This window comes from Sporosarcina sp. ACRSL (genome assembly GCF_022346605.1).
Lineage (GTDB): Bacteria > Bacillota > Bacilli > Bacillales_A > Planococcaceae > Sporosarcina.
Window position 1 is genome coordinate 57,672 of record NZ_JAKRNT010000004.1, and the last position, 230,686, is coordinate 288,357.

The 230,686-nt window shown below is 41.9% G+C and carries 211 protein-coding genes and 3 pseudogenes (2 of these 214 only partly in view); 162 read left to right on the forward strand and 52 right to left on the reverse strand.

Translation table 11 applies throughout. The features are described from left to right. The 17 genes from MHZ92_RS07240 to MHZ92_RS07320 form a co-directional block, all read left to right on the forward strand. Window positions 1-23, forward strand: the 3' end of a protein-coding gene (locus MHZ92_RS07240) for a F0F1 ATP synthase subunit delta (protein ID WP_239430933.1). It extends 517 nt beyond the left edge of the window; the window shows 23 of its 540 coding nt (coding positions 518-540); its start codon lies beyond the left edge, outside the window; its stop codon occupies window positions 21-23. 23 nt (window positions 24-46) lie between these two features. Next, entirely contained in the window at window positions 47-1,558 is a 1,512-nt protein-coding gene (atpA, locus tag MHZ92_RS07245; protein ID WP_239430934.1) for a F0F1 ATP synthase subunit alpha, read from the forward strand. Window positions 1,559-1,603: 45 nt separating this feature from the next. Further along, a complete protein-coding gene (atpG, locus tag MHZ92_RS07250) occupies window positions 1,604-2,461 on the forward strand; it encodes an ATP synthase F1 subunit gamma (RefSeq protein ID WP_239430935.1) in 858 nt (285 codons plus the stop codon). A 41-nt stretch (window positions 2,462-2,502) separates the two neighbouring features. Beyond that, window positions 2,503-3,918: a F0F1 ATP synthase subunit beta gene (gene atpD / locus MHZ92_RS07255; protein WP_239430936.1), complete on the forward strand. Its 1,416-nt coding sequence runs from the start codon at window positions 2,503-2,505 to the stop codon at window positions 3,916-3,918. 24 nt (window positions 3,919-3,942) lie between these two features. Beyond that, window positions 3,943-4,344 carry a F0F1 ATP synthase subunit epsilon gene (locus MHZ92_RS07260; RefSeq protein ID WP_239430937.1) on the forward strand — a complete coding sequence of 134 codons (402 nt, stop codon included), beginning with the start codon at window positions 3,943-3,945 and terminating at the stop codon, window positions 4,342-4,344. Between the two features lie 335 nt (window positions 4,345-4,679). Further along, a complete protein-coding gene (locus MHZ92_RS07265) occupies window positions 4,680-4,916 on the forward strand; it encodes a DUF1146 family protein (protein ID WP_239430938.1) in 237 nt (78 codons plus the stop codon). A gap of 382 nt (window positions 4,917-5,298) precedes the next feature. Then, window positions 5,299-6,600, forward strand: coding sequence for a UDP-N-acetylglucosamine 1-carboxyvinyltransferase (gene murA / locus MHZ92_RS07270; protein ID WP_239430939.1), 1,302 nt, complete (start codon window positions 5,299-5,301; stop codon window positions 6,598-6,600). Window positions 6,601-6,672: 72 nt separating this feature from the next. Next, window positions 6,673-7,641 carry a stage II sporulation protein D gene (gene spoIID, locus MHZ92_RS07275; RefSeq protein WP_239430940.1) on the forward strand — a complete coding sequence of 323 codons (969 nt, stop codon included), beginning with the start codon at window positions 6,673-6,675 and terminating at the stop codon, window positions 7,639-7,641. Between the two features lie 10 nt (window positions 7,642-7,651). Continuing rightward, window positions 7,652-8,302 carry a M23 family metallopeptidase gene (locus tag MHZ92_RS07280; RefSeq protein WP_239430941.1) on the forward strand — a complete coding sequence of 217 codons (651 nt, stop codon included), beginning with the start codon at window positions 7,652-7,654 and terminating at the stop codon, window positions 8,300-8,302. A 264-nt stretch (window positions 8,303-8,566) separates the two neighbouring features. Next, window positions 8,567-8,836, forward strand: a complete 270-nt coding sequence (locus tag MHZ92_RS07285; RefSeq protein ID WP_239430942.1) for a sporulation transcriptional regulator SpoIIID — start codon at window positions 8,567-8,569, stop codon at window positions 8,834-8,836. 367 nt (window positions 8,837-9,203) lie between these two features. Beyond that, the gene (locus MHZ92_RS07290; RefSeq protein WP_239431243.1) at window positions 9,204-10,193 is read left to right on the forward strand and encodes a rod shape-determining protein; all 990 of its coding nucleotides are present in this window, start codon (window positions 9,204-9,206) and stop codon (window positions 10,191-10,193) included. 65 nt (window positions 10,194-10,258) lie between these two features. Next, complete coding sequence (locus tag MHZ92_RS07295) at window positions 10,259-11,098, forward strand: flagellar hook-basal body protein (RefSeq protein WP_239430943.1); 840 nt, start codon at window positions 10,259-10,261, stop codon at window positions 11,096-11,098. A 25-nt stretch (window positions 11,099-11,123) separates the two neighbouring features. Next, window positions 11,124-11,960, forward strand: a complete 837-nt coding sequence (locus MHZ92_RS07300; RefSeq protein ID WP_239430944.1) for a flagellar hook-basal body protein — start codon at window positions 11,124-11,126, stop codon at window positions 11,958-11,960. Window positions 11,961-11,982: 22 nt separating this feature from the next. Beyond that, window positions 11,983-12,318 (forward strand): DNA-directed RNA polymerase subunit beta, encoded by a 336-nt coding sequence (locus MHZ92_RS07305; protein WP_370644649.1) that lies wholly within the window; start codon window positions 11,983-11,985, stop codon window positions 12,316-12,318. 68 nt (window positions 12,319-12,386) lie between these two features. After that, window positions 12,387-12,827, forward strand: a complete 441-nt coding sequence (fabZ, locus tag MHZ92_RS07310) for a 3-hydroxyacyl-ACP dehydratase FabZ (RefSeq protein WP_239430945.1) — start codon at window positions 12,387-12,389, stop codon at window positions 12,825-12,827. A gap of 93 nt (window positions 12,828-12,920) precedes the next feature. Beyond that, window positions 12,921-13,313: a hypothetical protein gene (locus MHZ92_RS07315; RefSeq protein WP_239430946.1), complete on the forward strand. Its 393-nt coding sequence runs from the start codon at window positions 12,921-12,923 to the stop codon at window positions 13,311-13,313. Window positions 13,314-13,401: 88 nt separating this feature from the next. Continuing rightward, a complete protein-coding gene (locus tag MHZ92_RS07320) occupies window positions 13,402-13,755 on the forward strand; it encodes a hypothetical protein (protein WP_239430947.1) in 354 nt (117 codons plus the stop codon). 9 nt (window positions 13,756-13,764) lie between these two features. Here MHZ92_RS07320 and MHZ92_RS07325 read toward each other — a convergent pair whose 3' ends face one another. Together MHZ92_RS07325 and MHZ92_RS07330 are read right to left on the reverse strand one after the other, a co-directional pair. Further along, the gene (locus tag MHZ92_RS07325) at window positions 13,765-13,956 is read right to left on the reverse strand and encodes a hypothetical protein (protein WP_239430948.1); all 192 of its coding nucleotides are present in this window, start codon (window positions 13,954-13,956) and stop codon (window positions 13,765-13,767) included. A gap of 287 nt (window positions 13,957-14,243) precedes the next feature. Next, window positions 14,244-14,693: a YwpF-like family protein gene (locus MHZ92_RS07330; RefSeq protein WP_239431245.1), complete on the reverse strand. Its 450-nt coding sequence runs from the start codon at window positions 14,691-14,693 to the stop codon at window positions 14,244-14,246. A gap of 243 nt (window positions 14,694-14,936) precedes the next feature. Here MHZ92_RS07330 and MHZ92_RS07335 point away from each other — a divergent pair, with 243 nt between their 5' ends. Then, window positions 14,937-15,395 (forward strand): single-stranded DNA-binding protein, encoded by a 459-nt coding sequence (locus MHZ92_RS07335; RefSeq protein WP_239430949.1) that lies wholly within the window; start codon window positions 14,937-14,939, stop codon window positions 15,393-15,395. Between the two features lie 283 nt (window positions 15,396-15,678). Beyond that, a complete protein-coding gene (locus MHZ92_RS07340) occupies window positions 15,679-15,840 on the forward strand; it encodes a hypothetical protein (protein WP_239430950.1) in 162 nt (53 codons plus the stop codon). Between the two features lie 41 nt (window positions 15,841-15,881). Here the strand turns inward: MHZ92_RS07340 and MHZ92_RS07345 are convergent, their stop codons facing one another. Together MHZ92_RS07345 and MHZ92_RS07350 are read right to left on the reverse strand one after the other, a co-directional pair. After that, a complete protein-coding gene (locus tag MHZ92_RS07345; protein WP_239430951.1) occupies window positions 15,882-18,626 on the reverse strand; it encodes a DEAD/DEAH box helicase in 2,745 nt (914 codons plus the stop codon). After that, on the reverse strand, window positions 18,623-20,194 hold the full coding sequence (locus MHZ92_RS07350; protein WP_239430952.1) for a hypothetical protein: 1,572 nt from the start codon (window positions 20,192-20,194) through the stop codon (window positions 18,623-18,625). Before MHZ92_RS07350 ends, MHZ92_RS07345 begins: the two co-directional genes overlap by 4 nt. Window positions 20,195-20,314: 120 nt before the next feature. On the opposite strand from MHZ92_RS07350, the gene MHZ92_RS07355 reads away from it, so the two are divergent. The 7 genes from MHZ92_RS07355 to MHZ92_RS07385 all read left to right on the forward strand — a co-directional run bounded on the left by MHZ92_RS07355 (window position 20,315) and on the right by MHZ92_RS07385 (window position 31,587). Then, the gene (locus tag MHZ92_RS07355; protein ID WP_239430953.1) at window positions 20,315-20,626 is read left to right on the forward strand and encodes a hypothetical protein; all 312 of its coding nucleotides are present in this window, start codon (window positions 20,315-20,317) and stop codon (window positions 20,624-20,626) included. A gap of 87 nt (window positions 20,627-20,713) precedes the next feature. Then, window positions 20,714-21,157 carry a transcriptional regulator gene (locus MHZ92_RS07360; protein WP_239430954.1) on the forward strand — a complete coding sequence of 148 codons (444 nt, stop codon included), beginning with the start codon at window positions 20,714-20,716 and terminating at the stop codon, window positions 21,155-21,157. A 448-nt stretch (window positions 21,158-21,605) separates the two neighbouring features. Continuing rightward, the gene (locus MHZ92_RS07365) at window positions 21,606-22,262 is read left to right on the forward strand and encodes a hypothetical protein (protein WP_239430955.1); all 657 of its coding nucleotides are present in this window, start codon (window positions 21,606-21,608) and stop codon (window positions 22,260-22,262) included. Beyond that, complete coding sequence (locus tag MHZ92_RS07370) at window positions 22,263-23,534, forward strand: HlyD family secretion protein (RefSeq protein WP_239430956.1); 1,272 nt, start codon at window positions 22,263-22,265, stop codon at window positions 23,532-23,534. Window positions 23,535-23,847: 313 nt separating this feature from the next. Continuing rightward, entirely contained in the window at window positions 23,848-24,981 is a 1,134-nt protein-coding gene (locus MHZ92_RS07375; RefSeq protein ID WP_239430957.1) for a polysaccharide deacetylase, read from the forward strand. Window positions 24,982-25,628: 647 nt separating this feature from the next. After that, entirely contained in the window at window positions 25,629-29,807 is a 4,179-nt protein-coding gene (locus MHZ92_RS07380; RefSeq protein ID WP_239430958.1) for a S8 family serine peptidase, read from the forward strand. Window positions 29,808-30,174: 367 nt separating this feature from the next. Further along, a complete protein-coding gene (locus tag MHZ92_RS07385; RefSeq protein WP_239431246.1) occupies window positions 30,175-31,587 on the forward strand; it encodes a Mur ligase family protein in 1,413 nt (470 codons plus the stop codon). A gap of 99 nt (window positions 31,588-31,686) precedes the next feature. On the opposite strand, the gene MHZ92_RS07390 is transcribed toward MHZ92_RS07385, so the two are convergent. Next, the gene (locus MHZ92_RS07390; protein WP_239430959.1) at window positions 31,687-32,319 is read right to left on the reverse strand and encodes a LysE family translocator; all 633 of its coding nucleotides are present in this window, start codon (window positions 32,317-32,319) and stop codon (window positions 31,687-31,689) included. Between the two features lie 158 nt (window positions 32,320-32,477). Further along, window positions 32,478-33,953, reverse strand: coding sequence for an MDR family MFS transporter (locus MHZ92_RS07395; protein WP_239430960.1), 1,476 nt, complete (start codon window positions 33,951-33,953; stop codon window positions 32,478-32,480). Between the two features lie 197 nt (window positions 33,954-34,150). On the opposite strand from MHZ92_RS07395, the gene MHZ92_RS07400 reads away from it, so the two are divergent. The 4 genes and pseudogenes from MHZ92_RS07400 (at window position 34,151) to MHZ92_RS07415 (ending at window position 36,995) form a co-directional block, all read left to right on the forward strand. Beyond that, the gene (locus MHZ92_RS07400) at window positions 34,151-34,756 is read left to right on the forward strand and encodes a 3'-5' exonuclease (RefSeq protein ID WP_239430961.1); all 606 of its coding nucleotides are present in this window, start codon (window positions 34,151-34,153) and stop codon (window positions 34,754-34,756) included. A 112-nt stretch (window positions 34,757-34,868) separates the two neighbouring features. Next, window positions 34,869-35,094, forward strand: a pseudogene (locus MHZ92_RS07405) (IS1595 family transposase); the annotation flags it as partial. Continuing rightward, window positions 35,092-35,667 (forward strand): dihydrofolate reductase family protein, encoded by a 576-nt coding sequence (locus MHZ92_RS07410; protein WP_239431247.1) that lies wholly within the window; start codon window positions 35,092-35,094, stop codon window positions 35,665-35,667. The pseudogene MHZ92_RS07405 and the gene MHZ92_RS07410, both read left to right, overlap by 3 nt. 407 nt (window positions 35,668-36,074) lie before the next feature. Next, window positions 36,075-36,995 (forward strand): S16 family serine protease, encoded by a 921-nt coding sequence (locus MHZ92_RS07415; protein ID WP_239430962.1) that lies wholly within the window; start codon window positions 36,075-36,077, stop codon window positions 36,993-36,995. Window positions 36,996-37,027: 32 nt separating this feature from the next. Here MHZ92_RS07415 and MHZ92_RS07420 read toward each other — a convergent pair whose 3' ends face one another. The 6 genes from MHZ92_RS07420 to MHZ92_RS07445 all read right to left on the reverse strand — a co-directional run bounded on the left by MHZ92_RS07420 (window position 37,028) and on the right by MHZ92_RS07445 (window position 41,714). Next, on the reverse strand, window positions 37,028-37,324 hold the full coding sequence (locus MHZ92_RS07420; protein WP_239430963.1) for a DUF3784 domain-containing protein: 297 nt from the start codon (window positions 37,322-37,324) through the stop codon (window positions 37,028-37,030). Between the two features lie 348 nt (window positions 37,325-37,672). Then, a complete protein-coding gene (locus MHZ92_RS07425; protein WP_239430964.1) occupies window positions 37,673-38,428 on the reverse strand; it encodes an SDR family oxidoreductase in 756 nt (251 codons plus the stop codon). Window positions 38,429-38,467: 39 nt separating this feature from the next. After that, window positions 38,468-38,902 (reverse strand): lipocalin-like domain-containing protein, encoded by a 435-nt coding sequence (locus MHZ92_RS07430; RefSeq protein WP_239430970.1) that lies wholly within the window; start codon window positions 38,900-38,902, stop codon window positions 38,468-38,470. A gap of 129 nt (window positions 38,903-39,031) precedes the next feature. After that, window positions 39,032-39,787: an SDR family oxidoreductase gene (locus MHZ92_RS07435; protein ID WP_239430972.1), complete on the reverse strand. Its 756-nt coding sequence runs from the start codon at window positions 39,785-39,787 to the stop codon at window positions 39,032-39,034. Between the two features lie 39 nt (window positions 39,788-39,826). Beyond that, window positions 39,827-40,261, reverse strand: a complete 435-nt coding sequence (locus MHZ92_RS07440) for a lipocalin-like domain-containing protein (protein ID WP_239430974.1) — start codon at window positions 40,259-40,261, stop codon at window positions 39,827-39,829. Between the two features lie 133 nt (window positions 40,262-40,394). Beyond that, entirely contained in the window at window positions 40,395-41,714 is a 1,320-nt protein-coding gene (locus MHZ92_RS07445) for a GntP family permease (RefSeq protein WP_239430976.1), read from the reverse strand. A gap of 243 nt (window positions 41,715-41,957) precedes the next feature. On the opposite strand from MHZ92_RS07445, the gene MHZ92_RS07450 reads away from it, so the two are divergent. The 5 genes from MHZ92_RS07450 (at window position 41,958) to MHZ92_RS07470 (ending at window position 46,304) form a co-directional block, all read left to right on the forward strand. After that, window positions 41,958-42,851 carry a LysR family transcriptional regulator gene (locus tag MHZ92_RS07450; protein ID WP_239430978.1) on the forward strand — a complete coding sequence of 298 codons (894 nt, stop codon included), beginning with the start codon at window positions 41,958-41,960 and terminating at the stop codon, window positions 42,849-42,851. A gap of 68 nt (window positions 42,852-42,919) precedes the next feature. Continuing rightward, window positions 42,920-43,270 (forward strand): hypothetical protein, encoded by a 351-nt coding sequence (locus MHZ92_RS07455; RefSeq protein ID WP_239430979.1) that lies wholly within the window; start codon window positions 42,920-42,922, stop codon window positions 43,268-43,270. A gap of 863 nt (window positions 43,271-44,133) precedes the next feature. After that, window positions 44,134-44,445, forward strand: a complete 312-nt coding sequence (locus MHZ92_RS07460; RefSeq protein WP_239430981.1) for an RNHCP domain-containing protein — start codon at window positions 44,134-44,136, stop codon at window positions 44,443-44,445. 394 nt (window positions 44,446-44,839) lie between these two features. Further along, complete coding sequence (locus tag MHZ92_RS07465; RefSeq protein ID WP_239430982.1) at window positions 44,840-45,817, forward strand: nuclease-related domain-containing protein; 978 nt, start codon at window positions 44,840-44,842, stop codon at window positions 45,815-45,817. Window positions 45,818-45,848: 31 nt separating this feature from the next. Further along, window positions 45,849-46,304: a GNAT family N-acetyltransferase gene (locus MHZ92_RS07470; RefSeq protein WP_239430987.1), complete on the forward strand. Its 456-nt coding sequence runs from the start codon at window positions 45,849-45,851 to the stop codon at window positions 46,302-46,304. A gap of 179 nt (window positions 46,305-46,483) precedes the next feature. Here MHZ92_RS07470 and MHZ92_RS21575 read toward each other — a convergent pair whose 3' ends face one another. Continuing rightward, the gene (locus MHZ92_RS21575) at window positions 46,484-46,831 is read right to left on the reverse strand and encodes a hypothetical protein (protein ID WP_239431254.1); all 348 of its coding nucleotides are present in this window, start codon (window positions 46,829-46,831) and stop codon (window positions 46,484-46,486) included. Here MHZ92_RS21575 and MHZ92_RS07480 point away from each other — a divergent pair. The 6 genes from MHZ92_RS07480 to MHZ92_RS07505 all read left to right on the forward strand — a co-directional run bounded on the left by MHZ92_RS07480 (window position 46,749) and on the right by MHZ92_RS07505 (window position 52,618). Beyond that, window positions 46,749-46,979 (forward strand): YhdT family protein, encoded by a 231-nt coding sequence (locus MHZ92_RS07480; RefSeq protein ID WP_239430988.1) that lies wholly within the window; start codon window positions 46,749-46,751, stop codon window positions 46,977-46,979. The two genes, MHZ92_RS21575 and MHZ92_RS07480, sit on opposite strands and share 83 nt — an antisense overlap. Then, a complete protein-coding gene (panF, locus tag MHZ92_RS07485) occupies window positions 46,976-48,418 on the forward strand; it encodes a sodium/pantothenate symporter (protein ID WP_239430995.1) in 1,443 nt (480 codons plus the stop codon). The genes MHZ92_RS07480 and panF overlap by 4 nt, the downstream gene beginning before the upstream one ends. 815 nt (window positions 48,419-49,233) lie before the next feature. After that, complete coding sequence (locus MHZ92_RS07490) at window positions 49,234-50,145, forward strand: DMT family transporter (protein ID WP_255723425.1); 912 nt, start codon at window positions 49,234-49,236, stop codon at window positions 50,143-50,145. A gap of 294 nt (window positions 50,146-50,439) precedes the next feature. After that, window positions 50,440-50,811, forward strand: coding sequence for an iron chaperone (locus tag MHZ92_RS07495; protein ID WP_239430997.1), 372 nt, complete (start codon window positions 50,440-50,442; stop codon window positions 50,809-50,811). Between the two features lie 24 nt (window positions 50,812-50,835). Next, on the forward strand, window positions 50,836-51,225 hold the full coding sequence (locus tag MHZ92_RS07500; RefSeq protein ID WP_239430999.1) for a DUF3221 domain-containing protein: 390 nt from the start codon (window positions 50,836-50,838) through the stop codon (window positions 51,223-51,225). A gap of 310 nt (window positions 51,226-51,535) precedes the next feature. Then, on the forward strand, window positions 51,536-52,618 hold the full coding sequence (locus MHZ92_RS07505; RefSeq protein WP_239431006.1) for an S-layer homology domain-containing protein: 1,083 nt from the start codon (window positions 51,536-51,538) through the stop codon (window positions 52,616-52,618). A 90-nt stretch (window positions 52,619-52,708) separates the two neighbouring features. Here the strand turns inward: MHZ92_RS07505 and MHZ92_RS07510 are convergent, their stop codons facing one another. Beyond that, window positions 52,709-54,145, reverse strand: a complete 1,437-nt coding sequence (locus MHZ92_RS07510) for a serine hydrolase domain-containing protein (protein ID WP_239431008.1) — start codon at window positions 54,143-54,145, stop codon at window positions 52,709-52,711. Window positions 54,146-54,362: 217 nt separating this feature from the next. Then, window positions 54,363-55,202 (reverse strand): glycerophosphodiester phosphodiesterase, encoded by an 840-nt coding sequence (locus tag MHZ92_RS07515; protein WP_239431010.1) that lies wholly within the window; start codon window positions 55,200-55,202, stop codon window positions 54,363-54,365. A gap of 175 nt (window positions 55,203-55,377) precedes the next feature. On the opposite strand from MHZ92_RS07515, the gene MHZ92_RS07520 reads away from it, so the two are divergent. Beyond that, a complete protein-coding gene (locus MHZ92_RS07520) occupies window positions 55,378-55,740 on the forward strand; it encodes a hypothetical protein (protein ID WP_239431012.1) in 363 nt (120 codons plus the stop codon). 38 nt (window positions 55,741-55,778) lie between these two features. On the opposite strand, the gene MHZ92_RS07525 is transcribed toward MHZ92_RS07520, so the two are convergent. After that, entirely contained in the window at window positions 55,779-55,964 is a 186-nt protein-coding gene (locus tag MHZ92_RS07525; protein ID WP_239431018.1) for a hypothetical protein, read from the reverse strand. A gap of 55 nt (window positions 55,965-56,019) precedes the next feature. Beyond that, complete coding sequence (locus tag MHZ92_RS07530) at window positions 56,020-57,222, reverse strand: MFS transporter (RefSeq protein WP_239431020.1); 1,203 nt, start codon at window positions 57,220-57,222, stop codon at window positions 56,020-56,022. Between the two features lie 185 nt (window positions 57,223-57,407). Here MHZ92_RS07530 and MHZ92_RS07535 point away from each other — a divergent pair, with 185 nt between their 5' ends. The 7 genes from MHZ92_RS07535 to MHZ92_RS07565 all read left to right on the forward strand — a co-directional run bounded on the left by MHZ92_RS07535 (window position 57,408) and on the right by MHZ92_RS07565 (window position 68,715). Next, window positions 57,408-57,554, forward strand: coding sequence for a hypothetical protein (locus tag MHZ92_RS07535; protein ID WP_239431022.1), 147 nt, complete (start codon window positions 57,408-57,410; stop codon window positions 57,552-57,554). A gap of 143 nt (window positions 57,555-57,697) precedes the next feature. Continuing rightward, on the forward strand, window positions 57,698-58,153 hold the full coding sequence (locus tag MHZ92_RS07540) for a DinB family protein (RefSeq protein ID WP_370644665.1): 456 nt from the start codon (window positions 57,698-57,700) through the stop codon (window positions 58,151-58,153). Between the two features lie 372 nt (window positions 58,154-58,525). Continuing rightward, on the forward strand, window positions 58,526-59,692 hold the full coding sequence (locus tag MHZ92_RS07545; protein ID WP_239431025.1) for a S41 family peptidase: 1,167 nt from the start codon (window positions 58,526-58,528) through the stop codon (window positions 59,690-59,692). A gap of 137 nt (window positions 59,693-59,829) precedes the next feature. Next, window positions 59,830-61,119 (forward strand): nucleotide sugar dehydrogenase, encoded by a 1,290-nt coding sequence (locus tag MHZ92_RS07550; RefSeq protein ID WP_239431032.1) that lies wholly within the window; start codon window positions 59,830-59,832, stop codon window positions 61,117-61,119. Then, the gene (locus tag MHZ92_RS07555; protein ID WP_239431033.1) at window positions 61,120-61,830 is read left to right on the forward strand and encodes a WecB/TagA/CpsF family glycosyltransferase; all 711 of its coding nucleotides are present in this window, start codon (window positions 61,120-61,122) and stop codon (window positions 61,828-61,830) included. It begins immediately after the preceding gene. Between the two features lie 1,078 nt (window positions 61,831-62,908). Beyond that, a complete protein-coding gene (locus tag MHZ92_RS07560; RefSeq protein WP_239431041.1) occupies window positions 62,909-66,649 on the forward strand; it encodes an S-layer homology domain-containing protein in 3,741 nt (1,246 codons plus the stop codon). Between the two features lie 905 nt (window positions 66,650-67,554). Beyond that, window positions 67,555-68,715, forward strand: coding sequence for a hypothetical protein (locus tag MHZ92_RS07565; RefSeq protein WP_239431043.1), 1,161 nt, complete (start codon window positions 67,555-67,557; stop codon window positions 68,713-68,715). Between the two features lie 336 nt (window positions 68,716-69,051). On the opposite strand, the gene MHZ92_RS07570 is transcribed toward MHZ92_RS07565, so the two are convergent. Both MHZ92_RS07570 and MHZ92_RS21360 read right to left on the reverse strand, forming a co-directional pair. After that, complete coding sequence (locus MHZ92_RS07570) at window positions 69,052-70,149, reverse strand: integrase core domain-containing protein (RefSeq protein WP_239431045.1); 1,098 nt, start codon at window positions 70,147-70,149, stop codon at window positions 69,052-69,054. Between the two features lie 382 nt (window positions 70,150-70,531). Next, window positions 70,532-70,660, reverse strand: coding sequence for a hypothetical protein (locus tag MHZ92_RS21360; protein WP_255723429.1), 129 nt, complete (start codon window positions 70,658-70,660; stop codon window positions 70,532-70,534). An 814-nt stretch (window positions 70,661-71,474) separates the two neighbouring features. Between MHZ92_RS21360 and MHZ92_RS07575 the strand changes: the two genes are divergently transcribed. Continuing rightward, window positions 71,475-72,242 carry a hypothetical protein gene (locus tag MHZ92_RS07575; protein WP_239431047.1) on the forward strand — a complete coding sequence of 256 codons (768 nt, stop codon included), beginning with the start codon at window positions 71,475-71,477 and terminating at the stop codon, window positions 72,240-72,242. 19 nt (window positions 72,243-72,261) lie between these two features. Here the strand turns inward: MHZ92_RS07575 and MHZ92_RS07580 are convergent, their stop codons facing one another. Next, window positions 72,262-72,753, reverse strand: a complete 492-nt coding sequence (locus MHZ92_RS07580; RefSeq protein ID WP_239431049.1) for a VanZ family protein — start codon at window positions 72,751-72,753, stop codon at window positions 72,262-72,264. Between the two features lie 122 nt (window positions 72,754-72,875). Next, window positions 72,876-73,943, reverse strand: coding sequence for an S-layer homology domain-containing protein (locus tag MHZ92_RS07585; protein ID WP_239431057.1), 1,068 nt, complete (start codon window positions 73,941-73,943; stop codon window positions 72,876-72,878). A gap of 303 nt (window positions 73,944-74,246) precedes the next feature. On the opposite strand from MHZ92_RS07585, the gene MHZ92_RS07590 reads away from it, so the two are divergent. The 18 genes from MHZ92_RS07590 to MHZ92_RS07675 all read left to right on the forward strand — a co-directional run bounded on the left by MHZ92_RS07590 (window position 74,247) and on the right by MHZ92_RS07675 (window position 93,706). After that, complete coding sequence (locus MHZ92_RS07590; RefSeq protein ID WP_239431058.1) at window positions 74,247-74,975, forward strand: YveK family protein; 729 nt, start codon at window positions 74,247-74,249, stop codon at window positions 74,973-74,975. Window positions 74,976-74,977: 2 nt separating this feature from the next. Continuing rightward, window positions 74,978-75,685 (forward strand): CpsD/CapB family tyrosine-protein kinase, encoded by a 708-nt coding sequence (locus MHZ92_RS07595; protein ID WP_370644653.1) that lies wholly within the window; start codon window positions 74,978-74,980, stop codon window positions 75,683-75,685. A gap of 52 nt (window positions 75,686-75,737) precedes the next feature. After that, a complete protein-coding gene (locus MHZ92_RS07600) occupies window positions 75,738-76,505 on the forward strand; it encodes a tyrosine-protein phosphatase (RefSeq protein ID WP_239431060.1) in 768 nt (255 codons plus the stop codon). A 231-nt stretch (window positions 76,506-76,736) separates the two neighbouring features. Further along, window positions 76,737-78,563: a polysaccharide biosynthesis protein gene (locus MHZ92_RS07605; protein WP_239431061.1), complete on the forward strand. Its 1,827-nt coding sequence runs from the start codon at window positions 76,737-76,739 to the stop codon at window positions 78,561-78,563. A 27-nt stretch (window positions 78,564-78,590) separates the two neighbouring features. After that, window positions 78,591-79,625, forward strand: coding sequence for a Gfo/Idh/MocA family protein (locus tag MHZ92_RS07610; RefSeq protein ID WP_239431062.1), 1,035 nt, complete (start codon window positions 78,591-78,593; stop codon window positions 79,623-79,625). Between the two features lie 13 nt (window positions 79,626-79,638). Beyond that, the gene (locus MHZ92_RS07615; protein WP_370644655.1) at window positions 79,639-80,958 is read left to right on the forward strand and encodes a nucleotide sugar dehydrogenase; all 1,320 of its coding nucleotides are present in this window, start codon (window positions 79,639-79,641) and stop codon (window positions 80,956-80,958) included. Between the two features lie 8 nt (window positions 80,959-80,966). Beyond that, window positions 80,967-82,244 carry a lipopolysaccharide biosynthesis protein gene (locus MHZ92_RS07620; RefSeq protein WP_239431064.1) on the forward strand — a complete coding sequence of 426 codons (1,278 nt, stop codon included), beginning with the start codon at window positions 80,967-80,969 and terminating at the stop codon, window positions 82,242-82,244. Beyond that, window positions 82,231-83,490 (forward strand): O-antigen ligase family protein, encoded by a 1,260-nt coding sequence (locus tag MHZ92_RS07625; RefSeq protein ID WP_239431065.1) that lies wholly within the window; start codon window positions 82,231-82,233, stop codon window positions 83,488-83,490. The genes MHZ92_RS07620 and MHZ92_RS07625 overlap by 14 nt, the downstream gene beginning before the upstream one ends. Continuing rightward, window positions 83,396-84,538, forward strand: a complete 1,143-nt coding sequence (locus tag MHZ92_RS07630) for a DegT/DnrJ/EryC1/StrS family aminotransferase (RefSeq protein WP_239431066.1) — start codon at window positions 83,396-83,398, stop codon at window positions 84,536-84,538. Before MHZ92_RS07625 ends, MHZ92_RS07630 begins: the two co-directional genes overlap by 95 nt. 58 nt (window positions 84,539-84,596) lie before the next feature. Continuing rightward, window positions 84,597-85,307: an acyltransferase gene (locus MHZ92_RS07635; protein ID WP_239431067.1), complete on the forward strand. Its 711-nt coding sequence runs from the start codon at window positions 84,597-84,599 to the stop codon at window positions 85,305-85,307. 9 nt (window positions 85,308-85,316) lie between these two features. Further along, window positions 85,317-86,594, forward strand: a complete 1,278-nt coding sequence (locus MHZ92_RS07640; protein ID WP_239431069.1) for a glycosyltransferase family 4 protein — start codon at window positions 85,317-85,319, stop codon at window positions 86,592-86,594. Window positions 86,595-86,599: 5 nt separating this feature from the next. Next, the gene (locus MHZ92_RS07645) at window positions 86,600-87,196 is read left to right on the forward strand and encodes a sugar transferase (protein ID WP_239431071.1); all 597 of its coding nucleotides are present in this window, start codon (window positions 86,600-86,602) and stop codon (window positions 87,194-87,196) included. A 3-nt stretch (window positions 87,197-87,199) separates the two neighbouring features. After that, window positions 87,200-87,844 carry a NeuD/PglB/VioB family sugar acetyltransferase gene (locus MHZ92_RS07650; protein WP_239431076.1) on the forward strand — a complete coding sequence of 215 codons (645 nt, stop codon included), beginning with the start codon at window positions 87,200-87,202 and terminating at the stop codon, window positions 87,842-87,844. A gap of 12 nt (window positions 87,845-87,856) precedes the next feature. Then, on the forward strand, window positions 87,857-89,161 hold the full coding sequence (locus MHZ92_RS07655; RefSeq protein WP_239431077.1) for a hypothetical protein: 1,305 nt from the start codon (window positions 87,857-87,859) through the stop codon (window positions 89,159-89,161). A gap of 39 nt (window positions 89,162-89,200) precedes the next feature. Further along, a complete protein-coding gene (locus MHZ92_RS07660) occupies window positions 89,201-90,628 on the forward strand; it encodes an APC family permease (RefSeq protein ID WP_239431078.1) in 1,428 nt (475 codons plus the stop codon). Window positions 90,629-90,647: 19 nt separating this feature from the next. Next, a complete protein-coding gene (locus MHZ92_RS07665; RefSeq protein ID WP_239431079.1) occupies window positions 90,648-91,835 on the forward strand; it encodes a DegT/DnrJ/EryC1/StrS family aminotransferase in 1,188 nt (395 codons plus the stop codon). A 735-nt stretch (window positions 91,836-92,570) separates the two neighbouring features. Next, window positions 92,571-93,509, forward strand: coding sequence for a DUF2599 domain-containing protein (locus MHZ92_RS07670; protein ID WP_239431080.1), 939 nt, complete (start codon window positions 92,571-92,573; stop codon window positions 93,507-93,509). Beyond that, entirely contained in the window at window positions 93,506-93,706 is a 201-nt protein-coding gene (locus tag MHZ92_RS07675; protein WP_239431081.1) for a hypothetical protein, read from the forward strand. The genes MHZ92_RS07670 and MHZ92_RS07675 overlap by 4 nt, the downstream gene beginning before the upstream one ends. 62 nt (window positions 93,707-93,768) lie before the next feature. On the opposite strand, the gene MHZ92_RS07680 is transcribed toward MHZ92_RS07675, so the two are convergent. Next, window positions 93,769-94,884, reverse strand: a complete 1,116-nt coding sequence (locus MHZ92_RS07680) for a hypothetical protein (RefSeq protein ID WP_239431082.1) — start codon at window positions 94,882-94,884, stop codon at window positions 93,769-93,771. Between the two features lie 176 nt (window positions 94,885-95,060). Here MHZ92_RS07680 and MHZ92_RS07685 point away from each other — a divergent pair, with 176 nt between their 5' ends. The 15 genes and pseudogenes from MHZ92_RS07685 to leuD all read left to right on the forward strand — a co-directional run bounded on the left by MHZ92_RS07685 (window position 95,061) and on the right by leuD (window position 111,461). Further along, window positions 95,061-95,786, forward strand: a complete 726-nt coding sequence (locus MHZ92_RS07685) for an HAD family hydrolase (protein ID WP_239431083.1) — start codon at window positions 95,061-95,063, stop codon at window positions 95,784-95,786. After that, window positions 95,786-96,379 carry a hypothetical protein gene (locus tag MHZ92_RS07690; RefSeq protein WP_239431084.1) on the forward strand — a complete coding sequence of 198 codons (594 nt, stop codon included), beginning with the start codon at window positions 95,786-95,788 and terminating at the stop codon, window positions 96,377-96,379. The genes MHZ92_RS07685 and MHZ92_RS07690 overlap by 1 nt, the downstream gene beginning before the upstream one ends. A gap of 611 nt (window positions 96,380-96,990) precedes the next feature. Beyond that, entirely contained in the window at window positions 96,991-98,016 is a 1,026-nt protein-coding gene (locus MHZ92_RS07695; protein ID WP_239431085.1) for an ABC transporter permease, read from the forward strand. 15 nt (window positions 98,017-98,031) lie between these two features. After that, complete coding sequence (locus MHZ92_RS07700; protein WP_239431086.1) at window positions 98,032-98,937, forward strand: ABC transporter permease; 906 nt, start codon at window positions 98,032-98,034, stop codon at window positions 98,935-98,937. 34 nt (window positions 98,938-98,971) lie between these two features. Further along, complete coding sequence (locus MHZ92_RS07705) at window positions 98,972-99,988, forward strand: ABC transporter ATP-binding protein (RefSeq protein WP_239431087.1); 1,017 nt, start codon at window positions 98,972-98,974, stop codon at window positions 99,986-99,988. Beyond that, window positions 99,985-100,953, forward strand: a complete 969-nt coding sequence (locus MHZ92_RS07710; protein WP_239431088.1) for an ABC transporter ATP-binding protein — start codon at window positions 99,985-99,987, stop codon at window positions 100,951-100,953. Before MHZ92_RS07705 ends, MHZ92_RS07710 begins: the two co-directional genes overlap by 4 nt. Before the next feature lie 123 nt (window positions 100,954-101,076). Next, window positions 101,077-102,618: an ABC transporter substrate-binding protein gene (locus MHZ92_RS07715; protein ID WP_239431089.1), complete on the forward strand. Its 1,542-nt coding sequence runs from the start codon at window positions 101,077-101,079 to the stop codon at window positions 102,616-102,618. A gap of 40 nt (window positions 102,619-102,658) precedes the next feature. Continuing rightward, a complete protein-coding gene (locus MHZ92_RS07720) occupies window positions 102,659-104,053 on the forward strand; it encodes a M20/M25/M40 family metallo-hydrolase (RefSeq protein WP_239431090.1) in 1,395 nt (464 codons plus the stop codon). A gap of 162 nt (window positions 104,054-104,215) precedes the next feature. Next, window positions 104,216-104,896 carry a GntR family transcriptional regulator gene (locus MHZ92_RS07725; protein ID WP_239431091.1) on the forward strand — a complete coding sequence of 227 codons (681 nt, stop codon included), beginning with the start codon at window positions 104,216-104,218 and terminating at the stop codon, window positions 104,894-104,896. 82 nt (window positions 104,897-104,978) lie between these two features. After that, window positions 104,979-106,220, forward strand: coding sequence for an MFS transporter (locus MHZ92_RS07730; protein ID WP_239431092.1), 1,242 nt, complete (start codon window positions 104,979-104,981; stop codon window positions 106,218-106,220). Between the two features lie 205 nt (window positions 106,221-106,425). Continuing rightward, the gene (locus MHZ92_RS07735; protein ID WP_239431093.1) at window positions 106,426-107,616 is read left to right on the forward strand and encodes a CaiB/BaiF CoA transferase family protein; all 1,191 of its coding nucleotides are present in this window, start codon (window positions 106,426-106,428) and stop codon (window positions 107,614-107,616) included. Between the two features lie 72 nt (window positions 107,617-107,688). Continuing rightward, complete coding sequence (locus tag MHZ92_RS07740; protein ID WP_239431094.1) at window positions 107,689-108,336, forward strand: flavin reductase family protein; 648 nt, start codon at window positions 107,689-107,691, stop codon at window positions 108,334-108,336. Next, window positions 108,333-109,253 (forward strand): annotated as a pseudogene (locus MHZ92_RS07745) (hydroxymethylglutaryl-CoA lyase). The gene MHZ92_RS07740 and the pseudogene MHZ92_RS07745 overlap by 4 nt, the downstream one beginning before the upstream one ends. A 119-nt stretch (window positions 109,254-109,372) precedes the next feature. Beyond that, window positions 109,373-110,836, forward strand: coding sequence for a 3-isopropylmalate dehydratase large subunit (gene leuC, locus MHZ92_RS07750; protein ID WP_239431095.1), 1,464 nt, complete (start codon window positions 109,373-109,375; stop codon window positions 110,834-110,836). A gap of 1 nt (window position 110,837) precedes the next feature. Next, window positions 110,838-111,461 (forward strand): 3-isopropylmalate dehydratase small subunit, encoded by a 624-nt coding sequence (gene leuD / locus MHZ92_RS07755; protein WP_239431096.1) that lies wholly within the window; start codon window positions 110,838-110,840, stop codon window positions 111,459-111,461. A gap of 511 nt (window positions 111,462-111,972) precedes the next feature. Here the strand turns inward: leuD and MHZ92_RS07760 are convergent. Then, entirely contained in the window at window positions 111,973-114,501 is a 2,529-nt protein-coding gene (locus MHZ92_RS07760; RefSeq protein WP_239431097.1) for an S-layer homology domain-containing protein, read from the reverse strand. Window positions 114,502-114,783: 282 nt separating this feature from the next. Here MHZ92_RS07760 and MHZ92_RS07765 point away from each other — a divergent pair, with 282 nt between their 5' ends. The 17 genes from MHZ92_RS07765 (at window position 114,784) to MHZ92_RS07845 (ending at window position 131,628) form a co-directional block, all read left to right on the forward strand. Continuing rightward, a complete protein-coding gene (locus tag MHZ92_RS07765) occupies window positions 114,784-115,593 on the forward strand; it encodes an NUDIX domain-containing protein (RefSeq protein WP_239431098.1) in 810 nt (269 codons plus the stop codon). A 116-nt stretch (window positions 115,594-115,709) separates the two neighbouring features. Continuing rightward, on the forward strand, window positions 115,710-116,615 hold the full coding sequence (locus MHZ92_RS07770; RefSeq protein ID WP_239431099.1) for a hypothetical protein: 906 nt from the start codon (window positions 115,710-115,712) through the stop codon (window positions 116,613-116,615). Between the two features lie 65 nt (window positions 116,616-116,680). Then, a complete protein-coding gene (locus MHZ92_RS07775) occupies window positions 116,681-118,147 on the forward strand; it encodes a nicotinate phosphoribosyltransferase (RefSeq protein WP_239431100.1) in 1,467 nt (488 codons plus the stop codon). Window positions 118,148-118,163: 16 nt separating this feature from the next. Then, window positions 118,164-118,868: a nicotinate (nicotinamide) nucleotide adenylyltransferase gene (gene nadD / locus MHZ92_RS07780; RefSeq protein ID WP_239431101.1), complete on the forward strand. Its 705-nt coding sequence runs from the start codon at window positions 118,164-118,166 to the stop codon at window positions 118,866-118,868. Window positions 118,869-119,221: 353 nt separating this feature from the next. After that, entirely contained in the window at window positions 119,222-119,605 is a 384-nt protein-coding gene (locus MHZ92_RS07785; protein ID WP_239431102.1) for a VOC family protein, read from the forward strand. 609 nt (window positions 119,606-120,214) lie between these two features. Continuing rightward, a complete protein-coding gene (locus MHZ92_RS07790; RefSeq protein ID WP_239431103.1) occupies window positions 120,215-121,111 on the forward strand; it encodes an HNH endonuclease in 897 nt (298 codons plus the stop codon). Between the two features lie 98 nt (window positions 121,112-121,209). Beyond that, window positions 121,210-121,707, forward strand: a complete 498-nt coding sequence (locus MHZ92_RS07795) for a hypothetical protein (RefSeq protein WP_239431104.1) — start codon at window positions 121,210-121,212, stop codon at window positions 121,705-121,707. A gap of 470 nt (window positions 121,708-122,177) precedes the next feature. Then, window positions 122,178-123,293, forward strand: a complete 1,116-nt coding sequence (locus MHZ92_RS07800) for a PD-(D/E)XK nuclease family protein (protein WP_239431105.1) — start codon at window positions 122,178-122,180, stop codon at window positions 123,291-123,293. A gap of 683 nt (window positions 123,294-123,976) precedes the next feature. Then, on the forward strand, window positions 123,977-126,262 hold the full coding sequence (locus MHZ92_RS07805) for a S9 family peptidase (RefSeq protein WP_370644656.1): 2,286 nt from the start codon (window positions 123,977-123,979) through the stop codon (window positions 126,260-126,262). A gap of 236 nt (window positions 126,263-126,498) precedes the next feature. Then, window positions 126,499-127,395, forward strand: a complete 897-nt coding sequence (locus tag MHZ92_RS07810; protein ID WP_239431106.1) for an HNH endonuclease — start codon at window positions 126,499-126,501, stop codon at window positions 127,393-127,395. Window positions 127,396-127,464: 69 nt separating this feature from the next. After that, window positions 127,465-128,085, forward strand: a complete 621-nt coding sequence (locus tag MHZ92_RS07815) for a hypothetical protein (protein ID WP_239431107.1) — start codon at window positions 127,465-127,467, stop codon at window positions 128,083-128,085. A 161-nt stretch (window positions 128,086-128,246) separates the two neighbouring features. After that, window positions 128,247-128,636 carry a hypothetical protein gene (locus MHZ92_RS07820; RefSeq protein WP_239431108.1) on the forward strand — a complete coding sequence of 130 codons (390 nt, stop codon included), beginning with the start codon at window positions 128,247-128,249 and terminating at the stop codon, window positions 128,634-128,636. Window positions 128,637-128,711: 75 nt separating this feature from the next. Next, the gene (locus MHZ92_RS07825) at window positions 128,712-129,128 is read left to right on the forward strand and encodes a YkvA family protein (protein ID WP_239431109.1); all 417 of its coding nucleotides are present in this window, start codon (window positions 128,712-128,714) and stop codon (window positions 129,126-129,128) included. A gap of 231 nt (window positions 129,129-129,359) precedes the next feature. After that, window positions 129,360-129,563 carry a hypothetical protein gene (locus MHZ92_RS07830; protein ID WP_239431110.1) on the forward strand — a complete coding sequence of 68 codons (204 nt, stop codon included), beginning with the start codon at window positions 129,360-129,362 and terminating at the stop codon, window positions 129,561-129,563. A gap of 224 nt (window positions 129,564-129,787) precedes the next feature. Next, window positions 129,788-130,504: a hypothetical protein gene (locus MHZ92_RS07835; protein WP_239431111.1), complete on the forward strand. Its 717-nt coding sequence runs from the start codon at window positions 129,788-129,790 to the stop codon at window positions 130,502-130,504. Further along, window positions 130,497-131,111 carry a hypothetical protein gene (locus tag MHZ92_RS07840; RefSeq protein WP_239431112.1) on the forward strand — a complete coding sequence of 205 codons (615 nt, stop codon included), beginning with the start codon at window positions 130,497-130,499 and terminating at the stop codon, window positions 131,109-131,111. Before MHZ92_RS07835 ends, MHZ92_RS07840 begins: the two co-directional genes overlap by 8 nt. Before the next feature lies 1 nt (window position 131,112). Beyond that, complete coding sequence (locus tag MHZ92_RS07845; RefSeq protein ID WP_239431113.1) at window positions 131,113-131,628, forward strand: hypothetical protein; 516 nt, start codon at window positions 131,113-131,115, stop codon at window positions 131,626-131,628. Window positions 131,629-132,624: 996 nt separating this feature from the next. On the opposite strand, the gene MHZ92_RS07850 is transcribed toward MHZ92_RS07845, so the two are convergent. Beyond that, window positions 132,625-133,584 (reverse strand): threonine ammonia-lyase, encoded by a 960-nt coding sequence (locus tag MHZ92_RS07850; RefSeq protein WP_239431114.1) that lies wholly within the window; start codon window positions 133,582-133,584, stop codon window positions 132,625-132,627. Window positions 133,585-133,644: 60 nt separating this feature from the next. After that, complete coding sequence (locus MHZ92_RS07855; RefSeq protein ID WP_239431115.1) at window positions 133,645-134,022, reverse strand: DUF3899 domain-containing protein; 378 nt, start codon at window positions 134,020-134,022, stop codon at window positions 133,645-133,647. A gap of 136 nt (window positions 134,023-134,158) precedes the next feature. Between MHZ92_RS07855 and MHZ92_RS07860 the strand changes: the two genes are divergently transcribed. From MHZ92_RS07860 to MHZ92_RS07885, 6 genes are all read left to right on the forward strand, one after another. Then, window positions 134,159-135,826 carry a peptide ABC transporter substrate-binding protein gene (locus MHZ92_RS07860; RefSeq protein WP_239431116.1) on the forward strand — a complete coding sequence of 556 codons (1,668 nt, stop codon included), beginning with the start codon at window positions 134,159-134,161 and terminating at the stop codon, window positions 135,824-135,826. Between the two features lie 110 nt (window positions 135,827-135,936). Beyond that, window positions 135,937-136,869, forward strand: coding sequence for an ABC transporter permease (locus tag MHZ92_RS07865; RefSeq protein ID WP_370644657.1), 933 nt, complete (start codon window positions 135,937-135,939; stop codon window positions 136,867-136,869). Further along, entirely contained in the window at window positions 136,866-137,909 is a 1,044-nt protein-coding gene (gene opp3C, locus MHZ92_RS07870) for an oligopeptide ABC transporter permease (protein WP_239431117.1), read from the forward strand. Before MHZ92_RS07865 ends, opp3C begins: the two co-directional genes overlap by 4 nt. A gap of 13 nt (window positions 137,910-137,922) precedes the next feature. After that, window positions 137,923-138,942, forward strand: coding sequence for an ABC transporter ATP-binding protein (locus tag MHZ92_RS07875; protein WP_239431118.1), 1,020 nt, complete (start codon window positions 137,923-137,925; stop codon window positions 138,940-138,942). Beyond that, window positions 138,942-139,934 carry an ABC transporter ATP-binding protein gene (locus MHZ92_RS07880; protein ID WP_239431119.1) on the forward strand — a complete coding sequence of 331 codons (993 nt, stop codon included), beginning with the start codon at window positions 138,942-138,944 and terminating at the stop codon, window positions 139,932-139,934. The genes MHZ92_RS07875 and MHZ92_RS07880 overlap by 1 nt, the downstream gene beginning before the upstream one ends. Before the next feature lie 43 nt (window positions 139,935-139,977). Then, window positions 139,978-140,361, forward strand: coding sequence for a VOC family protein (locus tag MHZ92_RS07885; RefSeq protein WP_239431120.1), 384 nt, complete (start codon window positions 139,978-139,980; stop codon window positions 140,359-140,361). Window positions 140,362-140,663: 302 nt separating this feature from the next. Here MHZ92_RS07885 and MHZ92_RS07890 read toward each other — a convergent pair whose 3' ends face one another. The 3 genes from MHZ92_RS07890 to MHZ92_RS07900 form a co-directional block, all read right to left on the reverse strand. After that, entirely contained in the window at window positions 140,664-141,098 is a 435-nt protein-coding gene (locus MHZ92_RS07890) for a hypothetical protein (RefSeq protein ID WP_239431121.1), read from the reverse strand. Between the two features lie 444 nt (window positions 141,099-141,542). Continuing rightward, window positions 141,543-143,294, reverse strand: a complete 1,752-nt coding sequence (gene ggt, locus MHZ92_RS07895) for a gamma-glutamyltransferase (protein WP_239431122.1) — start codon at window positions 143,292-143,294, stop codon at window positions 141,543-141,545. 226 nt (window positions 143,295-143,520) lie between these two features. Continuing rightward, entirely contained in the window at window positions 143,521-144,033 is a 513-nt protein-coding gene (locus MHZ92_RS07900; RefSeq protein ID WP_239431123.1) for a competence protein ComK, read from the reverse strand. 237 nt (window positions 144,034-144,270) lie between these two features. Between MHZ92_RS07900 and MHZ92_RS07905 the strand changes: the two genes are divergently transcribed. Together MHZ92_RS07905 and MHZ92_RS07910 are read left to right on the forward strand one after the other, a co-directional pair. Further along, complete coding sequence (locus tag MHZ92_RS07905) at window positions 144,271-144,765, forward strand: sigma-70 family RNA polymerase sigma factor (RefSeq protein WP_239431124.1); 495 nt, start codon at window positions 144,271-144,273, stop codon at window positions 144,763-144,765. A 570-nt stretch (window positions 144,766-145,335) separates the two neighbouring features. Next, a complete protein-coding gene (locus MHZ92_RS07910; protein ID WP_239431125.1) occupies window positions 145,336-146,586 on the forward strand; it encodes a peroxiredoxin family protein in 1,251 nt (416 codons plus the stop codon). A gap of 264 nt (window positions 146,587-146,850) precedes the next feature. Here MHZ92_RS07910 and MHZ92_RS07915 read toward each other — a convergent pair whose 3' ends face one another. Further along, a complete protein-coding gene (locus tag MHZ92_RS07915) occupies window positions 146,851-147,546 on the reverse strand; it encodes a hypothetical protein (protein WP_239431126.1) in 696 nt (231 codons plus the stop codon). 270 nt (window positions 147,547-147,816) lie between these two features. On the opposite strand from MHZ92_RS07915, the gene MHZ92_RS07920 reads away from it, so the two are divergent. From MHZ92_RS07920 to MHZ92_RS07975, 12 genes are all read left to right on the forward strand, one after another. Next, window positions 147,817-151,302, forward strand: a complete 3,486-nt coding sequence (locus tag MHZ92_RS07920) for a right-handed parallel beta-helix repeat-containing protein (RefSeq protein ID WP_239431127.1) — start codon at window positions 147,817-147,819, stop codon at window positions 151,300-151,302. Between the two features lie 183 nt (window positions 151,303-151,485). Then, entirely contained in the window at window positions 151,486-152,562 is a 1,077-nt protein-coding gene (locus MHZ92_RS07925; protein ID WP_239431128.1) for a DUF91 domain-containing protein, read from the forward strand. A 23-nt stretch (window positions 152,563-152,585) separates the two neighbouring features. Further along, on the forward strand, window positions 152,586-152,864 hold the full coding sequence (locus MHZ92_RS07930; protein ID WP_239431129.1) for a hypothetical protein: 279 nt from the start codon (window positions 152,586-152,588) through the stop codon (window positions 152,862-152,864). Window positions 152,865-152,881: 17 nt separating this feature from the next. Next, entirely contained in the window at window positions 152,882-153,238 is a 357-nt protein-coding gene (locus MHZ92_RS07935) for a hypothetical protein (RefSeq protein WP_239431130.1), read from the forward strand. A 33-nt stretch (window positions 153,239-153,271) separates the two neighbouring features. Further along, window positions 153,272-153,832 carry a GNAT family N-acetyltransferase gene (locus MHZ92_RS07940; protein WP_239431131.1) on the forward strand — a complete coding sequence of 187 codons (561 nt, stop codon included), beginning with the start codon at window positions 153,272-153,274 and terminating at the stop codon, window positions 153,830-153,832. Between the two features lie 345 nt (window positions 153,833-154,177). Beyond that, complete coding sequence (locus tag MHZ92_RS07945) at window positions 154,178-154,858, forward strand: uracil-DNA glycosylase family protein (RefSeq protein WP_239431132.1); 681 nt, start codon at window positions 154,178-154,180, stop codon at window positions 154,856-154,858. Between the two features lie 42 nt (window positions 154,859-154,900). Continuing rightward, window positions 154,901-155,527, forward strand: coding sequence for a hypothetical protein (locus MHZ92_RS07950; RefSeq protein ID WP_239431133.1), 627 nt, complete (start codon window positions 154,901-154,903; stop codon window positions 155,525-155,527). Window positions 155,528-156,325: 798 nt separating this feature from the next. Continuing rightward, window positions 156,326-157,084, forward strand: coding sequence for an enoyl-CoA hydratase/isomerase family protein (locus MHZ92_RS07955; RefSeq protein WP_239431134.1), 759 nt, complete (start codon window positions 156,326-156,328; stop codon window positions 157,082-157,084). 198 nt (window positions 157,085-157,282) lie between these two features. Next, window positions 157,283-157,618, forward strand: a complete 336-nt coding sequence (locus MHZ92_RS07960) for a hypothetical protein (protein ID WP_239431135.1) — start codon at window positions 157,283-157,285, stop codon at window positions 157,616-157,618. Between the two features lie 87 nt (window positions 157,619-157,705). Then, the gene (locus MHZ92_RS07965; RefSeq protein WP_239431136.1) at window positions 157,706-157,927 is read left to right on the forward strand and encodes a hypothetical protein; all 222 of its coding nucleotides are present in this window, start codon (window positions 157,706-157,708) and stop codon (window positions 157,925-157,927) included. Window positions 157,928-158,613: 686 nt separating this feature from the next. Further along, a complete protein-coding gene (locus MHZ92_RS07970) occupies window positions 158,614-159,810 on the forward strand; it encodes a M20 family metallopeptidase (protein ID WP_239431137.1) in 1,197 nt (398 codons plus the stop codon). A gap of 87 nt (window positions 159,811-159,897) precedes the next feature. Further along, window positions 159,898-160,995 carry a C45 family autoproteolytic acyltransferase/hydolase gene (locus tag MHZ92_RS07975; RefSeq protein WP_239431138.1) on the forward strand — a complete coding sequence of 366 codons (1,098 nt, stop codon included), beginning with the start codon at window positions 159,898-159,900 and terminating at the stop codon, window positions 160,993-160,995. Between the two features lie 117 nt (window positions 160,996-161,112). On the opposite strand, the gene MHZ92_RS07980 is transcribed toward MHZ92_RS07975, so the two are convergent. Continuing rightward, entirely contained in the window at window positions 161,113-162,036 is a 924-nt protein-coding gene (locus tag MHZ92_RS07980; RefSeq protein ID WP_239431139.1) for a LysR family transcriptional regulator, read from the reverse strand. A gap of 144 nt (window positions 162,037-162,180) precedes the next feature. Between MHZ92_RS07980 and MHZ92_RS07985 the strand changes: the two genes are divergently transcribed. From MHZ92_RS07985 to MHZ92_RS08015, 7 genes are all read left to right on the forward strand, one after another. Further along, window positions 162,181-163,578 (forward strand): M20/M25/M40 family metallo-hydrolase, encoded by a 1,398-nt coding sequence (locus MHZ92_RS07985; protein ID WP_239431140.1) that lies wholly within the window; start codon window positions 162,181-162,183, stop codon window positions 163,576-163,578. Between the two features lie 44 nt (window positions 163,579-163,622). Continuing rightward, entirely contained in the window at window positions 163,623-165,146 is a 1,524-nt protein-coding gene (locus MHZ92_RS07990; RefSeq protein ID WP_239431141.1) for a glutathione ABC transporter substrate-binding protein, read from the forward strand. A 58-nt stretch (window positions 165,147-165,204) separates the two neighbouring features. Continuing rightward, window positions 165,205-166,125: a nickel ABC transporter permease gene (gene nikB / locus MHZ92_RS07995; RefSeq protein WP_239431142.1), complete on the forward strand. Its 921-nt coding sequence runs from the start codon at window positions 165,205-165,207 to the stop codon at window positions 166,123-166,125. Between the two features lie 16 nt (window positions 166,126-166,141). Continuing rightward, window positions 166,142-167,047, forward strand: a complete 906-nt coding sequence (gene nikC, locus MHZ92_RS08000; protein ID WP_239431143.1) for a nickel transporter permease — start codon at window positions 166,142-166,144, stop codon at window positions 167,045-167,047. A 29-nt stretch (window positions 167,048-167,076) separates the two neighbouring features. Then, the gene (locus tag MHZ92_RS08005; protein ID WP_239431144.1) at window positions 167,077-168,078 is read left to right on the forward strand and encodes an ABC transporter ATP-binding protein; all 1,002 of its coding nucleotides are present in this window, start codon (window positions 167,077-167,079) and stop codon (window positions 168,076-168,078) included. After that, the gene (locus tag MHZ92_RS08010; protein WP_239431145.1) at window positions 168,059-169,024 is read left to right on the forward strand and encodes an ABC transporter ATP-binding protein; all 966 of its coding nucleotides are present in this window, start codon (window positions 168,059-168,061) and stop codon (window positions 169,022-169,024) included. The genes MHZ92_RS08005 and MHZ92_RS08010 overlap by 20 nt, the downstream gene beginning before the upstream one ends. Window positions 169,025-169,212: 188 nt before the next feature. Further along, window positions 169,213-170,349, forward strand: a complete 1,137-nt coding sequence (locus MHZ92_RS08015) for an AbrB family transcriptional regulator (protein ID WP_239431146.1) — start codon at window positions 169,213-169,215, stop codon at window positions 170,347-170,349. Between the two features lie 105 nt (window positions 170,350-170,454). Here MHZ92_RS08015 and MHZ92_RS08020 read toward each other — a convergent pair. From MHZ92_RS08020 to MHZ92_RS08035, 4 genes and pseudogenes are all read right to left on the reverse strand, one after another. Beyond that, window positions 170,455-170,697 (reverse strand): annotated as a pseudogene (locus MHZ92_RS08020) (IS3 family transposase); the annotation flags it as partial. A 104-nt stretch (window positions 170,698-170,801) separates the two neighbouring features. Further along, window positions 170,802-171,899 (reverse strand): hypothetical protein, encoded by a 1,098-nt coding sequence (locus MHZ92_RS08025; RefSeq protein ID WP_239431147.1) that lies wholly within the window; start codon window positions 171,897-171,899, stop codon window positions 170,802-170,804. After that, window positions 171,899-172,540 (reverse strand): hypothetical protein, encoded by a 642-nt coding sequence (locus MHZ92_RS08030; RefSeq protein ID WP_239431148.1) that lies wholly within the window; start codon window positions 172,538-172,540, stop codon window positions 171,899-171,901. Before MHZ92_RS08030 ends, MHZ92_RS08025 begins: the two co-directional genes overlap by 1 nt. Window positions 172,541-172,948: 408 nt before the next feature. Then, the gene (locus MHZ92_RS08035) at window positions 172,949-174,289 is read right to left on the reverse strand and encodes a S8 family peptidase (RefSeq protein ID WP_239431149.1); all 1,341 of its coding nucleotides are present in this window, start codon (window positions 174,287-174,289) and stop codon (window positions 172,949-172,951) included. A gap of 240 nt (window positions 174,290-174,529) precedes the next feature. Between MHZ92_RS08035 and MHZ92_RS08040 the strand changes: the two genes are divergently transcribed. The 4 genes from MHZ92_RS08040 to MHZ92_RS08055 all read left to right on the forward strand — a co-directional run bounded on the left by MHZ92_RS08040 (window position 174,530) and on the right by MHZ92_RS08055 (window position 177,108). Beyond that, window positions 174,530-174,970, forward strand: a complete 441-nt coding sequence (locus MHZ92_RS08040; RefSeq protein WP_239431150.1) for a hypothetical protein — start codon at window positions 174,530-174,532, stop codon at window positions 174,968-174,970. Between the two features lie 49 nt (window positions 174,971-175,019). After that, entirely contained in the window at window positions 175,020-175,463 is a 444-nt protein-coding gene (locus MHZ92_RS08045; protein ID WP_239431151.1) for a hypothetical protein, read from the forward strand. A 257-nt stretch (window positions 175,464-175,720) separates the two neighbouring features. Beyond that, window positions 175,721-176,266 carry an RDD family protein gene (locus MHZ92_RS08050; RefSeq protein ID WP_255723431.1) on the forward strand — a complete coding sequence of 182 codons (546 nt, stop codon included), beginning with the start codon at window positions 175,721-175,723 and terminating at the stop codon, window positions 176,264-176,266. A 14-nt stretch (window positions 176,267-176,280) separates the two neighbouring features. After that, window positions 176,281-177,108, forward strand: a complete 828-nt coding sequence (locus MHZ92_RS08055; protein WP_239431153.1) for a hypothetical protein — start codon at window positions 176,281-176,283, stop codon at window positions 177,106-177,108. A gap of 167 nt (window positions 177,109-177,275) precedes the next feature. Here MHZ92_RS08055 and MHZ92_RS08060 read toward each other — a convergent pair whose 3' ends face one another. The 4 genes from MHZ92_RS08060 to MHZ92_RS08075 form a co-directional block, all read right to left on the reverse strand. Beyond that, window positions 177,276-177,494, reverse strand: a complete 219-nt coding sequence (locus MHZ92_RS08060) for a hypothetical protein (protein WP_239431154.1) — start codon at window positions 177,492-177,494, stop codon at window positions 177,276-177,278. Between the two features lie 263 nt (window positions 177,495-177,757). Beyond that, on the reverse strand, window positions 177,758-178,591 hold the full coding sequence (locus MHZ92_RS08065) for an HpcH/HpaI aldolase/citrate lyase family protein (RefSeq protein ID WP_239431155.1): 834 nt from the start codon (window positions 178,589-178,591) through the stop codon (window positions 177,758-177,760). Between the two features lie 20 nt (window positions 178,592-178,611). Next, window positions 178,612-179,877, reverse strand: a complete 1,266-nt coding sequence (locus tag MHZ92_RS08070) for a TRAP transporter large permease (RefSeq protein WP_239431156.1) — start codon at window positions 179,875-179,877, stop codon at window positions 178,612-178,614. Beyond that, complete coding sequence (locus MHZ92_RS08075; RefSeq protein ID WP_239431157.1) at window positions 179,865-180,362, reverse strand: TRAP transporter small permease; 498 nt, start codon at window positions 180,360-180,362, stop codon at window positions 179,865-179,867. Before MHZ92_RS08075 ends, MHZ92_RS08070 begins: the two co-directional genes overlap by 13 nt. Before the next feature lie 291 nt (window positions 180,363-180,653). On the opposite strand from MHZ92_RS08075, the gene MHZ92_RS08080 reads away from it, so the two are divergent. The 17 genes from MHZ92_RS08080 (at window position 180,654) to MHZ92_RS08160 (ending at window position 197,396) form a co-directional block, all read left to right on the forward strand. Next, window positions 180,654-181,685, forward strand: coding sequence for a DctP family TRAP transporter solute-binding subunit (locus MHZ92_RS08080; RefSeq protein ID WP_239431158.1), 1,032 nt, complete (start codon window positions 180,654-180,656; stop codon window positions 181,683-181,685). Window positions 181,686-181,760: 75 nt separating this feature from the next. After that, window positions 181,761-183,080, forward strand: coding sequence for an MmgE/PrpD family protein (locus MHZ92_RS08085; protein ID WP_239431159.1), 1,320 nt, complete (start codon window positions 181,761-181,763; stop codon window positions 183,078-183,080). A gap of 60 nt (window positions 183,081-183,140) precedes the next feature. After that, the gene (locus tag MHZ92_RS08090; protein WP_239431160.1) at window positions 183,141-184,355 is read left to right on the forward strand and encodes a CaiB/BaiF CoA transferase family protein; all 1,215 of its coding nucleotides are present in this window, start codon (window positions 183,141-183,143) and stop codon (window positions 184,353-184,355) included. Continuing rightward, the gene (gene pcaC / locus MHZ92_RS08095; protein WP_239431161.1) at window positions 184,352-184,741 is read left to right on the forward strand and encodes a 4-carboxymuconolactone decarboxylase; all 390 of its coding nucleotides are present in this window, start codon (window positions 184,352-184,354) and stop codon (window positions 184,739-184,741) included. Before MHZ92_RS08090 ends, pcaC begins: the two co-directional genes overlap by 4 nt. Window positions 184,742-184,832: 91 nt before the next feature. Further along, window positions 184,833-185,639: an enoyl-CoA hydratase/isomerase family protein gene (locus MHZ92_RS08100; protein WP_239431162.1), complete on the forward strand. Its 807-nt coding sequence runs from the start codon at window positions 184,833-184,835 to the stop codon at window positions 185,637-185,639. Between the two features lie 26 nt (window positions 185,640-185,665). After that, window positions 185,666-186,832, forward strand: coding sequence for an acyl-CoA dehydrogenase family protein (locus tag MHZ92_RS08105; RefSeq protein ID WP_239431163.1), 1,167 nt, complete (start codon window positions 185,666-185,668; stop codon window positions 186,830-186,832). A gap of 24 nt (window positions 186,833-186,856) precedes the next feature. Further along, entirely contained in the window at window positions 186,857-188,218 is a 1,362-nt protein-coding gene (locus tag MHZ92_RS08110) for an MmgE/PrpD family protein (protein ID WP_239431164.1), read from the forward strand. Between the two features lie 15 nt (window positions 188,219-188,233). Beyond that, on the forward strand, window positions 188,234-188,740 hold the full coding sequence (locus tag MHZ92_RS08115; RefSeq protein ID WP_239431165.1) for a PaaI family thioesterase: 507 nt from the start codon (window positions 188,234-188,236) through the stop codon (window positions 188,738-188,740). A 29-nt stretch (window positions 188,741-188,769) separates the two neighbouring features. Then, the gene (locus MHZ92_RS08120) at window positions 188,770-189,624 is read left to right on the forward strand and encodes a fumarate hydratase (protein WP_239431166.1); all 855 of its coding nucleotides are present in this window, start codon (window positions 188,770-188,772) and stop codon (window positions 189,622-189,624) included. Next, window positions 189,621-190,175, forward strand: a complete 555-nt coding sequence (locus MHZ92_RS08125; protein WP_239431167.1) for a Fe-S-containing hydro-lyase — start codon at window positions 189,621-189,623, stop codon at window positions 190,173-190,175. Before MHZ92_RS08120 ends, MHZ92_RS08125 begins: the two co-directional genes overlap by 4 nt. Further along, entirely contained in the window at window positions 190,132-191,112 is a 981-nt protein-coding gene (locus MHZ92_RS08130) for an NAD(P)-dependent oxidoreductase (protein WP_255723446.1), read from the forward strand. The genes MHZ92_RS08125 and MHZ92_RS08130 overlap by 44 nt, the downstream gene beginning before the upstream one ends. Before the next feature lie 31 nt (window positions 191,113-191,143). Next, complete coding sequence (locus MHZ92_RS08135) at window positions 191,144-192,307, forward strand: mandelate racemase/muconate lactonizing enzyme family protein (protein WP_239431169.1); 1,164 nt, start codon at window positions 191,144-191,146, stop codon at window positions 192,305-192,307. Window positions 192,308-192,402: 95 nt separating this feature from the next. Then, entirely contained in the window at window positions 192,403-193,074 is a 672-nt protein-coding gene (locus tag MHZ92_RS08140; protein WP_239431170.1) for a GntR family transcriptional regulator, read from the forward strand. 31 nt (window positions 193,075-193,105) lie between these two features. Beyond that, window positions 193,106-193,798, forward strand: coding sequence for a class I SAM-dependent methyltransferase (locus tag MHZ92_RS08145; protein ID WP_239431171.1), 693 nt, complete (start codon window positions 193,106-193,108; stop codon window positions 193,796-193,798). Between the two features lie 34 nt (window positions 193,799-193,832). Beyond that, window positions 193,833-195,248, forward strand: a complete 1,416-nt coding sequence (locus MHZ92_RS08150) for an SLC13 family permease (protein WP_239431172.1) — start codon at window positions 193,833-193,835, stop codon at window positions 195,246-195,248. 78 nt (window positions 195,249-195,326) lie between these two features. After that, window positions 195,327-196,403 carry a tartrate dehydrogenase gene (locus MHZ92_RS08155; protein WP_239431173.1) on the forward strand — a complete coding sequence of 359 codons (1,077 nt, stop codon included), beginning with the start codon at window positions 195,327-195,329 and terminating at the stop codon, window positions 196,401-196,403. A 21-nt stretch (window positions 196,404-196,424) separates the two neighbouring features. After that, entirely contained in the window at window positions 196,425-197,396 is a 972-nt protein-coding gene (locus MHZ92_RS08160; protein WP_239431174.1) for a 2-hydroxyacid dehydrogenase, read from the forward strand. A gap of 196 nt (window positions 197,397-197,592) precedes the next feature. Here MHZ92_RS08160 and MHZ92_RS08165 read toward each other — a convergent pair whose 3' ends face one another. Continuing rightward, window positions 197,593-198,660, reverse strand: coding sequence for an S-layer homology domain-containing protein (locus MHZ92_RS08165; protein WP_239431175.1), 1,068 nt, complete (start codon window positions 198,658-198,660; stop codon window positions 197,593-197,595). Window positions 198,661-199,183: 523 nt separating this feature from the next. Between MHZ92_RS08165 and MHZ92_RS08170 the strand changes: the two genes are divergently transcribed. The 6 genes from MHZ92_RS08170 (at window position 199,184) to MHZ92_RS08195 (ending at window position 205,025) form a co-directional block, all read left to right on the forward strand. Then, window positions 199,184-199,816 (forward strand): hypothetical protein, encoded by a 633-nt coding sequence (locus tag MHZ92_RS08170; protein WP_239431176.1) that lies wholly within the window; start codon window positions 199,184-199,186, stop codon window positions 199,814-199,816. 17 nt (window positions 199,817-199,833) lie between these two features. Beyond that, entirely contained in the window at window positions 199,834-200,223 is a 390-nt protein-coding gene (locus tag MHZ92_RS08175; RefSeq protein ID WP_239431177.1) for a hypothetical protein, read from the forward strand. 5 nt (window positions 200,224-200,228) lie between these two features. Then, the gene (locus MHZ92_RS08180; protein ID WP_239431178.1) at window positions 200,229-201,305 is read left to right on the forward strand and encodes a PIN domain-containing protein; all 1,077 of its coding nucleotides are present in this window, start codon (window positions 200,229-200,231) and stop codon (window positions 201,303-201,305) included. A 338-nt stretch (window positions 201,306-201,643) separates the two neighbouring features. After that, window positions 201,644-203,422, forward strand: a complete 1,779-nt coding sequence (locus MHZ92_RS08185; RefSeq protein ID WP_239431179.1) for a hypothetical protein — start codon at window positions 201,644-201,646, stop codon at window positions 203,420-203,422. A 179-nt stretch (window positions 203,423-203,601) separates the two neighbouring features. Next, the gene (locus tag MHZ92_RS08190) at window positions 203,602-204,555 is read left to right on the forward strand and encodes an RNA polymerase sigma factor (RefSeq protein ID WP_239431180.1); all 954 of its coding nucleotides are present in this window, start codon (window positions 203,602-203,604) and stop codon (window positions 204,553-204,555) included. Between the two features lie 95 nt (window positions 204,556-204,650). Continuing rightward, window positions 204,651-205,025 (forward strand): VOC family protein, encoded by a 375-nt coding sequence (locus tag MHZ92_RS08195; protein ID WP_239431181.1) that lies wholly within the window; start codon window positions 204,651-204,653, stop codon window positions 205,023-205,025. 63 nt (window positions 205,026-205,088) lie between these two features. Here the strand turns inward: MHZ92_RS08195 and MHZ92_RS08200 are convergent, their stop codons facing one another. Together MHZ92_RS08200 and MHZ92_RS21580 are read right to left on the reverse strand one after the other, a co-directional pair. Further along, window positions 205,089-205,937, reverse strand: coding sequence for a WYL domain-containing protein (locus MHZ92_RS08200; protein ID WP_239431182.1), 849 nt, complete (start codon window positions 205,935-205,937; stop codon window positions 205,089-205,091). Beyond that, the gene (locus MHZ92_RS21580) at window positions 205,921-207,267 is read right to left on the reverse strand and encodes a WYL domain-containing protein (RefSeq protein ID WP_239431183.1); all 1,347 of its coding nucleotides are present in this window, start codon (window positions 207,265-207,267) and stop codon (window positions 205,921-205,923) included. Before MHZ92_RS21580 ends, MHZ92_RS08200 begins: the two co-directional genes overlap by 17 nt. Window positions 207,268-207,362: 95 nt before the next feature. On the opposite strand from MHZ92_RS21580, the gene MHZ92_RS08210 reads away from it, so the two are divergent. Next, window positions 207,363-207,908, forward strand: coding sequence for a hypothetical protein (locus MHZ92_RS08210; RefSeq protein WP_239431184.1), 546 nt, complete (start codon window positions 207,363-207,365; stop codon window positions 207,906-207,908). A gap of 297 nt (window positions 207,909-208,205) precedes the next feature. Here MHZ92_RS08210 and MHZ92_RS08215 read toward each other — a convergent pair whose 3' ends face one another. Together MHZ92_RS08215 and MHZ92_RS08220 are read right to left on the reverse strand one after the other, a co-directional pair. Further along, entirely contained in the window at window positions 208,206-209,219 is a 1,014-nt protein-coding gene (locus tag MHZ92_RS08215; protein ID WP_370644666.1) for a glycerophosphodiester phosphodiesterase, read from the reverse strand. 18 nt (window positions 209,220-209,237) lie between these two features. Then, entirely contained in the window at window positions 209,238-210,530 is a 1,293-nt protein-coding gene (locus MHZ92_RS08220) for a family 16 glycoside hydrolase (protein ID WP_239431186.1), read from the reverse strand. 407 nt (window positions 210,531-210,937) lie between these two features. Between MHZ92_RS08220 and MHZ92_RS08225 the strand changes: the two genes are divergently transcribed. The 4 genes from MHZ92_RS08225 (at window position 210,938) to MHZ92_RS08240 (ending at window position 215,656) form a co-directional block, all read left to right on the forward strand. Beyond that, on the forward strand, window positions 210,938-211,969 hold the full coding sequence (locus MHZ92_RS08225) for an ABC transporter substrate-binding protein (protein WP_239431187.1): 1,032 nt from the start codon (window positions 210,938-210,940) through the stop codon (window positions 211,967-211,969). A 16-nt stretch (window positions 211,970-211,985) separates the two neighbouring features. Continuing rightward, on the forward strand, window positions 211,986-213,116 hold the full coding sequence (locus MHZ92_RS08230) for an ABC transporter ATP-binding protein (RefSeq protein WP_239431188.1): 1,131 nt from the start codon (window positions 211,986-211,988) through the stop codon (window positions 213,114-213,116). Then, window positions 213,113-214,816: an ABC transporter permease gene (locus tag MHZ92_RS08235; RefSeq protein ID WP_239431189.1), complete on the forward strand. Its 1,704-nt coding sequence runs from the start codon at window positions 213,113-213,115 to the stop codon at window positions 214,814-214,816. The genes MHZ92_RS08230 and MHZ92_RS08235 overlap by 4 nt, the downstream gene beginning before the upstream one ends. A gap of 63 nt (window positions 214,817-214,879) precedes the next feature. Then, window positions 214,880-215,656 (forward strand): HAD-IIA family hydrolase, encoded by a 777-nt coding sequence (locus tag MHZ92_RS08240; protein WP_239431190.1) that lies wholly within the window; start codon window positions 214,880-214,882, stop codon window positions 215,654-215,656. Here MHZ92_RS08240 and MHZ92_RS08245 read toward each other — a convergent pair. Next, window positions 215,651-216,214, reverse strand: coding sequence for a glycerol-3-phosphate responsive antiterminator (locus tag MHZ92_RS08245; RefSeq protein ID WP_239431191.1), 564 nt, complete (start codon window positions 216,212-216,214; stop codon window positions 215,651-215,653). The genes MHZ92_RS08240 and MHZ92_RS08245 overlap by 6 nt on opposite strands. Window positions 216,215-216,385: 171 nt before the next feature. Here MHZ92_RS08245 and MHZ92_RS08250 point away from each other — a divergent pair, with 171 nt between their 5' ends. The 3 genes from MHZ92_RS08250 to MHZ92_RS08260 all read left to right on the forward strand — a co-directional run bounded on the left by MHZ92_RS08250 (window position 216,386) and on the right by MHZ92_RS08260 (window position 220,039). Continuing rightward, the gene (locus MHZ92_RS08250) at window positions 216,386-218,047 is read left to right on the forward strand and encodes a glycerol-3-phosphate dehydrogenase/oxidase (RefSeq protein ID WP_239431192.1); all 1,662 of its coding nucleotides are present in this window, start codon (window positions 216,386-216,388) and stop codon (window positions 218,045-218,047) included. A 260-nt stretch (window positions 218,048-218,307) separates the two neighbouring features. Further along, window positions 218,308-218,694 (forward strand): response regulator, encoded by a 387-nt coding sequence (locus tag MHZ92_RS08255; protein ID WP_239431193.1) that lies wholly within the window; start codon window positions 218,308-218,310, stop codon window positions 218,692-218,694. Further along, on the forward strand, window positions 218,675-220,039 hold the full coding sequence (locus MHZ92_RS08260) for an EAL domain-containing protein (protein WP_239431194.1): 1,365 nt from the start codon (window positions 218,675-218,677) through the stop codon (window positions 220,037-220,039). The genes MHZ92_RS08255 and MHZ92_RS08260 overlap by 20 nt, the downstream gene beginning before the upstream one ends. Before the next feature lie 57 nt (window positions 220,040-220,096). Here the strand turns inward: MHZ92_RS08260 and MHZ92_RS08265 are convergent, their stop codons facing one another. The 8 genes from MHZ92_RS08265 to glnH all read right to left on the reverse strand — a co-directional run. Further along, a complete protein-coding gene (locus MHZ92_RS08265; protein ID WP_239431195.1) occupies window positions 220,097-220,948 on the reverse strand; it encodes a CheR family methyltransferase in 852 nt (283 codons plus the stop codon). Next, window positions 220,945-224,193, reverse strand: a complete 3,249-nt coding sequence (locus MHZ92_RS08270; RefSeq protein WP_239431196.1) for a response regulator — start codon at window positions 224,191-224,193, stop codon at window positions 220,945-220,947. Before MHZ92_RS08270 ends, MHZ92_RS08265 begins: the two co-directional genes overlap by 4 nt. Before the next feature lie 45 nt (window positions 224,194-224,238). Continuing rightward, window positions 224,239-226,713 carry an EAL domain-containing protein gene (locus tag MHZ92_RS08275; RefSeq protein WP_239431197.1) on the reverse strand — a complete coding sequence of 825 codons (2,475 nt, stop codon included), beginning with the start codon at window positions 226,711-226,713 and terminating at the stop codon, window positions 224,239-224,241. A 206-nt stretch (window positions 226,714-226,919) separates the two neighbouring features. Continuing rightward, window positions 226,920-227,783: a MurR/RpiR family transcriptional regulator gene (locus MHZ92_RS08280; RefSeq protein WP_239431198.1), complete on the reverse strand. Its 864-nt coding sequence runs from the start codon at window positions 227,781-227,783 to the stop codon at window positions 226,920-226,922. Between the two features lie 12 nt (window positions 227,784-227,795). Continuing rightward, entirely contained in the window at window positions 227,796-228,611 is an 816-nt protein-coding gene (locus MHZ92_RS08285; protein WP_239431199.1) for a nitrilase-related carbon-nitrogen hydrolase, read from the reverse strand. A gap of 21 nt (window positions 228,612-228,632) precedes the next feature. Next, window positions 228,633-229,355: an amino acid ABC transporter ATP-binding protein gene (locus MHZ92_RS08290; RefSeq protein ID WP_239431200.1), complete on the reverse strand. Its 723-nt coding sequence runs from the start codon at window positions 229,353-229,355 to the stop codon at window positions 228,633-228,635. Then, window positions 229,352-230,020 carry an amino acid ABC transporter permease gene (locus MHZ92_RS08295; RefSeq protein ID WP_370644660.1) on the reverse strand — a complete coding sequence of 223 codons (669 nt, stop codon included), beginning with the start codon at window positions 230,018-230,020 and terminating at the stop codon, window positions 229,352-229,354. The genes MHZ92_RS08290 and MHZ92_RS08295 overlap by 4 nt, the downstream gene beginning before the upstream one ends. A 43-nt stretch (window positions 230,021-230,063) precedes the next feature. Beyond that, window positions 230,064-230,686, reverse strand: the 3' portion of a protein-coding gene (gene glnH, locus MHZ92_RS08300; RefSeq protein ID WP_239431202.1) for a glutamine ABC transporter substrate-binding protein GlnH. 169 nt of this gene lie beyond the right edge of the window; only the last 623 of its 792 coding nucleotides appear in the window; its start codon lies beyond the right edge, outside the window; it ends in the stop codon at window positions 230,064-230,066.

Consider the following 230,686-nt stretch of genomic DNA (forward strand, 5'->3'; position numbering starts at 1 on the left):
AACGTAAATTGATCGGATCCTAATTTGAAATTGAGGGGTGACATACATGAGCATCAAAGCTGAAGAAATCAGCACGCTGATAAAGCAGCAGATTGAAAACTATCAGTCTGAGATGGAAGTAAGCGAAGTCGGTACGGTTATCAGAATCGGTGACGGTATTGCTCTTGCTCATGGCCTCGACAACGTCATGGCCGGAGAGCTTCTTGAGTTCTCCAATGGTGTCATGGGTATGGCGCAAAACTTGGAAGCGAACAACGTAGGTATCGTTATCCTTGGACCATACACAGAGATCAAAGAAGGCGATGAAGTACGTCGAACTGGCCGTATTATGGAAGTTCCTGTCGGTGAGGAACTGATTGGACGCGTCGTGAATTCACTCGGCTTGCCGGTAGATGGATTAGGTCCAATCGCAACGACAAAAACTCGTCCAATTGAAAGTCCTGCACAAGGCGTCATGGCGCGTAAATCCGTTCATGAGCCATTGCAAACAGGCATTAAGGCGATCGATGCGCTTGTACCGATCGGCCGTGGACAGCGTGAATTGATCATCGGTGACCGTCAAACAGGTAAAACGACTGTCGCAATCGATACAATTCTGAACCAAGCAGACCAAGACATGATTTGTATCTATGTCGCAATCGGACAAAAAGAATCGACAGTTCGTGGAGTTGTTGAGACTCTTCGTAAACACGGAGCACTCGACTATACGATCGTTGTAACTGCATCTGCATCACAACCAGCTCCTTTGCTATACCTAGCACCATATACAGGTGTAACGATGGCTGAAGAATTCATGTTCCAAGGCAAGCACGTCCTTGTTGTTTATGATGACCTTTCTAAACAAGCTGCTGCTTACCGTGAACTTTCCTTGCTACTTCGCCGTCCTCCAGGCCGTGAAGCTTACCCTGGTGACGTATTCTACTTGCACTCCCGTCTACTCGAGCGTGCAGCGAAGTTGAACGATACATTAGGCGCAGGTTCTATCACTGCTCTTCCATTCGTTGAAACACAAGCCGGAGATATCTCTGCTTACATTCCAACGAACGTTATTTCCATCACAGATGGTCAAATCTTCTTGCAGTCGGATCTCTTCTTCTCGGGTGTACGTCCAGCGATCAACGCCGGTCTTTCCGTATCCCGTGTAGGTGGTTCCGCGCAAATCAAAGCGATGAAAAAGGTTGCGGGTACACTCCGTCTTGACCTTGCAGCATACCGTGAACTTGAAGCGTTCGCGCAATTCGGTTCCGACCTTGACCCAGCGACAAAAGCGAAACTTGACCGCGGTGCGCGCACAGTTGAAGTATTGAAACAAGACTTGAACAACCCGCTGAAAGTCGAATACCAAGTCGTCATCCTGTACGCGTTGACTCGTGGACTTCTTGACGATGTAGCCGTGCATGATATCCTTCGCTTCGAAAGTGAAATCACAAGCTGGCTCGAATCGAACCACACTGAAGTGTATGATCATATCCGTACGACAAAAGACCTTCCGTCTGATGAAGTGATGAAAGATGCAATCAACGCATTCAAAAAGAACTTCGTACCGTCTGAGTCTTGATTCAAGGATACTGACTTAACTAAACAATAAGGTGGTGAATTGCCAGTGGTATCATTACGCGATATTGAAAACCGTATTAAATCGACAAAGAAGACGAGTCAGATCACGAAAGCGATGCAAATGGTGTCAGCCTCCAAATTGAGCCGTGCGGAATTGAATGCGAAAGCGTTCGTCCCATACATGGATAAAATTGAGGAAGTTGTCGGCGCCATCGCAAGCGCAACGACCGACTCCGGGCATCCGATGCTCGTGAATCGCCCCGTGAAGAAGACAGGCTATATCATCGTATCATCTGACCGCGGACTCGTTGGAGGTTACAACAGTAACATCTTCAGAACTGCGAGACGGGCGATGGAACAACGTCATACATCGAAGGACGAAGTAAAAATCGTCGCGATCGGCCGCAAAGGGCTTGAGTTTTTCAACCGCCTTGGCTATAACGTCGTTGAAAGCCTTGTCGGTGTATCCGACCACCCTTCTTTCGATGAAATAAAAGACATCGCGAACCGGGCTGTTGGCATGTTCACAGAAGGCGAATTTGATGAAGTGTACTTATATTACAGTCACTACATCTCCGCCATCTCCAGTGAAGTGACGGAACGAAAATTGCTTCCGCTCACCGACCTTTCATCAGCGTCAGCGCTTGTATCGTATGAGTTTGAGCCTTCCGCGGAAGCGATTCTTGAAACGCTTCTTCCGCAATACGCGGAAAGCCTCATCTACGGAGCAGTGCTTGATGGAAAAGCGAGCGAACATGCTTCCAGTATGACAGCGATGAAGACTGCTACGGATAATGCAGGAGAGTTGATCGATTCATTGAGTCTTCAATTCAACCGTGCACGTCAAGCAGCAATTACGCAAGAAATTACAGAAATCGTCGGCGGAGTCGCCGCTCTCGAATAATAGATATTTTGAACGGGAAAAGTAAGACAGGAGGGATAAGCATGAGTAACGGAAAAATACTTCAAGTTACAGGTCCGGTCGTTGACGTTAAATTCGAAAACGGTCAACTTCCAGAGATCTATAATGCTTTGAAGGTCCAAATCCAACGTCCGAACGCAGAACCAGAAACGTTGACGCTTGAAGTTGCACTCCACCTCGGAGACGATGCAGTACGTACGATTGCGATGTCATCTACAGATGGCCTCCAACGTGGTGCTGTTGTCGAAAACACAGGCGCACCTATCTCAGTTCCAGTCGGAAACGTGACACTTGGACGCGTATTCAACGTACTTGGAGAGAAAATTGACCTTGGAGAGGAAATTCCGGCATCCGAACGCCGCGACCCGATTCACCGTCTCGCTCCACAATTCGAAAACCTTTCAACAGAAGTTGAAATCCTTGAAACAGGTATCAAAGTTGTCGACTTGCTTGCACCATACATTAAAGGTGGTAAAATCGGCCTCTTCGGGGGTGCCGGTGTAGGTAAGACCGTTCTTATCCAGGAATTGATCAACAACATCGCGCAAGAACACGGTGGTATTTCCGTATTCGCAGGTGTTGGTGAGCGTACACGTGAAGGGAACGACTTGTTCTATGAAATGACGGATTCCGGCGTTATTAACAAAACGGCGATGGTATTCGGACAAATGAACGAGCCGCCTGGCGCACGTATGCGTGTTGCTTTGACTGGTTTGACAATGGCAGAATATTTCCGTGACGAACAAGGCGCGGACGTTCTATTGTTCATTGACAACATCTTCCGCTTTACACAAGCAGGTTCTGAAGTATCCGCACTTCTTGGCCGTATGCCATCTGCCGTTGGTTACCAACCGACACTTGCAACAGAGATGGGTCAGCTGCAAGAGCGTATCACTTCAACTAACGTAGGTTCTGTTACATCGATCCAAGCGATCTACGTACCAGCCGATGACTATACGGACCCGGCTCCGGCTACGACTTTCGCTCACTTGGACGCAACGACGAACCTAGAGCGTAAACTTTCTGAAATGGGTATCTACCCAGCGGTTGACCCACTTGCTTCCACTTCACGCGCACTTAGCCCTGAAATCGTTGGCGAAGAGCACTACGAAGTGGCACGTCAAGTCCAATCAACGCTGCAACGTTACCGTGAACTACAGGATATCATCGCAATCCTCGGTATGGATGAGCTTGGAGAAGACGACAAACTTGTCGTAGGACGCGCACGCCGCATTCAATTCTTCCTATCGCAAAACTTCCACGTTGCCGAGCAGTTCACAGGCCAAAAAGGTTCTTACGTGCCTGTAGCTGAAACGGTCAAAGGCTTCAAAGAAATCTTGGAAGGCCGCTATGACCACCTTCCAGAAGATGCATTCCGTCTCGTCGGACGTATCGAAGAAGTTATCGAAAAAGCAAAAGGCATGGGCGTAGAAGTATAATCTACAGGATCAGGAGGGAAACAAATGAAGACAATTAAAGTCAATATCGTCACTCCCGACGGACCTGTTAGTGAAACTGAGGCGGATATGGTGATTGCGGCAACGGAAACTGGTGAAATCGGAATCCTTCCGGGCCATATCGCAATGGTTGCACCACTTCAGATCGGTGCCCTTCGCCTGAAAAAAGACAACTCGACTGTAAATGTCGCCGTTCATGGCGGGTTCATCGAAGTTCGTCCGGATGTTGTTACCGTTCTAGCTCAACAAGCTGAACTGGCTTCCGACATCGACATCGCTCGCGCTCAGCGTGCAGCGAAACGTGCGGAAGAACAACTACAAGCCAAAACAGACAAACTTGAAGCACAGTTGGCAGAACTCGCCCTCAGACGAGCCACCAACCGTATCAACGTTTACGAACAGAAATAATAGATGTGACAAGTTGGCGGGCAGAGGGAGTCTTTCTTCTGCCCGCATTTTTTGATTGGAAATGTTATCTACTAGAGCCAATTTACGGTACCTTTTTGTATCGAGTGCGTTCGTAAATCAATGATCTGCGCCCATAAACCTTGTTAGTGCGCTCATAAATCAATGAATCGCGCTCATAAACGTCGGTTCTGCGCTCAAAAATCAATGAATCGCGCCCGTAAACCCAGGTAGTGCGCTCGTAAATCAAAGAACTGCGCCCGTAAACCTTGGTTGCGTGCTCATAAACGCATTTTTTCACGCTCGATAAATTCAGTTTTCAAAAAGGAGACAATCCGATGAATGATGTCTTTGCACACAACCCGATGCTAGCCATCGTCTCACATATATTTTTCATCGGCTTAACTTTTTATGCATTGCAATCGGTCATGCCGGAAAAAATCATCAAAAAGAACCACGTATTTCAAGCGCAAATCCTCTTTATTTTATTGAGTTTTGCGATCGGTTCGACTGTATCAAATTTCTTTTTAGACATATCCTATTGGTCAGGACGCATCCCCACTTTATTCAACTAAGTTTGCTCGACTGAATTTTGGGTATAGTTAGACAGCCATCCCGCCGCCACCCTGCCACTGAATCCATGCCATCTCCGCGTGTACATATCACGATGTACACGGGGCGATGGCATGAAGTAAATAAATGTTTAATTTCCAATTACTTGTGGGAATTACATAAGTAACATTTCACTCGCCTACCTAAGAAAGAACACAAATCGACATATGGGTACATATTATAGACTATCTTTGGAGATAGACGGGAAAATAGCTCTGTAGTAACTTGTTTAATAATGTAGAGCGTTGTAGAATAGTATGTGTTTTTATGTTTAATTTATGATGAAAAAAATCAAAAGAAAATATGATCCAAACAGTATAAATTTTTGAGTCGGAGGGGCTTTTTGTGGACAAAATAATAATTAACGGTGGACGCGTTCTTCACGGCAACGTGCGTGTAGAAGGCGCAAAAAATGCAGTATTGCCGATCTTGGCCGCTGCATTGCTCGCATCGGAAGGTCCTAACATCATACGTGACGTACCTAACCTTTCGGATGTCTCCACGATCAACGAAGTAGTCAAAAGCTTAAACGCCAAAGTCAATTATGATCCTGAAAAAGGGCAAGTAATCATGGATTCATCTGAACCGCTTGCAAGCGAAGCTCATTTTGAATATGTACGTAAAATGCGTGCGTCAATCTTGGTGATGGGACCATTATTAGCGCGCAACGGTTTTGCACGCGTTGCTTTACCTGGAGGATGTGCCATCGGATCTCGGCCAATCGACCAACACTTAAAAGGGTTTGAAGCGATGGGCGCGGAGATTACATTCGGACATGGACATGTCGAAGCGAAAGCGGAAAAAGGCCTGAAAGGTGCCAAAATCTATTTGGACTTCCCGAGCGTCGGCGCAACGGAAAATATCATGACAGCCGCTGCTCTTGCAAAAGGAACAACCATTATCGAAAACGCGGCGAAAGAGCCGGAAATTGTCGATTTGGCGAACTTCATTAATGAAATGGGCGGTCGAGTGGTCGGTGCCGGAACAGATGCTATTCGTATCGAAGGCGTTGAAAAACTTCACGGGACAATCCACCATATTATCCCAGACCGCATCGAAGCGGGTACATTCATGGTCGCTGCAGCGATTACGGGCGGTGACGTGACAATCGAAAACGCTGTACCTGAACATAACGCAGCCTTAATTTCAAAGCTTGGTGAAATGGGTGTAATCATTACTGAATTAGACGAAGGCTTGCGCATTCAGGCGAAGCATCCTTTAAAAGCGGTCGACTTGAAAACAATGCCGCATCCTGGATTCCCGACAGACATGCAATCGCAAATGATGGCGCTTATGCTAACGGCATCCGGAACAGGCGTCCTAACTGAAACAGTATTTGAAAACCGCTTCATGCACGTCGAAGAATTCCGTCGCATGAACGCAAACGTTAAAATCGAAGGACGCTCGGTCATCATCTCAGGTCCATCCAATCTACAAGGTGCCGAAGTCGCAGCAACGGACTTGCGCGCGGCGGCAGCCCTCATTTTAGCGGGTCTCGTAGCAGAAGGCGTCACACGCGTCACAGAACTCGATCATTTAGACCGAGGCTATGTCGATTTCCATAAGAAATTAAAAGCGCTCGGCGCAGACATTGAACGCGTTTCTTCTGAAGAAAAGAAACCAGCAACAGAAGTACAACTTGTGTAACGAATAACCAACTGCCTCCACGTCAAACTGGAGGCAGTTTTTTTGAATGAATTATAGTCTTACAACATATGAATGAATATGGACAAACTACTAGCCGTTTTATTCATCGTACTACTATTTTTCATTCCCATCCTCATGAAAACACCAGTCGATCCAGTAAAAAACGTAGCAATGGAAGATCCCTGCGCAATCTATATCACTGTGGAAGGGGTGGACAAGCCTTTGCCGCTTGAGGAGTACGTCATTGGGGTTGTCGCGGGCGAAATGCCGATCGACTTCCACGACGAAGCCTTAAGGGCACAAGCGATTGCGGCTCGGACATATGTACTTCAGACGACGGATGGTGGCAAGAAGCCGATCGAGGCGACCGTCTCCGCGCAAGTGTACAAAACTGCAGCTGAACGGAAGGAACGCTGGGGCAATAAGTTCAAGGAGAACGAAAAAAGGCTTCGTGAAATTGTCGCAACAACGACGGGGGACATTATCGTCTATGGCGACGAAATGATTACCGCGATGTTTTTTTCCACATCGAACGGCAAGACGGAAACCGCTCAAAACTACGGCGGAAACTCGATTCCGTACTTGCAAAGCGTGGAAAGCCCAGGAGAAGAGGGCATCACGGCGGAATTCGAAAGGCTCGTTGAAATGCCCATTTCGGAGTGGAATGAAGCGCTCGGTTCCAGCTGGAAAGCGGATCGCTTCAAAAGCCTCAAACTCGTCCGCAATCAAACGGGGCGCGTACAAAGAGCGGTATCCAAGGACTTCGAAATGAGCGGGCGAGAAATGCGCGAAGCACTCGGCCTCGCCTCCACAGATTTTGACATCGCCTACGACGTCACCAACGAAATCGTCCTCATTACAACGAAGGGATACGGGCATGGCGTCGGCATGAGCCAATACGGCGCAGAAGCCTTTGCCCAGAAAGGATGGACTGCTGAAAACATCGTCACCTACTATTATTCAGGCACAACAATAAAAAAATTCGAAGTAGATGAATCAGAATGTTTAAAATCACCAACACTTGCAAACAATAGCAAGTGAGGTGATGACAATGCGAGAAGAAAAACCGAAATTCCCTTCTCAGAAGAATAAGAGTCAAAAGAAGAATAGATGGTTCTGGCCAGCCATCTACGCTGGAATTGCAATCGTCTTCGTCGGTATGATTTGGGGCTATAACGCTTTCATCCAAAATGACACCGAAACAGCTGACGTAGCAAACGATCCGAACGAGCCAATTGTTGAAACGAACGCTGCAAACGAAGTACTCAAATACCCATTCAACGAGGATCATTTAGACAACGTAGCCATTATACAAGAGTACTATGATGCAGAAGCAGATGAAGAGACACGCGAAAACGCACTCCTCGTCTTCAACCAAACGTATTTGACCAATAAAGGCGTCTCGATCTCAATGGAAGGCCAACCATTTGAAGTCGTCGCAGCCCTCAGCGGAACCGTCAAAGAAGTCGTGATCGACCAATTCCAAGGCAGCGAAGTCACGATCGAACATGCTAACGGATTGACAACAAAGTACAGCTCCTTAACCGGCATCCTCGTCAAAGAAGGCGACGAAGTCATTCAAGGACAATCACTCGGCACAGCCACAAGCAACGAATGGAATGCCAAAGCCGGCACACACTTGCACTTCGAAGTGCACAAAGACGGCGTCCCTGTCAACCCGCGCACATTCCTAGGTTTCTAATCAAAACAGCCATTCTCCGTTGAGAGAGTGGCTGTTTTTAGTTTATGAATCGCGTAAAAATGGTAGCTGAATGAGATGGAGAGGCCCCGCGCTCAAAGCGGAATGTCCCACGCCCAAAGCATCCCATCATCCCACGCTCCAAGATCACCCACTCCCCATACAACAAAAGAATAAAAACGTTCCCTCAATCCACCTTTGACATAAACCCACTCCCAACCGCATACGATAAAGGAAGAAACGGAGCTGACAGGAAAGGAAGAGGGCGTGCACGAGCAAATTCGGAGGCGATGCGTGCGCCTCGGCAAAATGTTGCTGGACACTGGACTTACCGTAAGGGCGCTGGCGAAAACGACGGGCTACTCCAAAAGCACGGTCCATAAGGATTTGACCGAGCGGCTGCCGAATGTGGATGTGGAGTTGTCTGAAGAAGTCGCCAAAATACTTGCCTATCATAAGTCTGTCAGACATTTAAGAGGCGGTGAAGCAACACGGATGAAATGGATGAATGAAAATAAGAAAGCCCGCAACACATGACGGGAATAGACGGGGCCCATCGACCCTCCTTATAGGAAGGCGGATACCCTGTCTTTTCGCATGGGTAAAAACCAGTCGCATTACATTGAAAAATGGAGAATTCCAGAAGGAAATGTGTTATGAATCTACCTATGTCTTTTAGAATGGAATGAAAAAGCACTATATTAAAATGTTTGACCGTATTACAACTTCCTCAAAACCCCTGTAAATATCCCCCATTCGACACCTTTCCACACGGCTTAAATTACTGTATGAAAAAATGCAAAATTCCTGTCAATCTTTATGTTCATTAATGGGTCATTATGGTACAATCTATAGTTAGGTGAGTATGCAGTTCGAACTGCAGTTGGAAGGGGAAACGGGATTAATGTTTGCAAAAGATATCGGGATCGATCTTGGAACTGCGAATGTGTTGATTCACGTAAAAGGGAAAGGCATCGTTTTGGACGAGCCAGCAGTCGTTGCGATCGACAAACATACAAACAAAGTATTGGCGGTTGGGACAGAAGCGAGTAAAATGGTTGGAAGGACGCCGGGCAATATCGTTGCCATCCGTCCGATGAAAGATGGGGTTATCGCTGATTTTGACGTAACGGAAATGATGCTCCGTCACTTTATAAATAAATTGAATGTCAAAGGATTCTTATCGAAGCCGCGCATCCTCGTCTGCTGCCCGACGAACATTACGAGTGTCGAGCAGAAAGCGATCCAAGACGCGGCAGAAAAATCCGGCGGCAAAAAAGTGTATCTTGAAGAAGAACCGAAAGTTGCTGCAATCGGCGCCGGCATGGACATCTTCCAGCCAAGTGGAAACATGGTCATCGATATCGGGGGCGGAACAACAGACGTCGCGGTGCTATCGATGGGGGATATCGTTACTTCCGAATCGATCAAGGCGGCAGGCGACATGTTTGACAATGACATCATTCAATCGATTAAACGAAAACATAAATTGCTCATTGGGGAACGGACGGCGGAGACAATTAAAAAAGAAATCGCAACCGTTTTTCCAGGAGGGCGGAAAGAACAGATGGATATCCGTGGCCGAGATATGGTCACTGGACTTCCACGCACGATCACAATCACCTCCGAAGAAGTCAGGGAAGCACTTAACGAATCAATCGGCATGATCATCCAATCCGCAAAGAACGTATTGGAGAAAACGCCACCTGAACTATCCGCGGACATTATCGATCGAGGCGTTTTCCTTACGGGCGGCGGCGCATTACTACACGGCATCGACCATCTGCTTGCGGAAGAATTGAGAGTTCCGGTATTCATTTCGGACAATCCTCTCAGCTGTGTGGCGATCGGAACGGGAATCCTTCTCGAAAACATTAGCAAAACAGCCCGATAATAATCATTGAATTCATCTGAAATCGTTACAATAAAGAACACCAATAGTCAGGAGGCGGATCCCTCATGTTCCGTGGATTTTACACAGTCGGCTCAGGCATGATCGCGCAGCAGCGCAGAACGGAAATGCTCGCAAATAATATTGCGAATGCCAATACGCCGGGCTTCAAAGCTGAACAGTCAAGCATCCGTTCATTCCCGGAAATGTTCATGTCAAGCTTGCATGCGCAACGCATTCCAACTGAAAAAGGCATTCAGCTGAACGGCTTGTCTCCAGTCGGGGCACTTTCGACAGGGGTCTACATGCAAGAAACAATGCCACTCTTCACGCAAGGAACGTTACGCGAAACTGGCATGACGACAGACGTCGCACTACTCGACGGCAACTTGCCGACGAATCCGGAAACCGGTGAACCGGGAGCCGTCTTTTTCCGCCTTGAAAATGGCAACGGGAATGAAGTTTATACTAGAAACGGTAATTTTACACTCGATGCTTCAGGTTTCTTAACGAATCCGATGGGGTATTATGTACTAGATACTCAAGGGCAGCGGATCCAATTGCAAAATGACGATTTCAGCATTTCGGACGCTGGAATCATTATGCAAAACGGAGTTGCAGTTGCCACTCTCGGTGTTTCATTCGCGGAACAGCCCGGCACCCTCTTGAAGCAAGGAAACGGCCTATTTACGAGCAATGCCGGCAACTTGCCTGAAGCGCAAGGAGTCGCTGGGGTCGGCTATTCATTCCAACAAGGCTATTTGGAAGGCTCAAATGTTGACGCGGGCAAGACGATGACGGACATGCTCGCCGCGTACCGTGCATTCGAAGCGAATCAAAAAATCCTTCAAGCATATGACCGGAGCATGGAAAAAGCTGTGAACGAAATTGGGCGTGTCAACGGATGATGCGTTTTGAAAGGGGCCGAAACGAATGATACGATCGATGACAACGGCAGTGAACACAATGAACCAATTGCAAAGCCAATTTGATATAATCGGCAATAACCTTGCAAATTCGGCGACAAACGGGTATAAATCGAGTGAAGCCAATTTTCATGAGATGCTGTACCAACAATTCAACAACGACAAAGCAGATACTGTACAACGCCAGTCTCCCGCAGGCATCCGTTACGGAGTAGGTGCCATGCTTGGCCCAGCGAAAATGAACTGGACAGTCGGTTCGCTCCAAATGACAGGGCGCGAACTCGACTTTGCATTGACTGAACCGAAGCAGTACTTCAACATCATTATGCCCGGAGACGATGGGGAACAAACGGTGTACACACGTGCAGGAAATTTTTACGTTTCGCCAGTTGAAGGCGGCAATCTGATGCTCGTCAATGGGGATGGGTATCCAGTTGCAAATAGTGCAGGACAGCCGATACTGTTTGCCGACAGCGTCAAGCAGTACAATATGCTTCCTGAAGGCATCCTTGAAGTGACGCATAACGACGGTGCCGTACAGCGGATCGAGATGGGTGTCACGACACTCGAACGCCCGAATTTGATGAGCCGCCTTTCCGCAACATTGCTAGGATTGCCTGCTAATTTGGCTGAGCTCGGCGTAAATGCCGGAGACATCCTGACGGAAATGAACGGCGCTGAACGGAACCGCATCGGTATGGAAAATCAAAAACTCGAAGCATCGAACGTCAATTACGAAAAAGAGATGACAGACCTGATCAATGTCCAACGTTCGTACCAATTCAACGCGCGGACAGTCACGCTCGCCGATCAAATGTTAGGCTTGATCAATAACATTCGATAAGCCGTGCTAGGGAGAATCCGATATGATAGATGAAAAACAGAAACATCCTCAATGGGACCATATGAAACAAAAAGACACGACAGAGCGGCAAATCGTCGCATCTCGCGTGGCACGCAGTCAACAAAAGAAGCAGAAGTCCGTCAAAGAGGATGAGAGCGAAAAGCGGCGCATTTGGGTCCAAATCCGCCTGCTGCCAATATGGTTGCGGGTCGTGCTCGTCCTTCTGTTACTCACGGGCGCCGCAATCCTTGGCGCCATTGTCGGCTACGGCTATATTGGCGACGGCCAGCCCGCCGATGTCCTAAAAAAAGAAACATGGACCCATATACTCGATATCATAAATGGGAAAGAGTCATAACGGCTCTTTCATTTCATTTTGCCTAAGTAGGTACGATAAATACATACATTGTCGGGAGGATTAAGGAAATGTTAAACGCAGAACAAATTCAAGAAATCATTCCCCATCGCTATCCTTTCCTATTAGTGGATCGGATTACTGAAATCGAAGAGGGGAAACGGGTCGTTGGCCTGAAAAACGTCACCATCAACGAAGACTTTTTCAACGGTCACTTTCCGGGCTACCCGGTCATGCCGGGCGTCTTGATCGTCGAAGCGCTTGCTCAAGTCGGCGCCGTCGCCATCCTTCAAAAAGAAGAGAACCGCGGCCGCCTCGCATTTTTTGCAGGGATCGACAACTGTAGATTCAAACGCCAAGTCGTCCCAGGGGACCAACTGAAACTCGAAGTTGAAATTACAAGAATGCGCGGCTCAATCGGGAAAGGGAAAGCAGTAGCGACGGTTGATGGAGAAATCGCCTGCGAAACAGAAATCACATTCGCCCTAGGACCCAAAGCACCTTCAAATTAATTTGCGCACGTCTAAAATGTCAGCTACAATGAGAAGTGCAGTGTGCTTGCTCCATCCGCACACGCACGTTAGAGTGGGAGGTACCAACTAATTATGTACAATGATCTTTCTCCAAATATAAAAAGCAGCATCACACGCTCCATCACCCAAACGTTCGAGCAATACATGACGGACATCGCTTGGGACGAAGAGCTGTACGACATCGAAGACTTCATCGATTCATGGCGCGAATACATCACGACGAAAGCACTCTGGTACACAAAAATTCCAGATGACATGAAACGGGATCCGAAATTCCATGAAGACCTCGCCCAGCGAATCAATGAAGTCATCCAGCGTATCATCAGCGAGCCGCCTTCTGAAGAGCAAATCGCCAATATCCAAATGATGCAGGAAAAACTCGATACGCATCTCACGTACGACTGCAAAGCCGAAGCCGTATTTGTCGAAAACCTGCTGAAAGAACGCCTCGAAAAAGAACAATAAAAAGTATGGATAGTTCCCTCCTTTTTAGCCAACCTACAAGTATCATACGATTTGTATGATACAGGCTTGTGGAAAGGAGGGAATTCTTATGTTCAAAAAAGCGATACCGTTCGTACTTGTAGCCGGACTTACATTGACAGCATGTGCTAACAATGATAACAACGACAACAACAGAAACAACGTCCCGAACAACAACGAGACGCCGATGGAAAACCTAGATCGGGACAATACGCCACGTGTCAATAACGGCGCAGGACCGGACATGGATGGCATCAACAACGGTCGTAATGGGAACAATGTTGACAACGACGGAATCATCAATGATGGCAACCGGAACGGAAACAACGACGAAATCATCATCGATGAAAGAACTAGACCGAATGGTGAAAGAATCATCATCGAAGAAAACAACCGCAACGGGAACAATAACAACAACCGCTAACCGCAAGCCTTAAAGAAAACCGCCACCCCCCGGCGGTTTTTCTTTTGGGGAATCGCGCCATAGAGAAGCAGGGTTATCCCGGCTTCCCGCATACCAGTGCAAAAACCTTAAAACCGCATAAACCGCGAAATCTACCCATAACCCGCCGTACACGCGCATACCGTAGCCATAACGCATAAAAGCAAACCCTTGAATGGTCAAAAACCATCCAGCGCGACCAGCGACAACACCCCTCACAGAAAACAGCCGCGAAACACGCAAAAAAATCCAGCAACTCACGCATAACCCGCCGCAGAACCGCATAAATCGCAGAACTCACGCATAACCCGCCGCAGAACCGCATAAATCGGGAAACTTGCGCATAACCCGCCACAAATCCGCATAAATCGCGAAATCCACGCATAACCTGCCACAAATCCGCATAAATCCCAAAACTCACGCATAAAAAAAGCCGCCCTCAAAGGCAGCTCCCACACTCACACTTCACGCTATTCCCGTCTCTCACGTTCCTCCCGATCCTTCTTCAACCGCGGACGCTCGCGCATATCCGACTCGAATCGTCGCAGCAGCGCCTCGCCGCTCAATCCTTCCGTAATCAATTCCTCCAATAAATGCTCCGCATACTGCGTGCGAGCGCGCTTCAACCGGCCTTTCAACAAAACAGAAATGTTTTCCCCGATCCGCTGTACGGTGTCGACCGCCACTCGGAATCCCGCAGGCTCGTTTTCTGGATACGAAATGACGACGCTCGCTTCCAATAACTCCTCCGACGCCTTCCAATCTTCAAACTGCTTCTCGTACTGTTGATCAATGAAAAGCTCGAGAATCCACATCCGGTGGCTATTCTCCTGATTGATAATAATACCATCGATTAGTGGGAAATCTAGTATTTTATCGTCTACCAAAATACCGACAGAAATCATTTTAAAAGTTTTCAAATACGCCACCCCGCTCACTTTTTGCATCAAGTATACCATACGCGTGAAAAAAACTTCAGAAACAGCCAAGCTCGAATTATCTCGAATAAATGAAAACTTCCAAACCCTATTGAACATGCGGTTTCCTAAATTTCGAAACGAAAATACCTAACAAAACCGCTTGAAAATCAAATTTTGGCAATTTGCAAGTAATTTCAATCCGTCCTATGATGAACGTACCACAGGAAGAAAGGAGGGGGAAATGTGAACCAAGTTGCACTCGTAGGGCGCATCACGAAGGATCCAATTTTAAGAAGGCTTTCAGAAGGAAGGCTGCAAACGAGCTTCATTCTGGCCGTCAACCGTAAATTCAAAAACCAGCATGGCGAAGTGGATGCCGACTTCATCCTATGCACCGCGTGGGGAAAAGTTGCGCAGAACACGGCGAAGCATTGTGGAAAAGGATCTTTAATTGGTGTTGGCGGGCGAATCCAATCACGGACATACGAACGGGAAGACAAAAGCCGCGTCTTCGTTACCGAAGTAATCGGCGAAGAAATTCGATTCCTGTCGACGAAACGGAGAGAGAACGACAACTTGTACGGAGAGCCTGAAGACAATGTGCAACGTAGTGGCGGCGAGGAAAGCGAGAAAGAACAAGAGAGGATCACCTCGAACTTCCATCTGCCGCAAGACGAAAAAGAGGGACTGCCGATCTTTTGAACATCACAGATGGTACATAGGGGGCAGGGGAAAAGGAAAGGAGGGCCGCTAGAAAAGTTCGGGTACACAAAACTAAATAGAATAGTGAAATGAAAAAATCTACGACGAGAACGGAATAAGCAAAAAGGTCATGAGGATAGCGAAGGGTGGGGATCCTTCCATATCCAAAAGGGGGACATTGCTACGGCAATGTTTGCTGCGTAGGCCGAATGATGATCTTGGCCGAAAAATGCGGCGGGGACCGCTCCCGCCGCATTATCCCAATCAAAAAGGAGGGAACTACTTGGAACAATTCGAGCAACAGCTGATCCGCATGGAACTGCAAGTCGGGCAACTCATCCGCATCATCGCCGCCATGAATGAGCGACTCAAAGAATTGGAAGAAAAGGAACTCGAACGAAAAGTCATCCCTATACATATCCGGCGCGCATCACAACGGACATGAACGAAAAACCCCGGTTCCGAAAACGAAACCGAGGTTATACACTATCTTTTAAATGATAAAAGGTCATCCAATTCCGTATCGGACAACTCCGTCAGCCATTGACTCGATTGGATCAGATCCGCGGAAAGAGCCGCTTTCTCAACGAGCATCTTATCGATCTTCTCTTCAATCGTCCCGACGGTTACAAACTTATGGACATGCACGAACTTCGTCTGGCCGATCCGGTACGCCCGGTCCGTCGCCTGATTCTCAACTGCCGGATTCCACCAGCGGTCCGCGTGCAACACATGATTCGCCGCCGTCAAATTCAACCCGGTTCCGCCCGCTTTCAGAGACAGGATGAAAACTGGGAATTCGCCAGCCTGGAATGCTTCGACTAAATGATCGCGCTGCCCCTTCGGCATGCTGCCCGATAAAAACGGCACATCGATATCGTGCAACTCGCTCAAACATTGGCGGATCAATTGGCCCATTCCAATATACTGCGTGAAAATCAAACATTGCTCGCCATTCGATGCAATATCCGCTGCCATCGACACAATTCGATTCAACTTCACCGACCGCTCCAACATTTGATCGGCAGGCCCATACGGTTCTTTCAAAAACAGCGATGGATGATTGCAAAGCTGCTTCAAACGGCTCAACATTTTCAAAATGAGCCCTTTACGTTCAAAGCCGGTCAACGTCTCAAGCTTGTACTTCGTATCTTCGATGAAACTTTCGTAAAGTGCAGCTTGCTCCGTCGTCAACGGACAATATTCATTCTGCTCGAGCTTCTTCGGCAAATTCAGCTGCAAATCGGGATCATTCTTCGTTCGTCGCAGCAAGAACGGACGGATTTTCGCCCGCAGTTTGCGCTTCTCAAGCTCCGCATCATCCCGCTCGATCGGAATGATGAACTGCTCTGTGAACGTCCGGAAACTTCCGAAATATCCTTTATGAATGAAATCGAAAATTGCCCATAGCTCCGATAACCGGTTCTCGATCGGCGTTCCCGTCAACGCAATCTGATGGTCGCCATGCAACTTCCGGATTGCCCGTGACTGCTTCGTCTGCATGTTTTTAATATTTTGCGCTTCATCGAGCGCAATACTCGCGAATACAGTGTCTTTCAATGTCTCGTCGTCCTGCGTCACCGTACCGTACGTCGTCAAAATGACATCCGGTTTTACAGTTTTCAACAGCTCGTCGAACTCATCTTCCCGCGCACGCCCCGGCCCATAATGTGTATGAACCGCAAGCGACGGCGCAAACCGTTCAAGCTCCTTCTGCCAGTTGCCGAGTACACTCGTAGGACAAATGATCAACGATGGGGAATCCGTCGCTGGACGCGCATGCACATTCAACAAATACGTAATAAGCTGCACCGTCTTCCCGAGCCCCATATCATCCGCCAAGCACGCGCCAAAATGATGCTCCCGCATGAAGACGAGCCAATTATAGCCGTCGACTTGATACGGACGGAGCTCCGCCTGAAGCCCTTCAGGTATACCCGCCTCCGGAAGGCCATGCTTATTCGAAACCATTTCGACGTAATCACGCAACGACTGCTGCATCGAAAATGCAAGAAGGGGATCGTCCGCACTGTCATCGTCAGCGACCGGAATGATCTCCTCGGGAATTTCCTGAAACAAGAGATCCTTCACCGTCCACTCGCCCGCATCCGCCTGCTCCATCAGCTCGCGGATCCGCTTCAGCCAAAGAGGATCGATATGGAACCACTCATCGCCCGAGCGAATATACTCGCGATTTTCATCGACAAGCTTTCGGAACGAATCCTGATCAATCTCCTTCCCGGCGAGCGAGAAATTCCAATCAAACGAAAGGACCTCGTCAAGACCTGCCGCCGAGCGATACGACTGGACACTCGCACTCGTCCGCACCCGCATCCTTGACTCCGTCACCGATTTCAGCCACGCCGGCAAAATGACAGGATACCCGAACGACTGGAACACAGGTAAATCTTCCTGAATGAACGTCCGCACTTCCGGATCCGTCATGACGACCGACAAAAACCGGTTTCCAGCATCCACCTCGACCGAACGGAGAAAAGACACCATCTCGGACTGCTTCTCGCGGATTTCATCAGCGTAAACTTTCCATTTTGCAGGAAGCGCATCACCAATTTCCGCATTCGCTTTCCGGACAGCAGGCGTCCAATGCGTCCCGCGTTCACTGACTACGACCGTCTCGAGCAGCCATTCCGTATCTGCCTCGTCATCCGGCTCAGTGAGACGAAAAGCGACACGAATCGGCATTGTCGAAACCGATTCTCCTGGCCATCCGAACTTGCGCAAATGCGGCAAAAGCGCAGGCAACTGATCGAGCCGCATTGCCGAAGCTTCGATTTTTTCGCGAATCGCATCATGCAAAATCATCGAAGAAAGGGAGGTAATCCCGATTTTCTCCTCGTCGAATCGGATCATCCCTGCGTCCATCTCCGCATGCTGCCAGAAATCGGGTTCACCCCATAAACGGGCCGCTTCTCGTAACGCCGATAAATGAGCTTCATCATTTGTCGTCTGCCCGGTAAACGTCGCGAATGGGTGCGGATTGCCCGCGAACACTTGAAGAAACTCATTCGTTTTCAAATGGACGCCATCTTCATCCGTCTCTGCCAACAAGCCGTATAACGTCTGTTCATTATTGAAAAACAGGAAAGAGGAAAGTCGATCCGGTGGAACCGCCCGTCCCGATGCATCCGTCGCGGTTACCGTATATTTTCCACCTTCGTCACGCTCAATCGCCAATTGGAAAAGTGAATGTAACGTACCCATTTTCGTCATAAATTCAAATTCCCCTTTTCCATTTCTTCCGACAACGCACGGAGCCGTCTATATTGCTCGCGAACAGTGTCGATATACCGATTCCAAAAATCCGCCTTGCCGCTCTTTTTCGCGCCCGCTTTCATGCTCTTGAACAATCGCACGGCGCGGCGGTAACTATGTCGGTTCTTCTCTTGGATGAACCGCATCGCGTACGTATGAAGCAGCGGCATGACCGAGGCCGGGTCATTCGCGAGGACGAATTTCAACGTATCCGGTTCAATGCCGTCATACGGAATATTAAACCGGTGCATGAGCGCCGCCCACTCGGCAAATCGCTCCCGCTCGATGAGGAAATCGCCAAACGCGCTGACGCCGTCTTCCCCGTAGATCATAAACAGCTCTTCGCGCTGCTTTTCCGGAAAATCGGCCTCTTCTAGCAAGCCGTCAATTTTCCGGATGAAATGGTACCGGTCGTTCGAAAATGTCAATTGTTCGAAAAACTTACCGATATAAGGATAGATCGTCTCCAAAATGATGGAAAGGGAATTGATGTCTTCCATTTCCGCCGCCCGGTCAGCGAGCGGTAGCCAATGACCGACAAGTTCGCCGCCCGTCCGTTCCGCAATTTCCGCTAACGTCTTGTCATCGCCCTTCGTCAAATTGAAGTACGCGGCGAAGAAGGCGGCATCGACCGAATCACCGTCTAATAGAAGCGCGAGCTCTTTCTCTTGGGAAGCCTTGTCCTTGTACAGGAACTCCCACATGATTGCGTATATTTGGAGACGCACTTCAAACAGCCCTGCACTCTTCGAAACGAATTCACGGACTTGTGTTTTCAGCGCTGTGTAAAACGCATCCGTCTCGAATAGCCGCGGCGTCTTGCCGAGCGACTTGCCGATATCGCGTAATTTATCGATCTGTTCATTGACCCACATTTTCACTTGCCATTGCCGGTACGTAAAATGGTTTGCCTCTTCGAGGTGCACACGTGCATACGGCCAGCCCGCTTCCAACAGATGCAACCTGTAAAACAGTTCGAACAGCGGCTTCCATTCCCACTCGAAAGGGGATAACGGAATCACTTTTTGGTCCATTAACGAGCTTTCATGGATAAACACATTCGGACTGTCACCGGCTTCGATTTTCCGAAGCGGCATCGTCAGCCTGTACAACACGTCGTTCCAAGCTTCAGGCGTCCGTTCCGAAATAGTCAATGCCATCTGTTCAGCCTCTCTCCGTTGCCAAACATGCAGCCATTCCGTCATCGAATGGAACTGTGAATAAAGATGAAAGACGACCGTCATCTTATGGACACACCAATCGTCCTCGTCGCAAGTGCAAGTTGCAACCGACGGCGGGGCCAGTCGAACGTTCGCGTCGCCATCATTCACCGTCGCCTCGATCATCGTCATATCCGATGACAACCGAACGTCGTGAATCGCACTTTTACGGACGAGCGAAACAGCCTTCCGGATCTGCTCGACATCTTCCGGCACATCGGGACGGAAAGAAAGCTTAATCAGATTCATCCATTCATCTATTTCACGCTCATGCAAATACGAAAATCGTTCCACTGACATGCGCATCGGCTCACTCCCTAAAATAAAGCATTCCCTTCATTATAATGCTTTTGAGCCACAACCGTAAATGAAATCGTTTAGAGAAAGAAAAACTACTACTATTAAAATAAAGATGGGGGATCTAAATTGGAAGAATTAGTACTTCATATTCCTTGGCTATACACAATACGTCACGTATTACATAAGAAGAGCGAAACTTGGGGCAAGATGTTCGAAGAGGAGGTCATCGGGTTCAGTCTGCCGGAGACATTTGTCACAGCGGATCATGAAGTGATCATCGCTGATTATGAATTCGATGAACTGACAGTGTTGAAGGTCGGCGACGTCCAATTCATTCAGAACCTGAAGGAAAACGGAATCGAATTCGAGCCGCGGGAAATGTCATTTCTTCTGAAACGGCCATCTCAGAAGAAGAATCATCATTTCAAGCGTCACTGAATAGGATAGAAAACAAATCATTCACAAAATAGAAAGAGTTGTGATAGAATAATAATAATCGGAATATTCAATAACGGAGGGATAAAAATGCTTTCAGTTCAGCGTATGACGCCTTTTTTTACTAGCCAAGAGGACTTCCGTCTACGTCTCGTGTTTGCGTATCAATATTTCTCTATTATAAAAGGCGGTGAAGTATACCAATTCGTCCCTTCTGAAGGGAAAGAAATCGTCGTCAACGTCAAGAGCCTGCAAGTCGAAAACCTCGGCGAAGTGTTCGTCTTCCAGCGCGGCAGCCGCTATATCCGATTGCCGCTCTACCAGCTGCTGCTCATCTCAGACCTTCATCTGCATCTATCGTCAATCCTTGAAGGAACATTGAACTTACAACTTGAAATACCCGAAGACGTCATCCAGGAAGCAGAGGAGCTGATGAAAGAAATTGAAGCTGACAACCGCGAGCGCATGATCGACTACGCACTCGAAACAAACAACCGAACCCTATTCACTCAACTGACGGAAGGAATGCACTAAATTGAAAATCAAATCGTAAAAAAACACTTATCGTCCCGAAAAACGATGAGTGTTTTTATTTTTATGTGAATTCGGTTTAATACGAGACTAATAGGGTATACAAAGCTTGCTAACTAACTTGCTAGAGACCCTTCAACTCGTAAAAAAGTGCAAAGCAATAACGAAAACTGTAGAACCGGTCAACCCGAACAAGAAATCCTGCAAAGTGAACCGGTGTTTATCGTCTTGATTCATCAAAATCCGCTCCTTTGTCGATTTCCCGGGAAATGAGGCAAGGTAGGGAACAACACTTTCTCCTAGACTGGCCAAATTTTCCGATATTCATACTTCAATTGTCTACTAAAAATTGAATAATTAGCGAGATTTGATACAGTTATATATACAGGTCCGTAAAATATTCGTAGAAAGGATTGTCGCCATGTTCTTTGACTACCGATTTTGGCACTTTTTGACGAGGCCAAATGAACTCGCGTCACAGCTCCAAACCGCAACGATGCGGTACTTCAACAAACGGCTGCTCATCGTATTCCTAACAGGCATCGTCCTTTTCGCCCTTAGAGAAATTTGGGGTATGGGCACGGAAGGACTGACATCATTACTAACTACAATGACGACGACAGATTACATAATCGCAAGATACGCGTCCCTTGCAGGTACAGTCATATGGTCAATCCTATACATAGCATTCCATCTATTTGGAGTCGCGTTGATCCTATCAACGCTGACAAAAATCCCATACCGCAAGCTCGTTCCACTGCAGCTGCTTGTCACGGGCGTACTGCTAATGGAAAAAGCGCTACTGTTCATCGTCTTTGCAATAAAAGGCGCCACCGTGAGCCTCTCATTCCTATCATTTGGCCCGCTCGCCGTCACGGTCATGGAAAATTGGTATTTGATCCTCTTCATGAATCAATTATCAATCACTAGTGCACTCATTATCACATTGCAATACCGGTTCATCCGCGCATTTGTTGTGGACGGCAAATGGAGAGAGCATCTTTGGATATTGATCGGACTGCATGTCGCAATGGCCCTTGTTACAGCCGCAATCGCATACATCCCGTTCGATTCCATCCTCAATTCACTTTTCGGAGGTGGATTTTAGATGAATAAACGAATGAGCATCACCGTCGCCATCATCATCAGCCTCTTCATCGCGCTGAACGTCCACCTGCTCTTCTCACCAAGAAGCACGGTTCCAAAATCAATATATGTCCATCAATATGAACGCATGATTAAAGACTATTACGAAGAGGAAATTCCAAAAGAAGGACTTATCTCGCCCGAACAAATCTATACCGTCTATGTCGGAGACGATGAAACCATCTCTTCATGGCTCGTGAAGGAAGGCGATCGAGTGCAAGTTGGGAATGAAATCGCGTTGCTAGAAACTGAACGCGCAGAGAGCCAACTCGCGGCATGGGAAGCGGAGGAAGAAGGTCTTCTTGAACAGCGAGAGAAAATTGAATCAACGATCGCGACTCTCGAATCGGAAAGGGGAAGCGCCCGGAACAACTCGGCCCATGTCAATACGACTGAAACACCTGGCGACTCCGACATTGAACTAACGGTCGACGTCCAAGTCGATGTGCACGAAGACGGAGCGTTTGCGCAAGCAATCGCCGAAGCGGAAAGGGAACTATCGGAAATCGATAAGCAACTTACCGTAATCCAAACGCAGCTTGCCCAAGATGCCACCCGGCCAGCATTGCTTAGCCCTGTCGACGGAACAGTTTCAATAGTGAACAAATACGGCTTCACACTCGCCGCTGACATTTTTAACGACGTCAAACTCGTTACGACATTCGTACAACTCGATGAATGGCAAAAAATCGAACCCGGCGATGCTGTCCGTATCCAAAATAATCATTTGGACTCGATCATTGAAGGTGCGGTCCATTCCATATCGGAAGTTCCCGCTACAGATAGCAGATGGAGCGAAGCGTATGACAGGCTCGATCCTACAATCCGGAAAAATCCGCTCGATCTATATGAAATCACAATCATGCCTGTTGAAGAGCTAGACAACTTGCCATTCGGCGCGAATGTCAACGCATCCATCATCGTGAACGAAGCGGAAGCCGTTTCGATCAAAATCAATTGGCTCGAATCATACGTGAAAGAAAGCGCCTTTGCCTGGAAACTGGACGAGCAAGGCCGCGCTATAAAAACCGGCGTAACAGTACCCTTCACCGTAAATCACCGCGCCGTCATCACGGAAGGCCTGACAACCGGTGACGTCGCCATCTATAATGAAAACATTGACGAATACAACGTACCAAACGTCTTCCTCCCGCTCCCGCTCGATCTCCCACCGAGAAGCGACTGGAGAACATTCGGCTGGAAGAACTATTTGAAATACGGCTTCGTCGAATGAAAAACCGCCACTTAGGCGGTTTTTTTGAGTTATGCGTGAGTCGTTGGCCATTATGCTCGAGTTCGCTTCACTTTTGCGCGAGTTCGGAGTAGTTATGCGCGAGTATAGCCACCATTTGCGCGACTTTCCACACCTTTTGCTCATTTTAGGACTTTTTACCTCCCGGTGAAACCATTCATACCAAGGAATAAACCTCATCCCTATCACTCTTCCACGTCTCAAAACAAAAATCCCTCAAAATCTGATTCTAGACATGTCCCACTATCAATATAGTTAAGAAATCGGATAATCACGGGAGGAGACGGAGAAACAGATGCAGAAATGGATTTGGCTCTTTTGTATAACGATCATTTGCACTTTATTCGTAGGAGTAGGAAAAGCGGAGGCGTCAAACGAAAGCGGGAAGCGGTATATCGGGCTTCACGACCGCATCTTGCCGATCGAAGACATCCGGGTCATCGATGGCGATACGAAAGTTCCACTCAAAGACATCGCGAAATATTTATATGTGCCGGTCTACACAAAAGACGGGACAACGACAATCCGAAAAAGCGGCAAGGAAATTATATTTAATCATTCTACAGGAGCCACGACATTGGATGGGCTGGATCAGCCGTGGGAACCGATCGCCTCCATCGATGGCGAACTCTTCATAAGCGTAAAATATATTGCCCGGGAGACAGGCTTTCAGTTTGAATATTTTCAGCAGTATCATACAATCCGCATTTATCGTAACGAATTTAATCATATAAGCCATAAAGCGTTTGAAGAAGTGATCAAGGCATATGCTGCGGGCGAGCAACCCGTGTCAACGACGAAAAAAGCGACCGTCTATTTGACGTTCGATGATGGTCCGAATCAATTCACATTAATCAATCACGCAACGCTTGAAAAATATAAAGTACCCGCCACATTCTTCTTTTTGGGCAATCACATGAAACAGAACGAATCTATCGTCAAGACGGTTTCAACGAGCGGGCATTATATCGGCTCGCATAGCATGACGCACAATAGGGCACTCGTCTACGGATCGACAGAATCGTTCATCGCAGAAATGAAAGGCGGCGCGGACATCATCAAGGAACTGACAGGAGAAACCGCATATCTCGTACGCGTCCCATACGGCAGCAAGCCGCTCGTCACGGAAAGCATGCAAAAAAGCCTGAGGGACAATGGATTTAAAATGTGGGACTGGAACGTCGATTCGAATGACTGGCGTTACACGGACAAGCAGGCAGACCAAATTGTGAAAAACGTCCAGGACGGCGTGACAAAAGCGACCAAATCCGGCGACAAGGACATCATCATCCTCCTTCACGACCGCAGCCAAACGACCATCGCCCTTCCAAAGATCATCGAGTGGCTACAAAAAGAGGGCTATACGTTTAAGACGTACGAACCCGACAAGCACATTACCCAGAACTTCCTCCGCGACCCACTGCTCTGAACAAAACCCTTGAATGGTCAACACCATTCAGCGCGATCGGAATCATCCCAATCACGCACATCACCCGCGAACTACGCATAAATCCTGTAACCTGCGCATAAACAGCAGCAGATACGCATAAATCACTAAACTCGCGCATAAATCACAGCAACTACGCATAAATCGCTAGACTTACGCATAACCGGCAGCAACCAAGCATAAAACCAAACCCTTAATTGGTCAAAAGCATTCAGCGCGACTAGCAACATACCAATCACGCATAACAACCGCGAAACACGCATAAATCTAAAAACTCACGCATAAATGGCAGTAAAATTGCATAAATCCAGATACTTACGCATAACTCGCTATACTCACGCATAAACCAAATTTCTCACGCGTAACGCAAAACTGATAACCCGCACTAACTAGCACATGACCAGAAAACTACCAAAAAACCATACTAAAATACCCGAACAAGCAACTTAGCTAAATCCTCATAATTATTGCTTTATCCACGCAACTTCGGAACTACACGCATCCAAAAATACCCATACCGTTGGAACGATTTTTCTGAAATGTGGCTCTTTATGCCACCAAACCCTATTTTCAAACAAATCACACTATGCTATCTTGAATCTACTAATCTATAAGGGGGAATAGTTATATTGAAGAATCCTAAATACACAAAGCTGTTCAGCACATTCCTAGCATTGCTTCTCGTGCTTTCCATGCTCACACCATTCTCTGCTTCCGCCAACACGGATCCAGCCGGTGCAGCGGAAATGTCGGAAACAGCTAACCAAACAACTGTAGCAGCGAAGCCTTTCAAAGAAAACCTCGCTGACGAAAGCATCATGCAGCAAAAAGCGGCCATCGCCGAACAGCTCAACTTGCTCGGGGGCGAAGCGAAACTGCATGACGAGCTCCAAAACGTAACAGGGAACCAACAAGTTCCAGTCATCATTCATCTATCCGAAAAATCAGTTGGACTCGAAAAAGGAATCCAAAAAATGAACGGCAAAGCATTGACGCACAGCCAAGCGCAGCAAGTAAAACAAAAAGTGCGCAACCAGCAATCAATGGTCAAAAAAGAAATGGCTATCAAAGGCATCCAATTCAACGAAGGCTTCTCGTATGACACGGTCCTCAACGGAATATCCGGAACTGTCAAAGCAGACGACCTTCCGAAGCTTCTCGAAGTAACAGGCGTTACACTCGTTGAGCCGGATACAATTGTAAACGCATCCGAAACCCTTAACAAACCTGGTAAGTCGGATGGACAAGTCGACATTGCCATGGACACTAGCATCGACTTCCTCGGAATCGAAGCTCTATGGGCGGAAGGCTATGAAGGACAAGGCATTAAAGTCGCTGTCCTCGACACAGGCATCGACGCTGATCACCCTGACTTCCAAGGCATCTACAAAGGCGGCAAAAACTTCGTCCCGCACACTGGCAACGACTACACTCGCCCACGTGCTGACGACGACGCATCCGAAACATCACCAGTAGAACGCCCGTCACACCGACCTGAATTCAACGCGGGTGGAAGCTCCTTCTACACATCTCACGGTACTCACGTAGCGGGAACTATTGCAGCTATCGGAAACAATGAATACGGCATTAAAGGGATCGCTCCGAAAGTCGACCTTTACGCATACCGCGTACTTGGCGCATACGGCAGCGGATCCACATCAGGCATCATCGCGGCGATCGACTACGCAGTCCAACAAGAAATGGACGTCATCAACCTATCTCTTGGCGGCGGCTCCAACACTGAAACAGACGCTAGCTCATTCGCCATCAACAATGCGATGCTTGCAGGCACAATTTCAGTTGTTGCAACAGGAAACTCCGGACCAAACCGCGGAACAATGGGCACACCATCAACAGCCCGCCTCGGTATCGCAGTCGGAAACACGACGAACCCTGAAGCACGCTACTTCGGCGACGTCAACATTAACGCCGGCAACTACAACCTATCAAAGACACTTAACCTAATGGGTACGACATACGGCGCAAACCTCGCTGATCAGCTTAACGGCGAATACAGCATCGTCGCAGTCCCTGGTCTTGGCGAAGCAGCAGACTATGCAGGACTTGACGTAAACGGAAAAGTCGCTCTCGTCTCCCGCGGCGGAATTCCATTCGTGGATAAAATCGCAGCAGCGAAAGACAAAGGCGCAGTTGCAATCATCGTCCACAATTTCGCAGGTGGAACAGGCGCACCAGGCCCATCTGGAACATTCCTAGGTGACTCATTCGAATTCATTCCGACATTCGACATGTCCCAAACGGACGGAGAGGCTATCCGTGCAGCACTAGCACAAGCTGAAGGCACAATTTCTTTCGGTAATTTCAATAAAACAATGACAGCAGGCGACGAAGTGAACAACTCCAGCTCACGCGGACCGTCCACACCAAACTTCGACATCAAACCTGACGTCACTGCACCGGGAACGAACATCATGTCAACAATTCCGATGTACAAAGCAGACTTCCCAGATGCCACCTACGAACACGCTTACTCGCGTAAAACAGGAACTTCCATGGCAACACCACATATTGCGGGAATCGCGGCGCTAGTGAAGCAAGCGAATCCGGATTGGGATGCTTTTGACGTAAAAGTCGCGCTTTCCAACACAGCCAAGGTTCTTGACACGAGCAAGTACGATGTATTCTCACAAGGGGCAGGCCGCGTACAAGCTTACCAAGCAGCGCATCCTGAAATCCTTGCATACGCACTCGACACAGCAAACAATAATGGACAAACTGTAGAAAACAAGAAAGGGACTGTCACATTCGGTCCTCAATCCCTTGCTAACAACATTTCCGTTACAAAGCAAATTCTTGTTAAAAACGAAAACGGCAGTGGCGGCACATATAACGCTAGAGTTCAAGTGACAAAAGCTTTCCGTGATGCAACCGTCACAATTGACAAGCCAACGTTTACTTTATCTGGAGAGCAATTGCTCAACGTCACGTTGACTGCATCTGCAGCAAACACGAAAGCTGGCGATGAAATCCTCGGCTACATCCACATCGAAGGCGGCAGCACGACTGCATCACTACCATTTGCAGCTGACTTTGGCGGGAAAGCGGCTGATGAAATAAGAAACATGCGAATTTCTGAAACAGATTTAAGCTTCAATGGTGACGGTGTGAAAGATGAAGCGGTGTTATCCTTCACGCTCACAGGCAACGTCAGAACGAACTTCATCGAGCTATGGGATATCATGGACCCTGAAGGTGGAGTATACGGAGACGGCTATATAGGCTACCTTCACGCGGGCTCTTCACTAGGGGCAGGCTCATACACGTTACGGATTGGAGGACAATACACACCGTGGGGCGAAACAGCTACAGCAACGATTCCGGACGGTCTCTACACAATCGACTTCACGGCGCAAACCGTTTCTGGTAACCCACCTATTATCAGTGATTTCGTAGGACCGGTCGTCGTCAAATCAACAGCGGGTACAATTGAAGGGGCAATCGAAGGCAAAACAGCAACCGGCCAAATCGATGACGCCTACATCGCCTACCAAGAGGAACTCGTATGGTACGGCCTTGGCTACAACATCAACACAAAACTGAAAGCTTCTTACGAAGTGTTGAAGAATGAAGAAGTTGTTGCATCAGGTCCAATCACTCTCGAGCAGGACGGAACATTCACATTCGACCTTCCTGAGTTGAGCAAAAAAGACAACTCGGTCAAGGTGAAGTACGAAGACGCAGCGGGCAATAAAGCCGAAGCGATCATCTACAACGCTGGCGACCAAGTAGACGAAGAAGTCGAATATACAGTCAATCACGAAACTCTTGCTCTTGCAGTCGGAGCATCGGAGCAATTGACAGTAACGGAAACGACGACAAAAGCGGATGGCACGACTGAAGAGAAAGACGTCACAGCTGACGCGACATTCACGTCTGCAGACGAATCAATCGCAACTGTCGAAAACGGCAACGTCACGGCAATCGCCGCAGGAACAACTGAAATCACAGTCACATACGAAGATTTCACGGCAACAGTGGCAGTTGAAGTAACAGCTGGCGAGCCTGACTCAATCACATTCGCGGTCAATAAGAACCATGTCGCCCTCAACATCGGCCAAACGGATCAATTGATCGTTACAAAAACAACAACGACAGCAGATGGCAATCAAACTGTCGAAGACGTAACAGCAACGTCAACATTCGCTTCCAGCAATGAAAACGTAGCCATCGTCAACAGCGGAACAATTACAGCAGTCGGCGCAGGTGAAACAGTGATCACCGTCACAAACGGCGACTTCACAGCAACTGTCGGAGTTACAGTCACTGCTGCCCAAGATCCGGGTAATAGCTACGTCGTAACGGAGGAAAGTATCGCACACTTCCTAAACGATAAAAAAGCATCGAATATTATTCTCGACTTGACTGCATTACAAGACGAAGTTGACATTGAAATTAACGCTACTGTCTTGAATGCAATCGTACGTTCAGGTAAAGGCGTAGTCATCAATAAAGATGGCGCAGTCTACTCGCTTCATAAAAATGTCTTTAGCAACTTGAACGGCGACATCACGATCTCAGTAGGAAGAACGGCCGCATCGGCAATAACCAACGCTGTTTCCGATATTTACACAATCACGTTCTGGAACGGAATCGGTCAAGGGAAACAACAACTGCCACGTGTCAGTCATGCGATCAATATCGACATGCCAGTCAATGCAGGCAGCAATCAAGTCAGCATTAAAGACGCGAACACATTAGCGGAAGTTGCCAAAAACGCCAATGTCAAAAACGGCAAAGTCAACTTCTCAACTTACAGCGGTAGCAGCTTCGTAGCTACTCCAAAGTAAACAAAAAAGCCTTTCCGATCGGAAAGGCTTTTTCTTTACCAAAAACGCATAACTGCTCGTATTTACGCATAAACAGTTGAAACCACGCATAAATCGCTATACTTACGCATAAATTCGATTTCCCGCGCATAACCTCCGCTATTCACGCATAAATCCCAGGAAACACGCATAACTGCCCTGAACCTTCCCTAATTTGTCAAAAGCATTCAGCGCGACCATTTCTCCTCACGTAAACAACTATCCTCCGCGTCTACAAAGATCTTTTTTCATAAAGCCAACAAGTATATAAGCTACCCATACAATCCCTATTGTTTCCCTAAACATAGAATAACGTAACACGTTATGGGAGGAATAATAGGTGAAAGTAATGTCTGTAAAAGAGATCCGCCTATGTATTAATGGACAACTACTGAAAGGATCAGATGATTTCATGGTGAATGATGTTACGTATCATCGCGATAAAATCGGTCCAAATAAACTTGTTTTCCTACGACATAAGACGAAATTCAAGAAGTTTAATTGGGGAAAACTCTCCAATTTGACTCCTTTTGCAGTCGTAACAGACACCTTATATGCGGGATTAGAAAGCATCCCTATGTGTACAATTATCAAAGTTCTAGATGTAGAAAGCGCATTTTGGAATTTCGTTAATTTTTATAGAGATCAATTTTCCATTCCTGTTGTCTCTATAACGGGAACAAACGGAAAAACAACAACAAAGGACATGATTAAACATATCCTCCGCGTTGACCGTACTGTAACGGGTACAATTAGCTCAGCGAATTCAAGGGCACAACATCTCACCTATCTTCTTTCCATTGATGAAAATACAGATGCAGCCGTGTTTGAATCAGCAGTTGGAGAACCAGGAGATGTACTTCTTGCGTCAAGATACTACAAGCCAACAATTGGCATGATCACAAATATAGGCGTTTATCATCTTGATCGATGCAAAACACCAGAAGCGTACCTAAAAGCAAAGGCGGAAATGATTCAAGCCATAGGCCCTCATGGTACTCTCATCGTGAATGCTGATGACGAAAATACTAAAAAAATCGGACTTGAGAAATGTAAGGGGAAGGTATTAACGTTTGGAATAAAAAATTTTGCTCTTTTTAGGGCGTCTACAATTGAATATGAGAACAACGGAATGAAGTTTGTACTAACACATAAAAAAAGCAAAACTTCTATACTGAGAAAAAAATATAGTATCTATGTACCTGGATACGGACAACATCAAGTCCTTAATGCACTGGCTACAATAGCGGCAGCGTATGAAATGGGAATTGGAATTGAAGAATCGGCAAAACGCATCCTATCATTTCGAAATCTACCATCACACCTTGAGTGTGCAATAGGTGAGGGTGGGTATATCATTGTAGATGATACGTGGAGTTCAACCCCGTCCTCATTAAAGGCTGCCTTAGAAACATTGAATGGGATAGCTAATGGAAGGAAAAAGATCGTCCTAGTTGGTGACTTTAAACGATTAGGTGACCTCAACTTCCATTTTCACCATCAAGCTGGAGAACTGATGGCAAAAATGGAAGTTGACACATTGATAACAGTCGGTCCTTTAGCAGCCGAGATCGCAAATCGAGCAAAAGAAAGAGGGATGAAGGGGGAGGTTTACTCTTTTCCTGATATTCAAGGTGTTGAATCATTATTAACAAAGATAGTAGATAAAAACAGTATAGTACTTGTTAAATGTTCATCTACAAATCAACCCATTGTTAAATTGAAAAACAAATTAATACAACGAAAAAATAATCAAGCGTAAATAAAAAATGCTGAAGTATTTACGATTAATAGTTTTTCCAGAAAAAATAAGACCCTCGATATTAAGAATCAAGGGTCTTGCCTTATAAATAAAAGCAATTTAATTATGAGTCTTTTCTAGGGCTAATTTTAAACCAAAACCTATCAATATAGTACCTGTGATTCCTTCAATACTATTTTGTGCTTTAGGTTTTTTCATAAAAGCACTAATCTGATTAATTAAGTAGACATAAAGTAAAGACCATATGGCAGTCAATACAGTATAGGTGATACCCATTATAAGAAACGGTAGAAAGGTTTTGCTTCCAGAGTCCACGAATTGAGGAAAAAAAGTTAAGAAAAAGACAGCAACCTTGGGATTTAGGATATTAGTAAAGAATCCTTGCTTAAAACAAGATGTGTTTTCAAACTGGCTTTTTGTGTTCATCTCAACGCTTGCTACATCTTCTTTTTTCCTTAAAGACCATAAAACCTTAACACCAAGATATATTAAGTAAACAGCACCAACATATTTGAACACAGAAAATAATAACGCTGATTTCATAATGATTGCCGATAGTCCTAATACAGCAGCAGAAGTATGGATAAGAAGGGCACAACAAATACCTAAAGCTGTTTTAAGACCCCCGATTCTCTCAACGGTGAGAGTATTTTTGGTAATAATAACAGTATCAGGTCCAGGCAAAACAATTAGAAAAATACACATAAGAACAAACAGATAATAGTTATCCATTTTATTATCTCCTTTTGATTATGATAAGGCCTGAATATGTGTTTCTTACACTGTATTATATATGAATGGTGTTAGTAACATAAATTTTATTTGATTGATTTTCTTGTTGAACAAACGGGCTAAGGCTATAACCCTTTGGTTATAGCCTTAGCCCTATCTTATTCCATCTGTTCAACTGGCATCTCTTCCTCTATCTCCGGCTTCGCTCGATAAACAAAGAAGGCTAAGATGACCGCAACGATCGACATCGCAAAAGCGATAAAATAGATGAGTTCAACGCCAGCGACCATCGCCATGCTCTGGGTTGCGACATCTTCGGGAGTGGCGGATCCTTGTAGAATCTTCAGCTGTCTTGCATTTAATATACTGATGAAAATGGAAACGCCAATTGCTCCGCCAACCGGTTGCAACGTTGACATGACCGCAGTGCCATGCGGATACAATTTCTTCGGCAACTGGTTCAACCCATTCGTCTCCGCTGGCATCATGATTGCCGAAACGGTCAACATGATTAAAATATACCCAAGAACAACGACCCAAACAGGCGTGTCGACTGTCAATCTGCTCATCATGAACATCGTTCCGCTCAAAACAATCGTTGCCGGGATCATCAAAACGCGCGGCCCGAATTTATCGAACAAATGCCCCATGAACGGCGACATGATTCCATTTAATATGCTTCCCGGCAACAGGACCAACCCGGCTGCTGCGGCAGTTAACGCCAATGGACCTTGCATATAGATCGGCAAAATAATCTCAGACGCAAACATTGCCATAATGATAATCAAAAATAGAATAACCGCATGCGTGTACATCGGATAGCGGAATACCCGCAAGTCCATAATCGGCTCTTCCAGCTTCAATTGCCGAAGTACAAAGAGAACGATACCGACGGACCCAACAATAATGGCAGGCAATACATTCGCACTTAAAAATCCATTCGAACTTTCTCCGACAGCACTAAATCCATAAACGAGCGCCCCAAAGCCGATTGTCGAGAAGACCAATGAAATGACGTCAATTTTAGGCTTAGTCACTTCCGACACATTCCTCAAATACTTAGCGCCGAAAGCAATCGAAAACAATGCAAACGGAATAACAACGATAAATAAATAACGCCATCCGAGATATTCAACGATCACTCCGGATAATGTCGGACCAATCGCCGGCGCAAACATGATGACAAGGCCAATCAACCCCATCACCTTTCCACGGCGTTCCGGCGGGAAAATCAACAAAAAGACATTAAAAATAATCGGCATCAACAAACCGGTCCCGCTCGCCTGAATCAACCGTCCGACGAGTAATATTGGAAAAGTTGGTGCAAGGGCACTGACGGTAGTACCTATCGTAAAGACAATCATTGTTCCAAGAAATAATTGCCTTGTCGTGAACCATTGCATAAGCAGCGCGGAAATCGGAATGACGATTGCCATGACAAGCATGAAGCCGGTTGCCATCCATTGCACCGTCGGCAATTTAATTTGAAACTCATCCATTAAAGTGATCAACGCGATATTCAATAATGTTTCATTCAAGATCGCAAAAAAAGCACCGATGATGAGTGAAAGCATAATGGGCATGACCTTGACATTTGGATCGTCCGCCAAAAACTCGTATTTAGTTACTGCCATATAAAAACTCCTTCCGTACCCCAGCATATTGTCGGCTTTCTACCTTGAAATTAATCGGAAAGGAGAAATAATATCACTTCGATCGTCAGTTTGCAACGCTTTTTTGGATGAATAAACGTATTTATAGTTTACTATCTTTAAAATCGTGTAATATAGTAATAGAATTGAAACAAACAGAAAAAGGATGTGCATCCAAGATGAGCCCAAATCGTAAAGCGACCGAACTGCTGCAATCGAAAACGGACATCCAGAACTGGGGCGCCCGGCGCGCTTCCCGGATCAGAAAATACAAAACGACATCTAGGCACGTCACCGATTATATCGTCCTCGACTTTGAAACGACCGGCTTCCGGGCAGGCGCCGATCGCATCATCCAAATCGGGGCACTGAAATACATGAACCACGAACGGGTCGAAGTCCTCAACACGTTCATCAACCCGGAGCGCCACATACCGGCAACCATCACACGGCTCACCGGCATCACGAACGAAATGGTCGAACACGCACCGACAATCGAACAAAAAATCGACGAACTGCTCGAATTCATCGGCGACCTGCCGATCATCGCCCACAACGCCAGCTTCGACATGGGCTTTCTCTACGCCCTCGACAATATCGAAGGCGTTCAGATTCCCGAATACACTGTCATCGACACTGTCAAACTCGCACGAAAAGCCATCACAGAAACGCCGAACCACAAACTCGGCACACTCGCCAAGCACCTCCAACTCGAACACGACGCCCACGACGCAATCGGCGACTGCCTCGCCACCGCTGCCATCTACCAATATTGTACGCAATAAACCGCCCAAACAGGCGGTTTTTTAAATGAAGGTTTTGTTAAATCTAATGTTGATATTTGATAATTTTGAACGTTCATTTTATGATAAAGGTAACAATTCGGTTCAGAGATGATTTCGAACGAGAAGACCTCATGTGTGGGTTCGTTGTATTGAATGCATGATTGTGGCTATTCGCTGAGAAAATGTACCGAGCAATTAAACGACGAAGTCACACATGTCACTTGTTTTACTGGTGACATAAGATACTTGCTGCCCTGAAACAGATTCCAGCCGAATCATTCCAAGGTATCGTAGAAATGGACGAGACCTACTTTATGAACAAAGGAGAACTGAAAATGAGAAAACTCGTTCTATTTCTGCACACATCGCTTGACGGTTTCGTAGAAGGGCCGAATGGTGAAATGGACATTGGCTGGGTTTCCTACGATGCTGATTTGGAGAAACACGCGAAAGAAATTCTGAGCACTGCCGACACTGTCATTTGGGGACGTGGGACTTATCAGATGATGCACAGTTACTGGCCATCTGTGCCTTCGAACCCATCAGCTTCACAGCATGAACGGAATCATGCCGAGTGGATCGAAAAGACTGCCAAAATTGTTTTTTCCACGACGCTGGAGAAAGTCGAATGGAATAATTCCAGACTCGTGAAAGAAGATGTCGAGGAAGAGATCAATAACCTCAAACAGCAGCCAGGCAAGGATATGGTTATCCTCGGCAGTCCTAGGTTCGCACACCACCTTATGCAGCTTGATTTAATTGATGAGTTTAAAATTACGGTTTCTCCCGTCCTGATCGGTAAGGGATTGCCGTTATTCCAAGGTCTCAAGGAGAAGATCGATCTTAAGCTAATCGAAAACAAGACCTTTGATTCTGGAGCCATAGGTCTCGTTTACCAGACGGTAAGATGACCTTGTCACTTAAGGTGATTACTCTAACGGGAGACGATAGCTCAATTAACCGCCTTTTCACAAAGGCGGTTTTATTATGGTCGACAACTCAACATTAAAATTTAACATAGCCTAAATGAAAAACGCATAACTGACTTCAGAAACACATAAATCCTGTGTTCTGCGCATAAACATCTCCAGAGCCGCATAAATTCTACAATCTACGCATTAACATCTCCAGAACCGCATAAATCCCGCTAATCACGCATAATGCCCATAACCAAACCATTTACTTGTCAAAACCATTCAGCGCGAGCGGCGAAGTAATGTACATGCAAAACTTCGCGGCGATTCCGTTGCGTATTCAAAAAACCATAGGGAAGTGCTACTATTGAGCATGACGGTGAATCGGTCAGGAAGGGAACTTGATGAAGATGAAGAACCAGAATAAATCACTAGATAGCTCGAACAAGCTGTTAGCATTTATGTATAGCATTTTCATAGTATTTCCTGTCTATTGGATCCTTGGCAATGCTTATTACTTGGATTATATAAACGGTTTTGTATTTTTAGGGGTATTAATTGGTCTCATCGTGATTGCTTCAATCCCATTAATTATTTTCCGAAAAGATAGGTTTAGGAGCCTTAGCGCCACTTGGGTAATCATTTTATTGTTCCTCATTTTGGGGTATGAATTTCTCCTCATAGAATATGAGAGTAATACCTATATTGCAAATGTCTACAGAGAACCAGAGGAAATTATACAAAACTCTGGGATTCATATTTTGGCGATTGGATTTAACCATATTTATTACGTGAAAGAAGAAAGTATAATAAGGGATATTTACGAAAGAGACGGTATTCAACTATTTGATTTGCATAAAATTACAAATCGGGATAGGTACAAAAGTAAAACAAATGAAATAAAACGATTTTTAGGATTCGGCAAAGATCCATTTCACGTAATGGGGGAGAATGTAAGAGGATCTATTCGGGAAGATATTACAGTTATTAATGAATTTCTTAATCGTGAAAACCTCCAGGGAGATAGTGCTGGACTAGCGTTAGGACTTTCAGCGATGGTCCATCAAGGTAGCCTCCATAATCAGATTCCAATTGGCGTCACTGGAACGTTAGAACCAAATGGAGATGTAATGGAAGTGGGCGGAATCGCAGGGAAGATGATCATTTCAGAACAAAGTGGTTTTCCATATATCATTGTTCCGTATTCAAATATAGAAGAAGCGAAAACTGCTAAAGCCGAACATAAATTAGCGATTGAAATTTTACCCGTTCATCATATTGATGAGGCTGTGATGGTGATTAAGGAACTTAACGAGTCAAATTAAAAATTGTGAAAACCGCCGAACGTGGCGGTTTTTTATATTTTGTTTATATAAATGATCAATCCAATAGTTCCTACTATGATAATGATCGTGAATATTGCTCCAACAATAGTACCTATAAACTCCAATCCAAACGGCAGAAGGAGAGTCAATAAACCAATGATCAAAGAATACAACCCGACGGCCTTCGCTAATTTATCTTTGTCTCCTTTGAAAGATTCTTCATTATAACCTGCTATAAATGAAAACTCCCGCTTCTTCCAAATTAAATAACTAAAAAAGAAAAACAGTATACTCACAAAGAGACAAGTAATAAGTGCACCCCAGAACATATGAAACACCTCCGATTTTGATACGCATTCAACGAACGAAAAGTTTCACAAACGAATCTAATTTGTCAAAACCATTCAGCGCGATCAAAATCTTCAGTCAACCAATTTTTCCCGCGCCCATCACCGAATCACGCATAAACTCCTCCAACAACGCATAACTCCCAAAAATTGCGCATAAATCTCTCCAAATACGCATAAATACCAACAATGACGCATAACGCCGCCAACCGACGCATAAGCTGAGAAACTTACGCATAAATCCCTCTACATGCGCATAAACGCCGCAAACTCACGCAAAAAAAAGAAACCTTCACATAACATGAAGATTTCTTCTTAGAACTTTATATATTATTCCCCACCAGTAACGCCAATCGATTCCCCAGTAATCGCCGCCGCACCATCGGAAGCCAAGAACAGAGCAGTAGCTGCAATTTCTGAAGGTTCCAGTAGGCGTTTCATCCATTGAGCGCCTAAGATATGCCGATTTAACGCTTCTTCAACCGTTGAACCATCACGTTCAGCAAGCTGAGGTAATTGTTTTTCAATGAGTTCTGTACGCGTAGGGCCTGGCAAGATCGAATTCGCTGTAATGCCGAATTTCGCATTTTCCATTGCGACTACATTTGTGAAACCGATTTGTCCATATTTCGCTGCGACATAGGCAGATTTATATTGGTCCGGTCTTCTACCGTGTCCTGAAGAAATTGTGATGATACGACCATAGTTTTGTTTCTTCATAGCTGGAAGAGCATGTTTTGTCACTAAGAATGTACCTTTTAGAATAACATCCATTATTAAATCCCATTTTTCTTCAGGGAATTCTTCTACAGAAGAAATAAATTGAAGTCCTGCATTGTTTACGACAACATCAACTGTACCGCGTTCTGCAATCACTTGTTCAACTGCAGTTTTAACACTTTCTTCACTTGCAACATCTACTTTGTACCCTTTGGCATGTCCTAATTTTTCTGCCGCTTCATTAGCAGCGTCACCATTCCGAGTGAAAATTGCTACAAAGTCACCATTATCAATAAAAGCTTCTGCGATTGCATAACCAATTCCGCGTGCTCCGCCTGTTACGATAACTGTACGATCTTTTTTCAAGAGTAGTACTCCTTTACCTAATTGGATTTTTGTGTAACATTAGATATTTTTCTTAACGCGTTTCCACGTTAGTTTATCTTCCGGTTTAAGTCCGTTAAATATAACAACAACATCACCATCGATTTTCGCGATTCGAGGCTGTGACTGACCAAGCCATGTTGGATTCATACTTACTTCCATATAATGCGTTAATTCTTGTTTTTCTTCATTTACTTCAAAACGACCGGAGTAAGCTAAATAACCATTCGCGGCTTGAGCCATTTCTTCGATTGTCCCTGTATGCAAATCACCGGATCCATAAGCATGACGTCCAGACGCCATAAGTTGCGCAGACATATAGCCGTCAGGGTTGTACATAATAAACCCTTTTGCATCCTCGCCTAAAGGATAAATAACCTTCCCATTCTTATCTGCCGATTGATAAGACACTAACGACCACGTTCCAATCACTTGTTCACGTAAAGATACTGTCATTTCTAATTTCCTCCTTTAAAATGTTAAGTAATTATTTGCACCCGTCATTGCGATAAATTGATACTTAAATAAAGAAAGAAATCTTCACATGACGTAAAGATTTCTTTTTAGATCTTGCTTCACTTACGATTATTCCCCACCAGTAACGCCAATGGATTCACCAGTGATCGCTGCTGCACTGTCAGAAGCTAAGAATAGAGCAGTAGCTGCAATTTCTGAAGGTTCCAGTAAACGTCCCAACCATTGACCACCTAAGATATGACGATTTAACGCTTCTTCAACCGTTGAACCATCACGTTCAGCAAGCTGAGGTAATTGTTTTTCAATGAGTTCTGTACGAGTAGGTCCTGGCAAGATCGAATTAGCTGTAATGCCAAATTGTGCATTTTCCATTGCCACTACGTTTGTGAAACCGATTTGTCCATATTTCGCTGCACAATAAGCAGATTTATATTGGTCAGGTCTTCTACCGTGCCCTGAAGAAATCGTGATAATACGACCATAGTTTTGCTTCTTCATAGCAGGAAGAGCATGTTTTGTCACTAAGAATGTACCTTTAAGAATAACGTCAACAACTAAATCCCATTTTTCTTCAGGGAATTCTTCAACTGAAGAAATAAATTGAAGTCCCGCATTGTTGACGACAACATCAACAGTTCCGCGTTCTGCAATCACTTGTTCAACTGCAGTCTTAACACTTTCTTCACTTGCAACGTTTACTGTGTACCCTTTAGCATTTCCTAACTTTTCAGCAGCTTCATTAGCAGCGTCACCATTTAGATCGAAAACTGCAACAAAGTCACCATTATCAATAAAAGCTTCTGCGATTGCATAACCAATTCCACGTGCTGCGCCTGTTACGATAACTGTACGATCTTTTTTCATAAGTATTACTCCTTTACCTAATTGGATTTTTGTGTAACATTAGATATTTTTCTTAACGTGTTTCCACGTTAGTTTATCCACTGGTTTCAGTCCGTTAAATATAACAACGACGTCCCCTTCAATTTTCGCAAGACGAGGCTGGGACTGACCAAGCCATGTCGGATTCATACTTACTTCCATATGATGCGTCAACTCTTGCTTTTCTTCGTTCACTTCAAAACGACCGGAATAAGCTAAATAACCATTGGCGGCTTGAGCCATTTCTTCGATTGTCCCTGTATGCAAATCACCTGATTCATAAGCAGGGCGTCCAGATGCCATAAGTTGTGCGGACATATAACCATCAGGGTTATACATAATGAATCCTTTTGCATCCTCGCCTAAAGGATAAATCACGTTTCCATCTTGATCGGCCGATTGATAAGACACTAACTCCCAAGTTCCAATCACTTGTTCACGTAAAGATACTGTCATTTTAAATTTCCTCCTTTGTTATGCTTACATAATTATTGTAGAAGATAAACATATATAATAAAAATACATATATTTAATACAATACATTTGCGAAACCTATAAATGAACGTTCATAGTCCCTCACAGTTATTCATTAATAAATAAGGATTGCCGCAATGATTACTGCAATAAGTGCCAACAAGTTCGCACCCGTCATTGCAATAAATTGATATTTAAAACCATTTTTATGGTTAAGGCCAGTTAGTGCAAAGAAGGTTAAGACAACACCTGTATGCGGCATAACTGTAAACACAGCAGATGAAACAGCTGCTACCCGGTGGATCACTTCAGGGGCAATTCCCATCGCTAAATAATTGTCAGCAAAGGCTTCCATAACAATTCCCAATGATCCTGAAGCGGAACCTGTGATCGCGCCGAAAGCTGCAGACGCAATCGATAAACTGATAAGTGGATTACCAGGGATACCTAATATAAAGTCAGAAATATATTTAAATCCTGGTGCCAATGTGATGACGACACCAAATGCGACAGTAGAAGAAGTTAAGAAGACCGGCATAATTGAACTACCTGCACCTTCATTAATAACTGTTTTTTGGCTCGGAAGATATTTGTTAAAGATAACCGCAGACACAATAATAGAAGCTGCTAACGCGATTAAAATAATATTCGGTACTTCATATGCACTACCAATAATAATAATCGCGATAAGAAGTACAATCGGCAGGATACTCATGAAAAATGAAGGGATGTCTTTTTTCACTTCGATTTTTGTATCTTCTACATCAAAATCAGCAAAGGTTTCCCCTCTTGCGATACTTTTCTTTAAAACGGATTTCATGTACCAAAGTCCAAAAACAATCGCAACGACCGTCCCGATGATACCTAATAGAGGCGCTGCGGTTAGTGTTGTACCAAGATAGGCTGTTGGAACAACGTTTTGAATGGAAGGTGCTGCAGGCAGCATCGTCATTGTAAACGTACCTAAACCAAGCATGATCGGAATCGTAATGATGTTCCATGCAATATTTAATTCTTTGAATAATGGTTTTGCGAGTGGAACGAGGACAAATACAACAACAAACAGACTAAGTCCACCATATGTGAGGACTGCAGTAATAACAAAAAGTGCTACTAATACTGGAAATGGCTTATCCGTACCGGTTTTACTTAAAATCTTCTGAGCGATCGATTGGGCAGCGCCACTGACATCGATATATTTAGCTAAAATCGACCCAAGCATAAATACAGCAAAGAAGTTGATAATAAAACCTGCAAGCCCCGTCATATAAGAATTTTCTGCTCCGACGAGGAATGTGAAAAAGTCCATCTGGTTCGTTACGATGACAATGATAGAAGCAATCGGAGCAACGATTAAAATATTAAAGCCTTTCATTGCAGCAAAAACAATCATTGCAATTGCGAGCAATATTCCTATTACTTGAATACTCTCCATTTTATTTCCCCCTAAAGATAGTAATCAGGCTTATTCTTGCCTGAAAAGGTATTTCAACAACTCGGAAAATATCTTTAATTAAAGATATTTTCACGGAAAAAAATCTCGGGTGTTAGAACCCCCCTCATCTTTTGTTATCGCTTTCCTTCTCCTTGCGTCCCCATTATAATTGCTATACGAGCATAATAAAAATACATATAATGCATAGCATATATTTGAAAAACCTATAAGTGAGGGGAACGTATGGATAGCAGACAAATTCATTATTTTACCGAAGTCGTCAAACAAGGGGGCTTTTCAAAAGCGGCCGATCATCTATTTGTTTCCCAGCCTACCATCAGCAATGTCGTAAAAGACTTAGAAAAAGAATTAGACACGCAGTTATTGATTCGCACAACAAGAAAATTAGAACTAACCGATACCGGAAAATTACTATATCAGTATGGGGAAAAAATTTCTCAACTACTCCGGCAGTTGGATCAAGAGTTGGAAGATGTGAAGGAAGGGACGAGAGGGACGATAAAGATGGGGATTTTCTCCTCCGTCGGTACGGAAATTCTCACGGACATCATGTCAGACTTCTATAAGCAATATCCCAACATTCTCATCCGCTTTGTAGAGGATGGAGAGACAAATTTAAAAAATGCGTTAGATAATGGCGAACTGGATCTGATTGTTCTGGAGGAATCGAAGAATAAACAGCTGAACTATATTCCGTTTTTGAAAGGGGATCTCCGCCTTCTTGTCCATGAAACGCATCCCTTTGCCGACAGAGAAGCGGTGTCTTGGAAAGAGTTAATGGATGAAAAATTCATTATCTTTCACGAAGGCTTTGCAGTTCGCCGCTTTATAATGAAGGAATGTGAAAGAAGCGGCTTTCAACCAAATATTATTTGTGAAACATCCCAGTGGAAATTCATTTTTGAAATGGTTTCTTCGAATATGGGGATCAGCATCCTGCCGCAAAGCGATGTAACGGAATTAAAAGTCTCTCATCTGGGGATAAAAGTATTGCCGCTCATCGATCAAGAAGTCCACTGGCAAATCGGCATCGTCTGGCAGAAAAACGGCTATATTTCATACGCAACAAGAGCCTGGATTCAGTTTTTACAAGAGCGATTAGGAAGAAATAAGTAATTAACAGCCTAATGGGGACACAAATTGGTGTCCTCTTTTCTTGAATGGGAAGAAAGGGAGACGAAAAAATGACACATTATTATTATTTAGCATCGGACAAGAAAATGGGAACAGGCAACGGTTCCGTTGAATTTATCGAGACAAATTATACGATTCCAGGATTCGACTATCCTGTTCAATTAGAAACGCTAAGTCTTGAAAAAGAATGGGAACTAAGGGAATTACTACAGTATATACATAATCACACAGCACCTTATAAAGCTTGTACCGTGCAAATAGCCAACTTATTGAATTCGAACAGAGTTGAACTAAAATTACAAGAAAAATCTACAATAGCTTTACACGAGATTGTTACTCCAAAACAGCTTTTACTAGAAGAAGGGCATTTGTTGACAATTAAGAAGGTGCGATCGGAATAAATACGCTCAGAAAATCCTGAGCGTTGCTTCTTACTGCAATCAAAACCGTATAAACCCTAACAATTACGCATAACGCTACAAACACACGCATAAATCCCCCCAGAAACGCATAAACTCGCCCAAACGCGCATAACGCCACGAATCCACGCATAAACGCCCTCACATAAGCATAATCCCAAAAACTTGCGCAAATCTCCTTCAAACAAACCCTTAATTTGTAAAAAACATTCAGCGCGATTAGCCGATTCTCCATCCAAGTAATCCACCACGTCCATAATCGATTAACGCATAAACTCCACCAAACACGCATAAATTCACACAACCACGCATAACGCCGCCAACCGACGCATAAACGCCCCCACATACGCATAACCCCAAAAAACTTGCGCATATCTCCATCAATCAAACCTTTTATTTGCAAAAACCATTCAGCGCGAGCGGGATAGTGAACGACATGCAATATCCCGCGACATCTGTTGAAGTATTCAAAAAATCATGTGGAAGTGATACGATTAAGGAGATAGAAAACACAACAAGCAGGAGTGAATTACTTGAATCAAATATTATTCACTTTCATTGCCATATAGGGGACGAATGCCAAAGTCAGTGATTAAAGGTGAACACCTACTAGTGGAAGGTGGGGGGATCTGCCTTACAGTGGTCGGGATAAAATCATAAACCCGATCGTGGTCCGGAACGGAGGATGGAATAAGTCTCCGTGAAGCAGGAACTAGAAGTAATCGTTTTGTAGAGCAAGACGGTGAATCGGTCACTGCCCTTTAAAAGCCTGATGCCACTTTAGTGGAAAAACCGAACGGAACCCTTTTCTCCAAAGATGAAATAACATCTTGGAGGGAAGGCAATTGAAAAGAAGCAAAGAAAATTCCGCATTCCAATGTGAAAACTGTGGAGCGAACATTAAACCATTAACAAATGGCAGTTTTAGAAACCATTGTCCCGTCTGTCTGTACTCGAAACATATGGACAATTTTCCTGGAGACCGTGCAAGTGAATGCAAGGGGTTAATGAAACCTGTCGGCCTTGATTATTCCGGAAAAAAAGGTTATCAAATTATTCACCAATGTACAAAATGCAACAAAGTCAGCCGCAACAAGGTCGCAGTCGATACCAATCAAGAGGATAACATTATTCAATTCATGACCCGAATTGGATAATCATGGTGGTGTTTTCTATTGAAGTGCTTTGGCATAAATGCCAAAGCACTTTTTATATCCAAACGTGCATAACTCCCAAAACTTACGCATATTTCCCACCAAATACGCATAAGCTCGCCCAAACACGCATAAAGCCGCCAACCTACGCATAAACGCCCCCAAATGCGCATAACCCCAAAAACTTACGCATATCCCAAATAATCTCCGCATAATCTCCCACACCCGCGCATAAACTCTATCAATCAACCAATCCCAAACTAGCAAAATCCATTTTTAAACGCCGAAAACGCACCAAAATCCAAATTTAAACCGCAAAAACGCCCCAAATTTCGAGTTTCACCTAAAGTATTCCAATCGCACGCCAAGCAAGCTAAACTAAACATGAGGTGATTACATGATCTACAAAAAACGGACAATGCCAAACGAACTGAAAGCACTCATTTCACTCGACAAACGCCTGCCCAACAACCACGAAAAAAAGCACGAAGTCAAAAAGAATCTCCTAATGTGCCAAGCGGGCTACAACGGCGAACTTGAATTCGACACCCATATGAAGGAATTCCAGCCTGACTACCCGCACGCCATCCTCCATGATCTCTATCTACAGCACGACGGCATCTATTTCCAAATCGACTCGCTGCTCATCACGCCGGCATCCATCACGATCGTCGAAGTGAAAAATCATAAAGATAAAACTCTCATAAAAGTGAACCCGACGCAATTCATAAGAGTGTTCCAAAACGGCGACCGCCAACCGATGCGCAATCCGTACATCGAAATCGACCGAAAAATCCACTTGCTCAAAAACTGGCTCATGTCGCGTGGCATCCAAATCCCAATCGAAGGCCTCCTTACATTCGCACACACCAACGAACTCGCCATCGAACACCCGTCGCCCGAAATGAAAACGATCTTCACCTACGAAGCACCAGCCCATTTCCGATCACTGTCCGTAGTTGAACCCGTTCTCACCCGATCCGACATCCACAATCTCGCCAACACGATGCTCGCACACCATAAAGACTACAATCCATTCCCGCTCGCAGACCTTTACGACATCGACCCGGCAGACATTAAAACTGGCATCCATTGCCCATCTTGCAACGAACTCGGCATGCAGTGGGGGAGGGAAAAGTGGAACTGCTTCTGCGGCCACACCGGGAAAACGGAGCATCTCGAAGCTGTCCAAGACTGGTTTATGTTAATCAAACCGAAAATGACGAACCGCGATTTTCGCTACTTCACAAAGCTCAACAACCGCAACGTTGCCCGTAACCTGCTCACAAAATCCGGCCTACAACAAATCGGCGACCGGAAAGCAGCTTATTACATTCTAATGAAAGAAGGGAAATCCCCCGCGCCTGTAGAATAAAACAGGACAACAAGAAAGGGGTGCCCTATCCATGACCATCACACTCGAAAAAGTGAACAAAGACAATATACGCGCCTGCGTCCAATTAGAAGTCGCTGAATCCCAACAAGAATTTGTTGCGAAAAATATCAATACGATTGCATGGGCATACGTCGATCCGAACTTCACTCCGTACGCGATTCTCGATGGAGAAACCGTCATCGGCCTACTCGCCATCGAAGACATACCAGAAAACGAAGATTATGATCGCTACTGGATTCCGCGCTTCATGATTGGCGAACAATTCCAAGGCAAAGGCTACGGCAGACAGGCAATGCAAGCTGCGATAGACATGCTAAGCGCCAAGCCTGACTGCCAACGAATCCGCCTATCCGTCTGGCCCGAAAATCCCGGCGCCATCGAATTCTACCAAAAAGTCGGCTTCACCCTAACCGACGAACTCATCCAAGACGAACTCGTCATGGACTACTACGTCCAACACCCCTAAACGCTCCATGCCGGAGCGTTTTTCTTATGGCAATAAACTTGTATAACCGCCCCGTGAACAAAACCCTAATTTGTCAAAACCATTCAGTGCGAGTTCAAATGGCTCTATATAATAGTAGAAACTCCACGAGCCCCTAAAAATACGCATTAACTCCACTAAAAACGCATAAATCCCAACTCTCACGCATAACCGCCGCCAAATCCGCATAACTCCCATTTCTTACGCATAACGCCCAGCAGATGCGCATAAATCCCGCCAGTTACGCATAAATCCCAATTTCCACGCATAACCATCTCCCAATCTCCAAAAATTCCTGTATAATCTACCTCGAAGACTTCAAACGAAAGGAGCAAACCTAAAATGGCCGAAAACTCAACGCCGCCCGACTCATACAAGCCCGACCCGCGCTTCAAGATTGCGCATAGTGAAGCGCTCATCGGCGTCGTGCTCGCAATCTTTAATTTTATTTGGTGGTTCGGCTTCGCATACGGACTCGGCTCGCGCCCACCTGAACAATATACATACATCTTCGGCCTGCCCGACTGGTTCTTCTACAGTTGCGTCATCGGTTTCATCCTGATGTCCGCACTCATCATCGTCATTGCGAAATTTGTATTGAAAGAAGTTCCGCTCGACGCAGAAATCACCGAAACGGAGGAATCACCTAAGTCATGAACATCCAAGTCATCATCCCGAATATCATCCTCCTCGTCGCGATTTTCGCCGTCGGCTACTTCGCTTCGAAGAAAATGAACACATCCGGTGGATTCCTCCAAGAATACTTCCTCGGAGGACGCGAACTCGGCGGCTTCGTCCTCGCCATGACGATGGTCGCCACATATGGCAGCGCATCCAGCTTTCTCGGTGGACCCGGAACCGCCTACACAGTTGGCTTCGGCTGGATCCTGCTCGCCATGACCCAAGTCGTCACCGGCTATTTCGTCCTGCTTATCCTCGGGAAGAAATTCGCCATCCTGGGGCGCAAATACAACGCCGTCACATTGATCGACTTCCTGAAAGCGCGCTATAACAGCCCGGCTGTCGCAATTCTATCAGCCATTGCCATCATTATCTTTCTATTCTCTGCCATGACAGCACAATGGGTCGGCGGGGGACGGCTCATCGAATCGCTCACCGGGCTCCAATACACGACGGCGCTCTTCATTTTCGCGATTTCCGTCCTCGTGTACGTTGTGGTCGGCGGATTCCGCGCCGTCGCACTGACCGACGCCGTCCAAGGAATTATCATGGTCGCCGGCACAGTCATCCTGCTCATCGGCGTCATTATCGCGGGCGGGGGAGTCCCGGCCATCATGCAGGATTTGCTGAATGAAAACCCGAGACTCATCACGCCATTCGGAGCGGACGGCTCACTCACAGCCGCCTACGTATCCTCCTTCTGGATACTCGTCGGCGTCGGCGTCGTCGCTCTCCCGCAAATGGCTGTCCGCGCCATGAGCTACAAAAGCTCCCGCGCCATGCACAGGGCACTCGTTATCGGCACGATCGTCACCGGCCTAATCATGCTGAACATGCACCTGATCGGCATTTTCGCAAGACCCGTCCTTCCGGGAATCGATGTAGGGGACAAAGTCATTCCGTTAATCGCTTTGGAAGTATTGCCCGGATGGCTAGCAGGCATCGTCCTCGCGGCACCGCTCGCGGCCATCATGTCAACCGTCGACTCTCTGCTTTTGCTCGTCAGCTCAGCAATTGTCAAAGATGTCTACATCAGCTACATCAAACCGGATGCATCCGAAAAACGTATCAAGCAGATAAGCATCGGCGTTACCGGTATTCTAGGAATCATTGTCTTCCTACTCGCCATCAATCCGCCCGACCTGCTCATTTTCTTGAACCTGTTCGCCTTCGGAGGACTCGAAGCCGCTTTCATCTGGCCAGTCGTCCTCGGACTCTACTGGAAATACGGCAACAAACACGGTGCTATCCTAAGCATGATCACCGGCATCGTCAGCTACATTGCGATCCACTTCTACAACCAAGCATACGGCGACCTACTCGGCGTCCACACAGTAACGATCCCCGTCGTCCTGTCCCTGCTCGCCTACATCATCGGCTCTCTCGCCATCCAGCGAAAAGCCTTCAGATTTTAAAATGAAAAAGCGGATCCCCACAACCGGGAATCCGCTTTTTTATCTCCAAAAACGCATAAACTCAGAAATCCACGCATAACCGTAGCCAGATGCATATAAATCTCGCTAAGTTCGCATAAATCCCAATACCTGCGCAAAACGTCTTCAACCAACCCCTTAATTTGTTAAAACCATTAGGCGCGACCAGAGAAGGCAAGCCAATAAATAAATCCCCGCGGTTGGAAGAAGTGAAATCCTTTTATAATTATGCTACACTAAACATATACTAAAAAAGACTGAGCGTCGGACAACGCCCAGTCCAATAACAGCAGACATCCGCAGAAGCGGTTGGCCTGTTTGCAAAGAATAGAGTAACCACCTTGCTACTTAGCCGTTAGCGGAAGGTGGTTACTTTCTTTTGGTGATCAATGCAATCGTTGCAATCACAACTGCAGCCCAGAGTGCATGCAATATACCGAATTGCACAAGTATATTTATTGCTTCGTATGTCACCATATATAATCACCCCCTTCGCAAGGGAGTGCCAACCGCCCATCCGCTAAATGTCGCTGCTACTTCTATTCTATCATTCTGTCATAGCGAAAGCGAACTAATATTCGCTTAAAACAAATGCCTAATTCTAACGCAATTACGCATAAAACCGAAAACTTATGCATAAACGCTTCCAATCACGCATAAACCCCAAACCCGCGCATAACCGCCGCCAAATCCGCATAAATCCCGCCAACTCCTCCATAAAATCGAATTCCCGCGCATAACTCCGCCCCATATGCTAAACTAGATTCTATCGACCAAAAGAAAGAAGGCCCATCAACATGTGGAAACTCTACATACTCCTCACCACAACCATGCTATTATGGGGACTCAACCTCCCGATGCTCAAATACATGCTCACACATATGCAACCCGTCACCATGACAGCATTTCGCATCCTATCAGCAGGAATCATGGTCTTCATCATCCTGGGAGCCCTCAAACTCGTCCGTCTCCCAACGAAAAAAGAATGGACCTACATCATCGGCGGAGCCGCACTCAACGTTGTACTCCACCACTACTTTCTTAACATGGGTCTCTTCCGAACATCCGGCACTAACGCCAGCCTCATCCTCGGAACCGGCCCAGTACTAACAGCAATATGTACATCACTCATCCTGCGCAATTACCCGACCAAAATCCAATGGCTCGGCGCAATTATCGGCTTTATCGGTATCGGATCCGTCGTCCTCGCAGGAGGCGAAGGCATTGCGGCACTCAAACTCGGAGACGCATTCATCTTCATCTCCATCCTTGCACAAGTTCTGTCGTTTCTGATAATCGCTAAGGCAGCAAGGACGCTAGACCCAAGGCTTCTCACCGCGTACATGCTGATCGTCGGAAGCCTCGCACTGTTCGTCATCAGCCTCATCCAAGAGCCCGGCGAACTGATGAAATTCGCTACGGTACCGCAGACATTCTGGCTCATCTTCGCCTTAAGCGCGATTTTCGGAACTGCAGTCGGACATATGCTATACAACTATTCAGTCGGTCAAGTCGGCCCATCCAAAGCGGCCATCTTCATGAACTTGAACACCTTATTCGCCCTAGTCGGCTCAGCCGTCTTCCTCGGCGAAATCATCACCGGACGCCACCTATTCGGCTTCGTCCTCATCATTATCGGCGTCATCCTAGGCTCCGGCGCCGCCGAAGACCTCTGGAAAAAACGCAAACAAAACCCCGAGCCGTCCTAAGACAGCTCGGGTTTCCTAATTACGCATAAATCCCATATCCCGCGCATAACCGCGTCCAAATACGCATAAGATCCAATACTTACGCATAAATCCTCCCAGAAACGCATAAATTCCAATTCTCACGCATAACGCCTTCAACTAAAACTTTTAGTTTGTCAAAACCATTCAGCGCGAACAGGGAAGGGGAATCTATAATAGCCCACCGCGCCACCATTGGCAGAGAACACAAATGCCCTTTATAATAGTAGATACAGAAAAGTTGAACAAATCATTGTACCAGTCAGGAGGAATGACATGGAAGTCTTTGCAGAGTTCTTATCAAAAATTGAAAATGAGGAACATCGAGCCCGAACAGAAGAAGTACTAAATTGGGTAAAAGAAAAATATCCAAATTTAGTACCGGAAATTAAATGGAATCAGCCTACGTTTACCGATCACGGCACTTTCATTATCAGCTTCAGCGTATCCAAACAGCATTTGGCGTTCTCCCCTGAAACTGCGGGGATCGTCCATTTTTCAGAGGAAATTTTACAGGCCGGCTATACGCACACCAAGATGCTCGTACGTTTCCCGTGGAATAAACCAGTCAATTACGAACTACTCGAGAAAATTATCGACTATAATATTGCTGACAAAGCAGACTGCACAACCTTCTGGCGCAAATAAATTTGAGGAAGAGGAGGGGCTTGCTTGAGGAGAATTCTCTCGCTACTTATAGTTTTAATAGTAATGGCGGGATGTAGTTACGGAATAAAGATAGAAACATTTGATGGTGGTAGTGAGGAAGATCCGAAAACTTCCATAGTAGATGGTATATCTGATAGTAAAATTCTCAGTGGAGAGGTTATCAAAAAAAGAAGGAAAGAAATTACGCTTGAGCTTAGCGAAAGTTCCAGTATAGGAAAAGGTGAGATCTGGATTAAAGTTGATGATGAAAGTACGTTAGATAACATCAAAAAAGGACAGCAAGTAAGTGTATGGTATGACTACATTAGAGAGTCCAATCCACCAAAAACGAAAGGGTTAAAAATTGAAGTTGACAGCAAGTATGCGCGAACAGGGAAGGGGGATCGCCAATAAATCTCTACGCGACCCTCTCCCGAAGAAAACCTTAGAATCAGTTCCTAATTTGTCAAAACCATTCAGCGCGAAAAAGCAAATTCCTCCCCCAAAAAACTCCCCACGATCCCGAATCCCGCATAAACTTCTCCAAAAACGCATAAATCCCAATACTTACGCATATCTGTCCTCAAATAAGCATAAATTCTTTTAACGACGCATAAATCCTCCCAAATACGCATAAACGCCAACAATCACGCATAACCGCTACATATCCCTCCACACCCTACAAAAAAACCAGTATAATCGTAGAAAAAGGAGGCATACACCTATGAAACTACGAATCCAAGCTGCGCTTCTCACAACAGCACTGCTGCTCACCCCCGCTATCCAGCCGGCACAAGCCGCATCCTTTACGGACGTCCCGAAATCCCACTGGGCGCACGACCCGATCGATGTCATCTCAGACCTTGGCATCATCAACGGCTACCCGGACGGTACCTATAAACTCAACCAACCTGTCACGCGTGCCCAAGCTGCTAAAATCGTCGCGCTCGCTACAAAAACGAAGCCGACACATAGCTTCACGCCTGACTTCAAAGACGTCACACCGGCGCACGGATCATACGACCATATCCGTGCCCTCACTGAACGTGGTATCTTCAACAACGGCGAAGCGTTCAACCCGAACGCATCACTCACACGCGGACAAATGGCCAAAATCATCACACTCGCCTACAACATCATCGTAGACGACAACGACGAAATCTCATTTAGCGACGTCAAAAAAATCAACGGCTACCATAGCTACATTACAACTATCGCCGAACTCGGCATCACGACAACCGCACAAGGCGGCGAATTCAAACCGAACGATCCCGTATCCCGAGCGCATATGGCTGCCTTCATCCATCGCGCCATCGAATTCGACAACAAACGGAAAACCGGCGAAATCTATTACGACCAAGCCCAACGAAAATACGTTGAAAAAGTCTACTCGATCCCTGAGCCACCGCCGGCCCAAATGGACGAGTCACTAGCAGTACAAACCATCAATCTAGTAAACAAAGAACGCCAACAACAAAACCTAGCAACACTCAAACAAGACGATGAACTCTCAGCCATCGCGCAAATAAAAGCCGAAGACATGGCGAAAAACAACTACTTCGCCCATAACTCACCAACGTACGGCACCGTCGGCAACATGCTTGACCAATTCGGCTACGACTGGATGGGCTACGGTGAAAACATCGCCAAAGGCTACACAACAGCCGAAACCGTAGTCCAAGGCTGGATGGAATCGCCCGGCCACCGCGCCAACATCCTGCAGTCCCACTTCACCAACATCGGCACCGGCTACGCCACCGACCAAAACGGCACGACCTACTGGGTCCACATGTTCTCAACAAAATAACAACAAACAGACGGTGTGGGAGGAGGGATCCCAGCCGTCTGTTTCGTTTGATCGCGCAAAGAAAAGCAGGAATAGATTGTGAGTATCCGGCTAAAATTTGTTCCTTTTTCCAATGAGCATTAGTAGGATTCCGTTACCAAACAACAGGATAGATAATACTACCGTGAGTAATGCGACGTCTGGTGCAAATAACTTGATAGAATGCCATGGGGAAGAAGTGAAATAGATAAGCATAGGAATAATGATCATGGAAAGTAAGGTTATTATTACTCCAATGATAAAGAGCATTTTCTGATGTTTTATTGGCTGTTTTAGTTTCATTTTGAATAGTAAACGCGCGAACACATAGGCAAGAATTAAGACGATGACTAAAGTTAGAACTTGAATGATTGGCGTGTTTTTTTCCGCATTTATCGGTGTCTCACCATTCATGATTGATATGATACCATTCCTAAAATGGATAAGAGCAGCTTCTTCTAAAATATGTTCCTTGTTTGTTAAAATGATAGCTCCCCAGTTACTCGTAGGGTAGAAAAAGATGTCTGTACGTGAATCGGGAGTAGATCCTGAATGCCAAATCATTTCTTCTTTCGAATAAGGGTCAGTTATTCTCCAGCCAAAGCCATAATACCTCGTCTCACCAGTTTGAGTATGCGGTGTAAACGCAAGGTCTACTAATTCTTCCCTCACTAATTTATCCTCATCTTTTTGGAGTAAAGCTTTTAAATAGTTAACCATGTCATTTGAGCTTGCAGTTATATAGCCATAAGGAGCTCCTCCATTATCGTAAGGTACGTTACTTTTGACAGGAAATCCAAACCACGATTGATATCCTGATTGATATCCTCGTTCTTTTGCTTTATCTCCATCTGCCCCAGCATGCTTCATTTCTAAAGGAGAAAAAACCTGTTCGTCCATGAACTCAGAATAGGATTGACCTGAAACCTCTTCGATAAGTGCGGCAAGTATAGAGTAGTTTGCATTGCTATATTGATGCTTTGTTCCTGGACTTTCTGTTAGTTCAGTTTTTGAAAGCAAATCTACATTGTTTCGGATGGCAGTTCGTTCATTTGAACCTAAATCTGATATAGCCATCCCGTCATATGTACTGATTCCGCTTGTTTGTGTAAGTAACTGTTTTACCGTTATCTTCGAAGAAGAATCTTTATCTTTGAGTGTAAAGTAAGGGACATATTGAATGACCGGATCATCCAGATGTACGAATCCTTTTTCCACAAGTTTTAGTACTCCAAGGGATGTAAAAGACTTACTTATAGAACCTAACAAAAAAGGAGTGTTTGCAGTAACTTTTGTTTTCTCTCCTCCTGTGACACCAAAAGATTCCGAATAAATGACTTCATCGTCCTTCACAATTGAAATGGATGCTCCAGGAATGCGATTCTCAGTAAGGAAGGTTTCTATGTATGAATGTAATTCTTCCGTTTTAGCGTTTTGAGCTAAAACTTGTAATGCAGGCAGGGAAAACAGGAAAAGGATAATAACTGCAATGAACCATTTTCTTTTCACCTTACATCCCACCTCTTGGAATTGCTCGTTGCAAAATACCATAAGTGCACCTCGTTTCTAGTTAATTATCAATTCTTTCATAATTAAATATAACAAGTAAGAATAATAGTATTGTCAGTCCCAAGGCCGGGATTTGAACCATCTTAAGTATGAATTTATTGTAGTTTAACAACTAATCCAAACAAAAAAAGGAGTAGCCACTACCCCTTTTCGCAAATTAGTATTTCATTTTTCGAGGCTCTACATAATCCGGAAAATCAGTAATAATGGCATCAACACCCATATCAAACAAAAAGTCTGCCGTATCTTGGCTCCGCACCGTCCACGAGCCAATTTGCATACCTAACGAGTGAACATTTTCCACCAATTCCTCTGTCACAATTCCATAGCTCGGGCTAAACCATTCCGCATACATCGAAAACTCCTGTAAAGCTTCCGGTGTTGTATCTGCCGTATTAGAAGTCAATACACCGACTGGAACACGGGGAAGAAGCGCGTCCATTTTCTTCATTGATTCAAAGTTAAACGATTGAATAATGATCTTTTCATTTTGAGGTTTATCGAGATTTCGTTCTCTTAATGCCTCCGCCACCTGCTTTTCAATGCCTGGATAAAGCTCTGGAGCCTTTAACTCTACGAAAATACCGATCTTTCCGTAATAACGATCAAGAACCTCTTCAAATGTCGGAAGCGATTCTCCTGCAAATTGTTCCCCGAACCAACTGCCTGCATCAAGACCTCTCAGCTCTTCAAATGATAAATCTCCAACTTGCCCCGTCCCATCCGTCGTCCGATCTACTGTTGTATCATGAATTACCACCAGTTCACCGTCTTCACTTCGTTGCACATCGATTTCAATGTAATCAGCTTTCATATCGACAGCGAGATCAAAAGCAGCAATCGTATTTTCAGGCGCATACCCCGTTGCACCCCGATGGGCAACATTATGTACTTGTTTTCTTTCGCCAAAAGTCGGGTCTTCCGCTACAATCGAACCTATTGGGTTGAATAAAAACGATAAAGCTACACCTGTTTCTAGCAGTAATTGCTTGCTCATGCTCACCATCTCCTATCTAAACTAGATTCAACTCTAGTTTAAAATAGGAATGTTAATCTACTATGTAGATAGAAGCATTTCTACGTATAGATGGTGTTAACGAAACTCGATCGTTTTCACTACGTATCTTTACAAAGCGGTTTAATAAAAAAGTAACGGAAAGGGAGGTGCCCATATGAAAACTATCAGCCAAGAAATCAAAGAGATGTCCATCGAATCGTTGGAGTCAACTCTTAATAAACTATCGAATTCCTACAATAGCATGACAGAAAAGGGGTCAAACACAACCCTTGTCCAAAAGAGACGAGACGCAGTAAAAATAGGTTTAGACAGCCTGAAAGCTACCTGGAATGAGGAAGATTTCAACTACGAAGAAGAATCCATAGTGGTTTCCAAAAAAGTTCTGCAAAGTGTCCTTCCCTCGATAGAAAAACAGATAGCAAAAGCAAAAGAAGGCAGTCCTCAAAAAACAATCAATGAGCGCCGCTTAACTGCACTTAAACTGTCCATCGAATCCTTGGAGAACCGTCTTAACTGAGTCCAAAAGAAAAACGCCAGAAATGGCGTTTTTCATGCTCAGTATTTACCTTGATTGTTTCTCATGTTTTGGGTTACTTTCTGTGCAGCATTTTTAGTTGCATCCACAGTCTTCATTGCGATATTTTCGGTTGTTTCCAAAGCATTGTGAGCTGTTTCAAATGCGGATCCAGCGGTTTTCTTAATATCCTCCGCAACACTTTTGCGATTTTGTTGATTCGTCATCACATCTCACCTCCTAAGCAAATGTAGGATATGTGGAATGACAAGATCTATCCGTTCAACGGTTAGGAACCTTTTCCTTATTTGCTGCCATTGCGACCGTTTTCTTACTCCCCATTAGATACACCATCAAAATGATTATCATCGTAGCTGCAGAATAAGTAAAGGTCAAGCCGTACCCAACACTTTTTGCTAACAATCCGAGTCCTACGGAACCAAGTGCCAAACCACCATCGATAAAAATCAGAAGCATCGAATTGGCTGTTGCCTTTTTTTCTTCTGGAACAAGCTGTAGTGCCCAAGCTTGGATCGTTGGATGAATGACGGCAAAAGCGATTCCGAACAACACCCCCGAAATCAACACCATCAACATACTCTTAGAGAAGCCTAACAGAACCAAACCGGCAGCCCCTGAAATAGCGGCAGGAATAATAAGTATTCGGTGCCCGAAACGATCAAAGATTTTACCCGAGAACGCACGAATAATCACCATCGCAATCCCTTGTGCGATAAAAAACTGAGAAATACGACCACCCACACCGATCTCTTTCCCAAACGCCCCAATAAAGTTGACAGTTCCTGCAATGGCTACATAATTCAACGCAACCAAAATACATGGAAGAAGGACACGTTTATCAAACATGTACTTATAGAACGGTTCGTTCGTTGTCGCCTTCGCACTTTCCTTATTTTGTGGGACAGTATTTTTTGTAAAGAAACTGCACACTAACGAAAAAGACATAAGGCCGAGCGTTAACATCATCATTGATCGGAATGAGAAATTCGCAAGATAAGCAATCGCGATAAGCGGCCCAAGTGTCGTCCCAACGCTTGTCGACATGGCAAAGAAAACGATACCTTCACCTAACCGGGATCTTGGAACGATATTACTGGAGATTGTAAAAACCAAAATCGTCAGCATACTAAACCCAATACCTTGCAGCGCACGAATGAAAATTAAAAAACCAATCGAGTCGTTTACAAAAGTTAAAGCGATCGTTCCCAGGAAATAAATGATCGAAATAATGAGGAGCAATTTCATATTCACTTTTTGAATAATGACGCTTGCGAAGAACCGCGTAACCAACGATGCCAACATTAACGTAGTCGTCATAATTCCAGCAATCGCTGGGTTATTGCTAATGGTTGATACGAAAATCGGGAAACCCGCCGTAATCATGTAAAAAGATGCGAACATGACTAACGACAATAAAATAATGATGACATATTGGTTTGTCCAAAGTTTGGCTTTTTTACCCAATAGAGATGACCGCCTTTCAAGGCTATTTCATCATCTATTCTGCCCATTATTTTTAAAATGATTAGAGCTGTTTTCAGTAAAAGAAAAAGTTTTGTTTATAGTGGGAAAAACTCACTCGACTATTTCAAGAAGGAACACACAAGCTACAGATGTAATAAATACAGTCAACAGAAAGGTGGAGTGAAATGAAGAACAACATTCAGGTCTTACCTATCGTTGCTGCCATTGGCATTGGGGCTGCCGCCTATAGTCTGATGACCGGACGTGGCGGCCAATTGCAAAACATGTTGCCGCAGTTAACGAAGATGGGCAAAGGCAATACAAGCCAGTAAAAGTAATCAACAGCCAGTGACAGCTAGCTCTTAGCTAGCTGTCCTTTTTTACATACTTCAATTAAGCAGGAATTATATACATGTTTGTTGAATTAATTTCATTAACTTATTGAGGGAGGTAGATGGGATTGAATCGAATTGAAATGCTTGTATACATGCTGGATATAACGTATGACAAAGAAGGTTGGTATGCGCCGTTAAAAGACGCATTGGAAGGGATCACCGCAGAACAGGCTAGCTGGAAACCAACTGGAGAAGCGACCAAATCAATTTGGGAGAATGTGAACCATCTTATTTATTACAAAGAAAAACTTGTAGCCATTATGGAAGGCCGGGAATGGCCACATCATCTTGATGGGAATGAAACCTTCTATCTGACTGATCCATCAAATGATGATCAGGAATGGAAGGAAGTTATAGAACGTGCTGAAAAGGTTCAAGCGAACTTAAGACAGGCGCTAAATAAAACTACGGTGGAACAGCTTGACCAAGATTCACTAGAATTGAAGCTAATAAACATCATGCTTCACGATGCCTACCATACGGGTCAAATTATTCAAATTAGAAAAATGCAAGGTTCTTGGCCTTCACATCGTTAAAAATAGTTTAAAAGCTACCAAACTTGGTGGCTTTTTCTCGTTACTCCCCCTAATTTGTTAAAACCATTCAGCACGATTCAAAAATCCTCCCACAAAAAACGCCCGCGCACATCCAACCACGCATAAACCCGCCCAGAAGCGCATAAATCGCAAAATTTACGCATAAACACCACGAACCACGCATAAATCCCCACAATCACGCATAACCGTCGCCGACTATGCATAAATCCCAAAACCTACGATAAACCGCCTCGCCCATCCCAAAAGTAACACTGCCATTAAATCTACAAAACTATTCTCCCGTACCATGTCTTTAATCTCCCAAAGTGGGTATAATAACATAACAACCACCCCCAGAAAGGAGTCACCGGCATGAAACAAATCCAATCCATCCTACTCGCATTCCTAACAATAATCCTACTCGCACCAGCTGCCGCGGCTCAGACACCAATGGCAGATGCCGCACGCATCGACGACATCAAATTCTTCGTCGAAAACTTCTACTATGGCGACATCCCAGAAAACCTTCATGCCATGACGACCATAGACGAAATCGTTGGGGCGCTTGACGAATACTCCCGCTACATGACAGCGGACGAATACTTGAACTACGTAGCAGCAGTCGGAGCAGACGACGTGGCCTTCCAAAACATAACCGAACCCGCCGTCACATCCTCCATGCTCTACGGTAACATCGGCTATATCAAAATCAGTTCCTTCTCCACGAATATGGATAAGGTCGTCACGAAGCATTACACGAATCTCAAAAAGCAAGGCGCTGACAAACTCATCATCGACCTCCGCTACAACGGTGGCGGCTACGTCGAAAGCGCCGAACAACTCCTTGGCCACTTCGAAGGCGTTAAAACCGCCTACGAAATGAAAACGAGGGAAGGCACGACAACCGTAAAACCCGTACCATCGAAAATAAAATTCCCGAAACAGACCTATATACTCGTCAACCGCTACTCCGCATCCGCATCTGAAATCGTGGCGGCATCCCTCCAAGACCAAAACGCCGCCATCATCGTCGGTGAACGGACAAAAGGGAAGGGGACGATCCAATCGTTCTTCGAATTCGAAGACGGCTCAGCACTGAAACTGACAATCGGCGAATTCACAGGACCGAAAAAATCCAAAATTCATCGCCAAGGAATCGAACCGACGATTTCCTCCGAATACGACGAAGAACTCTCGACGATCCATGCGCGCCTACTGAAAGAATCATTGGCGCATAAACAATACAAACAAGTTGACAACCTGCAAAACGTGCCTACAAACAAAGTATTCCACATTCATTTCACTCAGGAAATGAACCTTAACGATGCCAATGCGTCCAATAAAGTGGAACTCATTAAAGTAGGAGGTGTCGCAGTCCCGATCTCCATTAAACCGAACGGCACAGACGTACTCGACATCACACCAAACAAACAAATGCAAAAAGGCGGCAAATACTATCTAGTCATCCACCCAGGCTTCGCAAACGACGCCGGCAGGACAACAAAGCAAGGCATCTACACACCCATTACGGTAGAATAAAACGGTTCAATTATGTACAGCCGAAATGGATATGCTATAATTTACGAATGTCAAAAGTATTTACATGATAATATTTATAAAGTGTCGCTGAAGCGACTTTAACTCGATAGCACTCCCATACGAAAGGAACATTACTCATGAACAACAATATATGCGTTGTCGGCCTGGGCTACATCGGCCTCCCGACAGCTGTCATGTTCGCCAACAGCGGCGTAAAAGTCCACGGCGTCGACATTAACGAAAGAGCAGTTAACATGATCGCCAACAAGCAGCTACATATAGAAGAAACAGGACTCCAAGAACGACTCGACCAAGCCATCGACAGTGGAAACCTCACCGTCTCCATGACACCCGTCGAAGCAGATGTCTTCATCGTCGCCGTCCCGTCGCCAATCAATCCCGACAACACGGCTAACCTAGAATACATCCGTCAAGCAACAGCATCGATCGTACCATACGTAAAACCAGGCGCACTCGTCATCCTGGAATCGACCGTCCCACCAAAAACAGTCGAAAACGTCATGTTGCCGGAGCTTCGCAAAACAGGTCTGACAATTGGCGAAGACCTCTTCGTTGCTCACTCGCCTGAACGCGTCATCCCAGGTAAAATCTTTGAAGAACTCGTCAACAACGACCGCATCGTTGGCGGCATCACACCGGTATGTGCAGAAAAAACGAAAGCGCTCTACAAAACGTTCGTCCAAGGTGAAATCCATCTGACAGACGCAACAACAGCTGAACTCGTAAAAGTTATGGAAAACACATACCGCGACGTCAACATCGCATTCGCGAACGAACTCGCGAAAATCGCAGAAACAATCGGCGTCGACATTTGGGAAGCGATCCGCTTCGCCAACTTCCATCCGCGTGTAAACATCCATACGCCGGGACCAGGAGTAGGCGGTCACTGTATCGCAGTAGACCCATGGTTCCTAGTTGAACTCAACCCGGCAAACGCCGAAATCATACACAAAGCTCGTCTCACAAACGACGGCATGCCGCAATTCGTCGCTCAAAAAGCACAATTCCTGCTTGACGCAAAAGGGATCACAAACGGCAAAGTAGCGATCCTCGGCCTCGCATTCAAAGGCGACGTCGACGACATGCGCGAAAGCCCATCCATAAAAGTGATCGAAGCACTACAAGATTTGGGGCTCGAAGTAAAATCATTCGACCCGCACATTAAAGAATTGCAGCACACGACACAACAAGCAACATTAGAAGAGGCAACTCAAGACGCTGACCTGATCATCTTGACAACGGATCATACCGACTTTAAACAGCTCAGCCCGAATTCACTTACAACAAAACAGCCGAAACCATTCGTCCTCGACACGAAAAACGCATTCTCTCGAGAAAAATGGGAACAAGCCGGATTCCATTATTTCAAACTCGGAGACGGCTCACCCGTAGGAGTCATGAGTTAAATGAAAGAAACGATACTCGGCGTCGACGTCAACACAGAGAATTACGATGAACTCATCCCGAAGCTCTTCCACAACATCGACGCCAAAAAGAAATCACTCGTTGTCGCCATCAACCCTGAAAAACTAATGAAGGCAAAAGACGACCCAGCGCTAAAAGCCCTCCTCAACCGTGCGGAATTTCAAATTCCGGACGGCATTGGGGTGATTATCGCGTCCAAGCTTCAAAAAGGCAACATAACATCCCGCGTAACCGGTGTAGACATGATGGACAGAATTGTGAGGGAAGCCGCCCGAACAGGCAAGTCCATCTTTCTCTACGGCGCAAAACCCGGTGTTGCAGAAGCGGCAGCTGCTAAACTGATCGCCACCTATTCCGACCTCAAAGTCGCCGGTACACAGGATGGCTATGAAAAGGATACGTCAAAGGTGATCGATAAAATAAATGCCGCGAAACCTGACATCTTATTCGTTGCCATGGGTTCGCCGAAACAGGAATTATGGATCGAAGAACATCGTGATAACCTACATCCAATCCTTTACCAAGGAGTTGGCGGTTCATTCGATGTACTCGCAGGCAATGTCAAACGTGCACCAGCAGCTTTCCAAAAAGCTGGCGCCGAATGGCTATATCGGTTATTATTGGAACCGAGCCGTATCAAGCGGCAAATGAATCTACCAAAATTCCTCTTTCAAATAATTCGCCAAAAATAATGAAACATACTTGTAATCTATTAAATCTGATGATAGAATACGTAAGTGTAAGGATAATTTCCTCTGTAGCATATATTATTAAACGCCACGCAGGACGAAAACGGTTGGTTGACCGCACAAAAGGACTTGAACAGCTCCCATCTGTTCAGGTCTTTTTGCATTTTATTGAGAAAAGCGGAGGACGCCTGCCAATGGATGACAGGGTAAACCGTTTAACCTAAAGTTATTCTGATGCTGTTAGCCTAGAAAAAAGGGATTCATGTTTGCTCAAAATATCTCTCTAAAAAAATCTACTTTCCCCTGACCATATGATAGATTAGAAGGTAAGGCTATGACTCCTTTCAGAGTCGCAAAATCTCATGTCGGAAATCGAAAAACTAAAACGACTATCCCCGCTACCTTAGGATGATCCATTACCTCCACACCAATACTCTACTATTAAGGTTCTACTATAGTTATCGAAGTAATAGACCCTTATGAAGTAGCTAAATAGGACAACCAATTACCTTCCCGTAAAAAACTCTTTCTATTAGGTTCTATTTTGTATCTTCCAGTAATAGATTCTAGGGAGTCGCCAATTGGGACAACCAATTTATTTTCCAGAAATCTATTACCTTCTATCTAATAGAACCTAGAAAATCCGGTATATAGGAGAACCAATTGCTTTTTCTAATACTATTTTATCCCATTACTCTTCTATTTCATTTATTTCATTAATAGATTCATGAAGGAGGGGGAACCGCCAAGTAGAATGGCAATGATAAGCAATAATAAATCATTTAGATTGGCAGAAACCCAATAAAGATAGGACGACCAAAAACAGTAAGATTATTTGAATGATTTGAGACTTTTTTTGAAATATGATAGAAATACTTGATATATTTTTGAGATAAGGTAGAATAGTAGAAGCAGCGGAAAATTACATAGGGTTTGGGACTTGCAATCTAGCAAAATACCAATAAGTAATTGACATCCCTGCTGTAAGTATCTATACTTTAGTTTGTAATGGCTTCTACTTCCATTTTGCCGTGGGGTAGATGACAAATTTTATTTCTTAATAAGAGGAGGAAATTATTCAATGGCTAACCAACCAACGAAGTATCGTAAGTTTGTAGTTGGCGCTGCATCAGCTGCTCTAGTAGCATCCGCAGTAGCACCAGTAGCAAGCGCGAAAGATTTCTCAGACACAAAAGGTAACACACATGAAGCAGCTATCGATGCACTATCTGATGCTGGCATCATCTCCGGCTACGAAGACGGAACATTCAAGCCGAACAAAACTTTAACACGTTCTGACGTTGTTAAATTGTTGGGTAAATGGCTTGTATCTGAAGGACGCGAAATTCCTGCAGACTACAAAACAAACCCACGCTTCACAGATTTGACATCTGCTTCAAACGATGAGCTTCTAAAATATGCTGCAGTTGTTAAAGACAACGGCGTATTCAACGGAAGCAACGGTCGTCTTCTTGCAGGCGACAACATCACTCGTGAGAACATGGCAGTAGTACTTGTTCGCGCGTTTGATACAGTTAACGATATCAATCTAGTAGAATACGTTGAAGGTCAAGACTTCAAAAAAGAAGTAACAGACCGTAGCGCAGCTAAATCTGAAGCACGCACAGCAATCGATGTCCTAGACTTCTTCGACATCACAACTGTTGCAAACTTCAACCCTAAAGGTACTGCAACTCGCGGACACTTTGCTACATTCCTTCACAACTTCCTAAACGCTGATCTTTCACAAGTTACTGGCGTTGTAGCTGGTGTTGAGTCAATCACGGCTGTTAACAACACAACTGTTGAAGTGAAGTTTGTTGAAAAGGTTGAAGATCTTGCAGCTCTAGACTTCGCTATCGAAGGTCTTAAAATCGATAACAAAGTTCTTAAGCAAACTGACGCTAAAACTGTAGTATTGACTACTGCTGTTCAAGAAGGCGGAAAAACTTACACAGTAACTGCTAACGGCAACAAGCTTGGAACATTCTCTGGTGTATCTGCAGTAGTTCCAACTGCTATCAGTGTTGTTACTCCATCTCAACAAGGTGTAATTGGTAAAGATATTACTGTCTCTGCTACAGTTACTGTTCCAGAAGGACAATCCAAAGCAGGCGTACCAGTTACTTTCAACGTCGTTAACGATAAAGTTACAAACGAAAAACTTGAAGCAGTTGCTTATACGAATGCAGATGGTGTAGCTTCTTACACTTACACTCGTTACTATGCTTCTGAAGACAATATTGCAGCATACGCTACAAGCAAATCTTCAGTAGTATCTTCTGGTAAAGTATACTGGGATACAGCAATTCAACTTGCTGTTGAAGAACTTACAACTGGAAACGACTTAGCTAACGAAACTAAAAAATCGTACAAAGTTACTGGTGACGCAAACACTACTTACTACATTGCAATCAAAGAAAACTTGTCTGTAACGCCAGATAAGATCACAAATGTAAAAGTACAAAACTACAATACAACACCTGAAACTACAGATGACTTTGTAACTCCATATACATTGTCAACAAGCTCACAAAATGTAGTTGCAGCAGTAAGAACAAACTCAAATGGTGAAGGTTCATTCACAATCTATGGTTCTAACCTAGAAGCAACACCAATTGTGTATAGCCCAGAATCTACACCAACGAATCCACAAACTTACACGTACAACAGATTGGATCTACAAGCTCAAGCACCAACTGTTAAATTCTCACGTGTAGACCAATTGGCTCTTACAGTTGTAGGTGAAGGTACAGCTAACTCTGCACAATCTGCTCAGAACTTGGCAGCAGGTAATGTTGCAGCTAATGCTACATCAGTAGGTGGACGTACTTACACCGTAACTGTGACAGCTAAAGATGGTAAAGTAGCTCCTGAAGGAACAACAGCATACGTTACTTTCCAAGCTGCCAACTACGGCATTGATACGAATGGCGGAATTTACTTCTCAACTGGAGCAAAGGCATTCGAATCAATCCTAAAAGCAGATAATACAGCTAAAGTATTCCCAATCACAGTAGGTAAAGATGGAAAAGCACAATTCCGCGTTGCGGGTAACGGTGCAACAACATTTGTAAAACCAACTGTATTCTTAAACACTGCTGGTAGCACAGCTACTCCTGCATTAGATACTGCTGACATTCAGCAAGTTGCTGAAGTAACTTACTTCAAGTCAGCTAGCGTAACAAATGCAGTGCTATCGGTTAAGGATGAATACGGTCGAACAGTTACTTCAGTAGATGCTGGTAAAGATGCATACTTCACGTATCAATCTGTAGACCAAAATGGTTTCGCTTATCGTCCTACTGGATGGACAACTGAAGGAACAACTCAATTAGTATGGGTGCCTGTATATGGTACAGATGCAGCTGGTAACCAAGTAATTCTTCGTTTTGAACAAAAAACAGAAGTAACTCCTGGTACTACAGTTCATCAATACACACTAGCATTTGATGTTACTTCATTATTTGGTAACGCTACAGTTAAAGATGCTGCTGGTAACGTACTTAACCCAACTAACCCAACACAAAACTTGGGTAATACTAAAACTTACCACGTGAAATCAGATGCAGATGGGAAAGCTATCGTTCGTGTAACTTCTGCTGCTGCTGATACAGTAACTGTAAACGTAACTGGTGCTAACACTATCTTACCGACACAATCAGCTTCAGTGTCATTCACAAATTCATCAGCTGTTCCAGCACTTTACACTGGTGTTGTAGAATCAATTAATAGTGCTAGCCGAACACTTAAATTTGCTGGTAAAAATGCAATTTCTTATGGTGGAAATAATGTAGTCTACCGTAACTTGAATAACACACCAATTGCAAATGCTGATGATTTTGCAAGCGCATTGGTAAACGCTGCAGGTACTGTCCAAGTTACTTATGAAGTAAAAGACGGTGTAACTACTTTCTATATCTATAGTATTTCATCAACTGGAACTGCACCAACGGACACAGCTGCTGCTCCAACAGTTACAGCTACTCTAGTAGATACTGACCTTGATGCTGGTGAAATCGGTGGCGTTCTTGCAATTACAACTACTAACGCTTCTGTGGCATCTGTAAAAGTAAATGGTGTAGATTTAACTCCAGTAAACGGGATTTATACTGTGGCTCAAAATACACCTTCTAATGCAACAATCGTTGTAACTGTTGTTAACTCTGTAGGAACAACTGTTTCTCATACTGTGAACGTAACAGATGTTTCACAAAAGGCAGCAGCAGTAGATACACTAATTGAAGGTTTCGCAACACCTGATGCTACTCAAGCGCAAGTAACAGCAGCAAGAACAGCATATGATGCATTAACTGCTGCTGAGAAAGCATTAGTAAAACCAGCTAATGTATCAAAATTACAAGCAGAAGAAGCTAAGTTAGCAGCTGCAACAGATGCAGCAAAAGCTACTGCAGTAGATACACTAATTGAAGGTTTCGCAACACCTGATGCTACTCAAGCGCAAGTAACAGCAGCAAGAACAGCATATGATGCATTAACTGCTGCTCAGAAAGCATTAGTAAAATCAGCTAATGTATCAAAATTACAAGCAGAAGAAGCTAAGTTAGCAGCGGCATCAGCAAACGCTGAAATCGCAGCTGCTAAAACGGCAATTGGTACTACACATGAATTTGCTGCTGGTACTGATTTAACTGCTAATAACTCTGCTACTTTAAAAACGGCTCTAGATACAAAAGCCAATAATGCTAAAATCAATCTAGTAGTTACAAAAGATACTGATACTAGCTATACAGTAGTTATCTCACATGCTGATGGTGGAACTTCAGAAACTGTAACTGTAACTGTATCTGCAGCTTCTTAATAAAACTAAACGAAACGTTACTCAATAAACTGAGCTAATCAGTGAAATGAGTGGAAACGAATACCCCGTGTCTTGCCTTTTGGTAGTACACGGGGTTTCTTTCTAACTGCTACCTTCCAATTAGTGGGTGGAACTCCTACTCTTGTAAACAGTCAACTACAAGTGCCTAATCCTCCTGCATCCAGTGATGTGCTGAATACACAGAAGGGATGAAGTCAGGTGAAGTCGTACCCGGTGGTCCCGGGGCGGGGCTCTTTAAAAGGTTCCTACGGTTAGGCAGACGAATCCATGTAGGCAGGGTAAGCTAGTGTATAGTGCGAAATAAGCTAGGAGCTCACTTTACATCCCTATAGCTGAAATACTATAGTGGCGATCGAGAGATTGACTGTTAATCCGGTCGTTCTTACACCTGGATAGTGGAAACCTAAGGGAATCAAAAAGAGGGATGGAAATAGCGGAACGTTTGAAGTCTTACTGGAAGAGGTGTATCAGCACCTAGGAGGCTAGTAAGATGGCAGCGGGTTCATAGTAGTGTTGATGGTTAGCCGTTCGGACTTGTATGGTAACATGCGAGAAGGAGAAAACTAACCGGAGCGAAGGAACCCAGTCAGTGGTAGTTAATTTACTGAATTGCTTATTTCCCCAAAATTAAGCATTCAAATTGGATAGGACCAGTCATGATTAATGATTGGTCCCTATCTTTGGATATTATATAGGTATAATGAAGTAAGACTACATGCTTATAATGAATAAATAACTACTGCTGATAGCACGCCGTATGCGGTGAAAGCCGCCTGTACGGTGTAGGCTCGAATCGAAAACCACAACAAGTGGTATAAGACGAGAATAGCGAAGTTACAGTTAATAATGTATCTGATTTACAAAATGCTTTAGCGAATCCAACTGTGAGTGAAGTAACTCTTGATGGTGGTTCTTTAACAGTATCATCTTTAACTAATATTGATTTAAACAATAAAACAGTTATTGGTGATTTAGAATTCACAACGACTGATCCAGGAACTATTACATTGGCTGCAGGAACGCTGAAGGGTAACCTAGTAGTTAATACGCCTAATGTACATTTTATAAACAATGCAACAGTTACTGGTACAACTACAATCAATGGTGTAACAAGCACTTCATTTGTAAATAATGGTTCACTAAAAGCTGTCGAAATTAAAGATGATGACGGTGCTCGTTTCGTGAATAATGGAACAGTAACTGCTCTAAAAGTTAATACTCCTGCAAAGGTAGTATTCGAAAAAGCTGTGGATAAATCATTACCAACAATTGAAGTTGATTCTAGCCTTACAACTGCTGAAATCGTAGCACCAGCTGGCACGAAGATTGAAGCATATTCAAACACGACTGTTAATGCGAAAACACCAACGGGCGATGAACTTTCGGTAGTGGATTCTGAAGGAGATGTTAAGGAAGCGGCTGCTAAGTTCACATCAACTACTGTAAAAGTAGAAGATCAAAAATTGGTATTGCCAACAATTGATGAAGGTTTCACACTTGCAATGGTATCAAGTAATACAAATGTGATTGCTAATGATGCTAAAAATGGAGCAGCTGTAAATTTCGCTTCAGAAAATGGCGAGCCAGCAACAGTTAACCTAACATTTACAGTTTCTAAAGATGGTAAAGAAGCAAAAACAACTGTCGATGTCAATGTTGAATCATTCTTAGGATTAACTGGAGAACAAGTAACATCTCTTAATGTTGCTAATGTAACAGAAGCAGAAGCGAAATTTTTAGTTAAAGGCTTAGAATTTGATTATAATGGTAAAATGATTGAAAAGCCTAGTACTCTAGCAGAAGTAAAAGATTACATTGATGAAACATATGATGTGAACTTTAACACTGATGCAATCAAAGTAACTAATGGTAAAATTGAAATTACTGGTCAAGTTTTAAGCACAGATGATTGGAAAAAGGTTAAAGCTAATGGTAAATTCAATATTCCTTACCGTATCACTTTAGTGAAAGATACTACTAACATTGGTGTTGCTAAAGTTGCTATGTACCAAGATGGTAAAGCTACTTTAGAAGAAATAAAATAAGTTTTAGTTGCTAGGCACCGATAAAATTCAGAATACTTCTAAGCTGAAGGTTCCGCGGAGAGAAATCTCTGCGGAGCTTTTTTTGTTTCCTAGAAAAATTCCTGTTTTATGAAGGATATCTCCCTGTTTGCAGCTGTTAATAGTATTGTCCCTTTCAAAAAGTCTATCCGTAGAAAACTTATGCTAATTCTACAGGATAGACTTTTCTTTTTTTGTCCGGATCTCGTGGATTTGAATGAATCTTTGTAAATTCATAGGAGTGGAATAGGGGAGTATAAGAAAGAAGGCATGACAAAGAAACCCTTTTCGAGGGTGAAAAAGGTCATATTAGTAAAATTAAGCTACTTTCTTGTAAGCATGATAGAGACCATTCAATACTGGTCTGGTTTCTAATCTCGTACTCTCCGCTGGAGTAGGAAGGTATACAGGCGAAGGAATTGGTGTCTTGCCGTCTATTCCTTGATGCGTTCGATCGGTATTGTAATAGTTTCTAATATATTCTCTTAGAAGAGTATGTAGATGTTGCTCATTCAGTGGAATAACTTGTTCTAACAACTCCCTCTTGATTGTACCGATGACTCTTTCAGCATAGGGATTTTGCCAAGGTGATCGGTATGCTGTTTTCTTTGAAATAATGCTCGATGATTGTAAAAATGATTGAAACGCCTTGGAACAAAAGATTGGGTCGTTGTCATGAATTAAATATTTTGGAACCTTACCGTATGGTGTTGCATTTCTGAATTGCTGGATTGTCCATTCGGCCGTCGGATTAGTTGTTACGCCGAAATGAATGATTTTTCGAGATTTATGATGGATAATGACCAAAACATATAGCACATCAAAGGTGAGTGTAGGAATCGTAAAGAAGTCGGTTGCCCACATTTCAAGATGATGGTTTTGCAGGAATGTCTTCCAAGACTGAATCTGTTTTTTGGAAGGTGGTCTTCGTGTGCTGGGAAGATACTTAGAGATTGTATTTGGCGCAGGAGGATTTTCGATTCCGAGAATCCGAAGCTTTTCATGAATTTTCTCGGGCGATAACAGTGGGTTTTCTTTATGTACTCGTTTAATCAGATTGATTGTGTCTTGAGAAATAGCTGGTCGCCCTAATTTCTTCGATTTTTGTTTCCAATAGAATTTGAAAGCAGTTCGATGCCATCTAATCACGGTGTCCGGCTTCACAATCAGTAAGACATCTTTCCAGTTCTCCAAATGCTTGCTAAGGAATACCCAGAGCTGTCGAAAAGCCGGTGTTGGACGTGGCTGCGGTATGTTTTCTTTTTCAAATCGCTGGGCATATAGTGCGAGTTGACTTCTTAGGGCGATGTTTTCCATTTTAATAGCGTGCGATGATTTTAAATAGAGTTTCAGAAATTGAGTGAAGTAGCTTAGCCACTCTTTAAAGCATTCATACAGCGAATGAATAAAAAACAATTTGAATCCCTCCTAGTTGCATGAACCCATATAAACGGCTATTGAAGTTCTACTAGTGTATTTGACAAGTTGTAGGAAATACATAGTTTGGCAGTTAGTGAAGTCGTACTCGGTGGTGCCGGGACGGGGCTCTTTAAAAGGTTCCTATGGTTGGGCAGACGAATCCATGTAGGCAGGGTAAGTCCGTGTATAGTGCGAAATAAGCTAGGAGCTTACTTTACATCCTTATAGTTGAAATGCTATAGTGGCGATCGAGGAATTGACTGTTAATCCGGTCGTTCTTACCCCCTGGATAGTGGAAACCTAAGGGAATCAAAAAAAGGGATGGAAACAGCGGAACGTTTGAAGTCTTACTGGAAGAGGTGTTTCAGCACCTACGAGACTAGTAAAATGGCAGCGGGCTCATAGTAGTGTCGATGGCTGGCCGTTCGGAGCGCTCAGGTGTCCAAGAATGGATTGCATGTCGTTCCTTTTTAAAGATTTTCTCCAAATAAATCATGGTCGTTTCCATCAGTTGATCCCCAAGGCTTCGCGTTTTGAAGTGATCGCAAATGCATGGCGGAAGACGTGATTAACAATCCTTTAATTACTATTTGGGGTTTTTAAATGCATAAAAGCTATCCATCCCTCGCCAAAGAGAAAAAAATAGCCTTAGCTGAAGAAGAGTTGACGGCAAATTAAAAGATGCAGATAAGGTAATCCTCACTGCATCTAAAGAGTCCGGCGATTACATTCGCTTGAGGATGGCACTCCTCTGGCAAGCATTGTAATGCCTGATGGTGATAGCAACCTGTCACGCGTATTGAACGGTGCACGGGTTTGCATCAGTCGACCTTCGAATCGACATACCAAGTATATCACAAAGGCGGCACAGGAACACAGCCAAAGAGTTTTTATTAAATATATTCACCGGAATATTCTGGTTTCCACGAATGTATCGCATGCCGTTCTTTCTCCAACAGCCTCTCAAGATAGATCATCCTCGTTTCGAGTCGTTCATGACCGAGACTTCTCATAATATCGTGCTTAACGCTACTTTTATTTTTTTGAGAACACGCCCGGATCTTTGGTATCATTTGGGTTCCGGGCGTTTTTGATAAGTCTTCACCTAGAGTTTATTTCTATTTGTACTATTTCAATACTATTTTCGTGTAATATTTATAGCATGCATAGTTAAATAGGAAATTAGACATTTTCATGCCCTTGATAGGAAACTACTAAATTGGCAAGAATCTTCGTAATCCTCTATTTTTCTACACTTATCACTACACTCTTCTATGAATAAATGCTAAACTGCTAGTATCATAAAAGGGGCGGTGGTATGTATGAAGAAAAAGTGGAAGATTACAATAGCGATTGTATTGGCGCTCGTTTTGGGAGCAGGGGCTTATCTGGCGTACATATTAAAGTTCAAGGAATATGATGTTGCGGATGATGAGGTTGAGGGAATTATCGCGAATCCGTATGAGGTGGAGCTTCCGGATGGGTCAAAGTTGGTCATTGGTAAAGATGGAACGGTTTCCGGCTTGGGAGAAACAGTTGTAGAAGAAGTCGAAGCTAGCGAAGAAGTAGTCGAAGCGAGTGAAGAAGCTGAGGAGGAGCCAGGGAAATCGAAACAAACTACTTCCACCGGTAATAAAACTGCTAATAAAACTGCAGGTGTAACTCCACCAAAGAACGAATTAAAAGGAACTACTGCAAAAAAGAAGCAGTCAGCGAGCACAACGGAAACGAAGAAAAAACTAACCGTGGCGGAAGTGAAGGGGAAGTATGAGCCTGTCTTCAAGCAGCTTGAAGGACAAGCCGATGATAAGATTAATTCGTTGATTGGCCGGGCGAAAAAGGAGTACATCGACAAGAAGGCGAATGGCGAGAGCATCAGCTATGGCTATTTCTATAATAAATACATGGGTGCTGCCAACAACTTGGAGGCAAATACCGATGCCGCATTTTATGGTGTTGTGAAAGCACTGGAAGCCGAATTGGCAGCAAACGGCTATAATAAATCACACGCTCAAAGCTTTATTGATGAATATGAATCGCTGAAAAAGGTTCGGCGCGATGGTATCTTGAAGAAAGCCATTGGAAGCTAATAAAACAAACAAAAACCGCTTAAGTCCTCATACGCGGTTTTTTGTTTTGTCTACGTCTGTCTAGGGCAATCTTTATTAATCGGAACACGAGTAAAAATGTGAAAGCCCCCCACATGTCTAAAAACACATCTTCCCTAGTAGCAGTCCGTCCTCCAGTGAGCGACTGATGATATTCATCCCCGATCGCTAAAAGCAGCGTGATGAGAAGCGCGACAATGGTTCGATAGTGGATTTTCGGTAGAATGCTATATACAGCAATCGCCAGCAGTCCGAAAATGAAAAAATGGGCTGCCTTCCGGATCAGAAACTCGATGAAAGCATAGTATCCTCGTTCCTCAACTGAAATGATCTTCCCCCAATAAGGGATTTGCAGTTTTGCCAGCTGGTTCTCCAATGGTTTGCCCGGGAACCATTCCTCCAAAGTCGGAATGATCGACTGCTGCTCATACGTTTGGCCTGATGAAAAAAATAGTACACCGACGATGACTAGTAATAATAATATTTTTCTCATAAAGTGACCGTACCATGTTTGGACAATTATTGTCCAGAATGTTGAAGTAGGTCTTTCATTCTGCCTTCTTAAGAAAAATAAAACCCCCGTAACTGTATGCCACGGAGGTTAGTACTTATTTATTATTCACCTATAAACACATGTAAATTCACATTAAAATCATCCCAGAACTCAACGTCTCCAGTATGACCTAAGAGCCTGACTTTAATATCGTCCGCAACCAAGTCGCCGTTCGCTGTGTTGCTCGGAGTTTTGAGCAGGTCAACCATGGCGTCTTGGATTTGCTGTTTTGCAGCTGTACGGTTTTCGATGACATTGACTGGCTCGCCGTCACCGATGCGAATATCCGTTAGACCAAGGGCAGGGAGTTTGTCCGAGAAAAAGCCGAGGCCTTGGACAGCTTTAATGCCTTCGTCAAGATCATAGGCGGTCAACGTCAATGTGTTGGAAGTCGGGTCAAATGACGCTTCTGCGATTTTTTCGCCGTCTTTTTCGATAACACTGTTTTCATTGACGATAGCACGTATTTGCGCTTTTGTCTCTTCAACGGCTTTCGTAACTTTTTGGAAGTTTTCAGACCGCACGACGAATGACGCCATATGAGCACGTGTGACGTTCGCATTTGGTTCGAACGTTGTCGGTGTTTTGCCTTTCGTCACTTTGTTTTCAACGAGTGTGCGGACATGATTGACATACCATGCAGAATTGCTGACGTCCGTGAACGGGTTATCCGCTGCCGCTTTTGGAAGTTTATAGCTTAAGTCGAGTATCTTAGCTGTCTGTGCGCGTGTCATCGGTGCGTTCGGACGGAAGGTGCCATCTTCGAAACCTGTGATGTAGCCGGCATTCGCAAGCGCAGCGACATAACCGTAATACCATTGGTTTTCATTAATGTCTTTGAACCCTGGATCTTTTACATTTGTCGTATTAAGTCCGAGGGACATCGCAATAATTTTTGAAGCGTGTGCTCGGGTCAATTTTGCGTCCGGGCGGAACGTTCCATCTTCATACCCTGTGATGATGCCTCTTTCTGCCAAACTCATAATCGAATCATGGTGATCCAAGTCTGTAGGTACATCTCTGAATGAAGTGGCCGCATCAGCCGAAGTAGGGGCGGCCACTACAACTGCTCCAGCTGCCAATGATAAGGATAATGCCGATAGGAAAGACTTTCTTGCTGAATTTTTCATTTGATTCCCTCCAATTTTGTTGACGAAATTTTTGGTAAAATGAATATTCCCAACAACTATAGCATAGAAGGTTAATAGATTGGTAACGAAAACTATCGAATTTTGTATTATTTTAATTATCGTTTTTTTGACCTACTACTTTTATCAGGCATAATGATTTTATTATATGAGCCATATTTCCTCTTCGATAAGTCTAACGATTCAAATATATCATTCTAGTCTCAAATTAAGAGAATTCAATTTGTACCCTATGCTATAATGAGACACGCTTAGACAGATAGCGACAAAGGGGATACAAACTTTATGGAAGAAACGATCAGTCTTCAGGAACTTTTCAAGACATTGAAGAAAAGGGCTATCCTCATCCTGCTGACAATGCTGCTAGCGGTGACAGCTGCAGGTGTCGTCAGTTTCCTGCTCATGACACCGATCTACCAAGCATCGACACAAATTCTCGTCAATCAGCAGAAAACGGAGCAGAACCAGTTCAATACACAAGACATCCAGGCGAATCTTCAGCTAATCAATACATATAACGTCATCATCACAAGCCCAGCCATTTTGTCGAAGGTGATTGAAAATTTGGATCTAGATACAACACCGGCAGCCTTGAGTGGGAAAATAACAGTGAATAGTGCGCAAAATTCGCAAGTTGTCAACGTGAGTGTCCAAGATCCGGAACCGTATATGGCGGTCGATATCGCCAATACAACTGCTGAAGTATTCCAAGAAGAGATTCAGAGGCTAATGAATGTTGATAATGTCAACATCCTTTCGCCTGCAGTACTATCTGAAAATCCGAAGCCCGTCAAGCCCGACCCATACCTTAATATGGCGATTGCAGCGGTCATCGGTCTTATGATAGGTGTCGGGATAGCGTTCCTGCTCGAGTATTTGGACACGACCGTCAAGACGGAGCAAGATGTCGAGGAGTTATTGGATTTGCCTATTTTAGGTCTAATCAGTCCGATTACAGATAGCGAAATGCCAAGAACGAAAGAGGCGTTACAACACAAAAGAAAGAAGAGGTGATCATGATGTTCAAGAGAAAACAGCGGCCAATGCGAACAGTTGCAAGAAAACTTGTCACGAACACCAATCCGAAATCCATCGTTTCGGAGCAATTCCGCACGGTTCGAACGAACATCAATTTCTCGATGCCGGATAAGGAATTGAAAACATTGCTATTCACCTCTTCTTCTCCGGGCGAAGGCAAATCGACGAGCGCTGCAAATGTAGCGATCGTTTTCGCGCAAGAAGGGAAAAAAGTGCTATTGGTAGATGCAGACATGCGTAAACCGACAATGCACTACACATTCCACATGACGAATACAACTGGCCTATCTAATTTGTTGACGAAGCAATCGACTCTTGGAGAGGTTACAAAAGTCATAGAGATTGAAGGCCTATCTTTGATCACTTGCGGTCCAATTCCACCGAATCCTGCCGAGCTCATCGGCTCGAAATCGATGGATGCGCTTCTTCATGAGCTGACGTCTCAATACGATCTTGTTATTTTCGATGCGCCACCGCTACTTTCGGTCGCGGACGCTCAAATATTGTCGAATAAATGCGACGGGACGATCCTTGTCGTCAATTCTGGCGTGACGGAAAAAGAAAGTGCGATTAAGGCAAAAGAATTACTTATGGCTGCAAAAGCAAATATACTTGGGACTCTCCTGAACAATTTCGCGCTTGAGAAGGACCATTATTACTATCAATATTATGGAACTGGAGAGTAAAAGGACTCGTATGCCCTTATGCTCTCTTTTCTATTAAAGGAGCGCGGTTCGAATGATTGATATGCATACTCATCTTTTGTTTGGTGTTGACGATGGACCTGCAACGATTGAAGAAACGTTTGCTTTAGTGAAAAAGGCGCAAGAGGAAGGAATTACGGATTTGATTTGCACGTCGCATGCCTCTCATCCACAATTCGATGTACAGCATCGCGAAGTGATAAGCCAAACTCTATTATTGAAAGATGTCATCAGGGAAGCGGGGCTGAACGTTCAACTTCACCCAGGACAGGAAATCCGGCTGACTGAAGACATCATTGAAAAGTGGGACAGCGGGGAATTGCTCACGCTCGCCAATTCCAGATACCTTCTATTGGAATTGCCGTCCCAGACGATTCCTGTCTATACGGTTAAAATCATCCAGGAAATGGTCGAAAGGGGAATCATTCCGATCATTGCTCATCCAGAAAGAAACCGTGCAATTGCAGAAAAGCCCGAACGGCTCGAAAGGCTTATCCGCCATGGCGCAACCGCTCAAATTACGTCGGGTAGCTTATCAGGCCATTTCGGCAAAACTATACAAAAACTGTCACTGCAGCTTATCGAGGCGAATCTTGTCCATACATACGGCTCAGATGTCCATAACTTAAATACGAGGCCATTCCATTTTGGTAAAGGGCTCGATGTATTGGAACGAAAAAAGCTGTATGATATTGCAGATCTGATGCTCGAAAACAATGAAAGGATTTTGAGGGATGAACCGTTATTCCTCTGGGAACCAGAACTGACAAAACCAAGGAAATTATTTGGCTTCATAGGGTGAAAGAAAATCAAATCTAGTAATTTACTAAAAATTGAACTGTTGTTTCATCCCATTTCCATATAAAAAAGAGAACAGATGGGATCCAAAGACTCACAAATAAATAATCGAAAGGGCAGAATTCAACAAACAGGCTAGAACACTTCGGGGGGAATTGAAACTACTGAATTATAAACACATTTATGTAGGGTTTATAGTTCTGTGTTACAACATAGAACGGAGGGATTCTTGCGAATGACGATGAAAAAGCGGGTCACATTGCTTTTCCTGTTGGATTCACTCATTGTGCTGGTATCAATCTTTCTTGGATACTACATATTGCGACCTGACAAGGTCATCTTCAAAAATGAAATCATCCTGATGAGCGCCTTGACGATTCAAATCGCGCATCATTTGTTTGCTTGGCATTATGGTTTGTACCGGAAAGTATGGTCGTATGCCTCCATCGGTGAGTTGAAAGCGATATTCAAATCGGTCACTTTGACGATTGCTGTCGTAATGGCTGCCCAATTCATTTTTACAAAAGACATCAATTTTCGAGCTCTTTTCCTAACATGGATGCTCCACATTCTATTCATCGGCGGCTCACGACTTAGTTGGCGCATTACACGTGACACTTTTCGGAAATCACATGATCAAGGGATGAAGCGCGTCATGATTATTGGTGCCGGACAAGCTGGTATGTTGGTGGCTCGGCAACTGCTGAACAACCCCGATTCGGGCATGAAACCTGTCCTATTCCTTGATGATGATATGACCAAAAAAGGCTTGGAGCTGTACGGCATCAAAATTCTAGGCTGTACAAGTCATATCGAAGAAAACGTCAAGGACACTAACATCGAAGTAATCATCATTGCGATTCCTTCAATGGCAAAGCAGGACATGACCGAGCTCATGAAACGATGCGTAGCAACAGGCGCACGTACACAAACAATACCACGCATTGAAGATTTGATGACGGGGAAAGTATCGGTTAACGATATTCGTGACGTAAAAATAGAAGATCTCCTTGGTCGCGACGAGGTCCAGCTCGACATGAAAGCGATCAAGGAGAAATTGACTGATAAAACCATCTTAGTAACCGGAGCAGGCGGCTCCATCGGTTCCGAAATATGCCGACAATTGACGGCATTTAAGCCGAAGAGCCTTATCCTGCTCGGTCACGGAGAAAGTTCCATCTACAATATAGACATGGAACTACGCCAAAAGGTTTCACCCGAAACTAAACTCATTCCGATCATCGCGGACGTCCAGGACCGCGACCGGATCTTCGACATCATGGCGGAATACAAACCAGATGTCATCTACCATGCCGCGGCACATAAACATGTCCCGCTCATGGAAGCGAACCCGATGGAAGCCGTCAAAAACAACATTTTCGGAACGAAAAACGTAGCGGAAGCTGCGGACACTTTTGGCGTCCCTTACTTCGTTCTTGTATCAACCGACAAAGCCGTCAATCCGCCGAACGTCATGGGTGCAACGAAGCGTTTTGCTGAAATGGTCGTTCAGAACCTTGCCAAGAACAGTAGAACGAAATTTGCGGCGGTTCGCTTTGGGAATGTACTCGGCTCCCGTGGGAGTGTTGTTCCATTGTTCAAAAAGCAAATTGCAGCAGGGGGGCCGGTGACAGTAACCGACCCAAGAATGACCCGCTATTTCATGACCATACCCGAAGCATCCAGACTCGTCATCCAGGCAGGGGTACTTGCACGAGGCGGCGAGGTGTTCGTTCTTGATATGGGTGAACCGGTGAAAATTGTGGACCTAGCGAAGAACTTGATCAGACTGTCTGGTTATGGGGAGGATGAAATTGAAATCAAGTATTCCGGCATCCGACCGGGCGAGAAGTTGTATGAAGAGCTGCTCAATGAGAGTGAACGGCAGAGTGAGTATGTGTTTCCGAAAATTTATGTTGGGAAGGCTACTCCGATTAGTGAGTTGGAGATGGAGCTTGTCTTGGACAAGCTGTTAGATATGGACGCTTATGAGGTAAAAGAGACGTTGGTTGGACTTGCGAATCGAAAGGTTACTGAAAGTGTTCAGGTTTCGCTCGTTTAATACTATTTTGAGAAGAAGGTTATAAAAATGAATTTTGCAATCGTTGGTTGTGGATTTATTGCGAAAAAACATGCAAACGCAATTCGAAATATAGAAGGCGCAAATCTAATCGCTGTCTGTGATCGAGTGCCGGAGTTAATGGAACCGTATGTTAATGAATATGGTGCAACTCCTTATATTGAACTCGAAGAAATGCTGAGGGACCATAAAATTAAAGTCGTATGTATTTGCACGCCAAGCGGAACTCATGCTGCCATTGCTGAATTAGCTGCACAGTATGGGAAACATATCATAGTAGAAAAACCGATTGCCATGACTTTGGAAGAAGCAGAAAGAATCATTTCATCCTCTGAAGACAATGATATTAAGTTGGCGGTCGTTCATCCGAACCGATTCCGTCCGGTCGTTCTGAAGCTGAATGAAATAATGGAAAAGAATTTGTTAGGTACAATCAGTCACGCTCTTTGTATCGTCAATTGGAATCGTGGACAAGACTATTACGATCAATCCCCTTGGAGAGGGACGAAAGAACATGACGGGGGAGTATTGATGAACCAAGCAATTCATAATCTGGATCTGCTGTTGTCATTTATGGGTACTCCTACTGAAGTATTCAGCATGGAAGCAACTCGATTCCACGAGATCGAAGCCGAAGATTTTTCAACTGGAATTATTCGGTTTGAATCAGGCGCTTTTGCGACCGTACAAGCTTCGACTAATGTCTATCCGAAAAACTATGAAGAATCCATCACGCTCTTTGGTGAAAAAGGAACAGTTAAAATCGGCGGACCCAATGCATTGTACTTTGAAACATTAAATGTTCGGGACTTAGAAGACAGTGTAATTGAAAGCTATATCAATGAAGTAAAAGCAGATCCTTGGGGAACATCAGGTCATGAGCAGATTATAAGAGACATGATGGAAGCAATAAAAGAAGACAGACAACCAGTAGTCTCAGGTAAAGAAGGAAAAAGAGCGCTTGAGCTCGTACTCGCATTCTATCAATCTGCTGAAAAGAACACACCGATTACTCTGAAAAACACACCAATTACTTTAATGTAAAGGGATGAATGATATGACGACAACCCAAACAATATCACAAGAACTGATTAATAAATTCACATCAAAAACAGCGACAATTGGGGTAGTTGGGCTAGGCTATGTAGGACTTCCACTTGCCGTTGAAAAAGCAAAAGCAGGTTTCACTGTCATTGGTTTCGACATACAAGAAGAGAAAGTGCGTATGGTCAATGACGGGGAAAACTACATTGGTGACGTTGTTCAAGAGGATCTGGAAGCACTCGTTGCTACAGAAAAACTAACGGCAACAGCCGACTACTGCTTCATTCGAGATGTCGACGCGGTTGCTATCTGTGTCCCGACACCACTCGATATATATAAACAGCCAAATATGCAATATGTAGAAAGTTCCGCCAAGGCAATAGCAGCGCATATAACGCCAGGGACACTAGTCGTTCTAGAAAGTACAACGTATCCGGGCACGACGGAAGAACTTATCAAGCCGATTCTTGAAGAAGCAGGGCTCATCATCGGGAAAGATGTATTCCTAGCCTATTCTCCTGAACGTGTCGATCCAGGCAACAAGCAATTCAACACCAAAAACACACCGAAAGTCGTCGGTGGAGTGACAGAAGAATGTACAAAAGTGGCTGCTTCGATGTACCGTGCTGTTCTTGATGGCGACATCCATGAAGTATCGAGTCCGTCGGTCGCTGAAATGGAAAAATTATTGGAAAACACATTTAGAAATATTAATATCGCCCTTGCTAATGAAATGGCGATCTTATGCCATAAAATGGACATCGATGTTTGGGAAGTAATTGACGCAGCTGCAACAAAACCATACGGATTTATGCCTTTTTATCCGGGTCCTGGCCTTGGAGGGCACTGCATCCCAATCGATCCATGGTATTTGACTTGGAAAGCGCGTGAGTATAATTATCATACGAAACTGATTGAAACTGCTGGGGAAATTAATGATAGTATGCCGGATTTTGTGGTTCAGCGCTGTTCGGAGATTTTAAACCAACAAGCGAAGGCTCTAAAAGGATCTAAAATCCTGGTGCTTGGTGTTGCTTATAAGAAGGATATTGATGATTATCGTGAATCGCCAGTGTTACCGATATTGGAACGATTGACTGACGCCGGAGCAGATTGGAAAGTTTCCGATCCACATATTCCTAATTTCAAATTAAACGGGGAAATCATTCAGACAGTTAGGCTAACAGAGGACATGTTAATAGAAGCGGACTTAGTTTTGATTGCTACGAATCATAGTGAGTTTCAGTATGAAATGATACAAAAGCTTAGCAAGGCAATACTTGATACAAGAAATGCTCTCGATAACGCACAAAGAAATTACTACAAGCTATAAAATGACTTATGAAAAACAAGAAGAATAAGAACTTTATTAAAAATGTACTCACTATTGCTAAAGGAACGGCAACCGGGCAACTGATACTTTTTTTAGCATCACCTATTTTAAGTAGAATATATACGCCAGAAGAATATGGTGTATTAGCCATTTACACGTTATTAATATCCACGTTAAGTATTCTTTCAACACTTAAACTCGAATTAGCAATGCAAACAGAAGAGAAAGACACACGTTCTATTTTTATTGTCAAAGTATCAATGATTTTCAACATTATATTTTCAGTGACATTGTTAGTTATCTTTCACAGTCAAAAAGAGTTGCTAAGTAAATTATTGAAAATACCTATAGAAAGCTCCGGATTTTTATATTTAATACCCTTAGGCGTTTTTGCATTGGGGTTAAATAGGATAAATTCAAGCCTTTATATTAGAAACAAGAATTTCAATGATTTAAAAAAGCTGTTTGTTTCTAATTCTATTTTAATGGTCACGATCCAAATGGCATTAGGAGTATTGAAGGTAATCCCTAATTCTTTGATAATTGGTGACGCAATAGGCAGGCTAATCACCAATATTAGAGCTATAAGGGGAAAGTTAACGAATACTAAAACCCCAAAGCTCAGCTTTCCGAATGTTGTTGAAGTCATTAAGGAAAAAAGAAAATATGTTTTTCTCTCAACTAGTTCTGAATTTCTATTTGTATTGGTAAACCAATCTATTCCTTTTTTGCTCATACTTTTCTATAGTCCGATTTTAGCTGGCTATTATACGTTCGGGCTAAAGATTGTGAATGCGCCAATGGTCTTAATTGGTAAATCAATATCTCAAGTATATATATCGGAAATTCGTACTGAAACAAAAAGATACAGCAAAATTAATAACCTATTTAATCAGATTGTAAAAAGGTTAATCGTGACGGCTATTCTACCTTATAGTTTATTATTCTTCTTTGGACCGGAAATATTTTCAGTTATTTTTGGATCCGAATGGAGTTATTCTGGAGAACTAATGAGTATAATGTCAATTTTATTTTTTGTTGAGATAATCGTCTATCCATTGACAGTAACATTAGAGGTTTTAGAAAAACAAAACTTCCTTTTCATCTGGCAACTAAGTAGAGGTATCACTACTATTGCAGCTTTCAGTGTCTTAAATCTCCTCGAAGTTAAAGTGGAATTAACTTTATTTGTAGTCTCGCTGTTATTAGTGATTTTTTATGTAATTGTTTTTGTGTATATAAAAAAAGTCATAACTAGCAAGGAAGAGCATATTGAAGCTACATAATTTAATAAAGTTAACTCAAATGGTGGTAATTGTATTAATCATATTTGCAGGAAGAACCGATTTTGGTATTAACCTACCTCCTATTCCAATCTACATTGGGGTTATCGGTATTATCGGCTTACTGCTAAGCTTCATAATAATGAAGAAAAGGGAGGGGTATGGATTATCCAATCCTCTTTATACTTCTTTACTCTTCTTCTTTTCAATAATTCTATTAGTTGGTAATTACACTGATACAAATCAATATGGTTTTACAAAGTCTCTTGAGTTTACTTTCTATGTTTTTTTCCTGATTTTAATCATAGATATTTGTATCCAACAAAGAAAAGATTTAATAAATTTAATAAAATCCTTTTACTTTGTTGCTCTGCTAATGGCGTTAACTTCTATTGCTATGGGGATTGTAAACAATACTCTATTTACAGAAAGATTAACCTTTCTGAACAGCGGTTCTAACACATTTAGTAGAATGATGTTTATGGGGTTATCGGCTAATATTTTTATAATCCTTAGTTCAAAAAGAGGATTCATTAAATACTTCGGTTTATGGATTTTTTTAGGTGCTATTTTCTTAAGTGGGTCCCGACAAACTATCTTAGGAGCAGTCATTTTTGTTGTACTATTTTTGCTATTGACCACAGTAAAAACAAAGAAAATAAAAGGTAAAGTAATACTAAAATTTACAGCCTTATTAACTTTCTTACTAATACCTATTGTTTTTTTGTGGCCTTTAATACAGGAAAGTAGGTTCTACAGCAGATTGCTTCTGTTGTTTTCCGAAGACAAAGGTGCTTCGTTTAATGTTAGAACTTGGTTAATAGAGCAAGCATTCCTTTATGGAAAAGAATCATATTTATTTGGAAATGGCACAGGCTCATTTGCTCTAAAACTGCCTGAATATATCTATCCCCATAATATTTTTGCTGAAATCTTTATGGAGAATGGAATTTTAGGCTTACTAATTTTATTCATCATTATAATTTACCCATTGTACAATATGAAAAAAATAAACATTCGAAGTGATTACAACACAAAACTAGTTAATGATACATTGCTGATCATGTATCTCTTTAGTTTATATACCGCTCAAATATCTGGAGATCTATATGATAATCGTTGGATTTTTATTTTTGGATTGTTACTACTAAAAAATGCTGTTTGGACAAGGAGAGAATACGTTGAGTCAAAAAATTCCGATGTTAGATTTAAGCAATCAATACCACAATATAAAGGAGGAAATAATTGAGAAATTGGATCAAGTAATGTCCTCATCGCAATTCATCCTCGGTAATCATGTGAAGAAAATCGAGAGTGATATCGCTAAAATGAGTAACACTGAGCATGGAATTGGTGTAGGCAACGGCTCTGATGCAATACATATCGCACTCCAAGCAGCAGGAGTCGGTGAAGGAGATGAAGTGATTACAACCTCATTTACTTTCTTCGCGACTGCAGGTGCCATAGCGCGTGCAAATGCGACACCGGTGTTTGTCGATATCGATCCGGTCACGTACAACATTGATCCTTTAAAGATTGAAGCAGCTATCACTGAGAAAACGAAGGCGATCATCCCTGTTCACTTATACGGCCAGATGGCGGATATGGATGCAATCATGGAGATTGCGAAGAAACATAACTTGCATGTCATTGAGGATGCTGCCCAAGCGATTGGGTCAACATATAAAGGAAAACAAGTCGGAGAAATGAGTAGCGCCGCAACTTATAGTTTTTTCCCTACAAAGAATTTGGGTGCTTATGGTGATGCTGGAATGATCGTGACGAATGACGATAACTTGGCAGAACAAGCCCGTGTCATTCGAGTCCATGGCAGCAAGCCGAAATATCACCATCATGTCCTTGGTTACAATAGCCGGTTGGATGAACTGCAGGCAGCCATTCTAACTGTTAAGTTGCCGCATCTATCTTCTTGGACAGAAAATCGTAGGAACCATGCAACGTGTTATACGAAAAAGCTAAATGAAGCTGTAGGTGAATATGTTGTAACACCTGTTGAGGTGGAAGGTAATTATCATGTATTTCATCAATATACACTCCGTGTTCAAAAGCGGGACGAGCTGCAAGCGTTTTTGAAAGAACAAGGAATTGCGACGATGATTTATTATCCGATTCCATTGCATTTACAACCCGTCTTTACTGAGCTTGGCTATAAGGAAGGCGACTTGCCTGAAACAGAGAAAGCGGCGAAAGAAGCGTTGTCTTTGCCTATGTTCCCTGAGCTTAAACGAGAACAGCAAGACTATGTCATCGAGAAGATTGTAGAGTTTTATTCATAAAAAATATAGGGCTTGTTCAGTTTTCAAAAGCTAGTTGTTTACGAAAGGTGGAAATCTGATGTCGCTTACTGTAGGGCAATATGTTGTCATTGGTGAAAATGTGATATTTGGAAGCAATGTTTTTCTTGGCAATAACGTTGTCATCTATGAAGGAACAGAAATTGGCGATAATGTGATCATTCAAGATAATGCGGTTATCGGGAAACAGCCGACGCGTGCAAAAGCGTCTATTCTTCCTGAAGTGAAGACGTTGCCCCCTGCTAAAATCGGTTCGGGTGTGACTGTTGGAACATCCGCAATTGTCTATGCAAATGCAGTAATTGGCGATGATGTATTCATAGCAGATTTAGCTACTGTCAGGGAACGGGTGACAGTTGGGGAAAAAACGATTGTCGGTCGCGGAGTTGCTATTGAGAATGATTGTGTAGTAGGTAAGAGATGCAAACTTGAAACGAATTGTTACATAACCGCTTATTCAGAACTTGGCGATTATGTATTTGTAGCGCCATGTGTCGTTACGACGAATGATAACTATATGGCTAGAGGAAAAGAACGTTTTGACAAATTCAAAGGGGTTACTGTAAAAGACGGAGGCCGAATTGGAGCGAACGCAACGATACTACCCGGGAAAGTGATCAACGAAGATGGAACGGTCGCTGCAGGAAGTATCGTATCGCGGGATGTGGAGAAAGAATTTCTGGTTGTGGGAGCGCCTGCGAAAAAATTACGGAAAGTTCCTGAAGAACAATTATTAAGGAACCAAGAATGAGGTGTCAAGTTGAATATATGGATCTTTAATCATTATGCAAAAACACCACTACAAAATGCAGGCACTAGACACTATGAATTAGCTAAATACTTGATAAGTAAAGGATGTAAAGTAACAATCATTGCTTCTTCTTATAGTAACATTCAGAAAAAGTATGTAATTGACCATGAAAAAGAGAATTATAAAGTTGAAAATGTAGAAGGCATTCGTTTTGTCTGGCTGAAAACTACTCCCTATCAAAAAAACAGTACTAGGATACTTAGTTTTTTCAGTTACTATAACCAATCAATTAAAACTGTAAAAAAAGCATTTGCCAATGAAGAAGTGGATGTCATCATAGGGTCCTCCGTCCATCCACTGGCAGCTTTGGCGGCATATAAAATTTCGAAACAGAAAAACTCTAAGTTTTATTTTGAAGAACGCGATCTCTGGCCACAAACATTTATTGACTTCGGGAAAATCAGCGAAACTCACGTTGTCAGTAGGATGTTATATGGACTGGAAAAGTTTTTATACAAAAAATCCGATAAGATTATCGTTCTATTTGATAGAGCAGTAGGTTATGTGAAATCCAAGGGTATAAATGAGGATAAAGTATTCCATATTCCAAACGGAGTGAATATCAATTCTTTTAAATTAAGAAATGAATCCGAGATTGTTGATAAAATGCTTAGGGAGTTTGAAGGAAAATTCAAGATTATCTATACGGGCTCCCATGGAATAGCCAATGACTTGGACAAACTAATAGATTTGGCGGAACAAGTCAAATTGTCCGATCCTGAAAAAAATATTCATTTCCTGTCAGTAGGTGCAGGTCCATTAAAGAATGAATTAATATGTAAAGCTGCCGAGAAAAAACTTGATAATATTACATTTTTAGATCCCATTAGAAAAGTGGATATTCCCTATCTACTGAGCAAAGCAGATATGAGCTACATTTCTATTTTAGACAGTCCCTTATATAAGTGGGGCTTCAGCATGAATAAGTTATACGACTACTTGGCTGCAGGATTGCCGATGATCATGCATACAAACCCGAAGCTAGTAGGCGAATTTAATGATCTCGAAGGGGTTTTTGTTTCTGAGAATAGTAAGATGCTTTGCGATAAAATACTCTGGTTATATAATCATCAGGACCAAGTACCAGGATATTCTGCTGCATTAAAAAATCATGTTGAAAGTAGATACTCTTGGAGTATTTTGGGTGAAAAGATTTATAAGGAAATGATCAGCGATATGAAACCGGATGATATCGAAGTAAGTAATCAAAAATTAGAAGTGAAGTGAGATAAGTGAAAAGAATTTTTGATGTTATCGTAAGCAGCTTATTGTTATTGGTTTTATCACCTTTACTCTTGATCATGTTTATATTAATTAAATACAAATTAGGTTCACCTGTATTATTTAAACAAAAAAGACCAGGACTTAACGGTAAGATTTTCGAGATTTATAAATTCAGGACAATGACAAATGAGGTAGACGAAAACGGGCAATTATTACCGAACGAAATGCGTCTTACTGAATTTGGGAAATTGGTGAGAAAGACCAGTTTAGATGAACTTCCACAGTTATTCAATGTAGTAAAAGGTGACATCAGTCTAGTGGGTCCAAGACCGTTACTAGTCGACTATTTGGAACTCTACACGCCTGAACAAGCAAGAAGGCATGAAGTACGACCTGGAATTACTGGCTGGGCTCAAGTAAATGGAAGGAACGCGATAAGTTGGAAGGAGAAATTCGAACACGACGTGTGGTATGTCGATAATCAATCTTTCCTTCTTGATATGAAAATACTTCTTATGACTGTTATGAAGGTATTCAAATCGGAAGGAGTAAATTCAGCTTCCGACAAGATGGTTGAGCGTTTTACGGGAAAAGAGGTTGATTGAGAGATGAGTATTCCTACGTTTATTGTTGGAACGGGTGGCCTTGGTAGAGGTGTCGCCGAAACAGTTAAAGTTATTTCAGAACGGGATCGCAATTGGACGATTTCAGGCTTTATAGACGATGATTCCAATGTAATCGGGACATATGTAAATGACATGATGGTTGTGGGGGATACAGAGTATTTACTTGGGCTGAATACAACGGCAAACGTGATAATTGCGATTGCAAATCCAGAAGTCAAGGCGAAGATTTATGAGAAGTTGTCTTTAAATACGAATCTACTATATCCGAATGTCATCCATCCTTCCGTCCATCTGAATTCTTCAATAGAGATGGGAATCGGGAATATCGTTTCGGACAACGTCGCTTTTTCCGCGAATGTTTATGTAGGCAACTTTTCATTAATTCATTTTAACTGCACAATTGGGCACGATGTGCAAATTGAAGATTATGTAACTGTTTATCCCGGAGTAAATTTGTCTGGTTATTCTAGAATGAAGTCCAAAAGTCAGGCGGGAACTAACTCATCCGTGTTACCGCAAATCATTGTCGGAGAAGGTGCGATTATTGGGGCTGGCTCAACGGTGATTAAAAATCCAATCCGTTATACTACCGTAGTAGGAATTCCCGCAAAGGAATTGAAAAATTGAGGTGTTTAGATTATGGTTCGTCTTTATGATTCTACGGTGATGAACTTCAATGAAGTTATCCGAAATAGGCTGTTCTTTCTTATGGATCGCGTACTAGGAAAAGGAATATATAGACAAGTCACATCTGTAGAAGAAGACAATAGGAATCCTCGTATCGAGGATAAGTTAACTAATATTATCGATCACGCAAGACAAACTGTTCCCTACTATAGTGCTTACAAAAATATACATGACATCTCGCAAATGCCGGTTGTCAATAAAAGTATAATAAGAAAGGGTAACCAAGCCTTTATCTCGTCTTTATATGATAAAGATGAACTCCTTAAAGTTACGACTTCCGGCTCGTCCGGAACTCCGATGGAATTTTTTAGAGATAGTAATAAGAGAATCCGGCAAATAGCAGAAGTTATTTTTCTCGGAATACCGGTAAAGTATTATTTTGGTATGAAACATGGATTCATCAGAGCAACACATCCAAAAAGTCGATTGAATCTAATGTTGCAGAACGAGATACATATTGATCCAACCAAATTGTCCGATGAAAATCTTGAGAAAATCAGAGCAGAAATAAAAGAAATGAAATGTATTATAGGTTTTCCATCAACCTTACATGAAATTGCCTTATATTGTGAGAGAAAAGGAGATACCCCTGAACAATTTAATTTAGTCGGCATCATTTGTACGGCAGAACCTTTGCTTGATAAGCAGAAAGAAGCAATACAACGGGTATTCGGCTGCCCGATACAGGTCAGATACGCGGCCGAAGAGTTAGGACTGATCGCAGTGCAAAATCCCGGCGAATCGTTTTATCGTATCAATCAAGCTTCATTTTATGTGGAAATTTTAAAGTTGGATTCCGACTTGCCTTGTGAAGAAGGCGAGGAAGGCCGAATTGTAATCACTGATTTGGAAGCTAGAGCGATGCCCCTTATAAGGTATGACACGGGAGACTTGGGTGTAATGAAAACTGAGGAGATTAGTGGCGAGAGGATTGAGACGTTATCGTCTATTTCCGGTAGAAGAATAGAAATGTTGTACTCTCCTTCCGGTGAAAAAATCTCTCCATTCTCTATTAATGTAAAAATGAAAGATGTTAAAGGCGTCATCAAGTTTCAATTCGTTCAGAAGGACAAAAACAGATATACCATGAAAGTAGTGGCTGACGAAGAGTGTTACAACGAAAATGAGCTACTAGGGATCTTGCATGGCATCTTAGGAGAAAATGCACTGATTTCAATAGAACTGGTTGATGAAATCAAGCCGTTAGCTTCTGGTAAAACAGCGTATATAGTTAACGAATACATCAAAAAAGATTAAGCGGGGGCAAGCTAAGACTTAATAAAAGGAGATGTATTTATGGGCGAGAGAGACGTATTGGAAAAAAATCTAAAACCTTCATGGGTATGGGCGATAGCATTCGGATCTTCCATCGGGTGGGGGGCATTCATATTACCCGGGGACTGGATTGCAGAGGCTGGTCCTGCCGGGGCAATGATCGGCATACTTCTGGGCGCAATCGTCATGATGTTCATTGCCGTCAGTTACGGTGTACTGATTAAAAAGCATCCTGTTTCCGGAGGAGAATTTGCATATGCTTTTCTGAGTGCGGGAAAGACATGGGCGTTTATAACGGGTTGGTTCTTGGCTTTGGGGTACGCATGTATCGTTGCGTTAAATGCATCGGCCTTATCGTTATTATTGAAGTATCTATTTCCTTCTTTTATGGAGCAACTATTCCTTTATGAAATAGCGGGATGGAAAGTCTATGTACCTGAAATCATCATTTCTTCATTAGCCATTCTGTTTTTTGCTTATTTGAACATTAGAGGAAACGGGTTTTCGGGCAAGCTTCAATTTATATTTTCTGTTGTATTGATTTTAGGCGTTGCAATAATGGGGGTATATACATTCGCTTTCGCCGATTTTCCAATTGAAAACATGAAACCGGCTTTTCCTGAAGGGAAATCTCCGCTAATTTCTATATTGCTTATACTTGCAATTGCTCCTTGGGCATATGTCGGTTTCGATAATGTCCCTCAGGCTGCTGAGGAGTTTAACTTTTCACCGCGTAAAGCATTTGGGCTCATCATCATGTCTTTATTGGCCTCCGGATTAGTGTATGCGACAATGATCGGCGTAACATCATGGACGTTCGCTCCGGGTTCTAGTGTGAACAGTTCTAATTTATGGTTAACGGGTGATATTATCAGTGCATCCTTTGGGTCCGTTGGAGTCGTAGTTTTGGTTATTGCGATATGTATGGGGATTTTTACAGGACTTATTGGTTTTTTTCACTCATCTAGCAGACTTTTATTTGCAATGTCTCGTGGAAAGACCCTACCGGCTTTTTTCTCGGATTTACACCCGAAGTACAATACACCATATAAGTCGATTATTTTCATTGCAATTTTCACACTTCCCTCTGTGTGGTTTGGACGTGAAGCGTTAATTTGGATTGTTGATATGTCCTCGATTGGTGTCTCAATTGCCTATTTCTTTACATGCTTTACGGCCTATCGAGTCCTCAGTTGGACAAGGAATAACAAGGGGTTAGAGATTTCTCCTATTAAAAAGACCATTGCTTTATTTGGAGCGGTTTTTAGTATTATGTTTGTACTCTTATTGATAGTGCCAGGTTCTCCGGCACAACTTGGAATGCCATCTATTGTAGCTCTCCTTATTTGGGTTGCACTTGGCGTCACATTTTACACGAGCATCTATAAGAGTTTCAGTGTGCTCGGAAAAGATGAATTGTCCTACTATATTTTAGGAGAGAAAAAGTAAAGTGGATGGGGAGATGAACATGATAGAAAACAAGAGGATTTTTTTATCCTCCCCTCATATGAGCGGGAATGAACAGAAATACATTAACGAAGCGTTCGATACAAACTGGATTGCACCGCTTGGCCCAAACGTAAATGCGTTTGAAGCTGAACTCGCGGCTTATGTTGGGACAGCAGGCGCTGCTGCTACTTCATCTGGCACAGCTGCGATCCATTTGGCACTTGAGCTTCTTGGTGTTGGCCAAGGAGATACAGTCTTCTGTTCGAGTTTAACGTTTGTTGCATCTGCGAATCCCATTTTGTATGCAGGGGCGGAGCCGGTTTTCATTGATTCTGAAGAAGAGACTTGGAATATGTCTCCTGTGGCATTGGCCTGTGCTTTTGAAGATGCACTAGCAAGGCGGCAGTTGCCCAAAGCAGTCATTGTCGTTAATTTGTATGGACAAAGTGCGAAAATGGATGAACTGATGGCAATCTGTGAGCGGTATGAAGTTCCGCTTATTGAAGATGCGGCAGAGTCGCTTGGTTCTCTCTATAAAGGGAAAAAGAGCGGGTCGTTCGGACACTTTGGCATCTATTCATTCAACGGTAACAAGATTATTACAACTTCAGGTGGCGGTATGCTCGTTTCAAATGACCTTGACGCATTGGACCGGTCGCGCTTTTTGGCAACACAGGCACGTGATGCAGCGAAGCATTATCAGCATAGTACAGTAGGTTATAATTACCGGATGAGTAATATACTTGCCGGTGTCGGCCGTGCACAGCTTGAAGTGTTGGATGATCGTGTACAGGCCAGACGAGATGTATTTGACCGATACGTGCAAGCGTTAGGGGACATTGAAGGCGTCCATTTTATGCCGGAGTTGGAAGGGACTTATTCGAATCGTTGGCTGACAGCGTTGACGTTGGATCCTGAAGTTATTATGATAACCCCTTACGAGTTGATCGATCTGCTGGAAGAAGAGAATATCGAAGCACGTCCGGTATGGAAACCGCTTCATCTACAGCCGTTGTTTGAAGGGTGTAGGTTTTATCCTCATAGTATTGACGAGGTTGTAAGTGAGCGATTGTTTGCTGAAGGGCTTTGTCTGCCGTCTGGTTCGAATATGACTGTGGAGGAGCAGGGGCGAGTGGTAGGGGTTTTGAGGAAGCATTTGGTGTCGAGTAACAGTATGAAAAGTGAAGGAGCTTTTCACCGAGTCTAGTGAGAACAGGAAATCCAAGATTAGAATGTGGAACACAAGGGGAAGTTGAAGATAAAGCGACCATTCTTATTATAAAAAGAATGATCGCTTTTTTTTACTTCTTTTTTTTTCGTTAATCGAGCAAACTAGTAACTTTATCATCATCTCAGTATCATCTTCTATAACTTCAGAACAGATTAACACAAGGCCTCTGCAAAAGTTTTGCGGAGGTTTTTTGAAAGAATCCTACTATTGGGAAATAGTTGATAGGCTTTTGATATATGTTATTGACATCAATATAAAGCTTTAGTATGATTTATGTAGATAGAGATATTCGGAACTTTAGTATGATTTAAATAGAATTAAATTTACAGTGATACGCAGAAGAACCTTACGTGGATGCCCGTTAAGGGTGTTTATGTGAGGTTCTTTTTTTGATGTAAAGGTGTTAGAGAGGAGTGGAGAATGAGTGTAACACAGATGGCTGTGATATCTGTGATTGCGTTGCCATATTGTTTGTGTAATTTTTCAGCTGAAATTATGTGGCTGATTTTTTAGGCATTATGGTGAGTGTTGAAGTAGCCACCGGTAGTGAATATGAGGCCACGGTTATCAAAGAGGCGAGTCTAGCGATCTATGATGCTAAAAATAGCGGTAAGAACCGAGTTGTTGTTGCCGGAAAGTAGCTGATTGTATCGATAGATAAAGAAACTATGATTGGAGAAGAAAAAGATAATGAAAGCTAGGGGTTTTAGGGTGTTGTTGTTGACGGTATTGCTTGCCACAACAATAAGTACATCAGTTAGTGCAGAGAGTAAGGGGTTCACGGATGTTGGAGGGCTGACGGAAAAAGAGAGAGAACAGATAAAGGTATTGGTGGATAAGGGGATTATCAATGGTTATCCGGATGGGACATTCAGACCATACGATAAAATCAACAGAGGTCAACTTGCTACATATCTGGCAAGGGCGTTGGATTTGCAAATGCCTAAAACGCCGCCACGGTTCAAGGATGTCACAGTGAAAGCGTCCACGTACGATGGAGTAGTGAAGGCGTACGGTGCGGGTCTTATGGGAGAACATAAAGAAGGAAAATTCTTGCCAGGGGCAACTGTATCAAGAAGAAGTTTGGCGGTGGTGTTGGAAGATTCCTTGCAGATGAAAGAGAGATATCCGCAAGGGGCTAACGTTACGTACAAGGATATCGGTACGTTAAGTAAGCGAGAGAAGGCAGCAGTCCAGAGGTTATCGCATTACGAAATCATAAAACCAGCGGCGGATGGTTTCTTTAGGCCGAATCAGGATGCCGATAGGTTGACGATGGTAGTTGCATTGTACGGGTTAATGGAGACCCGTGGGATGCTAAAGGATTTCAACGATTATACTTTCGATGATTATTTTAGCAAGGTAGAATGGATAGATAGAAAAGGAATTAAGTCTGTCAGCATCTACCCGAAAGAAACCCTGACGGAATGGAGTAGTCAAGAAGTAAGGGAAAAGCATTCAAAGAGGTCATTCGAGTTGCTGGCAGCGGATTTTGGAAAGGACACTAGGTGGATGAATACAGAGTCACTGTACGTGCAGTATAAATGTCATGAAGTATTTGCTGGGAGCCGAAAGGTGCCGTGGAACCTCGAGCCTCATCGTACGGAAACGGACTATAGAGCCACAGTAAGGAAGTCATGTAACCCATGAATAGAGTGATACAAATTTGGAAGCAGAAGCGGGTACTTCGACAAATTAAAAGAGAGATTCTTGAAGAGACACTAGTAATTACACGTAAAGTAGGAATTAAGAAGAACAGCGAACAGTATTTCCTTGTCCAAGAGGACGTAATTAACGGGAAGCCACATTTCATGGGAGATTCTTATAAAATCCCGAGTATAGAGTAGTTCTTGAGAACATCAAGTATATCAAATATAAAACCGGCACATGCCAGTGTGCCGGTTTAATTTTAATTAACTTCAAATGTTTCCATCGCTTGTTCTGAAGACTCCACCATTAAACGCACTTCGTGCAGTAAATCTTCGTTTTCCTTCCGCAGCATCACCTCATTCGGTTCGCTAGACATCGCATAGGCGAAAATATAGGAATCGTTTGATCCTATGTATTTGTAGAAAGGGTGCTCCAACGTATCGTCATTGCCTTCATTGGCAAAGACGATGATACTGAATACGAGTTGCTCTACAGAGCGGGATGATTCAGTGAATGTAAAGTCGACTGTTGCAACAGCATCAGAATCCCAAGACCCGGTGTCGACAGTTAATCGCTTAAGTATATCAGCGGGCATTTTAAATGAAAAACCGTATTGCTTATTTGAATAGATTTCTTGTACCGATTCTACACTCGAAGCCTTATCATCTTTCTTCTTCTGCTTGGATCCAGTTGAGTTTCCATTCTCCGACTTAGAGCCTTTTTCTTCTTCACCGATAACGTTGTTCACTTCTTCCTTGTTCCCCGTCTTCGCGGACTTTAACTCGGAAAATGTGAACTCGTCTCCGTCTTCGAAGCCAAACACAGTTCTGATAAGCCCTATGTTAGGTGCATAGTAATGGACTGTACGGCGGCCTTTTTTGTCATCTGGGATGACAGTAGTCACTTCAATCACATTATCATAGGAGCCTGCTGGGACTACTACGGTCAAACCGGTAGCGGTTATATGGCTAACCGATTTGTCCATATCCTTCTTTTCCCACTTAGGTTTGTTCGCTAGTTCCACGACAGACGTCTCTTCATTTTTCAGGGCATTGATGACATAGACGAGCCTAATTTCCTCATCCGTAACGATAAATTCCTTAATTGACTCGATGGCCAATCCGCCTTTTTCATGGATATACACCGTATCCGGACCATCAGAATTGATTGACAGATTCACCGAATCGTTCGCTTCCATCGTTTGTCCGTTTGTACCGTATTGGACATATGTCCTCATCATGCCAATTGGCGGGAAATAGCTCGAGATGTCCATGCTTTCAATCTCTTTGGAACCGACAGATTTGATATTGGAAGAGCATCCGTAAAGGATTAATGTAAGCAATCCAAAATAGAATAACATTTGTAATTTCTTCAATTCCAATTCCCCCTCTTTCAACCTATATCTTACCATTCTACTAGTAGAATGCGCATACTTTTCATAACCAGGATTTAGACTATAAGACTCTGCAGAAATAAAATAATTTAAAGACAAGTGAGTCCATAAATCTTATAATCAATTTATACAATAATAATGTGAATTGAGGAAGATCCATGTATAAACTATTAGCCTTTGATTTAGACCATACACTTTGTAACCCAGATGATCCTATAGATACCGAAACTTTAACATTTCTCTATGAAGCCGAAGAAAATGGTCTGAAAATAGCAATTATGTCGGGAAGACCTATTATGTACATAGGTGGGTTAGGTCGACAACTTGAATTGAAAAACCCCATTGTTTCTGGGGAAAATGGCGCATATACATATTATGATATTAGTTTTCCACCTAAAATGTATTTTCAAAATGAACCAACGGATGAGCAGAAGAAGATGCTGTTACATTTACGTGAACTGATTCAGAAGAAGTTCAAAGAGAAAGTTTGGATACAACCAAACTTCACGAATTTTGCAGTGTTTGCAATGGATGATTCTTATCGAGATGAGTTGGCTCATTTCATGCAGGACTATTATGAAAACGTCATTAATGATGATAGTTATTCATTATTCTTCCATCCAGATGGTAGTATTGAAATCGTTCCACCGAACATAAATAAAGGACTTGCGTTGAAGCAGATCATGAATTATGAAGGAATTACAAAAGAAGAGGTTATTGCGGTTGGAAACAGTGGAAACGATCTTGCGATGTTAAAAGAAGCAGGATTTTCGATTGGAATTGGTTATAAGGAAGCGGATATTACATTTGAAACGATTGGTGAGGCTGTTATGTTTTTAAGAGAAAAACTTCAATTACCGATTAGCGCAGGTGAACATAAATGATGAAAACGACGAAAGAAGAACCGACCGTAGAAGATTTAACACGTAAAGAATTCCTTGAGTTGCGAAATGTGGAATATGAACAAATGAGTGAGGATTGGCGTCATCGTGACCAAATGACATGGCAATCATTAGCACTTAGTGTTACGTTGACAGGTGCTATGTTTGGGTTTATGAAGGATTTGGATAATGTCTTAATTACACTCATCATCTGGGGGTTAGCTGTTTTGTTTAACTACACGATTCTAATTCGAATCATTAAAGACAATTATTATCAAATGGGCAGCATTGAAACGATTCTTTATAAATTGGGCGGAATCGAATTAGTCGAGGATATGTATCAAACGAAAGAAACCTCTTACAAGGAAGATTATAATTTAAGAAGAATTAAGCCATCGGATGAGTTTTTTGAAGCCTCTGTTAAAGCTGGTCGCATCCCTTATCCGTTTTTGTATAAGCAGTTCTTTTTGAAAGTCTCTGCTTATAAAATGTTTATCTTCATTCAGATCTGTTTGGTGTTATTGACTTTGTGTGCGTTTATTTATGAATTATATATAGCTGTGACATCGTACATAGAGTTGTGGATCACTTTTTAAGTGATCCTTTTAATTTTGTCGAGAAATGAGGAAGGACTTTTTGCCTTGTGTTATTATAACTCCCCCAATTCAGTGAGTCCTATTTATAGACTATCATCATACTTATGTACGATTATCATATTTGTAGGGACGCTCTTCCGTCGCCATCGGCTAAATGGTCGGCATCACGGGAGACGTCTTTTCCTTTCTTAAGATTTGATAAGGACATTATATCCGTTGAATCCAAGACAGGACATACCGTCAGCAATTGGACGTTTTTAATTAGCATTTATCAAATACTACTTTTTGCTTTTTCTTATAACCTATCCTATTTTTCACTATTATTCGGATTTCCTACGTGTAATTTACTTTATTCCGCTAGTTTTCTACAGCATCTATATTACCCAAAAGACTGTTTATGTAAAAACAATTACTAGATTACGCGGAAAGAATATTAAAATAATATTGCGAAGTCAAATAATTGTGTCTATACTAAATAAAAATGGTTTACTGTTAACAGTTGATTGTTTTTAATCTCCTTTGTTTAAATTATTTATTACAATATATCTCCTTGTTATCTAGAACCAAAAGAAGGGAGGGTAAGTTGAGAAAATATAATTCAGCAAGGAAATGTGAAAAAATGGGGGGTTTATATGCAGTCTTATATTCTTAAAAGACTTTTAGGAGTTATACCTGTTGTATTTATTATTCTTGTATTTGTATTTCTCATGTTGCAACTGTCTCCCGGAAATCCAGTTATGCTATTGCTTCCTGAAAATGCTACTTCTGCGGATATTGAGGAGGCTATGAAGAGATTTGGTTTTGATCGTCCATTATACACGCAATTCTTTGATTTTTTGGCTGGTGCTTTAGTGTTAGATTTTGGAAATTCAATGGTTTACTCGGAATCGGTACTTAGTATTGTCCTTGAACGATTACCAGCAACATTGGAATTAGCATTTAGTGCTATTTTTGTAGCGTTAATTGTAGGCGTTCCTTTAGGGATTATTGCTTCATTAAGGCCTGGTACGCTTCTCGATCGTCTTGCATCTACAGCAGGTTTGTTTGGGGTCAGCTTGCCAAATTTTTGGTTAGGATTAATCCTTATCATCTTTCTAGGAGGAACATTAGGTTGGTTCCCAACAGGGGGACGAGTTCCCTTTGATGCCCTACAATATAGTGGTCCAACTAATTTCCTTTTGCTTGATACAATTTTACATGGAGACTGGAATGGTTTTAAGGTTGTTTTATCCCACCTAATATTGCCAGCTATCACATTAGGGACCGCGGTTGCAGGAATGATTATGAGGATTACAAGATCTAGCATGCTGGAAGTGATGAATAAAGACTTTATCCGAACAGCTCGCTCAAAAGGAATCAATGAAATTACAGTTACGTCTTCACATATTTTCAGGAATGCGCTAATTCCTATCGTAACAATAGTTGGTTTAGAACTTGGAAGTGTTATAGGGGGATCAATTATCGTAGAAACAGTTTTTGGTTGGCCTGGTATGGGTAGTTTACTCATCACTTCAATTGGAATGAGAGATTATTTTCTAGTTCAAGGTATTGTGTTTTTTATTGCATTAACATATGTGTTTTTGAACTTAATTGTTGATATTAGCTATAAATTCATTGATCCAAGAATTCGCTATTAAAAGGGGTTGGTAATATTGGTAGTTAAACCTTTGGTAAAGAATCGTGCAAATAGTATACGGTGGACCGATTTGTATGCGCTTACAAAGCACCCGGGTTTTTGGAGTATCTTTACTGGTGGTTTGGTTGTTTTGATTTTAATTCTATCCGCTGTTTTTGCACCAATAATTGCTACTCATCCTCCGGATCAGCAGGTGCTTAGTGATAGATTGCTACCAGTCTCCTGGGCAGAGGGGGGTTCAGCTGCTCACATTTTAGGGACGGATACATTGGGAAGAGATATATTTAGCAGAATTCTTTATGGAGCTAGAATATCATTAACAGTTGGCTTAGCAGCTGCAATAGGGGCGGGAATAATCGGAACGACGTTTGGCTTAATATCTGGGTTTTATGGAGGAAAGATAGACTACATTGTTCAAAAGATAGTAGAGGTTTTCCAGTCATTCCCATTTTTATTGCTTGCAATTTCTATAATGGCGATTTCTGGTCAAAGTTTAGGTATATTGATACTTGTTTTAATATTGCAGAGATGGGTGGAGTATTGTCGGGTTGTTCGTGGCGAAACTCTGAGTCTCAAATCTAGAGAATATGTTCAGGCAGCCAAAACCATGGGGGCAAAAAATTATTTTGCGATTATCAGACATATACTGCCGAACTCTGTAGCCCCTGTGATTATTATTGCGACGTATTCACTTGCTTCTTCAATTATTACAGAATCAAGTCTAAGTTTCTTGGGCATGGGTGTTCCTCCACATATTCCGACATGGGGTTCGATGTTATCTGAAGGTAGAGATTACATGTATGCAGCTCCTTGGCTATCTATTATTCCAGGTATATGTATCTTTGTTACGGTTATCGCTGTGAATTTATTAGGTGATGGAGTTCGGGACTGGTTTGACCCAAGTATTAGAGGTCGGTCTTAGTGACTCTAATTATTTGCATATTGGGGGCGGAGAAATGAATTTATCCATACAACGAGATTTATTAGAAGTTAAAAATCTATCAGTTAATATTCCTACTACCAAAGGGAAGTTGAAAGTAGTTAATAATATTAGTTTTAAAATAAAAAAAGGGGAAGTTCTTGCATTGGTTGGTGAATCGGGGTGTGGAAAAAGTATGACAGCACTCTCCCTCTTAAAACTACTTCCAAATAAAACAAAGTTAGAGGGTTCGATTATTTTTAATGGAACTGATATTGTGAAGGCTTCTGTTTCTGAAATGCATCGCATTAGAGGCGGTAAAATCTCGATGATTTTTCAAGAGCCGATGACATCACTTAACCCTGTTCATAGAGTTGGTAATCAAATTGCAGAAGTCATTCGAGCACACATGAAAAAGAGTAAGAAAGAAGCTCTTGAATTAGCCATCCACATGCTTAATAGTGTTGGGATTCCAGATGCATCCTCGAAGGCAAAAAGCTATCCACATGAATTGTCTGGAGGACAAAGGCAAAGAGTCATGATAGCGATGGCATTAGCTTGTAAACCAGCTTTATTAATAGCAGATGAACCGACAACGGCACTAGATGTAACCATTCAAGCACAGATTCTTAATTTAATGAAAGAACTGAAAGACGACTTTGGCACATCAATGTTATTTATTTCTCATGATCTTGGAGTGGTGGCAGAAGTAGCAGATCGGATAGCTGTAATGTATGCCGGAGAAATTGTAGAAGAGTCTCCAGTTTGGAAAATCTTTGAGAATGCTGTTCACCCCTATACCCAAGGGCTTCTAAAATCAATTCCGGATGGTAAGTTGCGGGGAGAACGTTTGGATGTTATTAAAGGTTCAGTACCTCCGGCTGGAAGTTTTTCATCGGGTTGCCGCTTTTATGGAAGGTGTCCAGTTGGAATACCTAAATGTCAATCTCAGAGTCCCGAATTAATTCAAATTGACGAATTCACTAATGCCTCATGTTTGTTACTTGAAAAAGAAACGTATGCGACTAACACAAGGGAGGTGGTCAATAGATGAAAAGCTCAATTTTAACAATGGAAAATATTAAATGCCATTTCCCAATTGAGAGAGGAATATTTAAAACAAAACAAAGTGTTAAGGCTCTTGATGGAGTTGATTTAAATATCTATGAAGGTGATACTTTCGGACTTGTTGGGGAGTCAGGTTCAGGGAAATCCACATTAGCGAGAGTTGTAGCTGGCCTTCAAAGGCCAACGAATGGTCGGGTGTTTTTTCGTGGAAAAGATATTACTCCCTTAAGGAATCAAGAGTCAAAGGCTTTGAAAATAAGTGATATTCAAATGGTTTTTCAAGATCCGTACTCTTCCATAGACCCACGAATGCTTATTGGAGAGATTATCGAGGAACCTATGCTAATTGCAGGCTGGGGGAAAAGTGAAAGAAAAAAGCGAACAGAGGAATTACTAGAACTGGTTGGCCTTTCGAAAGAGGCAGCGAAGCGTTACCCGCATGAAATGTCTGGTGGGCAAAGACAGCGTGTAGCAATTGCTCGCGCAATTGCACTTAAACCTAAATTGGTTATTTGTGATGAGTCGGTTTCTGCCTTGGATGTTTCGATACAAGCTCAAATCTTAAATTTGTTGGATGATCTTCAAACGGAATTTAATCTTACTTACTTATTTATCGCCCATGATTTAGGCGTTGTTAGACACATGAGTGATGTTATTGGAATTATGTATCTTGGAGAAATCGTTGAAAAAGGAATGACTGAAGAAGTGTACCAGAATCCCTTACATCCTTATACGAAAGCTCTGGTATCAATGATTCCTACAATTGAACATCGTATTCATAACCGAGAGCGCATAGTTTTAAAAGGAGAAATACCTTCGCCGATGAAACTTCCTAAGGGATGCAGGTTCCATACCCGATGTCCATACAAGATGAAGATATGTGAAGATATTAACCCTAAGCTTCAAGAAGTTGAAGAAGGACGTCTTGTTTCTTGTCATTTATTTAATTAACAATTATTTAATCTAACAAAATGCCTTGGGTAGTCAGGAACCTTTAAAAGACTGGGAGAAGTAAATTGCATAAATTTGAATAGATGATCTGCTTATTTAAAAGTGAGAGGGGAAGTGTATTTAATGTTTGGTAAAAAAATGTTTTTAGGGATTCTATTATTAATCTCATTGATTGTCGTGGCATGTTCGAATTCAAGTGTGAGTAATAACGAAGAAAATGAAGGAGACAAAGCAACTGAAGATACACAAGTAGAAACTGTTACCGTTGCTCAAACGATTGGTATAGACGCCATGAATCCATATGCACATAGTGCGATACCGGTTTATGGTATCTGGAGACATGTTATGGAACCACTTGTTGAATTTGATTTTGAAACAACAGAGTATTATGGAGTGTTAGCAGAAAGCTGGACGGTGGAAAATGAAACAGACTGGATTTTTACACTTAGAAAAGATGTTAAATTTCATGACGGCAGTGAATTTACAGCAGATGATGTTGTGCATACTTACAATCGCATAATGACAGATCCGGAAAGCTTACAAACTTCATTTTTAGCACTTATGCAAAGTGTTGAAAAGGTAGATTCACACACTGTAAAGTTAGTTACCAAACAACCAAGTGCTTCAATACTGAAAGAGTTAATTTTACTTTATATTTCAAGCGGTGCACATTACGAAGAACTTGGACAGGAAGAAGCTGATAAAAACCCTATTGGTACAGGGCCATATAAGTACAAGGAGTGGAAAAGAAGTGAAAATTTCGTAGTAGAAAAATACCCAGAATATTGGGGGGGGACACCAGAGGTTAATCAAGTTGTATTTAGAACTATGCCAGAAGATGTTGCAAGGGTAGCTGCATTGGAAAGGGGAGAAGTAGATATTATCCCTGCACCAACCCAAGATTTAGAAAGACTCAAGAATTTACAAGGTATTACTGTTGAAGGTTTACCTAGTCTTCGGATGATGTTCTATGTTATGAACCCAACAATTGAACCTTTTGATGATGTTAGAGTTAGACAAGCTATTAATTATGCGATTGATATAGACAGTCTTATTGAACACGTTCAAGAAAGTCAGGTAAATAAATTAAATGGTCCTGTAGCAGATAATGTTTTTGGATATAATCCCGAGTGGGAGGCTTATCCTTTTGATCAGGATAAAGCTCGTGAACTTTTAGCGGAAGCTGGTTATAAAGATGGCCTTGATATTAATATAGTAACTCCCACAGACCGATATTTACGTGATGTGGACGTTACTGAAGCCGTTGCTTCCATGTTAAAAGAAGTTGGAATTAATGTTACCGTTCAAACACCGGAATGGGCAGTTTTCTCGAGTGAGTATAAAGAAGGTGCTTATGGCATGTACTTAATTGGACGTGGACCTGTCTTCGATGCTGACATCGTTCTGCGCCAATATTTCCGGACAGGCGTGACGAAACGATCTATGTATTCTAATCCAGAATTCGACAAGATTTTAGATGATGCTGATATGAATTTCGATGTTGATGAAAGAGAAAAGTTATTGCAGGAAGCCGGTACTGTACTATTTGAAGATGCTCCAGCTGTATTCTTATACACAAATCAAGATAACTATGCTTATCGTAGCAAATTGAAATGGGTTCCAAGGTCAGACGAACAAATTAGAGTAGGGTTTCCAAGTAAATAATGTAATAGAGTTCATAATATAAAAGGAGTGAGGGAGTACTATGGATTTCATTGAAGTGAAAAATAGAATAGAAGAGAATAAAGAAGAGTACATGGAAACATTTTTGTCTTTATTGAGACAGCCAAGCATCAGCTCAACTAATTATGGTATAGAAGATTGTGCAGAACTTTTAAAAACCATTATGGAAAGAGCAGGGATTGACGTAAAAGTTATGCCGACAGATGGGAGTCCTGTAGTCTATGGGGAAGTCATACACCCAGATAATAACTTCACAATTCTTTTTTATGGTCATTATGACGTCCAGCCAGCCGATCCCTTAGAGTCTTGGATATCCCCTCCTTTCGAACCAACAATTCGTAATGGAAGGGTATATGCCAGGGGTGCCGGCGATAATAAAGGACAGCTTTTGGCGCATATTTTAGCGGTTAAAACTTTACTTGATACTTATGGAAAATTGCCCATTAATGTAAAATTCTTGTATGATGGAGAAGAAGAGAATTCAAGTCTGAACTTTGAACCATTTGTAAGGAATAATAAAACATTATTGAAAGCGGATGTAGTTTACACTGCAGATGGACCAATGGATCCGTCCGGAAAACCCATGGTTCTGCTAGGTAACAGAGGGATGCTTTACATTAAAATGAGAGCAAAAGGAGCTTCCCACGATAATCATTCTGGAAATAAAGGTGGAATTGCGCCTAATCCAGCCTGGAAGCTGATTCATTTGTTGAATACAATGGTTACTCCGGAAGGAAAAGTATTAATTGATGGCTTTTACGATGACATTAGAAAACCCACAAAAGAAGAGTCAAGCATTTTGAGGAACCTGCCCTTTGATCCAATTGAAACAGCTAAAGTTGTTGGTGTGGATAAAATTGACCTTGATGCAGAAACCTACTACGGTAGAATAGCGATGCAACCCACATTTAATATAAATGGGTTATATAGTGGTTATACTGAAGATGGTCAAAAAACGATTATTCCTAGTACTGCAACAGTAACAATTGATATGCGTTTAGCTGCGGATCAAAATCCTGAAAAAATATATAGTAAAATAGTTGAACATATAAATGTTCATGCTCCTGATATCGAGATAGAAAAAATGGGTAGCACTAAGCCATCCAGAACATCTGTTAATTTGGAAGTGGTCCAAACTATATTAGGTGCTGTAAGAGATTCGTACGAGCAAGAACCAATAATCTTACCCGCTATTGGAGCAACGATGCCAGGTTATGTTTTTACTGATATTTTAGCCCAGCCCGCAGTATTAGTTCCATATGCCAATGCAGATGAAGATAACCATGCTCCGAATGAGAATATGGACATCGATTGCTATTACAAAGGAATTCAAACAAGCTGCAAAGTATTAATGGACTTAGGAGAAAAATACACGGAAAACGGTACACGGAGAAAGATTGAAATCGGAAAGGTTTAATTGCTGTAGCATAAGTACTGCGTTTATAAAATCTAAAGATTGTTAAACGCAGTACGCATTGGGCTTGAGAGTCTATGGTTTCCTGGGCTTTGTTGCTGAATTTTGCTAGACTTAAAAGTGTTACATCTGAAAGTAAAATAATTTAAAAATGGAATGATGATAATGAAAATACAAAAAATGGAGCCACTTTATCTCCAGGTATATTCAATTTTAAGAAAAGAAGTATTGGAAGGTGTTTACCAGCCAGGACAAAAGCTGGTTGAATCGAGAATTGCGGCTGATCTTGGGGTAAGTAGGGGTCCTGTACGTGAGGCAATGGGAAGATTAGAACAGGAAGGATTAGTTGTTCAAAAAGATAACTATAATCATGTTATCGAATATACGGAGAAAGACGTTATTGATGTTTATCAGTGCCGGAAGGCTCTAGAATCGATGGCTGTTGAATTAGCAACTAAATTCATTTCTAAGGAAGAACTTACCCATCTAAAAGAAGTTTTAGAAAGAAGCGAGGAAGCTTTTCGAAGAAATGATTCAAAAGATATTATTAAGAATAATATTATCTTTCATGACATTATTGTAATTTCTTCAAGAAACAATTCTTTAATTGATATGGTGGAAACATTAAAGGGTAAAATCACCTATTATAGAAGCACGATAATTGGTAATTATCATAGAAACGATGTAAATGATGATTACATTAAGGAACATCGGGAAATCTTCACGGCAATTTCCGATGGGAATGCTACAATTGCAAAAAAATTAATGGAAAAACATATGGACTCTGATATCTCTGCATTTGTTAGTTTTATGAACAAAAGTAAAAAAAATAAACAGAATGTATAGAGTACATTATAAGTACTTGTCAAAATGAATTATGCTAAAACAATACTTTGCAATCGATTATTCACTGGATTAGGGGGTAAATATGAATCTATCACGCTATGGCCCTTCATCATTGCGAATCGCTTGGATCATGCTAGGTTGGCTATTGGCTGTTCAAATTGCTGTCGCCATTGTTGGTCGTAGTCTAGCACCTTTAGGTGCATTAATTGGTACTGATATAGAGTTAACCAATGCTCAAATTGGATTATTGCCAGCAGCTCTTTACTTAGGTCAGCTCTTTATTGGATTACCCTCTGGTTTTATAAGTGATAAGTGGGGTTCACGACATTTATTATTGATATTAGGTTTAGTATTGGGATTTTCATTTGTTTTTTTCTCGTTTTCGTATAGTCTTGGATTAATTTTAGTTTTTCTTTTCGTAGGAGGCCTTGGTTTTGGCACAATACATACAACTACAAATTTAGGTATTGTATATTGGTTTCCGTTGAAGAGAAGAGGCACAGCGATGGGAATTAAGCAGATGGGTATGACCTTTGGTTCGGCTTTAGCATCCTTAATTTTATTACCCATAGCAATCCAGATAGGCTGGAGACTGGCTATATTGATAGCGAGTTTATTACTAATTACCATTAGTATTTTTGCTTTCATTTACTATCGGGACTCACCTGAAAAGAATGTTGCGGGTACTCCAAAATTAACTATCCAATTATTTCTCAGAAGGCTTAAAGAAATCATACGGAATAAAACTCTCTGGAAAATTAGTCTATCTGCCGCTGGATTAAGCGGAATACAAATTAGCTGGAATACCTTTATTATAATTTATGCTCACGATAAATTCCAAATGAATCTGGCAATGGCAGGTCTATTATTGGTTTTTTCAGAAGTAAGTGGTTCTTTTGGTAGGATTGCTTGGGGAGTTATTAGTGATTTTATCTTTAATGGAAATCGAAAAATTATATTTATGATTATAGCATTACTTACATTTATAACCAGCGTAACTGTCGCAGTATTACCAAGTCAAACTCCACTTTTCATCATTTTCTTCATTTCCTGTATATTCGGTTTCTGTGTATCAGGATTTAATGGTATCTGGATGAATATGGCAAGCGAGTCTACCACTAAAAACTTAGCAGGGACCGCAACGGGTTTTAGTTTGATGATAGGATCTTTGGGAATTGTTTTAGTTCCTCCACTATTTGGTTGGATTGTTGATAAAACTTCTACGTATGAATTTGCCTGGTTTTCTTTGGGTGGATTGTCCTTGTTGATTCTTTTATTATCATTTTTCACCCGGCGATTGAGCGAAGTCAAAGGGGCTATTTAAGGAATTAAAAGAGTATCTAAATTTCCAGGTATTGTGATTGGTCAAAAGTTCCCCTATTTAAAAGTAATTGTGTGTATTTTTGTTAACTTATGGATTGACTTAACAGTGTAAAGACAACGATGCAATTTTTTTTGATTACTAACTGTCAACAGTAAACAATAAACAATAAACAATTCTCGCGAGGCAAATGGAATGGAGGAAACTGATGAGTAAACCACTTGAAGGAATCAAAGTATTAGAATTGGGCAGTTTGATTGCAGGCCCATTTGCATCGAGGTTAATGGCTGAATTTGGAGCTGAAGTAATTAAAGTAGAACCGCCTGAAAAAGGAGATCCTATTAGGAACTGGAGAGTTCTTCATGAGGGGACATCGCTTTGGTGGTATGTCCAATCAAGAAATAAAAAATGTATTACGTTGGATTTAAAGTCTTCTGAAGGACAAGAATTAATCCGAAACATTGCTAAAGAAGTAGATATTGTTGTCGAAAATTTCCGTCCAGGTACCTTGGAGAAATGGGGAATTGGCTATGAGGATCTAAAGGAATTAAATCCGGGCATAATTTTCGTCAGAATTTCAGGTTACGGACAAGATGGACCTTACCATAATAAACCTGGGTTTGGAAGCATTGGAGAGGCAATGGGGGGTATTCGTGCCCTTACTGGATATCCTGAATTGCCTCCTACAAGAGTAGGAATAAGCCTAGGGGATTCTGTTGCTGCCCTATATGGAGTAATCGGTGCTCTTATGGCACTACGGCACCGGGATCTGAATGGAGAAGGTCAAATAGTAGATGTCGCTTTATACGAAGCCATATTTAGTTTAATGGAAAGTATGGTACCTGAGTACGATCATTCTCAACTGATTAGAGAAAGAACCGGGAGTACATTGCCAGGAATTACACCATCAAATATTTACCTTTCAAAAGATGGTAAATACGCTGTAATTGGTGCAAATGGTGATAGTATTTTTAAACGATTGTGTGAAGCGATGAATCGTAAAGATTTATCTGATGATGAAAGATTTCAAACAAATAAAGGACGTTCTGAAAGGGCTGAATACTTAGATGGAGAAATCGAGAAATGGACAAGCCAATTTGAATTGAAAGATATTTTAATGAAACTCGAAGATCATGGAATCCCATCAGGTCCAATTTATAACGTTGCCGATATGTTTAAGGACCAACATTTTCTATATAGGAAGATGATAGAAGAGGTAGACGTCGAAGGATATGGAAAACTAAAAATGCCGGGCATTATTCCAAAGCTTAGTATAACTCCCGGAGGGACAGAATGGGCAGGTCCAGCACTTGGGCAACACAATAATGAGGTGTTTAAAGAGTTATTAGGTCTAAGTGAAAGCCAAATCAAAAAATTGAAGGATAACAGAAAAATTTAGTTATGTGATTGTTAGGTGATAATTATTGAAACCTACTTATATATTAAAAACTCATTTGAGAGGAAGTAAACAATGATTATAAATCCAGATGATTTAAATACAAAAGACACATACAAGCTCTTGATTGGTGCAGTTGTACCAAGGCCGATTGCATGGGTATCCACAATATCTAGTGACGGTACCCCAAACTTGGCACCATTTAGCTTCTTTTCAGTAGCATCTAGAAAACCTCCAATTCTATCCATTTCTATAGGTCCCGGAGTTGGCGAGAGAGAAGGAACTACTAAAGATACGCTAGTAAATATTCTTGAGCAAAAGGAGTTTGTTATAAACATTACACCTGCAACGCTAAGAAATGAAATGCACCGCAGCTCAGAAAATTTTCCAAGTGATGTAAATGAGTTTGAATATACAGGATTGACACCAGGTGAGAGTGAGATAGTCAAGTCGCCACGTGTTGAGGAATCACCAATTAGTATGGAATGTATCTTGCATGACGTTATAAAGCTTGGTGAGGATCATCTCGTTCTAGGGCGCGTTGTTCGCTATCATGTTAATGATGAGCTTTACGAGAAAGGGAGAATTAATTTAGCCAAACTTGCTCCAATTGGCCGTTTAGCTGGAAACTACTCATTAGTGGATAAGATTTTCTCGTTACCAGATGATAATTCCAAAGAAATGTTACCGAAATCGGTTGATAGCATGAGGGAAATTAAATGAAAGCAATTCATATCCAGGAGGTCGTAACGAGGGACGGATTTCAAATTGAAGAGAGGTTTATTCCGACAGAAGAGAAAATTGGGCTTCTGAATACGTTGTCAAAAATTGGTTTAAGTCGCATTGAAGTGAGCTCCTTCGTCTCTCCAAGAGTTGTACCGATGTTAAGAGATGCTATCAATGTCGTTGCCGCAATTGAAAGAGATCCTAGTGTCACATATGTTTGCCTAGTCCCAAACACTCGTGGTGCAGAAATTGCTCTTTCCAGGGACATCGACGAAATCAACTTTGTAATGTCTGCAAGCGAAACTCATAATTTAGCAAACACTAGAAAAACAATCGAACAGTCATTAAGGGAGCTTACCAACATCTCTTCTTTAATTAGAGGAACAGTATTACGGTTAAATGGTTCTATCGCAACCTCGTTCGGCTGTCCGTACGAAGGTGATATAAGTAAGAAAAAGCTTTTTTCAATTATTGAAGGATACCTTGAGCGTGGTGTGATGAGTGTAACACTGGCTGATACCACAGGAATGGCGAATCCAACACAAGTTGAATCATTACTTACAAAAGTAAGAGAGACGTGGCCTTAACTAGAATTAACATTACATTTCCATAATACCCGGGGAATGGGGTTAGCGAACGTCTTAGCAGGAATTCGAGCAGGGGTCGATCGCTACGATTCATCTCTGGGTGGATTAGGTGGTTGTCCATTTGCAACTGGCGCTACAGGTAACATTTGCACAGAGGATCTCGTCCACATGCTTCATATGATGGGGCATAGCACTAATGTTGATTTAGACGGGTTGTTATCTATAGCCAGAGATTTACCGGGAATCGTCGGGCACGATGTTCCGGGGCAAGTAATCAAGGCGGGAAAGGTTTCTGATTTACATCCAATCCCTAACTGGGCAATATAATAAACGAATGAATTTATTGTAACTAACCCAAACCAATCACTGAAATTCCAAGAATATATACAGTGGATAATGAAACAATGCACCTAGCCCTTTGAAAATAACTTCCTTATTTAATACAGATGTCAAAGAAAATGAAAACTGATAAAAATGGAGGGAAATCGATGGGTAAAACGCTCTTTGATAAAATTTGGGAATCACATGTTATATATGAAAAAGAAGGAGAACCTTCTTTACTTTATGTTGACTTACATTTAATCCATGAAGTAACTTCTCCACAAGCATTTGAAAGACTACGGATTAGTGACAGAAAGGTACGTCGTCCTGATTTAACCTTTGCAACCATTGATCATAACGTCCCAACCACAGATCGTTCAAAGCCAATAACTGATATGCTTGCAAAAGAACAGATTGACCAATTAATTACTAACTGCCATGATTTCAATATTGAACTATTTGATTTATCAAGTAAAAACCAAGGGATTGTCCATGTTATAGGACCTGAGTTAGGGTTAACCACCCCAGGAAAAACAATTGTGTGTGGTGATAGTCACACATCTACCCATGGAGCTTTTGGTGCTTTCGGGTTCGGTATTGGGTCAAGTGAACTTGAACATGTTCTTGCGACTCAAACAATACCACTAATAAAACCTAAAACAATGCGCATTGAATTAAAGGGTAAGCGACCAAAAAGCTTAACAGCAAAAGATATTGTACTTGGAATCATTAAGCGCATTGGAAATGCAGGTGGCACTGGTTTTGTGTTTGAATTTACAGGTGAAGCAGCGTCAGACTTATCGATTGAGGAACGCATGACGATCTGTAATATGGCAATTGAGGCAGGAGCCCGCGCAGGGTTGTTTGCACCAGATAATAAAACTTTTAAATACCTTGAAGGCCGTCAATATGCTCCAAAAGGAGAGGGTTGGGCTATAGCTCTTGCAGATTGGCAACAGCTAATACCAGACATAGATGCGTGTTATGACCGCGAACTGATTGTTGATATTAGCGAATTCTCCCCATTCGTCACCTGGGGGACAACTCCTGACATGGTCGTAGAAGTAACAGAAAATATACCAGATCCAACCAGTTTCAAAACTGAAATAGAGCAAAAGTCTGCTCAGAATGCATTAGATTATATGGGATTAAAAGCCGGTATGTCTATCATGGATATTGCGATTGATAAAGTCTTCATAGGTTCTTGCACGAATTCAAGAATAGAAGATTTAAGAGCCGCAGCAGATATTGTTAAGTTAAGTAATGATAAAGTGGTTTCTACAGTTACAGCATTGGTTGTTCCTGGATCACATCGTGTAAAAGAACAAGCTGAAGCTGAAGGGTTAGACAAGATATTTATCAATGCTGGATTCGAATGGAGAGAACCTGGATGTAGTATGTGTTTAGGGATGAATCCAGATTACTTATTACCTGGGGAACGATGTGCATCTACTTCTAATAGAAACTTTGAAGGACGTCAAGGTCGCGGAGGACGTACACATTTAGTGAGCCCGCCCATGGCTGCGGCAGCTGCGCTAAAAGGATACTTTGTAGACATTAGGAAATATGATTCGGTAAAGGAGAATTAAGATGGAACCATTTAAAACTCACCAAGGCTATGTGGTACCGCTTAATCGTTCGAATGTTGATACAGACGCTATTGTCCCAAAGGAATTTCTTAAAATAAATGATCAAACGGGATTTGGAAAGTACTTATTCTATAATTGGCGATTCAAGGATACAGGAGAGGTAAACAATGACTTTGTCTTAAACAGTCCACTCTATCAAAGTGCAAACATTTTATTAGCCAAGGATAACTTTGGCTCAGGTTCTTCTCGTGAGCATGCGGTTTGGGCATTAATTGATTATGGATTCAAAGTTATTATTGCTTGTTCTTTTGCCGATATTTTCTATAATAATTCGTTTAAAAACGGGTTGCTACTCATTACGCAACCTGCTGAGATCATACAAGAATTATTTGAGATTGCAGCAGAAGGAACACAATTAACAGTCAATCTCTCAAATCAAACTATTATTACCGAAAGCAACAAGATTCTTAGCTTCGACATCGACCCATACCATCGAAAAATGTTGCTCGAAGGTCTTGACGAAATCAGTATAACCTACGGGAAAGAAGATCACATCAAACAGTTCGAGGAAAAAAGAGCAAACTGGTTAACGCCCTGCTATAAGGAAATAAAACTCAAACTGTAAGTCCTCTAATGAAAAGTACACTCTATTTAGATGAAATAAAAGTAAATAATTATAATGTATTGTTACTGACGTAAGAAATCGATCGGAAATTGATGTGTGTCTTCGTCTTCTTTGTGTCAGATTTGTTGTCTAGTCCAACTCAAAAAAATAAACATTAAAACGTAAGCCCCCAATCAAACAACGCATATTTTTAAAAGCATCTTCTGGTATGAACAATAGATCAACTTGAAGGAGGTGCTTTTTCTATTGCCATAGAAACCATTGACCACAGTCTCCGTAAGTTTGCATTCCACACCTAACACGGATCTACAAGCCTCTTCTTTAACATCCTATGGCTCTTGTTTCATCAGGATTGGAAGTGCCGAAGTCACTTTCCAGGTCATTCACAGTCATAGTACACCAAAAAGGGTGCCCGCCGTAAAACAATGAAACTTGTTTTATGCGGATACCCTCATCTTATTTATCTCAATCTACATTCTTGTCCAAACCTTATAGTTAAAGCGAATTTAGATTAATTTTGATTGATACTATAAAATGTCACTTCACCTTCAGTATGCGTATTCCAGTTTCCGCTGTTATCCTGAATATTGTTCACTGTAAACATTGCGGTTTTAGTTGTCGCGATGCTTGCCGTTGGTACATGGATTGTTACGGCAACAGATGTAACTTTATCAGTCGTCCCAGGCGTGATTGATATGGATACAGAAGAACCTGACGGTAGTGGATGGCCATCCCATTTATAGTTAGAAATATCTTGCACGGTATTTAGATTCACACCACTGTTGTCGTCAAACACTGTAAAAGAAACGGTTTGCGTTTGTGAATAACCTGATTCACCGCCACTTGTGATCCAGTAAACTACCGGGGGAGTTGTATCCCATACGAAATTCTGAACCGTAAATGTTTCTGTTGCCCACACATTCGGATTAGGAATCGGTGCTTTATCGACAACCGTGTTTTCCGGGATAGTTAGCTGATACGTCCCGTTTGGTAAAGCATGATAGATTGTTAATGTATTGGAGTAAATTGATGTGTTCGCCCCGCTGTAATAGTTCAAGTAAATTGGCGTGGAGTCACTTGTCTGTTGATTGACGAGATAGATGACATTATTTGTCCCAAGCGCAATATCTTCTGTGAAATTCGCAATGATTATGCCATCTCTCCATTCGACCGATGATAATGCGGGCGCGATTGTGTCATAATTGAAATTCAAGTTAGTTGAATACAGGTCGGCACTATAGCCATAAATGTCTTTAACACCAGCGTCGACAAAAAGTGTGGCATTGTACATGTTATTGTAAATCGATGACGCCCCCGATAAGATCACAGTTCTGGAATTCCCGCCAGACGTTGCAGTAAGCTGAGTAGTCGTGCCATTTGAATGGACAATTCGCGCGTTCCCTGTGAATGAAGAGATATCCATCTCTTTATCGTACGTCAATTCGATTCTGTTGTTGGCTGTGACTTTTACATCGGTCACCGTTGGGGCGTTCGTGTCGACTGCAACAGTTACGGACGTTTCTACCGGGTTTGGAGATGTTAAATTGTTATTGTAGTCTTTCACATTTGTTACGGAAATCCTTGCAGTCGTGCCTGCTCGAACCGGTGTGCGTACTGTGACATCTAGCCGATTTGGATCCGTCGGATTGTTTGTGACTGTTGCGAGCGTATTGTTGACATAAGCAGTAGCGCCCGCAGCATTCACAGGTTCATCGAAAAACAGTGAGAACGAAGTTGTCGATGTTTTTGCCGAGGCAGAACTGGACACCAGTCTAGGAGCAGTCGTGTCATATGCTTTAAAGGTTTCCGAATACTTATCGAGTGGTTCATTTGTCGAAGATTTAATAGCATCCGTTGCTGTCAATGTATATTCCCCAATAAAGGACCCACTTGCTGTAATTGTTAATGTTTTCCCGTCGGAAGATAAAACACCTGTAAGTTGTCCAGGACTCACAGTCGTCCCAGTGTTTGTTGTGACAGAAATATTTTGTACGACGTTCCGGCCATCCAAGACTGTTGACTTTGAAATAGGGGTTGCAAACGTCACTTCAATTTGTTTAGCGTTCAGCGTTTTTACTTCCTTAATATAATGAGTGCCTGCTTTTGTTTCGAATGTCATGGCGATTGTTTTATCTATTTTCGCGCCACCTTTTGTCAAGGTGACCACATAAAGCCCCGCCTTTTTACCCTTGGCAACCTTTGCGACAACACCTTGTTCAGTAATGAGGGAAGTGGCATAAGTTTGGACAGCGGCTAATTTCTGCTCGTCCGTTGCATTGTTGCCATATGGAATCTCTAATGTACCGCCTGTCACTTGAAAGTATGCCGCGTCTACAGCTAGCTGGTTACGATCGACCGCTTCAGGCTCCGGTTGTCGTTCAGGCGTTGGTTGTGACTTAGTTGCAGCTTCACTTCTATAAATGAAGGAAGCCAACTGCCCACGTGTTACAAAGGCATTAGGCGAGAATGTCGTCGGTGAGGTCCCAGTTGTAATTTCATTAGCATACAATACTTGGACGAAGCTTTTATCCCATTTGCTGGCATCGATATCACTAAACGGGTTGCGCTGAGGATCTTTGGATTTGAATTTGAACCCAAGCACTAGCATTTTTGCCATCTGTGTTCTTGTCAGATTATCATTAGGTTTGAAGGTGTTATCCGCATAACCTGAAATGATCCCCGCTTCAACCAGCGCCGCAATAGCACCGTAGTAGGGATTCTTTTTGCTAACATCTTTAAATCCTGGATCCTTGACATTCACTGTATCCAACCCTAAAGATAGAGCCAAAAACTTTGCAGCGTGCTGCCGACTAATATTTTGACTTGGTTTGAAAGTACCATCTGGATACCCACCAATAATGCCCCTTGAAGACAAATCCATAACGGCTTCATAAAAGTGATGGCTTGGGATATCCTTGACATCGGCAAACCCTCGCGTAGCGGCTTCGATATTTACCGGAGTAGCTGCAACAATCGCCCCTGCAGCAACTGTTGTCGCTAACGTCGCTTTGAATAATTTCTTAGAATGTAATTTTTTCATTTTAATCCCCCTTTAGAATGTGTCCCACTACCTATATATGTTGTCGTATCCAAAAAATAGAATACCTTTCTACTTTTATAGTATAAGACTTTTGACGGACTAGTACAACTATTCAGTAGAAATCGAGTACCTGTACCTGAAATTGTCATTATCAATAGTGAGAAAATCATTAATCAACTAGGATTTTGAAAATCATGCACAAAAATAAAAATGCAGCATACTATAATTAACAAGTAGATAATCGTTAATAGAATAGAGTTAAAAGAGAAAGGAGATCGTCAATTGAAAATCTATCGAACTGAAGAAGAAGCATTACAATATTACGATTCAGGAAAGTACATCACCCCAGATGGATACACAAGCGACATTGCGGTTTTCACGTTGCTTCCAAATGAAGAACCTTTTCATAACGGGAAAAGTCGGTCGGCATATTCATTGGCATTGATGCTCATCAAACGGGCAGGTATAGACTCGGATGGGCAACCGAATATCGAAGGTAACAAATGGGCATTGCCAGGGGGGTTCATCCAAAGAGATGAAACTGCATATGAGGCAGCACAACGGGAATTGAAAGAAGAGACAGGTGTAGAAGGCATCGAAGTGAAACATTTCGGCGTCTATGACAAGTATGGCAGAGATAAACGGGGATGGATTCTTTCGAACGCACATTATGCGATTGTTCCGGAAACATATCTCGAAAAAAGGATGGCTTCTGATGACGCGGCTGAAGTTCGGCTGTTTACGCTGGATGAAGTGTTTCAATTGGAATTGGCGTTTGACCATCATGTTATTATCAAGGATGCTGTACGTGCGGTGGAAAGGGATGTATTGCAAACCACTGTGGTGAAATATTTCCTTCCAAAGGAATTCAAGATGGAAGAACTTAGACAGGTTTTGCTTGCCTTCGTAGATGATCCTGTTGTGAAAAATAAGCCGGGCTTCTTTCGGAAAGCGCCAACACTTCCATTTATCACAGAAGCACTTGATCACAACAATGAACCTAAAAAGACGGAACCGAATGCGGATACGAGAAGACCATCCAAATTGTATTGTTTCAAAGATGTAGATGTGACTCCGTCCATATGGAGATAATAGGTGAGTAAAGAGCGATGCGCTATAAGGAAAGAACACAACGTATTGCTCTGCATCTTTATGTAAAACAATTAACAAATATGAAATTGTTATCTATTAAAAGGAGTGTATTGAAAATGAAAAGCAAATTTGAGGAAATCGTGGACGTTCGTTTGATTGGAGGCCACAACCCGAAGAAAATGAATGAATTGGCGGTCTTGGCAAGTAAGGAACGCATTGCTCCGTCTTCGGAAGATAAGGAAAAGGTATTGTTCATTGGCATTGATGTCCAAAACGATTTCCTGGAAAACGGGGAACTTGCTGTCCCGAATTCGCACATAGACGTGGAGAACATGACGCGTTTCATCTATGACAATCTGAAAAAAATCACCAGCATATGTGTGTCGATGGATGCTCACGACATTGAACAAATTTTTCACTCGTCATGGTGGATCGATAAAGATGGCAATCACCCTGCACCATTCACGGTAATTACTCGAGTTGATGTGGAAAATGGCAAATGGAGAGCGACGCAACAACCAGAAGAGAGTAAAGAGTACATCGAACAGTTGGAGAAGGTCGGGAAAAAGCAATTGATTATCTGGCCGTATCATTGTCTAGCTGGCACATTTGGTGCTGCTCTCGAAGGACAATTCTCGAACATCATCCATTTCCATTCGATGGTTCGTCAGACTGAAATCATTAAAATCTTTAAGGGGCAGGACCCTTTGAGCGAAATGTACGGTATTGTTAAACCGGAATATTCCAAAACAGACATGGCGAATTATGAGTTCTTGGAGTCTTTAAAGGGCTATCAAAAAATTATCATCGGCGGCGAGGCAAAATCCCATTGTGTATTAGAATCTGTGAAACAGATTGTTGATTACTACAAAACAGACGTTGAATTGACTTCAAACATCTATTTACTGAAGGATTGCATGAGTTCGATACAAGGGTTTGAAGACAGTACAGAACAGGAAATAAGCGAACTTCAAAAGAACTATGGGATACAGGTTGTCGATTCAAGTGAATTGAAGCTGTAAAACGCTCAACGGTTGGAGGGCGGAATCACTTTCCGCCTTCCAGATTCAAATTTCAAATTGGGGGAATGGATATGAATTATCAAGATGATGGGTTTGCGCTTCACACAGATCTTTATCAAATCAATATGGCCGAAACGTATTGGGAAGATGGGATTCACGAGAGGAAAGCGGTCTTCGAGTTGTATTTTAGAAAACTTCCTTTCGGTGCCGGCTTTGGTGTTTTTGCCGGATTGGAGAAAATTATCGACTATGTAAAAACATACCGTTTCTCGGATAGCGATATTGACTATTTACGTGAGGTGGTAGGGTATGAAGAGGACTTCTTGGGCTACTTGAAAACTGTTCGCTTTACCGGGACAATTCGATCGATGAAGGAAGGGGAAGTTGTTTTCGCCAATGAACCGATTCTCCAAGTCGAAGCAAACTTAGCGGAAGCCCAATTAATCGAGACCGCATTGTTGAACATCGTCAATTACCAAACCTTGATTGCTACAAAGGCGGCGCGCATCAAACAAGTTGTAGGGGAGCAACAAGCGATCGAGTTCGGAACAAGACGGGCGCATGAATTTGATGCTGCCGTTTGGGGAACAAGGGCTGCGTACATCGGCGGATTCTCCGCCACGAGCAATGTACGGGCCGGAAAAATGTTCAGAATACCAGTGGCAGGTACGCATGCTCATTCGATGGTGCAGACGTATCAAGACGACTATCAGGCTTTCCGTAAATATGCACGTCGACATAGGGATTGCATCTTCTTAGTGGATACGTATGACACCTTGAAATCGGGTGTCCCAAATGCGATAAAAGTGGCGAAGGAATTAGGGGATCAGATTAATTTCGTCGGGATTCGTTTAGATAGTGGGGATATGGCATATCTATCGAAAGAAGCGAGAAAAATGCTCGATGCTGCCGGGTTTCGGAATGCGAAAATCATCGCTTCGAATGACTTGGATGAAGACACAATCCTGAATCTCAAGTTGCAGGGAGCTCGAATCGACGTTTGGGGTGTCGGAACAAAAGTGATTACCGCATTTGACCAGCCCGCACTAGGAGCGGTTTATAAAATGGTCGCTATCGAAGATGAAAATGGGCGAATGGTGGATACGATAAAAATTTCCGGAAATCCAGAGAAGGTTTCTACTCCGGGTTTGAAGAAGGTATACCGTATCGTGAATACAGTCAATCAACATGCGGAAGGCGACTATATCGCGATGATTGATGAACGACCGCAAGAAGAGGAAAGACTACGAATGTTTCACCCGACACATACATTCATCTCAAAGTTCGTAACAAATTTCAAAGCGGTGGAATTGCTCCATGATATTTTCATTGACGGAAAACTGGTGTATGAATCTCCAACCATCGAACAGATTCAGAGGTATGCAAAAGAGAGCATAGGACTATTATGGAGTGAGTATAAGCGTACACTGAATCCGGAAGAGTATCCTGTGGATTTGAGTCAACGGTGTTGGGACAATAAAATGGCGAGCATTCAAAAGGTCAAGGAGAAAATTGCAGATCTGCATAATTGATTTGGGGGAGAGTCGAATGTCAAGACAGGCGCCGAACAGTAAAAAACAACTTACAACATTGAATCCAGGAAAAGACATTGAAAAGCTATTTGCAGATGGAGTTAAAATAGGAATTTATGGGTCATCTTTCGATCCTGTGACCAACGTCCACCTTTGGACCGCCTCTACGGTCGCTCACCGTAAGGATCTGGACTTCGTCATCTTTCTTCCGTCATCGAGCAAACGCTTGGACAAAAAGCTGCAGACGGATGATGTACATCGTGTTGAAATGTTGAAATTGGCGATTGAGAAGAATCCGAAGTTTATCTTGGATGATTATGAATTGAACGTGTTGCCAGGGAATCAATACACCTATTATACAATGCGCTACTTCAAGGAAGTTTTCCCTGGTGCTGACCTTCAATTCATTATGGGTGCCGATTTGCTGGTGGATATCGGGGAAGGAAAATGGAAATGGGCTGAAGAATTAATAAGTGAAAACAAATTCATCGTCATGGCACGGAATGGAATCGACATCTTGGCGACAATTTCAAAGTCACCGCTATTGAGGAACCATGATGACGGACGTTTCCAGCTCCTAGATAAAGGACTGGCGATGGAGATCAGCTCCACGTACATCCGGGAGGAATTCGCATTAGGGGGAGAACCGCAATACCTCTTGCCGGGAGCTTGTTATGAGTATATTAAGGAAAACCAACTGTATAGGGAAATCTTACGATGAGTAAACAGACTGCTGCAACATGTGAGACAGTGAGTCGATCGGTTTTGGGACTGGTTGGCTTGCTGTTTTTTTTTATCTATTGAATCGAGAGGATTATCTATTGAATTTGGTGAGTTATCTATCGAAACTGTTGAGTTATCTATTGAATAGTAGAAGTTATCACCAAAACGGGACTTTTTATCTAGTTAACTAAGTGTAGAAGAAATTCAGAGGCATCCGTTTAGTTTGATTCCCCCTTTCCCCTCTATATAGAGGGGAAAGACCAAACTTTATATTAATCGGAAATAGTTACGAGCAGGAATTATTGATAATAATATAGAATTATCTATTATCAAATCGATGGAGGTGCTAACTTGTTTAAACCAATTGAAAATAGGGTTGATACGATTTTTGTTCATGTATCGGATTTAGAACGTTCAATACAATGGTATAGTGATTTGCTTGGTTTGCAAGTAAGAGAGGGGAATAATATTGGACCTGTATACACTTTAGATATGGGTGACGGACGTCCTGGGATCACGCTTGACAACCATTGTTTTGAGGAAGATTATAGATTTATTCCATCAAATCAGCCACTCTTTAACCTAAGTGCTTCCGACATTAACGCAGCATATAACCATGTCACTAAAATGGGTGCAGAGATAATAACGGAAATTATTGTTCATCCCGATTTGGCAGAGTTTTCTTTTAAAGATCCTGATGGCAATATCATAATGATTTGTACTTGTATCAGTTAAGTACAAACGTGTATAAGGGTCAAAAATTAATGAAGTCAACCATTTTCGATTAGCTTTATTTATCACAATCAGACCAAACTGTTTAGCAAGCAGGCATCCTTCTATTTATGTGGAATCGTGCAATAAATCAGTATTAAATGGAGGCAACCATTTCTACATTTGGTTGCCTCCATTCGATTTTTATTGCTGAAATTAGTGATTTATTTGAGGTTGTTCATCAAAGGGCAAAATGGTGTATATATTGGCTCCGAGCCACCGACTACGGGATCGAATGAGTAGACTTTTTGATTGATCCGCAGTTTAACGAGTGTACGGATAGCGCGAAGCTCAACTGTTGTGTCTTACCGAATTACCTCATTTTCCAACGCTGAAATTAATTCTACACATTCCCTAATCATTGTCATTTCCCTTTCTCTAGTGAACAGTCCATTCACTCTTTATATAGGGCAAAGTCTTGCAAGAGGTACTATTGAGTAAAGATATTTAAAAGTTCCAAGTTATGAGGCGACATAAACTGATTACTTGGAAAGCATTGTAATCGATAATGGTGGTAGTGGTATAATGGTAATAAATTGTGTTGTGGTTTATATGGACTAGGGGGATGCCAATATGAAGCTATTCCGTACTGTTGGAAAGGGGATCAACCAAATTGGCGGTGGGATTGCTAAGGGAGGCGTGAATGTCGCGAGTGCCCTTGTGTCCACCAAGTTTCCGAAGACTGGCGATTATCTAAAAGATGTAGGCAACAGCGTAGTGGATTCTTCACGCCATGTCATCGCGAATACAGCTCACTTTGCGGATGGTGCAGTAAACGGACTATACGGAACGGTGACGAAGGATCCGGGAAGAATGAGTGAGGGCTGGAATGACATCAAAACTTCCTCCGTGAATACCGCGAAGGGAATTGGGGGCGGGCTAGCATACACAGGATCAGCTTTAGGACAAACATTCAAGGGAGCTGCATTACAGGACAAGGAGCTATTAGTGGAAGGGGCTAAAAAGGTCGGGAAGGTGGCGGCCGTCGGTGCACTTGGTGTAAGTGTTTTCGAAATGGTGACAGACCAAAACACAGTACAAGCGGAAGAGCTGCTAAGCCGAAACGGACACTTGGATGGATCCGTTCACGAAGTCACAAATGTTCAATTCGAAAAGAATGTCTCAATCCATAACGACGGGACAGTAGTAGAAGGAGTCTTCCCTGTCTTTGACTCTCAATTCGATGCAGTACTGCCTCAAGAAGCCTACCTTATGTCAGACAATGTGCATTTCGGAATCGCCAACATGCAACTCTACGAAGCAATCCAACAAAATCCGTCACTAGCAGTTGAGCTCGGATTCGCCGAGCAGGATATCCAAAAACTTCAATCCTCTGTAACTCCAGAAGGCTATGACTGGCATCACCATGAAGAGCCAGGGAGATTGCAACTAGTGAAGGAAGAGGAGCATGGGTTGACTGGTCATACTGGGGGAAGGTCGATATGGGGTGGGGGTTCGGAGTTTCGGTGAGTAGTGTCTGGGAAGAGATTCATCAGTACTGACTATACTAAAATAATTCTAAACAGCAGAAAGAAACGTTCACAATCTGTTTAATAGGAGGCTAGGTTTTGGAGTACCAACATATGAAACTGATCCATATTGACTGGGAAGGCCCTTATACATTGGAGAATTTAAGGGCATTAATGAATGAGGAAACGGACTATGGAATCTACCAAGTCTATGGGAAACATCCCGTATATGGTAGCAATGTATTGCTGTATATTGGTAAAGCCGATATGCAAACGATTGGTAAAAGGATTTCACAGGAGAATTGGTGGAATACGAACGACTCCAACCGACATTTGATTTATGCAGGGCGCTTGATGGGAGAACAAACACCGGAGGAAATTGACTGGTCGATTGAAATTGATTTGGCTGAGAAATTGTTGATTTACGTCCATAAGCCAGCCTATAATTCCCAAAACCTATCGAATATTCCACACGAGAGTTTGCAAGATATTCATATATTGAATTGGGGTTCTTACCGCGATTTATTCCCCGAAGTATCGGGGTTACGATGGACGAGTAAATTAGATGAGCTAGAACATGAAGTTTATAGATTGTAAAGGAATGCTCATAGAGGTATGAAAGGCATGGACACGTTGATTGATCACTCATTTGAGTGGTCTTTTATTTTGTCGGAAAAATAGAATGACTTTATAACGTGCATTAGTCACCTTGGAGGATATTGCTCGTTTATTCCATCATAATTTCCTTAATTACAACTTCAAGAACTAACTCCCCGTAATCATACTTGTGATTTCCATTCGTATCCAAGTAGATTACATCGCGATAGCTATCCTCCTTTCCTACGATATTATCTAATTTGCTAGTATAATAGTCAATAGAAGGCGTGGCGATAATAGATAGATTAGCAGGGGTAAGAAGATTGGGATTTATAGAGAAAAGTACTGCGATTTTTTTGTGCCACTGACGTTAAGTCAGGAACATGGAGGTGTAATTTTTGAGACCGACTTGCTTGTTACCTGCTGTTTACAACTCCAATAAACGTTTATAGATCGGGAGGAGATAGAGTATGAAATCATTGGTTTGTCCACGTTGCAGTGCTGAGTTAGTGGAAGATGCATGGGAAGAACTGCAAGAAACGAACGATGGCGGGATTATTCTAGGCGGGTATCCTGCATATGTGTGCCGGGAACAATGCGGTTATGCAAAGCGCATTGAATCGATCCCGCCAATAATTGTCCAACCAGAAGCGCCTAATTTATTTCAGTTTGCGACGAGTGAACTGTCACAAGATGCTTTTTTATGCTATTTGATTGCTTGGAGCAGCAAGCGCTATCGTTTGCTGGACGAGCCGTTGCATGAAGCTGCTGTTCATTTTATTTCAACGATTTTCAATGCTCATGGCATAACTGCCCCTACAGTCGAAACAGTCACCATTGAGCGCCAATTCAAATCGCTAGATATTTTTGCCGTCATCAATGATACATACGCCATAGTAATTGAGGATAAAACATTTACCGACGACCATTCAGATCAACTTGTTCGTTATCGTGAAGCGGTGAAGAGGGAATTTCCGAATCTTATTCAACTTCCGGTCTATTATAAAATCGCCGATCAGAGTCAATATCATTCGGCTATCGCTGCAGGCTATGTACCGTTCAAACGAGAAATGATGATAAGAATATTGAAGGATGGAATAGCCAAGGGGGTAACCAATACGATCTTCCTTGACTATTATCGACATTTGCAGAAGCTTGAAGACAAGTACTGCTCATTTCGGACAACACCTGTATCTGAGTGGGACAGTTATGCGTGGCAAGGGTTTTATCAAGAAATCCAAAAATCAATTGATGGAGAGTGGGGGTACGTGCCGAATCGATCAGGAGGTTTTTGGGCATTTTGGTGGAAGTCTGTACTCGGCGAGAAATATTACATGCAGCTAGAACAAACGAGGCTTTGTGTAAAAGTTGAAGCAGAAGAAGGCGAAGATAAGCGGGAACTAAGAAAGATTGCACTAGTTGAAGTGTTGGGGGAATCTGGAAAACGGGATTTGCATTTGAAAAGGCCGACAAGACTAGGCACTGGCAAAACGATGACCATCGCCCACCGACTCGATTATATACAAACGAACGTTGCCGGAATGGCAGATATCTCGCGTACTGTTGAAGAATTGAAGAAGTATTAACTGGGTGCTCGGCAATATTGGGTATCTGTACAGCACACTATTTAGTTTATTAACTACAATTGAATAATGGGGAGTGAGAAGTCAGCCGTAGAGTATACAGCTGGCTTTTTTAGGATATTCATAATTTCAAATTTGTAGCCCTTTCACATGCACCTGCACATTATACATTGATTTTTTTATCTTCCATTTATTCTCAAGTCAAACTTTTGTTATCAATGGGGACATTAGGTAGAGAACCCCAATAAATCTTAGAATACAGGTTTTAATTGCCATTTTTTACTGTATGCAGCCAGAATAATCGAGGCTTTGTGTACAAGTCGAAGCGAAAGCAGGCGAAAATAAGGAAATATAAGAATGACTGCAATGGGGGAAGTGTCAGGGGAATCCAGAAAACGTGACCAGACTAAAATTTCGCTTACTATTGAAGAATTGAAGAAGTACTAAATTGGCTGGAAAGAAAGAACCGGCTGAAAAAAATCAAAAAACTGATTGTAAAGACAGTAAACAAGGCTGCTGACTTCCAGATTCCTCCTGTTAAATAAATTATGATACAAAAATCACAAGTTTAATGAAACTTTTTTCCAGTCATTCCGTAATAATTAAAAGAGTATACAAATTTATTTGACATCTCATGGTGTACAAGTGTACTATGTAACTAATACAGCAAAAGGGGGAATTTACCTGTGAAAAAGCAAGCATTACTAGCAGTAATGGCTTCAGCGCTTCTCATGTCCTATCCATTAGGTGCTCAAGCCAACGACTCAGTTCGGACCATTGATCGTGAAACTGTGCGAGTAGCCGAAAATGTGAAAGTGGATGCACCCGTATCTGCAGAGGACTTTACCCGATCCGCTTTAGATGTACTGACGTATCAACACGGATCGAAGGAAATGAGAGAAGCGATTGCTAAGCGTTGGACGGGGGAAACTGAACTAAGCTCTAAAAAGGAAATTACAAAAGGCGATATTTCCAAAATACTAACCCGGGCTCTTGGTATTGAAGAAAATGAAAAGACGACTTCCGACTTTTTGCAAACCGCTAAAATTCATGGGTTGTTAAAAGTCTATAGTCAGGCGGATGAAACCGTTACAACTGAAGAAATGGCAAGCATCCTTGAGAACGCTAAACAATACAGTTTAAAGGGGATCGACAATAAAGGGGTAAGTGAAATTTCGGTAGAAGATTTCATGAGAAACCCTGGAGATTTCGGTTACGAGATGTCACCTGACGGAGAGTATATTTCATATAGCTCTGAATGGGAAAGTCGAATGAATGTCTTTGTCAAGAAGATGGATGGTGAGGATGAACCGATTCGTGTGACTAGCTCCAAAGATCGGGATGTCGCATTTTCATTTTGGAAAGACGATCACATTTTGTATATAAAAGATAACGGCGGCGATGAAAATTATCATATTTACTCCTCCAGCTACAACGGTCAAGAAGAACGTGATTTAACTCCATATGAGGGGGTACGCGTACAGCTGATAAGCAACTTGACGGGCGTCGAAAATGAAATTCTCATCGGCATGAATAAAGAAGATCCGACTGTCTTTGATGTGTATCGTTTAAATATCAAAACCGGCGAACTGGATCATGTAGCGAAAAATCCAGGAAACATAGCCGGATGGCTTGCGGACCATGATGGGAAGATTCGGATTGCGATTGAATCAGATGGGGTAGATAGTACAATTCTCTACCGTGAAACGGAAGAGGATCAATTTAAGCCATTTGTCCAAACGGAAGCAGGAGATGTGATATCCCCAATTGCTTTTTCGAAAGATAACCAATCCATTTATGCAGTGTCCAATAAGGATCGCGATAAAATGGAACTAGTCGTACTCGACTTGGAGGCGAATGAGAAAGTCCTTTATTCCAACCCACAAGTCGATATCGCTGGCGGATTCTATGATCCCACACAGGATGCGATTCTTGCGGTCGTCTATATGACCGATAAACTTCACTATGTGTTCTTCGACGAAAAGTTGGAAAACATCTTTACTAACTTAATGGAAGAACTTAACGTAAGTGAAAGCGAATTGTCAATCAACGATTACAATAAAGAAATGAACAAATTCGTAATATCGGTGTCGAGCGACAAGGAATATGGCACCTACTATTATTACGATGCGGAAACGGAAGAACTGACGAAATTGACAGAGCTGGCTTCATGGATAGATCGGGATTCTCTAGCCGATATGCATCCAATTTCGTACACAAGCCGGGATGGCCTCACGATTCATGGCTATTTAACATTACCGAAAAATAAAAAACCTGAACAATTACCATTAATCGTCAACCCGCACGGCGGCCCTTGGGCACGTGATATGTGGGGCTATAATCCGGAAGTACAACTGCTTGCCAATCGCGGGTATGCGGTTCTCCAAGTTAACTTCCGCTCCTCTGCTGGATACGGAAAGGAATTTATGGATGCAGGCAATAAACAATGGGGATTGAAAATCCAAGATGACATTACAGATGGAGTCCAATGGGCAATCGATCAAGGCATTGCAGATCCTGACCGAATCGGTATATACGGTGCTTCCTTTGGTGGATATGCAACATTAGCAGGAATCACGTTCACTCCTGATTTATATGCAGCAGCCGTAGACTATGTCGGAGTTTCGAACATCTTTACGTTACTCGATACAATTCCGCCATATTGGGAAACGATGAGAAACGATCTATACAAACGAGTCGGTCACCCTGTCGAAGATAAGGAATTATTAGAAGCAGTTTCCCCTGTCTTCCACGCTGACAAAATCAAAACACCTCTTTTCGTCGCACAAGGTGCAAACGACCCTCGCGTCAACAAGGCAGAATCCGATCAAATCGTAGAAGCCTTGCAGAAGAGAGGAATCGACGTTGAATACATGTTAAAAGAAAATGAAGGACATGGATTCCAAAATGAAGAGAATCGCATTGAATTCTATAATGCGATGGTTGAGTTCTTTGATAAGCATTTGAAATGACATGGAAGCCCCTCGTTTTAGTTATGAACGAGGGGCTTTCTAAATTTGCTTTATATAGACCAGAGTCTTGCAAAAAGATACTTTTGAGGAAAGAAATATTACTAGGTATCGTAAAAGTTCCAAGTTATAAGTCAACATAAACTGATAAGTTGGAATGTAATGTCATCCGTGATGGTGCTAGTGGTATAATAGTAATAAATAGTGTTGTGGTTTATATGAACTAGGGGGATGCTATTATGAAGCTATTTCGTACTGTGGGAAAGGGAATTAACCAAATTGGCGGTGGGATTGCCAAGGGAGGCGTGAATGTCGCTAGTGCTATTGTGTCCACCAAATTTCCGAAGACTGGCGATTATCTGAAAGACGTCGGAAATAGCGTAGTGGATTCTTCACGGCATGTCATCGCAAATACAGCTCACTTTGCGGATGGTGCAGTAATTGGACTATACGGAACGGTTACGAAGGATCCGGAAAGAATGAGTGAAGGCTGGAATGACATCAAAACTTCTTCCGTAAATACGGTGAAGGGAATTGGTGGAGGGCTAGCCTACACTGGATCAGCGCTAGGACAAACATTCAAGGGAGCTGCTCTACAGGACAAGGAGCTATTAGTCGAAGGGGCTAAAAAGGTCGGAAAGGTGGCGGCTGTCGGTGCACTTGGTGTTAGTGTTTTCGAAATAGTGACAGACCAAAACACAGTCCAAGCGGAAGAACTATTAAGCCGAAACGCACACTTGGATGGATCTGTTCACGAAGTCACAAATGTTCAATTCGAAAAGAATGTTTCAATCCAGAACGATGGGACGGTAGTAGAAGGAGTCTTCCCTGTCTTTGAATCTCAATTCGACGCAGTTCTGCCTCAAGAAACCTACCTCATGTCGGACAACGTTCATATCGGAATCGCCAACATGCAAATATACGAAGCAATTCAACATAATCCTTCACTGGCGGTTGAGCTCGGATTCAACGAACAGGATATCCAAAGCCTTCAATCCTCAGTCACTCCAGAAGGCTATGACTGGCATCACCATGAAGAGCCTGGCAGATTGCAACTTGTGAAGGAAGAGGAGCATGGATTGACTGGCCATACTGGGGGAAGGTCGATATGGGGTGGGGGTACGGAGTTTAGGTGAGTTTATTGAATTAAAATAGAGTGCTGTCGCAATACGTGTTTGTGATTGTGGAGAGGGCGGAGTATTAACTTGGAAAAACAACATTTCAACTTGATGCAGTTTTTCAATGGGTACGTACGAAATTATAGAAGAATGAACTTAACGAATCTGCATAATCGTTCAATGTTGACGAAACGGGAGATAGATTATTTTGCGAACCTGGGTGAAATGCTTGGGTTCGATGCATTTATTGAAGACTCCAAGTTGGATAAGTCGAAAGGGCGTTCAAGGCCTATGGACTTGTCGTGGTGGAATCAGGATAGCAGAGTAGATACTGAATACTACCTATACCTAGCGCTGCATTTAGAAAGGGAAAACGTTTGGAGCAAGGACGTTGAGACGATTGAAAAGCTCTTCACTGAAACTGAGGAAGACTATCTGCCTCATAATGTGATCGGGATTCAATTGATAGAGTCGAAGGAACGGATCGAGATCCTAAATGACTTAGTTATGCAAAAGAACTCGATTCAAAGATCGAATGCGTTAATGGTGTATCACTTGTATGATTCAGAACTTGATGGCTATCGAATATATGCATACTCTTTTACGGAGACAGGCGAGATAGAAGAGAGACATGCGATTCGGAAAGTGGATGAGTTTGGGTATTGGTATATGTGTTTTGAGGAGGAGTATGAGGCTCTAAGTCGATAGATATGATTCGATGATTTTCATAGCCTAGGAGCAGCAATCGTAGCCTATGCTGGAACAGCACTTGGACAGATTATTAGCTGACACGTTAAGGGGTCTTTCCGGATTGTGTGAGGCTGAAATGGATAAGCAAATATTTGTCGTTGAGAAAAAGGAGAGTTTACATGAGCAATGATTTTAGGAAAGGTCTTGTCAACCATGAAGTAAATTCATCTATGCTTCCGATAATAGGAATAGAGACTTTAATCTTTTCAGTTGGTTCTTCTTATCTGGCGGATACCTATTTAGGATGGAATTGGTTCGCAACTGGATTTATCGCTTTCATTGTATTGTTAATCTTAACTTTCACCCCCATATACCATTTGATTGGGATCTTGTTTTCAATCGGGTGGGGTTATCTAGGGTATAAGGTCATATCCTTCATTACAGCCGCCACAGGGGGCGGGACCGGGCTAGTAATCACCCTCGGCATAATAGGATTTATTATGGCATTCCTTCTTACGCTAGGAGCTAGAATCGGAGGAAAGGAATACCTAGATGATATTGGAAATTAACATTATATTTAAAGGATTCCTTTAAGGGTGGAGATAAGGGGTTTCCCGGAGAAAAATTGAAAGGGAGTGCTTACTATGACGAATAATGATGAACATGAACAATACGCTGAGCACTATTCTGAAAAGAAGTTTTGGAATAAGGTACTCAAGTATGCAAAGAAAGCCGGAGTTAAAGTTACATATGCCGCTTTGCTTCTTTTTTACACATTGCAAAAACCAACGACTCCAATAAAAGCAAAATCGATTATTATTGGCGCTTTGGGATATTTCATTCTTCCGTTAGATTTAATACCCGATGTTGCACCGGTCGTAGGATACGTAGATGATTTAGGTGTTATTATCGGTGCTTTGGTTGTTGTTGCAGCTCATATCGACAATGAATCTAAACAAAAGGCAAAAGGGAAAATAGTAGAATGGTTCGGTGAGGGTGCTTTAGAGGAAACTGCGTCTGTTGATAAAGATATTGATAAGAATCAAGAGAAGAACGAATAATCTAAAGGTAGCCGTCGAGTATTGGCCGGAGAGCTCTGCTACACAGTTGGCTTATACTGTCGAGTAAGCAGGGCATCCTTCTCTTATGTAGAATTTGGCAGCCAATCAGTATTAACTGGGGCAACAAAATATGCAATTGGTTGCCTCCATTCGATTTTCATTGTGAAATTAGTGTTGATGTTTGAAAAAATCATATTGAAATGCTGCTTCTCAACGTAGTCACAACAAGCGATGAAGGCAGAGACTTATCAGGAAAGTATTGGGCATGTAATCGGACATTCTCTTTCCATGCCTTCAGATGCAATACGTAATGAAGAGGATGCTGCTTTACATGATAATGTTATAAATCTTGAGCTCTCTGACACTGAGAAAGATACATTTATTAAATTACTGATTGGTCAAGGGGCAATTCGGAAAGAGTTACCATATCCATGATACTCAAAAACAAAAAATGGACTTAATAGAAAATGAAATGTGTTGGATAAATTCCTATTTTGTTTTTGCCAGTTGTATTTGGAAGTACGTATCATATATTTCTTGAATCAGAACAGGTTTTTTCCTATTGCCTATTCAAAGGTTATTGAGTTGTTTGAAGTTCAGTATTTGTATATAGTATAATTTAATTAACATAAAATTACGATAAGTAGGGGATGGAAAAATTGAGTACAAATGTTTTGTATCAAGTGAATGTATTTGGAGAATTTATAGATATTGAGCCAATACCAGACAATATTATGAAGTTGATGCCATTATTATCAAATCTTCAATTGATGCCTAATACTATTCAAGAAATTAACCCGAATTACGGTTTGAATCCTTTAAATAGAATTGCTTTTACATCTGCTAATATTAATTTTAGGGTTGAAATTAACAGTGATAAAATTGCTATCTTTCAAAATTCACCGAATGAAAAAGGGATAAGTAATTCTTTGGAAGATTTTTTGCATAATGTTGAAATAGTAATCGATGTCATTTTAAAAGCATTTAGTAAAAAAGGAACGAGAGCATCATTAATAACAGACACTCTATATCTCGATTTTGAATTGGAAAAGTTAAATGCAATATATGATAAAGTTTCAAACCCATTAGATTATTTTATAGAAAATAGGCCTTTTGAATGGACAGTTAGAAATGTAAGTAGAGATGAGTACGGGAGTGAACAAACCAATGTGATTTTAGATATAGGACGTACACAGGGAAGCTTTAATAATAGTGCAAAGCGAATTGATTGTATTTCCGGTAAATTTGATATTAATACTATTTTTGAAAATAAAAACGAAAGATTTGATACAGAATCGGTGAGAGAATTTCTAATCTACGCGTTAGAAAAAAGAAATAGTATACAAAAACAGTTGGAGTCGATCTTAGTTGGCTAATCAGATGTATTATCAATTAAATTCAAGTGGAAATGCTACTGAAAATTATTTCAAAGGGTCTTTGGGAGAAGCTAATGATTCATTAAAATCAAAAACGTATCTTGTTGAAACTTCTAGCTTTTTAAAAGAAAATACGTTGAGTGAAGATCAAGTTAGTCGGAAAGAATTGCTCGAGAAAGCGAGTATTCAGTCTAGGAAAGAGGCTGAACGATTTACTAACATGTTGAAAAATGACTTTATCGAGGTTGGGTTTTTTTCGAGCTCAGAAATCTATTTACTTACTAAACTGAAAAAAGAACCTATCGAAACGAAAGATTGGTTGAATAAAGTATTACTAGATAACCTAGATCAACCAAGCATCATAGTCAAATTATTACATATTATTGCAGATATAGATTATGAGATGATTTCTCCGCAAGGTCCTGTATTGGCACTAGCAGCTACTAGGATTCCTGATGACGAGGTTCAAGAATACTCAATAAGAGCATTTGAAAAGTGGGGCACCCAGGAGTGTTTGAAGGTTTTGAAGAATACTAGGTATCAAGAAGGATGGTTACAAGATTATGCCAATGAGGTAATAGAGGACTTGGAAGAGGAGTTTTCTTAATATGACATATTTAGTTAGGAAATATAGTCGTGGAAAATGGCCGAAAGAAGATTTCGACAAATGTCCAGTGGAAGCCTTGCGTGCTGATGCAATAACAAGTTGTTTAAGAACTACAAATGATACTTTATCTACTTGGGAAATAGAATCCCTTGAAAATGTGGAAGATGCTGTATTAGCATTGGTTTCAGGATTTGATAAATTAGCAACGGTAGATGTTTTGATTTTTAGTATTAATGAAGTGGAAAAAAGAGGGTTTAAAGTAGAGTTAACACCTGGAGATACTCCAATAGAGGAACTAAAAAATACTCATATGGATATTACAGGTTTAACTTATAAAACTGTCGGAGAATTTTCAAGGCTAATGCTTGATACAATGAACGTTGATGGGAGAACAATGCGATTTACTGTCAAAAAGTTAAAAACTCTTTTTCAGGAAGCTATTGATAAAGGAAAAGTAGATGTAACATTATTGAAAGAACGATTACGTCTTGAAGTGACTGAGAATAAAGCATCATAATTTAATATTTATACACCTAACTAGATGCCTTTTTACAGTCTATTTTCGTTGCTGGAAATTCTTTGTTTCTAATGGAGGACAACCATATCGATATTTGGTTGTCCTTCAATTGACTTTTCAATATGAATCAATATTGTATTGTATTTCGTTTAATATAATCGTAAACCACTAAATTTTAAAAAGGTAAAATGTTGTAGTTATTAAGGCAAAGACCACCAAACTCCAGGGTGGAAATATTGCCGGATATCCATGCATGTCATTTTAAGATATGAGATCTGAATGAACAGTTGATTTAAATCGATGGAATTACAACGATTTCAATGGACATCTTTTCATTTATACACTGCAATCGATTGGTTGAGGCTGTAGTTGTGCTTCTTCAAGTAAAGAAGAAGCCGAAATAACTTTCAAACTATCATTTGGATGCTGCCGATTTAAGAGAATTCATTCGAAGTTGTCTAAGTTAATATCCCCGATGTCTGATGAAGACACGCCCGTTTTTCATACATGAGATCCACGATTTTCTCTGACAATGTCATGCCTCCCATTCCCCTAGAGAATACCATACGAAAGTGGTTTTAGAGGAAATAGCTTGAAGAATTTATTCCTCCTTAATTCTCTTGGTTTCCGTGTTTTATTTATCACGAATTGCCTGTAATTTCTCATCAAATCGTTTTCGATCCTCTTCCACGATTTCCGCTGCCGTCTTGCGTTTTCGGAGGACTTTTTTCACTTTTTGTGCAGGTCATCCATCGATTATTCTTCGAATCGTTTTTGCTCCTCCTCTACGATTTCCCTTGCCTTATTGAGTTTGAATTTTGGTCTGATCTTCTTCTTCGTCGACTTTTCGATGTATTCATCCATTCCATGCATCCTCTACAATAAGAAAGCGCGAGACCATCCTCTCAGCCGGTGCTAAAAATTTTTGAGTTGAAATAGAAAGAAAGAGCCGCTCTCTACAGCATTGAGCGGCTCTTTTGCATTTTTTATTTTAAGTCACTCAGTAGCACTTACAATCATTTGGTGAACTTTATCTAAATCTACATTCCCGCCAGAAATGACGGATACAATGTTTTTATCTTTCATGTTTATCTTATTGAACATAGTTGCTGCGATTGTTGTTGCGCTTGACGGTTCAATTAGTTGTTTCGTACGTTCCATAACGAAGCTGAAGGCCTGCCGGATTTCATCTTCGCTCACAAGGACGAGATCGTCTAGATATTTCATCATTACAGGGAAGGTTAGGTCGCCTGGCTGGTTGGATCTTAAGCCATCCGCAATGGTTGTCGTGGCTCCGATTGCGGTGATTTCCTTGTTTTGCAATGATAGGTATGTATCATTCGCAAGCTCAGGCTCTACGCCGATCACTTTTATTTTCGGGTTCGTTTCTTTAATCGCAGTCAGGATTCCGGAGATAAGGCCCCCACCCCCAATAGGGACAATGATTGCGTCGATTTGTTCCACTTGGTCCAAAATTTCTAAACCAACCGTTCCTTGCCCTGCCATTACGAGTGGGTCGTCATAAGGAGGAATGAATACACCGTTTTCTTGATCAGCAATTTCCTGAGCTCTTGGTAATCGCTCAGCAGAAGTAGTTCCGCACATTTCGATCTTGCCATTGTAAGCTTGAATTGCATTTATCTTACACTTGCTAACATTTTCGGGAACGACAATAGTTGCCGAAACTCCATATTTATTTGCGACATAGGCAACGGCTTGCCCGTGGTTGCCTGATGAGGCTGCTGTCACATACTTCCCGCCGTTTTCAATCGCTTGTATGACTTTATTGCTGGCCCCTCGTATTTTAAAGGAACCTGTCTTTTGCAAGTGCTCCGATTTTAAAAATAGCTGATTTCCACATAGTTTGGACAGTTGCTCCGATTGAAGAATCGGTGTTACGTGTGCAATCTCACTAATACGTTTTCTTGCATCTTCGACATCTTTTAAAGAGATCATGTTAGTTCCACCCCTCCGATTTAATATCCTACATCTATCAATTTCCTGAAATACTTTGAATTAATACCCCAAAAAGACTACAGTAATTGAGGCAATGAGACTAAATGAAAAATAGACGGCGCCAAGCAATAGAATCTTTTTAAGACTTGGATACTCTTTTTTATAGGCCGTTTTTTTACTATTTTTGCCTTCGAATTGCCTTATAGATTGCTCTCGTTTATTAATAGTGGAAAAGAAATGTTTGGAAGTAGAAATGAATGCATTGAAAAATCCGGCTTGCAGGACTAGCATCACGCTTCCAATTACTAAAAAGAAGAGCCCGATTAAAAAGATGACATCCAATAAGTGGACAAGATTTGTTGATGAGGAGAATAGCAGCATACTAAAACACAACAGAAAAGGTGCGGTAAGCAAGGTAGTAAACAACAACTTTTTCATAGGTATTACACTCCTCTAACTTCTATGAGATGACCAACAGTAATTTATTTACAATTCAAATTGTTATTGCTAATTAAAATGTAAGCGCTTATAATTGTATAAATATTTAAGAAATATTACAAGGGGGGAACAGAAGATGAGGAATAAAACATGGATGGCATTTATTTTCCTAACAATTTTTGCTCTTGTTTTATCAGGTTGTAACTTCAATAAGCCAGATACTGACAAAGGGAGTACAGATGGGAAAGAAGGCACTACTACTGAAAAAGGCGAGACTGCAAAAGTAGAGCAAGTGCTGAGATTAAGTGCTTCGGCGGAAATTCCGACGATGGATTCAACAAAAGCGCATGACGGTGTTGCTTTCAACGTTTTGAACAACACAAACGAAGGTCTTTATCGTCAAGATGAAAACAATGAAAGTATTTTGGCATTAGCTGAAAAACATGATGTAAGTGAAGATGAAACGGTTCATACTTTCACATTAAGAAAAACGAATTGGAGCAATGGGGATCCGGTAACTGCTGCAGATTTTGAGTACGCTTGGAAACGTGTAATGCGAGAAGCAGGGGCCTATAACTATATGCTCGCGACGGCGGGCATTAAAAACGCAGAAGCCATTATGAATGAGGAAATGGATGCGGATGAGCTCGGTATCAAAGCGACAGGTGATCTTACACTTGAAGTGACACTCGAAAGTCCGAACCCATTGTTTGTCACACTGCTTGCCTTCCCGACATTCCTTCCGCAAAATCAACAATTCGTTGAAGAGCTCGGGGATCAATATGCACTTGAAGCAGAAAATGTATTATCAAATGGACCATTCAAACTTGTTAGCTGGACTCACGAGCAAGGCTGGACATTGGAAAAGAATGAAGACTATTGGGACGCTGACAATGTAAAACTTGATAAGGTTGAAGTGGTTGTCGTAAAAGAGCCTTCCACTGGAGCAAATCTATATGAAACTGGAAAAATTGATCGTACTGTACTAACATCTGCTCTCGTACAGCAATATTCAGACAACGAGGACTTTCAAATTGAAAAAGAATCCGGAATCATCTTTTTACGATTTAACCACAATCATCCGGTTCTTGGACATCCAGAAATCCGTAGAGCCGTTAATATGGCCATTGATCGTGATGGGTTAACGGATATCATCTTGCAAGATGGATCTACACCATTATACGGAGTTGTGGCAGGAGAATATTATTTCTCCCCGGATGGAAAAGACTACCGCGAACTTAACGGCGATATCAATAAAGGGACGCCAGAAGAAGCCAAGGCATTATGGGAAAAGACATTAGCCGAAATTGGAGAAAAAGAAGTCAATGTATCTATTAACATTGCTGACTCTGAATCTCATAAGAAAGTTGCAGAATACTTGCAAGCACAGCTTGAGGATAACCTTCCAGGATTTAAGCTTGAAATTAAGGCGGTACCATTTGCGCAACGACTCGAAATTGAAAAAGCTATCACATATGACCTTTCTTTATCCTCATGGGGACCTGACTATAGTGACCCAATGACGTACTTGGATATGTGGGTGAAAGGCGGATCTGCCAACCGTATGGATTACGACAATCCGAAACTAAACAATTTGGTACAGCAAGCCTATACCGAAACGGATTTAAGCAAACGTTTTGAGATGTTGCTAGAAATTGAAAAAATCTTGTTAGTTGAAGACGCTGCAATCGCACCGCTTTACCAAACGGGAGTTGCCATTCTGAAGAGGGGTACTGTCAAAAAATTGGTCAAACACCCATCAGGCGCTGAATTCTCCTACAAATGGGCTTCTATTGAAGAATAATTTAAACTAAAGCGTCGGAAAAGCGGGGGTGTCCAACTGGTGCACCCCTCTTTTTGATTTATGGACGGAGCAAAGTATTGGGCAAAGTATTTTGGGATAGGGGGGTCAATGTGAAAAGTTACATATTTAAGAGACTGGGATTCATGATCGTTACCCTTTTCGTCATTGTGACCGCCACCTTTTTTCTTATGCAACTTATACCGGGAACACCTTTTACGAATCCCGAAAAGTTAACAGAGAAACAGTTGGTCATTCTTAATGCGAAATACGGGTTGGATCAACCAGTAGCAATTCAATATTTGAAATATCTCGGTAATTTAATTCAGGGAGACTTAGGTTATTCGTTTCAATACGATGGCCGGACTGTTTTCAGTATGATTGGCGATCGAATCGGTCCATCAGCTTTTATTGGCCTGCAAGCACTTATATTCGGCTCAATTATAGGTCTTTTACTAGGCGTTTTTTCCGCTTTGAGACATAACTCTGTATATGATTATCTGTCTGTGACAATTGCGGTTCTCGGTATGTCAATTCCATCATTCGTATTTGCAGCACTTTTGCAATATTACGTAGGTGTAAAACTGGAATGGCTGCCGGTTGCCCTTTGGGAAGGATACTCCAGCACAATTCTACCTTCGTTTGCTTTGTCAGTAACGGTAATCGCGACGGTAGCTCGGTTTATTCGAAGTGAAATGCTCGAAGTGCTCGGACAGGATTACGTCACGACTGCTAGGGCAAAGGGGTTGAACGAGTCGGCCGTCATCGTAAAACACGTCACTCGGAATGCGCTGATCCCGGTCGTCACAATGCTCGGTCCATTGGCGGTATCTATCATGACAGGTACGCTCGTCATCGAAAAGATATTTTCCGTTCCAGGACTCGGGGAGCAATTCACTTTATCGATCCTTGTCCTCGATTACAGTGTGATTATGGGGATTACGCTTTTCTATAGTGCACTATTCATATTAGTCGTTTTCCTCGTTGATATTCTTTACGGGTTCCTCGATCCCCGAATTGACTATAAGGGGGCGGAACAGGCATGAATACAGTTAAAGAGGTAGAACGTATTGATTCGGTGAAACAGAATGTAGCCGAGCCTCCTGATGATTTATTCGTTGCTGCTCCATTGAATCGGGACGTTCGTGAAGAAATATTGACACCGTCCATCTCTTTTTGGAAGGAAGCAAGAGAGCGCCTCTTCAAAAACAAAGGTGCGGTCTTTGCTCTAATTGTTCTTGTTATCTTAACCCTCTTAGCTTTGGTGGGACCAGCAATAAATGAGCATACGTATCGGAGTCAAAACTTAGCGCACTCCAACCTTCCGCCAAAAGTAGATGGACTCGAATGGCTTGGTTTTAATGGGAAAGATGTAAAAGGGAACGATGTCTATGCAACAAGAAATATAGAAGAAAATTATTGGTTTGGAACAGATGAGTTTGGAAGGGATTTGTGGACAAGGGTTTGGAAAGGAACACAAATTTCATTATTCATTGCAATTGTTGCGGCAGCGCTTGACTTGGTAATCGGTGTTCTCTATGGTGGCATATCCGCATTCTATGGGGGACGACTCGATAATGTTATGCAGCGAATTATTGAAGTGCTTGTAGGTATCCCGAATTTGATTGTGATTATCTTGTTTATTCTCATTTTGGAACCCGGGATTACTTCGATTATCTTGGCGCTTGTTGTCACTGGCTGGGTAGGGATGGCGCGTGTCGTGCGTGGGCAAATCTTACAACTAAAAGGTCAGGAATTCATTCTTGCTTCTAGAACGCTTGGGGCATCGAATACTAGACTGATCGGTAAGCATCTATTGCCAAACGTCATGGGGCCGATCATTGTTACGGTCATGTTTACGATTCCAACAGCCATATTTTTTGAAGCATTTCTAAGTTTTATCGGTCTAGGTTTACAGGCTCCGCTTGCTTCACTTGGGGTGTTAATTGAAGATGGCTATAAGTCTATGCGTTTTTTCTCATACAAACTTATTTTTCCAGCAGCAGTTATCAGTTTAATTATGATTTCATTTAACTTGCTAGCAGATGGTCTTCGTGATGCTCTGGATCCGAAAATGAGAAGATAGGGAGGGTCAAACATTGAAAGAGAATATACTAGACGTAGAAAATCTGCACGTTTCATTCAAGACCCGAAACGGAGCAATCACCGCGGTGAGAGGCGTCAGTTTTTCACTGAAAAAAGGGGAGACCCTCGCAATTGTTGGTGAATCGGGTTCAGGAAAGTCGGTCACGGCAAAATCGATTATGCGGTTATTGCCTAAACATAGCACTGTTATTCCGCAAGGCGAGATCAAGTTTGAAGGTCGAGATTTACTAGACCTGCCATTAAAAGATATGCAAAAGGTGCGAGGGTCCGAGATTTCCATGGTATTTCAAGATCCGATGTCATCATTAAATCCAACGATGAAGATTGGTAAGCAAATTATGGAAGGCCTTCAGAAACATCAAACGTTAACAAAGAGTGTGGCAAGGCAAAGAGCGTTGGAAATGTTGGAGCTAGTCGGTATACCGAATGCCGAAAAAAGACTCGATGCTTATCCGCATCAGTTTTCAGGTGGGATGCGGCAGCGTGTCGTGATTGCGATGGCATTAGCCTGTATTCCAAAGGTTTTGATTGCCGATGAGCCGACAACAGCACTCGATGTAACCATCCAAGCACAGATTTTGCGACTTATGAAAGATTTGCAGGAAAAAATGGATACGGCAATTGTACTGATTACGCATGACCTAGGTGTCGTCGCGAACATGGCTGATAAAGTAGCCGTCATGTACGCCGGAGAGGTTGTGGAGTATGGGACGTTGGATGAAATATTTTACGAAACACAACATCCTTATACGTTAGGACTTCTTGGTTCAATGCCAAATTTAAATGCCAAAAGGTCAGAACCACTTATCCCAATTCCAGGTTCTCCTCCGGACTTAGCGACGTTAGGTACTGGCTGTCCTATTGCAGCAAGATGCCCATATACGATGGCAGTGTGTCATGATTATCATCCTCGAAAAACAGAGCTGAGTGAGAGTCACTCTGTATTATGTTGGTTGCAGGATTCCCGCACGCCGAAAAATCATGCACCTGAAACAGTTGGGAGTGCACAGTGATGAAGAGAAATGAAGATTTGTTAGTAATAAAAGACTTGAAAAAACATTTTAAAATAAATAGAAAAGAAACGTTGAAGGCAGTGGATGGAATTAGCTTTACGATTAAAAAAGGTGAAACTCTTGGGCTGGTTGGCGAATCTGGATGTGGGAAGTCCACAGTTGGAAGGACAATCACTCAAATTTATCAACCGACAAGCGGGGAAATACTATTTGATAATGAAAATGTCCATGCAAAGTTTAGTAAAGCGGAACTGAAAAAGAAAAAACGGGACATGCAGATGATATTCCAAGACCCGTACTCATCCCTTAATCCGCGTATGACTGTTATGGAAATCATTTCGGAAGGTTTGCTGATCCATGCACCGAATACATCCGAGAAGGAACGCGAACAACAAGTGAATGAATTGTTGGAACTTGTCGGTTTGAACAAAAATCATTCGGGGCGCTATCCCCATGAATTCAGTGGGGGCCAAAGACAGCGCATCGGCATTGCTCGTGCACTTGCCGTAAATCCGCAGTTTATCGTGGCGGATGAACCGATTGCAGCTCTTGATGTATCCATCCAGGCCCAAATCGTTAACTTATTAAAGACACTGCAAGAAGAAAAAGGGTTGACTTATTTATTTATCGCGCATGACCTGTCGATGGTGAAATACATCAGTGACCGGATTGCGGTTATGTATCTGGGTAAAATTGTAGAGTTGACGGAAAGTGAAAATCTGTATGAAAATCCGATGCATCCCTACTCGGAAGCGTTACTTTCAGCGATTCCACTACCGGATCCTCATCTAGAGCGCTCTCGAGTTCAAATTCTCTTAAAAGACGATGTGCCAAGCCCGATCGACATTCCAAGTGGCTGTCGATTCCACACAAGATGCCCGAAAGCAATGGATGTCTGTTCTAAACTTGATCCCGCATTTGTAGAAAGGCAGCCGGGGCATTTTGTTGCTTGTCATTTATATGATGAGGAACTAATGGCTAGGGAGAAGTGAGTTTTTATAGAATTAGATATTATCAAATCGATGGGGTGTTCACTTGTTTAAACCAATTGAAAATAGGGTTGATACGATTTTTGTTCATGTGACGGATTTAGAACGTTCAATACAATGGTATAGTGATTTACTTGGTTTGCAAATAAGAGAGGGGAATAATACTGGGCCTGTATATACTTTAGATATGGGTGACAGACGTCCTGGTATAACGCTTGATAACCATTGTTTTGAGGAAGATTATAGATTTATTCCATCAAATCAGCCACTCTTTAACCTAAGTGCTTCCGATATTAACGCGGCATATAACCATGTCGCAAAAATGGGTGCCGAGATAATAACGGAAATTATTGTACATCCCGATTTGGCAGAGTTTTCTTTTAAAGATCCTGATGGCAATATCATAATGATTTGTACTTGTATCAGTTAAGTACAAACGTGTACATTGGTCGAAAATTAATGAAGTCAACCATTTTCCGTTAGCTTTATTTATCACAACCAGACCAAGCTGTTTAGCAAGCGGGAAATTAATCAGTATTAAATGGAGGCAACCATTTCTACATGTGGTTGCCTCCATTCGTGGAAATACGACTATGTATTTCCTCAGATAGGGAGGGGTGGTTCGGGTATTACTGTTCATTTCCCCGGACAATAGAAACTTTCCAGTGGCGCATCAAAGAGCATGAACATATCTCGAAATACGTTTCATCGGCCAACTTACCTAAAACCCCTTTAAAGTACCCAGGCAAGTTGAGTATTGCTTTCCTCTTCGGATTTCTTGTCGATTTCCTTGTTATCATGCGGTTTGTTGTCTTCATCCAGGTCGTCCATTTTCCCCTGTTCATCGAACGGCAAAATGATGTAGATGTTGGCGCCCAGCCCGCTCATGACAGGGCGGATGTAGTGGACTTTCTCGATGATTTGCAAGTTGACGAGTTTTCGGATGGCGCGACGGACGGTGATGTTTGACTTCCCGATGGCCTCTTCGATCGTTCCGTGTTTTAAATGGGCAGCACCGTATTTTACCGAGTAGCGGCGGATGACGTCGAGTACGTGACGATCCGATTTCGTCAACTCGTCCCAATGAAGTGCAAGATGCTGTTCCGCTGCTGCGTCCATTTCTGCAATTGTGTTAAAGCGTGCGTATTGCTGAAGATAATGTGTCAATTGTGATTCCCCCTTTACCCTCTATATAGAGGGGAGGGGTCAAAAGGGATACACTTGGTAGAAATAAATTTATGAAAACAAAGAACAACCACTGATTCACGGAAAACCGTGAGAAAAGGTGGTTGTTTTTCAAATAATCAAGTACAGTCGAAAATTTTAAGATAGCGCTCGTAATAATTACGTGTTGCTCGGTACACTGAATTTGCAACACAATGAACTAAATTCGCAACGCAACGAATGCGGATCGCATCACAATGAACTAGAATTGCAACGCAACGAATGCGGGTCGCAACACAATAAAATTGATTCGTATCGCAACGAATTCGGGGTGCAACGCAATTAAAGTAGCCGTCTTGTTAGAGTTTCGAGAGATTATGACTCCTAAAAAGGCAAAAGAAATGCCCTGCAGAGATAATCTCCACAAAGCATTTCAGTATAATTAGGTTAAAAATCAATCCCAATTGCTGCGCCATTACGGCTTGAGTCGGCAACTCCTTTGTAAATGCCTTCTTTCTGGTCAATCCAGATACTTTGGACATTCCCGATCACAGTAGAATCTTCCCCGAATTTATGGCCCATCTTTCGCAATTGTTCCATCACTTCTTCAGGAATGCCTTCTTCATATCGGTAGGAAGAAGTGTTGTTCGTATAGATTCTTGGTTCCTCGACTGCCGCTTTCAGTTCCATGTCATAAGTGATTGAATTGATGATCGTTTGGAGCACTGATGTGATAATTGTCGGTCCGCCTGGTGATCCGACACTTAGCACCGGCTTGCCGTTTTCATAGACGATTGTCGGTGTCATGCTGCTAAGTGGGCGTTTATTCGGTTCGACTTGATTTGCCCCGCCTGGCATGGCGTCAAAATCAGTTAGTTCATTGTTTAGCATAATGCCATAGCCTGGTACCATGATGCCTGTGCCGAATAGTTGCTCGATCGTCGTTGTATAGGAAACGACATTGCCCCATCGGTCTGCGACAGAGAAGTGAGTAGTCTCGCCCGGATTTTTATCGTCAGGTTGTTCGACGACAGCAGTTCCCTTAGCTACACTCTCATATGCCCATGGGTCACCAGCTTCCGGTTTTTCATTCATGGAATCAAGGCTGATCAAGGCTAATCGCTCTTGAATGTAGTCAGGGTGCAATAACCCTTCCAATGGAACGTCGATGAATTCAGGGTCTCCCGCATAAGCGGAACGGTCCGCATAGGCTAGGTGCATCGCTTCCGCAAGCAAATGATACTTCTCCCATGATTTCACGTCATATTGCTCCAGATCCAGGCCGTCAAGGATGCCGAGCATTTGGAGCAAGAATACTCCACCTGAACTCGGTGGCGGCATGCTTGCAATCTGGTAGCCTTTGTATTCGCCCCAGATTGGCTCGTCCAACGTTACGTCGTAAGCTGCCAAGTCGTCTGTTGTCATGGAACCCCCGTATCTCTGAACGACTTCTGCAATGGCCTCTGCAATTTCCCCTTTATAGAATGCATCCGTTCCTTCAGTTTTAATTAACTCAAACGTCTTTGCCAAATCGCTCTGTACAAGTATGTCCCCCTCACGCAATGGTTGTCCGTGCGGAATGAACACATCTTTTGCGGCTGTACGGTAGAGCATTGCTTTATTATCCTCAATAGCTTTTGCGAGTACGGAGTCAATCGGGAAACCGCCACGTGCCAGTTGAATGGCGGGGTCGATCAATTCATCCATAGACATCGTTCCCCATCGTTCAAGTGCGACTTCAAGACCTTTCAATGTTCCCGGAACGCCGACAGCTTTCCCGCTAAGCGATCTTTCGGCGAAAGGAATCGGATCTCCATGATCGTAAAGGAACATATCCGGTGTAGCTCCAGCAGGCGCTCGCTCCCGGCTGTTAACGATAAGTGTTTCATCTGCTTCAGCATTATAATACATAAGGAATCCGCCGCCTCCGATGCCCGACATCATCGGTTCGGTAACGTTCAATGCAAATTGGATCGCAACCGCTGCGTCAATCGCATTCCCTCCATTTTTAAGAACTTCCGCTCCGATTTGACTCGCAAGCGGATGGGCTGTCGTCACCATACCGTCCATGCCGGTCGCCACTTGACGGACATTGTCATAATCCATATCCAATTCCTTTGCCATCCCCACAGGCAACATACTGAACACGAGCATCAAACTTAACGGAACTGCGACTAACCACTTCAAACGTTTCTTCATTACCCCACCCCTTAAAAGTAGTTGTGAACCGCTAACCTTCTCACCAGAGCCTCCCTTCATATTTGTTAATAATTGTAGTAAATAGGCTACAATAATATAACTATGCTGAATTAATAGATAAATTACCAACTATATAACTTGGATTCTAGGTAAGTGGTAAGTGTGTCATTGAAAAAGAACAACCACCCTTCCCACGAAAACCGTGAGAAAAGGTGGTTGTTCTTATTTAATTAAAATGTTGGATTGGAAGATCTGGTTCCATTCCGAAGTACGGCTGTCCGGATATGTAGTTGCGTTTCGATTGGTGTGAGTGGCTGAGCAGCATATGTAATTTCGCCTTCTGTTGCATGACGGTGTAGTGGGATACCGGGACAGTGATGACTGTTTTGTTGCTGAACGTAATTTTAGTTTTTGCTTTTCCGACCTTTTCCGCTTTGAAAAAATGGCTGAAGATGTAGATGCATTCCGGATTATCGGACGACACTGTTGGGAATACACCTACATCGTCTGAAATGAGGAATGGCGGCTTTTTATGGTAGTTCAGCAGTTTCTTCGCCGCATCTTTACGCCCTTCCTTGGAAGAATGGTGACGTAAGCACGCCTGTTTTAGTAATTCGACCGGACTTGTTCTGGAATAGTAAACGCCATGCGTCGTAATAATCTCGGACAAGTACGTACCGGAAAAGACAGGTCGTAGTGCCAATGCCCGAAAGTCTAGCAATAAACTATCATCTCTCATACTTAATCCTCCCTTATTATGATATATACCTAGAGTACCATACAATTAGTGCGAATGTAACAAAAATAGTGATTTATTTCAATATTGGTTCAACTAACCAATATTATGACCCATTCAAATCATAAGTTTAGAGCGTCAAACGTTATAAATGCTCATTGGTCATCTACATTTATTCCACCTAAGATGGGAAGTACCCGGGAATAAACTGAATCGTGCACGATCGGAAAGGTCAACTTCGTGTTGAATTTTGAAGACGTGTTAGCGCAATATGAACCAATGATCTCCGCCTGCATCCGCCAGCTCAATATTTACCGAGAACACGAACAATACAGGCAAACAGGACGTGTAGCCCTTTGGCGAGCATGGGAACGATTTGACGAGGAGAAAGGGGATTTCACGCCATACGCCTACCGCACCATCCGCGGCGCCATGTTGGACGAATTGAGAAGAGAGGGCCGGTTCGAGCAGCACTTTATGCCGGCGGAAGATGATATGTTGACGTTATGGATCGATGCGGAAGATGATGGAGAGGAATGTGGAAATGACCGGCTCCATCAGGCACTCGAGCAACTGACTGATGAAGAAAGAAAATTGTTGAAATGGCTTTTCGTTGAGAGGTGTACGCTGGCTGAGTGTGCTAGGCGAATTGGGATTTCTGTGGCGGGTGTGAAGAAACGAAGGGAGCGGTTGTTGAGGAAGATGAGGGGGGTGATGGAGGGGGAAGTGATTTGAAGTGAGTGGTTGCAACGCAATGAAAGCGGTGTGCAACGCAACATAGATGATTCGCAACGCAATGAAAACAGCGTGCAACGCAACAAAAGTCATTCGCAACGCAATGGAAATTGCATGCAAGGCAACGTAAGTCGTTCGCAGCATAATGTAAACTGCATGTACAACAACGATTTCTTTAAATAAGAATAGGAAGTCAATGGTCGACTACATACCATTGGCTTCCTATGTTTTATATTCACGTGATAAGTAGCTTGTAAGCTGGTCGTATCAAAATGAAGTGTATTTGCAACAAAAAGAAATCATTCTGCAATACAACATACTACGGTCGCAACACAATGAAAAGCGTGCAACGCAATGAAAACCGTCCGCAACACAATATTAAGTAAACGCAACAAAACGAATACAAACTGCAACACAACGAAGCCTCAACGCAACACAACGAAACTACTTCATTTCTTCTTCCTCAATACTCCCATCCACATTCATCCATCTTTCTCACAATTTGAACTTTACAACTCATCAGTAGTACTATTAACATTGAATACTATTACATAGGTTGGAGAGTTGACTGTGAGAAAAGTGCTATTCCTAATCTTGTTAGTGATAATTTCAGGGTGTGCCAAGGATACGCCAATGGAAATGCAACTGACAAACGTAAACGGGGAAAAACATGTTTTAGAAGATTTGTTAGGAGAAAGGGGAACAATTTTATATTTTTCTGGGACGTGGGTTAGTTCATCAAGTACCTTGGAATATTTGAATGAACAGAATGCTGACTATAAAAAGAATGGGATACAAGTGTATTTTATTGATCTATCGAACGGCGATGAAAAAGCTAGAGATTTTATAAACGAGCATAATGTAACTTTAGATTATTTTGTAGACGGTAAACAGTTGGCGGAAAAATATGATGTCTTGACACTACCCACTACCGTCTTTATAAATCCCTACGGACAGACGGAAGTCAGTTATGCGAGTGAGATTGAGTCGGAAATTATTGAGTCGATCATACATAAGTGGTTGGATAATGAAGTATCGGGAAATTCGCAAATTAGCCGAGATGTTCTTGCAGATGGAGACATAGCGATCAGCAAGGATATCACTACGTTTTACGAAAGTATGATAAATGGACAATATGATATGGTCTATGATTTTCTACGTGTTCCTTTCCTGCCGACAAAAGAAGAATACATCAGTTATAAAGAAAATGAACCGGAGAAATTAGTCGGTTATGAAATTTTGGAGGATCTCACAAAGGAGGTCAAAGAGAAAGAGGGAAAGGTTATTCTAGTAAGAAAAACGTATATTGACCAAAATGAGAATGAATTTATCGTTGAGGTAGTTGATGAGTTTCGAAAGGATTCTGCGACTGGTATTTGGAAATACACAGGTCAATACTATGAAAACTTAAAAACAATTCGACTAGGATCACTATTAGAATCGAGCAGCGGTGATTACGATCCGTCATTTTACTTTTCGTTACTCGGCAAATCGAGAGATATGATTATTCATATTTTAGGAGAGCCTGAAGTGAATTATGAAGCTGAATATGAAAGTGATCAACTATCCTATTTACAATACCCTGAAGTGTTTTTGGGATTAACACCGGATTTTCAAGTTGCAAGTGTTGCACTCAATACGATTAAAGGAGACGCATCGATTGATGATATTATCAATCGATTAGGTGATCCAGACTATGAAGACTACGATGGGGAAAATCTAGAGGGCAGTACATACATTGGTTATGAGTATAGTGACAATGTAATTGAATTTCATTTCTCAAGTGAAAATAATGTTGTGACGAGCATAGTAATGCGTTAAAGAAAAGGCAAAAGAAAAGGTGCCTGTGCAGCACACTATTCAGTTTATTCACTACAATTGTATAAATAAAAGAAGAGAAGTCGAACTATACAGCGTTTTTTCGACTTCTCTTAGTATATATATGCTTTTTAATGAATTGTCATAAATGCACCTAACACAGGCACCGACGCAATTTGTTCATTAAGAGATAATCTGTCAAAAATATTCAAAGTCAGCCATGATGTGAATGGCTGACTTTTCTTTTTGGAGCGTTAACATATTACTTCAATCATACAGACGATCCGATACTTGTTGCAATTTCCTTTCTTGCTTTTCAAGTAATTCTCGTTGTTGATTCAGCTGCTTCTTTAGCTCTTCTTCCCGTTGTTTAAAGGCCAATTGAACCTCTTTATGTCGTTGGTCTTCCCTGGCTTCCTGTTCATAGAGATTGATCGCTTCTTTAAGGGTTTCAGCGCGATGATTCGCAAAATATCTTGTTATTTTTCTCATCGCATCTGTATGCCAGTAATTTTCTGGAACTACCGAATTCTCTCTTAGGTCGTCCAAAAGATCGATGATCGGCCCAGCTAACTGTGTACTTTGTTCATCAAATTCCTTGCAAGCACTCTCATAATTAATTGTAATCAAGGCTTTTCTAGAGCTGAAATCAATCTTTTTGAAGATGAATTTGAATGGCTTGGATATGTAATAAAAAATAGTGACTGTAATCGCGAAAATGAGAATTTTACTGAAGAACCCTTGGAAAACAAATACACACCAAAGTGGAATCGCAAAGATGATCAGCGCTAAGATGGCATTAAAATAAATAGGTAACGGATATGTACGTTCATAATAGCCATATAATCCAAACTTTAATGGATCTTTCAATTCAAAAATTCGATATTCTTCTTTCAGACGGTCTAGTTCATATACCCGGGGTGCGGTATAGTCCAGATTGGCAACAACATCTTCTTTACTCATAGTCCCTCTCCTCAACTAAAAACTTTTTACTAGAACAAATGATTTGAAAAGGCCTTATTACCTTTTTATAGGGTAAAAGTCGTAGTTCAAACCACTCGTCTAAGATGTGTAAATTGTATATAATTAATATATTACTGTCAATATTACTTTCAATTATCTTATCTAGTAATAAATGGTATATGTAAAATGTTCTTTGCCATGAGATAATAATTCTTTTAGTTATGTTAAATCTATTAATAAATTACATCAGAATAATAGGATGTGTGATTGATGTTTACTACGAAGGAAGTAACAGTTTCTAAGAAGTTCTTTTCAAGATATAAGACAATAACCGAGGCCATCAAGAATGTGCTGCCTGGGACAACGATTGTTATAGAACCTGGCATTTACAATGAAAAGGTTGTCATCGATAGGGAAATAAAGCTGATCGGCAATGGTCCAGTTGAAGACATTGTCCTCTATTGTGAAAATGATTCAGCGTTGATGATGCGTACAGAATTTGCAACTGTTCAAGGTATCACGATTCGTCAAGGAGGACAAGCGAAGGAAGATGAACATTATTATGCCGTAGATTTGACGATGGGCTCACTGTCAATGACGGATTGCTCCATTACTTCATCGATCGGTAATGGAATTCGAATTGCGAACCTGGGCACGAATCCAGTTATTCAAGGCTGCGAAGTTTATGAAAACAATGGTATTGGGATTTTCATCACGAATGAAGCGAACCCTAGCATAAAGGACTGTCGAATTTACGACAATGTACAAAATGGAGTATTGGTACAAGAAAATGGCCGTGGCACGATTGAAGGCTGTGAAATTCGTACGAACTCCTTTCCAAACATTGCAACCACTAGTGGGGCGGATCCTCTATCAAAAGGGTGCAAGATCTATAAGAGTCCATCGAATGGAGTATGGGCGTACGAAAATGGAAAAGGAACCTTTCAGGATTGCGAAATTTACGGAAATGCTTATTCAAATGTGTGTATCGTGACTAACTCGGATCCGCATTTCGTAAACTGTCAAATTCATACTGGTGAAGAAAATGGGATATGGGTAAAGGAAAAAGGCCGTGGCCGATTTGAAGAATGTAATATCCATTCTAATAAATTTCCCAACATTAACATCGAATCAGAAGCGAATCCTGCAATTAAAGAATCCAGGATATACAACAGTGAACAAAGTGGAATAATTATACACAACAAAGGCTTTGGTTCTATCACCAATTGCGAAATTAGCGATAATACCTATTCCAATATCGTCATCTCAACTGAAGCGAATCCCGAAATTATTGGATCTATGATTTCTAACAGTGAAAAAAACGGAATACTTGTGAGTGACAAAGGACTAGGTTCTATTAAGGATTGCGAAATTAGCGGGAATACATTTTCGAATGTTGTCATCTCCAATGAGTCAAATCCAATTATAAAGAATTGCCAAATCTATTCTAGTAAAGAAAATGGTGTATGGATTAAGGAAAACGGTCGCGGTCGAATTGAAAAATGTATGATTCATTCGAATAACCTTGACAATATGGAAATCGAAACAATGGCGAACCCGAAAATACGGGACTCTAAAATCTATAATAGTGAACAATGTGGAATTTTTGTACATGACAAAGGTATGGGAACTATTGAAAACTGTGAAATTAGTGGAAACAATTTTTCGAATGTTGTCTTAGCAGCTGAAGCGAATCCGGTGGTCCAGAACTGTCAAATTCATGCTAGTGAACAAAGCGGTGTATGGGTAAAGCAAGAGGGGCGCGGGAGTTTTGAAGACTGTGAAATTCATTCCAATAAGCATGCAAATATTGAAATTGTCACTAAAGGTGATCCGGAATTTACGAATTGTAAAATATTCAACAGTGATAGTTACGGGATACTGGTAAAAGATGAGGGCAGAGGAACAATTGATAACTGCGAGTTTTACGGGAACAGCGAACAGGATATTTACATAACAGATGATAGTAATCTAAAAGTCATTGAATCGATGAAACGGAAGACGAAAGAACAGGATATTGCAGAGCCAGCCTCAACAGGAGAGGCTTCTTCTTCTCAACCTTCTGAAGACTTGGAAAGCGTGTTAGCTGAGTTACATACGTTAATTGGAATGGAGAATATCAAAGAAGACATCCAGAAAACGATTGACTTTATCCGTTTTAACAAAGAGCTCGCGGGCTTTGGAATCGAATCCAATACAATTGAAGTCGCTGCTGCACATACCGTTTTGTATGGAAATCCCGGTACAGGAAAGACGACTGTAGCGAAGTTGTTAGGCAAACTGTATAAAGCGATGGGATTGCTGGCGGAAGGTCATGTTGTCGAAGTGAACCGTGAAAAGTTGGTTGGGGAATTTATAGGACAGACAGCGCCTAAAACACAAGCCAAAATCGACGAGGCGATCGGTGGCGTGCTTTTCATAGATGAAGCATACTCACTGACAAACAAAGGGACAGATAGAGATTTTGGCCCGGAAGTGATTGAAGTGCTGTTAGAGCAGATGGAAAACCGCAAAGGCGAATTCATCGTTGTCGTCGCGGGTTATGATAAAGAAATGCAACAATTCCTCGAAGCGAATCCGGGATTGCAAAGTCGTTTCACGCAGCACTTCCATCTCCAAGACTATACACCGGATGAAATGCTCGACATCGCCCGAAAAATGGTGAAGGAGAAACAGCGCACACTTTCCATCGATGCAGAAGAATTGCTAACGAAACATTTCACAGCGCTATGGCGGAAAAGAGACCGATTCTTCTCCAATGCACGAACGGTACGGAATTATATCGACGAAATGCTGCAGGCACAGGCGCAGAGATGCATGCGCACCCCTCAAGAACAATGGACAAAGGAATTTCTTCTAACGTTGACGGCTGAAGATGTACAAGCTGCATTGCCGAAAGAGGAAGCAAAGGCGTTCGATATTCCAATTAATGAAGAATTATTAGCGCAAGCACTTCAGCAATTGCAGCGCATGATCGGCATGGAGCACGTGAAAGCAGAAGTTGAAAAACTCGTCACGCTCGTCCGCTTTTACAAGGAAGAGGGAAGGGAACTAACCGATTTATCAACCCACATGGTGCTCGTTGGAAGTCCCGGAACTGGAAAAACGGTCCTCGCTCGGATACTCGCCAAAATCTATCAAGCACTCGGCATTTTAGAGCGTGGGGATTTAATTGAGGTCAATCGAGATTCATTAGTAAGTGGGTATCCCGGTATGAGTGAGCAACTCATCACTCGCTACATCGATCAAGCAATGGGTGGAACGTTGTTCATTGACGAAGCGTATCAGCTCACCCAGTACGGGGCAGACGACCCGGGGCATAAAGTGATTGAAGTATTGCTGAAACGGATGGAAGATGACCGCGGGAAATTCATTGTCATCGGGGCAGGCTACAAAGAGAATATGGAACAGTTCCTAGACAGCAACGATGGCTTACGCCGCCGTTTTGCCCGCCGCATCGAATTTGAAGATTACACGCCGTCTGAGTTAATGCAAATTAGTGAATTGCTGCTTCGGGAGAGAGGCTATCAATTAGATGCTGCTGCATACGATCATTTATCTGCGTTTTATCAATATAAGTATGACCGACGGGATCGCACCTTTGGAAATGCCGGCTTCGCAAGAAATGTCGTAGAGGAAGCCATCAAAAATCTCGACTACCGAATGGCACAAATTCCAAGAGAACAGCGCGATGAAGAAATGATAAAGTTGCTGCTAGTAGAAGATGTGAACTTGGTTAGTGAAAAAAATAGTTAAGGAGGAACCTGAATCGTTTTTAACGATTCGGGTTTTTATGATGGATGAGATCGTTTAAATCAATCCGCGCTCGTAAGTGCTATGTAAAATTGACTACTAATCACTTTGGGGAAATGATAGAATTAATTCATGGAAATAAATCGGAAAAGTGCAATTGTTTTAAGCTGAATTGGAGGTTTTTACATGCCGATAGAAGTCGGGATTTGGAAAGTGAATGATACAAAGGTTGATCGAATACAGTTTTCACCATTGGAATCCGAGACAAAATTAGAAGCTATATTAGAAAAGGATATTTCTATCATTTCCGAAGACGTTCTTGTCATTGGAAGGCAGGTTCCTACGGATCATGGTAAATTCATCGATATTTTAGGTTTGACGGTGGAAGGCGATCTTGTCATTTATGAACTGAAAAAGCATCAAACACCACGGGAGGTTGCCGCACAAGTCATTGATTACGCCAGTTGGGTTCAGCTATTATCCTACGATAGTATTGTCGAGCTCTATGAAGAGAAAAACAAGATTTCACTGGAAGAAGCTTATGAGAATAAGTTTCACGCGGAGCTTCCAGACGAGTTGAATAATTCCCATCACATGGTGATCGTGTGTGCAGAGTTAGATCAAGGAACGGAAAGAATCGTTAATTACTTATCAACAAACTTCAACGTACCGATCAATGCCGTCTATTTCCGGTATTTCAAGGAAGGCACGAATGAATTTTTGACGAGAACGTGGTTGATTGATCCTGCTGTAGCGGAAGGGAAGGAACCGATACCAACTGGAAAGAAAAAAGAATCGTGGAATCAACGTGACTTTGTCGTTAACTTTGAGGATGGGCCGAATCGTAGCTGGAATGATGCCATGAAGTATGGGTATGTGTCCGCAGGGAATGGTAGCTGGTTCAGTAAAAAGCTACGTCATCTGTTCGTTGGCGCTCGTGTTTTCTGCATGATCCCAGGGGGGAAGGGATATGTTGCGGTTGGCACCGTTACTCATAAAGCCGTACCATTGAAAGATGCCATTGTCACTGTTGACGGTCAAGAACGTAGATTACTTGATCTCCAGCTCGAAAATAATAATTTTCAACATGACTTGCATGATCCGGATCTGTGCGAATATGTCGTCGCTGTGGATTGGATCAAGGCACTTCCAGTAGAACAAGCCTATTGGACAAAAGGGCTTCGGGCCAATCAAAACACAGCGTATAAACTGCGAAATCAATTTACGATTGAAAAGCTTGAGGAGTTTTTTGGGATTGCGTGAGGACGCAAAAGGGGGGAGCATTTATGGATTTTGAATGTTATTTAGCCAATCGGCATTTGTACGTTAACGGTTATCGAGGAATGAAGGAGATATCAGCACAACAATATGCGAATAGATTCAGTAATTTGGTCCGGAAACGAATCTACAACTACGAAGATGAAATTGATGAAAGTATCGTAAAAAAGATAAATGAGGAATACGTTAATAAGACGAGTGAATACGAGCGGACTTTGAAGTATTACTTGGAATATAAACGTCATATGAGGATCCAAGTCGTTGATGATGATGTTTATAATAATTAAGAATAGAGGTCGAGCTGATGGTTGAAAAACAGGTGATTTACGTCGATGGGATTACATCGATTTCAGAGAGCATCTTTTCATTTACCAATGGAAAGCGATTGATCGAGGCAGAACCGCTGCCTCATAAAGTGAAGATGAATCCAAACCAAAACTCAAACTACCATTTGGACGCTGCTGATCTAAGGAAAATGTATGAGCTAGAAAAGTCAATATTTCCTTATGCATACGCGAAGGATATGACAAAGACTTACTACATAGACTACATGAAAAAGAAATGGATAGAACTCATGCAAGCCGGGCGGTTGTTGCCGCTACTTGAACATGTAGCTGGTAGATCGTTTGAAATGTATGAGATAAAATGGGTCGGGAAATGAGTAAAAACCTTATAACGGTTAGGGGTTGTCAAAGTGATTGAACATAAAAAATTTCCGAATCTAGAAACAGATAGATTGATATTACGAAATGTAAATAATGAGGACATTGATTTTATTTATAGGCTTTTTAGTGATGAAAGAGTATGTGAATTTTTATTAGACGAAGAATTATTTACAAGTAGAAATGATGCAATAGAGTTTGTTGAATGGTATAAAAATCCGGAAGAAAAGGGCTACAATCGTTGGGTGTTAGTCAAAAAAGATGCTAACCAAGAACAAATTGGAACTTGTGGATACCATAAATGGGACAGAATGAACAATATTGCAGAAATAGGCTATGATTTATGGCACGAACATTGGGGACAAGGATATATGAGAGAGGCCTTGATTCGTGTAATAGAAAGTGGATTTAATCATATGAAATTAAATAGAATTAACGCTTATGTTGCGTTAGATAATGTCAACTCTGCCAAGTTATTAGAAAAGCTTGGATTTGTAAATGAAGGAGTATATAGAGATAAGCATTTATTTAGAGGTAAATATTATGACCATTATTCCTTTTCTTTGTTAAAAAGAGATTGGAAGCAATACTAAGGAATATAATCAGACCAGACTGTCATGGGAAAAGATTCCTCATGGCAGTCTTTTTTTTTACTATTGTTTATCTAAATGCTCATAACTATTTCCCTGGTAATTGAAAGGAAGTATGATGTGAAAATTCTCCAAAACCCACTGATAATAGGTATGAAATAGTGGACTTTTTGAATGATGCGAAGTTTAACAAGTTTGGACAGGTCGTACCGTTTCTCCTGATCTTCCCTCGGCAGTCAGAATCGTTGTATAGAGAACCAGATGTCTAGTTGTAAAAGAACTTTAACTATAATAAAGTATATATATAAAGAATATTCGGAAAAAACAATTAATTGGGGGAGAGCTGCTTTGGAGAGGATTTTGCAATTACATGAAGATTTTTATTATCGTTTGAAGAGGGAGAAAGCTGTGATAAATTCTCTTTCAGCTGAGGGTATTGAGATCTTGGATGGATTCATTGAGCAGGTGGACTTGGTTCATCGTTTTTATAAGGAGAAGTACAAGAATGATAGCAAGCGCATTGTTTTATGCGGAATTAATCCTGGCAGGAGAGGAGCAGGGAAAACTGGGATTCCTTTCATTGATTTTAAAAGTGCTTCTGACTTGTTAACGGATGTTAATCAGAATGATATGGAAAATAGCGCGCAATTTATTATGTCAATCATTGAAGAAATCGGCGAGCAAGAGTTCTTTGACCACGTTTATATGACGAATATTTCATGGTACGGTTTTACGAAGAAAGACAAAAACTTAAACTATTATAAACTGCCATTGCCATTGCAAAAGGTCTTCACAGCCTCTTTTATTGAGGAGATGGATATTTTACAGCCTGCGATGATCGTGCCAGTAAGCAAAGAAGTAGAAAAGACATTGAAGAAAATGGTGAAGGATGGGGAGTTAAAATTCCAAGTAGCTGATAGACTTCCCCATCCGTATTATAGTTCCATCAAAACGAACGAAGCCTCTTGCAGAAAAATGTATATGGATTTAATTCGAGGGTTTGGGAGTGAACAAAAAGCATTCGTGTGAAACTGAGGAGGTGTCAATATATTTAACATCAAAAACTTCATAATGACTTTAGGAGAGTGGGCAAGCAACAAGTATAGCAAAGACACCTACACGCCTCAGTACAGCGGTAAGTGGGTGAACCACGGCACTGCCATAGAAGAGGATTGGATATGGGAAGAGAATTTAGAACCATTTGAGAACTACTTCATCAATGTCTACAACACTGAAGAGGGTATGTATGTTGCTAAGATAGGTACCTCTGCAGATAATGGCAGTATAGAAACAGTTGAGTGCGGTGAATACAGATACGTTGATTTTGGACTTCGATTATTATCAGCATACTACAACGCGATAGGTGAGTTTTCCGTAGAGCCGGGATCAGGTTCAGAAGGCCCTGATTCTTTACCTGTAGATACATTTAGAATGGTGAAGCTTGAGCCAGACTTAGAGCCGATGATTATTAGTAGAAATGGAGTAAGAATAGAATACTATAACTGTCCTAAATGTTATAAGTCTAATACATCTGATCGTTGGGATATTACTACCAAGTTAATGATGGGTATCCAAGAAACTGACGAATTTATGTCCTCATCTGCTAGTAAAGTGGACCATGAAGAGCTAGAGACTATATTCATCTGTCCTAGTTGTAATGAAGAGATACAAGGGATAGATCTAATTAAAGAAGATTAAATAATCAACCAAACAGTCATGGATGACAAATCTCCATGACTGTTTGTCTTTTTACAATAGTTTATTTCTAGGCTTTAGGTTGTTCGGTTTTCTTTGGCCAGCCAAAGGAAAAACAATATAACTATTACCTCCTAATCACCCGGTGACTTGGTCAAGTAATCGACTTTTAGATTGTTTTGAAGTTTAACGTATATACGGGTGGCTCGTTGTTCCGTTATGGACAAAATAAAAGCACACCCTCAGGCATGCTCTCTCCCAATCCACTATTCCCATTTCTATTTTTTCATTCTAACATGCCCGCAACGGATGCATTTGTTGGAATAGTAGTCCATCCGGTGGTATCCGGATAGCTTGCACATCCATTTCCCCCACAACTTCGACATACGATACCCCTTTCCTGAACGTGACAGTGTGTAAAAAGAAGTGCATTGTGTGAATTATGTGACTTCTATTATATAGCTTGTATACTTAATTACCTATAATAATCGTAAATGAAATATCGGCATGTTCCGACTGCGCATTTCGACCTAAATCGACAGTGAATTGTCTAAACTATTGCCTAAATGATGGGATACGCGCGTATAAGTCCAGGAAATCGGGTATTGTTTAATCATGCGCACGGAATTTACGCAACGTCTGCTGTTTTACCGGGTCTTCGCGTCGAACCGCAGTTAAAGGTGAAAATCGAGCACGGGCCTCACCGGAAATCATCTGGTGTGCACCAGGAACACTCGAAAAGTCTATGGAGAAGACTCCTCTTTTTGAAAAGAACTATTGAGAAAAGCGGGTGTATGCAGGATGAAATTTGTTAGTTTAGAAGTCGAAAACCATATAGGAGTTGTAACCTTACACAGGGAACCTATCAATGCAATCACTTTTGATATGTACGAGGAAATCAGAGATACGTTTACTGCAATCAATGTAATGGATGATGTGAGGGTCGTTATTTTAAGGGCGGAAGGAAGAATGTTCAGCCCCGGTGGCGATGTGAATGAGTTCAAAACATTACAAGACAGATTCTCGGAATATATCGATACGGTAAAGATCAGCATTGATTCCGTATATAATTGCCATGTTCCTGTTGTCGGAGTTATCCATGGTGCAGCCCTTGGTTCAGGCATGGCATTAGCCGCTTGTTGCGATATCCTCGTTGCTTCTGATGATGCCGTATTTGGAATTCCTGAAATTAAAGTCGGAATTATAGGGGCAGGGGAGTTTGCCGATCTTCTTGTACCAAGAAAAGTACTGAACTATATGGCGTTGACTGGAAATCCTATTACAGCACAGGAAATTCAACAATATGGAGGGATTCACAAAGTCGTTCCTAGAGAGGAGCTAATGAATGCCGCTCTTGAAGTAGTTGATGAACTTCTCCAGGTGGGCCCGATTGCCTCAAGGTATTTCAAAGAAGCGCTCCATAGGAATCTGGACGCCCAGTTACTAGAGAAGTCCACACTTGAAGCAAGTTATACGGAAAAGTATGTGGGGACTGCAGATTTTACGGAAGCGATCACGGCGTTTCTTGAGAAGAGGAAGCCGGAATATAAAGGGAAATAATTGAAAAGAAGGGCTGTCCAGGGGAGCGGTGAAAACTGACTTTCTGGACAGCCCTTTGTTGATCTAGTGGAAAACTGAAATTTCTGTAATGAACAAATGGAAAATAAGAGGATATTCCCTAAACATGTCAATAGATATATAACGGGGGAATTTCTATGAAGGGATGAGGGGGAAATGCCGTTTATTCGGGCGGGGGATTTGAATAAGAGGTTTACAATGGAAGGGATCTTTTATCGATTGGATGTTGGGAGAGTCGATTATGTATGTCGGGGATTGGCGAAGATTGCGCGAAAAGGTGAGGCATGCGAGGAAGCGGATGTCTTGTTTGTCATGGTGAATCCGAGGTCATGCAAGCCTACAGATGATTTGTATGTTTATCCTCCCTATCAGGATGAGCTTTTCGAGATTCCTATCGTAATGGCAAAGCAGGATCCGACGCAATATCAATTGATGCGGCTCATGGAGCGCATGAAATGGAATCGGTTGTATATCATCAATTTGTCAGATTTGCGTGCGGGGAATTTAACTGATTAGAGGAAGCAAAGGGAAACGTTTAGAAGAGCGGGCCGAGGCGAGCATAGTATTTTTTCCGAAGACCGCAGGACAACGATACATCATTTAGTGGCAAATCGGACGAGAGTGATTGCGGCGTGGGGGAAGAATGAGTTCATTAAAGAAGATGCCGTAAAAGCCCATGGATACCTTTCGAGTTTTTATGATATAGAGTGGCTGCCGGATAAGGTCTTCCCATATTACCGCCATCCGTACCCGATGTTGAAAGAAAGGTGTATTCAATGGCTGGATGATATGAGTGATGTGTTGATGGGGAAAGTTAAAGCGTGAGATATAATTTGAGGAAGTGACTATTGCAACTTATGCAACAGCATTCGAGGAGGCTGCGGAATTAATTGAATAATATTCCAGACCTTTATGAAATAACTTAAGGGTCTGGATTTTTTTTTGAGTAGAATTAGATAGCAGAAGACATAAGGCTCTTAGATTGCAAAACATAATAATCCGGTCACAAAACAAAGAAAGTCGGGAAAAAAATCACATTCAATCTGAGTCGATAAATTTGATGGTAGTCACCAAAACAGCACTTTTTGAAAAATAATCATTAGCGGGAATCAAAGCTAGTATAACTGCCAATTCTATGAATGGTGTTTGAACTGTCTTGAGAAAATAGAGAGACACTTGAACTATAAATCAAATGTCACTCTTGAAATCTTGCGCCTCTTGAAGTTGAAAAACTCCGACTCTGTTTCATTTTAGTAATGATAATCGACAACTATATCCTCAATAGGTATATCAAGTGAAATAAATATATAACATAAAATTTTTGGGAATCATTTCTTTGTGATTAATTTTTTTTATTAGTAGGTAAAAATATTTAGATTTCATTATTGAAATTAATTCATTTAAGATAAAGTTGGTGGAATAAACAATTGATTTCAAAAATTAACAAATTAATTTAAAGGAGGCTTCATTAATAAACAATTAAACATTATACAAATCATGGGAGGTTTACTATGCCAAAGAAAAAGAACAGTCTGTTTACTGTTATTGATGATTTACAAGATGAACTTATTGCAATAAATAACTTTATTCACGATAACCCTGAAATAGGAAATAATGAATTCAAAGCGATTGATAAGATTACAAAAAGCTTAAGCATGAACGGATTTGAAATTGAAAAAGGAGTATGTGGTTTGCCTACTGCGTTTATTGCAACGTATGAACATGGAGAGGGAGGGCCGGTTTTCGGTCTATTGTGTGAATATGATGCTTTGGAAGGTCTAGGACATGCCTGTGGTCATAACCTGCAAGCTCCGACTATTTTAGGAGCTGCATATTCGTTAATTCAAGAGGTTAAGGATTCTCCTTTTGTTATTAAAGTTATAGGTACTCCAGCTGAAGAAACTACAAGTGGGAAAATACCAATGGCAGAAGAGGGCCTATTTGATGATTTGGATATCGCTTTAATGATGCATGGTGGAGATCGCACTACTGTGGATGGGAAATCTTTAGCTATTGACTCGCTTGAATTTATATTCAGCGGTGTATCTTCACATGCTGCAGTAGCTCCTGAAAAAGGAATCAGTGCATTAGATGGCGTTTTAATGATGTTTAATGGAATTGAATACATGAGAGAGCATGTTCGTGATGATGTTAGAATCCATGGAATTATATCTGAAGGAGGCATTGCGCCAAATATAGTTCCTGAACGCGCAGTTGCTAATTTTTTGGTACGAGCATCAAATCGAACCTATTTGAATGAAATTACAAAACGGGTTTGCGATGTTGCTAAGGGAGCGGCTCTAGCAACAGGTACTGAAGTAATTATTAATAAAGGAAAATCATTGGAGAACAAGTTGAATGTCCAAAGTCTAAATGACATTCTCTTAGAAAACGCTGTTAAAGCGGGTGCAAAGCAAATAACCCCTCCGCGAGAAAAGACTGGATCGACTGATTTTAGCATTGTCACGCAGAGAGTGCCTGGAGCTTGTATAAGGGTTGCATACGTTCCCTTTGGTACCCCAAATCATACAAAAGAATGGGTGGCAGCAGGCATAACTCCTGCTGCCCATGAAGCAATTATTGCAGGTGCTAAGGCAATAGCTGGTACCCTTTTTGATCTAATGACGGATGTAGAAAAGCTCAATGTAATTAAAGAGGATTTTCAAACTGCCAAAGCATCTCAAGGATTAGAAGGGGTTTTAAAATGACTGAGTGAAAGTAAATAATGTTTATTATTCCTTACAACTTTGAGATTTATAACTAAATTACTGTAAATAAATTGAGGGGGAATTATTTTGGCAAACTTGAATTCTATAACCAAAAGATCGACAGAGGCCTTCCCTTTTTACAGATTTTCCGGAACCCATTTCCAAATTGGAGAACAATATGGTGAAGCCTGCAAGGATCTTATTCTAAAGCATCACAAATACGCTCTTGAAAAATTAACGAATAAAGTGAATATAGAATCACTTGAGGCTTTGCAAAAAGAAGCTTTAAAGTATCGCCCATACGTACAAGAATATGCTCCTTTCTTTGATGAAGAAATCCAAGGAATTGCTAAGTCAACTGGATTAACACTTGGAGATGTATATTTTTTACAACTTAGAGCTGAAATATATAATCATTTTGAGAGTACAGATGAATGTACAACTTTTGCTATTTTGCCAGAAGCGACTAAAAATGGTAATCCTCTTGTTGGTCAAAACGCAGATTTGCCTGAATTTTATTCCGAGGTTAGTATTGTTGCAGAATTTGTTCCGGATGAAGGTCCCTCTCAGCTTATGTTAACACCAGCAGGGCAAGTCTCATATATCGGAATAAATAATTTAGGGCTTGGAGTTTTCGCCAATTTCATTGTGTGTGAAGGCTGGAGGATTGGTTTTCCAAGATATTTACTTTCACGATTAGCCTTAACTAAAACAAATGTTAGAGAAGCTGTTGATTTGATAGATGGTATATATAGAGCGTCATCTAGAAATTTAATAATGTTAGATAAAACAGGGGATTCCATAGATTTAGAAACTGTTCCAGAAAGAACTAGTATAATAGAACCGAAAAACGGATTAATTGCACATTCCAACCACTTTATAGCAAGTGAATTATTAAATGAAGAAAGGAAGGTAGGCGAAGATCTAGAAAACTCAAAAGTTCGATTAAGTCGGATGAGGAGTTTACTAGAAAATAAACATGGTCAACTAAATGTTGAAGAAATGCAGGAGATTTTACGTGACAGAGAAACAGCACCACACACTTTATGTCGTATGCCTGGTGATTTTGGAGTTGATTCTGTCACTTTCGCTTCAGTTATTGCAGAGCCCTCTAAAGGTAAAATGCATGTAACAATGGGACCACCTAATCATTTTGAATATAAAACATATAGTTTTACTAAATAACTCTATTAAGCACTTAAAGTTAGAGCAAACCTGAATCAAGGTTGCTCTAACTTTTTTATATCCTACCTTAGGAGGCATATCTCTTAATTTGTTTCACACAGTGAATTTTGGAGGTGCTTACAACTCAACTTCGGTTAGTTGATTTTTGCTTGAAGGTAATTTTAAGGACTTAATATAGTCAGTGAATTTATTCACAACTCTAAGTTGAGCATAGTTTTCTTTATACATTAACCATGACCTTCTATTTACGGTTTCTCCATTTTTTTTAATTAGATCAACAACATGAAAATCATCATTGTCATTCAAAAAAATCTTCGGGATAAAGGAATACCCCAGTCCTTGCTCAACCATTACTTTACAAGTGTCATAGCTATCAAAAGACATGGTATTTATCGGGGGCTGATTAAATTTCTCATACCACCAAATTTTTATTTCATCTTCTAACAAAGTATTTGGTTCGTATTTTTTAGCCCTTGAAGGAGGAAGATATTTAATCCATTGCAAAGACGGAAGTTCATTTAAATCAATTTTTGATTTAGAGATGAGTGACATACCATCTTCATTGATTTGATGTTTAAGTCCATCCCAACTGTAATCACCCCTAATAAATGCTACATGAATTTTATCATTATCTAACATCTCCATTATGTTTGGGCTTTGCCCAGTATTTACGTTAATTAATACTTTGGGGTACATATCTACAAAAGTTTTTAATATGTAAGGAAGGTGATACCTTGCAAAGATACTTGTTGCTCCAATTTTTAAGGTACCTTGTACTTCAGTGGCCATATTTGTCAGATGGTCTTTAGCATTTTGAATTTCTATTAATATTTTTTGAGCTACTGACACTAGATATTCACCTTCGGAGGTGAATTTTATTCCTTTACCGCTTTTAATAGCAATTTTCACCCCAAACCTATTCTCAATTTGTTGAATTCTATAAGATAAAGCGGGTTGTGTAATATAGAGACGTTCTGCAGCTTTCGTAATTACACGGTCTTCGTAAAGATATTGAAGTATAAGTGCATCCTTTTCATCCAATTATATTCCCTCCAATTTACCTTCAATAAAATTTTTTTGGTAAGAATCAAAAAAATATCAATTTCACTTATTTTGGATTATAGTCTAATATTGTGAATATTAATAGGTTTTTATATTTTCGTTTTTCGGAGGTGGGAGAAGAAAATGGAGAGTGTATATAGATATATCGAAGAGAACCAAGCAACTTACATTGAGATGTTGAAGGAATTTTGTCGACAGGAAAGTGTTTCAACACAAAATCGTGGTCTAAAAGAAACAGCTAAAATGCTTCAAGATTATTTGCAAAGCATTAATATGAAAACAGAGATTATTGAAACGACTGGCCATCCTATCGTCTACGGAGAATCTTTTCAGGAAGGTTTGAAAACCCTTTCATTTTATAACCACTATGACGTTCAACCAGAGGACCCAATTGATTTGTGGGAAAGTGATCCATTTGGAGCCGAGGTGAGAGATGGGAAGTTATATGCTAGAGGATCTGCAGATAATAAGGGAGCATTAATGGCACGAATATGTGCTATTCATGCATATCAAGAAATATTTAAGAAGCTACCTGTCAATGTAAAGTTTATTGTTGAAGGTGAGGAAGAATCTGGGAGCCCGCATATCGACGAGTTTATTGAAAAATATCCAGATAAGATAAGTGCGGACCTTTGCATTTGGGAAAACGGGATAGTTAATAATGATGGAAGCTTTGAGTTGAAACTAGGAACAAAAGGAATGTTATATGTTGAATTGGTTGCGAGAGGGGCTAATAGTGATCTCCACTCTTCAAATGGGGCCATAATTGAAAACCCTGCTTGGCGTTTGATTTGGGCCTTGAATACTTTGAAAAATGAAAATGAAGAGATATTAATTGACGGATTCTATGACAAAGTATTTGAACCGACTGATGAGGAAGTAAAGGTTATCCAAGAATTAAAGTTTGATGAGGAAGAGACTCTCAGTGAGTTGGGTTTAGATCAATTTGTGGCAAATTTGAAGGGAATAAATCTAAAAGATAAATTATTTTATAAGCCTACTTGCACTATCTGTGGTTTTAACTCTGGATATACAGGAGAAGGCACAAAAACTGTTCTACCCTCGGAAGCACGTGTGAAAGTTGATTTTCGATTAGTCCCAGATCAAGATCCAGAAGAAATTGCAATGCTATTAAGGAAACATTTAGATTCCCATGGTTTTAATGATATTGAAATAATAATCCCTGAGTCAGGTAGCAAAGCAGCAAGGACGGATCTTAGTTTGCCGGTTGTTAAAAGTGTTATCCGAGCGATGGAAAAATTACATGGTATACCACCCAATATAATTCCAATGAGTCCGGGGTCGGGTCCAATGTATAAATTATGTCATCAATTCGGTATTCCAACCATGGGATTTGGCGTTGGAAACCCCTATTCAAATAAACATGCACCAAATGAAAATATTAACCTACAAGATTTCATTGAAGGAATAAAGATGGTAGCTACTGTTATCCATGAATTAGGTAGTATGAATAATGATACGATAAGTAAAACGAAAGTAATCCACCAAAAACAGTCATAATTAGTCGAAAAATATTTTAAAGTATATTTAGTGGAGGCGGTATTATGAAAAGAAACTTGTTATTTGTATTGTTTTGTATAGTCCTTATCTTGTCAGCCTGTGGCTCTGAAAATGGTAGCAGCTCAAAAGGTAATGACATAGTCGTTGCATTTGGTTCAGAGCCAATTACTCTTGACCCTCAGGATGCTAACGATGCTGTATCCAACCAGGCTAATGTTCTTTTGTATGACAAACTTGTAACTTTCGACAAAGAAAATAATGTCGTACCAGAACTCGCAACTAAATGGGAGGCCGCAGAAGATGCAACTGGAATTACATTTACATTACGTGAGGATGTAACTTTTCAGGATGGCACACCTTTCAATGCGGAAGCAGTGAAGATAAACTTCGAACGTATTTTGGATGAAGAAAATAAGCTATCTAGACATTCCTTGTATGCTGATTTTATTGAAAGTGTAATAGTTGATAGTGAATATCAGGTTACATTTAAATTTAAGGAAGCATTTGGTCCGGCTCTTAGTTCTTTCGCTCATGGAGCTGGGGGAATTATTAGTCCAAAGGCAATTAAAGATAACGCAGATATTGGGAAACAACCAGTAGGAAGTGGTCCTTACAAATTAAAAAAGTGGACTCCTGGAACTGAACTTGTTTTAGAGGTCAACCCAGAATATTGGGGGGGTAAAAAGAAATTAGACACTATTACATTTAAACCCGTGCCGGAAAATTCTTCTCGTACTATCATGCTTGAAAATGGGGAAGTAGATGTAATTGCACCAATAGCGACACAAGACATCGAGCGGTTGAAGGAAAATAAAAATGTTACTGTAAATACAACGCCTATATATAGAACTATTTATATCACTATAAACCAAAGTAACCCTATTTTTGAAAATGTTAAAGTTCGTCAAGCACTAAATTATGCTGTCGATAAAAATACACTTGTCGATAAAATATTACTTGGACAAGGGAAAGTTGCTGAGGCTGCAATTGGATCGTCAGTTGCGGGATATTCATCGGTTGGCACGTACGAATATAATCCAGAAAAGGCTAAAGAATTGTTAGCTGAAGCGGGAATTGAAGAAGGGACGACCATAAAATTATGGACACCAGATGGTCGTTATTTAATGGATAGTAAGATAGCTGAATTTATTCAAGCTAACCTTCAAGAAGTCGGGTTTAATGTCGAGTTTCAAAAATGGGAATGGAGCGCATATTCTAATATGCTTGATGATCCGGATTCTGACTATGATTTAATCGTAAATAGCTGGGGAACGTCTACGGGTGATGCCGATTGGGGTCTAAGGCCACTTTTCACTACAGACGGGTCAAATAACTATAGTAACTACTCAAATTCAGAGGTAGATAAGTTGATAACGGAAGGCTTAAGTAATCCTAACATTGAGGAACGGACAAAAATTTACAACAAAGCAATGAATATTATTAAAGATGAAGCTCCTTGGATTTTCTTGGCGGAATATCAAACAGCGACAGGTGTGCGTAATGACTTGCAAGGCGTTTATACATGGGGTAATGAATATGTAATTTTGAGGGACGCTGAAAGAAAGTAAAGTAATACATTCTGATAGAAGGGGGGGCGCCCCCCCTTTATAAAGGAGGATACCCTGGTTGATTTCTTATATTCTTAAAAGGTTACTTCAGATGATACCAACCCTGATTGGTGTATCCATCATAGTGTTTATACTTATACATTCGGTTCCAGGTGATCCAGCACGAATGGTTGCTGGTCCGGAGGCTAATGAACAAGATATTGAACGAGTTCGGGATAGATTGGGCTTAAACGATCCATTACATATTCAGTACGGAAACTATGTTATTGGTTTGTTGAAGGGAGACTTGGGTACCTCTATGCGCTCAGATCGTCCTGTATTAGAAGAAATATTAACCCGATTTCCTACGACAATAATCCTGACCACTATGGCAATTATTATTATGGTGATAATTGGACTTTTGGCAGGTATTTTCTCTGCTACAAAACCTAATAGTCTATTAGACAATACGACTATGATGTTTTCATTATTCGGAATATCAATGCCGGTTTTTTGGTTAGGGCTAATGCTTATATTAGCTTTTTCTTACTATATTCCTATATTGCCATCTGGGGGAAATTCGGGATTTAAACATTTTATTTTACCGGCTTTCGCCGTAGGTCTCTCTTCTTCAGCCATATTAGCGCGTCTGACAAGATCCAGTTTGCTTGAAGTTATTCATCAAGATTATGTTCGTACAGCTAGAGCAAAAGGGGTTAAAGAAAGATCGGTTATTTTTGTACACGCTTTAAAAAATGCATTAATTCCTATAATTACTATTATTGGGCTTGAATTTGGTTCATTATTGGGAGGAGCTGTTTTGACAGAGACGGTATTCTCAATGAATGGGATCGGTAGATTTATAATTCAATCTATTCAATTCCGTGATTATCCAGCTATTCAAGGTTCAATTCTCTTCATTGCTACTATCTTTGTTATCGTGAATTTAATTGTTGATTTATGCTATAGCTTAGTAGATCCAAGGGTGAAATACGACTAAATAGGAGAGGATATTTATGAGTCAAATTCAAGCGCCAATTATAGAGACAGACGATAACTCAATCTCTCTTCCTCCAAGTTCACGTTCGCCATTTAAGGTGATGCTTATGCAATTTAAAAAGAACAAACGAGCTATGGTAGGTCTATGGATGGTTATTATTTTTGTTTTAGTTGCAATTTTCGCACCTTTTATCGCTCCTTATGACCCAATTAAGCAAAACATGGATATAATGCTTCAACCTCCTTCAGCAGATCATTTATTTGGTACAGATGAATTTGGAAGAGATATGTTTTCTCGAGTAATTTATGGCGCTCAGATCTCATTAATGGTAGGAATTGTGGGAGTTTTGATTTCCCTCGTCATTGGAGTTGCTCTTGGTACAATTTCAGGGTATTTCGGTGGAAAGATTGATGCATTAATAATGCGAATCATTGACATTTTTATGGCTTTCCCAAGCTTTCTACTAGCTTTAGCTATTGTTAGCGTTCTTGGTCCAGGAATGGGTAACGTGATGATTGCAATTGGTCTATTTTCTGTACCGACATTTGCACGGTTATCGCGAAGTTCAGTGCTTTCTGTAAAAGGTAAAGAATATATTGAGGCTGCAAAGTCTATGGGCGCAACCAACACGCTTATTATATTTAAACATGTTATTCCTAATAGTATAGCCCCAATCATTGTATTATCTACATTACGAATTGCAACAGCCATTCTAACTGCAGCAGGGCTTAGTTTTTTGGGCATGGGAGCCCAACCTCCGACCCCTGAATGGGGTGCCATGTTAAGTACAGGGCGAGAATATCTAAGATCTGCTCCACATGTAAGTACAATACCAGGACTTGCAATTATGTTTATGGTTCTATCTTTTAATATGTTAGGTGATGGATTAAGGGATGCCTTAGATCCTAGGGGCAAACGTTAATACAACAAATCACATAAGGAGGTAGAAAAATGGTGGGGAAAAATTTATTGGAAATCAAAGGATTAAAAACATATTTTTTTTCTGATGATGGTGTTGTTCCAGCTGTAGATGGCGTTGACATTACTATTCGTGAAGGAGAAACTGTCGGAATAGTTGGTGAATCGGGTAGTGGTAAAAGTGTAACATCTTTATCCGCTATGAGGTTAACCCCCGGAAAAGTAGTTGAAGGGTCTATTACATTTAATGGGCAAGATCTATTAGCATTATCTGATGAAAAAATGAGGGAAATGCGAGGAAGTCAAATGGCAATGATCTTTCAAGAACCAATGACTTCTTTGAATCCAGTCTTTACAATTGGTCGACAAATTGCCGAAGCTGTCGAAGTGCATTTGAAATATAATAAGAAAAAAGCAATGGAACGTGCAATAGAAATGTTGAAATTAGTAAACATTCCAAGAGCTGAGCAAATTGTCAATGAATATCCCCACCAGCTTTCAGGGGGGATGCGGCAGCGAGTAATGATTGCTATGGCAATGGCTTGCGATCCAATGCTACTTATTGCGGATGAACCCACAACGGCATTAGATGTTACGATACAAGCACAAATACTTGATCTTATGAGAAAGTTAAAAGCTTCTCATAACACTGCCATTATGTTAATTACCCATGATTTAGGCGTGGTAGCTGAAATGTGCGATAGGGTTATTGTTATGTATGGTGGTAAGGTTGTCGAACAGGGAGACGTAATTACACTATTTACAAATCCCAAACACCCATATACACAGGGGTTATTAAAATCTATGCCATCATTAGAAGTAGAGCAAAAAAGATTGTATTCAATCAAAGGAAACGTACCTTCCCCGGGGAGTTTACGAAAGGGCTGTACATTTGCACCCCGTTGTGAGTTTGCAATGGATATTTGTAAGGAAAAGTCACCAGAATTTTATCAGATTAGCTCAGACCATCTAAGTAGATGTTGGCTCCATGCCCTGGAACAGAAGGAGGAGAAGCATGAAGCAGCCATTAATTGAGGTGAAAAACCTAAAGAAATATTTTCCGATTAAGAACGGCTTTTTAAACAGAAATGTAAGTAATGTCAAAGCTGTAGATGGTTTAGATTTTACAATTTATAAAGGAGAAACTTTAGGTTTGGTGGGTGAAAGTGGTTGTGGAAAGTCTACCACTGGAAGAACTATACTCCAACTACTAGAACCTACTGATGGAGAAGTAATTTATGAGAGGAAAAATCTTGTAGAAATGAACAAGAAAGATTTAAGAAAGGCCCGTCGTGATTTACAGATGGTATTTCAAGACCCTTATGCATCTTTAGATCCTCGTTTAACGGTACGTAGCATCATCTCTGAACCTTTGGAAATTCATGGGCTATACAGTAACGGTGAGAGAAAAAAGAAAGTAGATGAACTTCTAGATGTAGTTGGGCTAAGTAGCTTTCATGCCAATCGATACGCACATGAGTTCAGCGGAGGACAACGACAGCGAATAGGAATTGCACGTGCGCTAGCTTTGAATCCAAAATTAGTGGTGGCAGATGAGCCTGTCTCTGCCTTGGATGTTTCTATTCAATCTCAAGTAATTAACCTTCTTCAAGATTTACAAGAGCAATTCCAATTAACTTACTTATTCATTGCTCATGATTTAAGTGTAGTCAAGCATATAAGTGATCGTATTGGTGTTATGTATTTAGGTAGAATAGTAGAATTAGCGGACAAAAACAAGCTCTTCGAATCCCCTAAACACCCTTATACAAAAGCTTTGTTATCTGCTATTCCTGTCCCTAATCCTTTAATAAAGAAAGAACGAATTGTTTTGCAAGGGGATGTCCCAAACCCGGCTAATCCTCCATCAGGCTGTACTTTCCATCCAAGATGTAGTGCATGTATGGATATTTGCAGGAAGGAAAAACCTGCTTTCAGGGAAGTGGATGGTCAGTTTGTTGCGTGTCATTTATATAATTAGTATGGAAGTTTTGCGTGTAACTAGCATGACGATTGATGGAGTTACCAACATTTCTCAAACATTGTCTAGAACGTATATTAATAAAATGAGTTGCTAAAGAGCAGCTCATTTTTAATTTTAATATACAGTACACAAGCTCTGACCTATATTTCAAAGTTTCAATAACGTTATATTAGGATGATTAAATGGTGAAACTAGTAATAAGTAGCCTATTGATTTTAACTTTTTGCACTGTTGGTGGAGCAGCTTTAACTGTGCTTGATTTGTCGGTTGGATGGATGATTGGTTCATTATTAGTATCAGTACTTTTATTCAACGCTGGACCGATAAAGAAACAAGTGGAAATTGTGAGAGGGGAAATTATGGGTAATTGGTTGAAAATAGGTCAATTACTATTAGGAATTGAGCTAGGTCTTCAGCTAAACCTTTCTATATTAATTACTATTAAAAATAATATTATCCCAATAGCATCTACAATTGTTTTATCTTTATTATTCTCATTAGGTTCTGGATTCCTTTTATTTAAGTTTTGTAAGGTTGACAAATTGACTAGCTTTTATTCGACCGCTCCTGGTGGTCTCTCTGCTATGCCGGGCATGGCCCACGAGGCTGGAGCTAATACAGGAGTTGTAACGATACTACAGACAATGCGAATTCTTTTAGTTGTTATTTCAATACCTATTTTTATATCCATATCTCAAAATCCGATTGGAGAAGTTAAAGTCACCGGTAGTGGCTATGATTTATATTTAAATAAAAGTGACATTGATTTTATTTGGACTTTAATTTTATTTGTCATTGCGTTCGGAGGCGTAGCTTTAGTTAAAAGGCTAAGATTTCCAGTGCCTTGGCTTATTGGTAGTATGATGGTAGTTGCGTTCGCACGCACTTTTTATTCGTTGTCTTTAGGAGATGAATTTACAGCTTTTTGGCCCGAAGAAGTTATGGTAATATCACAAATCATGATAGGTGCTAGTATAGGTTCGTTCTTTAATAAAATTATGTTTACAGGAATAAGGAAAGTACTACTTTTCTCGTTTTTAAGTACAATAGGGTTGATTTTTATCATGATGTTATGCGCCTATATGGTGTCAATCCTAACTGGCATTCCTTTTGTTACTACAGCCTTGGCTTTTGCTCCTGGTGGAGTTGCGGAAATGACGACGGCTTCGGTTATCTTACAAGCGGATCCATTATTTGTAGTCGCTGTACAAATATTGAGAGTCTTAATTGTAAATATAACATTGCCACCGTTGTTTTCCTATTTAGATAAAGGAGGTTTAGAAAGTATTAGTTTAAATGCTACAAAAAATGATAGAAAATGATCAAAGTAAGAACTAAATTATTCCATATTATGGTAGTTTAATTGCGCATAAAAATACATCGATCATTAACAGCCACCCGTCTTAGGAAATGACATGAAGTGCCCCCTAAAAGGTAGACACGGTTATATCATAGGCAACTTGCTCAAAATGAGTTCGGTATTGTACCGGACTCGTTTTTAATTTTGCCTTCACCCGTTTTGTATTATAGTAATATATATTTTTCCAATTCTTTTTTTTAGTGAGCTATACTTTCAAACTCTTTATAGTATAGAAGCTCTGATTTCCTAATTCCGAAGAATTCTCCATTACGAAGTTATCATAACAGTTACCTTTACGTGACATGCTCTGTCACCTCCAATTGTTAGAGTGTGTCTAACAATCGGGGTGCAGTTCATTTCAGCCGTGGTGGTTTTGTTATTTATTCACCGAAAGTGGTAGTACTTCACTAAACTCTATTTCACTTTCGATCGCTCAACAGAAAGTGATGCAAAGATAACAATGGGTGAAATCGTGACAATGAGTATGATGATTTTCACGATGTTTTCCAGGCTGTCTGCCTTGACGAAGTTAAATATTGTAAACCATAGGGCAATGATCGGTAAAATGAGTTTGTTTATATGTTTCATAAGTAAAAATTTCATGCTTCTTCTCACTTTTACGACTGTCCCGATATTTGGAATGTCTAACTCGCTTCTCGTCGTTGCAGGAATCCCGATATATAAGTGACTATCGGTAAATTCGTCTTCGACTTTGAATACTTCCTCGATATGCTTTGTATCCAGGTCAAGAATAGGCAGCTTCACGCGTTTCCCATTGTACGCAATAACGACTCTTTCGTTTTCATCGACACCTAAAAATTTCCGGATGTTAGGGTGTATTCTCGAAACGTTATGGCTTTCATCGAACGGATAAATATATCCAATCCGCAGCTCTAGCTCGCGATATCCAATGAACCAATTTCCGATGACTTTTACGGTGTCAGCACAAAAAGATTTAACCTTTCTGATGATCTTGCGAGTCATTGAGGAACTGTCAATAGGTGATTGCGTAATGACAAGTCTTGAGTGACTATCTTTTTCGATGTCAAGGAGTAACATATGATAGCGATTAATAAAAACTTTATTCATCGTGTCATCTTTTCTAGCTCTTAACTGTAACTTCATTCGAAAACCGGTTTTGACATTAATAATTTCAACGTTGTTCGAGTACTTTTCAATGACATCAGCAGAAGCATAGACAAATTTCTTTTTAATGTCATCGACTTTTGGAATTCCTCTGTTGATGAATTGAAATTCAGTCGCATAAATGAAGACGGACTTCGTTTTCGGATCCAACCGTTGCAAGCATCTCTTAGATACTTTTGCTTGGCCACGCTGTATCGTAGGATTGGAAAGAATCATACATCTTACGTCATTGCCGAATTCGTCCGCAACTGTAACGAAAAGATAGTTTTCCGTTTTTACTTGTTGCAAATCATCTGGGTGAACTTCTATTTGATATCTTGCGACGAAAGAGGGTTTGTCTGTCAACGTATAGCTTGGTGTTTCCATTACAATGAATCCTTTCCAAAGTGCTCGACGATGTCAATTAACGATTGAAGCAACGCCGAAAATTCAGTTGTATTATTCGGGTTTCGATATCGATAGTTTACTTCCATTTGTATAGCATCAATGTTAAGTGATTGACTTGTAAAATGAGTGATCGTTCCAGGGTGGGAGGCCGGGAATGTATCGTCCAGTCGGATGTCTTTGATTTTATTCTCGTTGAATCTATTTTTCATAAAGGTGACGCTCGTTTCATCGATAGATGTTCCGTGCATCGTTCCTAAATCAATATCGAATTCTCGACTGATTGCAGCACCATGCAAATCGATGACGAGACGAATATCGTTTTGATCGCAAATCTCTTTAATCGCATCTTTGTACCTTCCATCGATCGTATAATTAGGATCTTCTTCTGAAATCCGATTACTAGTAATGCATAAACAATTTGTAGTTAGTTGAACAAGAGACGCAATCGCCCCAGTATATAAGTCCGCTTTTTTCACATTATTATTCCTCATATGATTGACGGAATGCGGTGCTGAAATGAGAACCGGCTTCGTTCCTAGCTTCACATCATAGGGTACTAGAGAATGTTCAAATCCATTGTATTCGTTATATGAAAACTGACCTTCGATTATTTCCGCCATGCTCTTTAAGTCAAATGTAGAGAACATAAACTGCTCCTTTTACAAGTAGTGTAAATTAATTCTACTATATCAAACTTATTGTAGTTATAGGATAGTCTAGTGGATTTAATAGAGATTAAATTTGAACAATTAATTGGGATTATCGAGGGAAAAGGGGTTCGCAATATTAATGCAACATAGCGTATTTCGGTTGTAACGCAATGAAAGTCGCTCGCAAAGAAACGTAATCGGGTCGTAATGAAATAAAAGTGGTGTGCAACACAAATAAAGTTGGTTGCAACGAAACAAAATTAATCGCAACCAAATGATATCAACGCGCAACGCAATGTAACTTCGCCGTTTCACTATGAAATTAGATAAAAAAACAAATCACATTCTATCCAACGAATGTGATTTGTTTTTTGTCATTTATTCACCCGTCCGAAACTTCATCTCATACTGCCCGCCGTTTTCGACAAATAGCAGCAATTGATAATTCATATGAGGGAACAGCTTGCGAATCGGAGTGACGATGATTTCATTCGCGATTGTTTCGGTCACAATGGGAACATCCCGGCCTGAACGGATGATTCGGATGTCCACCTTGTCTCCTTCTGTCAACGCTCGGTCGAAGGTGACTTTCCAGCTTTTATTCAATGGAACATTGTCGTGTGAAGGGAAGGATTGCATGTCCGATGACGTTTTCGGTAAAGGTGCTGAAACCTGTTGAATTACTTGTTCATCGTAAGATGTGAAATTTAGAGTTCCTTCGCCGAATTGTGGGTCCCACCCTGCAGGTCCTTGATCCACACTGTATTTCTTCAGCAAGCGATCAATCTCTTGTACCGTTCTTGTCGGGTCTTCGAGCTTTAACATGGCGGCAATGCCGCTTACAAATGGCGTGGCGGTTGACGTTCCGCTATAGCTTTTGAACGAACCTCCCGGAACACTCGAAAGAATGTCGACGCCAGGTGCAACAATGTCGATGGAGGCACCCGTGTTGCTAAAGTCTGCAATCCGGTTATTCCGATCAACGGCACCGACGACGATCACTTTCTCTTCACCTGCCGGGTAAAGAGGAGCGGTATCCGTACTTTCATTTCCGGAAGCGACGACGACAACAACGTCATGCTGAAGTGCATAAGTAATCGCCTCTGCCAAATAAGTGGAATACTCTTCACCGACGAAGCTCATGTTGATGACATCAGCGCCATTGTCGACAGCGTATCGAATTCCTTCAGCAATGTGGTAGTCGTATCCTCTACCTTCCTTATCCACTGCACGAATCGGCATGATTTTCACATTGGCAGGCGTCGAATCGGCAATAATGCCCGCCATATGCGTCCCGTGGAAATGCTCATCCGTTGGGGCCGTTCCTTTATCCAATACGTCATATCCCACTACGAGGCGATCGCGGAGGAGAGGGTGTTCCAAATCGACACCCGTGTCAATGACCGCAACGATGACGATTCCTTCAATATCCTGAGTTAACTCAATTAACTTGCCTGCACCAATTCGAGCCGGACCCCACGATTTCGCCTGCCACGTACCTGCTTGTACCGCTATCTCGCGGATATAATCTGGCTGCAACACTTTTGCATCCGGCAGCTCTTCCAGCTCGTCCATATGTACACTTTCAATGATCAGTTCATTGTCCTTATCGAGCAATTCCACGATGACCCGATCACTTTCGTTCGCCAATGCAATCTGACTCGTGAGGGAAATTGCCAATAATAAGGATAGAATACTCGTCCATACGATCTTCTTCATCTGTCTACTCACCACCATGTTTTTGTTTGAAGATTTCTATTAAACTATAACATGGATTGCTAGGTTGGAATATTGTTTTGTTGGGAGGATGAATGGGATAAAATATATTCGAAATTTACCCGATTATCGGCAAATTAGTTATTGCTTTAAATTGGCTTAATTGGTTATAATCTAATAGTTAATATTACCTATTCGTAGTTAGGTAGGATAAAGCTTATTAAAGCGTGTGGAGGAATTTACATGAATTTTGAGGAATGTTTACAAAAGCATTTTCCGCTCGGTTATCAAATGCATAGGCTACTATCAAGTGAATCTGTAGAAGAGTCTTCATTATCCTTACTGCAAGGGTACTCCGGAAATTATGAATTAGAAGAAATGATGTTAGGTGCTTTGATTCTTCATGTTCAACTAGGGAACATAAAAGGTTATGACGTAGATGATCTGTTGAGCCAACTAAATTGGAGTCCTGATTTTGAATACGATGTCAAAAAATACTTTAGAGAAAGTAATATGGCGACAAACGAGAACTTTTACATTGAACGTGATAACGAAATCGGAAAGTATGACTTTGATGGAAATGGCAATGTATTAATAGATGGTGGCTACGACAGATATGGGTACAACCGTAATGGGTATGATGAAGAAGGATATAGCGATCTAGGCTATCAGGAAGAAGATTAAGACTGGATAGTACATAAGCAGCCAATCGGCTAATGAAAGGAAGTTAAATATGGAAATTACATTTGAACAATTTATTGATGCATTAAAGGTAGGGAGTCGAACACAAGTCGGTATGTACATAAACGGCCCGTTATCGAATGGTGATTATACAATAGAATTTGAAGGTAAAGTGAAGATGATCATTTATCCGAATTTGAGGCAGAAGAATGGACAAGACGTAATGGATTTTATTTGTATCCCGCAAGGTGCTAATTATGACCTTATCCATACATATGATATTACTGAAACGATGAAGGCTTTCTTGCCTAGTAAAAGATTTTTGTATGGTCAATCCACAATCGAACGTTCCATGTCTCGGACAGCCTGTATCCGTTTTTCGTTAAGCCAGAACCTCTTGAAGACAAGAGAGGACGTAGCTGAATTGATCAGAACAATTGAGTTTCTTAGAGACAATACACATATCATCCTGCAAAAGCAAGTAGAGTATGCTTGATTGGATAGAGTAATATCCTATAATTCGAAGAGACAATCGATAATGAGTAGGAGCCGAAAATGTAAGTACATACTGAGGAAGTCAATGCGGTTTTACAGACCATTGGCTTCCTCTTATTTTTTGCCAGTAGTTGAAAGTATATACACTCTACTATTGCGATGATAAGCAGTAAGACATAGTAAACTATATATACAAAACAATCGAACGGAAGTATAATAGTCCTATTGCTTAGCACCTTAGAAACGGAGTGGTTTGACTTGTTTTGTTCGGCTTGTGGCACTGAATTGGTGAAGGAAGATAAATTTTGCTTTAAATGCGGAAGTCAAGTAGGTGATGAACGGACTCAGCGAATTCGGAATACGGAAAGTGCTGTTTCTCCGGGGTACACGGAGGCGGTCCCAGTTTCGAATGTTCGTACGGAGGTGAGTCAAAAGTATGCGGGATTTTGGGTCCGTTTCGGGGCGTTTGTCATTGATAGTCTTTTGTGGGGCGTTTTCGCCGTATCCGTCGTGTTCTTACCGATTGAAGAAAGCCTCCTTGGTCTGATTGGAATTGTTGTTCCTTGGCTTTATTATGCGATGTTGGAGAGCTCTTCATGGCAAGGAACGATCGGCAAACTTGTCTGTGGGATTCAGGTAACTGATTCGGAAGGAAACAGAATTTCATTCATAAGAGCTTCCTTCCGCTATGTATTCCACATTTTTTCTAGCATTTTGCTAATTGGTTACATTATGGCCGCCTTCACACAGCGAAAACAGGCATTGCATGACTTCATGGCTAATACAACTGTCCAATATAAGTGAATGGAGGCCCCGTCATGAACCGATTTCTACTTTTTATTGCAATCACTCTTCTGCTGATCGTCGGCAGCCTTTTTATGACAGTACATATGGAGCAAAATGCATTACATACTGATGACTCTGACCTTTATAGCTGGGATGGTGAAGGGGATACATGGGAGTCAGAGAGATATACCAATATTATAGAAGATAATGATCCGGCTGATGAGAGCTATGTTGTCGATGAAGTTGTTGACAATGGCGATTTTTACGAGGAAATGGATGATTATAGCGAAGGAACTATGACTTCCGAAGAAGTAGATTCGTACGAGATCATCGAACAATTCGAAGAAGATGAGGACTGGGCTTTCGTGGAGGAAGAAAGCGAATTTGATGAATCCATTTTCCATGAGCCGGCCAATTTACAACTAGTGACGCCAGCAACAGAATGGATTAATGATGGGACCGATTGGACAATCATAATGCCTCAAATGGATTTCATGGAGCATGTACAGGAGGGGAGATTTCCGGGTCTGGGATTCACGTTAGGAGATTCATTAGTTCCCTTTTTTGAACAAAACGGAGGAGTTTCGATTGTAGAGGGAACAGACGCGGATACATATTTCTGGCGTCCAAACGGATTCGGATTGCGCCCAGCTGAAAATGAGTCGCTAACTCTTACTGGAATCTTGTTGCCGATTCATTATTCGCTCGATGATTTGCGGTGGATGTTCGGTGAGCCCAATCTAATCCAGAGGGGTGAGGGCGGGCAAATGATGTATACATATATAATAGATGAGAATCATTTAGTGTTCCATGCCTCTTCCGATAATGATGAGTGGATCCGTGCGATGGAATTGTACTGAAATGCTTTGCTGAAGAATAGAAAAGGAAGTCAATTGCTGTATTATGCGATTGGCTTCCTTATTAATTTTGTAGGGTTTTTATCTATTGAATTTGGCAAGCTATCTATCGAATCGGCTTGTATCTTACACAGGAACTAAAACAATTTTGGCGCCCATTAGCTATATTATTATTTTGAAATCTTCTCATCTACCTTTTCTTTTAGACTACTTATTTCTTCTAACAGCATTTTTGTACAAATGGCTATAATTCCACTAAGTAGAATCATTCCCGAATAAATAGGAGACCAATCGCCTCCTTCTAAACCAAAGAAATAATAAAAAATAAAAGGTAAAACTACAAAACTAAAAAAGGTGAAGCAAACCATTGTGGCGATTGCTGCTCTCAAAATATCACCTCTTATTTATGAATTTACAATTCACGTTCTTCGCAATGGGATTTGAACTTTATGAACGAAATGTTCCTTTTATTGAATAAGTTAACTTCCTATAGTCAATTCATTTTAGCACAAAATATCTTATTCTCTTCGGCATTTTTAGTTTATTTTAAATACTTTTAAATGGCTGTTCCATCCATCAATTAACAAACGTTTAACATAACAACAAAGCAGAGTAATTGGATGAACCCAAATTACTCTGCATTTTTTCATTCTTATTTTCCTATCCCATTTAAAGTCGCCAACGCCTGTTTATAAACCGGCAAATCAATCATTTTATTATCCAGCCGAATCGCAGAGAGCCCATTCGCTAATGCCTCTTCAAACGACTCCACCACTTTAGTTGCCCAGGCAATATCTGCTTCAGAAGGTGCAAACAATGTATTCACAGGTTCCAGTTGTTTCGGATGAATGCATAGTTTTGCAGACATGCCGAGGTTTTTGGCTCGGTGGATTTCTCTGATGAGGCCTTCTTCATCCGATAAATCCACAAACACCGTATCTATCGGCGGTTCCAAGTGAGCAGCCCGTGAAGCAACGACGAGAGCGGACCTTGGATAAATAAGTTCCTGACCATGGTCCGATATGGACGTGTTGATGTCTAAACAATAATCCACAGCGCCAAATGCTAACCTCGAAATTTGATTACTTGAAACTGCGATGTCAAATGCATGTAAGACACCTTTAGCCGTTTCAATTAACGGAATGATCGATTGATCAAGCTCAATACTCTCCACTACCTGTTGAATATCAAAAGGCGATTCGGTTTTCGGCAACATGATCCCGACTTCCGGAAACCCCGCAACCATCTCTACATCTTCTTTATAAAATGTTGTAGTCGCATCATTGACCCGGACATATAGTTTCATTGATGCAGCAATTTCATTCTCCGACAAGAATCCCCTCACCAGTTCCCGCACTCTCTCTTTCTCGCTGAAAGGAATGGCATCTTCCAAATCGATGATGATGGCGTTTGCAATTCCAGCGAGTATGGCCTTTTCAATACGATCCGGACGATTCCCTGGAACGAAAAGATAAGATGTGATCAATTGTAATCATCTCTTTCCAGTTATTTAAGCAATGCTAGTGAAATCTGCGGGAAGATGATAATTATTACGAGAACAACAACAAAGATCGCGTAAAACGGTACGACACCTTTGATGACTTTTTCTACTTTTTCCCCGGTTATCCCGCTGACAACAAATAAGTTCAGTCCAACCGGTGGGGTTATCATTCCTAATTCCATATTGACGACCATAATGATGGCAAAGTGGATGACGTTAATGTCGAGTGCCACGATAATCGGCAAGAAGATCGGTAATGTAATCAAGATGATTGCTGTCGGTTCTAGGAACATCCCAAGTACAAAGAATAGCAAGCTGACGACGATAAGGAATGTCCATTTATTGAAGCCGCTATTACTCACCCAGGCAGCGAATTCCTGTGGTATCTGCTCTGTTGTGAGGAACATTCCAAGTACAAGAGCGGATGCGATGATCAAGAAAATCATCGAAGTCGTGTTCACGGACTCCATTAAGATTCCCTTCATTTTTTCCCATGTCAATTCACGATAAATGAAGATCGACACAACTAACGCATAAAGACAGGCTGCAAACGATGCCTCAGTAGGAGTGATGACGCCGGTATAGATCGCTCCAAGTATGAGCACTGGCATAATAAGTCCCCAAGATGCTTTGAGCGTAGGCATCCAACGTTTCGCAAGAGGCACTTTTTCCATACCGCCATAACCTTTTCGATAAGCAACGATGACAGCATAAATAATGAGCGCAATTCCGAGTACGATTCCCGGTAGAATTCCAGCCGTGAACAATTTCCCAGTGGACTCTTCTGAGACGGATCCATAGAGAATTAAAGGAATGGAAGGTGGAATGAGGATACCTAGCGTACCTGCAGCTGCAACTAGTCCCATCGTATAGTTCTTGTCATAACCTGCTTTTACCATCATCGGAATCATAATGCTTCCAATCGCGGCTGCTGTTGCAGGGCTGGAGCCTGAAATGGCCGCGAAAACCATACACGTAACAACCGTTACGACGGATAGTCCACCTTTTGTATGTCCAATCCATGACTGGATACACTCGATCAAATATCTTGAAATCCCGCCTTGAGCCATGATCAGGCCAGCAAATACGAAACCCGGAATGGCCATTAAGGTCGTACTGTTTACACCCGTGAACATTTTCTGAATAACGGTCGCTACCGAGAAGTCGACCATGACAAGACCGACGATGCTTGAAACAGCCAAACTTATCGCGATTGGAACCCGTAAAAAGGCTAACGCAAAAAGTAATAAAATAACGACTACTGCTGCCATTTATGATCCACCTCACTTGTCGCGTCTTCTTTTCGAACAAAAAATCGATGGGCTTTTTCAATAAAACGAATAAAGAGGAGTGTCCCTGCGATTGGCATGATTAAATAGTTAATCCAAATCGGGAAGCCTACATCGATTGTTTTAATTTGCTGTGAGTACGCTGCTAGAACCATTTCCATTCCTGTCCAAATAATGAAGACACTGAAGGCAAGGCCGACGAGTAGCGTGACGATATTGGCAATCTTCTTATAGGTTGGGCCTGCTTTGTCATATACCATATCGATTGCAATATGCTTGTCATCCCTCAATGCGGTTGAAAAGCCGATAAAGATTGCCCACACCAATAGCATCGTATAGATTTCAGTTGCCCAGCTTTGCGAACTGCCCATTACATAACGCATAAAAACAGAGTACAAACTGATGGCGATACCAGCTGAGAAAAATATCCAAGTGAAAGCGTTTTCAATTTTAGCTAATATTTGCATTCCTCTTACCTCCAATTTGTTTATTGCCGAGCCGAAAAGAGTCTGATGCGCCACCTCCTTTTCTGAAATGTATTTTGGATACAGTTTCTTAAAATACATAATAAAACATGGAAAGTAGAATATCAATACTAAATATTTATTCTAGTTTAATTTATTAGATTGTTCTTTACATTATAATTTCTGTATGCTAAATTATTTGTGAATTGTATCCAAAAGCCCAGGTAATCAAAGGGGGGAATCTTTCGGGGACGTTCAGCTTTTCAGTTCAAACATTTTGGGAGGAGGATTTACATGGGGAAGAAGTATTCTTTATTCTTGTTTCTACTGATGTTGGTATTGGTTTTATCCGCGTGTGGGGATAGCGATAATGCGAGTGGTGAGGGCGGAAGCGATGACATCACGAAAATGACGATCAAATTCTCACACGTAGTAGCTGAGAACACGCCGAAACATCAAGGTGCTCTTGCGATGAAGGAATACATTGAAAAAGAGTCTGGCGGAAAGATTAAGGTGGAAATCTACCCGAATAGCTCGTTATTCGGAGATCAGGATGAATATCAAAACTTAGTAGCGAACAATATCCAATTCATCGCGCCTGACCTATCTAAATTCGTTGGAAATAACCCACAATTCAACATGCCATCCTTGCCATTCCTTTTTGCAAATGATGAGCAAGCAGAAGAATTCTGGGATGGGGAAAAAGGTCAGGAAATTTTAAGTAGTTTAACGAAAGACGGCGTGTTAGGTCTTTCCATGTGGCCTAACGGTGGTAAGCATCTGACCAATGATAAAAGACCGATTTCAAAACCTGAAGATTTGAAAGGATTGAAGTTCCGGACGCAAGGTGGGCAATTGTTGGAGTCGATCTATAAGACATTGGGGGCTGGATCTGAATCCATTCCGTTCGGAGAATTGTACACAGCGTTAGACCAAGGCGTTGTGGATGGCCAGGAAAACACGTTCAGCAACATTGAATCGAAAAAGTTCCACGAGGTTCAAAAGTATATGACAGTTATGAATCATACGCGAGTCGATTATGCAGTCTTTACGAATACAAAGTTCTGGGACAGCATGAATGATGCAACTCGGGAGCTTGTGGAAGCCGGAATCGCGGAAGGAACGAAAGTTGCGAGGGCAGAAGCGAAAAATCTAAATGACAAGGCGTTTGAAAAGATAAAGGAAAGCGGCGAAATCGAAATTATCGAACTTACTCCTGAACAAGTAGAGGAATTCCGTAAGGTTCTTGCACCGATATATGACGAGTACAAAGATATCATCGGCGAAGATGTCATCGAAGCGGCATTAGAAATTTCGAAAAAATAATAGGAGATCAAAAACGATTGAAAAGTTGAGCACGTAGGGCAACTTTTCAATCGCTTCTCTATGGGGGATGGAGAATTGATTACAAAAGAGCTCGTTTTAAACTGTTTAAACACTTCATTTGATGAAATTCCGGAAGAGGTCAAGACGCACGGGAAACTTAGTCTATTGAATTGGCTTGGGGTGACGATCGGGGCGGCTGCTGATCGTTCCATCGATATGATGGTCGATGTATCGCGGGAGCTGCAGTCCGCCGAACAAGTTTCGTTGTACGGCCGGGATGAAAAAGTGGATCTGCTAATGGGGGTCTTGATCAATGGGACGGCTTCCCATATTTTTGATTACGATGATACTCATTTAGATACGATCCATCATCCGAGTGGTCCTATTGCGCCGGTTGTTTTGGCGTTAGGTGAGCATCTGGATTTGAGCGGGGAGGAAATACTCCGTGCCTTCATTTTAGGTTGTGAAGCTGAACTTCGAATCGCGAATGCGGTTTATCCAAGCCATTACCAACTCGGTTGGCATATTACGAGCACGACAGGTGTGTTCGGCGCAGCAATTGCTGCCGGACTATTACTCAAATTGGATGAAGAGAGGTTGACGTGGGCGCTAGGGATTGCAGGGACCCAATCGTCCGGACTCCGGGAAGTGTTTGGAACGATGACGAAGCCGTTTCATCCAGGAAAAGCCGCCCAAAATGGGTTGTTGGCTGCATTGCTTGCGGAGAAAGGGTTCACAAGTTCTGAACAGATTCTCGAAGCAAAAAGAGGCTTCGCCAATGTGCTTGCTCCGGAACATGACTTATCGAAAGTGAATGTTAATTGGGGCGTCGAGTGGGAGCTTGTGAAAAATAGTTTCAAGCCGTATGCGTGCGGGATTGTCCTTCACCCGTCGATCGATGCTTGCATCTACTTGAAAGAGAAAGTCGCCGAAGAAGACCTTGAGTTTATTGAAGTAACAGTGAATCCTTATGTACTTGAATTGACCGGAAAGCAAAATCCGAAAACAGGATTAGAAGGGAAGTTCAGTATTTATTTCACGGCAGCCGTGTCCTACTTGAAGGGTGATGCGAGTGAAAAACAGTATAATGATGAAAATGTGAAGGACCCCGCGATTCAAGAAATGATGAAGAAAATCCGTGTTGTGGTCGATGATGCGATGAAGGAAGAAGAAGTGGTCGCACAAGCCTTTTTGCGTGATGGGACTCGCTTTGTCTATAAGGTGCAGCATGCAAAAGGAAGTTTAGGAAACCCGATGACGCTTGAAGATATTATCCGTAAGTTCAAAGGGTTGGCGAGAGATTTGAAAGATTCGCAGGTGGATACGTATATCGAAAGCTTTTTGGATTTGGAAAATGTGTCTTCGATTAGAGAGTTAGCTAGAGGTAGAAAGTAATTTTACTTGTATATTGGATACAAAATCCAACAAGTAGTTATTCAAAAGGAGGAGCTTGCCATGGATGGTCCATTGAAAGGGATAAAAGTGATTGATATTACAACAAATATTTCGGGACCTAGTTTAACGATGATTTTGGGCGATTTAGGAGCTGAAATCATTAAAATCGAACGTCCATTCATCGGGGATGATTCCCGGGGGATGGGGCCATTATGGGAAGGCGAAGGCGTATATCATCTACAAATCAATCGGAATAAACGATCCATTGTCATTGATTTGAAGAGCGAGGAAGGAAAAGAGCTACTTTATAACTTCGTCAAAGACAGTGATGTCTTCGTTGAGAACTTCCGACTCGGAAAGGCCGAGGAAATCGGTTTTGGCTATGAAAAGTTGAAAGCGCTTAATCCGAGTTTGATTTATTGTTCATTGACTGCCTACGGGCAACAAGGGCCAGATAGCCAAAAGCCGGGATATGATGCGATTGTGCAAGCTGAGACGGGCATCATGAGCATCAACGGACCGGCTGGCGGGGAATCTGCGAGAGCAGCAGTTTCCATTCTCGATCAAGGAAGTGCAATGTGGGGGGCCATTGGGGTTCTTTCCGCATTATTTCATCGAGAGCGAACGGGCATCGGACAAAAAGTGGAGACGTCACTGTTTGAAACAGGGGTCTTCTGGACGGGGTACCACTTACTCTCGTACATGGCGACAGGCGTTGCCCCGGTGAAAATGGGAACGGGCCATGCCTCCTTTGCTCCGTATGGTGCCTTTAAAACGAAAACTGATGAAATTATGATCGGCATCTCAAACGACTCGCTGTTCGGGAGACTTTGCAAATCGTTGAACAAAGAAGAGTGGATAGAAGATCCGAGATTCAAACGTAATGTAGACAGAGTTCAAAATCGAAATCAATTATCTCGTGAGATTGAACAGGTTCTTAGCAGCCAAGATGCTTCCTATTGGATTGAGCGAATTGCTCAAGCGGGCGTTCCGAGTTCGATCATCCGAAACATTCCATCGATGATAGAGCACCCACAAGTGGCGAGCACTCAAATGTTAGAGCGTGTGGAGCACCCGCTCATCGATGAAATGAAACTTGCACGCTTGCCGATTCGATTATCGGGTTCGCCTGTAGGCATTCGGAAAGCGCCGCCTCTATTAGGAGAAGATACAATTTCGATACTGCAAGATAGTGGTATTTCGCAAGAGACAATCGATGAACTCCTGTCTAAAGGAGTTATCCAAACTACAAAAGAACGGGTGGCGAAATCATGACTAGCGAAAAATTTGATAGAGGGTTAGAAATCAGGCGAAGCGTGCTAGGAGCGGAATATGTAGACAAATCGATTGCAAACGCAACCGATTTTAACATGGATATGCAGCAATTGGTCACCGAATATTGCTGGGGAGAGGTGTGGGCGAGGCCCGGGCTGCCGAAAAAGACAAGAAGTATGCTGAACCTTGCGATGATCACGGCGCTGAACCGTCCGCATGAGCTGAAGTTGCATGTGAGAGGCGCGCTGAACAATGGCGTGACGAAGGATGAGATTAAAGAAGTTCTTTTGCAAACCGCCATCTATTGCGGCGTCCCTGCAGCGATCGACAGTTTCCGTGTTGCGAATGAAGTGATTCAGGAGGAAGAGTCGAAACAAGAAATCTAGTCAATGGATCCCTTGCGTGATTAAAGGAAACTTTGTTGAAAAAAATGAGCCCCATTCCAAAATGGACCAGAACAATGACAGGAGGATCACCATGCAGGCAACAACGAGTAAATGGGAAACGATCAGTCTGAATGAAACACATGCAGAAGACCATGTGTACATCCTTGAACTGAATCGGCCTGAAGCGATGAACGCCTTGAATACGCTGATGGCTATTGAACTAAAAGAATGCTTAACGATGTTGAAAGATAAGAAGGATTTGAGAGTGTTAGTGTTGACCGGCGCGGGACAAAAGAGTTTTTGCGCCGGCGCGGATTTACGAGAACGAAAAACAATGGATAACGAGCAATGGAAAAAGCAGCACGACATCTTCGAGGATACATATGACACCCTTCGAAATTTTCCATTCCCCGTTATTGCAGCGATCAATGGCTTTGCCCTCGGTGGCGGCATGGAGATGGCGTTAAGCTGCGACCTCCGCTATATGGCAGAACACGCGAAGATGGGCTTGCCTGAAGTGACTTTGGGCATTATCCCGGGGGTCGGGGGAACCCAGCTTCTTCCGAGAGCGGTACCTGTAGCGTTGGCAAAGGAATTTTTATTCAAGGGAAGTCATATACCAGCAAAACGGGCAGCTGAAATGGGCCTCGTGAATGATGTGTTTTCAAGCGAGACGTTACTTGAAGAAACGATGAAGGCTGCCCGTGAAATCGCGAGAAATGCGCCTCTATCTCTTCAGGCGATCAAAAAGGCAATTGACAGAGGGCTTCAAACCGATCTCCATACCGCTCTGTCAATTGAATTGGACCAGTACTACAAATGTGCAAACTCAGAAGATCGGAAAGAGGGCGTACTTGCTTTTAATGAAAAACGAAAACCGAACTGGCGCGGAATTTAACAAAACGGAATGGGAGAGTGTGTCATATGGTCACTACGAAAAGCTCTGCAGACGAAATTGAGTTAATCCGAAAAAGCATACGCGCGTTATGCAGCAAGTTTCCGGAAGATTACTGGGCGAAGCTTGATAAAAACAAGGAATACCCTGAGGAATTCATTAAAGCGTTGACCGATGAAGGATGGCTTTCAGTATTGATTCCTGAAGAATATGGCGGAGCTGGACTCGGCATGTTGGAAGCGAGTGTCATTTTGGAGGAGATCAACCGGTCGGGCGGAAATGCGGGAGCGGGTCATGCCCAAATGTATACGATGGGTGCGCTGCTGAATCATGGTAGCGAGGAGCAGAAAAACCGTTACCTGAAGAAGATTGCGTCCGGTGAATTGCGTCTCCAAGCATTCGGAATTACGGAGCCGACTGCAGGCAGTGATACGACAAGCATTACGACAACGGCAGTCAAAAAAGGTGATAAGTACATTGTGAACGGGCAGAAGATCTGGATTTCTCGGACGATGTATTCGGACTTGATGTTGCTGTTGGCTCGGACAACGCCGAAAGAGCAAGTGGAGAAAAAGACGGATGGCCTGAGTTTGTTCCTCTTGGATATGAATGATCAGAAGGACAATATTACGATCCGTGAAATCGATACGATGATCAATCATGCAACGACCGAAGTTTTCTTGGAAAACGTTGAAATCCCTGTTGAAAATCTGATCGGTGAAGAAGGCAAGGGCTTCCGCTATGTATTAAGCGGCATGAATGCCGAACGTATTTTGATTGCGTCGGAAAGCATTGGAGATGGCTATTACTTCGTCGATAAGGCCGTTCAATATACGAACGAACGTGTTGTGTTTGATCGCCCGATCGGCCAGAACCAAGGGGTGCAGTTCCCGATCGCGAAAGCATACATGGACATTGAAGCAGCAAAATTGATGAGGGATAAGGCTGCAGCGATGTTTGATGCGGGTGAGAAAGGCGGCGCGGAAGCGAATATGGCTAAATATTTGGCATCCGAAGCCGCTTGGAAAGCTGCCAATGCTGCAATGGATGCTTACGGTGGATACGGTTTTGCGACAGAGTACCATATTGAACGGAAATTCAGGGAAGCCCGCTTGTTCATGATTGCGCCAATCTCTAACAACTTAGTTGTCAGTTTTGTCGGGCAGCATGTACTGGGGATGCCGAGATCGTTTTAATTTACTGGAAATGAGGGATGGCAAGTGAGTTTGAGTGAAGAGTTGGCAAGGTTTTATTCACAATTGACCTATGAAGATTTGCCGGAAGAAGTAATTTCTTTTACAAAGCTCTGTCTACTAGACTATTTTGGATCCGCACTTGCAGGTATATCGAAAGCTCCGATCCAAATGATCAGCGAAGCAGTTGCCGAGTTTGGCGGGAATCCCCAGGCGACACTCATAACAGGGGGCAAATCATCTGTCTTGAACGCATGCCTAGTGAACGGGGCTTCGAGTCATGTCGTGGAATTGGACGATATTCACAAGTCCTCGATCATCCATGCTGCAACCGTCGTCATACCTGGAGCTTTGGCAGTGGCGGAATGGAAAGAGCTGAGCGGAAAGGATTTAATTTTGGCGATCGTTCTCGGCTACGAATTTAGCTTTCGAATTGGCGAGGCGGTTTCCCCTTCGCATTATTACTATTGGCATAATACAGCGACATGCGGCACATTCGGTTCTGCCGTCGCTGCAGCAAAATTGCTGAAGTTGAATGAAGATGCGTTCATTAATGCTCTCGGAAATGCAGGCTCCCAGGCGGCTGGCCTATGGGAGTTCATCGAGGATGGAGCCATGACGAAGCAGCTTCACACGGGGAAGGCTGCGATGAATGGATTACTAGCGAGTCTGTTGGCTGAAAAAGGGTTTACTGGCGCCAAAAAGATATTGGAAGGAAATAGAGGCTTTTTCAATGCAATGAGCGAAGTTCATGATGAAAGCAAAATCACTAGAAATCTAGGAAATGAATTCAAAATCCTCGAGAATTCATTCAAAGTGCACGCATCATGCCGGCATACGCATGCTGTCATTGACTTGGCGATCGAAATTGCGAATGAGAACCAATTTGATCTTGATGATATTGATCATATCGATATTGGGGCGTATCAAGCGACGCTCGATATAACAGATAACAATGACCCTCAAACGGAGTATGCCTCGAAGTTCAGCGTTCAATATTGCACGGCTTTGGCAATCGTCAAGAGGAGTGCAGGGTTAGACGATTTCGGCGGTGCGAATCTGTGGGACGCAACCATTCGGGACGTGATGCAGAAGGTGCGTGTACAATTGGATCCTGAAATTAATGCTGCCTATCCGAAAGAATGGGGAGCGAAAGTGACCGTTGTGCTGAAGAGAGGACAAACGATTGCAAAACAGACCGATTTCCCTAAAGGCGATCCGGAAAACCCAGTCACTTTAGAGGATATACGCGCCAAATTCGTCAAGCTAGCAACAAGTTTGACGGAGGAGAAACGTCAAGCGTTTGCGGATCGCGTTTTATCGATTGAATCAATCGATAATGTCGCTGATCTGATGGCTGAGCTGAATACGAATGTCCAATATATATAGAAAGAGAGTTTATGAATGGAGACTGAGACTACGAACAACATAGAACAATCCAAGATGAAAATTGCAAGCAAACTGGATGGATTGTCACTCAAGCAATTAGAGGAAGTCGACTACTTACTATCCACGTATAAGGAATTAATTGAAGCACCCCAACGCGATAAAGCACCGATGCATCTATATGGAAGGCTGACAGGTCTCAAGAAATTGGAAGAGGATCAAGTCGAAATGACCCTCGGACCGCATAACGTCAATACGTATGGCGTTGCGCAAGGGGGATCCCTCTATACATTAGCCGATGTGGCGATCGGTTTTATGATTCTAAGAAGACTTTCAGAAGACCAAAAAGTATTCACGTTGGAAATGAAAATGAATTTCATTAAAAAAGGAGCAGGCGCTCAATTGATCGCAATTCCAACGATTATTCGATGGGGGAAGACGACAATTGTAGCCGAATGCACCATTGAGGATTCCGAAGGGGATATTGTCGCGAAAGCGCTAGGTACGTTTTACATCGCCAGTTGACGGTAGGCGGCGGACGGAGGGGTATATGAATGAAGGAAATCACGTATGAAGAGATCGTCCAACATGTCGAATTAATGTGCCAGAAGGCGAATTTCGATTTAGGGGAAGATGTCTACACGGCATTCAAAAAGGCTTTACAGACGGAGAAGTCCGAGACCGGAATAGAAATTCTCTCCCAATTGGTTGAAAACGCCGATATCGCCCGTCGCGACCAAGTTCCGATGTGCCAAGACACCGGAACGGCTGTCTTCATCGTTGAGCTGGGCCAAGATTGTCGAATAACAGGCGGTAGTTTAATAGAAGCAATTAATGAAGGCGTGGCAAAAGGCTATCGCGCCGGTTATTTAAGAAGCTCCATGATCTATGATCCTCTCAATCGTAAAAATACCGGAGACAACACCCCGGCTGTCATTCATATTGAGCTCGTGGAAGGGAGTCAGTTGACGCTTCATATGACGGCAAAAGGCGGCGGTGCAGAAAATATGAGCAGCTTGAAAATGCTGAAGCCTTCCGATGGATTGCAAGGGATCAAAGATTATGTGCTCGATGTTGTGAGAGTAGCCGGTCCGAATGCATGCCCGCCGTTAGTTGTCGGTGTTGGCATCGGAGGGAATTTTGAAAGGTGCGCCTATTTAGCGAAGAAGTCTTTATTCCGACCGATTGGTGTCCGCCATTCGAGTAAAGAGATTGCGGATCTGGAAGAGGAGCTCATTCAACAGATTAATCGCTTAGGGATTGGTCCTCAAGGAATGGGCGGCAGTACCACGGCGTTGGATGTGAAAATTGAATCGGAAGCATGTCATATCGCAGCACTTCCGGTAGCGGTGAACTTGAATTGCCATGCTAGCCGGCATCAGACGGTTCAACTGGGGGCGTCGGTATGACGATAAATATACAGCTTCCCTTGACGGAAGAGCATGTAAGGACTTTGCGGGCGGGTGACCGTGTTTTATTATCCGGCACTGTTTATACCGCGAGAGATGCGGCGCATAAACGGATGGCGGAGTCCATCAAAGAAGGAAAATCGCTGCCAATCGAACTGACAGGCCAAGTCATCTATTATGTAGGCCCCACTCCTGCGAAGCCCGGGCAAGTGATCGGTTCCGCCGGTCCGACGACGAGTGAACGAATGGATTTATATACGCCGGAGCTTTTGGAAAAAGGCCTGAAAGGGATGATTGGGAAAGGGCATCGAAGTGAAACGGTGAAGCAAGCCATCATCGACAATGAGGCCGTCTATTTCGGTGCGGTTGGAGGGGCTGCGGCTTTGATTTCGCGTTCCATCAAGTCTTCAGAAGTCATTGCTTATGAAGATTTAGGGACGGAAGCGATTCGCAAATTGGAGATTGAGAACTTTCCTGTCGTGGTGATTAACGATATATATGGCGGAGATGTCTACACGGACAGTGTCGCGAAGTTCAGGCAAGGCAAGTAGCGATATCAAGCAAGGGGTGACTCTATTGAAAATAGGCGTAATAGGTCTAGGGAATATGGGAAGCAGGATTACCCAACGATTTCTGGAAGCTGGCGTCGAGGTCGGCGTTTACGATATTAATGAACAAGCAATGAACGAAATGGTTGCTGCAGGAGCTGTCGCTGAACGGACGCCTGCGCAGTTGGCAAGCAATTATCCGTATGTCATTACCCTTTTACCGAATGCCGCTATCGTAACAGAGACCGTCTTGGGGGAGGATGGCTTGGCGGAAGGGATGTCACCAACGAGTCTACTGATTGAAATGTCGACATCCGAGCCCTCTTCAACGAAAGAATTGCATGCGATCTTAACGAGCAAAGGTTTGCGAATGATCGATGCGCCTGTCAGCGGAGGTGTCAGCAAAGCGAGGAACGGCACGTTGACGATCATGGTAGGCGGCGAAGAAGTCGATTTTGAAGAAGTCGAACCGTTATTACGTAAGATCGGCGAAAATGTGATGCATGTCGGAGCGATCGGAGCGGGACATACGATCAAAGCATTGAACAACATGGTATCCGCAACGACCCTTGCGGTAACAGGGGAAGCGATCGCGCTCGGCGTGAAGCTGGGCTTGGACCCAAACAAAATGCTTTCGGTCATTAATACAAGCACGGGAAGAAGTGCTTCCAGTGAAGTGAAGTTTCCCGGTCAAATTTTGAACCGGAAGTTTGATTCCGGATTCTCTCTTGACTTAATGGTGAAAGATTTAACGATTGCGAACCAAATAGCGGAATCCGAGAACGTTTCGCTCGATATTGCTGCTGCGAATCTTCAAGTATGGAAGCAAGCGCAGAAGGAAAAATTCGCGGATCATACGATGATCGTCAAGCATATCGAAAATAAAGTTGAAGTCGAAATCAATGGTGTTCAGGATACGGCGAACGTTATTTCTTCATAAGTTGGATTAATAAAAAATAGGAGTCGAAACGATGAAAATCACTAAAATTGATGTAAAGACAGTTCCGATCAGTAGTCCGATTCGTAATGCATATATTGATTTTAGTAAAATGACCGCTTCCGCTCTTGCGATTACGACTGACGTGATCAAGGATGGAAAGCCGGTCGTCGGGTACGGGTTTAATTCCAATGGGCGCTATGCACCGACTTCATTGCTGAACGAAAGATTTATCCCGAGATTGCTGGAAGCCGATCCGAAAGACATTGTGAATGAGGAAGGGACTAATTTTGATCCGCATAAAATCCATGCGATCCTCATGTCGAATGAAAAACCAGGCGGTCATGGTGAACGGACCGTCGCGGTTGGCGTCCTCGATATGGCAATTTGGGATGCGGTTGCCAAAATCGAAGGAAAACCATTATATCGATTGCTCGCAGATGACTACGGAAATGGCGAAGTGGATGAAAAAGTATATGTGTATGCGGCAGGCGGGTACTACTACCCGGGTAAAGGCCTGACAGAACTTCAAGATGAGATGAAACGATATTTAGATTTAGGATACAGAGACGTCAAAATGAAAGTAGGCGGCGCTACATTAAAAGAGGATTTGCAACGGATTGAGGCAGTTCTTGACATCTTGCCGAAAGGAAGCGGGCTCATGGTAGATGCCAACGGGCGATTTGACTTGGACTACGCCATTGAATTTGGCGATAACATTAAAGACTATGAGCTCATTTGGTATGAGGAAGCGGGAGATCCGCTTGATTACTATTTACAGTCTGAATTGTCCAAACGTTATCCGCATGCTATCGCAACAGGCGAAAATCTTTTCTCATTACAAGATGCAACGAACTTGATCCGTTATGGGGGCATGAACCGTGAAAAGGACTTCCTTCAATTCGATTGTGCGCTGAGCTATGGCTTGGTCGAGTATTTGCGAATTCTTGATATGCTGAAAGAGTTTGGATGGTCATCAAGGCGATGCATCCCTCACGGAGGGCACCAAATGTCACTGAATATAGCTGCTGGACTAGCGCTTCATGGCAATGAATCCTACCCAGGCGTCTTTGAACCGTTTGGAGGTTTCGCAGATCAGTACGCGGTTGAAGACGGGTATGTAAAACTGCCTGATATTCCTGGAATTGGCTTTGAAGCAAAATCTGATTTGTTTGAACTACTTTTGACTATTGGATAAAAGAACCATAAAATGGTGGTGGGCGTCGGTCATCTTACATTTTTGTGTAAATGAAAGGCGTTCTTTCAATAAGTCAAAATGAAACGAGGAAGAAGATGAATAATTACAGACTGTCTGATCAGGATCGCATGACGTTGCAATTTAAAGTGACGAGGAAATTACGGGAACTCATTTTAAAAGGTGAATTTAAGATGGGGGAACGATTGGTGCAAGAAGAATGGGCAAAGAAATTAGGGGTAAGCAGAATGCCACTCAGGGAAGCGTTGCGCCAATTGGAAATTGAGGGGCTCGTTCGGATTGAGCCGCGAAGAGGTGCCATCGTCACACCTATTTCAATAGAAGATATTGAGGAAATTTATCGGTTACGGGCTTTATTGGAAGGCGAAGCGGTAGTCCAATCCTATGAATTTTTAACAGATGAAGATTTTGAGGAATTAGAAGAATTGCATGTGAAAATGTCGGGCTTACAAGGTGACGATGAAGACATTGAGGAATATATGGATCTCAATGAAAAATTCCATCATGTCTTAATGGGAGGCTGTTCTTGGAGAAGAATTAAAGGATTTATCGACACGCTTTGGAAAGGCATTCCTTCTTTAACGCCAAGCCTGCTTGCTAATACGATCGATGAAGGTCGCAAAGAACATTTTCAAATGTTGCAATATGCAAGGCAAGGAAATGGCGAGGAACTTAGAAAGGTGACCGAAAAGCATATATTGCGAACGAGAGATAATTTAATCCATATGATGAAAAACGACCGAGACTAAATTGTCGCACCACTAGATAGGGGTGGATCAGGTGGCTAAAAAGATGGAATTTGATTCAAAGATTGCAACTGAATATGACAGAGGAGTAAGGCGGACTCTTCCTACGTATGATCCGATGATGCGGCTTTCACAGACGTTTTTACGTATGACTCTGAAAGAGGACGCTTCTCTCCTTATCGTTGGAGGAGGCGGGGGGAATGAACTGAAAGCGTTTGGACCGACGAATCCCGGTTGGACATTTACCGTTGTAGATCCGTCCGCCTCCATGCTTGAAGTAGCGAAACTCAAGTGTGAAGAACTTGGAATTGGTAATCGCGTGGAAATGATTCATGGAACCGTATCCGACGTACAGGAGGAAAGGACATTTGATGGTGCAACATGTATTTTAGTCCTTCATTTTATTCCAAACCTCGAGGAAAAACTGGCGTTATTGAAAAAAGTGCGATCGCATTTGAAACCTGGCGCCCCGTTTGTGCTCGTCAGCAAATGCGGTGATCCAGATGATCCCGAGTTCCAAATGCTCGTTTCTTTGTGGAAAGCTTATTGGCTGGATACGACAAGCTTGCCGGAAGAAAAAGTCAAAGAGCTCATGAAAGGCACGTTAACGGAGTCGTCAATTCCAGAGCAAGAGATCCGTAGATTGCTTGATGAGGCGGGTTTTGGTAGAATCGCAAACTTCTTCAGGACGAACCATTTTGCGGGGTGGGTCTGCTTCGCCAACTAAAGGTTTTGTAGGTGGAAAGGTTGAGGGCTTGAAAATGGTTAAATCAAAGGACGTAACGATGATGTTGTATGTCGCTTTAGCGATAATCGGTTTCTTCGGTATGTTTTTCTTATTACCCGATACGTTTTCCGTTACTGCAAAGCTGATGATGAGCATTATTATTTTCGGAATTGTTTTATGGGCATTGGAACCGATTCCGATAGGGCTCACAGCTTTAATTTTGCTGTTGCTCATGGTGCTCTTTAAGGTGGCTGAGCCATCCGTCATCTTTAGCGGCTTCGCATCGCCTGCGACATTTCTCATTGTAGGTGGGATGATGTTGGCGGCGGCTGTTAATGAGACGACGCTTATTAAGAGAATGACCTATGAAGTGTTGAGAAGGTGGGGGGGCAGTTCAAAGGGATTGCTAGGAAGCATCATCATTATCCAGCAGATTCAAGCTTTTTTCATTCCGGCGACAGCTGTCCGTTCCGCATTGATGTTACCGGTTTCGTCGATGATCATTGAAACGATTGACGCCAAACCCGGAAGTAATCTACGGAAGATGATCATGTTAGGCGTTGCTTATGGCGGAAATATTAGCGGAACAGCCGTGATGACCGCGGCAATCGGGAACATTTTAACGGTAGAGCTGTTAAATCGTTTTGCCGGTATGAACATTACGTATTTCGAATGGTTCTATTATACTTTTCCATTGTGGCTCATCCTCATCCCTTCCATCTGGTACATGTTGCTGAAACTCTTTCCATTAGCCGAAGAACAGCAGCATTACCCGTTAATTCGAAAAGAGATGGAAGCGAGATTGAAGGAAATCGGCCCTATGAATAAACAAGAGGCACGCTGTTTGCTCATCTTGTTTGTCATCGTAGGGTTATGGCTGACAGAGCCGTTACATGGCATGCATCCGAGCATAACTGCTCTCATCGGAGTTGTTCTCATGACGCTTCCCAAAATTGGTGTTGCGGCTTGGGAATCCATCGTGAAAATCAATTACAATACGATATTGCTATTAAGTATCACGTTGTCGTTAGGCTATTCGTTTGTTGATTCGGGCGCTACGCAGACAATTAGTCATTATCTACGTGTGAACTGGTTTGTGGAACTTTTACAAAATCCATTGCTCGCAATCATTGTTGTTATTTTTATCGCCCAGATATTTCATAAACTGATATCGAATGTGGGTACTGCAGTTGTTACATTGGTGCCAATCATGATCAGTGTGGCGACAAATGCTGGGGTGGATCCAATGATTATCGGCTTCACGACTGGACTGACCTGTCTTTTCGGGTTCATTCTTGTTGTAGAAACGATGCCGAATGTGATAGCGCATAGTACTGGAATGCTTACACAGAATGACTACTTGAAACCTGGTTTTTATGCAACAGTCATTACGATCGTGGCTACGGTATTGGTTGCTTCGACGTGGTGGAGATGGATTGGGTTGTTTTGATTTAATGGAATCATTGTCGGATGAATTGTTGGAATAGTGGATTAATTGTTGTGTGAAATATGAAAAGGAGGAATGGAAATGAGGAATTACAAAATCGCTTCAATACCAGGGGATGGAATTGGCAGGGAAGTCGTGCCAGCAGCTATTGACGTGCTTCACACGATTGCGGATGTGCATGGGGGATTAAAATTCGAATTCGAAGAGTTTCCTTATAGCTGTAATTATTATTTAGAGCATGGGGTCATGATGGATGCGGACGGTCTTGATAAATTGAAAAACTTTGACGCGATTTTTCTAGGAGCCGTAGGAGATGCAACACTTGTTCCTGATCATATTTCCCTTTGGGGGCTGTTAATTAAAATCCGTCGCGAATTTGAGCAAGTCATTAATCTCCGACCAGCAAAATTCGTAAAAGGCGTCCATTCTCCTTTAGTTAATCCGAAAGATTTCGACATCATGGTTGTGCGTGAAAATAGCGAAGGGGAATATAGCTCGGTCGGTGGAAGAATCCATCAAGGCGAGGACGAAATTGCAATCCAGAATGCGATCTTCTCACGAAAGGGTACGGAGCGGGCGATGCGATTTGCATTTGAACTGGCGGCAAAGCGGAGAAAGCATGTAACAAGTGCAACGAAATCGAATGGAATCTTCCATTCCATGCCGTTCTGGGATGAAGTATTCAAGGAAGTCGCAAAGGATTATCCGGAGATCCGAACGGATTCACAGCATATCGATGCACTCTCTGCATTCTTCATTACCCGTCCGGAACAATTTGATGTCATCGTTGCAAGCAATCTATTTGGAGATATCTTGACGGACTTGGGCGCGGCAATCATGGGCAGCATCGGCATCGCGCCTGCAGCAAATATCAATGTGAATGGAAAATATCCTTCGATGTTCGAACCGGTGCATGGTTCTGCTCCTGACATCGTAGGGAAGGGAATCTCGAATCCGATCGGGCAAATCTGGACCGCTAAAATGATGTTGGACCATTTCGGGGAAGAGGAGCTTGGTCAGGAACTGTTGAATACGATTGAAGCTGTGACGAACGATGGCTTCCTGACTCCGGACATTGGAGGCAAGCATACGACAGCTGAGGTGACCGAGCAAATTATCGGCCGATTGAAGTCGGATAAAGTGACGATCGGAAACTAATTGTGCTAGAGGAGTGGTTACATGAGTGAAAAAGTGTTGATTTACAGTCCGCTTCCTGAAGAAAGAATAAGCGAGCTAGCAGAACAGTTCACTGTGGTGACAGCGAGACAGGATAGTCCGGAATTCAGGGAGGCGCTTTCCACAGCGACGGGGCTCATTGGCAGAGGGCTGGAAGTGGACGCTCAACTTCTTGACCAAGCCCCTCTTTTAAAAGTCGTCTCCAACATTTCGGTAGGCTATGACAATCTTGACATTACGGAACTGACGAAGCGGGGAATTTTGGCGACGAACACGCCGGACGTCCTGACTGAAACGACAGCTGATGCCATTTTTGGACTATTGATTGCAACAGCGCGAAGAATTCCCGAACTCGACAAGTACGTGAAAGAAGGACATTGGGATACACGATTACATCCTTCTCTGTTCGGTGTTGATGTTCACGGGAAAAAGCTCGGTATTATCGGACTGGGGAAAATCGGGCAGGCGATCGCGAGGCGTGGACATTTCGGGTTTGGAATGGAAATCCTTTATCACAACCGTTCAAGGAATCCGGTGGCGGAAAAAGAGCTCGGGGCAACTTACTTGGAAATGGACGACCTATTACAACAAGCTGATTTCGTATGCCTGATGGCTCCGCAAACCCCGGAAACCGTTGGCATGATGAGCCGACGTGAGTTTGAACTCATGAAGAAAAGCGCTATTTTTATTAATGGATCAAGAGGCGGGTTAGTGAACGAAGACGATTTGGCAGCTGCCTTGAAAGAAGGAGAAATCCTTGCAGCTGGATTGGACGTTTATGTACAGGAACCGATTGCCAAGGACCACCCGTTCCTCGATATCCCGAATCTCGTCACTCTCCCGCATATCGGCTCGGCAACCGCCGAAACCCGTTCGAATATGGAAAAGATGGCTTGTCGCGATTTGATTGCGGCGTTGAAGGGTGAAACGCCGGAAGCGGTGATTAATGAAGAGGTTGTGGCGAATAGGGTGTAAGAAAACCGATGGAAAAGGACCTAATCCGAATGGAAAGGTCCTTTTTATGTGCGTCCAGCATAGACGTAGAGTTATCTATTGAATTCTCCGATTTATCTATCGAATCCAGCAAGTTATCTCTTGAATACGAAAAGTTATCTATCGAATATGATAGGTTATCACCAAAACGAGACTTTTCGGCAAGTGGAAAAGCTATTCAATAGCCCGTAAACACACGCAGATTGACATTGAAGTACTCCCAGAATTTGATGCCTTCGGTTTGGCCGAATAGTGTAACTTTGATGTCGTTTGCCACCAAATCTCCGTCTGTTGTGTCGCTCGGTGCTTTAAGAAAATCAACCATAGCGTTTTGGAGTTGTTGTTTGGCGGCTGTTCGGTTTTCGACGACATTGATGAGGGCGCCATCCTCGATGCGGATGTGAGAAACGCCGAGGGCAAGGAGCTTGTCGGAAAAGAAGCTAAGGCCTTGGACAGATTTGATCCCCTCTTCAAGATTATAAGCCGTAATCGTCAATGTGTCGGTTTTTGGATAATAAGAGGCATGCGACAATTTTTTCCCGTCTTTTTCAATGGCGGTATTTTCAAGGACAATAGCGTGGATTTTCGCTTTTGTCTCTTCGGCGATCATAGCGATTTTATGCAAGTTTTCAGCTCGTACGACGAATGAAGCCATTTGCGCTCGAGTGACATTCGATTTCGGTTCAAACGTAGTTGCCGTTTTGCCTTTCGTCACGTTGTTTTCAACAAGCGTGCGAATATGGTCGACATACCATGCGGAATTGCTGACGTCCTTGAACGGGTTATCTGCTTTCGCTTCCAATGGAAGTGTATAGCTCAAGTCGATGATTTTCGCTGCTTGTGCCCGTGTCATCGGCGCATTCGGTCGGAAAGTGCCGTCCTCGAAACCGGAGATGTACCCGGCATTCGCGAGAGCAGCGACATAGCCGTAATACCATTGGTTTTTATTCACATCCTTGAAGCCCGGATCTTTGACATTCGTTGTTTCCAAGTTGAGCGAGAGCGCAAGGATTTTGGAAGCATGGGCGCGTGTCAACGTTTCGTCCGGCCGGAAAGTGCCATCTTTATACCCTTGGACAATGCCTCTTTCCGCGAGGTTCACAATCGCTTCATGATGATCCAAGTTTGTCGGTACATCTTTGAAGGAGGTGACCGCCGCGTCAGCTGGAGAAGGACAGGCTACAATACCAACCGTTATTGAAAAGAATAATATAGTTAGGAAAAATGTTTTCACTAGTTTTCTCATATAATTTCCCCCGAATTATGACAAATTTTGATAAAAAAGAATATTATAATTAACTATAACATAGTAGATTCACAGAATGGACCAAAGGAATGTTTCCTTTGCTCATTACTATGAAACTCGTGACATTTAGGTTCATCTTAGAAGGTGCCTGTGCAGTGCACTATTCAGTTTATTCACTACAATTGTATATTTTGTTTTCGTAAAATCAGCCGTGTAAAGAAACGGCTGATTTTTACTTGCATTTTTATTTCCGAGGGTGAATAGTCATAAATGTTTGTTACACAGGCACCGGAACAATTCAGTTTATACAATACAATTGTATATCGAGGAAACAAAAAGTCAGCCATAAAGGGAAATGGCTGACTTTTTGTTGTATTTTAATGCTTCCAATTGAATTGTCATAAATGTGCCTTGCACAGGCACCGTATAAATAGGCACGCATTAAACTGTACACGTAATGTCATAGGTGGGGGTTGGTTTATGAAATATAGTTAGTGTAACGAAAACAGAGGGGATGATTGGTATGAATGAAATGGAACGTGAGTTGAAGGACGTGGGTTGTATTTGGTCGAGGAGAGCGGTTTGGAAGAAAGGGAACGAGGAGGTTTCTTTTGCAATCGGCTATTGTGCCAATCAGGCGGGGGCATCTGTCATTAAGGTGGTTGTGGCGGAAAGTGAAAATACACTTGTTCTGCAAGAATTGGTAGCGCACTATCGACCGGAGTTTGTAGCGAGTGGGGAAGGTCCAATAGTATGGATGGATGCCGTAAGCTTCCGGAAAGTCGAACCGCCGTTGTTTGTCAGTGATTCTCCTCTTTTCCGGACGGAAGCGTCGATTAATATGGTGTTTCTCATTTTGTTTACGGATCTTGCTAGATTGAAGTTTTGTCCTGAGGAGCTGAGGCACCTAGTGGATATCAGTTTGCTTGCGAGGCAAATGGCAACTAGCCAAGAATGGGCGTGTGCTACGACAAAAGAAGCATTCGTTCAGCTGACGAATCATGTCGATATGGACAATTCCATTTGCAGCTTGCTGGATGATGAAGCTGCGGAGAGGATCGTTCATCATTTAGCGGTGTTGCCGTTGAAGTCTGCAGAACTTGCCGTATCATATTCGAAATTGGTAAACGGAAGCATTATCGACAAATTAACGTGAAAAGGAGTGTCAATCTAATGAGCACTATCGTCGCTATCATTATGAGCATTATCTTTCTCGGCATCTACATCGCCATCTTGTTAATTCCCGACAAGGAAGGCGAACAGCATTTGAACGGGTTGTTAGAGAATAAAAGAGAAATGATTACGAAACTGGAAGAGGCGTTGGTGAGAGGAGACGAGCAGTTTCTTCAGAAATCTGCTCTAAAGGAAACACTTTCTGCAGACATCCAACAGCTTCTCGAAACGAATGACCGCTTACAGAACGAGCTTGCGAGTTTACGGGACAAGCGAGATGAACTTTACGAGATGACCGTTACGGAAGAGGAGGCTGTCGAGTTTTTTGAGGAGGAATTCGGGTCGCCACTTGAACGCAATGAGTTGGCACCCACTACTGACAAGGAGTGAATTTCATGCAAATCATCATCGATATTATTGTCGTTTCATTCAGTTTTGCCGTAGTAGCTATACTCGCGTGTGGTTATGTGTACATGATTGCCCATCACTTGCAAACGAAGGAAGAAGAAAATGCCGATAAGAAGTATTCCTCTTTTGAAAAAGTGGTGTTCGCTGCTGTATGTCCGGAAACCGCCTTTTTCCGCATCTTCCCTTCGGACGGTGGCGTAGTACTAGGCTTAAAAGGGAATTTGCATATCGCTTTCATTTTCCTGCATGTATATTTCTTAGGCAATATCCTTTACTTCTTGGACAAGCCGATCCATTGGGACACGATTGGATGGATTGTGGCTGTTACGTGGGCGCTCTTCTTTGTAGCAAGCAGGGTCTTCGGTGTTTACACGATGGTGAAAAACTTGGATTTTTTCAAAGAACAAGACGCGCTCGATGAGAAGATCAATGAACTGACGGACTTGCTCAAACAGATGCAGAAAAAACAGAAGTCCGCTACGGAAGAAATTCTGCCTTTCGTAAAGAAGAAGGAGAAAGAACTTCGTTTCGTCGACGCCTATCAAAAAAGAATCACAGAAGTCAAACAGGTGATCCGTGAGCGGGAAGCGGAGATTGTTTACAAATTGAATGTCGTCAAACATAACTTGACACTTATCCGCGGGTTAGACCGAGATGTCGAGATTGCAATTGACTCGAACGTGTTGATGAAGTGTGACAATTACTTGGTCGACGCAATGCAGCAACGTGATATCTTGATCAGTAAACGCGTACAGCAGGAATGGGATAAAAACAAAGGAAGTGCAGACCAGCAAAAAGCGTTCCGCGCGCGCCATGCGATCCGCCGATTAGTGAACTTGGAAAACTATCGGTTTGTCGTAAGTAAATGGGATACGATGTTCATGAAAAAGAACGATCTTCTGTCAGGGGTGCCTGACGACGAAATTATTGCGGATTATGTGTATGAGCAGCAGCGGGGGAAGAAAGTCGTTGTCCTGTCAGATGACAATAATTTTATTGGCAGCGCAAAAGTCCATTTGCCTGTATTGCAACTGAAAGAGATTGATTTATTTTCCTCTGAATGAGGTGCTGGCATGGTATGATGGAGAAAAAAGGGAGGCCTTCCATAATGACCAATATGATTAAGCAACCTGCGGGCAAGGAGCAGGTTTATCATTGTCTAGTAACCAATGCGTCCACCACAAAATCCGCCTGCAACTCCTTTCAAGCGGGGAAACATTCCAATCAATACGCCCCCGCAAATCTACCATGCCTTCAATGCGAGTGTCTCATTCGCCCACTTTCGGAATCGTTATCGCTTTTGGCGTACTATCCCGAGAAATCAATAGCTTATATGTATACATACCGGGGCTTCCTTGTGTTTTCAGATTCACTTGAAGTCCTTCCGGAAAAAATGAAATCCATGCTGAAGCAATTAGCATGTGATGATGCGTTCATATTGGAAGAGGTGGGGAATAAGTGGACAGAATATGGTCGGTACAAAGAAGCTCTTTCTTCATTTAAAAAGGCCGATACGATCAAGCCAACAGCGCAATTGTCCAAAAAGATTGGGGAGACGCTTTTTCATCTTGGAAAATATGCAGATGCTATCCCGTATTTGGAAAAAGCGAAATCGATGGACGCGAAGACTTATCTTTTGCTTGGACGTTGTTATGAACGGCTCGGGAATGTGGACCAAACGACACTTCATTTCCGAAAAGCTTATGGACTTGGACGAGGCGATACGGAAATTATTGAAGCAATCGCACTCCATTTCTATGATCTAGTCAATCAAAACAATGCCCATGATACAGCTATTTTGGATGAAACGATTGGCTATTTCCGTCAACTTGTCAACGATCGTTTGGAAAAGCGCACTGCAGAATTGGCCAAGTTCAATGGAAAATATTTTTTCAATGACAAAGATTTATCTGTACTCAAATTAGCAAATCTTTATTTATTGAAAGAAGCTTATGAACTAACTATAGATTGTTTGGACAACTACATAAGTTTATTCCCCTATACGTCCAAAAAAGATATTTATACTTCCATTAAAAGCGGCAAACTGCTGATCTATCTATCCGAGGATTTAAATCAGGAGAAGCAAAAGCGCCATGAAGAGAAAACAGCTGACTTCTTTCAATATTTATTTGCACATCTTTATGAGCTGAAAGCAAGATGCCACCATCATCTAGGCGATGATGATGCAGCCGAAAAAATGGTGGCGTTTGCGAAGGCGTTTGACTGTCGCCTTCCGAATCTTCCTTTGCTCGAACGGGCAATAAGAGATCGGTCTATCGTCAATTCGTTGGAATCAAAGCAAAAGGAATTCGATCAGTTGAATGAACAAATTGCGATCTTAACGGAACAATTCCATGTGTTGCAGACACAGACAACTGAACGAATGGACAAGTTGGAGCAAGATTTCGAGACGTATAAGCAAGAGTTGGATAAAAAACTGGAAACAATCAGTACTGACCTAAAAGGGTATGTCGATGCAAGATTTTCTCAATATACGGCATTCCTCGAAAAGCTGACCGCATTTCCGGACTGGCATAAGCGGATGGAGTACTTGGAAGAATTGTTGACTCCAGGGCAATTCCGCGATCTTAAACAGTTCGATGAAGCGACGGAAGAGAGCGTCAAAAGGAAGTTTTCCGATGATGACGATATTCAAAACATGGCCCGGATCATTGATGTGTGGGCGACAGGGGAATGGCTGTACCGGCATTATGAAGACTTTTTCAACCATGAAAATCCGGATGGAATGGACACATCTTTCATTGCCATCTCCTATTTTAAAACGCTAGAGGTGACGTTGGCGAAGAAGATCGGGGAATTGTCAAAAGGAGCCGAGCTGGTCGAATACAATAATAAAGAAAAGAAAGTGAGAGTCGCACTCGACTATAAGAAAAATCCGATTGAAGTCGGCGATGCAGTTTATTACCACCAGACGATTGGAAAATATAACGGATTCATCCGAAACTTCAGCAAGTATGAGAAGTACGAAGAAAATTTGGATCCGCTGCACCCTGATTATCGGAAAAAGCGTGATCAATTAGCGATAACAACGAACAACTTTACAAAAGTACACCGCAACAAATGCAGCCATAAAAGCATTTTGGCAGTTCAGCAAGTGGCGGCGTTGCGCAACGAGTTCAATGCGTTAATGTTGAGTTTGTTGAAGTCGTTCAGGCGATGAAAAGACAAGAGGCTCGCAGGTTAAGGAGTAAATTTTAACTAACAAACTCTTAGGAGACACAATTCACATATGAATGAGTGTCTCCTTTTATGTTGAATGGACAATTGCGAGAGTTTACAAGGATTTTTCTTTTGAATATAGAATTTAATACAGAAGGAACTTAAAGAGGTGAAATGCAAATGCCCATAGATAATCTTAATGATTTAAGTAATGATTTGAGAAAAATTGAAAGTGAATATAAAAAGAAAATAGAACCTTACCGTAAAGATTTGTGGAAGTTTTGTTTTACATTAACACGATCACCGTGGGATGCTGAGGATCTAGTTCAAGAAACTTTGTTTAAATCTCTCTCCGTGTTGGCAAAATTATTTCAGCCTGTAAATACAAAAGCCTATTTATTTAAAATCGCTACTAATTTATGGATTGATCAAGTAAGAAAACAGAAAAATAATCATCTGCTTTTTGATGACCTATTGGTTCACGATGCAAGTTCAGCAGAAGCATTCCACCTCTTGGAAAATCTTGAAGTGCTAGTGAATCATTTAACGCCAACTCAATATGTAGCTCTTATTTTGACGGATGTCCTTCAATTTAAAGGCAGAGAAGTAGCGGAAATCATGTCGACTTCCGAAGGTGCCGTATATACAAACGTAAGTCGAGCACGCCAAACGATGAGAAACCTTACAATCGCTCAAACAAAGAAAGAAAATGCGGTTCGAGACATTTCAGCCAATGAGGTCATTGAAGTTTTACTTAAAGGATTTAGAAATAAAGATCCTGAATTAATAGCCTCCCTCTTGGATGAGAATGTTATCACCGATATCACACATTCAGGAATGGAATATGGTAAAAATGAAACGAAGAAGAATTCATTAAGAGATTGGGCAGAAGTTGTTCAGAAGCAGCATACGATTATTGCGGAATACATTGAACTGTGGGGGAGACCAGTTATTATCGAGCTAGAAAGAAAGCTGGATAATAAAATTTACCTTAATAACATTCATTACATGGAAATGGTGGAAGATAAAATTACGTATTGGAAGTTTTATTGTTTTTCATGGGATCTCATGCAAATGGCGGCCGAAGAGCTTGAAGTAAAATTAAATGCAGAGTATTTTTACCATGTCTTTTAATAAAATTATTTGTCTGTAAGGTTTTCACTCTAAATATCGTTATATAGGTTGAAGTCCAAAAAAGGATTTCAAATATATTCTAGGAGAGTGAAGAAATGAGCAGTCCAGTAGCGATTAAGATTAACACCATATTTGTACACGTAAGCGATTTAAAGCAGTCAGTAAAATGGTATTCACAATTACTTGGGCAAGAGTATGATTCAACTACGATTGAAAGACCTGTTTACAACATGAAAATTGCCCACCATACAGGTTTAACTCTGGATGCTGGACCAGAAGGGGTAACAAAAAAACTATTGCCGAGTGATTATCCTTTGTTTAATTTTCACACAGAAAATATTGAGCAATCCTACGCCTATGTAAATGAATTAGGATACAAAGTTGAATCGGAAATCGTAAGCTTTGATGATTTTTCATTTTTTACACTACGTGATCCTGACGGGAATTTCATAATGATTTGTACAGGATAATGTAATGTATTTATAACTGGCGCTACTCTATAAAGGGTTAGCGCCAGTTTTGATTTCAAGTGATTATGATTTTGTATAATTTTTCAACGCCATTTTAGCCGAATGGATCAATTCATCTTGTAGCGCCTTCGGTGAGAGCAAACGTACATGCGGACCGAAAAGCCGGATTTTGGAAAGGAGATATTTTTCCTCTTCGGGATAGTAGTGGATCAGCAATTGATAGCTGCCATTTTCCTCGACGATTTCCCGTTCAAACGATGAGAAGGCGTGGAAGAGACGTTGGACATCCATATTCTCATAGAGAGGTTTCCAGAGAAGAGCCGCGACCCGTTTGTCTTCGTATTTCGGCAGCAACTGTTCCAATTCTTCGGCGTAAGGCGTCTTGTCGATGTCCAAGCTGCTAACTGCAGAGATATTTGTCACGGGAGTGAGCCTTCGCCTTTGTAGAGGTTCACATTCTGGATCATGCCGAAGCCACCAAAGATACCATCGTTTCTTCGCAATGTTATACATGAGCCAGTACGGAATTCCTTCTTCATTGTAAGTGGCTCCATTATTTGTCTGATAGGAAATGTGCATGCATGTTTCGGCACTTATGAAGGATCGCAATGTCTTCACAAGAGGTGCCTCAGCTCGCTCGATATCTGGCTTTCCTTTTTCCGTTAAATAATTATGTAAGGAAGGGCTGGCCTGCTGGTCGTTCAACAGCCTGAGTAAAGTTTCCCGCGTGTCGGCGTCTAGAAAAGCCCCCGTATCTTCATGTCGAAGGAAATAAAACAGCCATGCTTTTTCCGTATTTGTCGGTACGAACGGACCCGCCTCAATCGCTATTTCTTCAGCTTCGTAATTCATATTAGTAAGCCGAAGACGATCAATAAAATCAGGATCATTCAACTTATTCACAAGCTTCATATTGAGCGAGCACCTCCCGCAAGTCTGCAATCATCTGATTTCGCATTTCAACCGGTTCAAGAACGGTAGCCCCTCTGCCGAAACTTCTAAGCCACGGTATGATTTCGGCAGTTCCCCGTACGTCGATTTCCCATACAAAGCTGCCATCTTCATGTTCTTCCGTAATTTGCCCCCACTGTCCTTGTTCTTGGACTTTCTTTTTTATGAAATTCCCGTGGGTTTCAACCTTATCGACCTGGAAGAGCACTTTTACTTTGGTAACTTCCGAAACGTAATTCACACACCAGCTGTTTTCCAATTCAGAAGCACATTGTTCTCTTAATTGGGCAAGTAAATCGGGATCTACTGCCGCCCCTTTTGAAATATGGCTAATATAATCGACGCGATACCGCTGAAGTTCTTCGCCGGGGACGCTCTGTACCGGACTGCCAAGCACATACCAACGTGCGAAGTGGTAATCGAAAACGATCTTTAACGGGATTATCTCGATCAACTCTTTGGAGCGTCGGGACTTCTGGACGACCTGCTTCCTTTGTTCACTTACAGGGGAATACCGCATTTTGACGGACCGTCCTTCTTCCAGAATCGGCAACAGTTCATAGCACATATATTCATCCAACACCCTGCCGCAATAAGGGTATTGGTAGATCGTATGCTCCAGCTTCTCTTGTGGAATAAAAGCACGTTTCAGCATATGTTCTTTCAGTTTATCGAGCAACAAAAATCCTGGAGCCGCCGGGATTTCTGCGTATGTACAAAACGTGATGAAGGCATGCAAATCGATTAGTTCATCTTCCCAGAAATGGTCGAATAATGTTTGCACGCGATAGAAGCTTTCGCCTTTACGGCTTGATTTGACGATCAATCCATCAGCTACTAACACGTCTACGTATCGTTTTAAAGCCCTTTTATCAAGCGACGCTGTGTGATCAAGATCGCTCTCTTCTAAAAAATGCGTTCCAAGTTTTGCGAGAAGTTCGGTCGTTGACAATTCACCGTAATGGTCAAGCAACTTTAAGATTAAAGCATAGCGAATCATCGCCGTCTCCTCGATTTTATCTGTTTGATAAAGTCTCCCAAGAAAATTTTGCATGTTGTGGTACGGATCGTATTTAATCCGGTTTTGCAACGCTTCTTTATTCGACTGCCTTCCTATTTTGGACATCTCATCTAAGTAAAGAAGGTCCGTCATTTCCTTGACTGTTTTATAATACGTCGATTCCGAAACACCGAGCATTTCCATCACTTCATTTAAATCATGAACGCCGTCGTAAACAAAAAAAGAGCGAAGGATTTCTTGGCGTTTCTTCACATTCGTTTGCTGTTTCACTTCGCCACCTCCTAAACTGTACACGAAATGTCCTACCTGAAAGCTTCCTACTATTCTATTATTTTACTATATCATAACCACTAGGAGGAATCGGAATGGGACTAATAGGATTCTTTATTACTACATTTATACTTTTTGTTATCTTGCTTGCTATCATTGGTGAATTTATGAAAGATGTTGAACCGGAGACGGCTGATGAAACGCTTGCAACAGGAATTGGACAAAATCTACCTTCTTCAGGAGTAGGAGCTAGTCATGTTGCAATTGCATCTGAGTGGCAGGAAGATACTGAACTGACAGACTTGCTTGAGGAAATGGAAAGAGAAGAAGCTGAGTTTCAGCGATTCATAGAATCGAACAAGGTGGACATGCCCGTTGAGGAAGAAGCACCTTTTCAAGTGCTAGAACCAGTACATGAGGAGATGGAAAATCTAGCGACATTTACGCATGATTCGATGATCCTGGGAATGACGGATCTCGACAACTATCCTCCAAATCCTTACGAAACGCCAGGCATCGACCAAGTGATAGACATGGACTATCACGGGATCATCGATAATCCGCTTGATATGCTGGAAGATATAAATACGTTGGATGATGATCCGTATATGGATCATCATTATGGGGGAGATGAGTATTGAAGAAGGTGCCTGTGCAGCGAACTATTCAGTTTATTCACTACAATTGTATATTTTATTTTCGCAAAGTCAGCCTTTTAGAGAAGTAGCTGACTTTTAGTTGTATTTTTACTCTTGATAGTGAATAGTCATAAATGTTTGTTACACAGGCACCGGAACAATTCAGTTTATACACTACAATTGTATATTGAGGAAGCAAAAAGTCAGCCATAGAGGTAAATGGCTGACTTTTCGTTGTATTTTAATGCTTTCGCTTGAATTATCATAAATGTGTCTTGCACAGGCACCTCATTGTTAAGGTTACTCTACAATAACTTCAATCGGCTCTCCGACGATATTCCATTCTGTGCCTAGCATGGAGAATGTGTGCTTCACGAATACTTTGGCTGTTCCAGGGGAGAGAGCTTCAATCGTGTTGCCGTTCAGGCTCACAACACCGTTGTCTTCTGCAACGAAGAGTTCAGAAGCAATATTTTCCTTTTTAGCAGTTCGATAATTGACAAAGGCTTTTGCTTGTACAGTTGATGTTTTTCCTACCTTCAGGTTGATTTTCTTAATTGGTGTTTCGAGCTTGATCGGTGAATCAGTCAGCCATTGCATATAGTCGGTGATCGGGCCAACGAGACCTTGGGCAAGTTTATCACGGAACGGCTCTTCAGCACGGAATGTCCAGTGCATCGTTAGCATGCCGCGTTGGCGCATATACGTGAGAAATTCCTCGTACGTGCTTCCATAGCTTGCGTTCAATGTAACGTTATGAGAAGTGCCATAATCCATCATTTTTTGTGCATTTTTGATTTTTGCCTCCGTCGTTCCAGGCACTGCTGCAGAATATAGGTAGCCTGCAGGAATTTCAGGTTTTAGTTCAACAGCACGAATCATGCTTCCTAGATCGAAGTTTTGAAGGACCACTTGGTCAACCATTCCTTCTTCTTCAATTTCTCTGAGTACCTGTTCCTCGAAGCCGGCGCCTTTTAATTCTACGAGTAAGATAACGTCTTTCCCTTTAAATTTTTGAAGAAACTCTTTAAACGTCGGCACTTTTTCTCCCGCAAATTCTTCACTGAACTTGATTCCAGCATCGAGTTGACGGATTTCATCTAACGTCAGATCGCTGACCGCACCCGTACCATTTGTCGTACGGTTGACCGTGGTGTCATGCATGATGATTACGTGGCCGTCTTTCGTCAGTTGTAAATCCGTTTCGATTTGGTCTGCGCCAAGCTCGTAAGCGAGTCGGTACCCTGCCATTGTGTTTTCAGGGGCAAGTGAAGGTACTCCGCGGTGGGCGGCAACAATCGGTCGTTTAACGATTGTATTCTCAGGGTATTTTCATAGCGCCTCTATGGAAGCAGCTGGGTTACTGGTAATGATGCCGTCTGCTCCAGTATGAATGAGCGCATGCGCGCCGCTTTCATCTTCCGCCCCGATTCCCCATATTGCCACCATTCTTGTATGCAAATAATGGACATTTTCCCCGTCGAGCAGCTTCTCAGGAATCAAGGCGACTTTTGCATTGCTTGCATGGACAGTCCGGATGAGTTCGTTAATGTCGTGTTTGTTGAATGAATTCTTCGTGTAGACGATTCCCCCTCTTGCTGTTGGCATCAGGTTTGTAATAGACTTCACGATTTCCGGATGGGACGAGACAATGTGTACGTCTTTCGTCTGCGTAGCATCCAAGGTTTCTATGATCGCCTCTTCAATGCCTTTCGTTTCTAGGTGCAAAATAGGAATATGCTTGTTTTGTACACTTGCCAATGCTTCACGTAGCGGGGTGCCGTTCGACACCAGCTCACCTGTGCTATTCTGTTCAACTTTCAAGAGAACGGATGCCGTATTTGAAGAAGCAGCAGCGGATAGGGTTTGTCCGATAAGCGTAGGCGCGTTTATAATATTCGTTTCCGGTTCTTTAGGAAGGAAAGCGCCTGCGTTTTCAATTGGCGGCAATACTTGCTCAAAAGCTGAAACTTTTACGTTGTCGAATAGGACAGTAGATCCGTTCGCTTGGAAACCGATATCTCCGTTAAGCAAACCGGACGCTTGATCGGTATTAATAACGATCTTGTTATTGATGAATTGCTGCACACGGTTATTGCTTGCAATGATTTTAATGCGGTAAGGCTTGTTGTACTCGAACTTTTCCGTGAAAAATGTTGCCTCGGGTACAACCCATTGGTTTCTCGAATTACGCTCTGCAAATTCTGCGCCATTTAGAGCTGTTGTTCCTCTCCGAATTGCGAATTGATAATATGGATAATCGGACGATTGCACACGGAACATCATCGATGCCCATCGAGTATCCTCTACAGCGGAAACAAAAGTCATATCCGCTTCAAAGACGATATTCCCATTTTTATCAGGGAGTGGCACAAGCACTCTTGCCGGTGAACTTGAGGATGGTGAGATTAACTTTAACTTTCCATTCTCAATGGATGCTTGTCCTTGAATGATGCTCCATCCCTCTGGCAATCCGCTTTCCAACTCGTCAAAATCCTCTTCAACAAGTACAGATTGTTCCGCGGATACCATATTTCCTGTACCAAACAAATAGCCGAAACCCGTCATCAAAGCGATAACGCCAATGATGACCCACTTCGTAAAACCAATTCCCTTGTTTTGCATTCCACTTCCTCCTTTCGAATTAGATTGCTATTCTAGCAACCTAGTCAGCAATCGGTTAGAAGTATACATGATTCGTAATTGTTTGAAAGTTAAATTATTCAATTGAAACAAAAAACAATTCTTTATTACCTGATTCGCTTTGTAATCTGTTTCCCCAGTACTACCTATGTGAATAGGACGAGAGACTCGCAATAGAGGAAAGTAGAAAAATAATTGAAGGATGCGAATAGTTTTCAAAAAGAATGAATAGACTATTGCAATTATATGAATCTACTGTATACTATGGGTAGTTAAATATAGGCGGAGACGATGAGATGAAAGCCTAAAATGTAAGCCCTTTCTTGAAAGGGGTTCATTTGGCGTTCTTCTCTTTTTTCTTGTCTAAAAAAACAATTAGGGGGATTTTCATGAAAAGATTTACTGGTTTAGCTGCGAGTGTCTTGTTGGCAACGGGATTGCTGGCTGGTTGTGCAGGGGGAGCATCAGAAGGCGAAAGTGGAAAAGGAGGGGGCAGGATAACTCTTTATTCACCGGAGACGCCAGATTTTACGAAAGAATTGGCTCAGAAATATGAGGAACTGCATGGCGATAAAGTCGATGTGCACTATAACGGGACAAACAACTTAGTGAATCAGATGATGGCTGAGAAAGACAATCCGAAAGCTGACGTTTGGTACGGAGGGGGAGGTATCCTTCCGTTTGAGGCTGCAGTAGAAAGAGGAATTCTTGCTTCTTATATTCCGGATTTCGCAGCGGATTGGGATGTTGTAGAGGACGGCATTAAAATGAAGCACGAAGATGGTAAATATGTCGGCGTAGAACTTTTCGTATTAGGATTCTCTTATAACACGGACTTGGTTTCTGAAGAAGAGGCTCCAAAGACGTGGGCAGACTTGCTTGATCCAAAATGGGAAGGAAAAATTCAATTCCCGAACCCTGCGGCATCCGGTACGGCTACTTTAATGGTTATGGATCAGATGATGCAGCAAGGTGAGGACAAAGCGTGGGAGTATTTCGAAAAACTTGTGAAGCAAGCAAACTCTATTCCTGACTCGGGCTCCGCTCCTACAAAAGCTGTAGCGATGGGTGAAGCACATATCGGTGTCGGATTTGACTTCATGGCATATGAGCTAAAAGCAAAAGGTGAAACAGTAGACTTCATCGTTCCGGATAAAACACCGGTACTCGCCAACCCTGCTTCCTTAATTGAAGGAGGCCCGAATGCTGAAGGCGGCAAGAAGTTGATTGATTTCCTTCTGTCCGAGGAAGCTCAACAAATTATGGCAGATTGGTACCATATTCCGATCAACCCGAAAGTAGAGTCAAAAACTCCTTTGTCGCTTGAAAAGGTGAAAGCACATGCGGTCGATCTTGATATTGATTGGGTGAATGAAAACTACGACCGCGTCCGTGACGGATGGAAAGACAAATTTCAATAATTAAGGGTGAAGATGAATGGGATCAGTAAGAATTGAAAAAATGACAAAATCATTTGGGGATTTTACTGCTCTTCACGACATTAACCTTGATATCGAGGAGGGCGAGTTTTTCGCCCTTCTTGGTCCTTCGGGATGTGGGAAAACAACGACAATGCGCTGTATAGCCGGTTTCGAAAATCCAACATCAGGAAGAATTTACATAGGGGATCGTGAAGTTGAAAAAATTCCTGCGAATAAACGAAATTGTGGCATGGTGTTCCAAAGCTATGCACTGTTTCCACATATGAACGTGTTTGAAAATGTCGCTTACAGCTTAAACATTAAGCAATTGAATGCAAGTAATCCTATTAAACAGATGGGAATCTATGCACGTTTACTCTCAAGTCGCTTAGGAAAATATCCAGAAGATCTTAGAAAAAAAGTAATGGAAATATTGAAGTATGTTGAACTGGATAATCATGCTGATCGCTTAACGAGTGAATTATCCGGTGGACAGCAGCAGCGTGTCGCCCTTGCTAGAGCATTGGTAATGGAGCCGGCGGTTCTTCTTATGGATGAACCTTTATCCAACTTGGACCAAAAATTGCGTCACTCGATGAGAAACACGATTCGTACGATTCAACAGGACCTCGGCATTACGACGATTTTCGTCACCCATGACCAAGAAGAGGCGATGAGTATGGCGGACCGGGTTGCGGTTATGGATAAAGGCCATATCGTCCAAATCGGAACCCCGACAGATTTATATAGTAATCCTTCGACTCCATTCATTGCAGATTTCGTAGGTACGTCAAACATCTTGAAAGGTACTGTTCAAGGCGGTGAGAATGGATTGACTGTCGTCAAAGGGGAAGGGTTTTTACTCCGTTCGTCAAGAAAGTCGAAGAAACAAGAAGTGGATGTCATCATTCGTCCTGAACACGTAAAAGTGGAAGCAGCGGATAGTGTCATTGATCACACTCAAACGAATGTAATTGAAGGGACAGTCATCATGTCGACGTATTTAGGCTCCATTGTCCGGTACGACGTTCAAGTCGGTTCCTATCAATTGATTGTCGATACAACGTATTCCTCAGGCGCCAATATTTTTGAGGAAGGAAAAAAGGTTAAGTTGACGGTTGATCATGAGAGGGTGCTGTTAATATGAAACGTATTAAAAACAGCTTCAGCGGATTGACAGTCGTAAAAGTCCTCATCTATATATTCTTTGGCTTATTCATGTTATTACCGCTTCTCTCTGTTTTCGTTGTCAGTTTTACTGGTGAACCAACGAATCTATTAGGTTCAATAACTGATCCGGCAATTTTTAATTCAACGCTTGAGAAGTTCAAGAACATTTCATTTGAAAACTATAAAAGGATTTTTTTAAACGCTGGATATTTTTCTGCATTGAAAAACAGCCTTGTGTTGGCGTTTACTGTTACCATCATCATTATCCTTGTTTGTATTCCCCTTGCATATGGGATTGCAAGAACGAAAATGCCTTTTAAAAAGACGATATCTGCATTATGTATGATTCCATTGATTGTTCCGACGTTCATTTCTGCATATGCTTTTATTATTATGTTCGGTCGGGCTGGGTGGGTGACGCAAATTTATAATGCGCTTGGTGGGGAAGGCATGCTATTGAATCCTTATTCGATGGCGGGGGTCGTTGCCGTACAAGTATTCTTCTTTTTCCCGTATGCCTTATGGCCATTAGTGGCGGCATTCAAAGTGAGTGATATCAGTTTGGAAGAGGCTTCTCAAAATCTTGGGGCGAAAAGTTGGTTCACTTTCATTTTTGTGACGTTTCCACTTGCATTGCCGGGGGTCATTTCGAGTGCATTGCTCATCTTTACAGTGAGCTTCTCGGATTTTGGAAGTCCGATTGTCCTTGCGCCAAAGGAATTGAACTTGCTCGTCGTTGAAGCGTATCGAGAAATATCAGGGTTCTTCAACTGGGGCGGGGCAGCCATCCTTACAGTTGTCATGGTAATCGTGGCATCAATCTTCTTATATTTGCAACATCTATTTACGAAGGGCAAAAATTATGGCTCTGTTTCAGGAAAGCCGAAACAACTGAAGTTAATTGAGAATAAATTATTGAATCGCGTTCTATCAGGTTATTCCCTATTTATCGTACTGATTCCACTTTTGGCGATGCTTACAGTGGTACTACAGTCCGTTGCAACGACATGGGGGAAGGATTTATTGCCGAGTGGTTATACATTGAATCACTATAAAACAATCTTCTCCAATTCCATGGGGAATATCCAAAACAGTATCATGCTTGCGACAGGTGCATTAATTTTAAGCGTAATCGTCGCGACATTCGTATCGTATTTCGTCGTCAGACAGAATTCAGCGAAATTGGATTTCATCGCCTCCATTCCGTTAGTCGTGCCAGGAATCGCTTTCGGGATTGCGTTAATCCAAACATTTAATACGGCACCTTTGCAGTTGACGGGGACAGCTGTACTTTTAATCATTGCTTATACAATTCGACGACTTCCTTATATGGTCCGTTCGACAATGGGATCGATGCGGGCAATCAAACAAGATATTGAAGAAGCAGCAGTGAATCTTGGGGCCACTCCACTGACTGCAGCAATTACGATCGTCGGACCTTTAATGCTGCCGGGAATCGCAGCGGGATCGGTACTCGTATTCATTACGGTCATTAAAGAGGCGAGTGTTTCGATCTTGCTTGCACCGCCTGAATGGGCACCAATGAGTTTGGCAATCTTCCAAAACATCCTTCGGGCAGAGTACTATTCTGCAGCAGCGATGTCTGTTGTTCTAGTTGTGTTAGTGCTAGTTTTGCAAGCCATCGCCAATCTGATCGGAAAAAAACAAAGGCTTTAATTTAAGAGAGAAGTGTGAGCTGGAAACAACATATGTTTTAGGCATAATTTACTTGGGGTGAGGGTGTTGAAAGGGTTTATTTTTGATTTGGATGGAACGATTTATCTTGACGACCATATGATCGACGGGGCGTCGGAGGCGATCAAAACGCTGAAAGAGCGTGGGGATAAAGTAGTTTTCCTTACGAATAAATCAATTGCGAATCGCAAAGAGTACGTTGAGAAATTGAATCGTTTAGGGATTGAGGTTGAGCTAAGCGAAGTCATTAACTCAAATTATATTACGGCGCATTATTTGAAAACGGTTATGAATCAAGACGATTCGGTATATGCAATCGGAGAAAGTCCTTTATTCGAGGAACTGGCAAATGAAAACATAAAGCTGGCGGATAATCCCGCCAGCGCCTCACATGTTGTATTAGGATGGGATCGGCAATTCAGCTATGACAAATTGAATAATGCTTTTCAAGCATGGCGAAATGGAGCCGAAATTTTGGCAACCAACCCGGATCGGACTTGTCCAGTGCAGGACGGCGAAATTCCAGACTGTGGCGCGATGATAGGTGCTTTGGAGGGGGCGACCGGTCAACCGGTGAAACTGATTGCGGGCAAACCTTCCTCCTTCATGTCAGAATATGTGTTGAAAAATGTTTTAAAAATGAAAGCGGATCAATGCTATATGGTCGGTGATCGTCTGGAAACGGATATCCGGATGGCCAACGAAGCAGGCATTCATTCTGTATTAGTGATGACTGGCATCACGACTTCCGCTATGTTGGAAACAGCTACTGATCGACCTGAATTTATCTTGGAAAGCGTAAAAGATATAGCAACTTTATAAATCAAAATTCCACAGGGATGGATTGCCTGAAGAGACGGCCAATGCGCCTGCTTCAAGTGCTGCATGGACCTCTGAAATATCACTGATGAGCCCACCAGCAATAATCGGAAAATCAAGTTCATTTGACAATTGGTCGATGATTTTGGGGATGATACCGGGTAGGATTTCCACCGCATCCGGCTTGCAGGATTTCACCATCTCCATCCCTTTATTAATAGCAGCCCAGTCCAACAGGAAAATCCGTTGAATCGTTAGTAATCCGACTTCTTTAGCCATTTTCACAATATGGCTTTTCGTTGTAATGATTCCTGTAGGATTCCAATATTCAGCAACGTAATTGAGCGCATTTTTGGAATTGGAGAGCCCATCAATAAAGTCCAAATGAAGAAAGACATGTTTGTTGGCCGCGCGTAACTGTTGAATATAGTCCGCAATGGTCATTAGATTCCCGGTTAACAGAAAGACAATGTTGGAATTGGATGTAAGAGCGAGTTGTAAATCCTCCTCATTTTTAACGGAGGCAATCATTTGGGATTCCACCATGTCAACTAGACTCAAGTTTATTCATCCTTTCGAAAAATATGAAATACTGTACTATTATAATACCATAGCAAGCAAGAAGGAAAAGGAAAATTTCATAGGGTCAGAGATGATGAGAAAAGGCCATTACAATCCCTGCATTCGCAGGGTTATTGTAATGGTCTTTTTACGTAGAGGAGTGTGGTAAAGATGAAGTCGTTCTCATATAACGGCAGACAGGAACTATTGGGCAGAATCGAAAACGAGCAGTACGATGTCATTATTATTGGAGGAGGTATCACCGGAACAGGCATTGCCCTCGACTGTAGTATGAGAGGTTTAAATACCTTACTAATCGAAATGCAGGATTTTGCGGCGGGTACTTCAAGCCGTTCTACAAAACTTGTCCACGGTGGGTTGCGCTATTTGAAACAATTTGAAGTCGGTATGGTTGCGGAAGTAGGGAAGGAGAGGGAAATCGTCTATCGGAATGCCCCTCATGTCACTCACCCAGAATGGATGCTCTTGCCGATCTACCGCAAAGGTACATTTGGTAAATACTCCACGTCGTTAGGATTGAAAGTGTATGATTTTCTCGCAGGTGTTAAGAAGAAAGAGCGCAGGAAAATGCTGACGGACAAAGAAGCGTTGCAAAGGGAGCCGTTGTTAAATAAAAAAGGATTGCTCGGCGCGGGTTATTATGTGGAATACCGGACGGACGACGCAAGATTGACAATTGAAGTGGCAAAAACTGCGTTTATGAATGGGGTAGACTTGCTGAATTATGTAAAAGCAGAGTCGTTCACTTATGACACGAATGGAAAGATATCAGGGGTGTATTGCAAAGATACGTTCACTGAAAGACGATATCATGTTTCTGGCAAAAAGATTATAAACGCAACAGGTCCATGGGTTGAAAATGTAATTAGGAAAGACAGAACTATTGAAGGGAAAAGTTTATTTCATTCAAAAGGCGTTCATATCGTCATCGACAGTTCCAAATTCCCTTTGAAACAAGCAGTCTACTTTGACACACCTGACGGCAGGATGGTATTTGCAATCCCGCGAAACGGAAAAACGTATGTGGGGACAACAGATACCGAGTATCATGATGATTTAATCCATCCAGAAATAACTCAGGAGGATAAAGAATACTTACTAGAAAGCATTGCCTTCATGTTTCCGAAAGTGCAGCTCGGCTTAGAAGATATCGAATCCGCTTGGGCAGGAGTCCGCCCGCTCATCCGAGAGGAAGGCAAAGGCCCTTCCGAAATTTCGAGAAAAGATGAAATTTGGACATCCGAAACGGGGCTCATTACAATTGCCGGAGGAAAATTGACAGGCTACCGGAAAATGGCCGAAACAGTAACGAATATGGTCTACCAGCAACTAAGGCCAGATGGCATGCAAAGCACAAAATCAGTGACCAAGCATGTAAAGTTATCGGGAGGAAATTTCGAAAAACCTGAGGACTATTCCCATTTCATACACGATAGAGCCGAAGACGTCGAAAAGATAGGAATCTCGATAACCGATGCTATGACCATCCTCGCGACATACGGTACGAATACGGATGCCGTTATACGGTATGCGGACAAATTGCTGAAAGAAACCAATCTACCGCTATCCATCAAACTGACCCTTCATTACGCAATCGAAGAAGAAATGGCTATCACCCCTAGCGATTATTTCATTAGACGCACAGGGGCGGTATTGTTCGACATCGACTGGGTGAATAAATGGAAAAAAGAAGTCATTCAGTATATGGCTATTCTGATGAGGTGGTCAGACGAGGAACAGGAAAAGCACTGGATTGAGTTGGAGAGAAGGATTTGGGAAGCTGGGGAGAGTAGTGAAAGGCCAGTGAATTAAACTAATAAGCGGAGCAGTAAGTTGATCGGTTTTAGGATTGGTTGGCCTGCTGTTTTTTGTACACCATGTCTCTTATTGAGACATGGCTTTTTGTATTGTAACGAACCTATAAGGGATTTCCCTGAGAAGGACTTCCTATACTCTATTCCTATTGAATTTCGAACAATGGAGAAGGACGGGGGATAGTTCTTTTTGGCTGGATAGATGAGAATACATATAGAGCTACTTACAGAAAATAATATAGAAAGAGGGAGAACCATATGATATTACTTGCTGATGATTCAAGGTTTATGCGGAACTGGTTAAAACAGATTCTACAGAAACATGGTTACATCAAATTCGCTGAAGCTTCTAATGGGGAAGAGGCTATTCAGATGTATCGATTAGTAAAGCCGGAAATTGTGTTTCTTGATATTACGATGCCTCATGTCGATGGATTAGCAGCATTAGAACAGATTATGGAGATCAATCCGAAAGCAAAAGTAATTATGTGCTCCGCTCTTTCTACTCATACAAATAGGACGGCTGCATTACGACTAGGAGCAACGGAATTTATTGTCAAGCCGTTTTTTGATGATGTGAATAAATTAATGGAAAGAATTCGAGAAACAAAAGGGGGCCATCCATATGAAGAAGTTTTTATTTAAATTACTAAAACGTAGTAGAGTTTCTACCATTTATAATCACAAGCCCGCAATTTTGGATGTACCCGCATCACAACCAGATCATAAAAATCTCCTATCCGACTCAAACAATGATTCGAATAAGGAACTGTTATTTGAACAAGAAATCGCGAAAGCAATTGAAAATGAGGATTTTGAAATCTATTACCAACCTCAAGTAAATACAGAAGGAATTATATACGGGGCCGAAGCGTTATTGCGCTGGAATCATCATGAATGGGGGTTTGTATCTCCAGGAGAATTTATTCCGATCGCGGAGGAGACACGTCATATTAATCCGATGAGTGACTGGGTAATCCAAAAAGTTTGCGGTCAACTAAGAGATTGGAAGGATAAGGGGTTAATGGTTCGGCCCGTTTCTATCAATATATCCCCTGTACGATTGATGGAAGAGGGATTGGTGGAATTCATTACACAGCAATTAGAGATGAATAATATCCCCGCCACTTATTTAGAGATTGAAATAACGGAAACCTCATTGTTGAAAATTGACAAACGAGTCCTTTCCACATTAGAAGCGTTACAAGAGCTTGGCATTCGAATTGCAATTGATGATTTTGGTACAGGCTACTCATCCATGGAATATTTACGTGAAGTCCACGCGGATACATTAAAGATTGACCAAGTATTTATTAATAACATGAATATGACAAATGAAAAGGACTTGGCCATCGTTTCTTCTATCCTTCACTTAGCAAAGGGATTAAACATGAGAATTGTTGCCGAAGGTGTAGAGAAACATGAACAGTTTCATTTCTTAAAACAAAAAGAATGTGATTATATTCAAGGCTATCTTTTTTCCAAACCTGTCCCAGCCGATATGTATGAAAAACTGTTGCGTATTGGCTATATTAAACCTGTCAAACACGATATTAAACCGGAAAGTGAGCGAAGAAAATACTATCGATTCGAGTTTCCGTTCCCTGTTCTCGGAAAGATGACGGTTACTGAAGTGAATGACAGAAAAGTAAATTTAGGTGCAACTAAAATACTACTTAAAGATATTAGTCTGGGCGGAGTGAAGATACAGTCCTCTTTAAAACTACCGATACACGCTAATATCAAGTTTAGATTCAAATTTACACTGATGGACGAACAATTTAATATTGGAGGAACGCTAAAATGGAAAGACGAGGCTGAAGGGGATACGTTTCTCTATGGGTTTGCTGCTGCTTTAAATCAGAAGGATGAGGATCGGTTAGCGCCACTCATTAATAAGATGAGCGTACTGCGAAATGGGAATCAAGAAATTCCTGAAACCGAATTTATTTATGACGATTCTAATGCCTTTTTGGCTAAAACTAGTTAAAAAAAGCGAGAAGCAGAAGCACTCCCAATTATCTTAGGGGTACTTCTATTCTCGCATTTATTTTATCTTCTGATATAACTTCTGTTTACCACTTAATTCTTTATAACAATCCGCTTTGTTCGTAAAGGATATCGTTTCTTTATCCCCGAGGCCTAGGATTCCGAACATCGCTAAACTTTCATGAAACAACTCGTGAACCTTTGCTTGTAAGTCTTTATTAAAATAGATGAGAACGTTCCGACATAAAATGACGTGAAATTCATTGAAGGAACGATCTGTTACAAGGTTATGCTGTGCAAAGACAATGTTCTTTGATAATGACGAATCAAATTTCACTTTATGATTCGTTACCTTGTAATACTCGGAAAAGGCTCGCTTTCCACCTGCCTCCAAATAATTATTCGTATACTTTTTCATATTGGAAATAGGGAATAGCCCATTTTTGGCGGTTTGGAGCACTTTTGTGTTAATATCTGTAGCGTAAATTTTAGTCTTATCGTACAGTCCTTCCTCTTGAAGCAAGATTGCCATGGAGTACACTTCTTCACCAGTCGAACAGCCTGCATGCCAAATGCGAATGGAAGGGTATGTCCGTAATATTGGAATTACCTCTTTGCGAAAGTATAAGAAAAACGAAGGATCCCGGAACATTTCGGTTACATTTATTGAAAAATCCTCCGTCAGCCTTTGCATGCAGTCTGGGTGATGCAATACTTTGTCCAAAAGTTCCAGAATACTGTTTAACTTTTCCGCGTGAACACGATGCCATATTCTCCTTCTAATGGAATGATAGGCATAATCACGATAATCATATCCATACCATTCGTATATCCCTTGTAATAATAGATTTATTGTTATTTTTTCAAGGTCCTCAGGGGAACTAGTGAACGCTGTTTTAATATCATTCATACTAACTGAGGTTCCCCTTCATGTTTAAATAACCAAACCTTAATCAATGAAAGTAATTGATCATTATCGACGGGCTTCATAATATAATCGGATGCACCAGCTTGTAAGCTCTTCTCCCTGTCTCCTTTCATTGCTTTGGCGGTTAATGCGATAATCGGGTGATGCTTATAAATTGGCATTTGTCTAATCTGTTTCATTGCTTCATATCCGTCCATTTCTGGCATCATGATATCCGTTATAATTAGATGGAAACTCGGGTCGTCTCTCAATATTCGAAGCGCCTCTTTCCCATTTTCCGCGAAGCTAATATTCATCCCGTATTGCTCAAGTATGCTCGATAATGCGTAAACGTTACGAACATCGTCATCCACTAGAAGAACCTTTTTCCCTTCAAGATCCTTGTCGTTCAGTTGTTTATCAATATCTTCTGGGATGACATTCCCTCTATCCGTTCTTCTCTCGTTCACATATAATTCTAGTTCTTCTTTTAACCTCTGTGGTGAATGTTGATTTTTGATGATAATGCTGTCTGCATATTTATTTAAATAATGCTCTTCTTCAGGTGAAATATCTCTTCCTGTATAGACAAATACTTTTAAGTGATCATTTACATCCTTTACTTTCTCAATCAAATCAAATCCTGTTGTGTCTGTTAGCCCTAGGTCCAGAATTAAACAGTCAAAGTTGTTTCTTCTTAACTCGTGGAGTGCTTCTCTGCCAGTTGAGACAGCCTTCATAATGACGTCCATGTCACCAAGCAGTTCCATAATGCTGTTTCTCTGCGTCAAATCATCATCGACGATTAGTAGCTTTACAATATGACTATTATCTTTTTGCTTCTCCACAGCAGGTTCTACTAAGACTGGTGTATCTTTCTTTGCAGGCAAGACCTCTTCAACTGTAGCTGCTGCCTCATGAACATCATCTTGAAATTTCTCAATCATTTCCTCTTGGTAGTCGCTAATGATTAAGGAGAACGTACTTCCTTTTCCTTCTTCGCTTTCTAGAGTGATTTTACCACCAAGAAGTGAAGCAATTTCTTTGCTAATGGATAGTCCAAGACCAGTTCCACCATACTTACGGCTTATTGTTCCATCCACTTGCTGGAAAGCTTCAAAAATGAGATCCCGCTTTTCTTTTGCAATGCCGATTCCTGTATCCTTCACGGAAAATTGGATGAGATGATCATTGGAAGTTGAGACATTGGAAACTTCAAGCCTCACTTCGCCTTGTTCCGTAAACTTAAATGCATTTGCCAGTAAGTTTTTTAGTACTTGCTGAAGTTTCGCATCATCTGTGTAAATACATTCGGGTAAGTCATCATGCAATGTAACAGAAAACCCTAGATCCTTTTCATTAGCCACTGGTCTAAAGTTTCTTTCAATTATTTCGGCTAACTCGTTTAAGGATACATGACTGGCCTTTACAATCGATTTACCAGATTCAATTTTAGACAGATCTAAGATGTCATTAATTAAACCGAGCAAATCTTGTCCAGACGAATGAATCGTTTTCGCAAATTCAACTTGTTTATTTGTTAACGTATCTTCCTTATTATCTGCCAATAAATTAGATAATATTAACATGCTATTTAGTGGTGTTCTGAGTTCGTGAGACATATTTGCTAGGAACTCTGATTTGTATTTAGAACTTAGTGCAAGCCGTCTTGCCTGCTCTTCTAATTCCATTCTTGCATTTTCAAGTTGTTTATTTTTTTCCTCATATAATTTATTTTGATTTTCTAACCGATTTGTCTTCTCTTCTAATTCCGTATTTGTTTCCTCAAGTTCTTCTTGTTGTTGCTGGAGTCTTTGTTCCGACTCACGTAATGTCATCGTTTGTTGTTCCAATTCTTCATTCGTTGCTTTTAGCTCGTCTTGTTGAGATTGCAATTCTTCCGATTGCGTTTGGATTTCTTCCATTAATACTTGCGTTTCTTCCAAGAGTTTTGCCTGCTTGATTCTTCCGATAATACTTTCCAAAATAATACCTAAATCATCGACGAGTTCCTCAAGCAATGTCTGTTCTTTATCATCCATAGGTTCGAATGAAGCAATCTCAATAACCCCTTTAACTTCACCTTCAAAGAGGATTGGCAAAAGATACAATGTTAAAGGAGTGGCTTCTCCAAGTCCCGATTTCACGGTTATATAGTCTGAGGGAACTTTGGACAACGTAATTGTCGTTTTTTCTAAGGCGCATTGTCCTATTAACCCTTCGCCAGGACGGAATGAAGTTGTCATATGTTTGCGCTCTCGAAAAGCATAAGAAGCTCGTAATGTAAAGATTGCCTCTGATTTTTCCTCATCTTCATCAGCTACATAAAAAACAGCATGACTTCCGCCGACAAGGGGAACAATCTGAGATAAAAGCGTCTCCGCTAATGATTCTACAGTTCTTGCTCCACTAATACTTGTTGTAATTGCAGCTATATTTGTTTTTGTCCAAGTTAGGTCTTGTTGTTTTTTCATTTGGTCTTCTAGAGAGGCGGTCATTTGGTTAAAGGATGTAGCTACTTCGTCAATTTCATCTTGGCCCTTTACTTCTACTTCTGTAGTCAAGTCCAACTTTCCATTCGCAATACCATTCATTACGGTTGCTACTCTGTTTAATCTAGATGAGAAGGACCATATACTTCTAAACAGCAGAATGATAATAATAGATGTTATTAAAATGGATACAATCGTCTCTAGGAGAACATTTCTTGTAAAGCCGTCTTTTTCACCTTCTATGGAAGTATACATATTTGTTTCAAATGAGGTTGTAAGCTCTGACATCAAGTCTTCGAATTGTTTCTGAATAGTTTTTGAATTATTGTTCATTAAAGCAATCGCATAAGTCCTATTTCCATTCAATACATATTCAATTAGTTGAGCCTTGTATTTATCAAATTCTGTATAGTTATCTTTTAGCTTACTCATAATCTGGAGTTGTTCTTCTGTATTTGCATGAGTTCCAAGCCGATCAATATTTGCGGCGACTCGTTCACTTTGCTCTTCTATTGTTGTAATTTCTTCTTGGATTAAATGGTCATTTTCGTAAATCAAAAGATTCCGCAGACTAATTACTTCATCCTTAATATCTCGTTGAATCGATGTGGCTAAAACGAATAGATTATAATCGGTTTCCAACGTATCGTTAATTTTATAATAGCTACCCACTTGGATTCTTCCGGAAATAATAAGAACAATTAGGAGAATCAACAGTGGACTTAATGCGAGCAATAATTTTGTTCTGATCTTCAATACTTCTCATCCCTTCTAGCATTCAGCTTCCTGATTGGAAAGATACTAAATGCCGAAAACACTATTTGAATTATTAACACAATATTGGTAAACCTTCGCCATAGCTTGTGCTCGATCGGAGACATTTAACTTTTGGAAGATGTGAGTAATATGATTTTTAACGGTATGTTCACTAATATAAAGATCTTGAGATATTTCTTTGTTGCTTAATCCTTCGAGTAGTAAATCAAAAACTTCTAGTTCTCTAGCAGTGATAGCATATTGCTCCTTAAGTTGCTCTAATGCTGCTGGGATAGGGTTTTCCATTTGCTCTTGATGTACTTCTCTATCATGCTCAACCTCAACGTCGAAAACCAAATCGTTTTCGTGCATCATTTTTTCAAATGTTCGTTGTGGGACAGGTGGGCTAAATAGATATCCCTGCACTTCGTCACAATGATGTAAACTCAAGAACTCGAACTGTTCTTTTGTTTCTACGCCTTCAGCAATAATTGATAGATTTAACGATTTTGCAAGCGAAATAATCGTAGATGTAATCATCCTGTTTTCATTCGTCTTATCCGTAATTCCTTGAATAAACGATTTATCGATTTTCAGTATATGAATAGGTAAAAGGCTTAAATAATGAAGGGAAGAGTAACCTGTCCCGAAGTCATCAATGCTGATTGTAATACCCATTTCTCTTAATCGTTGTAATGTAGTTATAATGAATTCCTCATGATGGATTAACGCTGATTCGGTTAACTCAATCTCTACTAAATTCGCAGCTACTTTCGTTTCTTCTAGAATTCTCTCGACAGTTGATAAAAGATCCTTTTGCATAAATTGCTGTGAAGAAAAGTTAACTGCAATACGTATGGAGGTGTAATTATTTTTCTCCCAACGCTTAATTTGTTGGCAGGCAGTATGTAACACCCAATTTCCTATTTCGACAATTTGGCCCGTTTGCTCTGCAAGAGGAATGAACTCGCTTGGCGATACAGCGCCCCAACTTGGATGATTCCAACGTAATAAAGCTTCAGCACTTTCTACTTTTCCAGTCGCAACATTCACTCGAGGTTGGTAAACAAGTTCAAACTCATCACGCTCAATTGCTTTTCGCAAATCATTTTGCATAATAAAAGAGCGGTAGGACTGCATATTCATTCCTGTATGGAATACATGATAGTTATTCTTGCCTTGCTCTTTCGCCCGATATAAAGCTACGTCCGCATTTTTAATGAGTTCATTAAAATCTTCTCCGTCATATGGGAAGATGCTTAGTCCAATGCTCGTTGTAATATACAGCTCATAGTCATTAACCGACAATGGCTGTTGAAGTGCTTCTAAAATATGATCAGCTACTTCTAATGCGCTTTCCCTATCTGTGTTAGGCAAAATAATATTGAATTCATCCCCACCAACTCTTGCCAAAAAATCTTGATCTCTTACACTACTCCTTAGCCTACCCGAAACCTCTTGAAGAACACGATCCCCAATAGAATGACCAAGAGAATCATTAATATATTTAAAACGATCCATATTCAAGAACATAATCCCTAGTGGTTGATTGACCTCTCTTGCATCTTTCAAATGACTAATGAGTGTTTCATTAAATGACCGCCTATTCGGTAAGTCTGTTAAGTAATCGTGATAGGCCATATGCTTAATTAATGATTCACTTTTTTTCTGCTCCGTAATGTCCCGTATCGTACAAGCAATGATCGTTTTATCTTGTATAATCTTCAATCCAAATTGAATTTCCGACAAAAAGGTTGTCCCATCTTTTCTTGTTACATACCTCTCTTTATGACTCTCATAGCCATGTATACTTCCGTACCGCTGAATTGACATAAATAGATTTTCTAAATAAACCTTTGATTCGTCATCGGTAAATAGCATTCTAAGATTTGTGCCTAGAAGCTCTGTTTCGTGATATTGAAGCTTCTTTTGACCTGAAGGATTCACCCTTAAAATTTCTCCGTCTTCACTTAAAATAATCATAGAGTCTTTGGACGTTTCACTAATAACATTTGCTAATGCTTCAGATAAAATTAATTTAGAAGTTGTTTCAGAAAGATCTTTATTAGCATTCTCTAATTCTACTGTTTTAGCGGTCAACATGGCAGCTTGTTGGACAAGCTTACGTTCCATTTTGTAAATATCGACAAACCCTTCCACTTTTGCTTTTAAAATAAGTGGATCAACAGGTTTGAGTATATAGTCAATGGCCCCTACAGAATAGCCCATAAAAATATGTTCTGACTCCATATTATTGGCCGTAATAAATAGAATCGGAATGTTTTTCGTTTTTTCACGTGCTTTAATAATTTTTGCTGTCGTAAAACCATCCATTCCAGGCATCTGAACATCTAGCAAAATAAGAGCGAATTTATCTTTTAGTAAGCATTTAAGAGCTTCCTCCCCAGAAGAAGCTTTAACTAAATTGTATTCATCTTTGTCAATAATTGCTTCGATGGCTAATAAATTTTCGGGTCGATCGTCTACCAAAAGAATATTTATTTTCCCCTCGTTTCCCATACTTAAGAACCCTCCGTATGATATGTTTTTAGTCCTATATAGAGGTTATCATAATTTACGAAAAAGTAGGATATGATTTTACGATTTATAAAGATAGATAGGTCAAAAGAATTATTTTTCGGCTGGGTACTTTAAAAAGGAAGCTCGGTAGTCTTACCAATGTATCTTTATCATATAAAAAAGCCAGCCATATAGGGCTGACTTGATCACGTCTCTTTCTTATAAAAACTCCCAAATTTGCTCCAAATCTCTTCCATCCTCGTAAGGCGGATTTCGACTTCCTTTTCGCGCTCTTTCCCTAAATAGACGATTAAGGCATTAATGAGGCTTAACGGGGCGGTGAAGGAGTCGATAAATGACGGCATATCGCTTGCAGCCGTTAAGGTGACATCCGAATGCTGGAAGAGGGGAGAGAGGAGATTGTCCGTAATGGAAATCGTACTCGCACCCATGTCCTTGGCAAAGGCTACCGTGTTAATGGTACTGCTGGAGTAACGGGCGAAACTAATTCCAATAACTACATCGTCTTCGTTCAAATTGTAAAGATGTTCAGAAATCACTTCAAATGAACCAAGCAGCTCGGAGTTCTCCAGAATAATGTTTAAATAATAATGAAGGAAGATACCGAGTGAAGCGGTACTTCTGTTCGCTGAAATATAAATTTTCTTCGCATTCAATAGTAGCTGGGCAGCTCGATGAAAAGCTTCAACATCCAGGTTTTCCATCGTTGCTTTAATGTTGCTGATGTCATCATTAAAAATATCATAGATGACTTTTTCTTTGTCGTCATAGACTTGGGAAGACAATTTCAAACGATCCATTGTCGTCAACTGCTGTTGGATGGAGTTTTGCATATGTTGTTGCATTTCTGGATAGCCGCTGTATCCGAGAGTCGTTGCAAATCTGACGACAGTGGCTTCACTGACACCCGCTTTTTTCGCTAATGTTGCCACCTTGAAGAACGGCACCATATTGGCGTTCTTCAAGAGATAGTTGGCAATTTTCTTATGTGATTTACTTAATTGGTTCATGTTTTCCGCAATATGTTGAAAAACATTTTTATGAATCATACCATCCAATCCTTAAAGTGAAATTTTGCTTTTGTAATCAATTATAACATCTGATCCGGGTAGTAGATTACGATCTAAATCATCTAAGTAGGGGACATCCACCCTTGTTTGATCTATTAAGGAAGTGTCCATTTCCGCTACAAGGACATCCTCCGTATTCGAAGGGGATTCGATTAGCACCTCGCCATTCGGTGCAACGAATTTACTTTTCCCGCAACTGCCTTCGTGCGCTGTATTGACCCCGAGAACGAAAACAGTATTATCCAATGCACGAGCAGGCAGTTGGATATCCCATCTTGATTCTGCAGGAATGCTCCAAACAGATGGACAAATTATTAATTCAGCTCCTTGTAATGCTAGGATGCGGCTCGGTTCAGGAAACTCAATATCCGCACAGATAAGAATACCAATTTTTCCAACTGACGTAGAAACGACTTCATATTGTCTAGTTCCAGGTGTGAAAATAGCTTTTTCACGACCCCATAAAAATGACTTTCTATAGGTGCTGACAACTTCACCGTTTTTCTCTATAACGGCACTAGCAATAAAGAGATCGCCATCCTCTTCTTCCACAAATGGGACGACAAGGACAACATTGAGTTCTTTTGCCAACTGTTGAAATAAAGAAACGGTCTTTCCATTAGGCTTTTCCCCGAACCGGTCGAATTCCTCCCTGGATAAATAATAACCGCTAATCCAAAGTTCCGGCAATGCAATCAGTTGTGCTCCCTGCTCGGCAGCTTGTCTAATCATTGAAATTGCACAATTTGTATTTGCCTCGCCTTTATTAGGTTTAGCATGCATTTGCACTGCTGCAATTTTCACCATTACGAACACTTCCTTCCGGTATTATAATACTTTCCGTAAAAATGATTTAGTTCTATCGTTATCTGGGTTCGTAAAAATTTTATCCGGATGTCCTTCTTCCATAATGATACCTTGGTCGAAGAAAATGACCCGATCACAAACATCTCGAGCAAAATCCATTTCATGTGTAACGACGACCATCGTCATGCCACTTTTCGCCAAGTCTTTCATAACGGTTAACACTTCCCCGACGAGCTCAGGGTCCAAAGCTGATGTCGGTTCATCGAATAACATAACTTTCGGGTTCATCGCTAGGCTTCGGGCGATGGCAACCCGTTGTTTTTGACCGCCTGATAGCTTTTCAGGATACACATTTGCTTTATCGGCAAGCCCGACCTTTTCGAGTAGTTTCATAGCGTTTTGTTTTGCACTTTCCTTATTCACTTTACTTACAATCATAGGAGCAAGGGTGATGTTCTCCAACACAGTCATATGTGGAAAGAGATTAAATTGTTGAAAAACCATACCGACTTCGCTTCTGATTTTATTTATATCAGTCTTTTTATCAGTTAACGAAACTCCTTCAATATGAATTTCTCCTGAAGTGACATCCTCAAGAAGATTTAAACAGCGAAGAAATGTACTCTTTCCCGATCCGGAAGGCCCGATAATTGAGATCACTTCTTGTGGTTTGATTTTGCAATCTATTCCCTTTAAAACTTCAAGATCCCCGTAGCTTTTATGTAGATCTTTAACTTCAATCATTTAACATGCAGCCTCCTTTCAATTAGGCGCAATCCTAATGAAATGGAAAGCGTCAAAATTAAATATAGGATTGCGACGGCCGTGTACACTTCGACGGCACGGAAATTTGAAGATACAACAATCGTTCCTTGTCGGGTCAGTTCTCCAACCCCGATAACGGTTAGGAGGGAAGTATCCTTTAAGCTAATGATGAATTGATTCCCAAGAGGGGGGATCATTCTTCTAAATGCTTGGGGCCATGTAATCCGATACAATGTTTGGAACTTTGTTAGTCCCAATGACCGCCCAGCCTCTATCTGCCCTTTATCGACGCCTTCAATAGCACCACGGGCAATTTCTGCTATATAAGCTCCTGCATTAATGGCAATTGTTGTAACCCCTGCAACAAGAGGATCTATTTTTATTCCTAGTATCATCGGAAGTGCAAAGTAAATATAGAGAGCTTGTACCATAATAGGTGTCCCGCGAATAATTTCAACGTAAATCGTCGAAATGCTAAAAAGGAATTTGTTTTTGGATACACGCCCTAAGCCTACAATGATTCCGATTATGAACCCAATGAGAATCCCGACAACTGCAATCAAGATTGTATATTTAAGTCCTTGAACTAAGATGGGCAACGCATCAATGGCATATGCCCAATCTAGTGTAAATCCATTTCCCATCATCTATCCCTACTTTCATCTGAATGCGTTTTCCCAAGATGAATTATTTTTCTGGTGGTGCTTCCCCAAACCATTTTTTGTATAGTTCTTCATATGTTCCGTTATCTATGACCTCTGCCAAAGCAGCATCAATTTTTTCTTTCCATTCGCTTCCTTTTGGCATTGCAATTCCAAAAGATTGTCCTTCCAGAAGATCGCCTGTAATCTTCACTTTTCCTTCAGCACTCGTTTTAATATAGTACTGGATGTTAGGTAGGTCGAAAATGACAGCATCTGCTGAACCTTTTTGAAGTTCCATATATGCCTGGTCGATGTTCGGAAAAGGAACGAGATCCTTCAGACCTTCTATTTCAGTTGCGTAATCATAGCTGGATGTTCCTTGTTTTGTGGCGACAATCTTCCCCTTTAGATCATCTACCGTATTGATTTCTTCTTCATCTGCACGGACAAGGATGGCAGTCCCGGCATCATAATATGAATCACTAAAGTCTATTACGGCTTCGCGCTCTGGCTTAATCGTAATTCCAGCGATGGCCAAATCGAGATTTTGAGTTTGAAGTGCTGGAATGATTCCTGTGAAATCCATTGGCTTCAGCTCATATTCAAATCCTGCTTCTTCTGCAACCGCTTTCAAAAGATCGATATCAAAGCCAACATACTCTCCCG

Coding starts and splice junctions, on each gene's coding strand:
- atpA (WP_239430934.1), top strand. CDS start 47: ATGAGCATCAAAGCTGAAGAAATCAGCACGCTGATAAAGCAGCAGATT.
- atpD (WP_239430936.1), top strand. CDS start 2,503: ATGAGTAACGGAAAAATACTTCAAGTTACAGGTCCGGTCGTTGACGTT.
- MHZ92_RS07260 (WP_239430937.1), top strand. CDS start 3,943: ATGAAGACAATTAAAGTCAATATCGTCACTCCCGACGGACCTGTTAGT.
- MHZ92_RS07265 (WP_239430938.1), top strand. CDS start 4,680: ATGAATGATGTCTTTGCACACAACCCGATGCTAGCCATCGTCTCACAT.
- spoIID (WP_239430940.1), top strand. CDS start 6,673: ATGAATATGGACAAACTACTAGCCGTTTTATTCATCGTACTACTATTT.
- MHZ92_RS07280 (WP_239430941.1), top strand. CDS start 7,652: ATGCGAGAAGAAAAACCGAAATTCCCTTCTCAGAAGAATAAGAGTCAA.
- MHZ92_RS07290 (WP_239431243.1), top strand. CDS start 9,204: ATGTTTGCAAAAGATATCGGGATCGATCTTGGAACTGCGAATGTGTTG.
- MHZ92_RS07295 (WP_239430943.1), top strand. CDS start 10,259: ATGTTCCGTGGATTTTACACAGTCGGCTCAGGCATGATCGCGCAGCAG.
- MHZ92_RS07300 (WP_239430944.1), top strand. CDS start 11,124: ATGATACGATCGATGACAACGGCAGTGAACACAATGAACCAATTGCAA.
- MHZ92_RS07305 (WP_370644649.1), top strand. CDS start 11,983: ATGATAGATGAAAAACAGAAACATCCTCAATGGGACCATATGAAACAA.
- fabZ (WP_239430945.1), top strand. CDS start 12,387: ATGTTAAACGCAGAACAAATTCAAGAAATCATTCCCCATCGCTATCCT.
- MHZ92_RS07315 (WP_239430946.1), top strand. CDS start 12,921: ATGTACAATGATCTTTCTCCAAATATAAAAAGCAGCATCACACGCTCC.
- MHZ92_RS07320 (WP_239430947.1), top strand. CDS start 13,402: ATGTTCAAAAAAGCGATACCGTTCGTACTTGTAGCCGGACTTACATTG.
- MHZ92_RS07345 (WP_239430951.1), bottom strand. CDS start 18,626: ATGACGAAAATGGGTACGTTACATTCACTTTTCCAATTGGCGATTGAG.
- MHZ92_RS07350 (WP_239430952.1), bottom strand. CDS start 20,194: ATGCGCATGTCAGTGGAACGATTTTCGTATTTGCATGAGCGTGAAATA.
- MHZ92_RS07360 (WP_239430954.1), top strand. CDS start 20,714: ATGCTTTCAGTTCAGCGTATGACGCCTTTTTTTACTAGCCAAGAGGAC.
- MHZ92_RS07370 (WP_239430956.1), top strand. CDS start 22,263: ATGAATAAACGAATGAGCATCACCGTCGCCATCATCATCAGCCTCTTC.
- MHZ92_RS07375 (WP_239430957.1), top strand. CDS start 23,848: ATGCAGAAATGGATTTGGCTCTTTTGTATAACGATCATTTGCACTTTA.
- MHZ92_RS07385 (WP_239431246.1), top strand. CDS start 30,175: ATGTCTGTAAAAGAGATCCGCCTATGTATTAATGGACAACTACTGAAA.
- MHZ92_RS07390 (WP_239430959.1), bottom strand. CDS start 32,319: ATGGATAACTATTATCTGTTTGTTCTTATGTGTATTTTTCTAATTGTT.
- MHZ92_RS07395 (WP_239430960.1), bottom strand. CDS start 33,953: ATGGCAGTAACTAAATACGAGTTTTTGGCGGACGATCCAAATGTCAAG.
- MHZ92_RS07400 (WP_239430961.1), top strand. CDS start 34,151: ATGAGCCCAAATCGTAAAGCGACCGAACTGCTGCAATCGAAAACGGAC.
- MHZ92_RS07410 (WP_239431247.1), top strand. CDS start 35,092: ATGAGAAAACTCGTTCTATTTCTGCACACATCGCTTGACGGTTTCGTA.
- MHZ92_RS07415 (WP_239430962.1), top strand. CDS start 36,075: ATGAAGATGAAGAACCAGAATAAATCACTAGATAGCTCGAACAAGCTG.
- MHZ92_RS07420 (WP_239430963.1), bottom strand. CDS start 37,324: ATGTTCTGGGGTGCACTTATTACTTGTCTCTTTGTGAGTATACTGTTT.
- MHZ92_RS07430 (WP_239430970.1), bottom strand. CDS start 38,902: ATGACAGTATCTTTACGTGAACAAGTGATTGGAACGTGGTCGTTAGTG.
- MHZ92_RS07435 (WP_239430972.1), bottom strand. CDS start 39,787: ATGAAAAAAGATCGTACAGTTATCGTAACAGGCGCAGCACGTGGAATT.
- MHZ92_RS07440 (WP_239430974.1), bottom strand. CDS start 40,261: ATGACAGTATCTTTACGTGAACAAGTGATTGGAACTTGGGAGTTAGTG.
- MHZ92_RS07445 (WP_239430976.1), bottom strand. CDS start 41,714: ATGGAGAGTATTCAAGTAATAGGAATATTGCTCGCAATTGCAATGATT.
- MHZ92_RS07450 (WP_239430978.1), top strand. CDS start 41,958: ATGGATAGCAGACAAATTCATTATTTTACCGAAGTCGTCAAACAAGGG.
- MHZ92_RS07455 (WP_239430979.1), top strand. CDS start 42,920: ATGACACATTATTATTATTTAGCATCGGACAAGAAAATGGGAACAGGC.
- MHZ92_RS07465 (WP_239430982.1), top strand. CDS start 44,840: ATGATCTACAAAAAACGGACAATGCCAAACGAACTGAAAGCACTCATT.
- MHZ92_RS07470 (WP_239430987.1), top strand. CDS start 45,849: ATGACCATCACACTCGAAAAAGTGAACAAAGACAATATACGCGCCTGC.
- MHZ92_RS21575 (WP_239431254.1), bottom strand. CDS start 46,831: ATGTATGTATATTGTTCAGGTGGGCGCGAGCCGAGTCCGTATGCGAAG.
- panF (WP_239430995.1), top strand. CDS start 46,976: ATGAACATCCAAGTCATCATCCCGAATATCATCCTCCTCGTCGCGATT.
- MHZ92_RS07490 (WP_255723425.1), top strand. CDS start 49,234: ATGTGGAAACTCTACATACTCCTCACCACAACCATGCTATTATGGGGA.
- MHZ92_RS07495 (WP_239430997.1), top strand. CDS start 50,440: ATGGAAGTCTTTGCAGAGTTCTTATCAAAAATTGAAAATGAGGAACAT.
- MHZ92_RS07505 (WP_239431006.1), top strand. CDS start 51,536: ATGAAACTACGAATCCAAGCTGCGCTTCTCACAACAGCACTGCTGCTC.
- MHZ92_RS07515 (WP_239431010.1), bottom strand. CDS start 55,202: ATGAGCAAGCAATTACTGCTAGAAACAGGTGTAGCTTTATCGTTTTTA.
- MHZ92_RS07520 (WP_239431012.1), top strand. CDS start 55,378: ATGAAAACTATCAGCCAAGAAATCAAAGAGATGTCCATCGAATCGTTG.
- MHZ92_RS07525 (WP_239431018.1), bottom strand. CDS start 55,964: ATGACGAATCAACAAAATCGCAAAAGTGTTGCGGAGGATATTAAGAAA.
- MHZ92_RS07535 (WP_239431022.1), top strand. CDS start 57,408: ATGAAGAACAACATTCAGGTCTTACCTATCGTTGCTGCCATTGGCATT.
- MHZ92_RS07540 (WP_370644665.1), top strand. CDS start 57,698: ATGCTTGTATACATGCTGGATATAACGTATGACAAAGAAGGTTGGTAT.
- MHZ92_RS07545 (WP_239431025.1), top strand. CDS start 58,526: ATGAAACAAATCCAATCCATCCTACTCGCATTCCTAACAATAATCCTA.
- MHZ92_RS07550 (WP_239431032.1), top strand. CDS start 59,830: ATGAACAACAATATATGCGTTGTCGGCCTGGGCTACATCGGCCTCCCG.
- MHZ92_RS07555 (WP_239431033.1), top strand. CDS start 61,120: ATGAAAGAAACGATACTCGGCGTCGACGTCAACACAGAGAATTACGAT.
- MHZ92_RS07560 (WP_239431041.1), top strand. CDS start 62,909: ATGGCTAACCAACCAACGAAGTATCGTAAGTTTGTAGTTGGCGCTGCA.
- MHZ92_RS21360 (WP_255723429.1), bottom strand. CDS start 70,660: ATGGAAACGACCATGATTTATTTGGAGAAAATCTTTAAAAAGGAACGA.
- MHZ92_RS07575 (WP_239431047.1), top strand. CDS start 71,475: ATGAAGAAAAAGTGGAAGATTACAATAGCGATTGTATTGGCGCTCGTT.
- MHZ92_RS07580 (WP_239431049.1), bottom strand. CDS start 72,753: ATGAGAAAAATATTATTATTACTAGTCATCGTCGGTGTACTATTTTTT.
- MHZ92_RS07585 (WP_239431057.1), bottom strand. CDS start 73,943: ATGAAAAATTCAGCAAGAAAGTCTTTCCTATCGGCATTATCCTTATCA.
- MHZ92_RS07590 (WP_239431058.1), top strand. CDS start 74,247: ATGGAAGAAACGATCAGTCTTCAGGAACTTTTCAAGACATTGAAGAAA.
- MHZ92_RS07595 (WP_370644653.1), top strand. CDS start 74,978: ATGATGTTCAAGAGAAAACAGCGGCCAATGCGAACAGTTGCAAGAAAA.
- MHZ92_RS07600 (WP_239431060.1), top strand. CDS start 75,738: ATGATTGATATGCATACTCATCTTTTGTTTGGTGTTGACGATGGACCT.
- MHZ92_RS07605 (WP_239431061.1), top strand. CDS start 76,737: ATGACGATGAAAAAGCGGGTCACATTGCTTTTCCTGTTGGATTCACTC.
- MHZ92_RS07610 (WP_239431062.1), top strand. CDS start 78,591: ATGAATTTTGCAATCGTTGGTTGTGGATTTATTGCGAAAAAACATGCA.
- MHZ92_RS07615 (WP_370644655.1), top strand. CDS start 79,639: ATGACGACAACCCAAACAATATCACAAGAACTGATTAATAAATTCACA.
- MHZ92_RS07620 (WP_239431064.1), top strand. CDS start 80,967: ATGAAAAACAAGAAGAATAAGAACTTTATTAAAAATGTACTCACTATT.
- MHZ92_RS07630 (WP_239431066.1), top strand. CDS start 83,396: ATGCTGTTTGGACAAGGAGAGAATACGTTGAGTCAAAAAATTCCGATG.
- MHZ92_RS07635 (WP_239431067.1), top strand. CDS start 84,597: ATGTCGCTTACTGTAGGGCAATATGTTGTCATTGGTGAAAATGTGATA.
- MHZ92_RS07650 (WP_239431076.1), top strand. CDS start 87,200: ATGAGTATTCCTACGTTTATTGTTGGAACGGGTGGCCTTGGTAGAGGT.
- MHZ92_RS07655 (WP_239431077.1), top strand. CDS start 87,857: ATGGTTCGTCTTTATGATTCTACGGTGATGAACTTCAATGAAGTTATC.
- MHZ92_RS07660 (WP_239431078.1), top strand. CDS start 89,201: ATGGGCGAGAGAGACGTATTGGAAAAAAATCTAAAACCTTCATGGGTA.
- MHZ92_RS07665 (WP_239431079.1), top strand. CDS start 90,648: ATGATAGAAAACAAGAGGATTTTTTTATCCTCCCCTCATATGAGCGGG.
- MHZ92_RS07675 (WP_239431081.1), top strand. CDS start 93,506: ATGAATAGAGTGATACAAATTTGGAAGCAGAAGCGGGTACTTCGACAA.
- MHZ92_RS07685 (WP_239431083.1), top strand. CDS start 95,061: ATGTATAAACTATTAGCCTTTGATTTAGACCATACACTTTGTAACCCA.
- MHZ92_RS07690 (WP_239431084.1), top strand. CDS start 95,786: ATGAAAACGACGAAAGAAGAACCGACCGTAGAAGATTTAACACGTAAA.
- MHZ92_RS07705 (WP_239431087.1), top strand. CDS start 98,972: ATGAATTTATCCATACAACGAGATTTATTAGAAGTTAAAAATCTATCA.
- MHZ92_RS07710 (WP_239431088.1), top strand. CDS start 99,985: ATGAAAAGCTCAATTTTAACAATGGAAAATATTAAATGCCATTTCCCA.
- MHZ92_RS07715 (WP_239431089.1), top strand. CDS start 101,077: ATGTTTGGTAAAAAAATGTTTTTAGGGATTCTATTATTAATCTCATTG.
- MHZ92_RS07720 (WP_239431090.1), top strand. CDS start 102,659: ATGGATTTCATTGAAGTGAAAAATAGAATAGAAGAGAATAAAGAAGAG.
- MHZ92_RS07725 (WP_239431091.1), top strand. CDS start 104,216: ATGAAAATACAAAAAATGGAGCCACTTTATCTCCAGGTATATTCAATT.
- MHZ92_RS07730 (WP_239431092.1), top strand. CDS start 104,979: ATGAATCTATCACGCTATGGCCCTTCATCATTGCGAATCGCTTGGATC.
- MHZ92_RS07735 (WP_239431093.1), top strand. CDS start 106,426: ATGAGTAAACCACTTGAAGGAATCAAAGTATTAGAATTGGGCAGTTTG.
- MHZ92_RS07740 (WP_239431094.1), top strand. CDS start 107,689: ATGATTATAAATCCAGATGATTTAAATACAAAAGACACATACAAGCTC.
- leuC (WP_239431095.1), top strand. CDS start 109,373: ATGTCAAAGAAAATGAAAACTGATAAAAATGGAGGGAAATCGATGGGT.
- leuD (WP_239431096.1), top strand. CDS start 110,838: ATGGAACCATTTAAAACTCACCAAGGCTATGTGGTACCGCTTAATCGT.
- MHZ92_RS07760 (WP_239431097.1), bottom strand. CDS start 114,501: ATGAAAAAATTACATTCTAAGAAATTATTCAAAGCGACGTTAGCGACA.
- MHZ92_RS07770 (WP_239431099.1), top strand. CDS start 115,710: ATGAAAAGCAAATTTGAGGAAATCGTGGACGTTCGTTTGATTGGAGGC.
- MHZ92_RS07775 (WP_239431100.1), top strand. CDS start 116,681: ATGGATATGAATTATCAAGATGATGGGTTTGCGCTTCACACAGATCTT.
- nadD (WP_239431101.1), top strand. CDS start 118,164: ATGTCAAGACAGGCGCCGAACAGTAAAAAACAACTTACAACATTGAAT.
- MHZ92_RS07790 (WP_239431103.1), top strand. CDS start 120,215: ATGAAGCTATTCCGTACTGTTGGAAAGGGGATCAACCAAATTGGCGGT.
- MHZ92_RS07800 (WP_239431105.1), top strand. CDS start 122,178: ATGAAATCATTGGTTTGTCCACGTTGCAGTGCTGAGTTAGTGGAAGAT.
- MHZ92_RS07810 (WP_239431106.1), top strand. CDS start 126,499: ATGAAGCTATTTCGTACTGTGGGAAAGGGAATTAACCAAATTGGCGGT.
- MHZ92_RS07820 (WP_239431108.1), top strand. CDS start 128,247: ATGAGCAATGATTTTAGGAAAGGTCTTGTCAACCATGAAGTAAATTCA.
- MHZ92_RS07825 (WP_239431109.1), top strand. CDS start 128,712: ATGACGAATAATGATGAACATGAACAATACGCTGAGCACTATTCTGAA.
- MHZ92_RS07830 (WP_239431110.1), top strand. CDS start 129,360: ATGAAGGCAGAGACTTATCAGGAAAGTATTGGGCATGTAATCGGACAT.
- MHZ92_RS07845 (WP_239431113.1), top strand. CDS start 131,113: ATGACATATTTAGTTAGGAAATATAGTCGTGGAAAATGGCCGAAAGAA.
- MHZ92_RS07850 (WP_239431114.1), bottom strand. CDS start 133,584: ATGATCTCTTTAAAAGATGTCGAAGATGCAAGAAAACGTATTAGTGAG.
- MHZ92_RS07855 (WP_239431115.1), bottom strand. CDS start 134,022: ATGAAAAAGTTGTTGTTTACTACCTTGCTTACCGCACCTTTTCTGTTG.
- MHZ92_RS07860 (WP_239431116.1), top strand. CDS start 134,159: ATGAGGAATAAAACATGGATGGCATTTATTTTCCTAACAATTTTTGCT.
- opp3C (WP_239431117.1), top strand. CDS start 136,866: ATGAATACAGTTAAAGAGGTAGAACGTATTGATTCGGTGAAACAGAAT.
- MHZ92_RS07880 (WP_239431119.1), top strand. CDS start 138,942: ATGAAGAGAAATGAAGATTTGTTAGTAATAAAAGACTTGAAAAAACAT.
- ggt (WP_239431122.1), bottom strand. CDS start 143,294: ATGAAGAAACGTTTGAAGTGGTTAGTCGCAGTTCCGTTAAGTTTGATG.
- MHZ92_RS07900 (WP_239431123.1), bottom strand. CDS start 144,033: ATGAGAGATGATAGTTTATTGCTAGACTTTCGGGCATTGGCACTACGA.
- MHZ92_RS07915 (WP_239431126.1), bottom strand. CDS start 147,546: ATGAGTAAAGAAGATGTTGTTGCCAATCTGGACTATACCGCACCCCGG.
- MHZ92_RS07920 (WP_239431127.1), top strand. CDS start 147,817: ATGTTTACTACGAAGGAAGTAACAGTTTCTAAGAAGTTCTTTTCAAGA.
- MHZ92_RS07925 (WP_239431128.1), top strand. CDS start 151,486: ATGCCGATAGAAGTCGGGATTTGGAAAGTGAATGATACAAAGGTTGAT.
- MHZ92_RS07930 (WP_239431129.1), top strand. CDS start 152,586: ATGGATTTTGAATGTTATTTAGCCAATCGGCATTTGTACGTTAACGGT.
- MHZ92_RS07935 (WP_239431130.1), top strand. CDS start 152,882: ATGGTTGAAAAACAGGTGATTTACGTCGATGGGATTACATCGATTTCA.
- MHZ92_RS07950 (WP_239431133.1), top strand. CDS start 154,901: ATGACTTTAGGAGAGTGGGCAAGCAACAAGTATAGCAAAGACACCTAC.
- MHZ92_RS07955 (WP_239431134.1), top strand. CDS start 156,326: ATGAAATTTGTTAGTTTAGAAGTCGAAAACCATATAGGAGTTGTAACC.
- MHZ92_RS07970 (WP_239431137.1), top strand. CDS start 158,614: ATGCCAAAGAAAAAGAACAGTCTGTTTACTGTTATTGATGATTTACAA.
- MHZ92_RS07985 (WP_239431140.1), top strand. CDS start 162,181: ATGGAGAGTGTATATAGATATATCGAAGAGAACCAAGCAACTTACATT.
- MHZ92_RS07990 (WP_239431141.1), top strand. CDS start 163,623: ATGAAAAGAAACTTGTTATTTGTATTGTTTTGTATAGTCCTTATCTTG.
- nikC (WP_239431143.1), top strand. CDS start 166,142: ATGAGTCAAATTCAAGCGCCAATTATAGAGACAGACGATAACTCAATC.
- MHZ92_RS08005 (WP_239431144.1), top strand. CDS start 167,077: ATGGTGGGGAAAAATTTATTGGAAATCAAAGGATTAAAAACATATTTT.
- MHZ92_RS08010 (WP_239431145.1), top strand. CDS start 168,059: ATGAAGCAGCCATTAATTGAGGTGAAAAACCTAAAGAAATATTTTCCG.
- MHZ92_RS08025 (WP_239431147.1), bottom strand. CDS start 171,899: ATGGAAACACCAAGCTATACGTTGACAGACAAACCCTCTTTCGTCGCA.
- MHZ92_RS08030 (WP_239431148.1), bottom strand. CDS start 172,540: ATGGCGGAAATAATCGAAGGTCAGTTTTCATATAACGAATACAATGGA.
- MHZ92_RS08035 (WP_239431149.1), bottom strand. CDS start 174,289: ATGAAGAAGATCGTATGGACGAGTATTCTATCCTTATTATTGGCAATT.
- MHZ92_RS08040 (WP_239431150.1), top strand. CDS start 174,530: ATGAATTTTGAGGAATGTTTACAAAAGCATTTTCCGCTCGGTTATCAA.
- MHZ92_RS08045 (WP_239431151.1), top strand. CDS start 175,020: ATGGAAATTACATTTGAACAATTTATTGATGCATTAAAGGTAGGGAGT.
- MHZ92_RS08055 (WP_239431153.1), top strand. CDS start 176,281: ATGAACCGATTTCTACTTTTTATTGCAATCACTCTTCTGCTGATCGTC.
- MHZ92_RS08070 (WP_239431156.1), bottom strand. CDS start 179,877: ATGGCAGCAGTAGTCGTTATTTTATTACTTTTTGCGTTAGCCTTTTTA.
- MHZ92_RS08075 (WP_239431157.1), bottom strand. CDS start 180,362: ATGCAAATATTAGCTAAAATTGAAAACGCTTTCACTTGGATATTTTTC.
- MHZ92_RS08080 (WP_239431158.1), top strand. CDS start 180,654: ATGGGGAAGAAGTATTCTTTATTCTTGTTTCTACTGATGTTGGTATTG.
- MHZ92_RS08090 (WP_239431160.1), top strand. CDS start 183,141: ATGGATGGTCCATTGAAAGGGATAAAAGTGATTGATATTACAACAAAT.
- pcaC (WP_239431161.1), top strand. CDS start 184,352: ATGACTAGCGAAAAATTTGATAGAGGGTTAGAAATCAGGCGAAGCGTG.
- MHZ92_RS08100 (WP_239431162.1), top strand. CDS start 184,833: ATGCAGGCAACAACGAGTAAATGGGAAACGATCAGTCTGAATGAAACA.
- MHZ92_RS08105 (WP_239431163.1), top strand. CDS start 185,666: ATGGTCACTACGAAAAGCTCTGCAGACGAAATTGAGTTAATCCGAAAA.
- MHZ92_RS08115 (WP_239431165.1), top strand. CDS start 188,234: ATGGAGACTGAGACTACGAACAACATAGAACAATCCAAGATGAAAATT.
- MHZ92_RS08120 (WP_239431166.1), top strand. CDS start 188,770: ATGAAGGAAATCACGTATGAAGAGATCGTCCAACATGTCGAATTAATG.
- MHZ92_RS08125 (WP_239431167.1), top strand. CDS start 189,621: ATGACGATAAATATACAGCTTCCCTTGACGGAAGAGCATGTAAGGACT.
- MHZ92_RS08130 (WP_255723446.1), top strand. CDS start 190,132: ATGTCTACACGGACAGTGTCGCGAAGTTCAGGCAAGGCAAGTAGCGAT.
- MHZ92_RS08135 (WP_239431169.1), top strand. CDS start 191,144: ATGAAAATCACTAAAATTGATGTAAAGACAGTTCCGATCAGTAGTCCG.
- MHZ92_RS08140 (WP_239431170.1), top strand. CDS start 192,403: ATGAATAATTACAGACTGTCTGATCAGGATCGCATGACGTTGCAATTT.
- MHZ92_RS08150 (WP_239431172.1), top strand. CDS start 193,833: ATGGTTAAATCAAAGGACGTAACGATGATGTTGTATGTCGCTTTAGCG.
- MHZ92_RS08155 (WP_239431173.1), top strand. CDS start 195,327: ATGAGGAATTACAAAATCGCTTCAATACCAGGGGATGGAATTGGCAGG.
- MHZ92_RS08160 (WP_239431174.1), top strand. CDS start 196,425: ATGAGTGAAAAAGTGTTGATTTACAGTCCGCTTCCTGAAGAAAGAATA.
- MHZ92_RS08165 (WP_239431175.1), bottom strand. CDS start 198,660: ATGAGAAAACTAGTGAAAACATTTTTCCTAACTATATTATTCTTTTCA.
- MHZ92_RS08170 (WP_239431176.1), top strand. CDS start 199,184: ATGAATGAAATGGAACGTGAGTTGAAGGACGTGGGTTGTATTTGGTCG.
- MHZ92_RS08175 (WP_239431177.1), top strand. CDS start 199,834: ATGAGCACTATCGTCGCTATCATTATGAGCATTATCTTTCTCGGCATC.
- MHZ92_RS08180 (WP_239431178.1), top strand. CDS start 200,229: ATGCAAATCATCATCGATATTATTGTCGTTTCATTCAGTTTTGCCGTA.
- MHZ92_RS08185 (WP_239431179.1), top strand. CDS start 201,644: ATGCTGAAGCAATTAGCATGTGATGATGCGTTCATATTGGAAGAGGTG.
- MHZ92_RS08190 (WP_239431180.1), top strand. CDS start 203,602: ATGCCCATAGATAATCTTAATGATTTAAGTAATGATTTGAGAAAAATT.
- MHZ92_RS08195 (WP_239431181.1), top strand. CDS start 204,651: ATGAGCAGTCCAGTAGCGATTAAGATTAACACCATATTTGTACACGTA.
- MHZ92_RS08200 (WP_239431182.1), bottom strand. CDS start 205,937: ATGAAGCTTGTGAATAAGTTGAATGATCCTGATTTTATTGATCGTCTT.
- MHZ92_RS08210 (WP_239431184.1), top strand. CDS start 207,363: ATGGGACTAATAGGATTCTTTATTACTACATTTATACTTTTTGTTATC.
- MHZ92_RS08220 (WP_239431186.1), bottom strand. CDS start 210,530: ATGCAAAACAAGGGAATTGGTTTTACGAAGTGGGTCATCATTGGCGTT.
- MHZ92_RS08225 (WP_239431187.1), top strand. CDS start 210,938: ATGAAAAGATTTACTGGTTTAGCTGCGAGTGTCTTGTTGGCAACGGGA.
- MHZ92_RS08230 (WP_239431188.1), top strand. CDS start 211,986: ATGGGATCAGTAAGAATTGAAAAAATGACAAAATCATTTGGGGATTTT.
- MHZ92_RS08235 (WP_239431189.1), top strand. CDS start 213,113: ATGAAACGTATTAAAAACAGCTTCAGCGGATTGACAGTCGTAAAAGTC.
- MHZ92_RS08250 (WP_239431192.1), top strand. CDS start 216,386: ATGAAGTCGTTCTCATATAACGGCAGACAGGAACTATTGGGCAGAATC.
- MHZ92_RS08255 (WP_239431193.1), top strand. CDS start 218,308: ATGATATTACTTGCTGATGATTCAAGGTTTATGCGGAACTGGTTAAAA.
- MHZ92_RS08260 (WP_239431194.1), top strand. CDS start 218,675: ATGAAGAAGTTTTTATTTAAATTACTAAAACGTAGTAGAGTTTCTACC.
- MHZ92_RS08265 (WP_239431195.1), bottom strand. CDS start 220,948: ATGAATGATATTAAAACAGCGTTCACTAGTTCCCCTGAGGACCTTGAA.
- MHZ92_RS08275 (WP_239431197.1), bottom strand. CDS start 226,713: ATGGGAAACGAGGGGAAAATAAATATTCTTTTGGTAGACGATCGACCC.
- MHZ92_RS08280 (WP_239431198.1), bottom strand. CDS start 227,783: ATGATTCATAAAAATGTTTTTCAACATATTGCGGAAAACATGAACCAA.
- MHZ92_RS08285 (WP_239431199.1), bottom strand. CDS start 228,611: ATGGTGAAAATTGCAGCAGTGCAAATGCATGCTAAACCTAATAAAGGC.
- MHZ92_RS08290 (WP_239431200.1), bottom strand. CDS start 229,355: ATGATTGAAGTTAAAGATCTACATAAAAGCTACGGGGATCTTGAAGTT.
- MHZ92_RS08295 (WP_370644660.1), bottom strand. CDS start 230,020: ATGGGAAATGGATTTACACTAGATTGGGCATATGCCATTGATGCGTTG.